This window comes from Mesorhizobium jarvisii, assembly GCF_003601985.1.
Classification (GTDB): Bacteria; Pseudomonadota; Alphaproteobacteria; order Rhizobiales; family Rhizobiaceae; genus Mesorhizobium; species Mesorhizobium jarvisii.
The window spans coordinates 167,037-353,611 of record NZ_QZXA01000008.1; the positions used below are offsets into that span (position 1 = coordinate 167,037).

183 protein-coding genes, 2 tRNA genes and 2 pseudogenes (1 of these 187 only partly in view) are annotated in these 186,575 nt (G+C 64.2%); 86 read left to right on the top strand and 101 right to left on the bottom strand.

Annotated features, from left to right (window positions below; all coding sequences use genetic code 11):
• Together D3242_RS21185 and D3242_RS21190 are read left to right on the top strand one after the other, a co-directional pair.
• On the top strand, window positions 1-200 hold the 3' end of the coding sequence (locus D3242_RS21185; RefSeq protein ID WP_038651231.1) for a GFA family protein. 205 nt of this gene lie to the left of the window's left edge; only the last 200 of its 405 coding nucleotides appear in the window; its start codon lies beyond the left edge, outside the window; it ends in the stop codon at window positions 198-200.
• An 81-nt stretch (window positions 201-281) separates the two neighbouring features.
• A complete protein-coding gene (locus tag D3242_RS21190) occupies window positions 282-1,094 on the top strand; it encodes a class I SAM-dependent methyltransferase (RefSeq protein WP_064985267.1) in 813 nt (270 codons plus the stop codon).
• A 9-nt stretch (window positions 1,095-1,103) separates the two neighbouring features.
• Here the strand turns inward: D3242_RS21190 and D3242_RS21195 are convergent, their stop codons facing one another.
• Window positions 1,104-2,375 (bottom strand): DNA recombination protein RmuC, encoded by a 1,272-nt coding sequence (locus D3242_RS21195; RefSeq protein ID WP_027047609.1) that lies wholly within the window; start codon window positions 2,373-2,375, stop codon window positions 1,104-1,106.
• 103 nt (window positions 2,376-2,478) lie between these two features.
• On the opposite strand from D3242_RS21195, the gene def reads away from it, so the two are divergent.
• From def to truA, 4 genes are all read left to right on the top strand, one after another.
• Window positions 2,479-3,009: a peptide deformylase gene (gene def / locus D3242_RS21200; RefSeq protein ID WP_038651225.1), complete on the top strand. Its 531-nt coding sequence runs from the start codon at window positions 2,479-2,481 to the stop codon at window positions 3,007-3,009.
• A gap of 8 nt (window positions 3,010-3,017) precedes the next feature.
• A complete protein-coding gene (gene fmt, locus D3242_RS21205; RefSeq protein ID WP_064985269.1) occupies window positions 3,018-3,971 on the top strand; it encodes a methionyl-tRNA formyltransferase in 954 nt (317 codons plus the stop codon).
• Window positions 3,968-4,474, top strand: a complete 507-nt coding sequence (locus tag D3242_RS21210) for a GNAT family N-acetyltransferase (protein WP_019862469.1) — start codon at window positions 3,968-3,970, stop codon at window positions 4,472-4,474. The genes fmt and D3242_RS21210 overlap by 4 nt, the downstream gene beginning before the upstream one ends.
• A 121-nt stretch (window positions 4,475-4,595) precedes the next feature.
• Entirely contained in the window at window positions 4,596-5,342 is a 747-nt protein-coding gene (gene truA / locus D3242_RS21215; protein ID WP_064985270.1) for a tRNA pseudouridine(38-40) synthase TruA, read from the top strand.
• 62 nt (window positions 5,343-5,404) lie between these two features.
• On the opposite strand, the gene D3242_RS21220 is transcribed toward truA, so the two are convergent.
• Entirely contained in the window at window positions 5,405-6,037 is a 633-nt protein-coding gene (locus tag D3242_RS21220) for a transporter (protein ID WP_064985272.1), read from the bottom strand.
• Window positions 6,038-6,042: 5 nt separating this feature from the next.
• Complete coding sequence (gene dapE, locus D3242_RS21225; protein ID WP_019862466.1) at window positions 6,043-7,236, bottom strand: succinyl-diaminopimelate desuccinylase; 1,194 nt, start codon at window positions 7,234-7,236, stop codon at window positions 6,043-6,045.
• A gap of 124 nt (window positions 7,237-7,360) precedes the next feature.
• On the opposite strand from dapE, the gene D3242_RS21230 reads away from it, so the two are divergent.
• Entirely contained in the window at window positions 7,361-8,413 is a 1,053-nt protein-coding gene (locus tag D3242_RS21230; protein ID WP_064985273.1) for a 2-dehydropantoate 2-reductase, read from the top strand.
• On the opposite strand, the gene D3242_RS21235 is transcribed toward D3242_RS21230, so the two are convergent.
• The 4 genes from D3242_RS21235 to dapD all read right to left on the bottom strand — a co-directional run bounded on the left by D3242_RS21235 (window position 8,316) and on the right by dapD (window position 10,867).
• The gene (locus tag D3242_RS21235) at window positions 8,316-9,089 is read right to left on the bottom strand and encodes a hypothetical protein (RefSeq protein WP_019862464.1); all 774 of its coding nucleotides are present in this window, start codon (window positions 9,087-9,089) and stop codon (window positions 8,316-8,318) included. The genes D3242_RS21230 and D3242_RS21235 overlap by 98 nt on opposite strands.
• A gap of 127 nt (window positions 9,090-9,216) precedes the next feature.
• On the bottom strand, window positions 9,217-9,594 hold the full coding sequence (locus tag D3242_RS21240) for a DUF805 domain-containing protein (RefSeq protein WP_064985276.1): 378 nt from the start codon (window positions 9,592-9,594) through the stop codon (window positions 9,217-9,219).
• Complete coding sequence (locus tag D3242_RS21245) at window positions 9,587-9,940, bottom strand: DUF805 domain-containing protein (protein WP_019862459.1); 354 nt, start codon at window positions 9,938-9,940, stop codon at window positions 9,587-9,589. The genes D3242_RS21240 and D3242_RS21245 overlap by 8 nt, the downstream gene beginning before the upstream one ends.
• Before the next feature lie 72 nt (window positions 9,941-10,012).
• Window positions 10,013-10,867, bottom strand: a complete 855-nt coding sequence (gene dapD, locus D3242_RS21250; protein WP_038651207.1) for a 2,3,4,5-tetrahydropyridine-2,6-dicarboxylate N-succinyltransferase — start codon at window positions 10,865-10,867, stop codon at window positions 10,013-10,015.
• A gap of 225 nt (window positions 10,868-11,092) precedes the next feature.
• Between dapD and D3242_RS21255 the strand changes: the two genes are divergently transcribed.
• Complete coding sequence (locus D3242_RS21255; RefSeq protein WP_081296171.1) at window positions 11,093-11,938, top strand: LOG family protein; 846 nt, start codon at window positions 11,093-11,095, stop codon at window positions 11,936-11,938.
• Window positions 11,939-11,986: 48 nt separating this feature from the next.
• On the opposite strand, the gene D3242_RS21260 is transcribed toward D3242_RS21255, so the two are convergent.
• Complete coding sequence (locus D3242_RS21260; protein ID WP_019862456.1) at window positions 11,987-12,715, bottom strand: pyrimidine 5'-nucleotidase; 729 nt, start codon at window positions 12,713-12,715, stop codon at window positions 11,987-11,989.
• 162 nt (window positions 12,716-12,877) lie between these two features.
• Between D3242_RS21260 and D3242_RS21265 the strand changes: the two genes are divergently transcribed.
• The 3 genes from D3242_RS21265 to D3242_RS21275 all read left to right on the top strand — a co-directional run bounded on the left by D3242_RS21265 (window position 12,878) and on the right by D3242_RS21275 (window position 15,458).
• Window positions 12,878-13,639 carry a GGDEF domain-containing protein gene (locus tag D3242_RS21265; protein ID WP_019862455.1) on the top strand — a complete coding sequence of 254 codons (762 nt, stop codon included), beginning with the start codon at window positions 12,878-12,880 and terminating at the stop codon, window positions 13,637-13,639.
• A gap of 185 nt (window positions 13,640-13,824) precedes the next feature.
• Window positions 13,825-14,022 (top strand): hypothetical protein, encoded by a 198-nt coding sequence (locus D3242_RS21270; RefSeq protein ID WP_027047606.1) that lies wholly within the window; start codon window positions 13,825-13,827, stop codon window positions 14,020-14,022.
• Complete coding sequence (locus D3242_RS21275) at window positions 14,019-15,458, top strand: GMC oxidoreductase (RefSeq protein ID WP_064985277.1); 1,440 nt, start codon at window positions 14,019-14,021, stop codon at window positions 15,456-15,458. The genes D3242_RS21270 and D3242_RS21275 overlap by 4 nt, the downstream gene beginning before the upstream one ends.
• Before the next feature lie 43 nt (window positions 15,459-15,501).
• Here the strand turns inward: D3242_RS21275 and D3242_RS21280 are convergent, their stop codons facing one another.
• Together D3242_RS21280 and D3242_RS33600 are read right to left on the bottom strand one after the other, a co-directional pair.
• On the bottom strand, window positions 15,502-16,713 hold the full coding sequence (locus D3242_RS21280; protein ID WP_064985279.1) for an FAD-dependent oxidoreductase: 1,212 nt from the start codon (window positions 16,711-16,713) through the stop codon (window positions 15,502-15,504).
• A gap of 2 nt (window positions 16,714-16,715) precedes the next feature.
• A complete protein-coding gene (locus D3242_RS33600) occupies window positions 16,716-16,883 on the bottom strand; it encodes a hypothetical protein (protein WP_010912744.1) in 168 nt (55 codons plus the stop codon).
• 95 nt (window positions 16,884-16,978) lie between these two features.
• Between D3242_RS33600 and D3242_RS21285 the strand changes: the two genes are divergently transcribed.
• The gene (locus D3242_RS21285) at window positions 16,979-17,476 is read left to right on the top strand and encodes a MarR family winged helix-turn-helix transcriptional regulator (protein WP_019862451.1); all 498 of its coding nucleotides are present in this window, start codon (window positions 16,979-16,981) and stop codon (window positions 17,474-17,476) included.
• A gap of 50 nt (window positions 17,477-17,526) precedes the next feature.
• Here the strand turns inward: D3242_RS21285 and D3242_RS21290 are convergent, their stop codons facing one another.
• Entirely contained in the window at window positions 17,527-18,159 is a 633-nt protein-coding gene (locus D3242_RS21290; protein ID WP_038651194.1) for a TetR/AcrR family transcriptional regulator, read from the bottom strand.
• A 102-nt stretch (window positions 18,160-18,261) separates the two neighbouring features.
• Between D3242_RS21290 and D3242_RS21295 the strand changes: the two genes are divergently transcribed.
• Window positions 18,262-18,666 (top strand): VOC family protein, encoded by a 405-nt coding sequence (locus D3242_RS21295; protein ID WP_038651191.1) that lies wholly within the window; start codon window positions 18,262-18,264, stop codon window positions 18,664-18,666.
• 65 nt (window positions 18,667-18,731) lie between these two features.
• Here D3242_RS21295 and phhA read toward each other — a convergent pair whose 3' ends face one another.
• Window positions 18,732-19,568: a phenylalanine 4-monooxygenase gene (phhA, locus tag D3242_RS21300; RefSeq protein ID WP_019862446.1), complete on the bottom strand. Its 837-nt coding sequence runs from the start codon at window positions 19,566-19,568 to the stop codon at window positions 18,732-18,734.
• Between the two features lie 139 nt (window positions 19,569-19,707).
• Between phhA and D3242_RS21305 the strand changes: the two genes are divergently transcribed.
• Entirely contained in the window at window positions 19,708-20,184 is a 477-nt protein-coding gene (locus D3242_RS21305; protein ID WP_019862445.1) for an Lrp/AsnC family transcriptional regulator, read from the top strand.
• Window positions 20,185-20,296: 112 nt separating this feature from the next.
• The gene (gene bchE / locus D3242_RS21310; RefSeq protein ID WP_038651186.1) at window positions 20,297-21,862 is read left to right on the top strand and encodes a magnesium-protoporphyrin IX monomethyl ester anaerobic oxidative cyclase; all 1,566 of its coding nucleotides are present in this window, start codon (window positions 20,297-20,299) and stop codon (window positions 21,860-21,862) included.
• Window positions 21,863-21,868: 6 nt separating this feature from the next.
• Here the strand turns inward: bchE and argB are convergent, their stop codons facing one another.
• Both argB and D3242_RS21320 read right to left on the bottom strand, forming a co-directional pair.
• Window positions 21,869-22,762 carry an acetylglutamate kinase gene (gene argB, locus D3242_RS21315; protein WP_019862443.1) on the bottom strand — a complete coding sequence of 298 codons (894 nt, stop codon included), beginning with the start codon at window positions 22,760-22,762 and terminating at the stop codon, window positions 21,869-21,871.
• Window positions 22,763-22,924: 162 nt separating this feature from the next.
• A complete protein-coding gene (locus tag D3242_RS21320; protein WP_019862442.1) occupies window positions 22,925-24,421 on the bottom strand; it encodes an amidase in 1,497 nt (498 codons plus the stop codon).
• A 136-nt stretch (window positions 24,422-24,557) separates the two neighbouring features.
• On the opposite strand from D3242_RS21320, the gene D3242_RS21325 reads away from it, so the two are divergent.
• From D3242_RS21325 to msrB, 4 genes are all read left to right on the top strand, one after another.
• Window positions 24,558-25,097 (top strand): sigma-70 family RNA polymerase sigma factor, encoded by a 540-nt coding sequence (locus D3242_RS21325; protein WP_019862441.1) that lies wholly within the window; start codon window positions 24,558-24,560, stop codon window positions 25,095-25,097.
• Window positions 25,094-25,816 (top strand): anti-sigma factor, encoded by a 723-nt coding sequence (locus D3242_RS21330; protein WP_027047605.1) that lies wholly within the window; start codon window positions 25,094-25,096, stop codon window positions 25,814-25,816. Before D3242_RS21325 ends, D3242_RS21330 begins: the two co-directional genes overlap by 4 nt.
• Window positions 25,817-26,041: 225 nt before the next feature.
• Window positions 26,042-26,599 (top strand): fasciclin domain-containing protein, encoded by a 558-nt coding sequence (locus tag D3242_RS21335; RefSeq protein ID WP_064985421.1) that lies wholly within the window; start codon window positions 26,042-26,044, stop codon window positions 26,597-26,599.
• 209 nt (window positions 26,600-26,808) lie between these two features.
• Complete coding sequence (msrB, locus tag D3242_RS21340; protein WP_019862438.1) at window positions 26,809-27,312, top strand: peptide-methionine (R)-S-oxide reductase MsrB; 504 nt, start codon at window positions 26,809-26,811, stop codon at window positions 27,310-27,312.
• Window positions 27,313-27,484: 172 nt separating this feature from the next.
• Here the strand turns inward: msrB and D3242_RS21345 are convergent, their stop codons facing one another.
• Together D3242_RS21345 and D3242_RS21350 are read right to left on the bottom strand one after the other, a co-directional pair.
• On the bottom strand, window positions 27,485-29,080 hold the full coding sequence (locus D3242_RS21345; protein ID WP_064985280.1) for a DHA2 family efflux MFS transporter permease subunit: 1,596 nt from the start codon (window positions 29,078-29,080) through the stop codon (window positions 27,485-27,487).
• Between the two features lie 72 nt (window positions 29,081-29,152).
• A complete protein-coding gene (locus tag D3242_RS21350) occupies window positions 29,153-30,340 on the bottom strand; it encodes an HlyD family secretion protein (RefSeq protein WP_064985282.1) in 1,188 nt (395 codons plus the stop codon).
• Window positions 30,341-30,468: 128 nt separating this feature from the next.
• On the opposite strand from D3242_RS21350, the gene D3242_RS21355 reads away from it, so the two are divergent.
• Window positions 30,469-31,203, top strand: a complete 735-nt coding sequence (locus tag D3242_RS21355) for a TetR/AcrR family transcriptional regulator (RefSeq protein ID WP_019862434.1) — start codon at window positions 30,469-30,471, stop codon at window positions 31,201-31,203.
• Window positions 31,204-31,299: 96 nt separating this feature from the next.
• Here D3242_RS21355 and yihA read toward each other — a convergent pair whose 3' ends face one another.
• The 3 genes from yihA to D3242_RS21370 form a co-directional block, all read right to left on the bottom strand.
• Window positions 31,300-31,959: a ribosome biogenesis GTP-binding protein YihA/YsxC gene (gene yihA / locus D3242_RS21360; protein WP_019862432.1), complete on the bottom strand. Its 660-nt coding sequence runs from the start codon at window positions 31,957-31,959 to the stop codon at window positions 31,300-31,302.
• Window positions 31,956-32,594 (bottom strand): CatB-related O-acetyltransferase, encoded by a 639-nt coding sequence (locus D3242_RS21365; protein ID WP_064985284.1) that lies wholly within the window; start codon window positions 32,592-32,594, stop codon window positions 31,956-31,958. Before D3242_RS21365 ends, yihA begins: the two co-directional genes overlap by 4 nt.
• Window positions 32,595-32,714: 120 nt before the next feature.
• The gene (locus tag D3242_RS21370) at window positions 32,715-33,029 is read right to left on the bottom strand and encodes a hypothetical protein (RefSeq protein WP_019862430.1); all 315 of its coding nucleotides are present in this window, start codon (window positions 33,027-33,029) and stop codon (window positions 32,715-32,717) included.
• Window positions 33,030-33,207: 178 nt separating this feature from the next.
• Between D3242_RS21370 and D3242_RS21375 the strand changes: the two genes are divergently transcribed.
• Genes D3242_RS21375 through D3242_RS21385 form a run of 3 tightly spaced genes read left to right on the top strand, consistent with a single transcriptional unit; the run spans window position 33,208 to window position 36,369 of the window.
• Window positions 33,208-33,531 carry a hypothetical protein gene (locus D3242_RS21375; protein ID WP_064985286.1) on the top strand — a complete coding sequence of 108 codons (324 nt, stop codon included), beginning with the start codon at window positions 33,208-33,210 and terminating at the stop codon, window positions 33,529-33,531.
• The gene (locus D3242_RS21380; protein WP_081296172.1) at window positions 33,524-34,825 is read left to right on the top strand and encodes an HlyD family secretion protein; all 1,302 of its coding nucleotides are present in this window, start codon (window positions 33,524-33,526) and stop codon (window positions 34,823-34,825) included. The genes D3242_RS21375 and D3242_RS21380 overlap by 8 nt, the downstream gene beginning before the upstream one ends.
• On the top strand, window positions 34,822-36,369 hold the full coding sequence (locus tag D3242_RS21385; protein WP_038651159.1) for a DHA2 family efflux MFS transporter permease subunit: 1,548 nt from the start codon (window positions 34,822-34,824) through the stop codon (window positions 36,367-36,369). Before D3242_RS21380 ends, D3242_RS21385 begins: the two co-directional genes overlap by 4 nt.
• Window positions 36,370-36,573: 204 nt before the next feature.
• Here D3242_RS21385 and D3242_RS21390 read toward each other — a convergent pair whose 3' ends face one another.
• The 4 genes from D3242_RS21390 to rpmH form a co-directional block, all read right to left on the bottom strand.
• Window positions 36,574-37,134, bottom strand: a complete 561-nt coding sequence (locus tag D3242_RS21390; RefSeq protein ID WP_019862426.1) for a fasciclin domain-containing protein — start codon at window positions 37,132-37,134, stop codon at window positions 36,574-36,576.
• A 165-nt stretch (window positions 37,135-37,299) separates the two neighbouring features.
• Window positions 37,300-39,111, bottom strand: coding sequence for a membrane protein insertase YidC (yidC, locus tag D3242_RS21395; protein ID WP_019862425.1), 1,812 nt, complete (start codon window positions 39,109-39,111; stop codon window positions 37,300-37,302).
• A 14-nt stretch (window positions 39,112-39,125) separates the two neighbouring features.
• Complete coding sequence (gene rnpA / locus D3242_RS21400; RefSeq protein ID WP_064985287.1) at window positions 39,126-39,479, bottom strand: ribonuclease P protein component; 354 nt, start codon at window positions 39,477-39,479, stop codon at window positions 39,126-39,128.
• A gap of 14 nt (window positions 39,480-39,493) precedes the next feature.
• A complete protein-coding gene (rpmH, locus tag D3242_RS21405; RefSeq protein WP_008833937.1) occupies window positions 39,494-39,628 on the bottom strand; it encodes a 50S ribosomal protein L34 in 135 nt (44 codons plus the stop codon).
• A 280-nt stretch (window positions 39,629-39,908) separates the two neighbouring features.
• Between rpmH and D3242_RS21410 the strand changes: the two genes are divergently transcribed.
• A complete protein-coding gene (locus tag D3242_RS21410) occupies window positions 39,909-41,396 on the top strand; it encodes an ATP-binding protein (protein ID WP_019862423.1) in 1,488 nt (495 codons plus the stop codon).
• A 276-nt stretch (window positions 41,397-41,672) separates the two neighbouring features.
• Window positions 41,673-41,749: transfer RNA gene (locus D3242_RS21415), tRNA-Arg, on the top strand.
• A 200-nt stretch (window positions 41,750-41,949) separates the two neighbouring features.
• On the opposite strand, the pseudogene D3242_RS34485 reads toward D3242_RS21415, so the two are convergent.
• The 6 genes and pseudogenes from D3242_RS34485 to D3242_RS21445 form a co-directional block, all read right to left on the bottom strand.
• A pseudogene (locus tag D3242_RS34485) lies at window positions 41,950-42,018 on the bottom strand (hypothetical protein); the annotation flags it as partial.
• 11 nt (window positions 42,019-42,029) lie between these two features.
• Window positions 42,030-42,257 (bottom strand): DMT family transporter, encoded by a 228-nt coding sequence (locus D3242_RS21425; protein ID WP_019862422.1) that lies wholly within the window; start codon window positions 42,255-42,257, stop codon window positions 42,030-42,032.
• A gap of 31 nt (window positions 42,258-42,288) precedes the next feature.
• The gene (locus D3242_RS21430; protein ID WP_064985289.1) at window positions 42,289-42,813 is read right to left on the bottom strand and encodes a GNAT family N-acetyltransferase; all 525 of its coding nucleotides are present in this window, start codon (window positions 42,811-42,813) and stop codon (window positions 42,289-42,291) included.
• Window positions 42,814-42,826: 13 nt separating this feature from the next.
• Window positions 42,827-43,354 carry an XRE family transcriptional regulator gene (locus tag D3242_RS21435; protein WP_236952197.1) on the bottom strand — a complete coding sequence of 176 codons (528 nt, stop codon included), beginning with the start codon at window positions 43,352-43,354 and terminating at the stop codon, window positions 42,827-42,829.
• Window positions 43,355-43,671: 317 nt separating this feature from the next.
• Entirely contained in the window at window positions 43,672-44,202 is a 531-nt protein-coding gene (locus D3242_RS21440; protein WP_064985292.1) for a dihydrofolate reductase family protein, read from the bottom strand.
• 265 nt (window positions 44,203-44,467) lie between these two features.
• Entirely contained in the window at window positions 44,468-45,169 is a 702-nt protein-coding gene (locus D3242_RS21445; RefSeq protein ID WP_064985294.1) for a GntR family transcriptional regulator, read from the bottom strand.
• 216 nt (window positions 45,170-45,385) lie between these two features.
• Here D3242_RS21445 and D3242_RS21450 point away from each other — a divergent pair, with 216 nt between their 5' ends.
• The 8 genes from D3242_RS21450 (at window position 45,386) to D3242_RS21485 (ending at window position 54,146) form a co-directional block, all read left to right on the top strand.
• A complete protein-coding gene (locus D3242_RS21450; RefSeq protein ID WP_019862415.1) occupies window positions 45,386-46,426 on the top strand; it encodes an ABC transporter substrate-binding protein in 1,041 nt (346 codons plus the stop codon).
• A gap of 193 nt (window positions 46,427-46,619) precedes the next feature.
• A complete protein-coding gene (locus D3242_RS21455) occupies window positions 46,620-47,705 on the top strand; it encodes an ABC transporter ATP-binding protein (protein ID WP_019862414.1) in 1,086 nt (361 codons plus the stop codon).
• Window positions 47,702-48,625, top strand: coding sequence for an ABC transporter permease (locus tag D3242_RS21460; protein WP_019862413.1), 924 nt, complete (start codon window positions 47,702-47,704; stop codon window positions 48,623-48,625). Before D3242_RS21455 ends, D3242_RS21460 begins: the two co-directional genes overlap by 4 nt.
• The gene (locus D3242_RS21465) at window positions 48,622-49,422 is read left to right on the top strand and encodes an ABC transporter permease (protein ID WP_064985296.1); all 801 of its coding nucleotides are present in this window, start codon (window positions 48,622-48,624) and stop codon (window positions 49,420-49,422) included. The genes D3242_RS21460 and D3242_RS21465 overlap by 4 nt, the downstream gene beginning before the upstream one ends.
• A gap of 30 nt (window positions 49,423-49,452) precedes the next feature.
• Window positions 49,453-51,039: a gamma-glutamyltransferase gene (ggt, locus tag D3242_RS21470; RefSeq protein WP_064985297.1), complete on the top strand. Its 1,587-nt coding sequence runs from the start codon at window positions 49,453-49,455 to the stop codon at window positions 51,037-51,039.
• A gap of 66 nt (window positions 51,040-51,105) precedes the next feature.
• Window positions 51,106-52,626, top strand: a complete 1,521-nt coding sequence (locus D3242_RS21475; protein WP_064985299.1) for an acyl--CoA ligase — start codon at window positions 51,106-51,108, stop codon at window positions 52,624-52,626.
• Window positions 52,627-52,628: 2 nt separating this feature from the next.
• Window positions 52,629-53,609 carry a 2-dehydropantoate 2-reductase gene (locus tag D3242_RS21480; RefSeq protein ID WP_064985301.1) on the top strand — a complete coding sequence of 327 codons (981 nt, stop codon included), beginning with the start codon at window positions 52,629-52,631 and terminating at the stop codon, window positions 53,607-53,609.
• A 144-nt stretch (window positions 53,610-53,753) separates the two neighbouring features.
• Entirely contained in the window at window positions 53,754-54,146 is a 393-nt protein-coding gene (locus tag D3242_RS21485; protein WP_064985303.1) for a lysozyme inhibitor LprI family protein, read from the top strand.
• A gap of 76 nt (window positions 54,147-54,222) precedes the next feature.
• Here D3242_RS21485 and D3242_RS21490 read toward each other — a convergent pair whose 3' ends face one another.
• From D3242_RS21490 to D3242_RS21510, 5 genes are read right to left on the bottom strand one after another with little or no spacing between them, the layout of a single operon-like run.
• On the bottom strand, window positions 54,223-55,194 hold the full coding sequence (locus D3242_RS21490; RefSeq protein ID WP_081296173.1) for a branched-chain amino acid ABC transporter permease: 972 nt from the start codon (window positions 55,192-55,194) through the stop codon (window positions 54,223-54,225).
• 22 nt (window positions 55,195-55,216) lie between these two features.
• Window positions 55,217-56,104 (bottom strand): branched-chain amino acid ABC transporter permease, encoded by an 888-nt coding sequence (locus D3242_RS21495; protein WP_020629107.1) that lies wholly within the window; start codon window positions 56,102-56,104, stop codon window positions 55,217-55,219.
• A 7-nt stretch (window positions 56,105-56,111) separates the two neighbouring features.
• The gene (locus D3242_RS21500; protein WP_064985307.1) at window positions 56,112-56,822 is read right to left on the bottom strand and encodes an ABC transporter ATP-binding protein; all 711 of its coding nucleotides are present in this window, start codon (window positions 56,820-56,822) and stop codon (window positions 56,112-56,114) included.
• Window positions 56,815-57,594 (bottom strand): ABC transporter ATP-binding protein, encoded by a 780-nt coding sequence (locus D3242_RS21505; protein ID WP_064985308.1) that lies wholly within the window; start codon window positions 57,592-57,594, stop codon window positions 56,815-56,817. The genes D3242_RS21500 and D3242_RS21505 overlap by 8 nt, the downstream gene beginning before the upstream one ends.
• A 12-nt stretch (window positions 57,595-57,606) precedes the next feature.
• Window positions 57,607-58,815 (bottom strand): ABC transporter substrate-binding protein, encoded by a 1,209-nt coding sequence (locus tag D3242_RS21510; protein ID WP_064985309.1) that lies wholly within the window; start codon window positions 58,813-58,815, stop codon window positions 57,607-57,609.
• 15 nt (window positions 58,816-58,830) lie between these two features.
• Between D3242_RS21510 and D3242_RS21515 the strand changes: the two genes are divergently transcribed.
• The 4 genes from D3242_RS21515 (at window position 58,831) to D3242_RS21530 (ending at window position 64,015) form a co-directional block, all read left to right on the top strand.
• On the top strand, window positions 58,831-59,031 hold the full coding sequence (locus tag D3242_RS21515; RefSeq protein ID WP_064985310.1) for a hypothetical protein: 201 nt from the start codon (window positions 58,831-58,833) through the stop codon (window positions 59,029-59,031).
• Between the two features lie 155 nt (window positions 59,032-59,186).
• Window positions 59,187-60,062 (top strand): glycosyltransferase family 2 protein, encoded by an 876-nt coding sequence (locus tag D3242_RS21520; protein ID WP_032920834.1) that lies wholly within the window; start codon window positions 59,187-59,189, stop codon window positions 60,060-60,062.
• 22 nt (window positions 60,063-60,084) lie between these two features.
• Window positions 60,085-61,365: a rhamnan synthesis F family protein gene (locus D3242_RS21525; protein ID WP_167470447.1), complete on the top strand. Its 1,281-nt coding sequence runs from the start codon at window positions 60,085-60,087 to the stop codon at window positions 61,363-61,365.
• A complete protein-coding gene (locus D3242_RS21530; protein WP_147377472.1) occupies window positions 61,358-64,015 on the top strand; it encodes a glycoside hydrolase family 99-like domain-containing protein in 2,658 nt (885 codons plus the stop codon). Before D3242_RS21525 ends, D3242_RS21530 begins: the two co-directional genes overlap by 8 nt.
• A gap of 11 nt (window positions 64,016-64,026) precedes the next feature.
• Here D3242_RS21530 and D3242_RS21535 read toward each other — a convergent pair.
• A pseudogene (locus D3242_RS21535) lies at window positions 64,027-64,320 on the bottom strand (helix-turn-helix domain-containing protein); the annotation flags it as partial.
• Between the two features lie 45 nt (window positions 64,321-64,365).
• Window positions 64,366-64,869, bottom strand: a complete 504-nt coding sequence (hpaR, locus tag D3242_RS21540) for a homoprotocatechuate degradation operon regulator HpaR (RefSeq protein WP_010912713.1) — start codon at window positions 64,867-64,869, stop codon at window positions 64,366-64,368.
• Window positions 64,870-65,117: 248 nt separating this feature from the next.
• Between hpaR and D3242_RS21545 the strand changes: the two genes are divergently transcribed.
• The 3 genes from D3242_RS21545 (at window position 65,118) to D3242_RS21555 (ending at window position 67,800) form a co-directional block, all read left to right on the top strand.
• Window positions 65,118-65,972: a MetQ/NlpA family lipoprotein gene (locus D3242_RS21545; protein WP_064985314.1), complete on the top strand. Its 855-nt coding sequence runs from the start codon at window positions 65,118-65,120 to the stop codon at window positions 65,970-65,972.
• Window positions 65,973-66,065: 93 nt separating this feature from the next.
• The gene (locus D3242_RS21550; protein WP_064985315.1) at window positions 66,066-67,163 is read left to right on the top strand and encodes a methionine ABC transporter ATP-binding protein; all 1,098 of its coding nucleotides are present in this window, start codon (window positions 66,066-66,068) and stop codon (window positions 67,161-67,163) included.
• Window positions 67,144-67,800 carry a methionine ABC transporter permease gene (locus D3242_RS21555; RefSeq protein WP_064985425.1) on the top strand — a complete coding sequence of 219 codons (657 nt, stop codon included), beginning with the start codon at window positions 67,144-67,146 and terminating at the stop codon, window positions 67,798-67,800. The genes D3242_RS21550 and D3242_RS21555 overlap by 20 nt, the downstream gene beginning before the upstream one ends.
• Window positions 67,801-67,809: 9 nt before the next feature.
• On the opposite strand, the gene D3242_RS21560 is transcribed toward D3242_RS21555, so the two are convergent.
• From D3242_RS21560 to D3242_RS21585, 6 genes are all read right to left on the bottom strand, one after another.
• Window positions 67,810-68,385, bottom strand: a complete 576-nt coding sequence (locus D3242_RS21560) for a Fic/DOC family protein (RefSeq protein WP_064985316.1) — start codon at window positions 68,383-68,385, stop codon at window positions 67,810-67,812.
• Window positions 68,386-68,388: 3 nt separating this feature from the next.
• Window positions 68,389-68,595 (bottom strand): hypothetical protein, encoded by a 207-nt coding sequence (locus D3242_RS21565; protein WP_064985317.1) that lies wholly within the window; start codon window positions 68,593-68,595, stop codon window positions 68,389-68,391.
• A gap of 57 nt (window positions 68,596-68,652) precedes the next feature.
• Complete coding sequence (locus tag D3242_RS21570) at window positions 68,653-69,783, bottom strand: aminomethyl transferase family protein (protein ID WP_038651108.1); 1,131 nt, start codon at window positions 69,781-69,783, stop codon at window positions 68,653-68,655.
• 54 nt (window positions 69,784-69,837) lie between these two features.
• Window positions 69,838-70,611 carry an ABC transporter substrate-binding protein gene (locus tag D3242_RS21575; protein ID WP_038651105.1) on the bottom strand — a complete coding sequence of 258 codons (774 nt, stop codon included), beginning with the start codon at window positions 70,609-70,611 and terminating at the stop codon, window positions 69,838-69,840.
• A gap of 124 nt (window positions 70,612-70,735) precedes the next feature.
• Window positions 70,736-72,478, bottom strand: coding sequence for a hydantoinase B/oxoprolinase family protein (locus D3242_RS21580; RefSeq protein ID WP_064985426.1), 1,743 nt, complete (start codon window positions 72,476-72,478; stop codon window positions 70,736-70,738).
• A 16-nt stretch (window positions 72,479-72,494) separates the two neighbouring features.
• Window positions 72,495-74,579 (bottom strand): hydantoinase/oxoprolinase family protein, encoded by a 2,085-nt coding sequence (locus D3242_RS21585; protein ID WP_064985318.1) that lies wholly within the window; start codon window positions 74,577-74,579, stop codon window positions 72,495-72,497.
• A 220-nt stretch (window positions 74,580-74,799) separates the two neighbouring features.
• On the opposite strand from D3242_RS21585, the gene D3242_RS21590 reads away from it, so the two are divergent.
• The 7 genes from D3242_RS21590 (at window position 74,800) to D3242_RS21620 (ending at window position 86,016) form a co-directional block, all read left to right on the top strand.
• A complete protein-coding gene (locus D3242_RS21590; protein ID WP_064985319.1) occupies window positions 74,800-75,627 on the top strand; it encodes a ferredoxin--NADP reductase in 828 nt (275 codons plus the stop codon).
• A 533-nt stretch (window positions 75,628-76,160) separates the two neighbouring features.
• Window positions 76,161-77,303 carry an efflux RND transporter periplasmic adaptor subunit gene (locus D3242_RS21595; protein ID WP_223217832.1) on the top strand — a complete coding sequence of 381 codons (1,143 nt, stop codon included), beginning with the start codon at window positions 76,161-76,163 and terminating at the stop codon, window positions 77,301-77,303.
• Window positions 77,303-80,461 carry an efflux RND transporter permease subunit gene (locus D3242_RS21600; protein WP_019862388.1) on the top strand — a complete coding sequence of 1,053 codons (3,159 nt, stop codon included), beginning with the start codon at window positions 77,303-77,305 and terminating at the stop codon, window positions 80,459-80,461. Before D3242_RS21595 ends, D3242_RS21600 begins: the two co-directional genes overlap by 1 nt.
• A 99-nt stretch (window positions 80,462-80,560) precedes the next feature.
• Complete coding sequence (gene deoC / locus D3242_RS21605; protein ID WP_038651093.1) at window positions 80,561-81,616, top strand: deoxyribose-phosphate aldolase; 1,056 nt, start codon at window positions 80,561-80,563, stop codon at window positions 81,614-81,616.
• Between the two features lie 67 nt (window positions 81,617-81,683).
• Complete coding sequence (locus D3242_RS21610) at window positions 81,684-84,056, top strand: aldehyde dehydrogenase family protein (protein WP_064985321.1); 2,373 nt, start codon at window positions 81,684-81,686, stop codon at window positions 84,054-84,056.
• A gap of 189 nt (window positions 84,057-84,245) precedes the next feature.
• The gene (locus tag D3242_RS21615) at window positions 84,246-84,977 is read left to right on the top strand and encodes an SDR family oxidoreductase (RefSeq protein ID WP_019862384.1); all 732 of its coding nucleotides are present in this window, start codon (window positions 84,246-84,248) and stop codon (window positions 84,975-84,977) included.
• 193 nt (window positions 84,978-85,170) lie between these two features.
• On the top strand, window positions 85,171-86,016 hold the full coding sequence (locus D3242_RS21620; protein WP_019862383.1) for a fumarylacetoacetate hydrolase family protein: 846 nt from the start codon (window positions 85,171-85,173) through the stop codon (window positions 86,014-86,016).
• A gap of 180 nt (window positions 86,017-86,196) precedes the next feature.
• Here D3242_RS21620 and D3242_RS21625 read toward each other — a convergent pair whose 3' ends face one another.
• The 6 genes from D3242_RS21625 to D3242_RS21655 all read right to left on the bottom strand — a co-directional run bounded on the left by D3242_RS21625 (window position 86,197) and on the right by D3242_RS21655 (window position 92,740).
• Window positions 86,197-87,195, bottom strand: coding sequence for an ABC transporter ATP-binding protein (locus D3242_RS21625; RefSeq protein WP_064985322.1), 999 nt, complete (start codon window positions 87,193-87,195; stop codon window positions 86,197-86,199).
• A 16-nt stretch (window positions 87,196-87,211) separates the two neighbouring features.
• Window positions 87,212-88,273: a Gfo/Idh/MocA family protein gene (locus D3242_RS21630; RefSeq protein WP_064985323.1), complete on the bottom strand. Its 1,062-nt coding sequence runs from the start codon at window positions 88,271-88,273 to the stop codon at window positions 87,212-87,214.
• Window positions 88,270-89,109, bottom strand: coding sequence for a carbohydrate ABC transporter permease (locus tag D3242_RS21635; protein WP_010912697.1), 840 nt, complete (start codon window positions 89,107-89,109; stop codon window positions 88,270-88,272). The genes D3242_RS21630 and D3242_RS21635 overlap by 4 nt, the downstream gene beginning before the upstream one ends.
• A 227-nt stretch (window positions 89,110-89,336) precedes the next feature.
• Window positions 89,337-90,266: a carbohydrate ABC transporter permease gene (locus D3242_RS21645; RefSeq protein ID WP_064985324.1), complete on the bottom strand. Its 930-nt coding sequence runs from the start codon at window positions 90,264-90,266 to the stop codon at window positions 89,337-89,339.
• Window positions 90,267-90,518: 252 nt separating this feature from the next.
• Complete coding sequence (locus tag D3242_RS21650; RefSeq protein ID WP_064985325.1) at window positions 90,519-91,778, bottom strand: ABC transporter substrate-binding protein; 1,260 nt, start codon at window positions 91,776-91,778, stop codon at window positions 90,519-90,521.
• A 2-nt stretch (window positions 91,779-91,780) separates the two neighbouring features.
• A complete protein-coding gene (locus D3242_RS21655; protein ID WP_064985326.1) occupies window positions 91,781-92,740 on the bottom strand; it encodes an N-acetylmuramic acid 6-phosphate etherase in 960 nt (319 codons plus the stop codon).
• A 198-nt stretch (window positions 92,741-92,938) separates the two neighbouring features.
• Between D3242_RS21655 and D3242_RS21660 the strand changes: the two genes are divergently transcribed.
• The 6 genes from D3242_RS21660 (at window position 92,939) to D3242_RS21685 (ending at window position 100,071) form a co-directional block, all read left to right on the top strand.
• Entirely contained in the window at window positions 92,939-93,820 is an 882-nt protein-coding gene (locus tag D3242_RS21660) for a glucosamine kinase nucleotide-binding domain-containing protein (protein WP_064985327.1), read from the top strand.
• Complete coding sequence (locus D3242_RS21665) at window positions 93,817-94,599, top strand: GntR family transcriptional regulator (RefSeq protein ID WP_019862377.1); 783 nt, start codon at window positions 93,817-93,819, stop codon at window positions 94,597-94,599. The genes D3242_RS21660 and D3242_RS21665 overlap by 4 nt, the downstream gene beginning before the upstream one ends.
• Window positions 94,596-95,630 (top strand): SIS domain-containing protein, encoded by a 1,035-nt coding sequence (locus tag D3242_RS21670; protein WP_019862376.1) that lies wholly within the window; start codon window positions 94,596-94,598, stop codon window positions 95,628-95,630. Before D3242_RS21665 ends, D3242_RS21670 begins: the two co-directional genes overlap by 4 nt.
• Window positions 95,627-96,799 carry an N-acetylglucosamine-6-phosphate deacetylase gene (gene nagA / locus D3242_RS21675; RefSeq protein ID WP_064985328.1) on the top strand — a complete coding sequence of 391 codons (1,173 nt, stop codon included), beginning with the start codon at window positions 95,627-95,629 and terminating at the stop codon, window positions 96,797-96,799. The genes D3242_RS21670 and nagA overlap by 4 nt, the downstream gene beginning before the upstream one ends.
• 10 nt (window positions 96,800-96,809) lie before the next feature.
• Window positions 96,810-97,922 (top strand): NAD(P)/FAD-dependent oxidoreductase, encoded by a 1,113-nt coding sequence (locus D3242_RS21680; RefSeq protein ID WP_064985329.1) that lies wholly within the window; start codon window positions 96,810-96,812, stop codon window positions 97,920-97,922.
• A gap of 76 nt (window positions 97,923-97,998) precedes the next feature.
• Window positions 97,999-100,071 (top strand): ABC transporter ATP-binding protein/permease, encoded by a 2,073-nt coding sequence (locus D3242_RS21685; protein WP_064985330.1) that lies wholly within the window; start codon window positions 97,999-98,001, stop codon window positions 100,069-100,071.
• Here the strand turns inward: D3242_RS21685 and D3242_RS21690 are convergent.
• From D3242_RS21690 to D3242_RS21710, 5 genes are all read right to left on the bottom strand, one after another.
• Window positions 100,068-101,582, bottom strand: coding sequence for a malonate--CoA ligase (locus D3242_RS21690; RefSeq protein ID WP_064985331.1), 1,515 nt, complete (start codon window positions 101,580-101,582; stop codon window positions 100,068-100,070). The genes D3242_RS21685 and D3242_RS21690 overlap by 4 nt on opposite strands.
• 167 nt (window positions 101,583-101,749) lie before the next feature.
• The gene (locus D3242_RS21695) at window positions 101,750-102,493 is read right to left on the bottom strand and encodes a GntR family transcriptional regulator (protein WP_064985332.1); all 744 of its coding nucleotides are present in this window, start codon (window positions 102,491-102,493) and stop codon (window positions 101,750-101,752) included.
• Between the two features lie 447 nt (window positions 102,494-102,940).
• On the bottom strand, window positions 102,941-103,618 hold the full coding sequence (gene rpe / locus D3242_RS21700; RefSeq protein ID WP_019862369.1) for a ribulose-phosphate 3-epimerase: 678 nt from the start codon (window positions 103,616-103,618) through the stop codon (window positions 102,941-102,943).
• A gap of 207 nt (window positions 103,619-103,825) precedes the next feature.
• Window positions 103,826-107,680: a DUF7929 domain-containing protein gene (locus D3242_RS21705; RefSeq protein ID WP_064985333.1), complete on the bottom strand. Its 3,855-nt coding sequence runs from the start codon at window positions 107,678-107,680 to the stop codon at window positions 103,826-103,828.
• A gap of 10 nt (window positions 107,681-107,690) precedes the next feature.
• Window positions 107,691-109,928: an NHL repeat-containing protein gene (locus D3242_RS21710; protein ID WP_064985334.1), complete on the bottom strand. Its 2,238-nt coding sequence runs from the start codon at window positions 109,926-109,928 to the stop codon at window positions 107,691-107,693.
• Window positions 109,929-110,140: 212 nt separating this feature from the next.
• Between D3242_RS21710 and dnaK the strand changes: the two genes are divergently transcribed.
• The 6 genes from dnaK to D3242_RS21740 all read left to right on the top strand — a co-directional run bounded on the left by dnaK (window position 110,141) and on the right by D3242_RS21740 (window position 115,870).
• Entirely contained in the window at window positions 110,141-112,057 is a 1,917-nt protein-coding gene (gene dnaK / locus D3242_RS21715; RefSeq protein ID WP_010912682.1) for a molecular chaperone DnaK, read from the top strand.
• Between the two features lie 223 nt (window positions 112,058-112,280).
• Complete coding sequence (gene dnaJ, locus D3242_RS21720; RefSeq protein WP_019862366.1) at window positions 112,281-113,411, top strand: molecular chaperone DnaJ; 1,131 nt, start codon at window positions 112,281-112,283, stop codon at window positions 113,409-113,411.
• A gap of 150 nt (window positions 113,412-113,561) precedes the next feature.
• Window positions 113,562-114,164 carry a phospholipid N-methyltransferase PmtA gene (gene pmtA / locus D3242_RS21725; RefSeq protein ID WP_019862365.1) on the top strand — a complete coding sequence of 201 codons (603 nt, stop codon included), beginning with the start codon at window positions 113,562-113,564 and terminating at the stop codon, window positions 114,162-114,164.
• Window positions 114,165-114,244: 80 nt separating this feature from the next.
• Entirely contained in the window at window positions 114,245-114,841 is a 597-nt protein-coding gene (locus D3242_RS21730) for an NADPH-dependent FMN reductase (protein WP_019862364.1), read from the top strand.
• Window positions 114,842-114,852: 11 nt separating this feature from the next.
• Entirely contained in the window at window positions 114,853-115,566 is a 714-nt protein-coding gene (gene pyrF / locus D3242_RS21735) for an orotidine-5'-phosphate decarboxylase (protein WP_038653622.1), read from the top strand.
• Window positions 115,567-115,582: 16 nt separating this feature from the next.
• Window positions 115,583-115,870, top strand: a complete 288-nt coding sequence (locus D3242_RS21740) for a DUF1330 domain-containing protein (protein WP_019862362.1) — start codon at window positions 115,583-115,585, stop codon at window positions 115,868-115,870.
• A 29-nt stretch (window positions 115,871-115,899) separates the two neighbouring features.
• Here D3242_RS21740 and D3242_RS21745 read toward each other — a convergent pair whose 3' ends face one another.
• Window positions 115,900-116,646 (bottom strand): GntR family transcriptional regulator, encoded by a 747-nt coding sequence (locus D3242_RS21745; RefSeq protein WP_038653618.1) that lies wholly within the window; start codon window positions 116,644-116,646, stop codon window positions 115,900-115,902.
• A 78-nt stretch (window positions 116,647-116,724) separates the two neighbouring features.
• On the opposite strand from D3242_RS21745, the gene D3242_RS21750 reads away from it, so the two are divergent.
• Window positions 116,725-117,261, top strand: coding sequence for an autotransporter (locus D3242_RS21750; protein WP_064985335.1), 537 nt, complete (start codon window positions 116,725-116,727; stop codon window positions 117,259-117,261).
• A gap of 7 nt (window positions 117,262-117,268) precedes the next feature.
• Here D3242_RS21750 and D3242_RS21755 read toward each other — a convergent pair whose 3' ends face one another.
• The 9 genes from D3242_RS21755 to D3242_RS21795 all read right to left on the bottom strand — a co-directional run bounded on the left by D3242_RS21755 (window position 117,269) and on the right by D3242_RS21795 (window position 127,132).
• Window positions 117,269-118,342: a D-alanine--D-alanine ligase family protein gene (locus D3242_RS21755; protein WP_064985336.1), complete on the bottom strand. Its 1,074-nt coding sequence runs from the start codon at window positions 118,340-118,342 to the stop codon at window positions 117,269-117,271.
• A gap of 152 nt (window positions 118,343-118,494) precedes the next feature.
• Window positions 118,495-119,367, bottom strand: coding sequence for an SMP-30/gluconolactonase/LRE family protein (locus D3242_RS21760; protein WP_038651038.1), 873 nt, complete (start codon window positions 119,365-119,367; stop codon window positions 118,495-118,497).
• Window positions 119,367-120,005, bottom strand: a complete 639-nt coding sequence (locus tag D3242_RS21765; RefSeq protein ID WP_038651034.1) for a 2-dehydro-3-deoxy-6-phosphogalactonate aldolase — start codon at window positions 120,003-120,005, stop codon at window positions 119,367-119,369. The genes D3242_RS21760 and D3242_RS21765 overlap by 1 nt, the downstream gene beginning before the upstream one ends.
• Window positions 120,002-120,961, bottom strand: a complete 960-nt coding sequence (locus D3242_RS21770) for a 2-dehydro-3-deoxygalactonokinase (protein ID WP_064985337.1) — start codon at window positions 120,959-120,961, stop codon at window positions 120,002-120,004. The genes D3242_RS21765 and D3242_RS21770 overlap by 4 nt, the downstream gene beginning before the upstream one ends.
• Entirely contained in the window at window positions 120,958-121,725 is a 768-nt protein-coding gene (locus tag D3242_RS21775) for an SDR family NAD(P)-dependent oxidoreductase (RefSeq protein ID WP_064985338.1), read from the bottom strand. The genes D3242_RS21770 and D3242_RS21775 overlap by 4 nt, the downstream gene beginning before the upstream one ends.
• A gap of 266 nt (window positions 121,726-121,991) precedes the next feature.
• Window positions 121,992-123,341 (bottom strand): putative bifunctional diguanylate cyclase/phosphodiesterase, encoded by a 1,350-nt coding sequence (locus D3242_RS21780; protein WP_019862352.1) that lies wholly within the window; start codon window positions 123,339-123,341, stop codon window positions 121,992-121,994.
• 209 nt (window positions 123,342-123,550) lie between these two features.
• Window positions 123,551-125,368 carry a polysaccharide biosynthesis protein GtrA gene (locus D3242_RS21785; RefSeq protein ID WP_064985339.1) on the bottom strand — a complete coding sequence of 606 codons (1,818 nt, stop codon included), beginning with the start codon at window positions 125,366-125,368 and terminating at the stop codon, window positions 123,551-123,553.
• A 115-nt stretch (window positions 125,369-125,483) separates the two neighbouring features.
• Window positions 125,484-125,891, bottom strand: a complete 408-nt coding sequence (locus D3242_RS21790; protein WP_038651025.1) for a GtrA family protein — start codon at window positions 125,889-125,891, stop codon at window positions 125,484-125,486.
• Window positions 125,888-127,132: a glycosyltransferase family 2 protein gene (locus D3242_RS21795; protein WP_064985340.1), complete on the bottom strand. Its 1,245-nt coding sequence runs from the start codon at window positions 127,130-127,132 to the stop codon at window positions 125,888-125,890. The genes D3242_RS21790 and D3242_RS21795 overlap by 4 nt, the downstream gene beginning before the upstream one ends.
• 222 nt (window positions 127,133-127,354) lie before the next feature.
• Here D3242_RS21795 and gshB point away from each other — a divergent pair, with 222 nt between their 5' ends.
• Together gshB and D3242_RS21805 are read left to right on the top strand one after the other, a co-directional pair.
• A complete protein-coding gene (gene gshB / locus D3242_RS21800; protein ID WP_064985341.1) occupies window positions 127,355-128,296 on the top strand; it encodes a glutathione synthase in 942 nt (313 codons plus the stop codon).
• A gap of 522 nt (window positions 128,297-128,818) precedes the next feature.
• Window positions 128,819-130,351: a YifB family Mg chelatase-like AAA ATPase gene (locus D3242_RS21805; protein WP_019862347.1), complete on the top strand. Its 1,533-nt coding sequence runs from the start codon at window positions 128,819-128,821 to the stop codon at window positions 130,349-130,351.
• A gap of 195 nt (window positions 130,352-130,546) precedes the next feature.
• Here D3242_RS21805 and D3242_RS21815 read toward each other — a convergent pair whose 3' ends face one another.
• The 9 genes from D3242_RS21815 to D3242_RS21855 all read right to left on the bottom strand — a co-directional run bounded on the left by D3242_RS21815 (window position 130,547) and on the right by D3242_RS21855 (window position 139,249).
• Window positions 130,547-130,858: a DUF3303 domain-containing protein gene (locus tag D3242_RS21815; RefSeq protein WP_027047594.1), complete on the bottom strand. Its 312-nt coding sequence runs from the start codon at window positions 130,856-130,858 to the stop codon at window positions 130,547-130,549.
• Window positions 130,859-131,170: 312 nt separating this feature from the next.
• Window positions 131,171-131,758 (bottom strand): TetR/AcrR family transcriptional regulator, encoded by a 588-nt coding sequence (locus tag D3242_RS21820; protein WP_064985342.1) that lies wholly within the window; start codon window positions 131,756-131,758, stop codon window positions 131,171-131,173.
• A 132-nt stretch (window positions 131,759-131,890) separates the two neighbouring features.
• On the bottom strand, window positions 131,891-132,475 hold the full coding sequence (locus D3242_RS21825) for a DUF308 domain-containing protein (protein WP_064985343.1): 585 nt from the start codon (window positions 132,473-132,475) through the stop codon (window positions 131,891-131,893).
• 252 nt (window positions 132,476-132,727) lie between these two features.
• A complete protein-coding gene (locus D3242_RS21830; protein WP_064985344.1) occupies window positions 132,728-134,899 on the bottom strand; it encodes a malate synthase G in 2,172 nt (723 codons plus the stop codon).
• Between the two features lie 269 nt (window positions 134,900-135,168).
• Window positions 135,169-137,211 carry a hydantoinase/oxoprolinase N-terminal domain-containing protein gene (locus tag D3242_RS21835; RefSeq protein ID WP_064985345.1) on the bottom strand — a complete coding sequence of 681 codons (2,043 nt, stop codon included), beginning with the start codon at window positions 137,209-137,211 and terminating at the stop codon, window positions 135,169-135,171.
• 175 nt (window positions 137,212-137,386) lie between these two features.
• The gene (locus D3242_RS21840) at window positions 137,387-137,689 is read right to left on the bottom strand and encodes a cupredoxin domain-containing protein (protein ID WP_019862340.1); all 303 of its coding nucleotides are present in this window, start codon (window positions 137,687-137,689) and stop codon (window positions 137,387-137,389) included.
• Between the two features lie 58 nt (window positions 137,690-137,747).
• A complete protein-coding gene (locus D3242_RS21845; RefSeq protein WP_064985346.1) occupies window positions 137,748-138,374 on the bottom strand; it encodes a CDGSH iron-sulfur domain-containing protein in 627 nt (208 codons plus the stop codon).
• 111 nt (window positions 138,375-138,485) lie between these two features.
• Window positions 138,486-138,857, bottom strand: coding sequence for a hypothetical protein (locus tag D3242_RS21850; protein ID WP_019862338.1), 372 nt, complete (start codon window positions 138,855-138,857; stop codon window positions 138,486-138,488).
• A gap of 143 nt (window positions 138,858-139,000) precedes the next feature.
• Window positions 139,001-139,249, bottom strand: a complete 249-nt coding sequence (locus D3242_RS21855) for a DUF1127 domain-containing protein (protein ID WP_064985428.1) — start codon at window positions 139,247-139,249, stop codon at window positions 139,001-139,003.
• Between the two features lie 229 nt (window positions 139,250-139,478).
• Between D3242_RS21855 and D3242_RS21860 the strand changes: the two genes are divergently transcribed.
• Window positions 139,479-140,993 carry a winged helix-turn-helix domain-containing tetratricopeptide repeat protein gene (locus D3242_RS21860; protein WP_171880347.1) on the top strand — a complete coding sequence of 505 codons (1,515 nt, stop codon included), beginning with the start codon at window positions 139,479-139,481 and terminating at the stop codon, window positions 140,991-140,993.
• 62 nt (window positions 140,994-141,055) lie between these two features.
• On the opposite strand, the gene D3242_RS21865 is transcribed toward D3242_RS21860, so the two are convergent.
• The 3 genes from D3242_RS21865 to D3242_RS21875 all read right to left on the bottom strand — a co-directional run bounded on the left by D3242_RS21865 (window position 141,056) and on the right by D3242_RS21875 (window position 144,068).
• Window positions 141,056-141,412, bottom strand: a complete 357-nt coding sequence (locus D3242_RS21865; RefSeq protein ID WP_027047591.1) for a hypothetical protein — start codon at window positions 141,410-141,412, stop codon at window positions 141,056-141,058.
• Window positions 141,413-141,479: 67 nt separating this feature from the next.
• Window positions 141,480-142,967 carry a pyridoxal phosphate-dependent decarboxylase family protein gene (locus tag D3242_RS21870; protein ID WP_027047590.1) on the bottom strand — a complete coding sequence of 496 codons (1,488 nt, stop codon included), beginning with the start codon at window positions 142,965-142,967 and terminating at the stop codon, window positions 141,480-141,482.
• 12 nt (window positions 142,968-142,979) lie between these two features.
• Window positions 142,980-144,068 carry a PLP-dependent cysteine synthase family protein gene (locus D3242_RS21875; RefSeq protein ID WP_081296177.1) on the bottom strand — a complete coding sequence of 363 codons (1,089 nt, stop codon included), beginning with the start codon at window positions 144,066-144,068 and terminating at the stop codon, window positions 142,980-142,982.
• Window positions 144,069-144,283: 215 nt separating this feature from the next.
• Here D3242_RS21875 and D3242_RS21880 point away from each other — a divergent pair, with 215 nt between their 5' ends.
• The 5 genes from D3242_RS21880 (at window position 144,284) to D3242_RS33605 (ending at window position 148,020) form a co-directional block, all read left to right on the top strand.
• A complete protein-coding gene (locus D3242_RS21880; protein ID WP_064985431.1) occupies window positions 144,284-146,305 on the top strand; it encodes a transcriptional regulator in 2,022 nt (673 codons plus the stop codon).
• Window positions 146,306-146,401: 96 nt separating this feature from the next.
• Window positions 146,402-146,581, top strand: a complete 180-nt coding sequence (locus D3242_RS21885; RefSeq protein ID WP_027047588.1) for a hypothetical protein — start codon at window positions 146,402-146,404, stop codon at window positions 146,579-146,581.
• Window positions 146,582-146,706: 125 nt separating this feature from the next.
• Entirely contained in the window at window positions 146,707-147,084 is a 378-nt protein-coding gene (locus D3242_RS21890; RefSeq protein ID WP_019862331.1) for a YkvA family protein, read from the top strand.
• Between the two features lie 139 nt (window positions 147,085-147,223).
• The gene (locus D3242_RS21895; protein ID WP_064985348.1) at window positions 147,224-147,706 is read left to right on the top strand and encodes a DUF2127 domain-containing protein; all 483 of its coding nucleotides are present in this window, start codon (window positions 147,224-147,226) and stop codon (window positions 147,704-147,706) included.
• A 140-nt stretch (window positions 147,707-147,846) separates the two neighbouring features.
• Complete coding sequence (locus tag D3242_RS33605; RefSeq protein WP_019862329.1) at window positions 147,847-148,020, top strand: hypothetical protein; 174 nt, start codon at window positions 147,847-147,849, stop codon at window positions 148,018-148,020.
• Between the two features lie 49 nt (window positions 148,021-148,069).
• Here D3242_RS33605 and D3242_RS21905 read toward each other — a convergent pair whose 3' ends face one another.
• Window positions 148,070-148,378, bottom strand: coding sequence for a UBP-type zinc finger domain-containing protein (locus D3242_RS21905; RefSeq protein WP_015314705.1), 309 nt, complete (start codon window positions 148,376-148,378; stop codon window positions 148,070-148,072).
• Window positions 148,378-150,132 carry an FAD-dependent oxidoreductase gene (locus D3242_RS21910; protein WP_064985349.1) on the bottom strand — a complete coding sequence of 585 codons (1,755 nt, stop codon included), beginning with the start codon at window positions 150,130-150,132 and terminating at the stop codon, window positions 148,378-148,380. The genes D3242_RS21905 and D3242_RS21910 overlap by 1 nt, the downstream gene beginning before the upstream one ends.
• A gap of 246 nt (window positions 150,133-150,378) precedes the next feature.
• On the opposite strand from D3242_RS21910, the gene D3242_RS21915 reads away from it, so the two are divergent.
• Genes D3242_RS21915 through D3242_RS21925 form a run of 3 tightly spaced genes read left to right on the top strand, consistent with a single transcriptional unit; the run spans window position 150,379 to window position 153,458 of the window.
• Complete coding sequence (locus D3242_RS21915; RefSeq protein WP_064985350.1) at window positions 150,379-151,206, top strand: FMN-binding protein; 828 nt, start codon at window positions 150,379-150,381, stop codon at window positions 151,204-151,206.
• A 24-nt stretch (window positions 151,207-151,230) separates the two neighbouring features.
• Window positions 151,231-151,950 carry an FAD:protein FMN transferase gene (locus D3242_RS21920; RefSeq protein ID WP_223217833.1) on the top strand — a complete coding sequence of 240 codons (720 nt, stop codon included), beginning with the start codon at window positions 151,231-151,233 and terminating at the stop codon, window positions 151,948-151,950.
• Entirely contained in the window at window positions 151,947-153,458 is a 1,512-nt protein-coding gene (locus D3242_RS21925; protein ID WP_019862323.1) for an RnfABCDGE type electron transport complex subunit D, read from the top strand. The genes D3242_RS21920 and D3242_RS21925 overlap by 4 nt, the downstream gene beginning before the upstream one ends.
• A gap of 7 nt (window positions 153,459-153,465) precedes the next feature.
• Here D3242_RS21925 and D3242_RS21930 read toward each other — a convergent pair whose 3' ends face one another.
• The 13 genes from D3242_RS21930 to D3242_RS21990 form a co-directional block, all read right to left on the bottom strand.
• Window positions 153,466-154,809 carry a sensor histidine kinase gene (locus D3242_RS21930; RefSeq protein ID WP_064985351.1) on the bottom strand — a complete coding sequence of 448 codons (1,344 nt, stop codon included), beginning with the start codon at window positions 154,807-154,809 and terminating at the stop codon, window positions 153,466-153,468.
• Window positions 154,809-155,474 carry a response regulator transcription factor gene (locus D3242_RS21935; RefSeq protein WP_019862321.1) on the bottom strand — a complete coding sequence of 222 codons (666 nt, stop codon included), beginning with the start codon at window positions 155,472-155,474 and terminating at the stop codon, window positions 154,809-154,811. Before D3242_RS21935 ends, D3242_RS21930 begins: the two co-directional genes overlap by 1 nt.
• Window positions 155,474-155,800, bottom strand: coding sequence for a PepSY domain-containing protein (locus tag D3242_RS21940; RefSeq protein ID WP_019862319.1), 327 nt, complete (start codon window positions 155,798-155,800; stop codon window positions 155,474-155,476). The genes D3242_RS21935 and D3242_RS21940 overlap by 1 nt, the downstream gene beginning before the upstream one ends.
• Before the next feature lie 108 nt (window positions 155,801-155,908).
• A complete protein-coding gene (locus D3242_RS21945) occupies window positions 155,909-156,451 on the bottom strand; it encodes a cytochrome b (RefSeq protein ID WP_064985354.1) in 543 nt (180 codons plus the stop codon).
• Between the two features lie 288 nt (window positions 156,452-156,739).
• Window positions 156,740-156,824 (bottom strand) — tRNA-Leu (locus tag D3242_RS21950).
• A 142-nt stretch (window positions 156,825-156,966) separates the two neighbouring features.
• Window positions 156,967-157,587 (bottom strand): 2,3-bisphosphoglycerate-dependent phosphoglycerate mutase, encoded by a 621-nt coding sequence (locus D3242_RS21955; protein WP_038650980.1) that lies wholly within the window; start codon window positions 157,585-157,587, stop codon window positions 156,967-156,969.
• 41 nt (window positions 157,588-157,628) lie between these two features.
• The gene (gene dapB, locus D3242_RS21960; RefSeq protein WP_064985356.1) at window positions 157,629-158,450 is read right to left on the bottom strand and encodes a 4-hydroxy-tetrahydrodipicolinate reductase; all 822 of its coding nucleotides are present in this window, start codon (window positions 158,448-158,450) and stop codon (window positions 157,629-157,631) included.
• On the bottom strand, window positions 158,447-160,306 hold the full coding sequence (locus tag D3242_RS21965) for an ABC transporter ATP-binding protein (RefSeq protein ID WP_080643847.1): 1,860 nt from the start codon (window positions 160,304-160,306) through the stop codon (window positions 158,447-158,449). The genes dapB and D3242_RS21965 overlap by 4 nt, the downstream gene beginning before the upstream one ends.
• A gap of 135 nt (window positions 160,307-160,441) precedes the next feature.
• Entirely contained in the window at window positions 160,442-161,467 is a 1,026-nt protein-coding gene (locus D3242_RS21970) for a glucokinase (RefSeq protein ID WP_019862291.1), read from the bottom strand.
• Window positions 161,468-161,655: 188 nt separating this feature from the next.
• Window positions 161,656-162,735: a penicillin-insensitive murein endopeptidase gene (gene mepA / locus D3242_RS21975; protein WP_064985358.1), complete on the bottom strand. Its 1,080-nt coding sequence runs from the start codon at window positions 162,733-162,735 to the stop codon at window positions 161,656-161,658.
• A 64-nt stretch (window positions 162,736-162,799) separates the two neighbouring features.
• Complete coding sequence (locus D3242_RS21980; RefSeq protein ID WP_064985360.1) at window positions 162,800-163,699, bottom strand: SDR family oxidoreductase; 900 nt, start codon at window positions 163,697-163,699, stop codon at window positions 162,800-162,802.
• Window positions 163,696-164,850 carry a tRNA epoxyqueuosine(34) reductase QueG gene (gene queG, locus D3242_RS21985; protein ID WP_038650968.1) on the bottom strand — a complete coding sequence of 385 codons (1,155 nt, stop codon included), beginning with the start codon at window positions 164,848-164,850 and terminating at the stop codon, window positions 163,696-163,698. Before queG ends, D3242_RS21980 begins: the two co-directional genes overlap by 4 nt.
• Window positions 164,831-165,523 (bottom strand): glutathione S-transferase family protein, encoded by a 693-nt coding sequence (locus D3242_RS21990; RefSeq protein ID WP_010912586.1) that lies wholly within the window; start codon window positions 165,521-165,523, stop codon window positions 164,831-164,833. The genes queG and D3242_RS21990 overlap by 20 nt, the downstream gene beginning before the upstream one ends.
• 158 nt (window positions 165,524-165,681) lie before the next feature.
• Between D3242_RS21990 and D3242_RS21995 the strand changes: the two genes are divergently transcribed.
• On the top strand, window positions 165,682-166,488 hold the full coding sequence (locus D3242_RS21995) for an undecaprenyl-diphosphate phosphatase (protein WP_038650965.1): 807 nt from the start codon (window positions 165,682-165,684) through the stop codon (window positions 166,486-166,488).
• Window positions 166,489-166,588: 100 nt separating this feature from the next.
• Here the strand turns inward: D3242_RS21995 and D3242_RS22000 are convergent, their stop codons facing one another.
• Together D3242_RS22000 and rsmI are read right to left on the bottom strand one after the other, a co-directional pair.
• Window positions 166,589-166,966, bottom strand: coding sequence for a YraN family protein (locus tag D3242_RS22000; RefSeq protein WP_019862285.1), 378 nt, complete (start codon window positions 166,964-166,966; stop codon window positions 166,589-166,591).
• Window positions 166,959-167,924: a 16S rRNA (cytidine(1402)-2'-O)-methyltransferase gene (gene rsmI / locus D3242_RS22005; protein ID WP_081296191.1), complete on the bottom strand. Its 966-nt coding sequence runs from the start codon at window positions 167,922-167,924 to the stop codon at window positions 166,959-166,961. Before rsmI ends, D3242_RS22000 begins: the two co-directional genes overlap by 8 nt.
• A gap of 119 nt (window positions 167,925-168,043) precedes the next feature.
• On the opposite strand from rsmI, the gene D3242_RS22010 reads away from it, so the two are divergent.
• Window positions 168,044-168,229 carry a hypothetical protein gene (locus D3242_RS22010; protein WP_019862283.1) on the top strand — a complete coding sequence of 62 codons (186 nt, stop codon included), beginning with the start codon at window positions 168,044-168,046 and terminating at the stop codon, window positions 168,227-168,229.
• A gap of 7 nt (window positions 168,230-168,236) precedes the next feature.
• Entirely contained in the window at window positions 168,237-168,425 is a 189-nt protein-coding gene (locus D3242_RS22015) for a hypothetical protein (RefSeq protein WP_038650961.1), read from the top strand.
• A gap of 39 nt (window positions 168,426-168,464) precedes the next feature.
• Here D3242_RS22015 and D3242_RS22020 read toward each other — a convergent pair whose 3' ends face one another.
• The 5 genes from D3242_RS22020 to rph are packed head-to-tail and all read right to left on the bottom strand — an operon-like array spanning window position 168,465 to window position 171,826.
• Complete coding sequence (locus D3242_RS22020) at window positions 168,465-168,788, bottom strand: low molecular weight protein tyrosine phosphatase family protein (RefSeq protein ID WP_064985361.1); 324 nt, start codon at window positions 168,786-168,788, stop codon at window positions 168,465-168,467.
• A 58-nt stretch (window positions 168,789-168,846) separates the two neighbouring features.
• Window positions 168,847-170,025 (bottom strand): radical SAM family heme chaperone HemW, encoded by a 1,179-nt coding sequence (gene hemW / locus D3242_RS22025; RefSeq protein WP_038650954.1) that lies wholly within the window; start codon window positions 170,023-170,025, stop codon window positions 168,847-168,849.
• Window positions 170,022-170,684, bottom strand: a complete 663-nt coding sequence (gene rdgB / locus D3242_RS22030) for an RdgB/HAM1 family non-canonical purine NTP pyrophosphatase (protein ID WP_064985363.1) — start codon at window positions 170,682-170,684, stop codon at window positions 170,022-170,024. The genes hemW and rdgB overlap by 4 nt, the downstream gene beginning before the upstream one ends.
• Entirely contained in the window at window positions 170,684-171,094 is a 411-nt protein-coding gene (locus D3242_RS22035) for a VOC family protein (protein WP_064985365.1), read from the bottom strand. Before D3242_RS22035 ends, rdgB begins: the two co-directional genes overlap by 1 nt.
• A gap of 15 nt (window positions 171,095-171,109) precedes the next feature.
• A complete protein-coding gene (gene rph / locus D3242_RS22040; RefSeq protein ID WP_019862277.1) occupies window positions 171,110-171,826 on the bottom strand; it encodes a ribonuclease PH in 717 nt (238 codons plus the stop codon).
• 158 nt (window positions 171,827-171,984) lie between these two features.
• Between rph and hrcA the strand changes: the two genes are divergently transcribed.
• From hrcA to D3242_RS22070, 6 genes are all read left to right on the top strand, one after another.
• On the top strand, window positions 171,985-173,067 hold the full coding sequence (hrcA, locus tag D3242_RS22045) for a heat-inducible transcriptional repressor HrcA (RefSeq protein ID WP_010912575.1): 1,083 nt from the start codon (window positions 171,985-171,987) through the stop codon (window positions 173,065-173,067).
• A gap of 39 nt (window positions 173,068-173,106) precedes the next feature.
• Window positions 173,107-173,304 (top strand): hypothetical protein, encoded by a 198-nt coding sequence (locus D3242_RS22050; RefSeq protein ID WP_010912574.1) that lies wholly within the window; start codon window positions 173,107-173,109, stop codon window positions 173,302-173,304.
• Between the two features lie 91 nt (window positions 173,305-173,395).
• Window positions 173,396-174,763 (top strand): PQQ-dependent sugar dehydrogenase, encoded by a 1,368-nt coding sequence (locus D3242_RS22055; RefSeq protein ID WP_027047580.1) that lies wholly within the window; start codon window positions 173,396-173,398, stop codon window positions 174,761-174,763.
• A gap of 110 nt (window positions 174,764-174,873) precedes the next feature.
• Entirely contained in the window at window positions 174,874-175,491 is a 618-nt protein-coding gene (locus D3242_RS22060) for a LysE family translocator (RefSeq protein ID WP_019862275.1), read from the top strand.
• A 180-nt stretch (window positions 175,492-175,671) separates the two neighbouring features.
• Complete coding sequence (cysK, locus tag D3242_RS22065; protein ID WP_019862274.1) at window positions 175,672-176,652, top strand: cysteine synthase A; 981 nt, start codon at window positions 175,672-175,674, stop codon at window positions 176,650-176,652.
• 341 nt (window positions 176,653-176,993) lie between these two features.
• Window positions 176,994-177,620, top strand: a complete 627-nt coding sequence (locus D3242_RS22070; RefSeq protein WP_064985367.1) for a glutathione S-transferase family protein — start codon at window positions 176,994-176,996, stop codon at window positions 177,618-177,620.
• Window positions 177,621-177,623: 3 nt separating this feature from the next.
• Here the strand turns inward: D3242_RS22070 and D3242_RS22075 are convergent, their stop codons facing one another.
• Both D3242_RS22075 and D3242_RS22080 read right to left on the bottom strand, forming a co-directional pair.
• On the bottom strand, window positions 177,624-178,868 hold the full coding sequence (locus D3242_RS22075) for an RNA polymerase sigma factor (RefSeq protein ID WP_064985369.1): 1,245 nt from the start codon (window positions 178,866-178,868) through the stop codon (window positions 177,624-177,626).
• A 25-nt stretch (window positions 178,869-178,893) separates the two neighbouring features.
• Window positions 178,894-179,262, bottom strand: coding sequence for a YciI family protein (locus D3242_RS22080; RefSeq protein ID WP_019862269.1), 369 nt, complete (start codon window positions 179,260-179,262; stop codon window positions 178,894-178,896).
• A 221-nt stretch (window positions 179,263-179,483) separates the two neighbouring features.
• Here D3242_RS22080 and D3242_RS22085 point away from each other — a divergent pair, with 221 nt between their 5' ends.
• On the top strand, window positions 179,484-179,945 hold the full coding sequence (locus tag D3242_RS22085; protein WP_064985376.1) for a RidA family protein: 462 nt from the start codon (window positions 179,484-179,486) through the stop codon (window positions 179,943-179,945).
• A gap of 349 nt (window positions 179,946-180,294) precedes the next feature.
• Here the strand turns inward: D3242_RS22085 and D3242_RS22095 are convergent, their stop codons facing one another.
• Window positions 180,295-180,435: a hypothetical protein gene (locus D3242_RS22095; protein ID WP_013892047.1), complete on the bottom strand. Its 141-nt coding sequence runs from the start codon at window positions 180,433-180,435 to the stop codon at window positions 180,295-180,297.
• A gap of 398 nt (window positions 180,436-180,833) precedes the next feature.
• On the opposite strand from D3242_RS22095, the gene D3242_RS22100 reads away from it, so the two are divergent.
• The 3 genes from D3242_RS22100 to ligD all read left to right on the top strand — a co-directional run bounded on the left by D3242_RS22100 (window position 180,834) and on the right by ligD (window position 184,811).
• On the top strand, window positions 180,834-181,340 hold the full coding sequence (locus D3242_RS22100; RefSeq protein ID WP_064985378.1) for a YciE/YciF ferroxidase family protein: 507 nt from the start codon (window positions 180,834-180,836) through the stop codon (window positions 181,338-181,340).
• Between the two features lie 114 nt (window positions 181,341-181,454).
• Window positions 181,455-182,312 (top strand): non-homologous end joining protein Ku, encoded by an 858-nt coding sequence (gene ku / locus D3242_RS22105; protein WP_064985380.1) that lies wholly within the window; start codon window positions 181,455-181,457, stop codon window positions 182,310-182,312.
• 9 nt (window positions 182,313-182,321) lie between these two features.
• A complete protein-coding gene (gene ligD, locus D3242_RS22110) occupies window positions 182,322-184,811 on the top strand; it encodes a DNA ligase D (protein ID WP_064985381.1) in 2,490 nt (829 codons plus the stop codon).
• 10 nt (window positions 184,812-184,821) lie between these two features.
• Here the strand turns inward: ligD and D3242_RS22115 are convergent, their stop codons facing one another.
• Window positions 184,822-185,496 (bottom strand): ArsR/SmtB family transcription factor, encoded by a 675-nt coding sequence (locus D3242_RS22115; protein ID WP_064985383.1) that lies wholly within the window; start codon window positions 185,494-185,496, stop codon window positions 184,822-184,824.
• A 147-nt stretch (window positions 185,497-185,643) separates the two neighbouring features.
• Between D3242_RS22115 and D3242_RS22120 the strand changes: the two genes are divergently transcribed.
• Window positions 185,644-186,000 carry an NIPSNAP family protein gene (locus tag D3242_RS22120; protein WP_064985386.1) on the top strand — a complete coding sequence of 119 codons (357 nt, stop codon included), beginning with the start codon at window positions 185,644-185,646 and terminating at the stop codon, window positions 185,998-186,000.
• Window positions 185,997-186,341: an antibiotic biosynthesis monooxygenase family protein gene (locus D3242_RS22125; RefSeq protein ID WP_064985388.1), complete on the top strand. Its 345-nt coding sequence runs from the start codon at window positions 185,997-185,999 to the stop codon at window positions 186,339-186,341. Before D3242_RS22120 ends, D3242_RS22125 begins: the two co-directional genes overlap by 4 nt.
• The last annotated feature ends 234 nt before the right edge of the window (window positions 186,342-186,575 follow it).

Genomic DNA, 186,575 nt, shown 5'->3' on the forward strand with positions numbered 1-186,575 from the left:
AGCGCGCCCAGGCCTTTTGCGGCGACTGCGGGGCGCATCTTTACGCGACGTCGGTTGGCGGCGGCCCGAAGATCTATGGAATCAGGACGGGCACCGCGCGGCAACGCGAGGATCTGGTGCCGACACAACAGAAATGGCACCGGTCGGCCCTGCACTGGCTTCCCGAATTCGAAGGCATGAGCATCGTGGAGGAGCAGTAGCACCTGCCTCCCGGCCGAAAGCCGCCCAAGACAGGCAATTCTGTGCTAGCTTCGCTCACCTCAGACGGGCGGATAATAGCGATGTTGGAAACGGACAAGCTGTTTGCCGGCTCGATCCCGGAAAACTACGACCGCTATATGGTGCCGTTGATTTTCGAGCCGTTCGCCGCGGACCTTGCACGGCGGGCAGTGTCCTTTTCGCCCAAAGCCGTGCTGGAAGTCGCCGCGGGCACCGGGGTCGTCACCCGCGCCTTGGCGCCGAAACTGCTGCGTGACGCAATCTATGTCGTGACCGACCTGAACCAGCCGATGCTCGACTACGCCGCTTCGCTACAGGCTCCCGACAGTCGCATCAAATGGCGCCAGGCCGATGCCATGGCGCTGCCGTTTGAAGACGCGGCCTTCGATCTGGTTTGTTGTCAGTTCGGCGCGATGTTCTTTCCCAGCCGTCCATCCGCCTACCGCGAGGCCAGGCGGGTGCTGAAGCCCGGCGGACATTTCCTGTTCAACGTATGGGACCGCATCGAGGAGAATGTCTTTGCCGATGATGTGACCAATGCGCTGGCTAGGCTTTTTCCGAACGATCCGCCGCGCTTTCTGGCCCGCACGCCGCATGGCTACCACGATACGGCGCTGATCCGCGGAGACCTTGAGGAGGCCGGCTTCTCCGATGTGGCGATCGAGACGAGAGCCGAACAGAGCCGTGCGCCCTCACCGCGCATTCCGGCCGTTGCCTATTGCCAGGGAACGGTGCTTCGCACCGAAATCGAGGCCAGGGATCCCGGGAAACTGGACGCTGCAACGGACTACGCCGCATCCGCGATTGCGGCCAGGCATGGTAGCGGCGCAGTCGCCGCCAAAATTCAGGCACATGTCATCGTGGCGGTGGCCTAGATTAGCCGTTCAGTCGTCGCCTTCGACGACCCGCAGCCTGAGCTGCCCGGTTTTTGAATCGGCAACGCGCGGGCCGGGTTCGAGTTTCGCCGCCGGCACCCGTGACGGCGTCTCCGGGCCGGCATCGCCATCGGCCTGCGCGCCGAACTCCAGCGCCTCGATCTTCTGGCCGCGCTTGGTCACCTTCGACGTCGAGACGAGGATGTCGTCGATGTCCTTGGCCGACTGGCCGAAATGCACCTGCAGCTTGCGCACACGCTCGTCGACGCGCGCGACATCTTCCATCAGCCGGATGACCTCGCCCTGAATCAGATGCGCCTGTTCGCGCATGCGGGCGTCCTTTAGGATGGCCTGAATGACCTGGATCGACAGCATCAGCAGCGACGGCGAGACGATGACAACGCGGGCGCGGTGCGCCTTGTGGACGATCGCCTCGAAATTCTCGTGGATCTCGGCGAAGACCGATTCCGACGGCACGAACATGAAGGCGGTGTCCTGCGTCTCGCCCTGGATCAGGTATTTTTCCGAGATGTCGCGGACATGGATCTCGATGTCGCGGCGGAAAGCCTGCGACGCGACCTTCTGCAGGTCCGCACCGTCGGCGGCGCGGATGGCGTTCCAGGCTTCAAGCGGAAATTTGGCGTCGATGGCAAGTGACGGCGCGCCGTTCGGCATCTTCACCAGGCAATCGGGCCGGCTGCCATTCGACAGCGTCGCTTGGAATTCATAGGCGCCATGCGGCAGGCCGTCGGCGACGATCGCCTCCATGCGCGACTGGCCGAAGGCACCGCGCGTCTGCTTGTTGGAGAGGATGGCCTGCAGCTGCACGACCTGGCCGGCGAGCGACTGGATGTTGCCTTGCGCGGTGTCGATGATCGCCAGCCGCTCCTGCAGTTTCGCCAGGCTCTCATGCGTGGATTTGGTCTGCTCGGTCATGGTCTGGCCGATGCGGCCGGTCATGGCGTCGAGGCGCTGGCCGATCGACTGCGTCAGCTCCGCCTGGCGCGCGCCGAACACTTCGGCAATGGCGCCCATGCGGCCCTGCATCTCGGCCTGGCTTTGCAAGATGCCGGCCATGCGCGCCTCGGCGTCGCGGGCATGGTCGGCGGCTTCCGCCGCAGCGACGGCGCGCGCCTTGGCCGACCGCCACAGCGCGATGACCAGCGCCACGAACAGGCCGAGAAACAACAAGGCGCCGAAGGCCAAGGCGTGGCCCAGCGTGATTGTCGACGCGCCAAGCCGTGCGACAGGCTCGGAAAGGATGGTGCTCAGATCATTCATGTCGACAGCATAGCCGATTCGTGGGGCCGGCACAGATCAAAACGTGAACGAGGCTCAGGTTCACCGGTTGACGCTTTTCGCTGGACGTCTTACGTGGGACGCCATGCCGATCAAGCCGCTCATCATCCTTCCCGATCCCATCCTGCGCCAGGTTTCCAAGCCGGTGGAGCGCATCGACGCGCCTTTGCGCAAATTGGCCGACGACATGCTGGCGACCATGTATGACGCGCCCGGTATCGGGCTGGCGGCAATCCAAATCGGCGAGCCGCTGCGCATGCTGGTGATCGACCTCGCCAAGGAAGACGAAACGCCGGCGCCGCACGTCTTCATCAACCCGGAGATCCTGGAAACCGCTGAGGCGCGCTCGGTCTACGAGGAAGGCTGCCTGTCGATCCCGGACTATTATGCCGAGGTCGAACGCCCGGCTTCGGTGCGGGTGAAATATCTCGACCGCGACGGCAAGCTGCAGGAGATGGAGGCCGAGGGGCTGATGGCGACCTGCCTGCAGCACGAGATCGACCATCTCAACGGCGTGCTGTTCATCGACCACATCTCGAAGCTGAAGCGCGACATGGTGGTGAAGAAATTCAAGAAGCTCGCCAAGGACAAGGCGCCGGGCAAGCTGGTGGGATAGGGGAAAGAATGCCCCTTCGCGTCATCTTCATGGGCACGCCGGAGTTTTCGGTGCCGACGTTGCGCGCGATCGCCGAGGCCGGACATGAGGTATCGGCCGTCTACACCCAGCCGCCACGCGCGGCCGGCCGGCGCGGGCTGGAGCTGACGCCGTCGCCGGTACAGCGCGAGGCCGAGCGTCTGGGCATCGCGGTGCGGACGCCGGCCTCCCTCAAGGGCGAGGCCGAGCAGGCCGCTTTCAGCGCCCTGCGGGCCGATATCGCCGTGGTCGTGGCCTATGGTTTGCTGCTGCCTAAGGCAATTCTCGACGCGCCCCGGCTTGGCTGCATCAACGGCCATGCATCGCTTTTGCCGCGCTGGCGCGGCGCCGCCCCCATCCAGCGCGCCATCATGGCGGGTGACCTGGAAAGCGGCATGATGGTGATGCGCATGGAAGAGGGTCTCGACACCGGTCCGGTGGGATTGCTTGAAAAATGCGCCATCGACCCCGATATAACAGCCGGCGATCTGCATGATCGGTTGATGAGCGTTGGTGCTGCCCTGATGGTGGAAGCGCTGGCGCGGCTGGAAGGGAACATCCTGACATTTACCGCGCAAGCGGCGGAAGGGGTGACTTACGCCAGAAAAATCGATAAATCCGAGACGCGGGTGGATTGGACGCGGCCCGCGGCCGAGGTCCACAACCATCTTCGTGGCCTGTCGCCCTTTCCCGGCGCTTGGTCCGAAATTGACATTGGCGGCCGCGTGGAACGGCTGAAACTGCTTCGCTCGACACTATCCGAAGGCCTGTCGCTTTCGGAAGGTTCGGGCGAGTCGGGAGGAATTCTCGATGACCGGCTGACGGTCGCCTGCGGGGCAGGCGCGATCAGGCTGGTCGAAGTTCAACGTGCGGGCGGAAAGCCCGCCGCCGCGTCGGAATTCCTGCGCGGAGCCAAGATCGTAAAAGGAATGAAGTTCTCATGAGCATGATGTCGATACGCGCGGCGACGCCGCGGGATCGCGAGGCCATTCGCCTCGTCGAGGAACATGCATTCGGCCAGCAGGCGGAGGCCGGGTTGGTCGACGCGCTGGTCACCGGCGGCGACGCCGTCGTCGAACTGGTGGCGGAAGAAGACGGCCAGGCGGTAGGCCACATCCTGTTTTCCCGGCTGTTCGTCCAGAATGGCGGCAAGAGCTTCGCGGCCGTGGCGCTGGCGCCGCTGGCGGTGGAACCTTCGTTCCATGGCAGCGGCATTGGCGGCGCGCTGATTCGCGAGGCGCATATTCGCCTGAAGGATGCTGGCGAGACGCTGGCCGTGGTGCTGGGCGACCCCGCCTATTACGGCCGTTTCGGCTACAGCCATGCGCGGGCCGAAAAATTCGAGAGTGAGTACCAAGGCGAGGCGCTGCAGGCGCTGGCCTGGGGCGACGCTCCGGAGGCCGGCAGGCTGGTCTACGCTTCCGCCTTCACCGCTCTCGCCGCGTAGAGCAGTCCACCGTTTCATGGAAACGGTGACCTGCTCTACCTCTTTGTTTTAACGCAATTCCGGACGGAAAACCGTTTCACACTTTTCCTGGAATTGCTCAAGGCGAGAGCTCTAGCCGCAAATGCCGCGTTTTCGCCTCGACATCGAATATGACGGCGGCCTGTTTGCCGGCTGGCAGCACCAGGCCGACCAGCCTTCGGTGCAGCAGGCGATCGAGCAGGCAATCGAGAAATTCTGCGGCGAGGCGGTGCGGCTGCGCGCCGCCGGCCGCACCGATGCCGGCGTGCATGCGAGCGCCCAGGTGGCGCATGTCGACCTCGCCAAGCCATGGCCCGGCGACAAGGTGCGCGATGCCGTCAATGCCCATCTGCAGGCAGCCGGCGCGCATGTCGCCATCCTGAAGGCGGCGATCGTCCCGGACGATTTCGACGCCCGCTTCTCTGCCACCGGCCGCCACTATCTCTATCGCATCCTCAACCGCCGCGCGCCCGCGGCGCTGGAAAAGGGCAAGGTGTGGTGGGTGCCGAAGCGGCTCGATGCCGGCGCCATGCACGAGGCCGCGAAACTCCTGCTCGGCCGGCATGACTTCACCACCTTCCGTTCGACCCAGTGCCAGGCCAACAGCCCGGTCCGGACACTGGAACGGCTCGATGTGAGCCGGGCGGGCGACATGATCGAGGTGAGAGCTTCGGCCCGTTCCTTCCTGCACAACCAGGTGCGCTCCATGGTCGGCTCGCTCAAGCGCGTCGGCGATGGCGGCTGGACCGAGGCCAACCTCAAGGCGGCGCTCGAAGCGCGCGACCGCGCCGCCTGCGGCCAGGTGGCGCCGCCCGACGGGCTTTTCCTCATTGGCGTCGATTATCCCTGAACAGTGCCCAGAAGCTCTGTTCAGAACAGAGTCCGTAGCCGCTATTCAGAGCCAGGCGGGCTCTACCCCGGGAACGGTCCGGAAAGGCTCTGAGCCCCGATATCGTCCGGCACGGTGATGCCAAGCAGTATCTGCAGCCCGAACAGCACCAGCAGCGAAGCAATGAACATGCCGACGAAAACGGCGGTGCCGACCGCCGCGCCCTTGCCGATTGTGGCATTGGTCATGCGCCAGGTCAGCGCCATCGACAAGGCAAACAGCAACAGCGACACAAGGCTCGCGACCTGGCTTGCCGACGACAGGAAAAGCCTGATCAGCGCCGAGGGCAGCATGAGCCAGGCGGTGATGGCGGAGGCCCAGTTGCTGGCGACGACATAGTGCACGAAGCGCCCACCAATGCCGGCGCGCGGCGCGACCAAGGCGAGCGCGACCAGCGGCAGCACCCAGGAACCGATATCGACCGTCGCCAGGCGCAACAGCATGCCGAAACGGCCCACGAAGGCGTCGGGATCGCCGATCTGGTTGGCGATGCCGACCCAGCCCACGATCAGCGCCGGCGCGGCAACGACGATGGCGAAGAAGGAATTCCAGAAGCCGTCGGCCGACAGGTCGAGCAGGCGCAGGCCGTCGGCCTTGCCGAGCATCAGCCGCCAGGCACCGGTCAGCGAAGCGTGGGTTTCATCCGCCGAAAGCATGCTGCTCAGCCCTGCCCGAACCAGTCTTCGATGAAGCGCTGGTAGATCCGCGTCAGCGTTTCGAGATCGGCAAGGGCGACGCGCTCGTCGACCATATGCATGGTCTTGCCGACCAGACCGAACTCGACCACCGGGCAGTAATCCTTGATGAAGCGCGCATCCGATGTGCCGCCCGAAGTGGACAGCGCCGGCTTCTTGCCGACCGCCGCCTTGATCGAACCGGCAAGCGTGTCGACCAACTTGTCGTCGCGGGTCAGGAAAACATGGCTTGGCCGGTCGCGCCAGACAAGGTCGTAGTCGACCGGCGTCTTCTTGCCCGGCCGGTACTTCTTGCGCTTCGCCGCCTGGTCGAGCCGGTTGTGGATTTCGGCCTGGACGGTCTCGGCCGTCCAGGTGTCGTTGAAGCGGATGTTGAAGGTCGCGGTGGCCTTGGCGGGGATGACATTGGTGGCCGGGTTGCCGACATCGATGGAGGTGACCTCCAGATTGGTCGGCTGGAAATCCCTGGTTCCCTTGTCGAAGACGGGATGCAGCAAGGCGTCGACCAGGCCCATCAAGCCGCGCACCGGATTGTCGGCAAGCTGCGGATAGGCGGCATGGCCCTGGCGGCCATTGACCATGATCGACCCGGACAGAGAGCCGCGCCGGCCGATCTTGATCATGTCGCCGAGCGCATCCGGATTGGTCGGTTCGCCGACGATCGAGGCATCCCATTTCTCGCCCCTGGAAGCGGCCCATTCGAGCAGCTTGACCGTGCCGTTGATGGCCGGGCCTTCCTCGTCGCCGGTGATCAGCAGCGAGACCGAACCCTTGGGGCCGCCATTGTTCTCGACATGGCGCGCTATCGCCGCGACGAAGCAGGCAATGCCGCCCTTCATGTCGACGGCGCCACGGCCATACATCTCGCCATTGGCGATCTCGGCGGCGAAAGGCGGATGCGTCCAGGCGGCTTCGTCGCCGACCGGCACGACATCGGTATGGCCGGCGAACATCAGATGCGGACCGTTGCCGGACCGCCTTGCATAGAGGTTCTCGATGTCTGGCGTGCCGTCTTCCGAAAAGACCGGCCGGTCGACCAGGAAGCCGAGCGGCTTCAGCATCGTTTCCAGCGCGCTCAGCGCGCCGCCTTCGGCTGGTGTCACCGAGGCACAACGGATAAGGGCGGCGAGGTTTGCGGCGGGGTCGGTCGGCAGCGTCATGGCAAAAGCGATAGTCGAAAGCTGAGGGCCTGTCACGGGCAGACATAGGGGCCAGCGCGTGGCAGACGATGCCGCCGACATTATGGTTTTCATGTCGTATAGTCGGGCCGGTGCGGAGCAAGAGATGGCAGACGGGGAAAAACGGATCGTCATCGCAGGCGCCGGCAGCATCGGCTGCTATGTCGGCGGTTGCCTGGCGCTCGCCGGGCGGCAGGTTGTCCTGCTGGCCCGGCCGCGCATCGAGGCAGCGCTACGACAGGGCGGATTGCGTGTCAGCGACCTTGAAGGCCGCGATCGCCTGGTCAAGCCGGACGCGCTCGGGGTCAACGCCGATCCCGCCGTCGCTCTGCCGCAGGCGGATGTGATCCTGGTGACCGTCAAGAGCGGCGCGACACAGGAGATGGCGGCGCTGATCAAGGCCCATGCCCGACCCGATGCGGTGGTGATCAGCCTGCAGAACGGCGTCGACAACGCCGACAGGCTGCGCGCCAGGTCTGGCCAGCGAACCGTGCTGGCCGGCATGGTGCCGTTCAATGTGGTGCAATCGCCTGAGGGCGAGCTGCCGCTGCGCGTCCACCGCGCCAGCGAGGGCAAGGTGATGATAGAGGATGGCGGCCTTGCCGGCCTTCTCGATGTCGCCGGTGTTCTCGATGTTGAAGGGCTGGCGGTCGAGACGCATGGCGACATGAAGGCTGTGCTGTGGGGCAAGCTTTTGATGAACCTCAACAACGCGCTGGTGGCGTTGTCGGACCTGCCGCTGGCGCGCGAACTCGCCGATCGTCGCTGGCGGCTGATCCTGGCCGGCCAGATCGACGAGGCGCTGCGGGCGATGAACGCCTCCGGCATCGCGCCGGCGCGTATCGCCGGACTGCGGCCGGCGCTGCTGCCGAAAGTGCTGCGGCTGCCGGACTGGCTGTTCAAACTGCTGGCGCGGCGCATGCTGGCGATCGACCCTCAGGCGCGCTCGTCGATGTGGGACGATCTGCAGCGCGGCCGGCCGACGGAGATCGACGAACTGCAAGGCGCGGTGCTCGGCCTCGCCCAGAGAACGGGGACGCCGGCGCCGCTCCTGAAAAGCGTTACCGCTTTGGTGCGCGCGGCGGAAGCGGCACGGCTTGGCTCGCCCGGCCTGGCGCCGGAACAGGTTGTGCCGCCGGGTGCCTCTCGATCAGCGTGATCTTCTGCCAGATCTTGCGCGACAGGTTGGACGCCAGGTTCTCGATGTCATTGACGCCGTCGATGACGACATCGTCATTGACCGACTGCGCGAACAGAGCGGCGATCTTGCCGGTGATCGACAGCATTTCGGAGCAATAGTCGAGGTAACGCGCGAGATCAGCGGCATTGGTGATGCGGGCCGGGGAATGCGCCGTCGGCCTGAAATCGGCCGAAAGAGCCGCCGGATCCTTGGTCAGCTGATGCATGTCGATGACGTGGATCAGCGAGCGCAGACCGTGCAGTTGGCGAAACACCCGCTTGCGCTTGATGCGCTCCTCGGTGCGAATCAGCGCCAGCAGGCCGAGCACGGCAAGGATGATCATGTTGATCGTGGCTTCGATGCCTTGCACCGACTGCACCGCATCGTCAGCCTGGGAGATGTGGATGAGCGGCAGGATGGTGCCTACGAACAGGAAGATCAACGCGCCGGCGAGGACGGCGGCGATGATGAGCCCGCGCAGCCACCAGATCGGCGCTTCGAGCGCCTGGGCCGCCTTGGCCAGATCGCGAGACAGCGACACCAGTTCGGCGGCGACGCCGCGCAGCCCGGCCTGGGGAAACCGTTCCGCAACGCGCTCTTCAAGCCGTTCGGCGGTCTCGATGATCAGTTTCGGATCAAGCGTGCGGTAGCGCATGTCCGATCGGCCCTCAGAGCATGATGCCGAAAAATGTGAAGCGGTTTTCGGACGGCATCATGCTCTATCTCTTTGATTTAGAGACGGATTCAGATTTCAGGTCGATTCGACCTGAAATCATCCGGCTCTAGGGTTGTGCCGGCTCGTTGGTGCGCCGGCCATAGCGGTTGGGTCCAGGCTGCCCTGGAAACAGACACAACAAAAGAAAGGCGACGATCGAGACGACCGGTACGAACAGGATCAGCGCGGCAATGCCCGGCTTGTCGAGGTCGTGCAGCCGCTTCACCGCCAGCGCGATGTTCGACCATAGCGAGGCAATGAAGGCGATGAAGAAGATGAACGACCACATATTGCTCTCGGCCGAGCCTTCCGGAACCAGCGTGAAGCGGTAGAGCGGGAAGGCCTGGATGATGGCGACGAGCAGGCCACCAAGAAAATAGGCCGCGCGGCTGACGCGGCCCGATATCTTGAAGAAAAGCCAGGTGAGATTTGAACTGTCAGGCAAGCGGGTCCGGTCCGTATTGATTGGCACCCCTGGCGCCTTCGAGAATGCCGCATTCCACCAGAAACCAGATCGCGCCGATAAAGGGTACCAGGATGATCAGGCTCCACCAGCCGGACTTGCCCCGATCATGCCAGCGCTTGGCGTAGACGGCGAAGACCGAATAGAGCATGGCCAGCCCATAGAGCAAATAGATAAAGCCGTAGGGCATTTGGTTGAATGTCGTGCCCAGTATGTTGTCGAGGATCATCGCGATGACCGCGCCAACGAAAATGATGCCAACGCAGGCCCAGAACTTGGCGCGGTTGATGCGGCCGTCGAAACTTGTGAGCAGATATTTCCAGTCCATGTCACCCCTCCATGTCGAACCAGCGCGACGGATTGTCGCGCCGGCGGAAGGTGCGCCCGCTTTGCGGAAAGATCAATCGCGCAGCAATTCGTTGATCGAGGTCTTCGACCGGGTCTTGGCGTCGACGCGCTTGACGATGACGGCGCAGTAGAGGCCGGGGCCGGGCTCGTTGTTCGGAAAAGGCTTGCCCGGCAGCGAGCCGGCGACGACCACCGAATTGGGCGGCACTTCGCCGTAGAAGATTTCACCGGTGGCGCGGTCGACGATCTTGGTCGACTGGCCGATGAAGACGCCCATGCCGAGCACCGAGCCTTCGCGCACGATGCAGCCCTCGACGACTTCTGAACGCGCGCCGATGAAGCAATTATCCTCGATGATGGTGGGGCCGGCCTGCATCGGCTCCAGCACGCCGCCGATGCCGACGCCACCCGACAGATGTACGTTCTTGCCGATCTGGGCGCAGGAGCCGACGGAGGCCCAGGTGTCGACCATGGTCCCCGTATCGACATAAGCGCCGACATTGACGAAGGACGGCATCAGCACGGCGCCCGGAGCGACATAGGCGGAACGGCGCACGATCGACGACGGCACGGCGCGGAAGCCTGCCTTCTCGAAATCGACGGCGCTCCAGCCATCGAACTTGGACGGCACCTTGTCCCACCAGACGGCCTGGCCCGGGCCACCCTTGATGATCTCCATCGGGTTGAGCCGGAAGGAGAGCAGCACGGCCTTCTTCAGCCACTGGTTGACGTGCCACTTGCCGTCGGCCTGGCGCTCGGCGACGCGCGCCAGGCCGCGGTCGAGCAGGTCGAGTGCGGCCTGGATGGCGTCGCGCGTCTCGCCGCGGGTCGCGGTCGAAATCGTATCGCGTTCGTCGAAGGCCTTCTCGATGGTCTTTTCGAGGCTCGCCAGATCGGGCTTCGACATGAATTCGCTCCATTACCAAGCTGTTAAGGGGCTGCGCCTTAACCTGTTTTGACGTCGCGTGGACCGCAGGCATGCTTCGTCTGCCTGGGTCTTTGCATGTAGCAGGTTCTTGTCGCAAAACCGCCGGACACGTTTGCGCGACCTGCTTATGTTAAGGCTCAGTGAGGGTCAATCGCACCTGCGTCATGGGACGGCGCAGTCAAGGAAATTTGGACGGGTAATTTGATGACACCTATGGAAAAGGCGGGGTGGACGCCGCTGCCGCATTCGGACGAGGATCTGGAGCGGTCGAAAAGCGTGCCGGACACGCCGCAGACGCGGGCCGAGACCTACCGGCTTGCCTGGAACGATCCCGACTTCATGACGCGGCGCGAATTGCGCGCGGTGCGTCTGCAGCTCGAACTCTTGAAGCCGGAAATGATCCTGGCCGAGCGCGGCATCCGATCGACGGTGATCCTGTTTGGCGGCGCGCGCCTGCCGGAACCCGGCGGCGAGGCCTGGGCGGCCAAGAACGAGACGCAGAAGAAGAATCTCGAGGAAAACAGCAAATATTACGAGGAGGCGCGCAAATTCGCTCGCCTGTGCTCGCAGCAATCGGCCGCCTCGTATTACCGCGAATATGTCGTGGTGACCGGCGGCGGCCCCGGCGTGATGGAAGCGGGAAACCGCGGCGCCGACGATGTCGGCGCACCGTCGATCGGGCTCAACATCGTGCTGCCGCATGAACAGGCGCCGAACGCCTATGTGACGCCGGAGCTGTGTTTCAACTTCCACTATTTCGCCATCCGCAAGATGCATTTCGTCATGCGCGCCAAGGCGGTAGCCGTGTTTCCCGGCGGCTTCGGCACGATGGACGAGTTCTTCGAGACGCTGACGCTGATCCAGACCGGACGCATGGAGCGCGTGCCGGTGATCCTGTTCGGTAAATCGTTCTGGAAACGCGCGATCAATCTCGACTTCCTCGCCGAGCAAGGCACGATCAGCCCCGGCGACCAGGACATCATCGATTTCGTCGACACCGCCGACGAAGCCTGGGGGATTGTCAGCCGGTTCTACAAGTTGGGGGAGTAAGGCAGTAGGCAGTAGGAGAATAAGGCGTTTGCAGTCGCTGCTTCCAGATCAATTTCCCCTACTGCCTACTGCCTGTTCTCCCGCAACTATCGCCGTCAGAAACCCCGCCAGATCGTCGGTGACGAAATCGACGTCGTCTTCCTGCGCGGGGTCGCGTTCCCAGATCTCGGCGAAGGTCGGCTCGAAATTGCGCGGCACGACGAGCACGGTGGTCATGCCCAGTGCCTTCGGCACCTCCAGGTTGCGGGCGAGGTCCTCGAACATCACCGCATTGTGGCCGGTAACGGCATGCAGCTCGGCGAACTTCTCGTAGGTCTGGCGCGCGGGCTTGGGATTGAGGCCGGCGGCGACGATATCGAAAATGTCGTCGAAATGGTCGAGGATGCCGAGCTGGCGCGCGGTGCGCTCGGCGTGCCGGCGGTCGCCATTGGTGAAGATGAACTTACGGCCGGGGAGCTGGCGGATGGCGGTGCCCAGGACAGGGTCGGGCACCAGCCAAGAATAGTCGATGTCATGCACCTTCTCGAGGAAATCATCGGGATCGATGCCATGGCGCGTCATCAGCCCGTTCAGCGTCGTGCCATATTCGCGATAAAGCTCCTTCTGCAGCTTGCGCGCCTCCTCGCGCGGCAGCGACAGCAGCTCCCCGACATAGGCGGTCATCTTGACGTCGATCTGCGAGAACAGATTCGAATGATGCGGATAGAGCGTGTTGTCGAGGTCGAACACCCAGTCGGTGACATGGGCGAAGCGGGCGGGATCAGGCTGCGTGGTCATGCGCTCCTTATGGCATGAAACGCGGATACTGAAAGAGACTTTATCCACAACTTCCACGCGCTTTTAGTGGCAGAAATGGCCGCACGATTCAAATTTTATGCAACCGGGAAAGGTGGCCTTCAGGGCTTGCTGGCACAGAGACAGTCCTGTGGGGAGCCCGCGATGAACAGCATCATTCTGAAATCCGCCGCTATCGCTTTCGCCTCCGTCGCCGCCTCGCTTCTTCTGACGCTGATCATCGTTCCGGCCCTGGGATTCCCGGTCAACCGAACGATCTGGCTGAGTTCGACGCTCTGTCCGCTGGTGCTTGCATGGGTGGCCTGCGCCAGCACCTTCTGGCAGAGCGACAGGCTGAAAAACGCGCACCGCGAACTGGCCCGGGCGCACGCCCAGCTTGCAGCCGCACACCGCCGCCTGTCGGAGAAGGCCAGCCGCGACGACATGACCGGCATGCTCAACCGGGAAAGTTTCTTCGCCGCGCTGGACGGTTCGCGGCGCAAGTCCGACCGCGGCGCGCTGCTGATCATCGACGCCGATCATTTCAAGAAGATCAATGACAGTTTCGGCCACCTGACCGGGGACGACGCGCTGCTGCTGATCGCCAGCGCCATCGAGCGCGGCGTGCGCAGCGGCGACGTGCTTGGCCGCATCGGCGGCGAGGAATTCGGCGCCTTTCTGGTCGGCGCCACCGAGCAGGAAGCCAAGCGTGTCGCCGAGCGCATTCGCCGCGAGGTCGAGCTGATCCGCTTCCGACCGGTGGACGAACGCACCATTCCGCTGACCGTCAGCATCGGCGGCACCGTGTGCGGCGAGGACGTCAACGTATCGGAGCTGATGCGCGCCGCGGACCGGCGCCTCTACCAGGCCAAGCATGGCGGCCGCAACCTGACGATCCTCGATACGGACATTTCCGCGGCCGCGTGAGCCGGCCGGTCCGGCACACCTCGCCCGTTAAGGAATTTCTAACCCTGTTTGCATTCGGTTGTACCGCTTGCCCGCCTTTTCACGCGCTGGGGCCGGGCTTGGCACGATACTGGCCTCTGTGACGATGCGTGTGCCGTTCGGGGATTGTCATGCGCACATCGAGGCCCCTATCCGAGAGACCTGGCATGAGTTTCTTCAAAAAAATGTCGCGCCGCACGCTCGTGCAGGCGCTGATCGCCCTGCCTGCCCTGTCCTTGTTCCGCAAGCTGCCTGAAGCCGACGCGGCCCGTGCCGGTCCTTCAAGGTCCGATCCATCACCGGACGACCCGAATGAGATCGTCGAGGTCAATGGCTGGATCCTGAAGCGGAGCGACCTGGCATGATCTTCGACAGCTATGAGGCGTATCGCGCCGCCAACTTCAAACCCAAGGTCTGCATCCTCGGTTCGGGTCCGGCCGGCACCACCATTGCCCGCAAGCTGGGCGCCGCCGGCATCCCGGTCGTGGTGCTGGAGGCCGGCTCGCGGGAGTTCAGCGACGAGTCGCAGGATTTCTACCGCGGCACCACGGTCGGCGATTTCTATTTCGGCCTCGACATCACCCGGCTGCGGTATATGGGCGGCAGCTCCAACCATTGGGCCGGCTGGTGCCGCGTGCTCGACAATCAGGATTTCGAGCCGAAGGCCTGGGCACCCGACACAGGCTGGCCGATCCGCCGTGCCGACATCGAGCCCTATCTGCCCGAGGTGCACGATATTCTCGAACTTCCCGATTTCCGGCCCGATGTGCCGATCTCGGACGACATTCGCTGGGTGCAGCTGATCAAGAGCCCGGCGGTGCGCTTCGGCGAGAAATTCGCCGACGAGCTCGACAAGAGCCGCAACATCGCCGTCGTGCTCAACACCTATGCCACCGAGCTTGCCGGCGACGGCAAACGCGTGAACGGTGCCAAACTATGGTCCAACGGCCAGGAGGCCGGCGCTTTCAGTGCCGACTATTTCATCGTCTGCACCGGCGGGCTGGAGAATTCGCGGCTGCTTCTGTGGTCGAACCAGCGCTCCAACGGCGGCGTCGTCCCGAACGCCACGGCACTTGGCCGCTACTGGATGGAGCACCCGACCTTCGAGGGCGGCAATGCCATCCTGGCCGACTACGGTGAGTTCGAGGTCGATGCCGTCAATGAGGCCTTCTTCTCGCCGACGCTTGCCGCGATGGAGCGCCTGCGGATCATGAATTTCGGCATCCGGCTGATCGAGACGCCCTATGCCGGCGTCAAGCATGTGATTGCCGACCTCGCCTGCACGGCGCCCGACATGGCCGAATGGGTTGCCTATCAGCTCAGCCAGAACCTGCGCTGCGCGGCCCAACTCTACGTCGCCTGGGAACAGGCCCCGCTGGCCTCCAACCAGATCGAGCTGTCCAAGACCGATGTCGACCATGCCGGCGTGCCGCGCATCGAGCTGCACTGGAAGAAATCGGAGCTCGAACGCCGCACGCTTGTCGAAGGCCTGAAGCTGTTCGGCACGACGCTCATCGAAAAGGATCTCGGCCGTGTCCGTCTCATGGACTGGATTGCCAATGGCGAGGATTATCCGACCGACGAGGAGACCGCTGGCCACCATCATATGGGCGGCACACGCATGGGCACCGACATCGCCAGAAGTGTTGTGGACGCCAACTGCAAGGTGCACGGCATGGACAATCTCTATGTCGGTGGCTCCTCGGTGTTCTGCACATCCGGTCAAGCCAACCCGACGACGACGATCACCGCGCTGGCCTGCCGGCTGGGCGATCATCTGAGCAAGGTGGTCGCTGTCTGAACGGCTGGGGTCTTCCGCGCCCGCGACCGGCGCGGAAATCCAGTCAGACCGACGGTTTTTCGAGCGGCGTCAGGTCGGCACGGTAACGCGTCATGGCGCGGTTCGTGCGTGCGCCCAAGCGGACGAAGAACGGCAACATGAGGTCACGCAGGAACAGAGCGACGCGGCCTTTCACCTGTTTTTGCGCGCCGATCCGCCGGCTGACCTTGACGATGTGCTCGACGCGGTCCTGACGCAGCGCCTGAAAGGCGGCGAAGGCCTGCGCCGGCAATGGTGTCGCATCCAGGCACGCGGCCAGCACCACGGCGTCCTCGATGGCCATCGACGCGCCCTGCCCGGAATGCGGCGCGACGGCATGCGCTGCATCGCCCAGCACGACCACCCGGCCGGTGTGCCATTTTGGCAGATGCAGCATGTCGAACACGGGGTAGGCGCGCGGGATTTGCGTGACGGTGTCGACGATCTGGCGGATCGTCCGGGGATCGCCGGCGTGCAACTGGCGAACGGTTGCCGCCAAATGCAAGGGATCAGGTCTCGCCAGGGCGGCATCCTCGTCCAGCGGGAAGGACGAGAACCACAACACCGGTCCATCATGCGGTTTCATGTAGCCGAAGAAGGCTTTCTTGCCGAACACCATATGCATCAGGCCGTCGGTCGGCTCGACAAAGGGCAGTTCCGCCACGCCGCCGACGCCGGTCAGTCCGGTATAGACCGGATCCGGGGAGGCCGGAAAACAGACGCGACGGACGCGCGACCAGACGCCATCGCAGCCCGCGAGCCAGGCGGCATCGACGGTGACGCCATTGCCGAAGGCAAGGCGCACACAATCAGGCTGGTCTTCGATTTCGGCGAGCGCATGGCCAAAACGGATGTCGGCGCCAAGCGCCAGCGCCTCATCCAGCAGCGCGCCGAGCAGGTCCGAGCGCCGCAACGTGACGCTTTCGGCGCCGGCCTCGCGCATCGATAGCTGCTCGTCAAGATGGATGAGCCGGCGCCCGGCGGCGTTCATGATCTCGAAGCCAAGGGTGCGAATGCCCAGCGCGCTTACCCGCTCGGCGAGCCCAAGCGCACGCAGCGCGTTGATGCCGTTGGGGGCCAGAGTGAGGAAGGCGCCTTCGCTCAACGCTTCGCGCGACCGCGCCTCGAACAGGCGGACGGCAAGCCCCTGCCGCCGAAGCATGACGGCAAGGGCCAGCCCGGCAACACCGGCGCCAATGATGGCGACCGGCAATGCCGAGAGGGTGGTGACGGCCATGGTCACAGGCCGTAGATGGCGATGCGCACCAGCACCGCCGCGGCGGCCAGCGCCACGAGCAGGATGCCGAGGCCGATCGGGGAACCCCAGCCATACCATTCCATCGCCAGCTTGGCGTATTTGAATTCATCCTCGTGGGAGAGAGGGGTACGTTGTTGAATCAAGCTCATTTTTTCACTCCTTGTCGGCGGCCGGCTCTTGCCTTGTCGGTGCTACGGCCGCATATTACTGCGATAGTCTAAATGTTAGACGGATTGATAGTTAGATGATCGAAATAAATTCGTCAAGCAGGTATCGCGACGAAATCGCGGCCGCGATCGGCCTTGCCGTGATGCAATGGCAGGACGCCACGCAGGCCTATGACGAGGCGGTGGGTGCGAGGCTCGGGCTGAACATGGCCGAGCGCCATTGCATCGGACTGCTCTATGGCGGCCCGCAATCGGCCGGCGCGATCGCGACCGCGACCGGGCTGACGCCGGCCGCCGTGACGGCGCTGATCGACCGGCTCGAGGCACGCGGGCTGCTGACGCGCACGCGCAGCCTCGAGGACAGGCGCAAGGTGGTGATCGAAGCGACCGAGGCTACGCGGGACCTGTCGGCGCGCTATTACGGCGCCATCGCCAAGGAGGGAGAGAAGGTGATCGCCACCTTCAGCGACGCCGAACTCGCGACCATATCACGCTTCGTCAACGCCGCGCTCGACCTGCAGCGCGCCCAGCTTGCGCGGCTGAAAGCCGAGGGGTCGGACACCTCAGGGCGATAGGGGCGCATTTTTTGTTCGCGGCGTTACCGCAATGTCGGCGGGGAACGCGACTATTTCGGCTGGACCCCATAGACGGCCAGAAATGCCTCCACCGAGGCATCCGCGTGCCGTTCCAGTTCGGCTTTGGAGCGCCGGTTGCTTCCCGTGAACATGGCTTCATTCATGGGGATCCAAAGAAGCATTCCGAAAAGATGGCTGGCTGCCAGATAGGGATCGCTGGTCTGTATCAGTCCTCGATCGGTGAGCTTTTGAAAGCAGGACCCCGTCGAGGCAAGCATGCGCTCAAAACCTTTTTCGTACCAAGCGCGGCCAAGCTGCGGCATTCGATCCGCGTTGGCGATGATCAAGCGCCGCAGCTTCAACAACTCTTCGTCCATGAGAACCGCTATCAGACGTCGGGCAAGCTGCTGCAGGCCGCCTTCCATGAATTTCGCCTCGGAAAGCAGCGTCGTCACGGACTCGATAATATCGTTGACCTGGCCAGCGGTTGACAGAACGACTTCGCCGAACAGCGTCTCCTTGTCGGTGAAATGCTTGTAGACGGTCTGCTTGGAGGCCCCCGCTTTGGTAGCGATTTCCTCCATGCTGGTCCCGTCATAACCCTTGCTGATGAACGCCGCCGTGGCCGCCTGGATGATCTCGCGATCCTTGCGTTCCGATCTGGTCTCACCGTCGATTTTCAAGGCGCTCTCCTGGCCAGTACTAGACGGTACCGTTCCCGCATGGTAGCCATGAAACGGTACTGGACTGACTAGTACCTGTCAACGAAGGCAAGGCTTAGACCGATGACCAAGATGATCTTCATAAATCTGCCGGTGCGCGATCTGCAGGCGGCGACCAACTTCTATCTCGCGATCGGCGGCACGCTCAATCCGCAGTTCTCGAACGACCAGGCCAGCTCGATCATGTTCTCCGACTCGATCGGGGTGATGCTGCTGACGCACCAGCACTACGGCCAGTTCACGACGCGCCAGATCGGCGACGCCAGGCGCGACAGCCAGATGCTGATCGCGCTCACCGCCGGCAGCAAGGACGAGGTCAATGCCACGATCGAGAAGGGCGTGGCGGCCGGTGGCCGCGCCGATCCCAACCCCGCGCAGGACCTCGGCTTCATGTTCAACCGCCACATCGAAGACCCCGACGGCAACGTCTGGGAGTTCCTGTGGATGAACCCTGCCGCCATGCAATAGCCCCGCGGATCAAAGCGTCCAAAGCGCGTCGCGTTGAAACGGATTCATGCGACGCGCTTTGCGTTTTAGACCGTCGCCGGGTCGAGCGCCTTTTGGTCCTTGTGGCGCGCGACAATCGCCTCGAAATCGGCGGTCTGGAAGGCATCGCGCAAGGCGTCGAAGGACGGCAGCACGAAATAGGCGCGCTGGAACTTGTCGATCTCGTAGCCGGTGCGCATCACCATTTCCAAGTCGAAAGGCACGTGATGGGCGTCCTTGCCCTCGACGGCGAACTGCAATTCGGTGAAGGACGACATCAGGCCGGCGCCAAAGGCCTTCAGCGGCTGGCCGGCCTCCTGCATCAGGCCGTATTCGGCCGTGTACCAGTAGAGCCGGGTGATCATCTCGTCGCCGCCGAGCGCGATGATGTCGCCGGCCTTCTTGCCGTACATCTGCATGAAGTCGGCGAAGACCGGCTGCGACAGCACGGGCACGTGGCCGAAGAAATCATGGAACATGTCCGGCTCGACGATGTAGTCGAGCTCCTGCCTGGTGCGCAGCCAGTTGGTGACCGGGAAGCGGCGTTTGGCGAGATGGTCGAAGAAGGGGGCGGCGGGAATAAGACCCGGCACGGCAACGATCTCCCAGCCGGTCAGCTTGCGCAGCTTGGCGCTGACGTCCTCGAAATCGGGAATGCGGTCAAGCAGGCCAAGTTTTTCAACACCGTCGAGATAGGAATGATGGGCGAGCTTGCGCGTCAGCTTCGTCTGGCGATCGCACAGAGTGCGCCACACCGCCTGTTCCTCGTCGCTGTAGTCATAACCCTGGGCCACGGTGAAATCGGCACGGCAGACCGAATAGTCGCCGCGCAACCCCTGCGCCGCGCAATCGCGGGCATATTCGGCAACACTCATCGTCGTCATGGTTTTTCTCCTCGCAAATCGGCAATTGCAGACGTGTGCATAGGATAACCGGATTTGGCGAGGCAATTCGGTTTTGATGATGGCTCATCAGCAATGTTCGGGATAATATTCACTCACAATCCGCATCCGAGGAGTGAAAATGCCTCAATTCGATGATTTCGAGATCAAGATGCTCGATGTACTGCAACGCGACGGGCGCAAGCCTGTCTCGGAACTGGCGCAAGAGATCGGCCTGTCGACGACGCCATGCGCGCGGCGCTTCGAGGCGCTGCAGGATGCAGGCGTCATCAAGGGTTTTGCCGCGGTGATCAGCCGCCGCGCGGTCGGCCTGACGGTCGAGGTGTTCATCCAGGTGCGCCTTGTCAGCCACAGCGATGGCTCGCCGGAAAAGTTCATTGCCGCGGTGCAGCGCATGGACGAGGTGTCTTCGTGCTGGACGATGACCGGCGACCACGACTTCCTGCTGCATGTGATGGTGCCTTCGGTCGACGAGCTGAACGCCTTCGTCATGCACCGGCTGATGCGGCTCGACGGCGTGCGCGACGTCCACACGCAGCTGGTGCTGCAAAACATCAAGGGACCCGGCCACGTGCCGCTCGCGCATCTCAGGAAGTAGCGCCATCTCCAGCGCTCCTGCGGAAAAGCTGCACGCAAACTGCTGAAACGGGCCAATTGGGCGGCTAGATCGCCGGCCAGCATATGCGGACCAACTGCCTAAGAGGTCCGCCATGAAAATCGTCCTGATCAATCCACCGCACACAGCCATCGGCAGCCGGGTGCCGGACGATCATTTGCCGCCGCTTGGCCTGCTGGCGATCGGCGGCCCGCTGATCGATGCCGGCCATGATTTGCGGCTCGTCGATGCCGAACTCGGGCCGATGCCGCTCGAAAAGGTGGTGCGCGACGCCCTGGACTGCTTTCCGGACTTCGTCCTGATCGGCCATTCCGGCTCGACCTCGGCGCACCCGACCGCCTTGCTGATCGCCAAGATGATCAAGCAGCGCGAGCCGGCGACGATCGTCATCTATGGCGGCGTCTTCCCGACCTATCACTGGCGCGACATATTGGCGGCGACCGACGTCTTCGACTTCATCGTGCGCGGCGAAGGCGAGGCGACCGTGGTGGCGCTGGTCGAGGCGCTGGAAATGCACCAGCCGCCGGCGAGCGTCGCCGGCATCGCCTTCCGTGACGATCTGCGCCGTCCCTTTGCCACGCAGGGCGCCATGACCATCGCCGATCTCGACGCTTACCGCGTCGGCTGGGAGCTGATCGACCACGGCCGATATAGTTACTGGGGCGGCAAGCGCGCCGTGGTGATGCAGTTTTCGCGCGGCTGTCCGCATCTGTGCAACTATTGCGGCCAGCGCGGTTTCTGGACCCGATGGCGGCACCGCGATCCCGTAAAATTCGCCAAGGAGATCGCCTGGCTGCACCGCGAGCACGGCGTCAAACTGATCAACCTCGCCGACGAGAACCCGACCGTTTCGAAGAAGGCGTGGCGCGCCTTTCTCGACGCGCTGATCGCCGAGAACGTGCCGGTGCTGATAGTCGGCTCGACCCGCGCCGACGACATCGTGCGCGACGCCGACATCCTGCATCTCTACCGCAAGGCCGGTGTCATCCGCTGGCTGCTCGGCATGGAGAACACCGACGAGCAGACGCTGCAATTGATCCGCAAGGGCGGCAGCACCTCATCCGACCGCGAGGCGATAAGGCTGCTGCGAAAGCACGGCATATTGTCGATGGCGACCTGGGTGGCCGGCTTCGAGGATGAGGGGTTTCGCGACCTGTGGCGCGGCTTTCGCCAGCTCATCGCCTATGACCCCGACCAGATCCAGGCGCTCTATGTGACGCCGCATCGCTGGACGCCGTTCTTCCGCATCGCGCGCGACCGCAAGGTGATCCAGAAGGATGCCCGGCTGTGGGACTACAAGCACCAGGTGCTGCAGATGACGCGGCTGAAGCCGTGGATGCTGTTCTTCAGCGTCAAGCTCATCGAGCTCGCCGTGCAATCGCGGCCGAAGGCGCTGGCGCGCATCCTGTTCCACCCCGATCCCGAGCAACGGCATTCGATGCGCTGGTACACCAAGATGGGCCGCCGGGTCTGGTTTCGCGAGGTCTGGGGTTTCCTGGCCCGTGATGGCAGGGTGAAGGACGGTCCGACGCTTGCCGAATTCTGGGGCGCGCCGCAGGACGCGGAGGAGGAATCGATGATCGTCGCGCGACAGCCGCGCAAGCCGGAGCTTTCCGCCTCCACAAATAGCGGGCTGCCGGCCAGAAGATTAGCCGGCTGAGGCCGACTAAGGCACGATCAGCGTGCCGGCGCCGTGTTCGGTGAAGAGTTCGAGCAGCACCGCATGCGGCGTCTTGCCGTTGAGGATGACCACGCCTTCGACGCCGCGCTCGATCGCCTCGATGCAGGTCTCGACCTTGGGGATCATACCGCCCGAGACCGTGCCGTCCTTGATCAGCACCCTGGCCTCGGCGACGGTCAATTCGTCGATCAGCTTCTTGTTCTTGTCGAGTACGCCCGGCACATCGGTAAGGAACAAAAGGCGCGAGGCCTTGCAGGCGCCGGCAATGGCGCCGGCGAAAGTGTCGGCGTTGATGTTGTAGGTGTGGCCGTCGCGGCCCGGCGCCACCGGCGCCAGCACCGGGATCATTTCGGAGCGGGCCAGAAGGTCGAGCAGCGTGCGGTCGACCTCGACCGGCTCGCCGACGAAGCCGAGATCGAGCACGCGCTCGATGTTGGAATCGGGGTCGATCATGGTCTTGCGCGCCTTTTCGGCGAACACCATGTTGCCGTCCTTGCCGCAGAGGCCGATCGCCCATTCGCCTTCGGCGTTGATGAGCGCAACGATCTCCTTGTTGATCGAGCCGGCCAGCACCATCTCGACGATCTCGACCGTCTTCTGGTCGGTGACGCGCAGGCCGCCCTCGAACTTGGATTCGATGCCCATCTTGGTCAGCATGGCGCCGATCTGCGGCCCGCCGCCGTGAACGACGATCGGGTTGACGCCGGACTGCTTCAGCAACGCGATGTCGCGGGCGAAGGCCTTGCCGAGCTCGATATCGCCCATGGCGTGGCCGCCATATTTCACCACGACGGTCTTGTGTTCGTAGCGCTGCATGTAGGGCAAAGCGCGCGACAGCAGGGCGGCCTGCATTTCGGCGGTGGCGGCGATGTCCGTCATCGGGCGGTTCCCTGGCTTTTTGGTTTATGCATGTCGTTGCTCCAAAACCGCCGGGCACTTTTGGGCGACATGCATCAGGTAAAGACGGCGGCGTCTTAGCGGGATTTGGCCCGGGGGGCAAATGGCATTGCTGTCATATTCGCCGCGTTCACGGCCTCGTCATCATGACGGCACCATCAGCGGCGCCCGCCGTTTCAGCCAACCCGAAAGCTTCTCCATCTGCGCGGCGAAGGACAAAAGCGTCTCCTCGTCGCCCGGGCGCCCGGCGGCCTGGATGCCGAGCGGCAGGCCGGCCTCGGTGACATGGACGGGCAGCGCGATCGACGGCTGGCCGCTGACATTGTGGATTGCCGGCCAGTGCGTGAACAAAAGGCTCTTGTCCATCAGCTGGCCGAACAAGGGTTTCAGCTTGAGCAAAGACGTCAGGTGAAGCTTGTCGAGAAGGTTTTCGACCAGCTCATCGGTGCCTTTCGGGTCCATGGCGCCGCAGGCGAGCGGCGGGTGCGCGATAACAGGCATCAGCACAGCGTCATATTGCGCGGTTTCCTCGATCATCCGGCGCGAGGCGGCATGTAGCCGCTGCAGGCCGGCATAGATTTCGCCGGCCGAGACCATTTCGCCCAACCGGCCGAGCACCCGCGTGGCGCGCTCGACGTCGCCGGTGACGGGACGGCCGACGCGCAGCGCTTCGGCCCGCAGCGTGCCGGCGACGGCGGAAGCAACCGTCCTGCAGAAGTCGGCCATGAAATCGCGGCCGATGAAGGGCAGGTCGATTTCCACGGTGGTGTGGCCGCCCTCGCGCGCAAGCGCCACAGCCGTGTCGAGCGCTTTCATCGTCTCGGCCGAGATCGGCAGGCCAAGCGGCGACTTGCGGTAGACGGCCAGGCTGAGCTTGCCGGGATCGCGCGCGGCGGCGGCGGCGAACGTGCCCTTTGGCGGCAGTGCCGCATAGGGCGACAGGGAGTCGGGACCGTGGGTGAGGTCGAGCAGCAGCGCGCTATCGCGCACCGAGCGGGTGACGGCATGATCGACCACCATGCCGTACCAGCTTTCGCTGACCAGCGGCGTCAGCGGGATTCGACCCCGCGAGGTCTTGAGGCCGACCAGGCCCGTGCAGGCGGAAGGCACGCGGATCGAGCCGCCGCCATCGGAGGCGTGCGCCACCGGAACCACGCCGGCAGCGACGAGGGCCGCCGCGCCACCCGATGAGCCGCCGCTGGTGTGGCCGGTGTTCCAGGGATTGCGGGTGATGCCGAAGGCCTTGGATTCGGTCATCAGCCGCAACCCGTGCTCCGGCGAAGTCGAAGTGACGATCGGGATCAGCCCGGCGGCAAGGTAGCGGTCGGTCATCAGCGAATTGACGTCGGGCACCGAGGCCGGAATGCGGCTGCCGCCATGCGAGGGCACACCCTTGATGGCGATGCCGAGGTCCTTGATGGCAAAGGGCACGCCGGCCAGCGGCAGCGAGCGGTCCATGGTTTTCGCCCGCGCCCGCGCGGCCTCGTAGAGCGGCTCGGCCGTGGCATTGATTTCAGGCCTTGAGGCCTCGGCGCGCGCGATCGCCGCTTCGGTCAACTCGATCGCCGACAGTTCGCCCTTGCGCACCAGACCGGCGAGGCCGGTGGCGTCTTCTTGCCACAGAATGCGTTCGACCGACATCGGCGCCTCCCCGTTCCCGCCAAGCTAGCCAGCGGCTGATCCCTTGGCAATCGAAGCCTGCGCCAGCACGCCGGACTTTAGGTGCACGGAATATTCCAGCGTTGCAAATACAACGCAATCGCCTAACTTGGCGCACATGACGCCGCAGGACATCACCAAGCTGATCGTCCGGACTTCGATGAAGGATCGGGCAGCGTTCGATCTGCTCTACCGGCAGACCAGCGCGAAACTTTTCGGCGTGTGCCTTCGTGTATTGAACGACCGGGGAGATGCTGAAGAAGCGCTGCAGGAAGTCTTCGTGAAGATATGGACGAAGGCGGATCGTTTCGCCGTCTCCGATCTGAGCCCGATCTCCTGGCTGGTGGCAATCGCCCGCAACCACGCGATCGATCGCGTCAGGGCACGGCGCAAGCCTGCCGCCGATATCGATGCCGCGCTCGAGGTGGCCGATCCGGCACCGGGACCTGAAGCGATGGTGGTGGCGGGCGACGAATCCGTACGCATCCATCATTGTCTCGAGGAGCTGGAGAAGGACCGGGCGGCGGCCGTCCGGGGCGCTTATCTCAAGGGCGAAAGCTATGCCGAACTGGCGGAGCGCCACGGCGTGCCGCTGAACACGATGCGTACCTGGCTGCGCCGCAGCCTGATGAAACTGAGAGAATGTCTGGAAAGATGACACTGGCAGAGGACAACGGACCGGAACGTGGAGGCGACGAGCTGTTCGCCGCCGAATACGTTCTCGGCGTTCTGCCGGCAGAAGAGCGGCAGATCGCGTCCAGGCGCGTCGACACCGACACCGATTTCGCGCGGCTCGTCGATGGCTGGGAGGTTCGCCTGTCGCCGCTGGCATCAGCCTATGCCGAGGTCGAGCCGCCGGCTTCGGTGAAGGCGGCTGTCGACCGCCGGCTGTTTGCATCGACCGCCGCCACTCCGGCCGAGGCCCGTGCCGGCCTGTGGTCCAGCCTCGCCTTCTGGCGCGGCCTTGCCGTCGCTGCTGTTGCAGCGCTGGCTCTCTATATCGCCGTGCCCTATGTCAATCGGCCGGCCGAACAGCCGCAGGCGCGGCTTGTTGCCTCGCTGGCGGCCGACGGCAGCGATGTAAAATATCTCGCCGTCTATGATTCCGAGCGGCATGACGTCAGCCTTTCGCACGTTTCCGGCACGCTTGCTTCCGGCAAGGACTTCGAACTTTGGATGATCGAAGGCAAGAACGCACCGGTCTCGATGGGCGTCATCCCGGCCGGCGCGACCGCGCATATCGGGGTCTCGCCCGCCACGCAGCAGAAGCTGGCGCAGGGCGCGGTGCTGGCCGTCAGCCTGGAACCGGCCGGCGGCTCGCCGACGGGACAACCGACCGGACCGGTGGTTGCCGCTGGCGACCTGAAGGGCATCTGACCTGCTGCATCTCGCAGCGAATCCGTTTCCGGAATTTCCCAAATATATCTTATGTAACACCTGCCTAAAATAGGTGTGCGTGCCGGTAAGAAGGTGCGCCATAAAATTTCTTTGCCCGAGCGAAAAATTCAAAAATCCAAAAATATTCTGAAACTCGCGCGTTTGTGTTGCGTATCTCCTCGCGTCCCCAAAAATGGGAAGAGAAAACCGAGGAGTTTGAACATCATGCGTAGATACGCCACCCTTTTGCTTGCCGGTACGATCGCTGTTTCCGCGCTTGCCACCGCCGCCTATGCCGAAAACCCAATGGTCGGCGGCGCCGCCATGTATGCCCAGAAGAACATCGTCGAGAACGCCGCCAATTCGAAGGACCACACCACGCTGGTCGCCGCCGTCAAGGCGGCCGGCCTGGTCGACACGCTGCAGGGCGCCGGTCCGTTCACCGTCTTCGCGCCGACCAACGAGGCCTTCGCGGCACTGCCGGCCGGCACGGTCGACACGCTGCTCAAGCCCGAGAACAAGGACAAGCTGACGAAGGTCCTGACCTGCCATGTCGTCGGCGCCAAGGCGATGGCGGCGGATGTGGCCTCGATGGCCAAGGCCGACGGCGGCACGCACAAGGTCAAGACGGTCGGCGGCTGCGAGCTTTCCCTGAAGGCCGAGGGCGGCAAGGTCACCGTTACCGACGAGAACGGCAATGTCGCCAATGTGACGATCGCCGATGTCGAGCAGTCCAACGGTGTCATCCACGTCATCGACAAGGTTCTTTTGCCGAAGATGTAACAAGGGGCCAGCCGCGGACGAACCTGCGGCAAGAGCTCTCCGCCGATTGCGTCGTCCCGCTCCCCTGATCCGCAATCGACACGCACGCTCCGCGCCGCCCACAGCCAACTGTGGAACGGCGCGGAGTGTCGTTTGGGGGCAACCGTCACCGGCTTTTGATTTTGGCGTGGCGGTATAGTTTGGCAAAAGGAACAACCGGAGGAATGGTCATGAACCGTCGCGACTTTCTTTTGAGCGGTGCCGCCGCCCTTGGCGTCGTCGGGGCCGCCGCAACCATGCTGCGCATGGGCGCTCCGCAGCCCGCGCTGGCGGCCGAAAAATTCGAGATCACCAAGACGGATGACGAGTGGAAAGCCATCCTGTCGCCTGCCGCCTTCGACGTGCTGCGCAAGCAAGGCACGGAATATCCGGGCACCAGCCCGCTGCTCAACGAGCACCGCAAGGGTATCTTCGCCTGTGCCGGCTGCGACCTGCCGGTCTACCCCTCTGAGACGAAATTCGATTCCGGCACCGGCTGGCCGAGCTTCTGGCAGGAGATCGCCAACGGCATCGGCAAGACCGAGGACAGGTCGCTCGGCATGACCCGCACCGAGGTGCATTGCCGCCGCTGCGGCGGCCATCTCGGCCACGTCTTCGACGACGGTCCGGCGCCGACCGGCCTGCGCCACTGCATCAACGGCGTGGCGCTGACCTTCAAGCCGGCCACGGCCTGACGAAATTCGACCGGAAACGAAAAACTCCGGGTCTTGCGGCCCGGAGTTTTTTGCGCGGTCAGAGCTTTCGGGCGTGGACTGGAGGAGCTTCCCGAAACCGCTGCCCACGTCTGTGTTTCTGTCTTGACGCAATTCCTGTGGGAAAACCGCTTCACACTTATCCTGGAATTGCTTAGTGCCCGCCACCTCCGCCACCACCGGGCGCGGCCGGCTTGTTGATCAGCATCGTGAACAGGCCGAGCGTCGCGAACAGCACCGTCAGCATGTAGAACACGTCCATGAAGGACAGCAGCGCCGCCTGCTGCTGGACCATGCCCGACAGCTTGGAGATCGCCGCGCTGGCCGCATCCAGGCCAGTGGTCTGTTCGAAGTTCAGCGTCATGTTCTGCAGCTTGGTCTGCGCGGCGGCACTGCCCCACTGCACATGCTCTGCGAGCCTCGCATAGTGGAAGGCGTTGCGGTCGATCAGCACGGTGTTGATGAGGGCAAGGCCGACAGCGCCGCCGAGGTTGCGGGTGAGGTTGAACAGGCCGGAGGCGTTCTTCAGCCGGTCGGGCGGCAAGGTGCCGAGCGCGATGTTGTTGATCGGCACCATGCACAGCATCATCGAGCAGCCGCGCAGGATCTGCGGGATGAGCAGTTCGTAGAAATCCCAGTCGGCGGTCAGATGCGTCATCCACCAGGTGCCGGTGGCGAAGCCGAAGAAGCCGATCATCATCATCAGCCGCAAGTCCATCTTGCTCGACAGGATGCCGGAGATCGGCGCGGTGACGAACATCGCCAGGCCGCTGACGAACAGCGCCTCGCCGATCATCATCGAATCATAGCCGCGGATACGGCCGAGGAAGACCGGATAGAGATAGGTCAGGCCGTAGAGGCCGATGCCGATGACGAAGGAAAACAGCGAGCCGAAGGCAAAGTTGACGTTGCTGAAGGCCCGGAGGTCGACGATCGGCTCCTCGGCGGTGAAGACACGCCAGAAGAAGATCACCGCGCCGACGCTCATGACAATGGCGCAGATGAACACGCCCTGGTCCTGCAGCCAGTCATTGTTCGGACCCTCTTCCAGCACATATTCCATACAGCCGAGGAAGGCCGCCATTCCGGCGAGGCCCCACCAGTCGAACTTGTTGAACAGCTTGAGATTGGGCTTGTCGAAATCGATCAGCGCCCAGGCGGCGCTCGCCACCAGGATGCCGGGCACGACATTGACCAGGAACAGCCAGTGCCATGAAAAGGCGTGGCTGATATAGCCGCCGACGGTCGGGCCGATGGTCGGCGCCAGCGTCGCCACCAGGCCGATCATCGGCGAGACGACGGCGCGCTTGGAAGGCGGGAAGATGGTGAAGGCCGCGGCAAAGACGCTCGGGATCATGCCGCCGCCGATGAAGCCCTGCACGGCGCGGTAGACGATCATCTGGTCGATGTTGGTGGCGGTCGCGGCAAGCGCGCTGGCCGCGGTGAAGCCGGCGGCGGCGATGGTGAACAGCACGCGCGTCGACAGCATGCGGCTGAGGAAGCCCGACAGCGGGATCATGACCACCTCGGCAATCAGATAGGCCGTCTGCACCCACGGAATTTCATCGGAGCTGGCGCTGAGGCCCGCCTGGATCTCGGCCAGCGAAGCCGAGACGATCTGGATGTCCAGGATCGCCATGAACATGCCGAACACCATCGCCAGGAAGGCGATGACGCGGCGTGTGGAGATGGTGTCAGGGACCGCCGGTCTTGCCGGCGGCGATCCTGCGGTGGTGGTAGCGGTTGCCATTTCATGGGCCTCCTTGAGGCCGGCCGGGCGGCCCAGCGCTTCATCAGCCGCCGAGCCACCCTCCGAAAGCGCTTAGTTGGTCGTCGCGGCAGGTGCGGTGCGGCTGTCAACGTTGACGACAACGCTGAGGCCAGCACGCAGCTTGCCGGTCTTCAGGGCATCGGCCGGCACGTCGATGCGGACCGGGACGCGCTGCACAACCTTGGTGAAGTTGCCGGTGGCGTTTTCCGGCGGCAGGAGCGAGAAGACCGCGCCTGAAGCCGGAGCGAGCGACGAGACGGTTCCCTGGATGGGATGGCCGTCGATGGCGTCGACCGAGATGTTGACCTTTTCGCCCGGAACCAGCCGGGCAAGCTGCGTCTCCTTGAAGTTGGCGACGATGTAGAGCTTGTCCAACGGCACGACGACGGCGAGCTTCTGGCCGGGGCTGACAAGATCGCCCTGCTCGACCGAGCGGTTGCCGACGACGCCTTCATAAGGCGCCTTGAGCACGGTGAAGGACAGGTCGCGCGCGGCCTTGTCGCGGCTGAGCTGCAGCGAAGCGAGCGTGCTCGCCGACTCGGCGCGCTGCGCCTCGAACACGCCGATATTGGCCTGTGCAGCGGCGATCTGCGCATCGGCGCCAACCAACGCGGCATTGGCCTGGTCGAGCGCAGTCTGGGCATCGTCCAGTTGCGCCTGCGTGCCGACATGCGTCTTGACCAGTTGCGCGGCGCGCTGCTGGGCACGGGCGGCGTTGTCGGCCGCGGCCTGGTCGGCGACCTTCTGCGCCTGCGCCTGCTGCAGGGAGGCCTGCGCCGCCTTGGTCTGCGCGTCGATGCGGTCGAGCGTCTTGGACAATGTGGCGATCTGCGCTTCGGCCTGGGCAACGGCGATCTTGTAGTCGCCATCGTCGATCGTCAGCAGCGGGTCGCCGGCCTTGACCAGCTGGTTCTCGCTGACCTTGACCTGATCGACATAGCCGGAGATCTTGGGCGAAACGAACGCCATGTCGGCCTGGACATAGGCATCGTCGGTCGAGATCATGAAACGGCCCGTGGTCCAGTAGTCATAACCGTACCAGGCGCCACCGCTCAGGAGGGCAAGGCCGATGATCGGCAACAGGAAGGAACGCACCGAGCGCTTCTTCTTGGCTGGAGCTTCGGCCGCCGGCGGCGGTGCCACGGGCAGGACGGGAATCTCCGGTGCTTCCGTCGCCGGAGCGACCTTGGCGTTGGGGAAGGGGCGGACTTCGGCTGTGTTGGGCGCGTTCGAGGACATGACATCTCTCTAAAGTAATAATACTGAACCGTTCGGTTCGATCCGGCCGTTGACATAGCGTGAAAAGAGGACCATATCAAGGGGCAATCGAACCGGTTGGTTCGAATTATTTTCGAGGTGTGACTTTTATGGCCGAGACAACGCCTGACGTCGAAACCGACAACTGCAACGACCTGCTGGAAAGCCTGCGCCGCGGCCGCCCGGCGGCCGGACAGGATCCGGCCAAGCGCAGCCAGATCATCGACGGCGCCCGCCGAGTCTTCATAGACAAGGGCTTCGAGGCCGCCTCGATGAACGACATCACGCGCGAGGCCGGCGTTTCGAAGGGCACCATCTATGTCTACTTCGCCAACAAGGAAGAGCTGTTCGAAGCGCTGATCGAGGAAGAGCGCGGCACCATCTTCAAGAATATGTACGACATGCTCGACCGCGCCGACGATCTGCGCCAGACCCTGGTGAAGTTCGGCAAGGTGCTGTCGATGAAGATCACCTCGGCCAGGGTCATCCAGGCGCAACGCACGGTGATCGGCGCCTCCGACAGGATCCCCGACATGGGCGCGCGGTTTTACGAACGCGGCCCCAAACGCGGCCATGACAAGGTGGTGGAGTTTCTCAATGCCGCCATCGAACGCGGCCTGCTCAAGATCGACGATGTCGATCTTGCCGCCTACCAGTTTACCGAACTGTGCCTGGCCGGCCTCTTCCGGCAGTGCATCTTCGCCTACCGCACCAAGGCTCCGAGCGACGAAGAGATCGACCACATCGTCAGGTCGGGCGTCGGCATGTTCCTGAAGAACTATGGCACCGAACGGCTCGCGGAGGAAGAAAGCCATCAGATGATTGCGCTGGAGGCAAAGGCCTAGAGCGTTTCACCGTTTCATGGAAACGGCGAACCACTCTGACTCTTAGTTTGACGCAATTCCCAAGGGAAAACCGCTCACACTTTTCCTGGAATTGCTCTAGCCGCCATTGGCGGCAAGCACGATGGCGGCCTGCAATTCCTCCAGCCCCTCGCCCTTTTCCGATGACGTCGCCAGGACGAACGGAAACGCCGCCGGCCGTTTCTTGATCTTTTGCAGCGTCTCCTCGATCAGCCGCGGCACGCCGGCGACCTTGATCTTGTCGGTCTTGGTCAGCACGATCTGGTAGGACACCGCCGCCTTGTCGAGCAGCGACAGCACCTCGTCGTCCTTGGCCTTGATGCCATGGCGGGCGTCGATCAGCACATAGACCCGCTTCAGCGTGACCCGGCCCTTGAGATAGTCGAAGACCAGCTTGGTCCACTCGTCGACTTTCTCCTTGGGCGCGGTGGCGTAGCCGTAGCCCGGCATGTCGACCAGCGCCATCGGCGGCAGGTCAGCGCCCTCGCCGGAAAATCCGTCCGGCACGAAATAATTCAATTCCTGCGTGCGCCCCGGCGTGTTGGAGGTGCGCGCCAGCCCCTTCTGGTTGACCAGGGCGTTGATCAGCGACGATTTGCCGACATTGGAGCGGCCGGCAAAGGCGATTTCCGGCGGCCCTTCCGGCGGCAGGAACTTCATGGCCGGCACGCCGCGGATGAAGATCCACCCGCGCGTGAACAGGTCGGTGGTGATCACAGTGCTGTTCAGAGCGTTCAAGCTGCTGCCTCCAGAAGAGAGATATCGGCGCCCCTGATGGCATCGAGGTTGCGGCCGATCTTGTCCACGGGCCAATGCCACCATGCCAGTGCCAGCAACCGCCTGATCGTCCTGTCGTCGAAACGCATCTTCACCACCTTGGCGGCGTTGCCGGTGACAATGGCATAGGGCGGCACATCATGCTTCACCACGGATTTGGCGGCGATGATGGCGCCATGGCCGATTTCCACGCCGGGCAGGATAACCGCCTCCATGCCGATCCAGACATCGCTGCCGACTACCGTGTCGCCGCGCACCTCCTTCGACCATGTCGCCGGGTCAAAGCCTTTTTCCCAGCCATGGCCGAAAATGTTGAACGGATAGGTGGAAAAGCCGGACATTGCGTGGTTGGCGCCGTTCATGATGAAGCGCGCGCCTTCGGCGATGGCGCAGAACTTGCCGATGATGAGCTTGTCGCCGATGAAGGGATAGTGGTGCAGCACGCATTTCTGCGCGAATTTGTCCGGTCCGTCCGGGTCGTCATAATAGGTGAAGTCGCCGATCTCGATGTTCGGCTCCGTCACCAGCGGCTTCAGGAAGCCGACGCGCGTGTGCATCGGGATCGGGTGCTTGATGTCGGGGTTGGGTCCGTCCATGTCGGGTCTTCCGGGAATTGGCAGACAGGCGCATCCGAACCGGAGGCGCCTGGTCAAAATAACGTGATCCGCCCTATAGCACCAATCGGCCGGGGTGCGAGTCTTCCGTGCGTGCCAGGCTCATTTGTCGCCGCGGCAGATCACGATCGGATTGGACAGCGCGCTGTCGAAACCGCTGCCCTGGTAGACGGTGACGTTGGCCGCACCTGGCGGCAGCAGGAACGTGCCTTCGACGACCTTCTGGTCGCCCGCCATGGTGTGGAGAGCCCAGCTAAACGTGCAGAATTGCGGCGGTGCCGCGGGTTCGACGTGGCTGCAGTTCAGCTGCGCGCCACCCAGCATGGCGGCGCCGCCGCAGCTCACCGCCTCCTTTGCAACCGCGATGCCGGGACACCCGACGAGAGCCGTCACGGCTGCGATCCTAATCCAGTTCATCGTCGAAATCCTTGCCGGAAAAATTCGCGCCGCAGGGGCGCCTCTTCCGTGTCGTGGCCCATGCGATTTTTGGCCAACGCGGCTTAGTCCGTCTTGCACGCGCCGTCCAGCGGGATTATGTGCATGATGATAATAAGCATGCTCACGAAAACTTGTCCGTAGATCCCGATCTCTTCCCATGTCCTCCTCGCCCCATATCAGCTTCGTGCTGCACAACGTCGCGCGCCTGCTTCGAACGCGGTTCGAGCAGCGTTTGCGGGCGTCGGCGCTGAGCCGTCCCCAATCGCAGGTGCTGGCCTGGCTGCCTTACCTGGCCCCGCTGGTCCGCCGGCTGCTCGAGATCATGCGCGGCAACGGCCGGAGAACGCGAGACGAGGCCTTCGCCGGCCCTTCTCCTGAAGAAACACGGCAGCATCGGCTGCAAACCCCAAACTTTATCAAATCCAATCTGCTCGCGGCTCGCACCCAGCCAGCCGGCGACCGGGAGAAAGTCCATGGCTGAATCAACATCCCCCAAGAAGCCTGCCGAAAACGACCCCGCCACGGGTCGCCCCGGCGACCAGATCATCCGGCTGGACAGCGAGCGCGAACAGAGGCGTGCCAATGTCGTCATCGACAATGACGAGCTGGAAGCGCCGGTTGCGCTGCAGCCGGCGGCACTCGAGGCGCCGACCAAGGAGCCGCAGCCGCAGCCGGCTCCTATCGCCGTTGCCCCTCCCCCTGCTGCCCCAGCCAAGCCGAAGCGCAGTCTGAAGCGGCCGGTGCTGTTTGCCTTGCTTCCCATCGCGCTCGCCGTAGGCGGCTATTACTACGTGACCGGCGGCCAGGTGATGACGACCGACAATGCCTACATCCAGGCCCAGTCGCTCGGTGTGTCCACCAACGTCTCCGGCACCGTGCAGGAGATCGACGTACACGAGAACCAGGTGGTGAAGAAGGGCGACGTGCTGTTCCGCCTGCGGCCGGCCTCCTTCGAAACCGCTCTTGCCGCCGCCCAGGCCCAGCTCGGGACGGTGCGCAACCAGGTGCTGACCCTGCAGGCGAGCTACCAGCAGTCGCTGTCGCAGATCGAACAGGCGCAAGCCGACATTCCCTATTACGAGGCCGCCTTCCAGCGGCAGCAGGACCTTCTCAAGACCTCCACCGCCTCCAAGGCGTCTTTCGATAGCGCCCAGCACGACCTCGTCGCGGCGCGCCAGAAAGTGGCCGTCGCCAAGGCGCAGGCGCAGGCCACGCTTGCCCAGCTGGGCGGCGACGCCAACCAGCCGGTGGAAAAGAACCCGTTCTACCTGCAGGCCCAGTCGGGCGTCGACGATGCGCAGCGCAACCTCGCCGATTCCGTGGTCAAGGCGCCGTTCGACGGTGTCGTCACCAATGTCGATGCGCTTCAGGTCGGCAAATATCTGCCGGCCTCGCAACCGGCCTTCAGCCTGGTTTCGTCGACGGATCTGTGGATCGAGGCGGAGCCGAAGGAAACCGAACTGACCTATGTGCGGCCGGGACAGACGGCGACGATCAGTGTCGACACCTATCCAGGCGCCGTCTGGCACGGCACGGTTGCCTCGATCAGCCCGGCCTCGTCGTCGAGCTTCTCGCTGCTGCCGGCGCAGAACACCACCGGCAACTGGGTCAAGGTCGTGCAGCGCATCCCGATGCGCGTGACGGTCGTTGACACCAAGGGCAAGCCGCCGCTGCGCGGCGGCATGAGCGTGGTGGTCGACGTCGAGACCGGCCATGCGCGCGGCCTGCCGGACTTCGTCACCAACCTCATCGACCGGTTCGGACAAAAATCATGACCAGCGCGACCGCGGCAGGTGCCACACCGGTGGTCGCCAATCGCGGCGCCATCACGGCTTGCGTGATCCTGGCGGTCATCATGCAGGCGCTGGACACGACCATCGCCAATGTGGCGCTGCCCTACATACAGGGCAGCGTTTCGGCCAGCGCCGATCAGATCAATTGGGTGCTGACCTCCTATATCGTCGCGGCCGCCGTCATGACGCCGCCTTCGGGCTACCTTGCCAACCGCTTCGGCCGCAAGCGCATCCTGTTGACCTCGATCACCGGCTTCGTGGTCGCCTCGGTGCTGTGCGGCTTCGCGCAGTCGCTGCCGCAGATCGTCGGCTTCCGCCTGCTGCAGGGCCTGTTCGGCGCCGCACTGGTGCCGCTGTCGCAGAGCATCCTGCTCGACATCTACAGCGTGGAGGAGCGGGGCTCGGCGATGGCGCTGTTCGGCGTGTCGGTGATGGTCGGGCCGGTGTTGGGCCCGGTCATCGGCGGCTGGCTGACCGAGAACGTCTCCTGGCGCTGGGTGTTCTACATCAACGTGCCGATCGGAGCGCTGGCTTTCGCCGGCGTATCGCTGTTCGTGCTCGAAACCAAGCTGGACATCAAGGCAAAGCTCGACTGGCTGGGTTTCGGCATGCTCAGCATCACCATCGCGGCGCTGCAAATGTTTCTCGACCGCGGCGAGCAGCTCAACTGGTTCTCCTCATCCGAGATCATCGTCGAGGCGCTGATCTGCGCGTCGGCCTTCTACATCTTCCTCGTCCACACCTTCACCGCCAAGAACACCTTCGTGAACCCGCGGCTGTTCCTGGACCGGAATTTCGCCGTCGGCATGATCTTCATCTTCATCGTCGGCATCACCTATCTCGCCTCGCTGGCGCTGATGACACCCTATCTACAGACGCTGATGGGCTATCCGGTGGTGACGGCCGGCATCGTCATGGGTCCGCGCGGCCTTGGCACGATGGCGTGCATGTTCCTGGTCGGCAGGCTGGTCGGCAAGGTGGACACACGCTGGCTGCTGTTCATCGGCCTCGCGATCACCGCCTGGGCGATGTACGACATGACCGGCTGGACGCCCGATGTCTCGCAATGGACGATCATCAGCACCGGCTTCATCCAGGGTGCGGGGCTCGGCTTCCTGTTCGTGCCGCTGACCACCATCACCTTCGCCACGCTGGCGCCGGAACGGCGGGCGGAAGGCACCGGGCTTTACAATTTGTCGCGAAATATCGGCTCCAGCGTCGGCATCTCGGTGGTCACCGCGCTCCTGACGCAGAACGTGCAGATCAACCATGCCAACATCGCCACATATGTGACGCCCTTCAACCAGGCATTCGGCAATCCGGCGATCGCGCAGGCGATGAACCCCTACACCGCCGCCGGTCGCGCAGCACTGGACGGCGTGGTAACGCTGCAGGCGACCGTTATCAGCTATATAGACGACTTCAAGCTGATGATGATCCTGTCGCTGGCCGCCATCCCGCTGGTACTCTTGCTGCGCAAGCCAGGCACGCCGGCCAAGGTCGACCATAGTGCCGTGATGGAATGATGCGCTGGAAGCGGTCGAAGTTCGATCGCTGAAGCCAAGCGTCTTCACGGTACGCAAAAAGAAACCGGGGCCCTGTGAGGGACTACAGGACCCCGGCCTCGCCGATAACGACTTCCCCAAGAAACTTGGCACCTCGTCACGAGGCGGGGATGGCAGGCCAAGAAAGCCCCAACGACCTGCCACTGCCCCTTTCACCGGAAGCCGTTACTTCGGCAACAGCACCTTGTTGACGACATGGATGACGCCGTTCGACTGGTTGACGTCGGCGATGGTCACCTTCGCCTCGCCGCCGGACTCATCCATGATGAAGAGCTTGCCCTTCTTGACCTCGGCGGTGAGCGTGTCGCCCGAGACGGTCTTCATCTCGTATTTGCCGCCCATCGCCTTGGCCTGCTTCATCATCTCGGCGCCCGAGATCTTGCCAGCCACGACATGCGCGGTCAGGACCTTGGTGAGCTTGTCCTTGTTCTCGGGCTTGAGCAGCGTGTCGACCGTGCCGGCCGGCAGTGCCGCGAAGGCCTCGTTGGTCGGTGCGAAGACGGTGAACGGGCCGGCGCCCTGCAGCGTGTCCACCAGCCCGGCGGCCTTGACGGCGGCGACGAGCGTGGTGTGGTCCTTCGAATTCACGGCGTTCTCGACGATGTTCTTGGTGGTGTACATCGGCGCCCCACCGACATTGGGGTTCTTGGCGTAGGCGGGGGCGGCAATCGCCACGCCGGCGACGAGAGCGGAAATGGCGATGATCCTGAATGACGGCAAGCGCATGTGGTCTTCCTCCGGGTGAGGGCTGATCGGAATTGATAGCCTTTGGAAATGCACACGCAGTCACGCTCCGCGACCGCTCGCAGTTTCGCCGATCACGGGAACGTGAACGGATATCCACCCAAAGAAAAAGCCCGGACGAACCGGGCTTTCGCGAAGAGAGAGCTTCTATTCCGCCGGTGACGGTTTCTTTTTGAACAGGGCCATCAGATTGTCCCATAGCTCGATCTTGGCGCCCTGGCGCTTCATGATCACACCCTGCTGCAGGATCGACAGCGTGTTGTTCCAGGCCCAGTAGATGACCAGGCCGGCCGGGAAGCCCGCCATCATGAAGGTGAAGATAACAGGCATCCAGGTGAAGATCGCGGCCTGCGTCGGATCCGGCGGCGTCGGGTTCATGCGCATCTGCAGGAACATGGTGACGCCCATGATCAGCGGCCACACGCCGATCATCAGCATGTGCGGCAACGTCACCGGGATCAGGCCGAACAGGTTGAACAGCGACGTCGGATCGGGCGCGGCCAGATCCTGGATCCAGCCGAAGAACGGCGCGTGCCGCATCTCGATGGTGATGTAGAGCACCTTGTAGAGCGAGAAGAAGACCGGGATCTGCAGCGCCACCGGCCAGCAGCCGGCAAGCGGATTGATCTTCTCGGTCTTGTACAGCTCCATCATCGCCTGCTGCTGCTTCATCTTGTCGTCCGCGTATTTCTCGCGGATCTCCAGCATCTTGGGCTGCACCTTCTTCATGTTCGCCATCGACGCGTAGGACTTGTTGGCGAGCGGGAAGAAGATGGCCTTGACGATAACGGTGGTGGCGAGGATCGCCAGGCCGAAATTGCCGAAGAATTTGTAGAGCGTGTCGATCAGCCAGAACATCGGCTTGGTGATGAAATAGAACCAGCCCCAGTCGATCAGCAGATTGAACTGACGAATATGACGGTCCGCCTCGTAGGCGTTGATCTTGGCGACTTCCTTGGCGCCGGCGAAGATCTCAGTCTCCACCGTCGCGGACTGGCCGGCCTCGACATTGATGGCATCGGTCAGGAAGTCGGACTGGTAGCGGTGCCGGCCGTCCTCGAAAAAGGCGTAGCGCGGCTGGAAAGGCTGCTTTTCGGTCGGCACCAGCGTGACGGCCCAGTATTTGTCGGTGATGCCGAGCCAGCCATCGGTCGACTTGCCGGGCGTAATCTGCTTGTCGGATTCGATCTTGGCGTATTTGTACTCGGCCAGGCCCTCGGTGCCGGTAACCCCGATCAGACCTTCGTGCAGCACATAGGTGCTGGCAACGGCGGGCTTGTCGTAGCGCGTGACGCGGCCGTAATTGAACAGCGAAACCGCGCTCGAGCCGGAATTCTGCACCGTGTCCGACACCGTGAACATGTAATTGGCGTCGACGGAGAAGATGCGCTTGAAGGTCAGGCCCTTGTCGTTGGTGTAGGTGAGCGTCACCGGCGTCGATGGGGTCAGCGTCGGGTTGCCCTCGACATTCCACACCGTTTCGGCACCCGGTACCGTACCCGTCTTGTCGTTGCCGACGAAGCCGATCTCGGCGAAATAGCCGGTGGGCAGCGCCTGCGGGTTGAGCAGTTCGATCTCGGGCGAATTCTTGTCGACGGTCTCGGTGTAGTGCTTGAGCTTGAGGTCGTCGAGGCGCGCGCCAGTCAGGTTGATCGAGCCCTCGAGGCTCGGCGTGTCGATCTTGACGCGCTTGGAAGCGGCCAGCGCCTGATCGCGGCCAGCAGCGGTGACGGTGTCACCGCCGGGCGCGTTGGGAATGGTGCCCGGCGCCGGAGCCGGCGTTCCAGCACCCGGATTGGCGGCCTCGGCCGCCTTCTTCTGCTCTTCCACCCGCTGCTGCTCGATCTTGGCGGCCTCGCGCTGCTGCTCTACGCGCGGGTTCATGTAGAAAACCTGCCACAAAGTCAGGATCAGCACCGACAGCGCGATGGTGATGAAGAAGTTCCGGTTGTTTTCCATCGAGAGCCTTTGGCCTATCGTGTTCCGCGAAGTCGGCGGGAGAGTTCAGCCTTCAACTGGCCGAAAGGGGCGCGCAGCGCATCGTCGCGCCCGACGATGACATAATCATTGCCGGGCACCATGTCATCTGCGGCATGGACGCGGACGGCCTCTTTAAGCCGCCGCCTGACGCGGTTGCGCACAACAGCGTTGCCGACCTTCTTGGTGACGGTGTAGCCGACGCGCGGTACCCGGCCATCGCCGCGGTCGAGGACCTCGACGAGGAAAAACCGTCCGCGTCGCTTTTCACCACGACGGACGGCCAGGAATTCCGCGCGTTTCAGAAGCCGCTTGGGATTTTGCCCCACTGGCTTGCCGGTTGCGGGCAACGATATCGTCTCGCTTAGGCGCTGAGCCGCTTGCGGCCGCGGTTGCGGCGAGCTGCGACGACTCCACGACCACCCTTGGTGGCCATGCGGGCACGGAAACCGTGCCGGCGTTTGCGGACGAGTTTGGACGGTTGGTAGGTACGCTTCATTTGTTTTAATACCGCGGGGTGCGGCCCTTCTTGATTCTGTCACTCTGTAACAGGAGCTTTGCCGGGCCGGCTTTGGCGCGATCGAAACCGCGCCGGGACGAGTGGCCCGAGCGTGAGCGGGCTTATAGAAAGAAGGGTTTTGGAAGTCAATCCGGCGTCGGCGCGGCGCGGACGCCGGCTTCATGACGGTAATTTAATGTTCCGGCCAAAGGATGAAATTGGCAAAAATGCCGTAATCGCCTAATCTTGGCCGATCAAGTGATCGTGAAGACAGAGTCGCATGAGCGAAACCAGCCAAGCGGGGGAAGGGAACGGAACGGCGCCCGCCGCCGTCCGCACGGTACCCCTGTCACGCGGCCTGTCGACGAAACTGCTGCTGCTGACCATCGTTTTCGTGCTTCTGGCCGAAGTGCTCATCTTCCTGCCCTGGATCGCCAGCTACCGGCTGAGCTGGCTCAAGGAACGGCTGAGCACGGCGGCGGCCGTGTCGATCGTGCTGGTGCAGGGCGAGTCGACCTCGCTGTCGCGCACGGCACAGAATGACGTGCTGATGGCGATCGGCGCCAAGGCGATCGCGGTGCGCGACGGCGGCGTCTCGCGGTTGCTGGTGGTGGCGGACATGCCGCCGCAGGTCGATGAGCATATCGACCTCGCCAGCGTCGGCATGATCAAAGGCATGACCGGCGCGCTCGACACGCTGTTCTTCGGCGGCGACCGGATGCTGCGCGTCTTCGGACCGGTCGGCGACAGCGACAAGGAATTCGAGCTGATCATGCCGGATTACTCGCTGCGCAAGGCCATGCTCATCTATTCGCGCAACGTCGCCTTCGTCTCGCTGCTGATCTCGCTGTTCACCGCCATGCTGGTCTATGCCGCGATCGACCTGATCATGATCGGGCCGATCCGCACGATGACGCGCTCGATGCTGTCCTTCTCCGAAGCGCCCGACGACCCTGGCCGCATCATCCATCCCGCCGCCCGCTCCGATGAGATCGGCGTTGCCGAACGCGAACTGTCGCAGATGCAGGAGCGGCTGCAAAAGATGCTCTCCGAGCAGAAACACCTTGCCGATCTCGGCCTGGCTGTCTCGAAGATCAACCACGACATGCGCAACATCCTGGCCTCGGCGCAGCTGATTTCGGACCGCCTGCGCCTGGTCAAGGACCCGACCGTGCAGGCCTTCGCGCCGAAGCTTTTGCGCGCGCTCGACCGGGCAGTCTCCTATTCAGAAGGCGTACTTCACTATGGCCGCACGCAGGAGCCGCCGCCTTCGCGCCGCCGGGTGCGGCTGCGCCAGCTGGTCGAGGACGTGCACGGCCTGCTCGACATCGAGGAAGGCATCGAGTTCATCAACGCCGTCGAGGCGGCTTTCGAGGTGGACGCCGATTCCGACCAGCTGTTTAGGGTGCTCACCAATCTTTGCCGCAACTCGGTGCAGGCGATGGCGGCCGACACCGAGAGCGCCGTGGTGCGGCGGCTCGCCGTATCGGCCGAGCGCATGGGCAGCGTCAGCCGCATCGCCGTCACCGATACCGGCCCCGGCCTGCCACCGAAGGCGCGCGAAAACCTGTTCGCGGCGTTCCGCGGCTCGGCGCGCAGCGGCGGCACCGGCCTTGGCCTGGCGATCGCCCACGAACTGATCAGGGCGCATGGCGGCACGGTGGAACTGGTCGAATCGATTGGCGGGCGCACCACTTTCGCCGTCACCATCCCCGACCAGCCGGTGCGGCTCGACCAGGCCCGCGGCAGCCTGCGCCGCCCGGCGTGACGGGCTCGGCGCTGTTTTCCCGAGGCTTCTGCCCCTCAAGTCTGACGCTTTCGATGATCTTCGCCGCGACTTTTCCCCACTCGGCCTGAATCAGACTGGCTTCGCGGCAGCTTCAAAGCCCTGGGATCGGGGCCGTCGTCACCGGATGACACACCCACGACAAAACTTTTGCCGGATCGGCTTGCTTTTCCCAAATTCAGTCGTTAGGGAACTGCACACATTCGCGGCCGGTCCTTGGGATCGGATCGCAGGGCCGTTGAAAACATGGCCTGATGCGCGCCCGTAGCTCAGCTGGATAGAGCACCAGACTACGAATCTGGGGGTCAGGAGTTCGAATCTCTTCGGGCGCGCCAAAAACTCATCCATGTCGTTGGGTATTCGGATCGAGTGGCCCGTCGGAAGCCACGCGAGAGTCGATCTGTCGCACAGGTGTCACACCGAGGCGGATGACAAATCGTGGCGACGATCCGGAAACGAGGTTTCAAGCCCTCTCTGCCGGCGGCATGAGGAGCGCGCGAGGGACGTCACGGGCGTGTCGAGAAGCCGTCGTTCGTTATGCCCTTGCCCTGACGAGCACTCCGATCACAACGAGCATCAATCCGATCAGACGCCCCATGCCGAAAGGCCTTTCGGTTAGTCCGAACGCCCCAAAGTGATCGTAGACCGTGAGGCATCGAGGTCAGGGCGGGTACGGATCGAGCGCCAACTGCCGAGCCTGACCACCAGCAGACGGGCCGCGACGGTGGCTATCAAGAAGGCCAAAAAGACCGCGGCAAGCGAATCGCGGTTCAGTTCCTCGGACAGACGCGCGCAAATCGGACCTTGCGCGGCAACCAGCATTCCGCCGATCACCGCGCTCATGCCAGCGAGAATCAGACCCGCTGGCACCCGGCTATATCCGCCTGAACATGTAGGTCGTCGCGTGCAGCGCCTTGCCGTCCGGGTCCCAGGCGAAGTCGGGGATCACACCAGCCACCTCGAAGCCGACAGAAGCGTATAACGGCTCCGCGGCGTCCCCGGTTCGCGTGTCGAGGGTTACGAGGGTTTTCCCCAGTTCACGCGCGCGATCCAGCGCTTCATTCATCAGGGCTCGCCCGATGCCGAGCCTGCGTGCCTGCGGATGGACGATCATCTTTGCGATCTCGCAGCGATGCGGCTGGTTGGGCGGCATGGCGGTGAGAAGCTGGACGGTTCCGACGATCTCGCCGTCCCGCTCCGCGCCGAAAAGCACTCTGCGTCCTGCAGCGACCTCACGTCGAACATCGCCCGACCAGAACCGAGCCGCGTCCTCGTAGGGCATGGGCGCCATGAAGCTGATAGCCGCGCCATCGGCTACGCTGTCCGCGAGAACCCTGGAAAGCTCGCCCAGCCTTTTTTCGATGGCGAGACCGTCGAGTTCAATGATCTGCATTTCCATGTATGGCGGTTCCTTAAGCCATGGCGATAATGTAGCGGGCCGATTGTTCGCCGGTCTCAAAGGAAGAGGCGCCACGCAGCCGATAGCGCAGGCAGTCACCGGGACGCAGGTCGTGCCGAACGCCATCGACGATCAAAACAAGCGCACCTGCCAAAAGCACGAGGTGGTGTTCGTGCCCCGGAAGAGCGGGCCGATCGTAGACGATGCGCTGGTTGGGCGCGATCTCGCACTCGATCATTTCGAGCTTCAGCTGCCCGCTGGGCGGCGAAAGAGCACGACGAGTGAAGCCCTTCTCCTGATCCGACCATATGCTTTGGTCAGCGTGGTGGACAAGCGGGGGAAAGTCCGGCTCGAGCGGCGCCAGAAGCTGGGAAAGCGGCAATGCGAAAGCCGACGCCAGACGACCAAGCGTTTCCGCTGTGGGGCTGACTTCGCCATTCTCGATCCGCGACAACGTCGCCCGACTGACCCCGCTGTTTGCCGCGAGCTCCTGAAGGGTAAGCCCGCGATCTGCTCGAAGCAGACGAAGATGGTCGGCCAAGGCTTTAACGTGGCGAGACGCTGTGTCCATATGTGGGAAAATATCCCAAGTCAGGGAAATTGCAAGCGCGAGACCAGATCGTAAACATGTCTATCGCACGGCCCCAAAGGCAGCTTCTGGGAACGCTGGAAGCGGCGGTGAATGTCTCGAGGAGCCGGAAGCGACGCGCCATAGCGCATAGCCGGCGGCTCGAAGCCTGGGCCATCTGCAAGAAGGAGGACCTGGAGGCGATAGCGTAGACAAGTGATCATCTTAGCCCGGTGGGGCCCAACCCAAGACCGGACTTCAGCGGCGATTTCATTCGACGGGCCGCGAGCTTATACAGGAACGTAGGTCAACCTGATCACATCCTCGCCGATCCGATCGTGGGTCATAAGGCGCAGCGGTGGCCGGGGTCCGGCAAAATAGGGCTTGCCGTGCCCAAGCACGACGGGATGCAAGTAGATCCGATACTCATCGATCAGGCCAAGTTCGGTGAGGGTTTGCGCCAGGTTAGGGCCGGCAACTTCGATCTCCCCATCGCGGTCGGCCTTCAACTCCCGCATCGCGCCCTCGAGATCATCCCCGACGAGCCTGGCGTTGGGACCAACCGACTTCAACGAGCGCGAGACGACCCATTTCGGCTGGTTCCGCCACGCCGCCGCGAAGGCGCGTTCGTGCGCATTCCATTCGGGATGATCGTCGTCCCAGTACCGCATGATTTCATACATCCGGCGGCCATAGACACTGCCCGCCTGCGCCTGAGCCTCCTCGATGAAGTGGCGGAAGAGCGTGGGGCCTGGCGCAAATCCCATATGGTCGACATAGCCGTCCAGGGACTGGTTCATTCCGAACACGAGCTTGGCCATACCCCTTCCTTCCTCACCGGCACGTCCGCGCGGTTCCGATTGTGTTATGCAATCGGTTATAGGCTAGATCGACTGATTTTGGATCGCAATTGGTTTTTGGCGGGGTCGCGCTCGGCGAGGTCGAGCAAACCTACATGGCCCGGCTCAGCGAACGCGACGCCTTCTGGCGGGCGATGGAAAGCTGTCAGGCCACGCGAGCGTGGGTCGAGGCGTCCGCTAAAGCGCGCCGCGCCTGAACGGATTCATGCTTCGCGCTTTGGTCTCCTCAGGACGCCTTGGCGAGAAAGCTCTGGTAGTCCGACTTTGCCTGCAGCAGGCGCAGCACGTTTTCGCGTGAGCCGCGCACATGGGCGCGGGCCAGGGCGCCGGCCCGGGCGGCATCGCCGGCGCAGATCGCTTCGACGATCTCGGCATGCTCGTCGCGGGCGATCTTCCATTCGTCGAGCCACAAGAGTTCGGTCCATACATAGTGCTGGCACTTGTCGAGGATGCCGCACAGCATGCCGTGCAGCATGGCATTGCCGCTGATCTCAGCGATGACGCGATGCAGGTCGATGCCGACCTCCAGCTCCTGGAATTTTTCCTTTGTGGTGCGGTCCGGAATGGCGGCCAACCGCTCGCATTCGGCCAGCATGGCGCGCAGCCGCGCTTTGTCCTTGTCGGTCGCGGCGGCCGCGGCCAGTTCGGTCGCATGGCCGTCGAGCAGTTCGCGGATGGCGAAGGCCTCGCGGAACATGTTGATGTCGAACTCTGTGACGACATAGCCCTGGCGCGGCCGGCCGGTGACCAGGCCGTCGCGCTCGAGGCGGTTGAAGGCTTCACGCACCGGCGTGCGGCTGACATTGAGTTTTGCGGCTATGTCGCTCTCGGTGACGCGCGAGCCGGGCGGAATCTGGCCGGTCACGATCATCGCCTTCAGCGACGTGTAGACCGAGTCGCGCAGTGTGTTTTTGGGTTGCTTGCTCAAAGATCCGTCCCCACCGGCAATCGATATTTGCCTATCTCTATTCGCAGTCGGCGCGATTTGCCACGCCTTGACGGCGCTGCTCACGCCCGCCTGCATCGTGCCTGTCAGCCAGATTCGGACGGTGTTGACATCGTCGATCCCTAGGCTACACTGAAAATTGTATACAAAATCGCATGCTAAATCAAAACAAATGGGAACACCGGCTGGAGAACCGACATGAAAACCATCAATAGCCTTGGGATTGCCGCGGTCGCGGGCCTCATGGCATCGGCAGCGGCGCCCGCCTTTGCCGCCGATACGATCACTGTCGCCTCGTGGGGCGGCACCTATCAGGAGGCGCAGACCAAGGCGTTCTTCGATCCGACCGCCAAAGCGCTCGGCATCACCATCAAGCAGGACACCACCAACGGCCTCGACGACGTGCGGCTGCAGGTGACCGGCAACGCGGTGAAGTGGGACATCACCGAGCTTGGCGCCGACGAATGCGCGCGCGGCTCGAAGGAAGGGCTGTTCGAGAAGCTCGATTACGGCTTGATCGACAAGAGCGGCATCAACCCGAAGCTGGTCCATGACGACTGGGTCGGCATTTCCTACACCTCCGTCGTGCTGATCTACCGGACCGATGTGTTCGGCGACAAAGGCCCCAAGACCTGGGCCGATTTCTGGAACGTGGAAAAATTCCCGGGGCGGCGCGCGCTCTCCAGCAGCCAGGCGACCGAGACGCTGAGCGTCGCCGCTCTCGCCTCCGGCCTGCCGATCGACAAGGTCTATCCAGTCGACATCGACGGCGCCTTGAAATCGGTCGACAAGATCCGCGGCCATGTCGACGCCTGGTGGACATCAGGCGCACAGGCCATGCAGCTGGTCAAGGACGGCGAGGTCGACATGGCGAGCATCTGGAACGGCCGCGCCGGCACGCTGAAGAAAGAAGGCGCGCCGGTCAGCTTCTCCTTCGACCAGGGCGTGCTGACCGCCGACTGCATGGTCATCCCCAAGGGCGCCAAGAACAAGGAAGCGGCGATGAAGGCGCTGGCGATGTTCGTGAGCCCGCAATTGCAGGCCAACCTGCCGCTCTATGTCGACAATGGGCCGGTGAACGAAAAGGCCTTCGAGACCGGCAAGATCCCGCCCGAACGGATCAAGGACATCAACTCGGCGCCCGAAAACGTCAAGAAGCAGGTGCTGCAGGATGCCGAGTTCTGGCGCGACACGCTGGTCGAGGCGACCGAGAAGTTCAACAATCTGATCCAGCAATAGCTGCCCGGAAGACACTTCACGGCAGGGCGGCGCAAGCCGCAAAGGCTGCTTCGCCCCGCCCTCCTCTTCGCCGCCCAGAGCAGTTCACCGTTTCTCCGAAACGTCGAACCACTCTATCTCTTTGTTTTTACGCAATTCCTGAGGGAAAACCGCTCCTCACTTTCCCTGGAATTGCCCTAAGGAGAAAAGAATCTTGTCCATTGCGCCATCCGCGCTGCCGATCAGCATGCGCCGGATCGAGAAACGATTTGGCAGCGTATCGGTGCTGCGCGACCTGAACCTCGATGTCGAGGCCGGCGAGTTCCTGACGCTGCTCGGGCCTTCCGGCTCCGGAAAGACGACGCTGCTGATGATCCTGGCAGGTTTCGTGCGGGCCGATGGAGGGTCGATCCGGGTCGGCGACGACGAGATCATCACCACGCCGCCGCATAGGCGCAACATCGGCATGGTGTTCCAGAACTACGCGCTGTTTCCGCATATGAACGTTTTTCACAACATCGCCTTTCCGCTGAAGCAGCGCGGCGTGGCGGCCACCGAGACCGCCGAGCGTGTCGAAAAAGCACTGGAACTGGTGAAGCTCAAGGGCCTAGGCGAACGGCGTGTCGACCAGCTTTCCGGCGGCCAGCGCCAGCGCGTGGCGCTGGCGCGCGCCATTGTCTTCGAACCGCGCATCGTGCTGATGGACGAGCCCCTGTCGGCGTTGGACAAAGGCTTGCGCGAGCATATGCAGATCGAGCTGCGCGCCCTGCACCGGCGGCTTGGCATGACGACGGTCTATGTCACGCACGACCAGCGCGAAGCCATCACCATGTCGGACCGCATCGCGGTGATGAATGCCGGACGCATCGAGCAGCTCGACAAGCCCGAGACGCTCTACGCCGCGCCGAAGACGCAATTCGTCGCCGGCTTCATCGGCGAATCGAATTTCATTCCGGTCGAATGCCGCAACGGTTCGGTCTGGTATGAGGACAGGCGCATCCAAACGGCGGGGGCGGCACCGGCCCCCGGCCAACATCTGATGGTGGTGCGGCCGGAAAAGCTGCGGCTGGTCACGGCGGCCGAACCGTCGAGCGGCATCAATGTGCTCGATGCCACGGTCGGCGACATCATCTACCAGGGCGACAGTTTCGTCTGCTACGCGGTCCTGCGCGACGGCCGCCAGCTGACTCTGCGCGACTACTGCCGCAGCGATGTGCTGGCCAGGCTGCCGGCGCCCGGCCAGCCGATCCGCCTCGGCCTCGATGCGCAGGACACCATCCTGGTGGCGGCCGAAAGATGAGCGCGCCATCCGCCCTCCTGAGAGAACCAGCCGGCGCGGGCCGGGACCTCAACGCGCAGGCGCTGCGCGCCGACGCGCGGCGCGAGTCGCTGCGGCTGCTGGCACTTTTGTCGCCGAGCCTGTTCCTCGTCTTCGCCATCATCATCGTGCCGATCGGCTGGCTGTTCTGGCTATCGCTGTTCGACGAGGCCGGCGCCTTCAGCACATCCAACTATGCGCGCTTCTTCGAGCAGGCCTCCTACATCAAGACCTTCGTCACCACCTTCAAGGTCGCCTTCATCGTCACCGGCGCCTGCGTGCTGCTGGGTTATCCCCTCGCCTACATGCTGTCGCAGCTGCCGCGCCGGGCGGCATCGATCTGCCTGATCTTCGTGATCCTGCCGTTCTGGACGTCGGTGCTGGTGCGTACCTATGCCTGGCTGGTGATCCTGCAGCGCAAGGGCCTGATCAACAGCTGGCTGATCGACCTCGGCGTGATCAGCCAGCCGCTGTCGCTCGCCAACAATCTGTCCGGCGTGGTCATCGGCATGACGCATATCCTGCTGCCGTTCCTGGTGCTGCCGCTCTACGCCTCGATGAAGACCATCGACACCGACTGCCTGCGCGCCGGCATGAATCTCGGCGCCGGTCCGGTCGCAACCTTCCGGCAGATCTTCTTTCCGCTGTCGCTGCCCGGCCTTGCTTCGGGCGTGGTCATCGTCTTCGTGCTGTGTCTCGGCTTCTTCGTCACCCCGGCGCTGATGGGCGGCGGCAAGGTGATCATGTGGGCGATGCGCATGGAGCAGACCACCAGCCTCTATTCCAACTGGGGCGCGGGTGCCGCGCTCGGCGTGGTGCTGCTGGTGGTCACGCTGGCGCTTCTCGGCCTTTTCCAATGGCTGCTTGGCGCGCGCGCCACCGGCGTGTGGAGTTCCCGATGAGCGCAGATATCGGCCTGCCAATCTCGCATCGGCAACGCCTGTGGCTTTACGCTCTGGGCGGCCTGGTGTTGCTGTTCCTGATCGCGCCGTCGGTCATCATCGTCATCATGTCTTTTTCGGATTCGACGCTGCTGCAGTTCCCGCCGCAGCAATGGTCGCTGCGCTGGTACGAAACCTATTTCCAGTCGGTGGAATGGCGCGATGCGACCATCGTCTCGGTCAAGGTGGCTGTCATGACCGTGCTGGTGGCGACGCCGCTCGGCACCGCCGCCGCCTATGCGATCAACCGGGGCACGCTGCGCTTCAACGGCACCATCAACGCGCTGCTCACCGCATCGCTGATCATCCCGGTGATCCTGATCGGCATCGGCACCTTCTTCCTCTACGCCCGCATCGACCTCAACAACACGCTGACCGGGCTGGTCATCGCGCATACGGTGCAGGCCTTGCCGCTGGTGGTGCTGACCGTGCTGTCCGGCCTGCGCTCCTACGACATGAACCAGGAGCGCGTGGCGCGCAGCCTGGGCGCCGGGCGCATCGCCGCCTTCTGGCAGGTGACGATGCCGCAGATCCGTTTCTCGATCGTCTCGGGCGGGCTGTTCGCCTTCATCACCTCCTTCGACGAAGTGGTGGTTTCACTGTTCATCTCGGGCGGCGAGACCACCACGCTGACGCGGCGCATGTTCAACGCGCTGCGCGACCAGATCGACCCGACCATCGCCGCCATATCGACCTGCCTGATCGTGCTTTCCGTCCTGCTCCTGTCGGTGGCGCAGATCTTCGGGCGGCGGCATTGATTTCATCAGACCATGGGATATCCAGACAGAATGCGTGATTTCCAGTTTCCCGGCCGCTCGCCGGTTCGTGCCACGCAAGCGGTTGCCGCGACCTCGCACCCGCTTGCGACCCTTGCAGCTATCGACATGCTGCGCGCCGGCGGCAATGCCATGGACGCCGCCGTCTGCGCCGCCGCCGTGCAGGGCGTCGTCGAGCCGCAATCGACCGGCATTGGCGGCGATTGCTTTGTCCTCTACTGCCCGAAGGGACAAGGCGACGTGCTGGCCTTCAACGGTTCGGGCCGCGCGCCCGCGGGCGCCACCGTCGACTGGTATCTCGACAAGGGGTTCAACGAGCTTCCGAAACAGGGACCACACGCGGTGACCGTGCCGGGCGCCGTCGATGCCTGGAGCCGGCTGCTTCAGGACCATGGCCGCAAGGACCTTGCCGAGGTGCTGGCGCCGGCCATCCATTATGCCGAGGACGGCTATGTCGTGCAGGACCGCGTCGCCTTCGACTGGGCGGACCCGGAGATCGACCTTACCGCCGACGAACACGCCGCGCGCATCTTCCTGCCAGGCGGCCAGGCGCCGAAGGCCGGCGACATCCACCGCCAGCCCGAACTCGCCGCCACCTTGCGTGTGATCGCAAAGCAGGGCCGCGCAGGTTTCTACGAAGGGGCGGTCGCCGACGACATGGTGCGCCGGCTCAAGGAATTGGGCGGGCTTCACTCGCACGAGGATTTCGCCGCGACCAAGGGCGACTATGTGTCGCCGGTCAGCACCGCCTATGGCGGCCATGACATCCACCAGATGCCGCCGAACAACCAGGGGCTGACGGCGCTGCTGATGCTGAACGTTCTGTCCGGCTTCAAGCTCGGCGGCCTCGACCCCAATGGCGCCGAGCGGCTGCATCTGGAGATCGAGGCCGGTCGCCTGGCCTATCAGGACCGCGACCGTTTCGTCGGCGACCAGGACCAGGTTCATGTGCCGATAAAGCAGCTTCTGTCCGGCGCCTATGCCGACCGGCTGCGCGCCGAAATCCATCGCGACCGCGCCATGACGCATCTGCCGCGCCTGGAGCTACCGGGCAGCGACACGGTCTACATCTCGATCGTCGACCGCGACCGCAACGCGGTCTCCTTCATCAACTCGACCTATTACTCCTTCGGCAGCGGTGTCGTCGGGCCGAAGACCGGTGTTGTGCTGCAGAACCGTGGCTCGAGCTTCCGCCTCGACCCGGCGCATCCGAACGCGATTGCGCCCGGCAAGCGGCCGATGCACACGATCATGCCGGGCATGGCGACCAGGAATGGCCGCGTGGTGATGCCTTTCGGCGTCATGGGCGGCGGCTACCAGCCGTTCGGCCATGTCCATCTCCTGACCAACATGATCGACTTCGGGATGGACCCGCAGCAGGCGCTGGATGCGCCGCGTGTGTTCTACAATGATGACACGGTGGAGGCGGAGCGCAGCGTTCCCACTGCTGCGATCGAAGGCTTGCGCGAGCGCGGCCATCGCGTCGTCGAGCCGTACCAGCCGCTCGGTGGCGGCCAGGCGGTGCTGATCGACTGGGACAAAGGCACGCTGACCGGCGCCTCCGATCCGCGCAAGGACGGCATGGCGCTGGGATATTGAGGGCCGCCGGCTTCACACTGTGTGTCGCTGCTGGATTTCGACAGATTGGAACAATAGTCGGTGACCATGAGCACGAATTCAAAAGACCTTTCCCATCGCCTCGCCGCAGGCGCCGACGACGCGCCGGCGATCCTGGCGCCCGACAGGGCGACGCTGACCCATGGTGGGCTGCGCAGCCTGATCGCGGGTACCGCTGAGCGGCTGCATGCGCTCGGCATCGGCCGGGGCGACCGGGTGGCGATCGTGCTGCCGAACGGACCGGAGATGGCCACCGCCTTCGTCGCGGTGGCGGCGGTCGCGTCGACGGCGCCTCTCAATCCTGCGTACCGCGCCGACGAGCTGGATTTTTACCTCGCCGACATCGGCGCCAAGGCAATCCTGGTTTCGGAGACCGAGACCGGCCCGGCCGTGGCGGTCGCCGAACGGCTCGGCATCGGCGTGCTCAGGCTTGTCGTGCAAGCCGACGCGCCTGCCGGCTCCTTCACCATCGAGGGCGCGGCGATCGGTCCGCAGGCGGCGCCCGACATGGCAGGGGATGATGACATCGCGCTGCTGCTGCACACGTCGGGCACGACATCGCGCCCAAAACTGGTGCCGCTCAGCCATGCCAATATCGCCGCCTCGGCAGCCCATATCGGCGCCACGCTCGGCCTAAGCGCCGACGACCGCTGCCTCAACATCATGCCGCTGTTCCACATCCATGGGTTGATCGCGGCGGTGCTGTCGTCGCTGGCTGCCGGCGGCAGCATCTACTGCACGCCGGGTTTCAACGCGCTGCGCTTCTTCCAGTGGCTGGGCGATGCCAAGCCGAGCTGGTACACGGCGGTGCCGACCATGCACCAGGCGATCCTGCCGCGTGCGGCGCGCAATGCGGAAGTGCTGGCGGCGGCACGCCTGCGCTTCATCCGCTCGTCCTCGGCATCGCTGCCGGCGCAAGTGATGGGGGAACTGGAAGCGACCTTCGGCTGCCCGGTGATCGAATCCTACGGGATGACCGAGGCCGCCCACCAGATGGCGTCGAACCGGCTGCCGCCGGGCCTGCGCAAGCCGGGCAGCGTCGGTGCCGGCGCCGGACCGGAGGTCGCGGTGATGGCGCCGGACGGGCGGCTGATGGATCCCGGCGAGACCGGCGAGATCGTCATTCGCGGACCCAATGTCACCGCAGGATATGAGAAGAACCCGGAGGCCAATGCCACGGCCTTCGCGCATGGCTGGTTCCACACCGGCGACCAGGGCGTGCTCGATGAGGACGGCTATCTCCGCGTCACCGGCCGGCTCAAGGAGATCATCAACCGCGGCGGCGAAAAGATCTCGCCGCTCGAGGTCGACGACGTGCTGATGGACCATCCGGCGGTGGCGCAGGTCGTCACCTTCGCCATGCCGCATGACAAGCTCGGCGAGGAGGTGGCGGCGGCCGTGGTGCTGCGCGAAGGCATGATCGCCACCGAAAGCGACATCCGCAGCCATGCCGCCACGCGGCTCGCCGACTTCAAGGTGCCGCGCAAGATCCTGATCCTAGACGAGATCCCCAAGGGCGCGACCGGCAAGCTGCAGCGCATCGGGCTCGCCGCCAAACTCGGGCTTTGACGATGAAGATCACCATTTTCGGCGCCGGCGCCATCGGCGGCTATCTCGCCGCCAAGCTGGCGCTCGCCGGCCGTACCGACCTGTCGATCGTCGCGCGCGGCGCGCATCTGGAAGCGATCCAGGCAAACGGCCTGCGCCTGATCGAGGACGGCGAGGAATCGATGGCGCCTGTGAGAGCCGCCACCAACGCCGAAAAGCTCGGCGTCCAAGACATTGTCGTGCTGGCGCTGAAAGCCCATTCGCTGACCCCGGCGCTTGACCAGATCGCGCCGCTGCTCGGGGATCACACATCCGTCGTCACCATGCAGAATGGCGTGCCATGGTGGTATTTCCATCAACTGGGCGGGCCGCTCGAAGGCACAAGGCTGAGCGCGGTCGATCCCGAAGGGGCGATCTGGCAGCGGATCGGGCCGGAGCGCGTCATCGGCTCGGTCGTCTATCCCGCCGTCGAGGTCGACGCGCCCGGCCTCATCCGCCATGTCGAGGGCAAGCGGTTCTCGCTCGGCGAGCCCTCGGGCGAACGCAGCGAACGGGTGACGCGACTGGCGGAGGAAATGGTCAAGGCTGGCCTGCAGGCGCCGGTGCGCGAGGATATCCGAAGCGAGATATGGGTGAAGCTGTGGGGCAACCTCTCCTTCAACCCGATCTCGGCGCTGACCGGCTCCACGCTTGCGGCAATCGTCGCCGACGACGGCACCCGCACGCTCGCCCGCACCATGATGCTGGAAGCACAGGCGATCGGCGAAAGCCTCGGCGTGCGCTTTCCGATCGGGGTCGACCGCCGCATCAAGGGCGCCGGCGATGTCGGCGAGCACAAGACCTCGATGCTGCAGGACCTGGAACGGGGCCGACCGATGGAAATCGACGCGCTGGTGAGCGCGGTGCAGGAACTGGGCCGGCTGGTGGACAAGCCGACGCCGACCATCGACGCGGTGCTGGCGCTGGTGCGCCGGCTGGCGGTGGAGCGGGGGTGTTACGGGTGATGGGGGCACGGCGGGCCGAACCTTGACGCGCTGACGCTCTGCCCAACATATCGTGGGCCGCCCTCGTTGCCGATCCGAGATGGGCGTGCCGAAACAGATATGCCCTGACCCGCATCCAGCCTTTGGTATCAAGGAACCGCCTCCATGCTCCGATATGCCTGCCTCTTCGGAATTCTGGCCATGACAACGGCTCATCCAGCGATGGCGCAGAGCGATGATGAAATGAAAGCGTGCGTCGACCGGTCCGGCGGTGCCACGTCGGAAATGCTGGATTGCGGGAAAGTCGAGATCGACAAGTTCGATGCCAGGTTGAACGCGGCTTACAATACGCTGATGCATCGCGAACAAGGCCCTCAACGTGCCCGGTTGCAGCGCGAGCAGCGCGCCTGGCTGAAACATCATCTGCGGGAAGCGCATCGTCTTGCCGCCGATCCGAACAACGGATCGGCCGCTTTCCTTACATCTCAAAGCTTTGAATTGGACGATTTGAGCGCGCGCACAGCCGAACTCGAAAAACGTGTCCAGCAAAACCCGTAGTCGCTCAACCGGGGGTCATCGTTCGCCGGCACCCTGGCGTGGCCCGATCAATCGCGCCCGGTCGATCTGGAACTGATCAGTGCTTGCCCTGTCGCTTGAGAAGCCGCGCATAAAGTTCGCCGACAATGCCGCGCCGGAAGACCAGCACGCACACCATGAAGATCAGCCCGGTGGCGATGGTCACCGGGAAACCGGAGGTGGCAAGCGTGTTCTCCAGCCCGACGACGAGGCTGGCGCCGACAATCGGCCCGACCATAGTGCCGATGCCGCCCAGAAGCGTCATCAGGATCACCTCACCCGACATCTGCCAGGTGACGTCGGTGAGCGTGGCGAACTGGAAGACGATCGCCTTGAGGGAGCCTGCCAGCCCGGCCAGCGCCGCCGACATGACGAAGGCGCCGAGCTTGTAGTTGGCGACGGAATAGCCCAGCGAAATGGCGCGGCTCTCGTTTTCCCGGATCGAGCGCAGGATCATGCCGAAGGGTGAATTGACGATGCGCCAGATGGCGAAAACGCCGATCAGGAATACCGCGAGCACGAAGTAATACATATTCAGCGAGACGTTCAGGTCGAGGACACCGAACAGCATGCCGCGCGGTACGCCCTGAATGCCGTCCTCACCCTCGGTGAAAGGCGCCTGCACGCAGAAGAAGAAGAACATCTGTGATAGCGCCAGGGTGATCATGGCGAAATAGATGCCTTGCCGGCGAATGGCGAAGAAGCCCATGACCAGGCCGAGCAGCGCGCCGCCCGCCATGCCGAGCAGGATGCCGGCTTCCGGCGGCCAGCCCCACACCTTGACGGCATGCGCGGTGAAATAGGCGGCGCCGCCAAAGAAGGTGGCGTGGCCGAACGACAGCAGGCCGGTGTAGCCGAGCAGGAGATTGAACGCGCAGGCAAGCAGCGCGAAACACAGCATCTTCATCAGGAAGATCGGGTAAACCAGGAAGGGCGCTACCAGCAGCGCCGCTATGCCGAGCCCGACCAGCGTCCATTCGAGCCATGCCGGGGTTCCGGCTGATGTCTCGCGACGCGACAGCCCGGCCATGTCAGATGTCCCTTCCGACATGTCAGGCATCCCTTCCGAACAGGCCGGCCGGCCGGACCAGAAGCACGATCGCCATGATGACGAAGACCACGAGGTTGGAGGCCTCGGGATAGAAGACCTTGGTCAGGCCCTCGGCGAGGCCGAGCATGTAGCCGGTGACGATCGCGCCAAGAATCGACCCCATGCCGCCGATGACGACGACCGCGAAGACGACGATGATGAGATCCGATCCCATCAGCGGGCTCACCTGATAGACGGGGGCGGCCAGAATGCCGGCAAGCCCGGCAAGGGCGGAACCGAGGCCGTAGGTCAGTGTCAGCAGCAACGGTACGTTGACGCCGAAGGCCTGGACGAGACGGGGATTCTCGGTTGCCGCGCGCAGATAGGAGCCGAGCCTGGTCTTCTCGATCAGCGCCCAGGTTCCGAAGCAGACGATCAGCGAGGCGACCACGACCCAGCCGCGATAGTTGGGCAGGAACATGAAGCCGAGATTGGTGCCGCCCGCAAGCAGCGGCGGCACGGCGTAGGGGTTTCCCGACACGCCGTAGTAATAGCGGAATATGCCTTCGAGCACGAGCGCGAGACCGAAGGTGAAAAGCAGGCCATAGAGCGGATCGGTGTCGTAAAGCCGCGACAGCGCCAGGCGCTCGACCACGATGCCGAAGAGGCCGACGATCAGCGGCGCGAGGATCAGCGCGGGCCAGTAACCGATGCCGAGATAAGTGAGCAGCAGATAGCCTACGAAGGCGCCGAGCATATACTGGGCGCCATGGGCGAAATTGATGACGCGCAGCAAGCCGAAAATGACGGCCAGACCCAGGCTCAGCATGGCGTAGAAGGAGCCGTTGATCAGCCCCACCAGCAATTGGCCAAGCAGTGCCTGGACGGGGATTCCGAAGATCATCGTCATGGCGTCCTCATACACCCAGAACGTCGTGGAGCTGCCCCATGCGGTTCGTCAGTTCGCCGACCGGGAACCCGGCGACGACCTTGCCGTGCTCCATCAGGTAGAAGCGATCGGCGACACGGCTGGCGAAGCGGAAATTCTGCTCGACCAGCAGGATCGTCATGCCGCGCTTCTTCAACGTCACCAGCAACTCGCCGATGCGCTGCACGATGACGGGAGCCAGGCCCTCGGTCGGCTCGTCGAGAAGCAGCATCTTGACGCCGGTTCGCAGCATGCGGGCGATCGCCAGCATCTGCTGTTCGCCGCCCGACAGCCTCGTGCCGGGACTGTTGCGGCGCTCCTTCAGATTGGGGAAGAGGTCGAATATCTCCGCGACGCTCATGCCGCCCTCGGCGACGACCGGCGGCAGCACCAGATTCTCGTCGACCGTCAGCGTCGCGAAAATGCCGCGCTCCTCCGGCACGAAGCCGATGCCTTGATGCGCGGTGCGGTGCAGCGGCAGGCGCATCAGATCCGCACCGTCGAAAACGACCTCGCCGGTCCGAGTGCGGATCAGCCCCATGATGGCGCGCAGCGTCGTCGTCTTGCCGACGCCGTTGCGGCCGAGCAGCGTGACCGTCTCGCCCGCAAACACCTCCAGATCGACGCCGTGCAGCGCATGGCCCTCGCCATACCAGGCGTTGAGGCCGCGGACCGCAAGCAGGGGGGCGGCACTAGTCATCGGCGGTGCCCATGTAGGCGACCTTCACGCGCTCGTCGCGGCTGACCGTCGCGTAGTCGCCGGCGGCGAGCACCTCGCCGCGCTGCATGACGGTTATCCAGTCGCAGAGATCGGCGACAACAGTCAGATTGTGCTCGACCATCAGCACCGCGCGATCGCTCGCCACCGAACGGATGAGGTCGGAAATCATGGCGACGTCCTCATGCCCCATGCCGGCCATCGGCTCGTCCAACAGCAGCACCTTCGGGTCGAGAGCCAGGGTCGTGGCGATCTCCAGCGCGCGCTTCCTTCCATAGGAAAGATCGCCGGCCAGCCTGTTCCTGGCGTCGTCGAGACCAACGGAGCGCAACAGTTCGACGGCTCGCGGCGTCAGCCTATCGAGCGCCGCCAGGGAACGCCAGAACTGGACGCCGAGCCCACCCGGCCGCTGCAATGCGACGCGCACATTGTCGAGCACGCTAAGGTGCGGAAAGATCGCCGATATCTGGAACGAGCGCACCAGCCCCATGCGCGCCACCTTTGCCGGTGGCGTGCGGGTGATGTCGTGGCCGAGCAGTTCGATCCTGCCGCTGGTCGGCGCCAGGAACTTGGTGAGCAGGTTGAAAACGGTCGTCTTGCCGGCGCCGTTAGGCCCGATCAGCGCATGGATGTTGCGATGGCGGACGTCGAGATCGACATTCCTGACGGCGACGAAGCCGGCAAAATCACGCCGCAGCCCGCGGGCGGAGAGCACCACCGGCGGCTCGTCGGCGTTGAGATCAGACGGCGCCACGGGCCGCGCCGATCACTGGGCCGCGGTTGGACAGCCGCTTTCCTTCTCGCTCAGGAAGGCCTCGTTGCCGGGGATGGTTGCGAGATATTTGTAATAGTCCCAGTCCTTGGTGCTCTCGTTGGGCGCCTTGACCTGGTAGAGATACATGTCGTGGACCATGTTGCCGTCCGCCTGCACCTTGCCGTTGGTCGTCACGGCGTCGTCAACCGGCATCGAATGCAATTGCTTGGCGACGGCTTCGGTCTCGTCGGTGCCGGCCTTGTCGACCGCCTTCAGATACTGCGTCACCGCCGAATAGGTCGCGGCCTGGATCATGTTCGGCATGCGGTTGGTGCGTTTGAAAAAGCGCTGTCCGAATTCGCGGCTCTTGTCGTCGCGATCCCAGTAGTAGCCCTCGGTCAGCACGACGCCCTGCGCGGCCTGAAGGCCCAACCCATGCACCTCGGCCAGCGTGAACAGAAGTGCCGCAAGGCGCTGGCCGCCCTGAACAATGCCGAATTCAGCCGCCTGCTTGATGGAATTGGACGTGTCGAGGCCGGCGTTGGCCAGCCCGATGACCTTGGCGCCCGACGACTGCGCCTGCAGGAGGAAGGATGAATAATCGGTCGACCCCAGGGGATAACGCACTTCGCCCAGCACCTTGCCGCCGTGGCTCTCGACGAATTTGGCGGTCTGCTCCTTGAGCGAATAGCCGAACGCATAGTCGACGGTGACGAAGAACCAGCTGTCGCCGCCCTGCTGCACGAGGGAGCCGCCAGTTCCCACCGCCTGCGAATGGGTGTCATAGGCCCAGTGGAAGCCGTAGGGCGAGCATTGCTTGCCGGTGAGATCGGTGGTTGCCGCGCCGGTAACGATGTCGATCTTCTTCTTTTCCTTGGAAATCCCCTGGACGGCGAGCGCGACCGATGAGGTTGTCAGCTCCATGATGGCATCGACCTGTTCGGTGTCGTACCATTGCCGCGCGATGTTGGAGGCGATGTCAGGCTTGTTCTGATGGTCGGCGCTGATGATCTCGATCGGCGCGCCCTGTACCTTGCCGCCGAAATCCTCGACCGCCATCTTGGCCGCCTCGACCGACCATTTGCCGCCGAAATCGGCATAGACGCCGGATTGATCATTGAGGATGCCGATCTTGACTTTTCCGTCGGAAATTTCGGCGGCCGAGGCGGGGATAGCGGCCGCGGCAAGAAGCGCGGCGGAAACGAAATAGCTTACCTTCATTATCGACTTCCTCCCATGATGAATCCGACCGTTCCCCCGGACGATCACCAGCAAGCGGTATTGAACATGAGCAAGATGGGGATGAACGGCAAGGGGCCGATGCGGATTTCTGGTTCGAAGCAGCCCTTCCTCGCCGGGAGTTTACCGCCGCGAGGGCAGCCAAGCCGATTGGCGATCACGCCAGCCGGAAACCTCGGAAGCAGCAAGACCATGTGAACCGTGACCGGCGGCTTGGCGAGACCGCGCGTCCATGCCCACGAACTTAGTCGGGAGTATTGACTCGACCGCCGGAGTCGCAACGCTTAGATTGCGTACGGATCACTAGCCTTTCCACGGGGGAAGCCAACTGAGGTATCAGGGTGGCTTTGGCAATGAACAGGTCGATAACTGCCATTACTGTGACGCACAACAGCGCGCATACCGTGCGGGGCGCGCTCGCTCGCCTGCCTCCAGGGGTGGAGATCGTATGCGTCGACAATGCAAGTACCGACGATCTTTCCACCGCTCTGTCCGGCCTTGCCGTTCATCGTATCGACAATCCTGTAAACCTCGGCTTCGGGCGCGCCTGCAACATCGGGGCGGCGGCGGCGACGGGGGAGTTTCTGCTGTTCGTCAACCCCGACGTGCGTCTTGGGACGGACGCCGTCGATGCGCTCATGCAGGCGGCTGAACGCTATCCAAATTGCGGCGTCTTCGTGCCGCGCACCAATACGGTGGATGGCCGGCTCTGGTTTCGCGAGGAGAGCGAGATCGATCGCCTTTCCGGCGTGTCGCTGCCCACACGCATCCGGCAGGTCTGGGGAGATTGTTGCGTCCGCTTCGTCAATGGCGGCGTGTTTATGATCAAACGAACGCTCTTCCTCGATACGGGCGGGTTTGACGAGGATATTTTCCTGTATTTCGAAGATGACGACCTTTCATATCGTCTGCTGCAGCGTGACGAACCCATGATCCTTGTCAGCGGCGCGCATGCTGTCCACGACATTGGCACGTCGGTTGCGCAATCAACCCGGTCGCGCATTTTCCGGTATCGCTCGAAGATGCGATCGGAGATCCACTTGCGCAAGAAATACGGCATCGCCTATAGCCCGTTTGTGGACATACTCCGTTACTCGACGAAAATTGGCTTCTATTGCCTGACGCTTAATCGAAACAGATTGATCAATTCCCTGGGCCGACTGATTGGCATATTCGACAGCATCCTTGACCGATCGCGCGCGAATCGGAACGGCGGCTATGTCGCCTGACGCTGCCGACACGAGGGTCACCTTGCCTGATGTCCTGTCCAGCGAGCCGCGAAAAAGCGACGCCGACCCAAGCAGTGCCGTGAGCGAAATCCACATCCACGCGCCAGGACGCTATATCGTCGAGTTTCGGCCGACAGAGAGGTGGATGCCGTTTCTCCGGCTCGATGTGCGCCGCCCCGGACATGCGGACAGAACCGTCTATGTGCCGGTCACCACGCGGACGTCCTATCTGCTCACAAGCAGCGAAGGCGGCCTGGTGCTGCAATTTGATAGAGGCGACGTCGTTGCGGCGCGTGTTAGGCCCTTAACCATCGGGGATATTGGCGCGCTGCTGCGTCGGCGCCGTCGCCACAAGCGATTTCAGCTGCCGCTTGGCGAAGGCCTGGTCTTGCAGCCTCTTTTCCACGTCTCGGGATCGCAAGGGCGTGAATTGGCCCGGGCGCTCGGCAGTCTTGCCGGTTGGGGCTTTGGCACTGCAAGCGACAATCTGCAGAAGACCCTGTCGCGGCACTTTGATGGTCCGCCAGCCGAGGCCCCCGAGCGCCGGCCCACCGTCGAGCCGAAGATTGCCGTAGCGCTTCACCTGCATTACCCCGATCTCTGGCCCGAGTTCGAGGCGTTGCTGGAAGCAACCGGTCGTCAATTCCAGCTCTTTCTCACGCTGACCCAGCCTGACGCGGCACTTGCGCAACGCGTTCAGGCAAGATTTCCGGGTGCCGAGATCACGGTCTACGAAAATCGTGGCCGCGACGTCGGCCCTTTCATCCAATTGCTTCGCGAAGGAAAGTTCGATCCCTTCGATCTTATCTGCAAGCTGCATGGCAAGAAGTCGGGGCAGAGCGGGCCGCGCATGGTTCTCGGCGAGATCTGGCGCCAGGTGAGCGCGTTCGACCTGATCGGATCCCGCGGCGTGGTCGACCGCATCATCGCTGAGTTCGAGCGTTCCCCCGAAACCCAGATGATTGGATCCAGACGCTTTCGGCTGCCCAATGAATGGAAGGGGGAAAAGGCTGCGTGGGGCGAGAACAGGGCGATGGCCCTCAATCTGCTGGAGGCAATGGGGATGCCCGGTTCTCGCCTCGATTTCTTTGCCGGGACGATGTTCTGGGTCCGCCGCGGCGCGCTGGAACCACTGCGACGGCTGGATCTGCCTTTGGCAGCCTTTCCCGAAGAGGCAGGCCAACAAGACGGCACATTGCAGCATGCCCTCGAGCGTGTTCTTGGAATGATCTGCACAAAGATCGGCGTTGCCTCGGATGGTGACATGACGACGGATTCCCGCGAGGCAGACCCGATTGGATAGATCCGAATTTTTGATCTTTGTAAGATCGCTCACCAGCAGAAGCCGATGGAAGAGATTTCGCCTGCGGCAACGAATTCGGGCCAGCGGCCTGTTCGATGTGTCGTGGTATATGGTTCAAAATCCGGATTTAGCCCGGAGCGGGAAAGATCCGATCCTGCATTACATCAGGTACGGTGCCGCGGAGTCCCGAAACCCGAGTCCGGACTTCGACAACGAATACTATCTGGCGAAAAATCCCGACGTGGCCGCCGCGTCGATGAATCCGTTGGATCACTACATTCGATTCGGCAAGAGCGAGGGGCGCAGCCCCCGACGTGCTCCGGGCACAAATGCCGGCGCCATCCAGAGACCCGACACCTACGGGCCGCGATCCAACGAGAGGCGACCCGCCGCATTAAGAGCGCGCCTCATTGCCTTCTACCTACCACAGTTTCATCCGATTCCTGAAAATGACGCCTTTTGGGGAAAGGGCTTCACGGAATGGACGAATGTGACACGCGCGACGCCGCAGTTCGACGATCATTATCAGCCCAGGCGGCCGGCGGACCTCGGCTTCTACGATCTGAGGGTGAAGGACATCCAGAAGGAACAGATCGAGATTGCCCTTCAGTACGGCGTCTCGGGGTTCTGCTTTCACTTCTACTGGTTCAACGGCAAGCGCGTCCTCGAGATGCCGATCACACAATTTGTCGAAAATGACGCGCACGAACTGGGCTTCTGCATCAATTGGGCAAATGAACCCTGGAGCCGCCGTTGGGATGGGCGCGAGCAGGAGGTGCTGATTGCGCAATCGCATTCACCCGAAGACGACCTGGCCTTCATCGAATATGTATCCCGCTATTTTCGCGACCGGCGATACATCCGCATCGGCGGCAAGCCACTCCTGATGATTTACCGGCCCGGATTGTTTCCGTCAGCCGCTGAAACAGCACAACGCTGGAGAGCCTATTGCCGGGAAGCCGGCATCGGCGAGATTTTTCTTGCCTATCCGCAGTCGTTCGACAAGGACGATCCCGCCAAATTCGGATTCGACGCCGCCGTCGAATTTCCACCGAATCTTGGGAAATTTCGCGAGATCAGCGACAGAATTCCAACGCTCAAGAGCGGCTTCAGGGGAAAGATCTTCGACTGGACGGAGCTCCTCAATCGCAGCCGCGCCTACCCACAGGTTCCCTACACGCTGTTTCGCGGACTTTGCCCTTCCTGGGACAACACCGCACGGAGAATGGAGGCAGCCCACATTCTGATGAACGCATCACCGTCGCGCTACGCAGAATGGCTCGCCAACGCGGTCGCCGATACGTGCGATCGTTTCGCCGATTTCGACAGCCGCCTGATCTTCGTCAATGCCTGGAACGAGTGGGCGGAGGGAGCCTATCTCGAGCCCGACGCCCGCTATGGATATGCCTATCTGCAAGAGACGCGGAACGTCCTGTCGGCTCCGTCAGCGGCCGGTAAATTCCCCGGGGATGCGTCCTGGCGCGTTTTGTTCGTTTCGCACGATGCGGCTCTCGGTGGGGCGCAGGCTTCGTTGATCGACATCGTCCAATGGCTGCAATCGCACACGGAGCTGGAGGTCAAGGTGCTGTGCCTGGCAGGCGGTGAACGGCTCGAACAGTTTCGACGCATCGTCGATACCGCCCTTCTGGACGATCTGGTTTCGCCGACCGAGACGACCGCCACGAAGCTGGCCCGCATCGCCGATTGGTACGGTGGCAGACCGGACCTGATCTATTGCAACAGCCTGGCCACCGGCCGTGTGCATGCGCTGCTTGGTGAACTGGACATTCCTATCCTGACGCATGCCAGGGAATTGGCAGCGAGCGTCGCCCGATACGCCAAGGACGATATGGAGGATGTCGTTTCCCACACGCGGAGATTCGTTGCGTGTTCGCCAAGCGTCCGGGACTACCTGGTGGCCGAGCACAAAGTCGAAACGAACGCCATCGACGTCATTCCAAGCGCGGTTCCGCAGCCCGGCGCCGATCCCGGTCAGACGGAAATCCAGCGTCTTGAACGTCGCCGGCTGGCCGGCTGGCCCGTGGACAAGACCATCGTCCTGGGATCCGGCCTCGCAATGCCATTCCGCAAGGGTGCCGACCTGTTTATCGAGGTGGCCCGAATTCTTCGGGCGCGGGGGATTGAGGACTATCATTTCTACTGGCTCGGCTCGTTTCCGGAGCGAGAACGGGATGAGGTTCTCGGCACCTGGTCGCAGCACCTCGACCGGATGCGGGCGGACGGGTTGGACGAAAAAGTTACATTTCTGGGCGATGTCGACGATGTGAGCGGCTATCTTCGGGCTGCCGATCTGTTTCTTCTGACATCCCGCGAAGAGCCGTTCGGCCGCGTCATGCTGGAGGCGGCATTCGCCGAGTTGCCGGTGATCTGCTTCGCAGGCAGCGGCGGGGCGCCGGATTTCGTCGAGGACGATGCCGGCATCATCGTCGAACGGGTCGATCCGGCCGCCATGGCCGATGCCACGCTGAAACTGATCCGGAACCAGCCGTTGCGGATGCAGCTCGGCAGGCAGGCGGGCGCCAAGGCGCGGCGGCATTTTTCCACCGACCAGGTCTTTCCGCGCCTGCTGTCGACCATGCGGAAGGTTGCAGGCCAGCGGCCCGCGGTCCCGATCATCGTGCCTAACTAAATTATGCCCGCCTATGTACGATCAGCGCCGTGCAACTGCTTCCGCCGCCAGGCGGCAGGCGCTTCGCCGACGCGTCCGCGGAAGAACCTTGAGAAATAGGCGGGGTCGTCGAAGCCGATCTCGTAGGCGATGTCTTCGACCGTGCGCACGGTGAACAGCAAGAGCCGCTTGGCTTCCAGCAACCGCCGCTCGCTGACGACGCGTTTGACGCCGCTGCCCAGCAACATCCGCGCGGCCTTGTCGAGAAGATGCGGCGTCGTGGCCAGCGTCTCGACGTAGCGGTCGACCGGCCAGTTGTCGCGGAAAATGCGCATGACCGTGGAAAGTTCTGCCGCGACGAACCGAACGCCTCAGCTCTCACCCTCGATCAGACCCTCCAGGAGATCGAGCAGCTGCTCCAGCTTCTCATGCCCAAGCCGCCGCTCGATGTCGTCGTAGATGACGCGGCGCTCGGGCGACAGGGCGTCGATCAGGGCGGAACCGGCCGGGGCGATGGTCAGCACGACGCGGCGGCCGTCGCCTTCCGCCTTGTTGCGGGTGATGAACCTTCGGCCCTCGAGCGCCTTGATGATGCGCGTCAGGCTGGGCGGCAGCACCGATGCACGATCGGCGAGCTCGGTCGCCTCGACCGGGCCGGCCTCACTCAGCACGCGCAGCACACGCCATTGCTGCTCGGTGACGTCATGCGCGGCGAGCATCGGGCGAAACCGCGCCATCACCACTTCGCGGGCATGAAGCAGCGCCATTGGTAAGGAGCGGCGGGTGTTCTCGGGCAGCAAGTGAAATTCTCTCCAGCGCAGGCTTGCAATCGGCAGGCTTTGCCGAGCGCTAGCCCTAAAGCCGGTCACCTTCATCCCGTATCGTCGCCTCAGGCCTGATGCAAGGCTTGACTTCCGATGTCCCCGGATCGCGGCGCGCTGGCGCCATGGTCGGTCCGGTGCCGTCTTGTGCTCCGGCCCTTCAAATTTTTGAGAGAATATTCCCGGCTTTGCCGAGAACGGCGAAACACGTTCTTTGATAAAATCGATAGAATTTCTGACGATGTGACCAAGCTTGGGCAATCCGCCTTGCTGTCATGACTTCACAACCGCAGAGATCAATCATGTCCGACGTCAACAACACTTTGCCCTCTTCCCTTTGGTCAACCCTCAACCGGCGCGGCGGCCTTGCTCTGCTGTTCGCATCGGCCGTCGCGGTCGGCAGCCTGATGGCGCCGCATGCGTCCTTCGCCGAGGACAAGAAGGCAATCAAGGTCGGCATCATCAGCGGCGAGGACGAGGATGTCTGGCGCGTCGTGGTCGCCCAGGCCGCCGAGAAGGGCCTGACCATCGAGACCGTGGTGTTCAACGATTACACGCAGCCCAACGAAGCGCTCGAGCGCGGCGAGATCGACGCCAACGCCTTCCAGCACCAGCCCTATCTCGACAACCAGATAAAGACTCAAGGCTATCACATCGTGCGCGTCGGCTATACCGGGGTCTGGCCGATCGGCCTTTACTCCAAGAAGTACAAGGCGGTCGCCGACCTGCCGGGAGGCGCTGTCATCGGCGTGCCGAACGACCCGTCCAATGAAGGCCGGGCGCTGCGCGTGCTGCAGAACGAGGGCGTGATCAAGCTGAAGGACGGTACCGGCATTCTGGCCACCACCGCCGACATTGCGGAGAACCCCAAGAAGGTCGAGATCAAGGAACTTGATGCCGGCATCGTCGGCCGCTCGGTCGAGGATCTCGACGCCGCCGTGGTCAACACCGACTGGGCGCTGAAGAGCGGCCTGACGCCGGAAAACCGCATCGCGCAGGAACCCATTGCCGACAATCCGTACCGCAACTTCATCGCGGTCAAGGTCGGCAATGAAAACGACGCCTGGGTGAAGACGCTGGTGGCCTCGTACCAGAACGACGCGGTCAAGGCCGAGTTCGACAAGGTCTACAAGGGCACCGGCCTCAGCGCCTATTGATCCGCGACCGGACGCCCGGTTCGAGAGCAAATGCGGTCCGCGCCTGAGCGCGGGCCGCACTTGCATTTTCGGATGGCGAGAGCAGGAACACGCATGAACCAGCATATCACGGCATCCCAGGCGATCGCCGATCCGAACCACGCGAGACCCGACGCGTCGCAAGACGTGGTGCGCCTTGTCGACCTGAAGCGCCACTTTGGCGCCACGCCGGCGATCGACGGCATCTCGCTGACGGTGCGCAAGGGCGAGATCCTTGGCATTATCGGCCGCAGCGGCGCCGGCAAATCGACGCTTATCCGCTGCCTGAACGGGCTGGAGCGGCCCGATTCCGGCGAGGTGTTCATCGAGGGTCGCGAGATCAGCCAGCTCGGCGAGCGTGACCTGCAGCCGCTGCGCCGACGCATCGGCATGATCTTCCAGCACTTCAACCTTTTGTCGGCCAAGACGGTCGAGGACAATGTGGCGCTGCCGCTGAAGATCGAGGGCCGTCCGAAGGCCGAGCGGCTGGCGCGGGCGGCGGAGCTGCTTGAACTTGTTGCCCTGTCGGAGAAAGCCCGGGCCTATCCGGCATCGCTGTCAGGCGGCCAGAAGCAGCGCGTCGGCATCGCCCGGGCGCTGGCCGCGCGCCCGGCGCTGCTGTTGTCGGACGAAGCAACTTCGGCGCTCGACCCGGAGACGACGCGCTCGATCCTGGCGCTGCTGAAAGACATCAACCGGCAGCTTGGCCTGACCATTCTGCTGATCACCCATGAGATGGAGGTGATCCGTTCGATCGCCGACCGCGTGGCGGTGATCGATGCCGGGCGCATCGTCGAGGAAGGGCCGGTCTGGTCGGTGTTCGCCGACCCGCAATCGGACATCACCAAAAGCCTGCTCGGCGGCATCCGGCCGCAACTGCCGGCCGAACTGGCGGCGCGGCTGCTGCCGGCTTCCGGCGCGGAGACGATCCTGCGTATCGATGTGGCTGGCGAGGTCGCGCGTGGACCATTGCTGTCCGACCTTGCCACTTCTGTTCCGGGCGCCTTCCGCCTCGTCCATGGCGGCATCGACCATATCCAGCAACAGCCGGTCGGCACGCTGTTTCTCTCCGTTCCCGGCGGCGATGCGAGCCATCTCGCCGAAATCATCACATTCCTGAAGGCCCGCCAGGCGCGGGTGGAGGTGCTTGGCCATGTCGCCAATCCTGTTTGAGCTTCTGCTGCGTTCGATCTGGGAGACGGTGCTGATGACGTCCGCCTCCGGCCTGATCTCGCTGGTCTTCGGCCTGCCGCTTGGGCTGGCCTTGATATCAACCGAACGCGGCGGCATCGCCGAAAACCTGTGGGTGAACCGCGTGCTCGGCGCAATCATCAATGGCTTCCGGTCGGTGCCGTTCATCATCCTTCTGGTGGCGCTGATCCCGCTGACGCGGCTGATCGTCGGCACCTCGATCGGCACCTGGGCGGCGATCGTGCCGCTGTCGATCGCCGCCACGCCCTATTACGCCCGCATCGCCGAAGTGTCGCTGCGCGAGGTCGATCACGGGCTGATCGAAGCGGCGCGGGCCATGGGCGGCAACCGCTGGACGATCATCGGCGAGGTGCTGGTGCCCGAGGCGCTGCCTGGCATCGTCGCCGGCTTCACGGTAACGCTGGTGACGCTGATCGGCGCCTCGGCCATGGCCGGCGCCATCGGCGCCGGCGGCCTCGGCGACCTCGCCATCCGCTATGGCTACCAGCGCTTCGAGACCTCGGTGATGGTGGCGGTGGTGATCGTGCTGATCATCCTGGTGTGTGGAATCCAGTGGGCGGGGGATCGATTGGTGGCGCGGCTGGATCGGCGGGGGTGAGCCGGCGAGCTACGCAATGATGTCTTCGATGAGAGCCTGTAGTGGTGCCTCGGACCCACTGAAACTGTCAATCATGGCCTGAATCACCCGGTCACGGTCGAGGATATCGGCGTTGAACGTGAAGCCTGCGTGCTCGGCGAGCATGGCAAGGAATGTAAGCTGGGTACGGCCATTGCCTTCACGAAATGGGTGAACGGCATTGATCTCCGCGATGATGTGCGCCAGATGCTTCGCAAAGCTGACTGTGTCAAGATCAGCCAGATGGTCGGGGTTGCCGAGTTCGCGGAACACCCGCGCCATCTCACTGGCTATGTGCTCAGGATAACAGAACCAGCTGCCGGCCTTGCCGATGCGGATCGTGCGCGCCTGGCCCGCCCAGCCATATACATCCTGGAACAAGTGCCGGTGCAGGCTGAGGTAGTGAACGTAGTCGAGTTCGCCTGCCGGAAGAGGCTCATCGGCGCGAGTCAGGAACAGGGCGAGTTCAACCTCATCGAGTTCGGCCTGATCGCGGACGTCCAGCAGATTGATGAGCACCGTCGTGCCGGGATAGCATAGCGGATCGAACTCGGCAGCGTAGGCCAATGTCTATTTCTTTTTGCGGATTTCTTCCTTGATGAGCGAGCGCCGCTCATCACCGGAGAGTCCGCGCCGCACGCCCTGGCTAAGTATTTCACCCATGCGAGGGGAGAGCTTCATGCCTTCCACGGCGCTGATTTTCTCGCCGCGCACGCTCGTCAAGACGAACTGGCCTGTCTTGGCCGAACGGATGATTCTTGAATTAAGTGATTTCATTGGAAGATCGTATCATAACCTCAAGGGCGAGACCAAAACGATTCCAGGCAAGCCGGGCTACCCCCTCAACCTCATACCCTCCGGATCGAAAAACGGCATCGGCGCCACGACCGCGCGGGTCGGCACGCCATTAATGTCGATGCTGAGTTCGGTACCGACCGCCGTGAACGGCAAGCGCAGATGCGCGGTGGCCAGCACCCTGCCGAGAGAGTAGCCGTGGTCGCTGTAGGTGACGATGCCGGCATCCTCGCCATCGGCCAGGATCCTGGCGTCCGTCGCCGCCGGTTTGTCGCCGTCGAGGATCAGTCCCGTCCAGCGCTCGTCGAGGCCCTTGTCGCGGATTTTGAGCAGCGCTTCGCGGCCGATGAAATCGCCCTTGTCGAACTTGATCCAGCGGTCGAGGCCGACATGGAACGGCGTGCGGCTCTCGTCCATGTCGATGCCATGCGCCGGATAGGCCTTTTCCAGGCCGAGCGTGAACATCGCCAGCACGCCATAGGGTTTCAGGCCGAAGTCCTTGCCGGCCCGCATCAACGTATCCCAGACGGAGGCCGCCTCGTCGGCCGGCACGAAGAGTTCGAAGCCGAGCTCGCCGGTGACGCCGGTGCGCGAGATCAGGACGCGAGTGCCATTGACATGGCCCGACGTGAACGCCCAGCGCTTGAGACCGTCCAGATCGGCATCCGAGATCATCGCCTTCAACAGTTCGCGCGAGCGCGGACCCTGGATGGTCGGGAAGGCGACGGCGGCGGTGATGTCGGTGACATAGGCCTTGCGGCCCTGGGCATGGTGCTGCAGCCAGGGCAGCATCTTCAGCCGGTTGACCGAGCCGGTGACGAGCATGAAATGCTCAGTCGCCAACCGGAACACGGTGAGGTCGTCCATGATGCCGCCATCCTCGCGGCAGACCGTGGAGTAGCGGACCTGGCCCGGCTTCATCGCCGCCGCGTCGTTGACGATGACATGGTTGACCAGCGCCTCGGCCTCCGGCCCCTTGATGTCCATCTTGCCCATGGTGCTGAGATCCTGCACGCCGACATTGGCGCGCGTGTTCAGGTGCTCGTCGGCGATGCCGGAATAATATTTGGCCGAGATGAAATCGCCGCCGACCCGACCCATGGTCGCGCCGAGCCCGACGATGCTGCTGTAGAAGGGGGAACGCCGCTCAGCCAAGAAGGTCTCCATCATTCATGAAAAGCAGCAGCGCCAAGCGGCGCTGCCGGAAGGCATTGGTTGCCGGTCTCAGTTGCCGTAGACGTCGAAGGCAAAATACTTGTCGTTGATTTCCTTGTATTTGCCGTTGGCGCGCAAGGCGTCGATCGCCGCATTGAACTTACCGGCAAGTTCCTTGTTGCCCTTCTGCAGGGCGATGCCGACGCCGGGTCCGTGAATGGCCGGATCGGCCGTCAGCGTGCCGAGCAGCTTGCAGCAGGCGCCATCGGGCTTCTTCAGCCATTCTGTCAGGATGATCGAGCCGTCCATCATGGCGTCGAGGCGGCCATTGGCCATGTCGGTGCGGGCATCGTCGCCGGTCGGGTAGGCCTTGACGGTCGAGCCCGCATATTTCTGCTCGGCGAATTTCTGGTGGATGGTGGCGGTCTGCACGCCGAGCGCCTTGCCCTTCAAATCGTCGGGTGAGGTGCCCGCGATGGTCGAATCCTTCGGCACGGCGATGGCCGGCGGCGTCTGGTAATATTTGTGGGTGAACTCGACCTTCTCGGCCCGCTCGGGCGTAATGGTGATGTTGATGATGGCATCGAACTTGCCGGCTTGCAGCGCCGGAATAGAGCCGTCGAAATCCTGAACGGTGAATTCGCATTCGGCCTTCATCTCAGCACACAACGCCTTGCCGAGATCGATGTCGAAGCCGCCCAGCGTGCCGTCGGCATTGGCATAGTTGAAGGGCGGATAGGCGCCCTCGGTGCCGATCCTGAGCTTGTCCTGGGCGCTGGCGGCACCGCTGGCAAGGGTAAGGGCGACGGAAGCGGCAAGCACGAAACGACCGAAAAGACGCATGTTCCAGATCTCCGTTGACTGGGGAAGTCTACGGGCTTTGGTGCTTTCGGCGGAGACGGAAGCGACATGTGCTGCGGCGATCACGGCGCCGTGAGCGATCCACGCCGTGGCGGATAGCAGTGCGTTAGCCGGCGCGCTGCCGGTCCGTCGCCTTGCGGTCAATTGTGAGACCGCCCGCCGACAGAACCACGCCGAACTTCTCGCTGGCTTCCTCTGAGGTGTAGTACCCCAGCGCTACGTCGCGAAGCACGAGATTGGCGTCACGCTCTAACGGATCGCCATAGCCGCCACCGCCTGGCGTGCCGACGCGCACGCGGTCGCCGGCCTTGAGCGGGATGTCCTGCTCCTTGGACAGATGCGGCGGCACATGTTCGACGCCGCCACGGAAGACGGTCACGCTGTTGGGTTCGCCATCCTTGCCGCCGAGCGCGCCTTGCGGGCCGAAACGGCCGTGATCCATGACGAAGGAGGCCCGCGCATCGCCGCGCAGGATCTCCACCTCATAGGCGAGGCCAAAACCGCCGCGATGCTTGCCGGCGCCGCCCGAGCCTTCGCGCAGGGCGTAGTGGCGGTAGAGCACCGGGAAGGCCTGCTCCATGATCTCGACCGGCGGCGATTTGGAAATGCCGATGGTCGAGCAGCCATTGGTCAGCCCGTCATGGCCCGAATTGCCGCCATAGCCGCCGCCGGAGATCTGGTACATGACGTAATCGCGGCCGCGCGCCGGGTCGTTGCCGCCCAGCGCGAAATTGCCGCTGGAGCCGGCGGGTGCGGCCGTCACCTTGTCCGGCAGAGCCTGCACCATGGCCGCGAACACCGCTTCGGCGATGCGCTGCGAGACTTCCGCCGCGCAGCCCGACACTGGACGCGGATATTTGGCATCGAGGAAGGTGCCTTCCGGCCGCTTGACGATCAACGGCTCGAAGGCGCCGGCGCTGATCGGCACGTCCGGGAAAATGTGGCGCATGGCGAGATAGACCGAGGACAGGGTCGTCGCCAGCACGCTGTTCATCGGCCCGGTGCAGGGCCTGGACGAGCCGGCGAAATCGAAGGTCAGCGTGTCGCCCTGTTTCTCCACCGCAAGCGCGATGGTCAGCGGCTCGTTGACCACGCCGTCGGAATCGACAAAGGCCTTCGAATGATAGGTGCCGTCGGGAATGGCCGCGATGTTGGCGCGCATCTGCTCGGCGGCGCGGCGGCGCAGTTCGGCGATCGCCTCGACAACAGTTTCGTCTCCGTAACGATCCAGGATTCCATTGAGCCGATCCTGACCAATCAGCAGCGCCGCTGCCTGCGCCCTGATGTCGCCGATGCGCTGGTCGGCGACGCGGATGTTGGAGCAGATGATGGCGTAGATTTCCGCGTCGAGCACGCCCTTCTTGAACAGTTTCACCGGCGGCAGCCGCAAGCCTTCCTGCTCGACCGCCGTCGCGGAAGCCGAGAAACCGCCCGGCACAGAGCCGCCAATGTCGGGCCAGTGGCCGGTGTTGGACAGCCAGCAGAAGATCTTGCCGTCGCGGTAGACCGGCATGGCAAAGCGCACATCCATCAGATGCGTGCCGCCGAGATAGGGGTCGTTGACGATGTAGATGTCGCCCGGCTCAGGGGCCAGGCAACGGCCGTCGGCGATCATCTCGATCACCGTTTTCGTCGAATATTGCATGACGCCGACGAACACCGGCAGGCCTTGCGATCCTTGCGCGATCAGCGAGCCGTCGACGGCCGAATAGATGCCGTCGGAGCGGTCGTTGGCTTCCGCAATGACCGGCGAGAAGGCAGCGCGGGAGAATGTCAGGTCCATCTCGTCGCAGACCTGCTGCAAGGCCGCCTGGAGGACCGAAAGCGTGATGGCGTCGAGCTTTGGCATATCAACGTCAGACATCTCAGGCCTCGCCAATGTCGATGATGATATTGCCGTCGGCGTCCGACCTTGCGCGGTCGCCGGGTTCGAGCACCGTGGTCGCATCCATCTGTTCGAGGATCGCCGGCCCTTCGATGACTGCATCGATCGGTAACTTTTCGCGTGCGTATACCGGCGTGTCGTGCCACTGGCCCGCATACCAGACCGGTCGGATCTCGCGCCGCGCCGCGTCCAGCGTCTCGGCGCGCCCGGCCGGGTCGATCAGGCGCGACAGGTCGATCGCCGGGCGCACGCCGGTAACCGAGGTGTTGAGGTTGACCAGGTTGGCGCGGATTTCCGGCAGCTCGACCTTGAAGCGGGCGAAATAGGCCTTTTCGAACAGGGCTTGCAGCTCCTGCCGGCTCACGGTCGAGGACGGCAGCGGCACGTTGATGATGTGGGTCTGGCCGACGAACTGCATGTCGGCGGAGTGGGTGACGCGGATCGTCTCCGGCTTCACCGCTTCCTTGCCGATCAGCTCCTCACCTTCGTTTCGGTGCCGTTCCAATAATTGGCGCATCTGGGTTTCGTCGAGCACGGCAACCGGCTGGTTGATGGTGTTGACGAAGTCATGGCGCAGGTCGGCGACGACGCAGCCGAGCGCATTGGTGATGCCGGGACGCGCCGGCACCAGCACCCGTGGCAGGCCGAGTTCGCGCGCCAGCGCGGTCGCATGCAGCGGCCCGGCGCCGCCGAAGGCAAACAGGGCGAAATCGCGCGGGTCATGGCCACGCGACACCGAGACCATGCGGATGGCGCCGGCCATCTTCATGTTGCCGAGCCGCAGCACAGCGCCCGCCGCCTCGACGCCCGACAGACCGGTTGCCCTGCCGATCTTCTCCTCGAAAATGCCGGTAACGCGCTCTGATGTGACCGGGTTTTCGACCGCCAGCAGCTTCTTCGGCGCCAGCCGGCCGAGCACCAGATTGGCGTCGGTGATGGTCGGCTCGAGACCGCCGCGGCCATAGCAAATCGGGCCGGGATTGGCGCCGGCGCTTTCGGGACCGATCTGGATCAGGCCGGCCGCGTCGACGCGGGCGATGGAACCGCCGCCGGCGCCGACCGTGTGCACCGCCACCATCGGCACATGGATGGGCATGGCATATTCGATCTCGATCTCGTTCGACACCGCCGGCTCGGCGTTGCGGATCAGCGCCACGTCGGTCGAGGTGCCGCCCATGTCGTAGGTGACGAGGTTTTCGAAGCCGGCGCGCTTGCCCGTATAGGCGGCGGCGATGACGCCCGAGGCCGGGCCGGACATGACCGTCTTGGCCGATTCACGTGTGACGAAGCGCGCCGAGATCATGCCGCCATTGCCGTTCATGATCAGGAAGTCGCGGGCATAGCCTTTTGCCGCCAATTCCTTGCGCAGCCGCTCGACATAGCGCTCAAGGATCGGCTGCACCGAGGCGTTGACGGAAGCCGTGACTCCGCGCTCGAATTCGCGCGCTTCCGACAGCAGCGCATGGCCCGTGGTGATGTAGCCGTTCGGCCAGAGCTCCGCGGCGATCTCGGCGGCGCGCCGCTCATGCGACGGGTTGGCGTAGGAATGCAGGAAGTGGATGACGAGGGATTCGCAGCCGGCCCCGATCAGCGCCTTCACCGCCTCGCGCATCCCGGCCTCGTCGAGCGGCGTGCGCACCGCGCCGGAAGCCTCGACGCGCTCCGACACTTCGAGCCTCAGGTTGCGCGGAATGACGGGGACGAAAGTGCCGGTCATGCCATAGGGTTGCGGCCGCGTGCGCCGGCCAAGCTCGATCACGTCGCGAAAGCCGCGCGTGGTGATCATGCCGGTCTTGGCCAGCCGGCGCTCCAGCACGGCATTGGTGGTGGTGGTCGTGCCGTGCACGATGAGGTCGATGCCGTCGATCGCAAATCCGGTGGCGCCAAGTGCCGAAACCACGCCGAAGGCCTGGTTGTCGACCGTCGTCGGGGTCTTGGCGATATGCACCTTGGCGCCGTGCTTGCCGTCGATCAGAAGCAGGTCGGTGAAGGTCCCGCCGACATCGATGCCGGCCACGACGCTGCCCAGGGAATCCGGCGGCTGCACCGAAAAATTCTCTTTCATTGTCGAAACCCGAAATGCTGGGACTACGGATATGGCACAGTTTGGAAAGGTGTTTCGCGGCGGTATCTTGACGCAAATATCGTTTGTATACTAATAAATTCCGGACACAAGAGCTTACCGCTTTGGAGTGTGCGAGCAGCACGCCGGGACCTGAACGGTCCGGGCGCGCAGGTAAAAGTTTGGCGCCCGCGTCCCCGGTTGGGCCAGAAAGTTGGATTTGATGAACACCACATCCGCCTTCAACACCGCCGGCGCCCGCCTGCTGCAGTTTCCTATACCGGCCAATGTCTATGCCGAAACCGTCGTCTCGGTGAAGCACTACACCGACCGGTTGTTCTCGTTCCGCATCACCCGTCCGCAGTCGCTGCGCTTCCGCTCCGGCGAGTTCGTCATGATCGGCCTGCCCAATGCCGAGAAGCCGGTGTTCCGCGCCTATTCGGTGGCAAGCCCGGCTTGGGACGAAGAGCTGGAATTCTTCTCGATCAAGGTGCCGGACGGCCCGCTGACCTCGGAACTGCAGAAGATCCAGGTCGGCGACACCGTCATCATGCGCCAGAAGTCGACCGGCACGCTGGTGGTCGACGCGCTGACCCCGGCCAAGCGGCTGTTCATGATTTCGACCGGCACCGGCATCGCGCCGTTCGCCAGCCTGCTGCGCGACCCCGACACCTATGAGAAATTCGACCAGCTGATCCTGACCCATACCTGCCGCGACAATGCCGAGCTGACCTACGGCCAGGAATTGGTGGCGGCGCTGGAAAGCGACCCGCTGATCGGCGAACTGACCACCGGGCGCGTCACGCTCTACAATTCGACGACCCGCGAAGAATCAGCTCGCATGGGCCGCATCACCGCGTTGATCGGCTCTGGCAAATTCTACGCCGATCTCGGCATCGAGAAGCTCAATCCGGAAACGGACCGCATCATGATCTGCGGCTCGATGCATATGCTGAAGGACGTCAAGGAACTCGCCGAAAGCCTCGGCTTCCAGGAAGGCTCGCTCAGCCATCCCGCGACTTTCGTCGTCGAGCGCGCTTTCGTCGGCTGAGGGCCTCTGCCCAACCTGAGGACAGGCTGCCTTTCCAGGCGAATACCGAAGCCCGGATAGACTGCCGCAACAGCTCCGGCCACTCCTTCCCAATAGCGAATACGGCAAGCGCGCGCCTGTCGCGTCGTCCCAGCCATATCTGATTTCAGGCCAGGCGAAGTGCCCCGCAATGGCAATGGCGACGTCTCCTGCGTCGACCGGACCGATGTATCCGTGGGCGGTTAACAAGCGCCTCGCATCCCCCCGGTCGATCGAGGCTCAGCCCTGACCCCGGGAGTAACTTTATCGCGATGGTGCATTCAGCGCGGCCTCACGCATCCTTGAATGCTGCGGCGCAACATGACCGACTTGTAACCTGACAGGGCTGGGTCGTCAGGACTACTGTCCCGGTGATCGACGCGGTCGGTCCTAACCCCCAACCATCCCGAAAAAGGCTTGATATCCTTGCCAGCCAGGTGGACGGCACCATGACTAATTCCACGACACAGCAAGCCAGGCGAAAACGACCCATGCGCTCCCGGGGCATCGTCCTGTTGACCACACTCCTCCTGCTCGGCGGCGGTTACGGCATATGGCGCAACCACGCCGAGGCAAGGGCAGCCACTCAATCGACGCCGCCCGCACCCAAGGTGCCGGTTACCGTGGCAACCGTGCAAAAGACCGATTTCCCGCTTTACCTCTATGGACTCGGCACGGTTACGCCGCTGAACAGCGTCAGCATCTCGAGCCGGGTCGCCGGTGTCGTCAACCAGGTTCCGGTCGATCAGGGACAGATGGTCAAGCAGGGCGATCTGCTCGCCGAGATCGACCCTCGCCCGTATCAGGCGGCGCTCGACCAGGCGAAGGCCAAGGAGGCGCAGGACGAAGCGACGCTCAAGAACGCGCAGGTCGTTCTCAATCGCCTTTCCACGCTCCTGAAAAAGACGTTCGAAACGCAGCAGGATGTCGATAACCAGCAAGCAGTGGTCACGACGGCAGCCGCCACGATCGAGGGTGACAAGGCCGCGGTCGAGGCGGCGCAACTCAACCTCGATTTCACCAAGATCACGGCGCCGCTGACCGGCAAGACGAGCTTCCGCACCATCGATCCGGGCAACATCGTGCAGGCCGGCCAGAGCCCCGGGCTTTTCACGGTCGTGCAGCTTCAGCCGATCTATGTGTCATTCACGCAACCGCAGGACGAGGTTTCGACCATCAACAAGGTTTTCGCGGCCGGTCCGGTTGCGATCGATACACTTGGCGCGGATATGAAGACCGTGCTGGCGAGCGGCAGGCTGGAAGCGATCCAGAACGCGGTCGACCAGGCTTCCGGCACGATTTCGCTCAAGGCAACGTTTACGAACCAGGACAATGCGCTATGGCCGGGCCTGTCCGTCAACACACGCATACGCATCGGCACGATGGCAGGCGCGATCGTGGTGCCCGACGAAGCTGTCCAGCATGGCCCTGACGGGCTCTTCGCCTATGTCGTCGGCGACGACGCCAAGGTCCGTCGCCAGACCGTCAAGACAGGCCCTTCCGACGGCGGCGAGACGGTCGTCACCGACGGTCTCGCCGCGGGGCAACGTGTCGTGGTTGCCGGCCAATACCGGGTGGTTGACGGCGCAAGCGTCGACGCATCCACGGCTCCCGGCGCCGGACAGGCGCAGAGCGGCGCTGCCGGAGGTGCAAGCTGATGGCACAGATCGGTGTTTCCACGCCTTTCATCCGCTATCCCGTCGCCACGTCGCTTCTGATGATCGGCGTGCTGTTCGTCGGCGTGGTCGCCTATCTCAACCTGCCGGTCGCGGCGATGCCGAACGTCGACTTTCCGACGATCCAGGTGTCCACCAGCCTGCCGGGCGCCGATCCGATCACCATCGCGTCGTCGGTGACCCAGCCACTCGAGACGCAGTTCGCGCAGATACCGGGCATTGCCGAAATGACATCGAGCAGCCTGTCCGGTTCCAGCCAGGTCACCTTGCAATTCGCGCTCGACGTCGACATCGCATCGGCGGCCGGGCTGGTGCAATCGGCCATCAATGCCGCCGGCGGACAGCTGCCGAAGAACCTTCCCAATCCGCCCACCTACCGGGAGGTCAACCCGACGGATTCGCCGATCATGCTGATCGGGGCCAGTTCGACCGACTTGCCGCTGACAACGTTGAGCGACGACGTCTACACCAAGCTCGCGCAGGTGATCAGCCATGTCGACGGCGTCGGCCAGGTGCTGGTCGGCGGCCAGCAGACACCGTCGATCCGCGTCCAGCTCGATCCGGCCAAGCTCGCGGCAAGGGGCCTGTCACTGGAAGCGGTGCGTCCCCCGCTGTCGATCGGCACGGTGGACCTGCCCAAGGGCAACATCCAGGGCGAAGTACGCTCCTTCACCATCTTCTCAAACGACCAGATGACGGCGGCCGATGACTGGAACAACGCCATCATCGCCTATCGCGACGGCGCGCCGGTGCGGGTCAAGGATGTCGGCCGGGCCGTGCTCGACGCGCAGGACTACACCCAGGCCGGTTGGACCGACACGACACGCGGCGTCGTGCTCGTCATATTCAAGGAGCCCGGCGCCAACATCATCGACACGGTCGACAGGATCAAGGCGGAGCTGCCGATGCTGACCGCCTCGATGCCGGCTTCACTGAAGCTCCAGGTGCTTTCCGACCGCACCCAGACCATCCGCGCCTCGGTGGCGGACGTGCAGTTCACGCTGATGCTCACCATCGGGATGGTGGTGATGGTGATCTTCCTGTTCCTGCGAAATGTCTGGGCAACCGCCATCCCGGCTTTCACCGTGCCGCTGGCGCTGCTTGGCGCATGCGCCTTGATGTGGTCCGCCGGCTACAGCATCGACAATCTGTCGCTGATGGCGTTGACGATCTCGATCGGCTTTGTCGTCGACGACGCCATCGTCATGCTGGAGAACATCGTCCGCTACATCGAGCATGGCGAAAAACCGATGGATGCCGCGATCCGCGGGGCCAGCGAGATCGGCTTCACCATCATGTCGATCTCGATTTCGCTGGTGGCCGTGCTGATCCCGCTGCTCCTGATGAGCGGCATTATCGGCCGCCTGTTCAAGGAGTTCGCGGTGACGCTGGCGATGACCATCCTGGTTTCGGCCTGCGTTTCGCTGACGCTGACGCCGATGCTGGCCTCGCGTTTCATCAAGCCGGCGAACGAGGAGCATCACGGCAGGCTCTACCGGTGGAGCGAAAGCGTTTTCGACGGGATGCTGCGCGCCTATGAGCGCGGCCTCGACCATGCGCTCGGGCATCGTTTCATCACGCTGCTGGTGTTCCTGACCTGTGTGGGATTTACCGGCTATTTCTTCACGCTTGTGCCGAGCGGCTTCTTCCCACAGCAGGATACCGGCCTGATCTTCGGCCAGGTGATCGCCGGGCAGGATGTCTCCACCGGCCAGATGCAGTCCTACATGGCGCGATTTGCCGGGATCGTCTCCAAGGATCCGGCGGTGGCGCATTTTGCGGCATCGACGGGCGGCAATGGCAACACGCAGAACACCGGCCGCATGTTCATCCAGCTGAAGCCACGCGACGAGCGGGACGTTTCCGCCGACCAGATCATCCGGCGGCTGCAGCCGAAGCTTTCGGCCGTCCAAGGCGCGCGCTTGTTCATGCAGGCCTCTCAGGACGTGCGCGTCGGCGGCAAACTATCCGCGTCGCAATATCAATATGTGCTGGAAAGCAGCGACCTCGACACGCTGGATAGCTGGGCGCCCAAGCTGTTGACGGCCCTACAGCGCCTGCCCGAATTGCGGGACGTCTCGACCGACCAGATGAGTTCCGGCACGACGCTGACGCTGCAGGTCGATCGCGATCAGGCTGCCCGCTATGGGCTAACGGCGAACGATGTCGACAACACGCTCAACGATGCCTTCGGGCAACGCCAGATCGCCCAGTATTTCACTCAGCTTTCGACCTATGACGTGATCCTGGAGGTGCTGCCGTCGCTGCGCGGCGACATCAAGGCGCTCAACCAGATCTATCTGACGACGCCGAGCGGTTCGCAGGTGCCGCTCTCGGCGATTGCCAGATGGACCACGAAGCCCGTACAGCCGCTGGTGATCAACCATGAAGGCCAGTTCCCGTCGGTGACGATCAGCTTCAACCTGGCGCCCAATGTCGCGCTCGGCCAGGCCACCGCCGCGATCGACAGAACCGCCGCCGAGATGCGGCTGCCGGCGACCATCCAGACCAATTACACGGGGACGGCGCAGGCCTTCCAGCAGTCGCTGTCTTCGGTGCCAGTGCTTATCCTCGGCGCCCTGGTCGTGGTCTACCTGATCCTCGGCATCCTCTACGAAAGCTACATCCACCCGCTGACCATTCTCTCCACGCTGCCCTCCGCCGGGCTTGGCGCGCTGGGTACGCTGCTCGTCTTCCATATGGAGTTCAACCTGATCGGCCTGATCGGCGTCATCCTGCTCATCGGCATCGTCAAGAAGAACGGCATCATGATGGTCGACTTTGCCATCGCGGCCGAGAGGGACCAGAACCTCAGCTCGCTGGAATCGATCCGCCAGGCCTGCCTGCTGCGCTTCCGACCGATCATGATGACCACCATGGTCTCCATGCTGGGCGCGCTGCCGCTGATGCTGGAGAACGGTACGGGGGCGGAAATCCGCCAGCCGCTCGGCTACACGATGTTCGGCGGGCTGCTTGTCAGCCAGGCGCTGACGCTCTTCACCACGCCGGTGATCTATCTCTACCTCGACGACCTTTCCCATTGGCTCACCTCATTGCGCAGGCATGAGCAGGATGACGGCGAACCCGAAGGCGTGGAGGCTGAAATCGGCCCGGCTCGGCGCAAGCTGGCGGCCGAGTAGGCCTTACGTCAACGCCTAAGGTCGGCATCGGACCGACAGGCTTGTGGCCTCGGTCCAAACGATCGTGTAAGTATCGCCCTAAACGAGAAAGGGCAGGAAATGAGCAACACGATCCGCGAAGCCGAGCCTGGCACCAGCGCGTCCAAGGTGACGCCGCTGCCGGCCCGCGCCGCCGCCAACACCCCCGTACCGCTGGACCATCGCATCGCGCGCAATCCCGGCATGAAACTCGACCTCGGCTTCATGGAATCGGTGCGCAGCGTCAACCGTTCGGCGCTGGAACGGCGCGTCGCCAGCCTGACCAAACGGCGTTCGATCAAGGCCGACAACCAGGCGGCCTGGCTGCTGCGCGCCGTCGCCTGCATGGATCTGACGACGCTGAACTCCAACGACACCGAGGAGCGCGTGCGCCGGCTCTGCGCCAAGGCGATCAACCCGTTCCGCCGCGACATCGTCGAAGGCCTCGGCATTGCGGGTGAAACCATCCGGCCGGCTGCCGTCTGCGTCTACCATCCCTTCGTCGCCACGGCCGTCGATGCCGTGCGCGGCACCGGCATTCATGTCGCGGCCGTCTCCACCGCCTTTCCGCATGGCCTGGCGCCCCTGTCGACCCGGCTGCAGGAAATCGAGGCTTCGGTGCGCGACGGCGCCGACGAGATCGACGTCGTCATTCCGCGCGGACTGGTGTTCGGCGCCAAGTGGCGGGAGCTCTACAACGAGATCGTCTCGATGCGCGCCGCCTGCGGCGACGCGCATCTGAAGGTGATTCTGGGCACCGGTGACCTCGCCACTTTGCGCAACGTCATGCTGGCCTCGATGGTGGCGATGATGGCGGGCGCCGATTTCATCAAGACCTCGACCGGCAAGGAAAGCGTCAACGCGACGCTGCCCGTTGGCCTTGCCATGGTGCGCGCCATCAGGGCCTATTTCGAGGAAACCGGCTATCTCATCGGCTTCAAGCCGGCCGGCGGCATTTCCACCGCCAAGGCCTCGCTCGACTGGCTGGTGCTGATGAAGGAAGAACTCGGCCGGCCATGGCTGGAACCGGAACTGTTCCGCTTCGGCGCGTCGAGCCTTTTGACCGACATCGAGCGGCAGCTCGAGCATCATCTGACCGGTCACTATTCGGCCAATCACCGCCACGCAATGGCTTGAGCACCCACCCCGATCGGCTTCGCCGGTCGACCCTCCCCGCAAGGGGGAGGGTGAAGGAGGCACCCCCATGAATATTCTCGACCGCTATCATGCCATGGAATACGGCCCGGCGCCGGAAGCCCGCAACGAGGCCGATGCGTGGCTTGCCGCGCGCGATTTCGGCAAGGCGCTGTTCATCGACGGTGCCTGGAAGGCCGCTTCCGGCGGCAAGACCTTCGACACCAGCGAGCCGTCTTCCGGCAAGCTGCTGGCCAAGGTCTCCGACGCCAGTGCCGCCGACATCGACGCAGCGGTTGCGGCCGCCACCAAGGCGTTGCCGAAATGGAGCGCCAGTTCAGGCTACGCCAGGGCAAAGGTGCTCTACGCCATCGGCCGCGCCATGCAGCGGCATCAGCGCCTGTTCGCGGTGCTGGAATCGATCGACAACGGCAAGCCGATCCGCGAAAGCCGCGACATCGACGTGCCCCTGGCGATCCGCCATTTCATCCATCATGCCGGCTGGGCGCAAGCGCTGGACAAGGATTTTCCCGGCCACAAGGGCGTCGGTGTCGTCGGTCAGATCATACCGTGGAATTTCCCGCTGCTGATGCTGGCCTGGAAGATCGCACCGGCACTGGCCGCCGGCTGCACGGTGGTGCTGAAGCCTGCCGAATTCACGCCGCTCACCGCCATCCTGTTCGCCGAAATCTGCGAGCGTGCCGGCGTGCCGAAGGGCGTCGTCAACATCGTGCAGGGCGGCCCAGAGGCGGGCGCGGCCATCGTCAACCATCCCGGCATCCAGAAGATCGCCTTCACCGGCTCGTCGGAAGTCGGCAAGATCATCAGGAAAGCCACCGCCGGGTCGGGCAAAAAACTGTCGCTGGAGCTCGGCGGCAAGTCGGCCTTCATCGTCTTCGAGGATGCCGATCTCGACAGCGCCGTGGAAGGCCTGGTCGACGGCATCTGGTTCAACCAGGGCCAGGTCTGCTGCGCCGGGTCGCGGCTCCTGGTACAGGAAGGCATCGCCGAGGCCTTGATCGCCAAGGTCAAGACGCGGATGAGCCGGCTGCGCGTCGGCAGCCCGCTCGACAAGAACACCGATATCGGCCCGCTGGTCGACTTGACCCAGCTTGACCGCGTCAAAGGCCTGGTCGCCGAAGGCGCCAGGCAGGGCGCCGTCTGCTGGCAGCCGGACGCAGCACTGCCGTCTTCCGGCTACTACCATCTGCCGACACTCGCCACCGGCGTTTCGCCGGCTAATATCCTGGCGCAGGAAGAGGTGTTTGGACCGGTTCTGGCGACCATGACCTTCCGCAACACCGAGGAAGCGATCGAGCTTGCCAACAACACGCGCTATGGGCTCGCGGCGAGCGTGTGGAGCGAGAACGTCAACCTCGCCTTGCACGTGGCGCCGCAATTGAAGGCCGGCGTGGTCTGGGTCAACGGCACCAACATGTTCGACGCCGCTTGCGGCTTCGGCGGCTACCGCGAGAGCGGCTTCGGCCGCGAGGGCGGGCGCGAAGGCATGTTCGAATATCTCGCGGCAAAGCTGCCGCTCGGACCGGTCATCAAGCCGGCGGTGGTCTCCGCGCAGCCCGTCGAGCAGGCTGACGGCGCGGCCATCGACCGCACCGCAAAACTGTTCATCGGCGGCAAGCAAATTCGGCCCGATAGCAATTATTCGCTGGCTGTCGCCACCGCCAAGGGCAAGCTGGCCGGCGAAGTCGGCTTTGGCAACCGCAAGGACATCCGTGACGCCGTCGCCGCCGCACGCGCCTGCAAGGGCTGGCCGGAAGCCACCGCCTATAACCGCTCCCAGGTGCTGTATTACCTGGCGGAGAATCTTTCCGGCCGCGCCGGCGAATTCGCCGCCCGTCTCAGTGAGCTGACCGGCGCCAACGCCAAGGCCGCGCGGGAAGAGGTAGAGCAATCCATCGAAAGGCTGTTTCTCTATGCCGGCCTCGCCGACAAGTTCGAGGGGCGCGTGCACCAACCGCCGGCCCGCGCCGTGACGCTGGCGCTGCATGAGCCGGTCGGCGTCGTCGGCATCGTCGCGCCGGATGCCTCGCCGCTGCTCGGCCTGATCTCGCTGATCGCGCCGGCGCTGGCCATGGGCAATACGGTGGTCGCGGTGCCTTCGGAACGCTATCCGCTGCTCGCCACCGATCTCTATCAGGTCATCGAATATTCCGACGTTCCGGCCGGCGCGATCAACATTGTCACCGGCCGCACGGCGGAACTTGCCGGCGTGCTGGCCAAGCATGACGATGTCGACGGGCTCTGGGTGTTCGCCGACGCCGAGACCTGCGCCAAGGCGGAGGTCGAATCCATCGGCAACCTCAAGCGCGTCTGGAGCGGCAATGGCCGCAGCCTCGACTGGGCATCCGACGAGGCGGCCGGCGATGCTTTCCTGCGCCGCGCCGTCGAGGTGAAGAATGTCTGGGTGCCTTACGGCGACTGACATTTCCAGACTGTCGCAATGGTGATCGTGTTCGGGCTTGACGCCCGGACACATGTTCTTTAACGAGAAAAAACATCTTTATCAGTGAACTGGCTGCGACACAGGCCGCACAATCGAGCCTGACTGGCACATGACGCCTTGGCCGGCCGCCGATAAAGGCAGTTGACCCAAGCAGGCGAGGAAAGAAGCATGGCGGATCTGGCAGGCAAGGTGGTTGTCATCACGGCGGCGGCGCAAGGCATCGGCAAGGCGAGCGCGCTGGCCTTCGCCAAGACTGGAGCCACCGTCCACGCCACCGACATCAACGAGACGCTTCTCGCCGAACTCGCCAAGACGCCAGGGATCAAGACCCGCAAGCTCGATGTGCTCAACGACGAGGCGGTCAACGCCGCCTTCGCCGAGATCGGCCGCGTCGACGTGCTGTTCAACTGCGCCGGCTTCGTCCATTCCGGCTCGATCCTGGAGATGAAGGATGGCGATCTCGATTTCGCCTTCAACCTCAATGTCCGCGCCATGATCCGCACCATCAGGGCCGTGCTGCCCGGTATGCTGGAGCGCGGCGACGGATCGATCGTCAACATGTCTTCGGTCGCCGGCGCCGGCAAAGGCGTGCCGAACCGCTTTGCCTATGGCGTTACCAAGGCCGCTGTCATCGGCCTGACCAAGGCGATTGCCGCCGACTATGTCGGCAAGGGCATACGCTGCAACGCCATCTGCCCCGGCACGGTCGAGAGCCCGTCGCTGCAGGACCGCATGCATGCGCAAGGCGACTACGAAGCCGCCCGCGCCGCCTTCATCGCCCGCCAGCCGATGGGCCGGCTCGGTACGCCGGAGGAAATCGCCGATCTCGCCGTCTATCTGGCCGGCGCAACCTACACGTCCGGACAGGCCTATAATATCGACGGCGGCTGGTCGATCTGAGATCGGGCTGCGCCCTAACGTTTGCCGCGGATCGGGAAGTCTGAAATTCCGGCGCGCCGGCCCGCCCAACAGCTGTCCGAGCTTGCCCGGGAAGAGGTCGATGGGTACGGTCCGCCCGGCTCCTCGGGGAGCCATCGCCTCGGGCGGAGAGTTTGCAAAAGGTCGCGAGGCCGCAACCAGGAGAAGGATTTAGATGAAACTGCTGCGCTATGGCGAGGTGGGGAGCGAACGCCCCGGCCTGCTCGATGCGGATGGAACGATCCGCGATCTCTCCGCCCATGTCGCCGACATTGCCGGCACCACGCTTCATCCGGCCTCGCTGGAGATGCTGGGCAAGCTTGATCCGAAGTCGCTGCCGGTGGTTTCCGGCAAGCCTCGCCTCGGCGCCTGCGTTGGCGGCACCGGAAAATTCATCTGCATCGGCCTCAACTACTCCGACCACGCCGCCGAAACCGGCGCCACCGTGCCGCCGGAACCGATCATCTTCATGAAGGCAAGCTCGGCCATTGTCGGTCCGGATGACGACGTGCTGATCCCGCGCGGCTCTGAAAAGACCGACTGGGAAGTCGAGCTCGCCGTGGTTATCGGCAAGACGGCAAAGTATGTCAGCGAAGCCGATGCGCTGGATTATGTCGCCGGCTACGCCGTTGCGCATGACGTCTCCGAGCGTGCTTTCCAGGCCGAGCGCCAGGGCCAGTGGACCAAGGGCAAGAGCTGCGACACGTTCGGCCCGACCGGCCCGTGGCTGGTGACCAAGGACGAAGTCGCCGATCCGCAGAACCTGAAGATGTGGCTGACCGTCAACGGCAAGACCATGCAGAACGGCTCGACCAAGACCATGGTCTACGGCGTCAAATATCTGGTGTCCTATCTTAGCCAGTTCATGTCGCTGCATCCCGGCGACATCATTTCGACAGGTACCCCGCCCGGCGTTGGGCTGGGCATGAAACCGCCGGTGTTCCTCAGGGCTGGCGATGTGGTGGAACTGGGCATCGAGGGCCTGGGCCAGCAGAAGCAGACGTTCAAGGCTGATTTGTAGGCGGCGGCTCCTGACCTTCTCCCCTCGCGGGAGAAGGTGGCCTCGCGAAGCGAGTCGGATGAGGGGTGCTCCAGGGAACGCCGACGCCTCACTTCGCTGGAGCACCCCTTATCCGTCTCGGCGCTGCGCGCCGATCCACCTTCCCCCACAAGGGGGGGGAAGGAAGAGCGCGGTCCCGCGCTACTTGATCGTCTTCCCATCCGCGCCAAATCTATACGTCCTCGCCGGATCCGGCGTCGCATAGAGCGTCGCGCCCGGCTCGGCGTCATAGACGCCGAAAATCCGCACCGTAATCAGTCCGGCCTTCTCGCAATCGAGATAAAGATTGGTGTCGGCGCCGAGATGCTCGGCATGCACCACCGTGCCCTTCCAGCTGCCTGACTTCGGATCGACGGTCAGATGTTCCGGCCGCACGCCGATGGTCTTGGCCGTCTCGCCGAGGCGCGCGCCGTCGATGAAGTTCATCTTCGGCGAGCCGATGAAGCCGGCGACGAATTCGTTCGCCGGTGAATTGTAGAGCTCCATCGGGCCGCCGATCTGCTCGATCCTGCCGGCGTTCAGCACGACGATCTTGTCGGCCAAGGTCATCGCCTCTACCTGGTCGTGGGTGACGTAGATCATCGTCGCCTTCAGCCGGCGGTGCAACTGCGCGATCTCAAGCCGGGTGTTGACGCGCAGTGCCGCATCAAGGTTCGACAGCGGCTCGTCGAAGAGGAACAGTTTGGGTTCGCGCACCACGGCGCGGCCAATGGCGACGCGCTGGCGCTGGCCGCCGGAGAGTTCGGCCGGGCGCCGTTCCAGATAGGGCTCCAGCGACAGCATGGACGAGGCGATGCCGATGCGGCGGTCGATCTCGGCTGCCGGCGTGCCGGCCTGTTTCAGGCCGAGGCCCATATTGTTCTTCACCGTCAGATGCGGGTAGAGCGCATAGGTCTGGAAGACCATGGCAATACCGCGCTTGGCCGGCGGCGTGACGGAGACGTCCTGACCGTCGATGACCACGCGGCCCGAGGTCGAATCCTCCAGCCCGGCGATGACCCTTAGCAAGGTCGACTTACCGCAGCCCGACGGGCCGACGAAGACGACGAATTCGCCATCGGTCACTTCGAGGTTGATGCCCTTCAGCACCTCGACCGGCCCGAAGGCCTTCTTCACATTCTCGATCTTCAGCGAGCCCACAATATTGTTCCTAGCTTTAGAGTTTGACGGCTGCGCCGCTGCGCACGCTCTCGTCGGCGGCAAGGCAGACGGCGAGCGACTTGACCGCGTCGTCCATGTGGCGGGTGAGATCCATGTCCTCGCGGATCGCCTTCAGCACGAAGGCCTGTTCGAGATCGCAGAGGTCCTGGTGGCCGGGTTCGCCTGCCATGGACAGCATCTCGTCCGCCTTGACAAACTTGCCGTCCGGGCCGGTCGCCGCACTGTGCAGCCGGATGGTCGAGGTCTTGGTATGGGTGTCGATGTCGTCGGACTTCACACCTTCCTTCATGACGATCGACACGCAGCCATTCGGCGAGATGACGTCCTTCACGAAGAAGGCGGTTTCGGAAATCATCGGCCCCCAGCCGGCTTCGTACCAGCCGACCGAGCCGTCATCGAACAGCACCTGCAAGTGGCCGTAATTGTACATGGTCGGCGCGACCTCCTGCGTCAGCCGCACGCCCATGCCGCGCACCTCGACCGGCCTGGCATCGGTGATCTGCAGCATGACGTCGAGATAGTGGACGCCGCAGTCGACGATCGGCGAGGTCGTCTGCATCAGCTGCTTGTGCGTCTCCCAGGTAGGGCCTGCGGATTGCTGGTTGAGGTTCATGCGGAAGACGTAGGGGCCGCCGAGCTTGCGCGCCTCGGCGATCAGCCTGATCCAGGACGGGTGGTGGCGCAAGATATAGCCGATCACCAGTTTCTTGCCGTTGGCCTTGGCGGCCGCGACGACACGTTTGGCGTCGGCCACCGTCGTTGCCAGCGGCTTTTCGACGAAGACATGGCAGCCGGCCTCGAGCGCCTTCACCGCATAGTCGGCATGGCTGTCGGAATAGGTGGCGACGCAGGCGACATCGGGCTTTTCGTCGCGCAGCGCCTCGTCGAAAGACCGCCTGATGCCATAGGCTGACAGGCCGTCCGGCAGCGGTACGTCGGAGCGGTTGACGAGGGCTGCGATCTCGAAGCCCGGATTGGTGTGATAGGCCAGCGCATGGCTGCGGCCCATATTGCCGAGCCCGGCGACGACGACGCGAAGAGGCTTTTGCGAACTCACTTGACGGCTCCCGACGTAATGCCGCGGATCAGCTGCCGCGAGAAGATGACGTAGAGGATCAGCACCGGCATGATCGCCAGCGAGAGTGCGGCCAGGATGGCGTTCCAGTTGGTGACGAACTGGCCGAGGAAGAGCTGCGCGCCGAGCGTCACCGTCTTGGTCTCTTCCGACGGCGCCAGGATCAGCGGAAACCACAGATCGTTCCAGATCGGGATCATGGTGAAGACGGCGACCGTCGCCATCGAAGGCCGCACCAGCGGGAGCACCAGCCGGAAGAAGATGGTGTATTCCGATAGGCCGTCGATGCGGCCGGCATTCTTCAAATCGTCGGACACCTGCTTCATGAATTCCGACAGGATGAAGACGGCGAGCGGCAGGCCTTGCGCGGTGTAGACCAGGATCAGCGCCGTCAGCGTGTTGACCAGCCCGCTCGCCACCATCAATTGCAGGATGGCGACGGTACCCAGCCGGATCGGGATCATGATGCCGAGCGCCAGATAGAGTCCCATCAGCGAATTGCCACGGAAGCGGTATTCCGACAGCGCAAATGCCGCCATGGCGCCGAACAAAAGCACGAAGAACAGCGAGGCGACGGTGACGACGAGGCTGTTCTGGAAATAGTGGATGAAGTCGCCCTGGCCGATGACGGTGGTGTAGCCGATCAGGTCGAAGGTTTTTGGCGTCGGCGGCGTCAGCGGCGCGCCGAAAATGCCGGCGCGGGACTTGAACGAATTCATGATGACAAGGATCACCGGAAACAGCGCGATCGCCGTGTAGGTCAAAAGGATCGCGTGAGCGCCGATGGTGCGGGGCAGCGAACGGGTAGCGGTGCTCATTGGAAGGTCTCCTGGACAATCGCGATCCGTGAGGTCGGCGCCCAGGCACCCCCCTCTGCCCTGCCGGGCATCTCCCCCGCAAGGGGGGAGATTGGCAGCTTTTGCGTTGCCGCACGTCTTGCAACGCTGGAGATTGGCGAAGGCCGAAATGACATCCGATCTCCCCCCTTGCGGGGGAGATGGCCGGCAGGCCAGAGGGGGGTGTTCAGCCGTAACATATCCACCCCTCAGAACTGGTAGCGACGCAGGCGCGTCTGGACGAGGAAGAGGTAGACGCAGACGCCGCCGAGGATGATCAGGAACATCATCGTGGCGATCGCCGCCCCCATATTGGGATCGCCGACCTGCAGCTGGAAGCCGAAGAAGGCGCGGTAGAGGAAGGTGCCGAGAATGTCGGTCGAATAGTTCGGTCCGGCGAGCGCGCCTTGCGCGGTGTAGATCAGGTCGAAGGCGTTGAAATTGCCGACGAAGGTGAGGATCGAGATGATGCCGATCGACGGCAGGATCAGCGGCAGCTTGATCTTCCAGAATTGCGACATGCCGGTGATGCCGTCGCATTCGGCGGCCTCGATCACCTCTTCGGGAATCGACAGCAGGGCGGCGTAGATCAGCATCATCGGGATGCCGACGAACTGCCACACCGAGATCAGGCTGAGCGCGGTCAGCGCGTACTGCTCCTTGCCGAGCCAGGGCGTGAACAGGCTTTTCAGGCCGATAAGGTCCATCATATGCGGCGCCACGCCCCACAGCGGCGACAGGATCAGCTTCCAGGCGAAGCCGACGATGACGAAGGACAGGATGGTCGGCACGAAGATCGCCGTGCGGTAGAAGGCCGCGAATCTAAGCCTCGGGCTGGACAAGAGGGCGGCCAGCATGACGCCGATCGGGTTCTGCACCAGCATATGGATGATGAAGAACCAGACATTGTTGCGCAGCGCATTCCAGAAATTCACCGACCAGTTGGGGTCGCCGAACAGGGTGCGGAAATTGTCCAGACCGACAAAGACCTGGTGCTGCTCGATGTTGCGGAACAGCGAGAGCTGCAGCGTGCCGGCAAGCGGCAGGATCATGATCGCCGTATAGACGAGCACGGCCGGCGCCAGGAAGATGGCGATGTGCCAGCGAAACGGTCTTTTCGGGCTGATATCTGCGGCCATGAGTTCGGTTCCCGCCGTCTCTCGGTTCCAGACGATGTTGTTGCTAGATGATGCCTCGATGCACGGCCCCGACGTCCTTGCCCGGTGCGGCAAGAACAAAGGCCTCGACTGATCAGCTAGCGTTCCCCAAGACGAGCAAGGGTAAGGCCGCGAGGCGGTGCCGACAATCGCTATCTGAACGGACTTATTCTGAAGGCCAGGGTATCCGGAACCGGCCAGGCATGCGCCCGGCCGGCTCCGTTGCCTGAGCTCTTACTTCCCCGGCTTATACCAGCTGTCGAGACCGGTCTGCAGCTTCTTGGCCGCGGCTTCCGGCGTGTCGGTGCCGTTGATGACGTTGGCCGATTCAACCCAGGTCTCGTTCTCGAGGTTCGGCGTGCCGCGCGACAGGATCTGGTAGGTCGAGCGGATCGTCGACTTGCACTTGCCGCGCCAGGAGACGAATTCCTGCGCCAGCGGGTCCGCCATCTTCACCGGCGAGGAATTCAGGCTGAAGAAGCCCGGCAGCGCGTTGGCGTAGATGGTGGCGAAGTCCGGCGAGGCCACCCAGGACAGGAAGGTCTTGGCCGCGTCGGCATGCTTGGAGGCTGCATTCAGACCCATGCCGATATCGGTATGGTCGGAGATGTAGCAGGTGTCGCCGGCCTTCTCGACCGGTGGCGGGAAGGCGCCCATCTTGAACTGGGCCTGGGTGTTGAACAGGCCGATCTCCCACGAGCCGGCCGGGTAGATGGCGGCGCGGCCGAGCGTGAACAGGTTCTGGCTGTCCGGATAGGTCTGCGCCTCGAAACCGTCGCCGAGGTAAGGCTTCCACTTGGCCAGCTCCTCATAGGGCGCGACCCAGTCCTTGTCGGTCAGCTTCTGCGTGCCCTTGATCAGCGCGGCGCGGCCGTCCTCGCCCTTCCAGTAGTTGGGGCCGATATTTTGGTAGCCCATGGTCGCGGCTTCCCAGAGGTCCTTGGTGCCCATCGCCATCGGGATGTAGGTGCCGTCTGCCTTGATCTTGTCGAGCGCGGCGAAGAACTCGTCGCGGGTCGTCGGCACCTTGATGCCGAGCTTGTCGAAGGCGTCCTTGTTGTAGATGAAGCCGTGGATGACGGACGCCATCGGCACGCAGAAGCTCGCCTTGCCGTCATCGGTCTGCCAGGCGGACTTGGCGACCGGCGAGAAGTTCTCCATGCCGGGCAGCGCCGAGAGATCGGCGAGGTTGCCCTTCTTGTAGAGCTCGAGCGACTTGTCGAAGGGGCGGCAGGTGATCAGGTCGCCCGCCGAGCCGGCGGCGAGCTTGGCGCCGAGGGCTGCGTCATATTCGGTCGGAGCCGATGGCGCGAACACCACCTTGATGCCGGGATTCTTGGCTTCGAAGGCCGGGATCAGCTTGTCCTTCCAGATGGCAAGGTCGTCGCCGCGCCAGCTTTCGATGTTGAGCGTTACGTCCTCGGCATGAGCCAACCCGGCCGAGCCGAGAATGCTGGTGCCCAGAAGCAGTGCCGTCAGTAATTTCGTTGTCATGCTCAGTCTCCCTGTTGACCTTTTTCAGGTTCGGTTTTGATGAGAACAGAGGTTTTAGGCCCCTTGCTCCCCTCGATCGCGGAAAGCGCCGGTCGCAGCTTCTGGCCGGTTCCTTCCAGCAGTTTCTCCGCCGCATCGGCGCTGTCGGCGCCGGCGGCGAGCAGAATGGCGGTCTTGACCGCGCCGCCGCTCTTTTCGAGCAGCCGGGCGGCTTCGTCCCTGTCGCGCCCGCTGAGGGCGGCGACGATGCGCGCGGCGCGGTCGCGCAGCTTGATGTTGTCGGCCATGAGATTGACCATGTAGCCGTCATGGACATGGCCGAGATGGACGGCGGTCAGCGTCGACAGCATGTTGAGCGCGATCTTCTGGGCGGTACCGGCCCCCATGCGCGTCGAGCCGGCGATCACTTCCGGCGGCGTTTCCAAGAGGATGGCGGTTTCCGCCTGACGCAGCAGCGCCGAGCCCCGGTTGTTGGCGATGCCGATGGTGGCCGCGCCACGGCGCCGGGCGTCCTCGATGGCGCGCACCGCATAGGGCGTGGTGCCGCTGGCGGAAAGGGCGATCAGGCAATCGCCGGCGCCGATGCCGGCCTTGGCGACCGCCGCCGCGGCTTCCTCCGTATCGTCCTCGGGGCCGCCGGCCAGCGTCTTGAAGGCCTCGTCGCCGCCGGCGATCAGGATGGCGATGCGGTCGCGCTGGATGCCGAAAGTGCCGGGAAGCTCCAGGGCGTCGGCCAAAGCCATCAGGCCGGAACTGCCGGCCGCGGCATACGCAAGCTTGCCGCCGCCGTTCAACCGGCTGGCGATGATCTCGGCTGCCCGAGCGATGGCGGGGATGGCGTTGTGGACGGCCTTGGCGGCTTCGATCTGCGCATCGGCCAGCGAAACAAGGATGGCTTCCGGAGCCTGGATATCCAGCCCCTCGGCATTCCTGTGAAGCGCTTCGGTGCGCGTTTCAGCCATCCGTGTTCCTCCAATACCAGAACAATACCAAAAAAATACCACTTGTCCACACGCATTAACGAAATCGCGGAGAGGAAATCGTTCAGCCGACGAAATGTTCAGGATTTTCAATAAAATACGGCTTAATCTTTTTGAAACGGAAATTAACTCTTGGCTATTGGTATTTTATTGGTATTATCCGCCCGGAGGAGAAATCGCGTGAAATTCGTGCTCGGTATCGATGGCGGCGGCACCAGCTGCAGGGCCGCCCTGGCAACGGTTGAAGGTTCGGTCATCGGCCGTGCCAAAAGCGGCGCCGCCAACATCCGCACCGACCTCACCGGCGCGCGCTCGAACATTGTCGACGCCGCGCGGCAAGCCTTCATCGCCGCCGGGAAGGATCCCGAACTCATCCCGCAAACACCGGCCATTCTCGGCCTTGCCGGTGCCAATGTCGGCACCTACCGGCAGCAGCTCGAAGCCATCCTGCCGTTCAGCACAAGCCGTGTCGAGACCGATGCCGAGATCGCGCTCGAAGGGGCCGTCGGCTCCGGTGACGGCGCCATGGCCATCCTCGGCACCGGCACCGCCTATATGGCGCGCAAGGATGGCACGTCGCGCGCCATCGGCGGCTGGGGCTTCCAGGTCGGCGACCAGGGCAGCGGCGCCCGCATCGGCCGCGACCTCCTGGAGCAGACGCTGCTTGCCCATGACGGCGTGCGCGCGGCTTCGCCGCTGACCGACACCATGATGGCCATCTTCCGCAACAATCCCGAGGACGTGGTCGAATTCACCACCAATGCCAAGCCCGGCGATTTCGGCGGCTTCGCGCCGAAAGTGTTCGAGCATGCGCAAAAGGGCGATGCCGTCGCCAACTGGATCGTCGACAAGGCGGTCGGCGATGTCGAGGCGTCACTCGGCGCGCTCGGCCTTTCGGACGATGCGCCGCTTTGCCTGCTCGGCGGGCTGGCGCCGCTCTACGCGCCGCGCCTGTCGGCGCGCTACCGGGCACTGCTCAAGCCGCCGCTCGACGATGCGCTGGGCGGCGCGGTGCAGATGGCGGTCCGGCTTTTCGCCAGACCGGTGGAGGCGGCGCGATGAATGACGCCGCCGACCAGATCTTTGCCACGCTGAAGCAGTCCGCGCAAAGCGGCGCGCCGCTCTATCTGCAGCTGCGCAAAAGCATCGAGGACGCCGTCAATCGCGGCCTGATCGGCCCGGGCGACGCGCTGCCTTCCGAACGCGACATCGCCACCAAGGCCGACATTTCGCGCGTCACCGTGCGCAAGGCGGTGCAGGATCTGGTCAAGGGCGGCATCCTCGTGCAGCGCCACGGCTCCGGCACTTTCGTGGCGCCGCGCATGGAGCGCGTCGAGCAATCGCTGTCGCGGCTGACCTCGTTTACCGAAGACATGGCGCGGCGCGGCATGGCGGTGCGTTCGGCATGGCTGGACCGCGGCCTCTACGCGCCCTCGCCCGACGAGATGATGGTGCTTGGCCTGTCATCGAGCGAACTGGTGGCGCGCGTGGCGCGACTGCGCATCGCCAACGACACGCCGCTGGCGATCGAACGCGCCTCGCTGTCAGCGAGCGTGCTGCCCGACCCAGCTGGTATCGGCTCCTCGCTCTATACGGCGCTGGAATTGACCGGCAACCGCCCGGTACGGGCGGTGCAGCGCATCTCGGCCGCCAATCTCGGCGACAGCGATGCGCGTCTGCTCGAAGTGCCGCCCGGTATCGCCGGCCTGCATATCGAACGCATTTCCTATCTGGCGAGCGGCAAGGTGATCGAATTCACCCGCTCCATCTACCGGGGCGACGCCTATGATTTCGTTGCCGAACTGCGGCTGACAGGGCCGAGCGAAGAGGGCCGACCATGATCTCCAACACCACCCATATGCAGCGCGAGATCGAGGAGATCCCTGAGGCCGTCGCCCGGCTGCTCGACGGCTCCGGCGCCGTGCTCGCCGAGGCCGGGCGCGGTATCAAGGAGCGCGACCCGCATTTCGTCGTCACCGTGGCGCGCGGGTCGTCCGACCATGCGGCCACCTTCATGAAATATGCCGTGGAGCTGACCGCGGGCCTTGCCGTCGCTTCGGTCGGTCCGTCCATTGCCTCGATCTATGGCCGCAAGCTGAGGCTCGACGGCTCGGCGTGTCTCACGATCTCGCAGTCGGGCAAGAGCCCCGACATCGTCGCCATGGCCGAAACCGCCCGCGCCGGCGGCGCGCTGACCATCGCCATCACCAACACCGCCGACTCGCCGCTGGCGCGCGCCTCGGACTATGCGATCGACATCCTTGCCGGCCCGGAGCGCAGCGTCGCGGCGACCAAGACCTTCGTCAATTCCGCCGTCGCCGGTCTTGCGTTGATGGCGCATTCCACCGGCGACGAAGCTCTTCTGGCAGCACTGGCCCGTTTGCCAGAGCATTTCGGCAAGGCGATCGCCTGCGACTGGATGAGCGTGCTGGCCGAAACCATCGAGAAGCAGAAATCGCTGTTCATCCTTGGCCGCGGCCCGTCGGCGGCGATGGCCAACGAGGCGGCGCTGAAGTTCAAGGAAACCTGCGGCATGCATGCCGAGGCCTATAGCGCGGCCGAAGTCATGCATGGCCCGCTGGCGCTGATCGGTCCCGATTTTCCGGTGCTGGCGCTGGCCGCGCGCGATGCGTCAGAACCGTCCATCACTGAGGCGGCCGACGGGCTGGCGGCCAAGGGTGCGCCGGTGTTCGTCACCTCAGCGCTTGCCAACCGCGCCACCCGCCTGCCGCATGTCGCCACCGGTCACCCGCTGACCGATCCGCTGACGCTGATCGTTTCGTTCTACGTGTTCGTCGAGGCCTTCGCGCGCCATCGCGGCCTCGATCCAGACACGCCGCGCAATCTTCGCAAGGTGACGGAGACCGTATGAGCGACCGTTTTGCCCTGACTGGCGCCCGCATTTTCGACGGCGACGACTGGCATGAAGGCCACGCCCTAGTCGTGCGCGACGGCCTGGTCGAGGCGATTTTACCCACCGGCGCCCTTCCCTCGGATATCCGCGCCGCCGACACCGGCGGCGGCATGCTGGTGCCGGGCTTCGTCGACATCCAGGTCAATGGCGGCGGCGGCGTCATGCTCAACGACCACCCCGATGTCGCCTCGATCGAAACCATCTGCCGGGCGCATGCGCCGTTCGGCACGACGGCGCTGCTGCCGACGCTCATCACCGACACGCCCGCGATCACCGCTGCCGCCATCGCCGCTGGCGAGGCCGCCGCGCTGCAAAAGGTGCCGGGCTTCCTCGGCCTGCATCTCGAAGGCCCGCATCTGTCGATCGCGCGCAAGGGCGCGCATGATCCGGCGCTGATCCGGCCGATGACGGATGCCGACCAGGCAATGCTGATCGCGGCGCGGCCGAAACTACCGGTGCTGCTCACCACGATCGCACCGGAATCCGTCGATCCGGCGCGCGTTGCGGCCTTGGCCAAGGCCGGCATCATCGTCAGCCTCGGCCATTCCGACACGGGTTATGCCACGGCAAAAGCCTTTGCCGATGCGGGTGCCGGCGTGGTCACCCATCTGTTCAATGCGATGAGCCAGATCGGCAACCGCGAGCCTGGCCTCGTCGGCGCGGCCGTCAACATCGGCACATTGTCAGCCGGACTGATCGCCGACGGCATCCACGTCCATCCAGCCAGCATCCGGATCGCGCTCGACGCCAAGCAGGGGCCGGGCAAGATCGTGCTGGTCACCGATGCGATGGCAACGATCGGCACCGACATGACCTCGTTCACGCTCAACGGCCGCACCATCTACCGCAAGGACGGGAGCCTGCGGCTTGCCGACGGCACGCTGGCCGGCGCCGATCTCGACATGATCTCGGCTGTGCGGTTCATGCACGATGTCGTCGGTGTCGATCTGTCCGAGGCCTTGCGCATGGCCTCGCTCTATCCGGCGCAGGCGATCGGCCAGTCGCACCGGCTTGGCCGTCTGGCCAACGGCACGGCGGCCGACATCGTTGCGCTGTCGGACGATCTTGGCATAGGAAGCGTCTGGATCGGCGGCGACAAGGTGTTCGAGGCCGGCGCTTCACGCTAAAGGCGGGGCCATGCAGACAATCGATTGTGTCGTCGCCGGAGCGGGCGTCGTCGGGCTTGCCGTCGCCAGGGCGCTGGCCGTGTCGGGCCGCGAGGTGGTGGTGGTCGAGCAGGCCGATGCGATCGGCACCGCCACCAGTTCGCGCAATTCCGAAGTCATCCATGCCGGGCTCTATTATGCGCCGGGAAGCCTGAAGGCCCGGCTCTGCGTCGAGGGGCGCCGGCGTCTCTACGCCTACTGCGCCGAGCACGACATCGCCCATAAGCGCACCGGCAAGCTGATTGTCGCCAGCGAGCCCGGCCAGACCGACGGGTTGCGGAAGATCGAGGCCAATGCGCGACGCAGCGGGGTTGATGATCTCGAGTTTTTGACGCAAAGCGAGGCCGAAAGCCTGGAGCCGGCACTGACCTGCGCCGGCGCACTGCTGTCGCCATCGACGGGCATTGTCGACAGCCATGCGCTGATGCTGTCGCTGCGCGGCGAGGCCGAAGCCGCCGGTGCGTCCTTTGCTTTCCTGACCACCGTTGCAAGGGCGACGGTGGAGGCTGGCGGGATCCGGATCGAAACGCGCGATGCCAATGGCGAGGCCTTCGCCCTGGATGCCGGCGCTTTCATCAACGCTACGGGCCTCGATGCGCAGGCCCTGGCCGGCCGGATCGACGGTTTCCCCGGGGATTTCATCCCCCGACAGTGGCTGGCGCGCGGGAATTATTTCGCGCTTCCCGGCCGGTCGCCGTTTTCGCGGCTGATCTATCCGGTTCCGGTCGAAGGTGGCCTCGGTGTCCATCTGACGCTCGACCTTGGCGGCAGCGCGCGCTTCGGACCCGATGTCGAATGGATCGACCGTGTGGATTATACGGTCGACCCCGGCCGCAGCACCGTCTTCTACGAAGCGATCCGGCGCTATTGGCCCGGTCTTGCCGACGGCGCTCTGCAGGCGGCTTATGCCGGGGTCAGGCCGAAACTGTCAGGTCCCGGCCAGCCTGCCGCCGATTTCATCATCCAGGGTCCGGCCGACCACGGAGCCGGACGGATCGTCAACCTGTTCGGCATCGAGAGCCCCGGCCTGACGGCAAGCCTGGCCATCGCCGACCATGTCGTCGAACTGCTGTACCCGAGATAGCGGTCGCAGCCGGGAATTTTGCCATATCAATCGGGCGACATGAAACCTTTTGATTTCAAGCTCGTTGTCGGGGCGTATGTCCGAGGCGAAACCCAGATCGAAACCGGCCGACGGCATCAAACCGCGCGGCACCCCGAAGCCGCGACGGCAAAAGCCGCGTGACGAGAGACCGCGCGGGGAGGAACCGGGCGAAAAGAAGCCGCGCGACAAGAAGGCATCGACCGTGGAAGCGGCGGCGTCCGAGATTGTCGGCGAAGCCTCACCGCCGGAGGCCGTCGAACCCGATCCCGAGCTGACGCCCGAGCAGGTAGAACAGGCGCGCAAGAAATACTTGCTGAAACGGTTCTGGATCAGCGGGCGCGGCTATTGGGGGCGGCACGGCGACAGGCTCGGCTGGCCATTGACGATCGGGCTGCTGATCCTGATCGGCATCAATGTCGGCTTCCAGTACGGGATCAATGTTTGGAACCGCTCGATTTTCGACGCCATCGAGAAGCGAGACGCCCACACCGTCTATTTCCTGAGCGCGGTGTTCGTGCCGCTCGTCATCGGCAGCATCAGCCTTGTCGTCACGCAGGTCTATCTGCGCATGACGATGCAGCGCCGCTGGCGCGCCTGGCTGACCACCTCGGTGATAGCGCGTTGGCTCGCCAATGGCCGCTACTACCAGCTGAACCTCGTGCAGGGCGACCACCAGAACCCCGAGGCCCGCCTCTCGGAAGATCTGCGCGTCGCCACCGAGGCGCCCGTCGACTTCGTCGCCGGCGTGATTGTCGCCACCCTGTCGGCCTCGACCTTCATCGTGGTGCTGTGGACGATCGGCGGGGCCTTGAGCTTCACCCTGGGAGGCTCGACTTTCACCGTGCCCGGCTTCCTCGTCGTCACGGCGGTGATCTATGCCGCGATCACCTCCACGTCGATGTTCGTCATCGGCCGCGATTTCGTGCGGCTGTCCGAAGAGAAGAACCAGGCGGAAGCCGAATTCCGCTACGTGCTGACGCGCGTGCGCGAAAACGGCGAGAGCATCGCCTTGCTCGGCGGCGAGGAGGAGGAACGCAGCGGCATCGACAAGACCTTTGCCGGCGTGCTGACACGCTGGGCACAACTGACCGGCCAGCACATGCGCACGGCATTGGTGTCGCAGGGTTCGAGCCTGTTCGCACCGGTCGTGCCGGTGCTGCTGTGCGCGCCAAAATTCCTTGAAGGCTCGATGTCGCTCGGCCAGGTCATGCAGGCGGCGTCCGCCTTCGCCATCGTGCAGGGCTCTTTCGGCTGGCTGGTCGACAATTATCCGCGCCTCGCCGACTGGAACGCCTCCGCACGCCGCATTGCTTCGCTGATGATGTCGCTCGACGGGCTGGAGCGCGCCGAGCAGAGCGACGAGCTCGGGCGCATCCAGCACGGCGAGACCAAGGGCGACACCATGCTCTCCCTCGACAATCTCTCCGTGACGCTCGACGACGGCACGTCCATGGTGAAGGAAACGGAAGTCGCGGTCGAAGCGGGCGAACGGGTGCTGGTGTCGGGCGAATCCGGCTCGGGCAAGTCAACTCTGGTGCGGGCGATCGCCGGCCTGTGGCCGTGGGGAAGCGGCAGCGTCAATTTCCATCCCGACAAGCGGTTGTTCATGCTGCCGCAGCGGCCCTACATCCCTTCGGGCACGCTGCGCCGGGTGGTCGCCTACCCCGCGGCCGCCGACAAGTGGAAGCTCGACCAGATCAAGGCAGCTCTCGACAAGGTCGGCCTCGGCCACCTCGGCGGCCGGATCAAGGAGGAAGCGCCCTGGGACCAGATCCTGTCGGGCGGCGAAAAGCAACGTGTCGCCTTCGCGCGCCTCTTGCTGCATCGCCCCGACATCGTCGTGCTGGACGAGGCAACGTCGGCGCTGGACGAAAAGAGCCAGGACCAGATGATGGAAACGGTGATCCGCGAACTGCCTGAGGTTACCATCGTCAGCGTGGCGCATCGCGCCGAGCTGGAAGCGTTCCACACCCGCAAGATCACGCTGGAGCGGCGCAAGGGCGGCGCGAAACTGGTCGGGGATATCGATCTCGTGCCGCGCAACCGTAAACGCGGGCTATTTCAGCGCGCCTTGTGGGGTTCCGGCACCAGGATCAACAAGCCGCGCAAGACGGCGAACGGCAGTTAGGACGCGTAAATATCCTTATAGGCATCGCGCAGAAGATTCTTCTGGACCTTGCCCATCGTGTTGCGCGGCAATTCGTCGACGAAGATCACTTGCTTCGGGTGCTTGTACCTGGCCAGTCGCCCGGCGATGGCGCCGAGGATTTCGGCTCCGGTGATCGCTGCCCCTGGCGCCCGCACGACGACCGCGGTGACGCCTTCGCCGAAATCCGGATGGGCGACGCCGATGACGGCGCTTTCGCTCACTCCATCAAGCGCGTCGATCTCGCTTTCGAGCTCCTTCGGATAGATGTTGTAGCCGCCCGAAATGATCAGGTCCTTGCCGCGGCCGACGATATGGACATAGCCGTCGGCGTCGACCATGCCGAGATCGCCGGTGATGAAGAAACCGTCGGCGCGGAATTCCGCCTTGGTCTTTTCCGGCATGCGCCAGTAGCCGCCAAAAACGTTCGGACCCTTGACCTCGATCATGCCGACCTCGCCCTGGGCCAGTGGCTTGCCGCTGTCGGGGTCGACGATGCGCAAAGCGACACCCGGCAAGGGGAAGCCGACCGTGCCGGCGCGCCGTTCGCCCTCATAGGGGTTCGAGGTGTTCATGTTGGTCTCGGTCATGCCGTAGCGTTCGAGAATGGCGTGGCCGGTGCGCTCGCGCCAGGCCTTGTGCGTGTCGGCCAGCAGCGGCGCCGAGCCGGACACGAACAGGCGGATGGTCTTCGTCGCCTGTCGGTCCAATCCATCCTGCTGCAGCAGCCGCACATAAAAGGTCGGCACGCCCATCAGCGCGGTGGCGCGCGGCAGCAGCGCGACGATCCGGGCCGGATCGAATTTCTGCTCGAACAGCATCGAGGCGCCCGCCATCAGGACGACATTGGTGGCGACGAACAGGCCATGGGTGTGGAAGATCGGCAGCGCATGGATCAGCACGTCGTCTGACGTGAAGCGCCATTGCTCGACCAGCACCCGCGCATTCGAGGCCAGGTTTTCGTGGCTGAGCATGGCGCCTTTCGAGCGGCCTGTCGTTCCCGACGTGTAGAGGATTGCCGCGAGATCATCAGGCCCGCGCGCCACATCGTGAAAATCCGACGGCAGACGCGAGGCCTGGTCCGCCAGCGATCCCCGGCCATTGCGGTCGAGCGTGACGACGACGGCGCCGGATGGCTCGACCATGCGCCCGATATCGGCCGCCCTTGCCGGATCGCAAACGATGACGCGCGGCACCGCATCCCCGAAGAAATAGCCGAGCTCGGTCAGCGTGTAGGCGGTGTTGAGCGGCAGGAAGACAGCGCCGGCGCGCACGCAGGCGAGATAGAGCAGCAGCGCCTCCGGGCTCTTGTCGACCTGCACGGCGACCCGGTCGCCGGGCTCGACATCCAATTGCAGCAGCGCATGCGCGAACTGTGCCGACCGCGCCAGCATGTCGCCATAGCTGAGCGAGCGCCCGTCATCGGTTTCCATCAACAGATGCCCGGGCGCCGGCATCCGGGACTTGAACGCATCGAACAGATGATTGCTCATGAAGTCTTCCCGCAGTGACGGCAATGGCGACGCCGGCAACGCCTTGAGGGCTACATGAGTCGGCGGCGAAGAGTTCGCGTTTCCAAGCCATGCCGTCAAGGCCGCAAACGGCGGTCCAGCACGTCACTCCCGCCGAAGGTCGCGACAAGGCGCCAAGGGAAAGATCGTTACCGCCGGGCGCGTGCGGCCGAGGCGGCGACCTTTGAGACTTCACCTTGCTTGAAACGCTCCATGCATATGGAAGCGGTCAGCTGGTAGTGGTCGATCAAGGCCTGGACCGCGCCATCGGCATTGCCGTCCAGCGCGTATTCGGCGATCAGCCGGTGTTCGGCGGAACCGTCGCGCGGGACGCTTTCGCCGCCATTGGCCATTTGCCGGTAGCGATAGGCGTGATCGGAAAGCTGATCGCAGAAACCCACGAGCCAGTGCGACCGGCAGGCGGAGATGAGCACGCGATGGAAGGTGCGATGCAATTTCTCCCAATCCGGATCGATCGACGAGGGATCTTGCTGCGAAAGACGTGACGCGCGGCCCAGGCGATGCAGCGCCAGCACCAGTTGTTCTTCCCATTCCGCGGTGCGGTGAGCGATGGATTCGCGAAGCGCCCGCTCCTCGAGCCAGCAGCGGGTGCGCGTCAGCTCCTCGAGCTCTGCCGCACTGACCGGCATGATGAAGAAGCCACGCTGGTCGTGGCGACCAAGAAGTCCTTCGGAGGCAAGGCGATTGAGAGCTTCGCGAACCGGGGAAGCGCCGGCGCCATATTTGGAAACAACCCACTCGACCCGCAGTTTGCTTTCGGTTTCAAGAGCGCCGCTGAGAAGATCCTCCCGCAATCGTTGGTAGACCGTACTGGCAAGTGTGCTCTTGGATCCTGTGCCGTCGTCGTTCAGATTGGCAGCTCCGTATGTCAAGGTTGACTCCTTGTCCCCAATTTTCCGGGCAATGCGAGTCCTAGAAGAATCTTCCGTACGTGTACCATACAATGTCTGCGTCAAGGGGCTCAAGCAGAAGATGGCGCTATTGTACTTAAGCACAAAGAAATATACCCCGCTCTGCATCTGATCGTGGAAACTTGCGCATCTCTACAACCAGTAGAAACTTAACGTGTTTTGTATACACGCAGGTTTATCCGTTTCTTGTGTGCCTGTGCGAGCATCTTTTCTGTCGCGCGCAAAGACTGCGGGCGGTTTGCCCCAATCAGGGCTTTCAGCGAATCCGATTCGTGGCGGCGCGTTAGAGCAATTCCAGGAAAAGTGTGAGCGGTTTTCCCGGGAAAAGCGCGGAGCGCTTTCCCTTGGGAATTGCGTCAAAACAAAGCGTTAGAGCGATCCGCCGTTTGCGTGAAATGGTGAAACGCTCTAGCCGGCGGCCTTGTCGGCCGCTGTCCTGATCGCCTCGATGTTGGCGCGGTAGGCTTCGACGCTGCCGCCCTTGAAGATGGCCGCACCCGCCACCAGCACGTCGGCACCGGCTGCCGTGACCAGGGGGGCTGTCTCTGGCGAAACACCGCCGTCGATCTCGATGCGGATCGGCCGGTCGCCGATCAGCGCCTTGACCCTTCTCACCTTGTCGACGATCCCCGGGATGAAAGCCTGGCCGCCAAAACCCGGATTGACGGTCATGATCAGGATCAGGTCGAGCCGGTCGAGCACATATTCGATCATCGTTTCCGGCGTCGCCGGATTGAGCGACACACCGGCCTTCTTGCCGAGATTCCTGATGGTCTGCAGCGAACGGTCGAGATGCGGCCCGGCCTCGGCATGCACGGTCATGCCGTCACAGCCGGCCTCGGCGAAAGCGGCGAGGTAGGGATCGGCCGGCGCAATCATCAGATGGCAGTCGAAGAAGGCCTTGGTGCGGTTGCGGATCGCCTTGATGACGGGCGGGCCGAAGGTGATGTTGGGGACGAAATGGCCATCCATGACATCGAGATGGATCCAGTCGGCGCCTGCCGCCGCGACGGCTTCGACCTCGTCGCCGAGCCTCGAAAAGTCCGAAGCCAGCACCGATGGTGCGATCAAGGTCTTTCTGCTCATCCTGCGGCCTTTCCGGGCGCCCTTTTCATACCGGTCACTCTGGACCGACTGCCTAATGCCCGGCGGGTGACTTGTCGAGGGTGCAGACGTGGCGGCTCCACAGGCTTGGGTGGCGTTGCCGCGTCTGCGATCCCCCATTGCCGGTGCCATGAAGAAAAACCCGCCGGATTGCCCCGGCGGGTTTCTGGTCTGGCGTCGAGCAGCTGATTACTGCTGCTGGAGCTTCAGGATTCTATTTGGTGCTGGATCCTGCTGCTGGTCGACCTGCGGCTGACGCCGTGGCAGCACCTGCTGCAGCAGCAGTCCCGGGTTGATCTCAAGCGATGGTTGTCCCCGGATCGGACGGCAGTTTGGATACCGTCCAATCGTGCCTTCCGGGCAGCGCCGCTTGAAGATCGGCTGGCACTGGCCATTGATCATCTGGGTGCCCGGCGCGCACTCCGTCTGCTGCCTGGGCCTGCGGCATGCGCCGTCGATCACCTCGGTCCCGCGCGGACAGACACACTCGCCGCGCTTGTTGTGGACCTGCCCGCGTATGTCGCATTGCTCCAGTTGCGGCTGCTTGCGCCGGCATGCGCCGTCGATCACCTCGGTACCCCGCGGGCAGACGCAATCGCCATTGGCATCGTGCACCTGACCGCGGACAGCGCACTGCTCAGGCTTCGGCCGGACCGGACGGCAAGCGCCGTTGCGCACCTCGGTGCCCTGCGGACAGACGCAATCGCCATCGCCATTGCGGATCTGGCCGGGGATGCGGCACTGCTGAGGCTTCGGCCGCACCGGACGGCAGGCGCCGTTGCGCACCTCGGTCCCCTGCGGGCAGACGCAATCGCCATCGCCATTGCGGATCTGGCCGGGGATGCGGCACTCCTGGGGCTTCGGCCGGATCGGACGGCAGGCGCCGTTGCGCACTTCGGTCCCTTGCGGGCAGACGCAGTAGCCGTCGGCGTCGTGGATCTGGCCGCGGATGGTGCACTGCTCGGGCCTGTTGGTGCTGACGCACTTGCCGTTCTCCAGCGCCGTGCCGCGCGGGCAGATGCAGCGCCCGTCCTCGGTGCGGATCTGGCCTTCGAGCAGCACGCAGCGCTTCGGCGGCGGCGGTGGCGTCGGCAGAATGTTGGTGCCGCCGCCGGTGCACTGGCCGTTGCGGAAGGTGGTGCCTTCCGGGCAGACGCAGCGGCCGGCATCGCTCATGACGAAGCCCGGCGAGCATTCCTTCTTCACCTCATGGGTGATGATGAAGGGATGGCACGCATAGGCCTTGCCGCGATCGCCCTGCACATTGGCCGCATCCTTGGACAGCACGTCGCCGCCGTCCTGCACTCGCGTGTCGGGAGACAGGACGCCAACGCAGTTCTGGCCATTGACGTTGCCCTGCAGGTTGGCCAGACGCCCGTCGTCGGGAATGACCACGGTGACATGATGCGACTGGCTCTCGCCGGCGCCGAGCGTCAGGTTGGCGATGCAGGACAGAGGCAGGGTTGCCGGTTCGGGCGAGCAGCCGAAGGGCGGATCGATCGAGGTGATCGCGACGCCGTCCAGCCGGCCGAGACCTTCCACGCCGATCGCATCGCCGATGCGGACCGGGCCGGAGAAGGGGCTCGTCCCGTCATTGGTGATCGTGATGTCGAACGAGCAGGGCTGGCCGAGCCGGCATTCGCGATCGCCGGTCTTTTCGACACGGATGGTCGAAGCGCCGCCGCCCTTGGCGCAGGCTTGGCCGATCGGATAGACGATGTCGTCGCCAGGCGCCGGACCATAGGAGCCGCGCGCGCAGTTTTCGAACTCGCCATTGGCCGAGACCGTGACGTCGAAGTGCCTGCTGGTTCCGGGCGTCATGACGGCGCCGGGAATCTGGCACGACAGCGTGTTGGCCGGAACCGGTCCGCACGCCCATTCCGCGCCGTCAGGGGTGACGGTCTGGATCTGGACGGGCGCGCCGCCCGACACCAGCGTGGCGGCATCGTTGACCCGCACCGGCCCGGTGGGGGCGGCCGTGCCGGCGTTGGAGACGGTGATGCGGCAAGAGACGACCGCGGCACCGGCCAGCGAGCCGTTGCACACCTTGGTGATGCGCAGGCCAGGCTTGCCGCCATTGGGACGACGGATGCGTTCCTTGGCGCAGGCCTTGTTGTTGGTGAGATCGACCTCACCGGGAATGGCCTTCACCGCGGCGCAGTTCTCGACCGTATCCGACTGATAGTCGGCCGGCATGACCGCCTTGACGAAGATCGGCGTCGAGGCGCCCGGGGGCAGCGAGATGCCGGCATTGTCGCAGCGGAACTGGCCGGGGCCGTTCGGACCGCATGTCCAGGGCGGGCTCGGCCCGAAGGTCGAGGAGCTCGGTGCGCCGCCAGGATAGTTGTCGATCACCGTCAGCGGCCCGTTATAGGTGGATGTGCCGTTGTTGATGATGTCGATCACGAAGTAGCAGACGCCGTCCGGCGTGCAGACCGGGATGCGCGCGCGCTTCTTCAGGATCAGGTCGACCTTCTTCTCGACCGGCGGCTGGCAGTCGCGGTCACGATCGCCACGGCGGCAGATCGGGATCGAGGCGCAGCCACGATCATTCGACTGGCTGCCGAACAGCGGCTTGCCGCTGGCGGCATAGTTGTAGGTCGCGCAGTTGCGCAGCGCACTGCCTTGCCAGCCCCCGGCCGGCTTGAAGCCGAGCTTGAGGTCGACAAAGGCCCCCGGATTGAGCGTGGTCACCGGATAGGTGCATGTCATCGGCGTGGTGCCGGGCACGCAGACCCAGGGCGGATTGGGCCCTGAACTCAGCGTCGAGCCGGCCGGCAGCGTCACCTCGTCGAGCACGATCTTGCCGTTGTAGGGCGCGGTGCCGACATTGGTGACCCTGATGGTGAAGTCGCAGCCGCCGGCCATGGTGCAGCGTGGGACATCGGCGCGTTTCTCGACCTTGAGATCCGGCTCCTTGTCCTTGGGCGGGCACCGCTGGTCACGCGGGATGACGATGTCGATGGTCTGCGTGCAGCACAGGCCCCAGCCCTCCTTCGGCCCGGCATAGGTCTCGATCCCGGTGACGATGAGGTGGATGACGTCGCCGGGCGACGCGCCGACGATCTTCCAGTTGAGCACACCGCCGCCCACCGGCACCAGCTGGGTGTCGGGGATGATGGTGATGCCAGGCGTGGTGGTCGACACCTGCACCCACTTGCCGCCCATCTCCGGGCCGACCGGCATGTGGTAGATGAAGGCGCCGCCGCCGGGCACGCAATCGACCGTGCCGCGTTCCACCTTGAAGCATTCCTTGCCGGGAGGTGGTGGCGGCGGGTTGCATTTGGTGACATCGATCTTGATCGAGGTCTTCACACCGGTCTTGTAGTCACCATCGTCAGGCTTGCTCGGATCCTGCGACGGGATGATGGTCCCGGTGCCGGCTTCGTTGCTCACCTTGATCAAGCCCTGATTGTCGACGATCGTCGGCGCGGGAAACGCCGCATGGTCGATCTTGGCGGTGATCTGGAAATTGATGACACGTTCATTGGCGGCACCGGCGCCGTCGAGATCGGCGGCGGAGAGCCGGAAATCGGACACCGTGGCGGTATCATTGGGACCCGCCGTATTGCTGATCGTCGCGCTCGGCAGGGGTCCGCCGGAGGCATCCGTGCCGTCGCCGGACACATTGACGTTGACGATGGCAAGGCCGTGCGGAAGCTGGTCCTTGAACTCGATCTTGAGTTTCTTCAGCAAGCCCACCAGGCCCGGATCGGCAAAACCCTGCGGGTCACCGCGCAGGCCGAAGCTCAGGGAGTAGACGACATAGTCGCAGCCTCTCTGGGTGCCTTGCTTGGTGAAGAACGGGACGACCCGCTCCGGCCTCGGATTGACGACGCGCGAATTGTCGAGATCGAGCCTCAGTTCCGGGGTGATCGGAGCGGCGTCTTCCGCGTGGCTCGCGAACGGGGTTAGCATGGCGACCGCGATACCGGCCGCCATCAGCCAGCGCGCGCCGCGCCTGGCGTATGACAGGGGTTTCATGATCGTCTCCATGACGGTTGCGTGGTTTTGCGCGAGCGGGGAGAGTGCGAGATTGTTCATCTTCCCCTCCTCAACGTTCGCAGCTGACGGCTGGGGTGCGGAGCGGCAAGGTCATCTTGCAGCAAGGGTAGTAGCCACCCTTGTCCTTGTCGGACTTCCTGTAGAAGCAAAGTCCAACATCCACTCTGTCGCCCGGATAATGGCCGGTGATGCCGATCGTGTAAGGCTTGCCGGGCGCATGCGACATGGGTGACGTCACCGCGACGCCTGGCGTCCTGGACTGGGCCTTGATCGAATCGCCGCCGAAGCCGGCATGGTCATGGAGATAGAGATCGGCCTCGAGGCCCGAAGGCGTGCAGTAATATTGCACGTCGTCGACATCGAGACAGGGAGGCAGATTGCCGGGCGGTGGGAAGTCCGGCGGGTAGAAGGGTGGCAGATAGCCGCCCGGGATTTCTTCATAGTAGCCGGCGCGGCCCTCGCAGGGGTGCCAGACGGCGACGTCGCCGACATGGCCTTCCACCTCGGGATCCTCGAAATAGCCGTCGAAATCGACGAACCAGGAACCGAAGGGCGGCACGTTGGCCGGCTTGACCAGGTCCTTGGGCGTGATCTGCACGCCGTGCACGGCGAGCGGCCCGCCGGCGGCGAGTTGCTCGGCAAGCGTCGGATTGTCGCGCAGTTTGTCGCCGGTGTTGACCAGCGTCTGCGTGCATGCCGAGGTGTCGAGATTGCCGTTGGCGTCATAGCCATATTGCAGGTCGAGGCCGCCGGCCGACTGCCGGTTGCCTTGCGGGAAACCGACCGCGTATTCCTGCGGCACTTCCACCCAGACCGATTCCGTTGCCGGATCGTCCGGATTCTCACGCCAATAACGGATGACCTCGCCTTTGCCGGAATCCGCGAACTGGCTGTAATCATAACGGTTTTCGACCGGGCCGCGCTGGGCGAGATACATGAAGCCGCTGTTGTCGAAGGCGATGTCGGTGACGGCGTAGTCCTTGTCGGCCTTGACCGTCAGTTCCCAGCGCGGGTCGCCGGCAAAGCTGCCGTCGCGGGCAATGCCCACCGACCAGATTTCCGACTTTTCGCCGACCGAATAGTAGAGCCGGCCGCCATGGTAGGAGACGGCCCAGACGCGGCGCTCGTCCTGGGTGTAGCCCCAGGTCTCGGGGTCTTCGGTGTCGAAGGCAGCACCCTGAATGTCCATCACCGCGCCGTCGTCGGCGACGGGAGCCAGGCCATGCGCCGGGCGCCCGGCGACGCCATGATCGAACGTGTCGATCAATCTGCCGGTGGCGTCGATGCGATGGATCAGGCCGGTGTCGAGATCCGAGGCGAAAAACTGGCGGTGGTTGGGATCGAAGGTGAGATTGCCGATGCCGGGGCCGCTGTTGGTGTCGATGTCGGCGAATTTGGCGACCTGGCCGGTGATGCCGTCGATCTTCCAGATGGTGCCGGGTCCGCCGCCGTTTTCGGTGCCGAACTGGCCATCCATGAAGGCGGCGCCCGCCGTGCCGCGGCGCTGCCGCTCCGGCCTGCCGTCACTGTCGGTATCGGGCGTGACGATGCGGATGCCGTGCAGCGAGGTGGCGGCGGCGTAAAGATTGGGAACGCCAGACGGAACGCCATCGCGCACGCCGTCATCATAGGTGAGGCCGAAAACCTGGCCGATCTGGCCGGCCGTGACCTCGAAGGGCGGCGGCGTGAAGACGAGCTGGCCCGAGGCCGGCCCGCCGAGATGCGAAACGTCGAAAACGCGCAAAGTGGCGCGCGTGGTGTCGATGAAGGTTTCGTCGACCGGATCGACACCGGGCGGCAGGCCTTCGTCGAAATTCGGAATGATGGTGCCGGAAAATCCGGTGACCGCCATCGAGCCGGGATAGATGACCTGGGTGTCCTGCGCCCGGGCGACGCCGCCAAGCCAAAGGCCGGCGGTCAGGGCAAACGCAAGAAGTCCGCCGGTTGCCTTGATCAGGCGGTGCAACCGGCTGATGCGAGAAGACACGAACGGGCCGTGATCGCAAGACATGGAACTCCCCCCGAAGTCTGCGGGAGGAGCCTCCGGCTGTGCCGCGCGAACCAGGGCAAGGCGCGGCGGTCCGGCTCGTTCTTCCCTGCTCGAATTGTCTGCTTTCCTCATTGTCACGATACGCCTGCTCTTACGCAGGGTCAACGGAATCAGCGGGAAGCCCAGCGCATCGACCCCGTCCCGAAGGCGGTGGTCGCGTCGAGCTCCTGTTGTTCCCGGAGACCTCAGAGCCTCTGGGTTGCTGGTCATGGGGGCTTCCTTTCCGGGCCGCACCATGCGGCACCTTGACCTCTGTCGCGGACGGAGGTGGAAAGGTTCATGGAAGCCTTGCGCAGAATGCTTGCGCCCGATGCTGCCTGTTCTTATATACGCGCCAAGCCGTGCGACGCCGGGACACCGGTGGCCGGACGGGATTTCTTATGAACAGGGGCTTTCGTCGGAACGCCTTCATGGGTCCTGAAAGCCTGCTTAGAGGAGAGACTAGAAAAATGGCAAAAGTAATCGGTATCGATCTCGGCACCACCAATTCCTGCATCGCCATCATGGATGGCAAGGAGCCCAAGGTGATCGAGAATGCGGAAGGCGCGCGCACGACGCCTTCCATCGTCGCCATCTCGGGCGACGGCGAACGTCTGGTCGGCCAGCCGGCCAAGCGCCAGGCGGTCACCAATCCTGAAAACACCATCTTCGCGGTCAAGCGCCTGATCGGCCGCCGCTATGACGATCCGGTGACGGAAAAGGACAAGAAGCTTGTCCCCTACAAGATCGTCAAGGGCGACAATGGCGATGCCTGGGTCGAGGCCGGCGGCAAGAAGCAGTCGCCCAGCCAGATCTCGGCCATGATCCTGCAGAAGATGAAGGAAACGGCGGAAGCCTATCTCGGCGAGAAGGTCGAGAAGGCGGTCATCACCGTTCCGGCCTATTTCAACGACGCCCAGCGCCAGGCCACCAAGGACGCCGGCAAGATCGCCGGCCTCGAAGTGCTGCGCATCATCAACGAGCCGACGGCTGCCGCGCTCGCCTACGGCCTCGACAAGAAGGATGGCAAGACCATTGCCGTCTATGACCTTGGCGGTGGCACGTTCGACATTTCGGTGCTCGAAATCGGCGACGGCGTGTTCGAGGTGAAGTCGACCAATGGCGACACCTTCCTCGGCGGCGAGGATTTCGACATGCGCCTAGTCGAGTACCTGGCGGCCGAGTTCAAGAAAGAACAGGGCATCGACCTGAAGAACGACAAGCTCGCCTTGCAGCGTCTCAAGGAGGCGGCTGAAAAGGCCAAGATCGAGCTGTCGTCCACCACGCAGACCGAGATCAACCTGCCCTTCATCACCGCCGACGCGACCGGCCCGAAGCACCTGACGCTGAAGCTGACGCGCGCCAAGTTCGAAAGCCTGGTCGAGGATCTCGTCCAGCGCACCATCGACCCGTGCAAGGCGGCGCTCAAGGATGCCGGCCTGAAGGCCGGCGAGATCGACGAAGTGGTCCTGGTCGGCGGCATGACCCGCATGCCCAAGATCCAGGAGATCGTGAAGCAGTTCTTCGGCAAGGAGCCGCACAAGGGCGTCAACCCGGATGAGGTCGTTGCTCTCGGCGCCGCCATCCAGGCCGGCGTGCTGCAGGGCGACGTCAAGGACGTGCTGTTGCTCGACGTGACGCCGCTGTCGCTCGGCATCGAGACGCTGGGCGGCGTGTTCACCCGGCTGATCGAGCGCAACACGACGATCCCGACCAAGAAGAGCCAGGTGTTCTCGACCGCTGAAGATTCGCAGTCGGCCGTGACCATCCGCGTCTTCCAGGGCGAGCGTGAAATGGCCGCCGACAACAAGGCGCTCGGCCAGTTCGACCTGGTCGGCATCCCGCCGGCGCCGCGCGGCGTGCCGCAGATCGAGGTCACCTTCGACATCGACGCCAACGGCATCGTCAACGTTTCGGCCAAGGACAAGGGCACCGGCAAGGAGCACCAGATCCGCATCCAGGCCTCGGGTGGTCTTTCGGACGCCGACATCGAGAAGATGGTGAAGGACGCCGAAGCCAACGCCGAGACCGACAAGAAGCGGCGCGCCGTGGTCGAGGCCCGCAACCAGGCTGAGGCGCTGGTGCATTCGTCCGAGAAGTCGCTGAAGGAATATGGCGACAAGGTCTCGGAAGCCGAGCGCACGGCGATTTCCGATGCCATCGCGGCGTTGAAGACCGCCGCCGAGGGCGACGACGCGGCCGACATCGAGGCCAAGAGCCAGGCGCTTGCCGAAGCTTCGATGAAGCTTGGCCAGGCCATGTACGAGGCTTCGCAGAAGGAAGCGGCGGAAGCCGATGCCAAGGCGGACGCCGCCAAGGACTCCGACGTGGTCGATGCCGATTTCGAGGAAATCGACGAGGACGACGACAAGAAGAAGTCGGCCTGAGCCGCCTGACGGCAAGATAAAGCGGAAAGCCCGGCATAAAGCCGGGCTTTTTTGCAACCCTTGCCGGAAAAGTGCGGGACCTCCCCGAAAAAACGACAGAAAAACCCGGACAGAGGCACGCCAGCACTGGCATCCGGGCGGCACCGATCCTAAATCGAGACAGCGTGCCGGCAAAAGACGCAACAATGCATCAAGACGTTGAGCATCCGGACAGCGGGAAAAAATGAAAGCTGATTTCTACGAAACGCTGGGCGTGCAAAAGGGCGCCGACGAGAAGGAGCTCAAGAGCGCTTTTCGCAAGCTCGCCATGCAGTTCCATCCTGACCGCAACCCCGGCGATCATTCCTGCGAGCACAAGTTCAAGGAAATCAACGAAGCCTACGAGACGCTGAAGGACCCGCAGAAACGCGCGGCCTATGACCGTTTCGGCCACGCCGCCTTCGAACAGGGCGGCATGAATGGCGGCGCGCAAGGCTTTGGCGCCGGCGGCTTCGCCGACATCTTCGAGGATATTTTCGGCGACATGATGGGTGGGCGCCAGCGCCGATCGTCAGGCGGCCGCGAGCGCGGCGCCGACCTGCGCTACAACATGGAAATCTCGCTGGAAGAGGCTTTCGCCGGAAAGACCGCGCAGATCCGGGTGCCGGCCTCGATCTCCTGCACGGAATGCTCCGGCAGCGGCGCCAAGCCCGGCACCCAGCCGGTGACCTGCTCGATGTGCCATGGCCACGGCAAGGTGCGCGCCACGCAAGGCTTCTTCTCGATCGAGCGTACCTGCCCGCAATGCCAGGGCCGCGGCCAGACGATCAAGGATCCGTGCCCGAAATGCGCCGGCCAGGGCCGCGTCACCGAGGAGCGTTCGCTGTCGGTCAACATTCCGGCCGGCATCGAGGACGGCACCCGCATCCGCCTTGCCAATGAGGGCGAGGCCGGCCTGCGCGGCGGGCCTTCGGGCGACCTCTATATTTTCCTGGCGGTGAAGCCGCATGAATTCTTCCAGCGCGACGGTGCCGACCTCTATTGCAAGGTGCCGATCTCGATGACGACGGCCGCCCTTGGCGGCTCCTTCGAGGTGACGACGCTGGATGGCAGCCAGACCAAGGTGAAAGTACCCGAAGGCACGCAGAACGGCCGCCAGTTCCGCCTCAAGGGCAAGGGCATGCCGGTGCTGCGCCAGCCCAATGTCGGCGACCTCTACATCCAGACCGCTGTCGAGACCCCGCAGAACCTGTCGCGCCGCCAGCGCGAGTTGCTGGAGGAGTTCGAACAGCTGTCCTCGCAGGACAATTCGCCCCAATCGAGCGGGTTTTTCGCCCGCATGAAGGATTTTTTCGAGTCTTTCGGCGAGCGCTGATAGTGCAAGAACGGCGCGGGAATGCATGAAACGCGCCGTGTTTTGAGACGCGACGAAATCTATCTTATCCACGACATGCGTCTCGCAACGCCTTGCCTTGCGTCAACCAGATGTTAAGTAGCTTTGCGGGGAGCCTTGAGGAGAGCTTGCATGACACGTGGTCACGGACTGCGGAAGGCGCTTGCCGAGAAGTTCGACGACGAACTCAAATTCTTCAAGGGCTGGATCGACAAGCCGAAGACGGTCGGTTCGATCGTGCCGACCAGTTCGATCACCGCGCGCAAGATGGCCTCGATCGTCAATCCCAGGTCCGGCCTGCCGGTGCTTGAAGTCGGTCCGGGCACCGGTGTCATCACCCGCGCCATCCTCGCTCAGGGCGTACGGCCCGAAAACCTCTATGCCGTCGAATACAACACCGATTTCGTGCGCCATCTGCGCCAGCTCTATCCCGGCGTCAACGTCATCGAGGGCGACGCCTTCAACCTCAACGCGACGCTTGGCGAGAGGAGCGGGATGATCTTCGATTCCGTCGTGTCCGGCGTGCCGCTGCTCAATTTCCCGGTCGCCCAGCGCATTGCCTATATAGAGAGCCTGCTCGACCGCATCCCGGCGGGCCGCCCGATCGTGCAGCTGACCTATGGCCCGATGTCGCCGATCCCGGCCGGCCGCGGCGACTACACTGTCAAGCATTTCGATTTCATCTTCCGCAACATCCCGCCGACGCAGCTGTGGATCTATCGAAGAGAGGGATAAGGCAGTAGGCAGTAGGGAATAGTCAGGAACCGCTTATCTCCTACTGCCTATTCCCCACTGCCTACTCTCTTTGCGAAGCAATGGCAGTGATCCCGAAAATCCTCGTCTTCGCCGGCTCGGTGCGCAGCGGCGCCTATAGCGGCAGGACCGCCGATGTGGCGCAGAAGGAACTTGCGGTGCAGGGCGCCGAGGTGACCCGCATTTCGCTCGCCGATTATCCCTTGCCGATCCTCGACGAGGATCTGGAGAAGGAGGAGGGTGTCCCCGAAAACGCCGTCAAACTCGGCCGTCTGATTTCAGCCCATGACGGATTGCTGATCGCCACGCCCGAATATAACGGCTCGATCCCGCCGCTGCTCAAGAACACGATCGACTGGGTGAGCCGGGTGCGCCGCGATGGCGGCCGATCGGTCAGGCCGCTTGCCGGCAAGGTCGTCGGGCTGTGTTCGTCCTCCAATGGCCATTTTGCCGGCATACGCTGCATCAACCATCTGCGCGCGGTGCTGGTACGCTGCCAGATGGAGGTGGTGACACCGGAATGCTCGGTGCCGGACGGCGGCGACGCCTTCGACGAAGGCGGCAATTTCCGTGACGAAAGACTGTACAAATCGATGGAGCATTTATGCCGCACGCTGATCGAAACCTCGCGCATGCTGTCGACCCGGATCGAGGCGTGACCGCCACGACCATGCAGGCCAAATCCATCCGGGCCCAGTCCATCCAGGAAAGACTGATCGTCGGCCTCGACGTGCCGACCGTGCGGGAAGCCGAGCAGGCGGTGCGCGAACTCGACGGCGTCGTCTCCTTCTACAAGATCGGCTATCAGCTGGCCTTCGCCGGCGGGCTCGACTTCGCCAGGGAGCTGGCCAGCGGCGGGACAAAAATCTTCCTCGACATGAAGCTGCTCGACATCGACCACACGGTGGCCAAGGGCGTCGAGAACATCGTCAAGATGGGCATGACGATGCTGACCATACACGCCTATCCCAAGGCGATGCGTGCGGCCGTGGACGCGGCCAGGGGCAGCGACCTTTGCCTGCTCGCCGTCAGCGTGCTGACCTCGATGGACGAGCAGGACATGATCGATGTCGGCTATGAATATGACCCGCACACGCTGGTGCTGCGGCGCTCGGAACAGGCGCTGCATGCCGGCATGGGCGGCATCGTCTGCTCGGCCGCGGAAGCCGAAGCGGTGCGCCGCATCGTCGGACCCGACATGGCGGTGGTGACGCCCGGCATCCGGCCGGTGGGCAGCGACCATGGCGACCAGAAGCGCGTGGTGACGCCGGCGCAAGCGATCCGCAACGGCGCCAGCCATCTCGTCGTCGGCCGCCCGATCGTCGCGGCAAGCGACCGCCGCGCGGCGGCGCAGGCGATCCTCGACGAAATGCGCTCTGCATAGAATAAGGGAGAGAACAATGCCCAAGGGATACTGGATCGCCCGCGTCGATGTGCGCGATGCCGAAGGCTACAAGGAGTATATCGCCGCTTCGAAGCTCGCCTTCGACCGTTTTGGCGCGAAATTCCTGGCACGCGGCGGAGCCCATGAGCTGGCCGAAGGGCCTGGCCGCGCCCGCAACGTGATCATCGAATTCGAATCGCTTGCGATCGCGCATGACTGCTACCACTCGCCGGAATATCAGCGCGCGGTCGCCATCCGCCAGAAGGTCGCCGACGGCGAGATCGTGCTGGTCGAAGGGGCCTGAAGCGCTCAGCGCTTTTCCCCGGAACTGCTTCAGACGAAGTCCTGAAGGTTCACATCCCGCAGCTTGGCCCCGCCAAGCAGCGCCCCGACCAGTTGATGCTTGAGGGCAAGGCACTGCGAGCGGGCGAGTTTCACGATGCCGGGAACGTCGCTCTTTTCGCAGGCCTGCAGCAATTGCTTCTGCTGTTCGATGATCAGCGGCATGAAATCGCGCGACTTGAAGCCGAGATGGAGCGCCCGTTCCGACTGGTCGAGGATCTGGCTGAGCAGCTGTGCCAGCCGCAAATTCTCGGAAAGCTCGGCGATCGCCAGGCGGAAGGCACGATCGGCCGCGAGGAACGCAACAGGGCTGCGCAGCGTCTCCGGCTTCAGCACCTTTCTCGCCGCCAGCCTGATCTCGTCCAGCCCGCGCTCGGTGATGCCCGTGGTGGCAACCCGGAACACTTCCGGCTCGACCAGGCTGCGCACGTCGAAGATCTCGTTGACGTCGCGTAGGGTCAGCGTGGTGATGACATAGCCGCGACGCGGCTCGCTCCTGACCAGACCCTCCTGCATGAGCCGGGCAAGTGCGGAGCGGATTGTCGCCTTCTTGATGCCGTAGCGTGCCTCGATCTGCTTTTCGGTCAGCGCTTCACCGGGGGACAGAACGCAAGCGACGATATCGCTCTTCAGCTGTTCGTAGGCCTGTTCGCTGCGCAGCACATCCGCCGTCGACAGCGCCGGCGTACCATCCGGGGACGCGGCCGATTTCGATGGCGTGGCTTTTGTCGGCTTCATGCTTGTCTCGCCTTGCATCGGTCTTGACATTGGCCATCTTAGCTATGCTAACTGAGCATCTCAGTCAGGAGCTGTGGCATGCCTCTATCGGCCGACTCCCCTCTCTACCGCGCGATCAGGGATATCGTCAACGCGGCGGCTGGCGCCAATCCCTTCGAGGACGTCAAGGCTGTCTTGAGCGACTATACCAACCGCTTCCATGCGCTCGGCGGGCTGGTTCACGAGGAGGAGGACGACGAGCTTTTGCTGCATGCCAGCCCGAAGCTGACGATCTACCACATCACGCTTTCGCCCGGGGTGCAGTATCCGCCGCATAACCATCTGATGGACGCCCTGGTCGGCATCTATTGGGGCGGCGAGACCAATTTCATCTACCCGCTCGCCGGCGAAAAGGTCGACGAGCCGGAGCGGCAGGATTTTTCGGCGCCCGCGCTGGTGCACATGTCTTCCAGCACCATCCACTCGGTCGCCAATACCGGCAGCGCCCGCTCCGGCGCCCTGCATGTCTATCTCGGCGATCTGCCGGGCACCGACCGCCAATTGTGGAGCCTGGCCGACAACCGGCCGGAACCGTTCGACAACGCCAGGTACATGGCCGGCGCACGGCCGATATAGGCCAAGCCTAGCCGCTGCGGCGCTGACCGATAGATCGGCTTGCCGCCGTCGCCGCCATGGCATCGGCGAGGCTCAGGCGCCATTGCTGGCGGCAATAGGCGCGGAAATCGAAGCAGGGAAGGCCGGGGCAGACCTCGAATTCGATCAGGTGAACCGTGTCGTCGGCCTCGACGCGCAGGTCGATGGAAAACACGTCGCGCAGGCCGAGCCCGCCGATCAGCCGCCCGGCGATCGCCCTGACCCTGGCGTCGGCGACCGGCTGGGCATCGGCGACGGCGACGAGCTCCGGTTCGGCATAAAGTCCTGCCGCCTTCGCCGCCTCGCCGGTTTCGCCGTAGAGCGCCATGCTGTCGGCCATGGTCTGGAAATCCGCGCCGGAATCGACAAAGGCGATGCCGAGCGCCTCGACACCGGTTTGCGGCGTCAGCCCGAGGAAGCTGGCGCGCACATTGCGGCCGGCGACATAGGGCTGGACGACGACATCGTCGCGATAGGCGGCGAAGACGCGCCGGCTAAGCTCCAGCGCATGGGCCAGCTCATAGCACCGGGAATCCGGCCAGATGCCTATCTTAGCGCCAAGCCGATTGGGCTTGACGAACCAGCCGGCGGCGGAGGCCGGCGGCTCGACCAGCCATTTGCCATCGCGGGCAAGGCCGGCCTGCGGCGCCGGCAGGCCGAGCGCGCCAAGGACGGCGCCGGAGCGGAACTTGTCCTGGCAGAGCGCGAACAGCGAATCGTCGGCTCCGATCGTCCGCAACCCCTTGAGCCGGGCCAGCGCAGGAGCCGCGCCGCCACGGAAATAGGCGACGCCGTCAGACAACGTCCAGACCAGCGTGTTCTCAACATCCTCACCCTCAAGCGCCACGGCGGCATCGTCGAGCGCCACCGGCGCAAAGGCGAGACCGCGCGCCTCGCAGGCGGCGGCGAGGGCCGCGAATTCGGGGGCGATATCCGTCGACTGCGCCAGGTAGGACGAGATTTCGGTGGCGCGCCGCGGCGGGAAGCCGTCGGCGACCAGCCGGTCGAAGCAGGCCTTTTCCGGCTCGTAGACAAGGATCAGCTTCGGCTTGCGGCTCGACATGAGATGGACGATTCCCGGCGATGCGATCGCCTACCATCGCACGGCCGACGCAAACAGCTTTCGCGAAACCGACCCAAGCCGGACGCCTGCGTGACAACACCGCTATGAAGAGGGGCGGCGCCGATCGCCCAGTCTGTTCGGGCGCTCTCTGTTCAGGCGATCAGCACGCGCGGTTCGAACCGGCCGTTGACGGGGATGTCGATAAGGAAGGTCATGCCCGCCTGCGGATCGAGCTTGCGCTGCTTGTCGTCCTTGCCCTTCCAGGCCGAGGTCACCGCCAGACGGTCGGCCTTGGCGCCGACAAAGGCCGGACAGGAGGCCTGCGTCACCGGCATGGGAATTTCGCGCAGCAATGCGCCATCGGGCGAATAGGCCTTCACCGCCGCGCCGCCCCAGACGGCATTCCACAGCACGCCATCGCGGTCGACGACGGAACCGTCGACATAGCCCTTCGAGGAGCGATGGTCGACGAACACTTTCGGTACGCCAACCGGCAGGCCAGTCGCCGGATCGCAGGCGACGCGCATCAACAGGCCGGTCGCGGTGTCGGTGTAATAGGCGATCGTCCCGTCCTGCGAAAAGCAGATCGAGTTCGACACGGTGATGTCCGAAAACAGGCGGCGCAACTCGCCCCTGAAAAACCAGTAGATCGCGCCCGCACCCTTGCTCTCGTCCTTGGCCATCGTGCCGACCCAAAAGGCACCGCAGGGATGGACGCGGGAATCGTTGGAGCGGGTGAGCGGATTGTCGGCCTCGATGGGCGTATGCAGCGTCATCGCACCGGTCGCGACATCGCGGACAAAAAGCCCGGTCTCGGTGGCGATCAGCTGGCGCTGGTCGTCGATGATGGCGATGGCGCTGGCCATCTGGCCAAGCTCGTGGATTTTCAGCGCGCCCGTGAGCGGCTTTTCCAGAAGCTTGCCGTTGACGATATCGAACCAGAACAGCGCATCGCTGGCCGGATCGTAGCTCGGGCCTTCGCCGAGCTGGCAGATGTGATCGGAAAAAACCGAAACTTCGCTCATCATGCTTCTCCGAACACCGCGTCCCATGCCGCGACGGCGGCGTGCGCACGCGCCGCGACGTCGTCGACGCTCATGCCGGGCTTGAACAGGCTTGAGCCCAGGCCGAACACCGTGACGCCCACCGCCTTGTAGCCGGCAAAATCCTTCTCCGAAACGCCGCCAACGGCACCGACCAGCGTCTGCGCCGGCAGCACCGCCCGGATGGCGGAAATGCCGGATGCGCCGAGCGCGCTCGCCGGAAAGAATTTCAAGGCCGAAGCGCCCAGCCGGATCGCCTGGAAGGCTTCCGTCGGCGTGAACACGCCAGGCATGGTCACCATGCCGTAGTGCATAGCGCGCGCCATCACCTCGGCATCGATGTTGGGGCTGACCAGCAGCCGCCCGCCGGCCTGGTGCAGGCCGTCGACATCGGCCGCCGTCAACACCGTGCCGGCCCCGATCAAGGCCGACTTCGGCAGCACTTGGACAATCCTGGCGATCGACGAGAAGGGCTGGGGCGAGTTGAGCGGCACTTCGATCGCCTCGATGCCGGCATCGAACAGCGCCTGCCCCATGGCAATCGCCTCGGCGGGTTTCAGGCCACGCAGGATGGCGACCAGCCCGCGCTTGAGTTTTGGAAAGGCTGCGGTCTCGGTCATGCCAAGGCTCCGGTTCTGGCGATCATGCCGTTTTCGCGCGCGGCTTCGGTGAGTCCGGCGCGCACCGCTTCGTCGGCGTCGACGGCGCGGACGGCAAGCCCTGCGAGGTCGAGTGCAGCCTGGTAGAGCACAGCGAGCGTACCCGAGGCAATCAGCACGACCGGCGCATCGCCGGCGCCATATCGGCGCTTCGCCGAGGCGATCTCGCCGCCGATCAAAAGCCCGGACAGGCAGGCCGCCGCATCTTCCGACTTCAGGTCCTGCAAGAGCCCGGCGGCACGGATGGCAAACAGCTTCGAGGTGACATCGCCACCCTCGCCGAGCGCGCGTTCGCACCATTGCCGGAAGAATGGATTGTCCCCGGTGACGGGAGCCGGATGCTCGCCCAGCGAATGCTTGAGGATGGAGTGCGCGGCCAGCACCGAAAACAACTCGCCGGTCGGCCATGTGCCGAAGCCGGCAACCGCGCCATCCTCGACCAGCACCCATTTCGAATGGGTGCCGGGCATGCAGGCGAGATGTCGCCCCTTTGCCGGCAAACCGGCGCCGGCCAATTGTGTTTCCTCACCGCGCATGACATCGGGCGCATCGGCCAGGCGCTGGGCGAGGCCCGGCACGATGCGGATGTCGCGTTTCTGATCAGCCACGCGAGCGGCACCGCCAAGGATGGCGCCGATCGGCGCCGGTACGGTCACATACGGCGCCTCGATCCAGCCCTGACGAGAGCCGGCCATGCCGCAGATGATGACGGGCAGTGTTTCCGGCGCGCCCATGGCGGCCAGATGGCCTTCCAGAACGTTCGAAAATCCTTTCTCGCGCGCGGTGATCAGGCCGTCATCGCCGCGGCGCTCGGCCAGCACCTTGCCGCTGCCGTCGATCAGCCATGCGCGAAGCCGGGTCGTGCCCCAATCGAGCGCGGCGACCGCCGGAGCGTTGCCGGCAAATTCCGGGCTCACAGAAAACCTCCGTCGACGATCAGCATCTGCGCGGTCAGCATGCGCGAGGCGTCCGAGGCGAGGAACAGCACCGTGCCGACCATGTCGTCCGGGCGCATGACCTCCTTGATGCACTGCTTGGCGACATGGGCGGCAAGCGCCCCTTCGGTCACCCAGCGTTCCTGCTGCCGTTCGGTGATCACCCAGCCTGGCGCGACGGCGTTGACGCGGATGCGGTCGGGCCCGAGCTTGCCGGCCAGCCCCTTGGTGAGGCCGAGGATGCCCGCCTTGGCGGCGGTATAGGCTGGCATGTCAGGGTGGTTGATGAGGTAGGATGTCGAGGTGAAGTTGATGATCGAGCCGCCGCCGGCCCGCTTCATGCCCGGCGCCACCGCCTGCGCGGTGAAGAAATGTGGTCTGAGGTTGATCGCCTGGTTGTTGTCCCAGAACTCCACCGTCACGTCCTCGACGGCGTGGCGCTCGTCCCAGGCGGCATTGTTGACCAGCACGGTGATATCGCCATGCGCCTGTGCCGCCCTGGCAGCCGAGGCGCGCAGCGCCTCGATGTCGCGCAGGTCGGTCTTGAGGTAGAGCGGCCGGCGGCCGAATTCCTTCTCGATGCGGTCGGCAAGCAGCGTGCTCGGCCCCTCGGCGATGTCGATGAAGGCGACATTGGCACCCTGGCGCACGAAACCCTCGGTCAGCGCCGCGCCGATCCCGGAACCGCCGCCGGTGATCAGCACCGAGGCTCCCTTGAGGTCGGCAAAATCCGCCGATGGCATCATATTCTTCTCTCCCGGCGCATGACCCCGAAAATCGGATCGATTTTCGGATAGGGATCATGCGCAAATATAAGTTGCTACAGCGTCTTTTGCGCGTCCCAAGGACGCGCGGTGCTGTAGGCATGAACGGCGCGCATCCTAGCCACGCAAGTCGCGCGGGCAAGGGCGAAACGTCGGATTTGCAGGCTTATGTCGGACAAAACGACAATGCGCCGCACCGGAAGCGCGCCGCGATATCGGCGGAATGTCGATTAGGCCGAAAGCGCCGGTCAGATCGCCTTGGCGCGCAGGGCGCCACGGAAGGAATCGCGGAGATAGCCGAGCGTGGCGTCGGCATCGACCGGCTTGCCGAACAGATAACCCTGCCCGCCGGCGCAGCCGAACTGGACCAGGCGATCGGCCTGCGCTTCCTCTTCTATGCCTTCGGCGACCACATCCATGCCCAACCCTTCGCACATGGCGAGAATGGCGCGGATGATGTGTTCGGACGGGCGGTCGTCGAGAATGGAGGCGACGAAGGCGCGGTCGATCTTGAGCTTGTCGAAATGGAATTCGCGCAGGCGGCCGAGCGAAGACTGGCCGGTGCCGAAATCGTCGAGCGAGACGCGGATGCCGACGCGCCGCAGATCCTCGACGATCTGCGCGGCGGAGGCCGGGTCGTTCATCAGGCCGGTCTCGGTGATCTCGATCTCGAGACGGCGCGGATCGAAGCCGGTGCGGTCGAGGATCGCCAATATGTGCAGGCCGGTGTTCTGGTCGACGAGCTGCGAGGGCGACAGGTTGAAGGACAGGAACAGGTCGCTCGGCCAGCTCCTCGCCGCCTCGGTCGCCTTGCGCAGCACCAGCTGCGACAGCGGGCCGATGATGCCGCGCTCCTCGGCGATGGGGATGAAGACCGTCGGCGGCACGGCACCGAGATCGCGATCGGTCCAGCGCGCCAGCGTCTCGAAGCCGATGGTGCGGCGCGTGGTGAGGTCGACGATCGGCTGGAAATGCGGTTCCACCTCGCCGGCCGAGACGGCGCGGCGCAGCGCCTGCTCGATGCGGGTGACGCGCTTGGCCGCCTCTTCCATCTCGCGGGTGTAGACGACGACGCGGCCACGGCCGGAACGCTTGGCGTGGTAGAGCGCCGTCTCGGCCTTGTTGACGAGGATCTCGGTGGTCTCGTCGCCGGAATAGAACAGCGAGCAGCCGACCGAGGCCGACAGCCTGGCGGTGCGTTCGCCGACATCGTAGGGCGCCGACAGGATCTCGATCAGCATGCGGGCTTTTTCCGCCGCCGCGTCCTCGGAGAACACCAGCGGATAGAGGAAGGCGAATTCGTCGGCGCCGATGCGGCAGACCGTCGAATGGCCGTCCATCGAGGCGCGCAGCCGCATGGCGACCTGGATCAGGATGTCGTCGCCGGCCTTGTGACCGAACAGATCGTTGATCGGCTTGAAGCCGTCGAGGTCGAGAATGCCGACTGTGAAGGGCGCGGGATCATCGGCGCGGTCGCTGATCAGGCGATCGACCTTGTCGAAGAAGCGGCGATGGTTGCCAAGCCCGGTCAACGGATCGGTGAAGGCCAGATCCGTGCTCTCCCTGTTTGCCTGACCGGTGCCAAACGGAGTTTGCATCGGTGTCCCTGTTTTAACGTCGGAATTTGTGTCGGAGACTGCCAGCAAACCCTTTAGGAAACGTATCTCGAAAATCGATTTTTCGCGGCCGGAACGTAATCCGGAAAAACGGAATCCGGGTTTCACCGGCGATCTTGCCGGGGCAGAAAGCCGGATACCCCGGGAAGCCGGCTAAACCAAGCGTCAAGCCTTTGTTTTCGCGCTGATTTTCAGCCGCCGAGCTTGACGCGATAGAGCTCGAGCTGGGCACCCCGTGTCTCCGCCACCGGCTCCAGCCAGTCCGGCAAATTGCCGCGCGTCAGCCCGGCTAGAAAGCCGTCCGGCGCCCTGCCGACGAGCAGGCGGGTTTCCGGGTTGCCGCGGCAGAGCGCGACAAGCCCGACATGGTGGCTTTCGACCACCGACCTGGCATCGGCGGCCGATCCGAGGAAGGTATCGAGTGCAAGCAGGTTTCCTGCGACGTTTCGATGATACGGCCCGGCGAACACGCGATGTCCGGAATAGGCCAGGATGGGCGAGCCAAGATTGGAAATGGCGAGCACGGTGGTGTCCGGCAGCTGGCTGAGCGCTGCGAACGCGGTCTTGCCTTGGCAGTTCCCATCGACACTGGCGGCCTTGACGGCCTCAGCGGTTTCGAAGGCGCTCGATGCGGCCACGGCCGCGCACGCCCAGAGTGCGTTGACCGAGACCAGCCAGGCTGCGGCCACCCTGAGCGCGGCACCGCGCGATGGGCTGGCTTCGGCCCGCTGCCGCCATTTGGCGATCCAGGCGCAAAGCGGGATCACCGCCAAGGCAATGGAGAAGGTCGAGCCGCGCACTTGCCAGGCACTGACCAGGAACGCCACCACCAGCAGCGCGCCAACGAGGCTGTCCTGCCGCCGCGAGCCGCCACGGCCGAGGCCAAGCGCCATCAGCAGGATCGCCACCAGTGGCGTGGCGAAACGCTCCACCACCGCGACCTGGTTGTAGATGACGAGCTTGTACAGCGACTGCGCCTCTTCGATGTTGTCGAGCCACAATTCCTTGAGGCGCGGATCGAGGTTCGCATAGGGGGCTGCCAGGCATTGCGGGAAAAGCGACACCACGACAGCGCCCAGCACGAGCACGAGCAGGCCGAGCGCAAACAGGCGACGGCCGAGCGTGGCGTTGGCCATGTCGAGCGATGCCACGGCGGCAAGGCCGCATCCGGCGAGCGCGGCCATCACGAACTGCACTGTCGAGAAAGCATCGCATTGCGGCTGGCCCCACGCCGATGGGGCGATGGTGGTGAGGAAGACCAGCCCCGAAACGCCGGCAAAGCCAAGGCCGAAATCCCTGGCGATCCGCCCCTCGCCGCTGGGGTCGGCGACAAACAGCAGGGCAATGCACGCGCCGATGGTGGCGACGTAGGGCGCCGTTTCCATGCCGACGGCCAGCATCAGCGCCGCGCACAGGCCCGCGAGCAGCGCCGCCCAGCGCTGCACGGGTGCATCGAGCAGCAGGCTCAGGCAGGCCATGGTCAGCGTCAGCTGGACATTGTGATGATCGAGCGAGCCGGGCGAAAAGATGCCGATGAAATGCAGCGCCGCGGCGCCGATGACGACAGCCGGCAGCACGGCCGCGGCACCGGCGAAACTGCGCGCCGCGCGGGCGGTAAAGAGCAAAGCGAGGTAGAAGAGCAGTGCCGGCCAGAGCACCTCGGCGATGGTCTCGGCCCTGGCCATGCTGCCGGTCAGCGCCGAGGCTACGAGAACGATGGCGGCGAGCGGCGCGTCGACCAGCCGCGACCAGTGCATGACGAAGCCGCCTTCAAGTCCCATCCGGTACTGATGCAGGTCGAACCAGCCCTGGCCGGCCAGCATGTCGCGAACCTCGACCAGACGCAACAGATTGTCATTGTCGCCGCCGGCGTCGGTCAAGTCGCGGAATCCGCTGAGGGCGCTGACGGCAACCATCACCAGCGTGGCGACGAGCACGAGCGCGAGGTCGTTGCGCCGTGACGGAAGTGGCTTGGCCTCGACGGAGATCATGGTATCGGCAGGAGTCACGGGACGGCCTCTGGGCGCTCTTTTCGCGACGGAAGTTATCGCGAACTCACTGCGCAAATCTTAAACCAGCCTTGCACGTCGTCGCATCGCGTCGGCGGGCCGCCGTCGAATGCCTTCACGCGGCTCTTTGATCGTCGCGAAACACCCAGACCGATGAGAGCACATAGCTCGCGGCGCTTGCGGCGACCGTGATAATGGCTGACATGATCAGCGGCGAGGCGGAAAATATCGACACCGCGACATGGGCGGACAGGCCTGCAAACGCTGCGCAGACCAGCTGGGTGACGAGATAGCGTGGAAACGCATGGGCGTGGTCGTGGCGTCCCTCGAACGTCCAGCCACGTTGTGCCGAATATGCCACGACGAAGGCCAGCATATAGGCGATGACGCTTCCGACGAATGGCGGCAAACCGGCCGACACCAAGGCCCATGACAGCATGAACAACAGCAGCGCCGCGCCAACGCCGACGATGACAAACCGGACAAGCCGTACCGCGGCGAATCTTCGTAGAAGCCGGCTCATTTTTCGGCAGTCGCGGCGGCTTCGCCGGATCCGCCGGGCTGGCCGGCTTTCAGCCGCTTGACCGGGATCTCCAGGACACCGAGCAGGAATGCCGAAAAGAAGGCCTGGAACGAAATGACGATCAGGCTCAGGCCCAGCACGACGATGCGCGGGATTTCGGAATCGTTCAGCGGGCCGAAGCCAAGATGCGCCCAGCGCAGCACCGCATAGCCGAAGAACAGGACGCCGCCGGCAAAGCAGATGCCGGCATTGGCGGCAAGACGGTCGGTGCTGATGGTCCTTCTCAGCCAGTCGGACCCGCGGCTGCGCGGCAGGATGCCGGTGATCTCGGCATAGTATCGCGATATGGCGCCGAAGGTGATGAGCTGGATGCCGGTGATGATCATGAAGCAGGCGGCGACGAAAGTGTTGAGGTCGAGCGAAAGATTGTCGATCACCCGCAGCGGTCCAAACACCAGCAGGGCCGCGAACAGCATGCCCAGGCCGCACAACGCCGCGCCCGGGATGAAGAACATCCAGCGCGGATTGTAGACGAGCAGGAATTTGAGATGCCGCCAGCCGTCACGCCAGGTCCTGAGATGCGGCGGCCGGCTGCGGCCGTCGGGCTTGAGCGTGGTCGGCACTTCCTCGATGCGCAGCCCGGCAAGCGCGCTGCGCACCACCATTTCGCTGGCGAATTCCATGCCGGTTGTCTGCAGGTCGAGCTTGCGGATGCTCTCGGCATTGAAGCCACGCAGGCCGCAGTGGAAGTCCCCGGTCTTGATGCGGAAAAACAGGCGGCCGACGAAGCTCAGCACCGGATTGCCGAGATAGCGATGCAGCGGCGGCATGGCGCCGGTTTCGATGCCGCCCTGGAAGCGATTGCCCATGACCAGGTCGGCGCCGTCGCGCAGGCGCGTCATGAAGGCATCCAGCGCGCCGAAATCGTAGCTGTCGTCGGCATCGCCCATGATGATGAAGCGCCCCCTGGCGGCGGCGATGCCGCCGAGAAGTGCCGCGCCATAGCCCTTCTGCGCCACCGGAACGACACGAGCGCCGTCCTGGGCCGCGATCTCCTGCGAACCGTCGGTGCTGCCATTGTCCGCGATCAGCACCTCACCCAGGATTCCGGCCTTGTCGAGGAAGGCCCTGGCCTTGCCGATGCAAACGGCCAGCGTCTCGGCCTCGTTGAGGCACGGCATCAGGATGGTGAGTTCAAGCTGTTTGGTCGCGGCGGCGCGGATGGCGGTGAGCGCGTTCATGGTCGTTGTTCCATCGAGGGCCCCATCCGGCGCCTGCCGTTGGGGTATTCGAGGCCTATTCTTGTACAGCAAGGCTTAAGAAAACGATGACGCGGCCGCTTGTCTTGTCGCGATCGGGCTGGCGGGGATTGTGCCCTGCTGTTGCCGATCTTCAGATGTCGCGATTGGCAGAAGGCGCGGCGACCCTTATATCGCTCTCGTCGACTGCGCTGGGGACCCGCCATGAAGCTGAAAATCGCCGTCCAGATGGACCATATCTCCACCGTGTCGATCGCCGGCGACACGTCGTTCGCGCTGTCGCTGGAAGCGCAGCGGCGCGGCCACCAATTGTTCCATTACACGCCCGACCGGCTGTCGCTACGCGACGGCAAGGTGTTTGCGCGCATCGAGGAGATGCAGGTGCGCGACGAGAAGGGCAGCCATTACTCGCTGGGCGACAAGGTGCCCACCGACCTGTCGGAGATGGACGTCGTCCTGCTGCGCCAGGATCCGCCCTTCGACATGAACTACATCACCACCACGCATATCCTCGAGCGCATCCACCCGAAGACGCTGGTCGTCAACGACCCGGCCTGGGTGCGCAACAGCCCGGAAAAGATCTTCGTCACCGAGTTTGCCGACCTGATGCCGGACACGCTGATCACCAAGGACAGCCAAGAAGTCGCCGCCTTCCGCAAGGAATTCGGCGACATCATCGTCAAGCCGCTCTACGGCAATGGCGGCGCCGGCATCTTCCATCTGCACGAGGCCGACCGCAACCTCGCCTCGCTGCTCGAAATGTTCGGCCAGCTGTTCCGCGAGCCCTATATCGTGCAGCGCTACCTCAAGGATGTGCGCAAGGGCGACAAGCGCATCATCCTGATCGACGGCGAGCCGGTCGGCGCCATCAACCGCGTGCCGGCCGAGCATGATTCCCGCTCCAACATGCATGTCGGCGGCCGCGCCGAGAAGACCGAACTGACCGAGCGCGAGCGCGAGATCTGCGCCCGCATCGGGCCGTCGCTCAGGGAACGCGGCTTCATCCTGGTCGGCATCGACGTCATCGGCGATTACATGACCGAGATCAACGTGACCTCGCCGACCGGCGTGCGCGAAGTGCAGCGCTTTGGCGGCGCCGACATTGCCAGCCTGTTCTGGGATGCGGTCGAGGGGAAGCGGAAGTAACCTCCGACACCCTGCTGCCTAAGCGATCCGGGAGGAGAAATGTGGCAAGCATCCTATATGAAAATGTCTTTTTAATACTCGCCGTTTGTTTCGGTATTGCGGCATCACTGGTGAATTTATTTGGGTTGAACAGCATGCGAGGTAAATTCTTTCGTCCTCTCGACGAGAAGGACCGAAGCCTTACGGACTTGCTTCGATACTGGTTATCCTGGCAGTCATTTTCATGGCTGCTCATATTCACTCCCTGGGTGGATCGAAATGAGACCTGCCGCGAGACTGGGGCTGACAATTCTGTGACGATGTCGCGCCTCACTGCGGTCATAGGCACACAGCGATATTTTCCGTTTTCAGTTCGTATTAACCATGTTCCGCCTTTTCAACCGGGCTCAATCCGGCTGCAACCATAGCGATTGCCTTGTTCTCGTAATGTTCTTGATTTGCCCGGCAATCTGTGATTGTCTTCTGCCGGGGCCACGTTCCAGGCCTATCGCATGGGTTGCGGCCCATATCCGGGGTGGGAAAATGGTGGCGCGGGTTCGCACGGTCGCTTTCCAGGGCATCGAGGCCGTGCCGGTCGACGTGCAGGTGATGATCGCGCCCGGCAAGGTCGGCATGCAGATCGTCGGCCTGCCCGACAAGGCGGTGGCCGAAAGCCGTGAGCGGGTGCAGGCGGCGCTGCATGCGTCGGGACTGTCGATGCCGTCGAAGAAGGTGACCGTCAATCTGGCGCCGGCCGACCTGCCCAAGGAAGGCAGCCATTACGATCTGCCGATCGCGCTCGGCTTGATGGCAGCCCTTGGCGCCATTCCGGGCGACATGCTGGCCGGTTATGTCGTGCTTGGCGAATTGTCGCTCGACGGCACCATTGCCGCCGTCGCCGGTGCCCTGCCGGCGGCGATCGGCGCCAATGCCGAAGGCAAGGGCCTGATCTGTCCGTTCGCCTGCGGGCCGGAAGCGGCGTGGGCCGGCAAGGACTTCGACATTCTGGCGCCGCGCAGCCTGATCGCCATCGCCAACCATTTCCGTGGCACGCAGGTGCTGTCGCGGCCGGAGGCCGGTATCCACGCCGCGGCGCGCGACCTGCCAGACCTCGCCGACATCAAGGGCCAGGAGACGGCCAAGCGGGCGCTGGAAGTGGCGGCGGCCGGCGGCCACAACCTGTTGATGGTCGGCCCTCCAGGCTCGGGAAAATCGATGCTGGCGCAGCGGCTGCCGTCGATCCTGCCGCCGCTGGCGCCGAAGGAATTGCTCGAAGTCTCGATGATCGCCTCGGTGGCGGGCGAGCTCGGCGAAGGCAAGCTGACCGACCGGCGGCCGTTCCGCGCCCCGCACCATTCGGCCTCGATGGCGGCAATGGTCGGCGGCGGGTTGCGCGCACGGCCGGGCGAAGTCTCGCTCGCCCACCACGGCGTGCTGTTCCTCGACGAGTTCCCCGAATTCACGCCGCAGACGCTCGACGCGCTGCGCCAGCCGCTGGAGACGGGCGACTGCATGATCGCGCGCGCCAACCACCGCGTCACCTATCCGGCGCGCATCCAGCTGGTGGCGGCGATGAACCCGTGCCGCTGCGGCATGGCCGGCGAACCGGGCTATCGCTGCCTGCGCGGCGAACGCTGCCGCACCGATTATCAGGCACGCATTTCCGGTCCGCTGCTCGACCGCATCGACCTGCGGATCGAAGTGCCGGCGGTCTCGGCCAGCGACCTGATAAGGCCGGACCGGGCGGAGAAGAGTGCTGATGTGGCGCTGCGCGTCGCACGCGCCCGCACCCTGCAGCGCGAGCGTTTCGAACGGCTCGGCGTGACCAGCGCCACCACCAACGCCCATTGCGCACCTTCTGTCATCGAGGACATCGCGATGCCCGACGCAGCCGGCCTGTCGCTGCTCAAGGACGCCAGCGAGAAACTCGCTTTCTCGGCGCGGGCCTATCACCGCGTGCTGAAAGTGGCGCGCACGCTGGCCGACCTCGACGCCAGCGAAACCGTCGGCCGCATCCATCTTGCCGAGGCGATTTCCTATCGCATGAGTTCGGAACGCGTGGCGCAGGCGGCGTAGAGCGCCTTCCGCCGTCGCCAATCACTTCCGCAGCACCCAGGTACTGTCTCGCCCCAAAGCCGGCATCCATGCCTCGGTACGCGACCTGCTTCGTGAGCGCACCGGCTGGATCCCACGAAGCCGGTGAAGCGAGTGCGCTCCGAATGCGTCGCCTCGTCCGGCTTTTGCGAGATGCGCAGCCTCGTCGGCTGCCGCTCATGAAGGAAGTTCATCCCGCCATTTGATAGCTTCCATCTCGACGCGGACCGCGTCCTGAACGTCGATGACCTGATGGACGTCGAATTGGAACGCCGGGAAGGTCGAACACATTTTGTGGACTACCAGCGGGTCATCTGCCTCGATCAGCATGCTGCCACCCCATTCACCCACCCGCGCCACGAAGGCATGTACCTTGACTTCGCTGGGTATCTGCCAGTGCCGGAAGATTTTCAGGATGCGCTTTTGGACGTTCTCGTATTCGATCGCCGATCCCTGTGGCCGCTCGTTCCAATTTACGAGGTATTTCATAGTCTCCTCGCTCTGGGGTGACCGTAAATCCCCGAGCGGCATTGTAGCTCCCCTCCTTCAAAAAGAGGTAGGCATCACGACAGGAAAGGCGGTGAATCTGTCCGACATTTGAGAACGTATGAAGAACATTCGGCCTGACGGTGGATGCGGCTGATTTTGGGCGTAGAGGGCCTCGTAAAGCACGGTTTTGCCGATTTTCACGCGCGCGACCAGCCCGTCGCTGGGAGCTACAGGTGCGGCTTCGGGGGAGCCACCTATGCTAACATTGTGGTCAATTAAACCGCGCGTGGGGCCGATCCGCCTTTGCCCGGATCAATCGGTCGCGGGGATCAACTTCTGCAGCGTCGGCGTCAGGATCATGCCGAAGGTCAAGACATCGCCATAGGCTCGCGCGGAAAGCATTGCCCCGTGGACGGTCGCCATGAAGGCTTCCGCTTCCACACGCGGCGCATTCGATATTGCCAGTGTCCTCTGTTCTGCGCCGCGCTCGATGACGCCAGTCAGCCATCCCGAGAGAAACTGGAAATACGCCCGGACTTCCATGGCAACCTCCGGCGGAAGGGCGGGCAGCTCGCTGGCAAGCAGCGCGCAGACGCAGAACGGCACGCTCGCATCCTCGATGCATCGGGCCCAGATGCCGGCATAGGTTCGAAGCAACTCGGGCGGTTCGGGGACATCGCGCTCGAGCCCTCCCATGCCGATGACGGCATCCTCGAGGTAACGCTTGAGCAGGGTCTGCACGAGGTCGACCTTGCTGGGGAAATGGTGATGGATGCTGGCTTTGCGGATGCCAACCACCTCGGCGATATCGGCGTAGCTGAATCCATTGTAGCCGCCCGCGACGATGAAGGCTCGCGCGGCGGCCAGGATCTCGTCGGCGGTGTTCGAAGGCTTGCTCATGACTTGCTCCGGCGGAGGGCTCCCCTGCACTTAGAGCGGTTCGCCGTTTCATGGGAACCGGCGAACCGCTCTAACCCGTTTGTTTTGAAGCGATTCCCAAGGGAAAGCGCTCACACTTTTGCTGGCATTGCCCTAACTTGCGACCCGCGGCGACTTGCGAAGGACGTCGCTGACCGACAGCCACAGAGCGGACACGAAAAAGTAGAAGGCGCCGAACGCGGCATAAGGTGCAACATTGGCGATGCCGATGATCTCCGTGCCGCCGGCCATCTTGACGAAGAACAGACCCGCCAGCGCCGATTGGGCGCCGCTCAGGATCATCGGCCATTGCGCACCGTTGGTTTTCCAGCGCCGCGCCGCGGTCAGGAGCTGAAACACGCCGGAGACAACGGCCCAGACGCCGTAGACCGAGAGCACCGCATTCATGCTGTGACCGAGCGCGATGGCGACCGCAATCGTGGCGACGATGCTGACGGCGAAGTTCAGCAATTGCGACTTGTTGCGGCCGAGCCCGCCGGTGCGCCGGGCGTCGATGTAATTCGCAAGCGCATCCCATGCAGGATAGGCAACCAGCATGGCGGCAGCGAGCGGCGGGCTGCTTTTCGCGACGGTGAAAGCCGCCACAACCCAGGCTGCCGATACGGCAAACCGCAGATAGTAATAGCTTTTGAGCCAGCCGTTTGATGACGGGCTCTGATCGTTCATTTGTCCAGGCATGATGGGGTCTCTCGTTTAATCTACCTACCAACTAGTAGGTAGATTGGTGGTCGTCAAGGCGCCTGGAACTGATTGCCGGTCACCTCGACATCGCATTTATGTGATCAGCGTTCGCTTGCGCCTGCGCTGGCGCCAAGGAACGACAGTGGCTGCTTTAGGCATGTTTTTGACTTGAGTGGCAGCCTTCGCTAGCGCGCGCACTGGCCGGCGCCAGCGAGACGGTCGGGCGCATCCACAGCGTCGAGGCGCTTTTCAGGTCCTATCGCGCGCCTTCAGCTCCAGCCGCCGCGCGTGCAGCACCGGCTCCGTATAGCCGTTGGGCTGGCTGGTTCCCTTGAACACCAGGTCACAGGCGGCCTGGAAGGCGATGGAGGTGTCGAAATCCGGCGCCATCGGCCGGTAGAGCGTATCGCCGACATTCTGGCGGTCGACGATGGTCGCCATGCGCTGCAGGGAATCGCGTACCTGGATCTCCGAACACACCTTGTGGCGCAGCCAGTTGGCGATGTGCTGCGAGGAGATGCGCAGCGTGGCGCGGTCTTCCATCAGGCCGACATCGTTGATGTCGGGCACTTTCGAGCAGCCGACGCCCTGGTCGATCCAGCGCACGACATAGCCCAGAATGCCTTGAGCGTTGTTGTCGAGTTCGCGCTGGATCTCGTCGGGTGTCCAGTTCGGCCGCACGGCCACCGGAACGGACAAGATATCGTCGAGTTTCGCCTTCGGCCGGCTCTTCAACGCCGCCTGCACGGCATGGACGTCGACCTTGTGATAGTGCGTGGCATGCAAGGTCGCGGCCGTCGGCGACGGCACCCAGGCGGTGTTGGCGCCGGCCTTGGGATGCGCGATTTTCTGTTCCAGCATCGCCGCCATCAGATCCGGCATCGCCCACATGCCCTTGCCGATCTGGGCATGGCCGGCGAGCCCGCATTCGAGCCCGGTGTCGACATTCCAGGCCTCGTAGGCGGAGATCCAGGCGGCCTGCTTCATGTCGCCCTTGCGGATCATCGGGCCGGCTTCCATCGAGGTGTGGATCTCGTCGCCGGTGCGGTCGAGGAAGCCGGTGTTGATGAACACCACGCGTTCCTTCGCGGCGCGGATCGCTTCCTTGAGGTTGATAGTAGTACGCCGCTCCTCGTCCATGATGCCCATCTTGATGGTGTTCTTCGCCATGCCGAGCAGCGCCTCGACACTGTCGAAGATCTCGACGGCGAAAGCGACTTCCTCCGGCCCGTGCATCTTGGGCTTCACCACATACATCGAGCCGGCGCGGGAATTGGCGCGGCGGCCTTTCGACCCGACATCGTGCAACGCGATCAGCGCCGTCAGCGCGGCGTCCATGATGCCTTCCGGCACCTCGTTGCCGTCGCGGTCCAGGATCGCCGGATTGGTCATCAGGTGGCCGACGTTCCTGACCAGCATCAGCGAGCGGCCGGGCAGCGTCAGCGTGCCGCCGCCGGGCGCGGTGTAGGCGCGGTCGGGGTTGAGCTTGCGGACAAACGTCTTGCCGCCCTTGCTGATCTCTTCGGCGAGGTCGCCCTTCATCAGGCCGAGCCAGTTGCGGTAGACCACGACCTTGTCCTCCGCATCCACCGCCGCGACCGAATCCTCGCAGTCCTGGATGGTGGTCAGCGCCGATTCCAGGAGGACGTCGGCAATGCCCGCCGGATCGGTGCGGCCGATCTCGTTGGCGCGGTCGATGACGATCTCGATGTGCAGTCCGTTCTTCACCAGCAGCACGGCATCGGGGTTGGCGGCATCGCCGCGATAACCGACGAATTGCGTGGGGTCGGCCAGCGTGGTGCCGCCGGCGCCGGCGCCAAGCTTCAGCGCGCCATGCGCCACCGACAGGCCGTTGACCCCCGCCCATTTGCCCGAGGTGAGCGGCACCGACTGGTCGAGGAAATCCTTGGCCCAGGCGATGACCTTGGCGCCGCGCGCCGGGTTGAAGCCTTTACCCTTTTCCGCGCCGCCGGTCTCGGGAATGGCATCGGTGCCATAGAGCGCATCGTAGAGCGAACCCCAGCGCGCATTGGCGGCGTTGAGCGCATAGCGCGCATTCATCACCGGCACCACCAGCTGCGGCCCGGCAACAACGGCGATTTCGGGATCGACATTTCCCGTCGACACGCTGAAGGCCGGCCCTTCGGGAACGAGATAACCGATCTCTTTCAGGAAGCCCCTGTAAGCCTCCATGTCGACCGGCGCGCCATTGTCGCGATACCAGCCGTCGAGCTTTTCCTGCATGGCGTCGCGTTTTTTGAGCAGCGCCCGGTTCTTCGGCGCGAGGTCGTGGACGATGGCCGAAAAACCGTTCCAGAACGCATCTGCGGCGATGCCGGTGCCGGGCACGGCCTCGCCAGCCACAAAATCATGCAGCGCGCGGGCAATCCGCAATCCAGCGATCTCGATGCGATCGGTCATCAGCTTGTCTCCAGACGAAAGGCTCGGGCGGGCCTTTGGCATGTCAGGTCTACAGGGTCAATTCGGCTTAAGGTGAAGGGGACATTTAGGCAAGGTTGGCGAAGCTGCGTCCTTCTCCCCGTTCTATGGGGAGAAGATGGCGGCAGCCAGATGAGGGGGCGGCGCGGCGTTGGCCGAACGGGCGGCACAGTGAAACTGCATTCCCTTGGCTTTGCCCCTCATCCGCCCTTCGGGCACCTTCTCCCCATGAACGGGGAGAAGGAAGGCGCTCACATCGCGATCCTTGGCCGTCCCGAGGCGACCGCCACCACATGCGCCTCGATGAACATGCGCTGGGCTTCGACGGTGGAAACCTTGAACTCGGTCGCGACGTCGATCTCGGCATTGTCGGTACCGGCGTCCCGGGCGCGCTCGGCCACGATCGCTCGCACATCGGCCTCGGCAGCGGCGATCGCCGCAGCCTCGTCGAGGAAATCGCGCACCGTTTCTCCGGAGGCCAGACGGAACAGCCCTTCCCTGGGCTGGCTGACCCGCGCTTCGGCCGAGACCCTGACCTGGCCGACGACGGCGCCGAGCGCGTTGGCGACATCGGTGTCCTCGGGCACCACGCAGTCATTGCCGACCAGGGGCGCCAGGCCGGCGTAGTGCAGCGGCGCGGAAGCGCCGAGGCCGATGACCGGGCGGTCGAGCGCGACGCTCAACCGGGCGATGCCGGGATGGGCATCGACGGCGCGCTGCACCAGCGCGTGCGCCACGGTCGCGGCGCCATCGAGCCCGTCCTCGGCGAAGGCGGTTTCGAGGATGTATTCGGCCGACCAGCGCGTCAGCGTCACCAGCACGCGCTCCGAGATCACTTCCGGCGACGCGGCGATAGGCTGGCCACGGCCATCGCGCTTGCGGGCGAACAGCTCGGCGCCGAGGCGGGCGGTGGCGGCATCCCAATTGGCCTGCTTGCCCAGCACGTGTGCTGCGTCCGACGGGGTGAAGCCTGAGATATGCACCAGTCCACGCGAGACTAGCCGGTTCAAGGTGGCGTTCTGGGCATTGGACGTCAGCAACCTGTCGAGGGCAAGCGGCGTCGCGCCGATCGCCTCGTAAAGCCGCGCTTCCGGAGCGGTGAGGCCCGCCGCAAGCCTGTCCGGCACGCCGGTGCGCACCGCGAAGCGGCCGTCCATGCGGCCGGGATTGGGCGAACGCAGCTGGCGTTCGAGCTCCGATTTGACGGCGTCGCCATGCGCCATGCCGGCCAGCGCCAGCGGCACCAGGCGGCGCGGCCCGAGCAGGATTTTTGGATTGAGCGCGCCGTCCTCCAGCGCCACTTCGGAATCGCCGCCAAGGCCGAAGGTGCGCATGGCGACCGCCTCGACCATGGTGCGGAAGCCTCCGACGGTGGCGCCTTCGGGATCCAGGCGCGGCCGGCCCTTGTCGAGCACGGCGACATCGGTGGTGGTGCCGCCAATGTCGGAGACCACGGCATTGTCGAGCCCGGTCATGTGGCGGGCACCGACCAGGCTGGCCGCCGGACCGGACAAAATGGTCTCGATCGGCCGCTGGCGGGCGAACACCGCCGAGACCAGCGCACCGTCGCCGCGCACCACCATCAGGGGAGCGGCGATGTTGCGGGCTTGCAAAAACCCTTCGGTCGCCGCCACCAGCCGGTCGATCATCGAAATCAGCCTGGCGTTGAGCAGCGTGGTCAGCGCCCGACGCGGGCCGCCGAGCTTGGCCGAGAGTTCGTGGCTCGCGGTGACCGGCAGGCCGGTCTTGTCGCGGATCAGTTCGCGGGCGGCGATCTCATGCGCCGGGTTGCGGGTGGCGAAATAGGCGCACACGGCAAAGCCGGACACCGAGGCACCGAGTTCCGGCAGGGCCTCTTCCAGCCCTGACAGATCGAGCTTGGCGGCATTGCCGTGGACATCATGGCCGCCCGGGCAAAACACCACCGGATCGGTGCCGAGCGCGGTCTTCAGCCCATCGCGGGCGAGGTCGGCTTCGGAAAAGCCGATCATGACGAGCGCGACGCGGCCCCCCTGGCCCTCGACCAGCGCATTGGTGGCCAGCGTCGTCGACATCGAGACCAGTTTGATCGCGGCCGGATCGGTACCGGCCTTTTCGAGCACCGCGTCGACCGCGCCGGAAATGCCGCCAGCGAGATCATGCCTGGTGGTCAGCGCCTTGGCCTTGGCCAGCACCTTGCCCTTGTTCGGCCCCTGCTGCGGGCCCTCCGTCTCGGACCACAGCACGGCATCGGTGTAGGTGCCGCCGGTGTCGATGCCGAGGAACAGAGGTTTTGACTTGGTCTTGGCGGTCATTGGCAGTCCGGGCGGTGGGGAATTTTGCTTCCCGCCCTTAGCCTATCGCGGCCGGCCGATAAAGCCACGAGCGCTGGGCCAACACGCGATGACCGCAATAGGAGCCCCGATCTCCCCTTGGGAGGGGATCGGCGGCTTTGACCGCAACGCCAGGGGCCCTCTGGCGAGGAGGCCGCTATTTGGCTGTGACAATGCCCTTCATCGAGCTGTGGATCGCACAATGGAATGGATGTGCGCCGGCCGCCGATACCTTGACCTTGGCGCTCTTGCCGGTGGCGAGATGGCCGGTGTCGAAGGAGCCATCGAGCGCGGTGGCGGTGTGCGTCATCGAGTCGGCATTGGTGAAAGTGATGGTATCGCCAACGGCGACCGCGATTTTCGGTGGGTTAAATTTCATGCCCTTGATCTGGACCGCATGATTGGCGGCGTAGGCGGGCACGGCAAAGGCAAGCAAAGCAAGAACGAGCATGGTGCGCATGATGGATTTCCTCCTGAGCGCGAACCCTCATCCTACACTAACGCTGGCGAACGGCCTTTTATGCCACGAAGCCGATCTTCTTATGCGTATTGTCACAAAACGGCTTGTTGGCCGAGTGGCCGCAGCGGCAGAGGAAGGTGCGCTGCGTGCGGTCGATCGTGTGGCCGGTGCCGGTGACGATCTCGACATTGCCTTCCAGCTTGAGTGGGCCGTTGGTGGTCGGCGTCACTTTCAGCGGGCCGTTGCGCGCTTCGAGCGCCGGCATGTCCTTCAGCGGCGGTTCGCCGGTGGCGGTGAAGCCGGCCTTGCTGTGGCTGCCGTCGCAGAACGGCTTGTTTTCCGACGCGCCGCAGCGGCACAGCGTGGCGCGAAAGAAGGTTTCGCCGTCGAGCACGATCTCGGCATGCACGGCAAGCGGGCCGTTTTCACGCAGCCGCACGGTGTTGACCACCGGCGGCTGTTCCTGCGGCCCGCCATCCTTCCTGACATAGGTGATGGCACCCGACGGACAGCTTTCGGCGATGGCGACAATCTTTTCGACACTGGCCGCGTCGGGATGGATCCATTGCCCCGGCGCATTGGGCACGAAGACATGCGGGTCGCCGAGCACGCAATTGCGCGAATGGATGCAGCGCTTGCCGGAAAAGCCGACGTCGATCTTCTCACCCTCGACCGTGCCTGCCATTGCCGTGCTCCTCTCGCCTGGGGCGCGGCGCGGCTGAACCGACGCGGCGCGCTTTGGGTATCGGCACAGGCTATCGCTCCCATGGGGGAGACCGTCAAGCTGGCAAACCGATCAGGGGACGAGATTGATCTCCTCGGTCTCGCCGCCGCTGCAGGTGTAGCAGCAATCCTCGCATTTTTCCTTGTTGCCGGGGCCGACGCCCCAATAGGTGCCCTCGTCCCCATCGACCCAGGCGCCGTAGCAGATGGATTCGCCTTCGTTGCAGGAGATCGGCAACGACTTGGTCTCGCCGTCATCGAGATAGAAGTCCTTGCCGTTGCCCGGCCAGACATAATCGCGATCCTGGCTGTAGAGCTCAAGGCGCATGGCGTTGGGATGGCTGTTCTTGATGGCAAAGGTGACGTCGCCGGCATGGGCGGCTGGTGCAAAAAGGATGGCAAGCGAGAACGCGGCGGCAAGCCGGCGCGCTGGTATGAAAGACATGGAAACCCCCGATGAAGAATCGGCCCCCACGGCCGATGGGGTCATCATGCCATGACGGGGGCCGGTGCTAAAGGGGGATGACGACAATCCCTGATAGAATCGCGGGAGCTAAACGACCAACCGGCGTCATTGCAGGCTTCGCCCTATCGTTGCCAGAACGGCAGCTTGGCGATCTCTTCATCGACCTCCCGCCTGGTCAGGCCGATATCGTCGATCAGATGCGGATTGACTTCCGAGATCCGCTTGAGGTCCCAGCGATAGCGTGTCTGTTGACGCCAGGCCGCGATGGTGTTCCGCAAGGTGGCAAGGCTGTAGCGCCGGCGCGATGTCTGCCCCACGCGCGCTCCATACCGCACTGCCTGATGCGGGGCCGAAGCAAAGATATTGGTCATGACAACCTCCATATGTTTTGGCGCCCACAGGCTTGAGAATGGGCGGCCTTTGATCTGAACGAGGTTGAATTCTGCAGGATATGGAGGGCGCCGTAATTAAGCCCTGCCAAATAGTTCTCAAAAGTTCCAAACAGGCTCTAACGCGTTGTTTTGGCGTCATTCCCTGGGGAGACGCCGCGCGCTTTCCCCGGTGAAACCGCCTCACACTTTTCCTGGAATTGCTCTATAGATGCGCCCTATGCAGGGATCGCGCTTTGCCTTTGGTCCGTTCGTGCTTGATCCGGGTGCGGGAACGCTGCTTCGGAACGACGATCCTGTTGCTGTCGGCTATCGTGGGCTGAAGCTGCTTGCCGCCCTCGTCGGACGGCCCGGCGAGATCCTGGAGAAAGCCGAGCTGATGGATGCGGCGTGGCCGGGAACGGCGGTCGAGGAAGGCAACCTCACCGTCCAGATCGCGCAGCTGCGCAAGCTGCTTGGTCCGCCCGCCGATGGCGGAGAATGGATATCGACGGTTCCGCGCGTAGGCTACCGCTTCACGGGCGCCATCGAAAAGCTCGACCGGGCAAAGCGTAAACCCTTGCCGCTGCCCGACAAGCCATCGATAGCGGTGCTGCCTTTCGTCAATCTCAGCAACGACCCCGAGCAGGAGGCCTTCGCCGACGGGTTAACCGAGGATCTGATCACCGACTTGTCCAGGGCCCCGGGCCTGTTCGTCATCGCCCGCAACTCGACCTTTGCCTACAAGGGCAAGGCGATGGACGTGCGCGCGATCGCCGAGGAGCTTGGCGTGCGCTATCTGCTGGAGGGCAGCGCCAGACGCGCCGCGGGGCGCGTGCGCATCAACGCCCAGCTGGTCGACGCGATAAGCGGCGAGCATCTGTGGGCCGAACGCTTCGATCGCGGCCTGGACGACATATTTGCCGTTCAGGACGAGGCCACGGCCAAGATCGTCGAGGCGCTGCTCGGACGGCTGCGGGCGCCGCCGCCACGCAACCGGCCGACAAATCTCGAGGCCTACGATCTGTGCGTGCGGGCGCGCAAGCTGATCGACGAATCACCACAGACGGCAAGGGAAGCGCATCTGTTGCTGACGCGCGCGGTGTCTCTCGACCCGGACTACGCCGAGGCTCATCGCTGGCTTGCCATGAACCATTGGATGGGATGGGTGCATTGGGGCGAGCCGGTCGACCCCAACCGTCGCATCGCGCTGGAACTGGCGCGCAAGGCCGTGGCGATCGATCCCAACGATGCCGGCTGCCGTTGGGTGCTCGGCAATCTGCTCGCCTATGAGCACAGTTTCGAAGAGTCGGAAGCCGAATTCGCCAAAGCGTTCGAACTCGACCCGAACGAGGCCGACGCCTGGGCGACCTTGTCCGACATCGCGGTGCTGGCCGGACGAGTCGCGGAAGGCCTCGAGCACATCCGCAAGGCGTTCCGGCTCAATCCCTATCCGGCAAGCTGGTACTATCTGACGCTCGGCGAAGCCCAATATGCGGCGCGCGACTACGAAGCCGCCGTCGAGACCTTGCGCCGGGAGGAGACTTACCGGACGAGCTCACGCCGTTTCCTGGCGGCGAGCCTGGCGCAACTCGGCCGGCTCGACGAGGCGCGGGCCGAGGTCGAAATGTTCCTCATCGGCAACCCGCACTTCACGACCAGCTACTGGGTCTGGACGGAGCCATTCCGCGACACCGCGATGCGCGATCATTTCGTCGACGGTTTTCGCAAGGCGGGCCTTCCCTAGAGCAATTCCTGACCGAAACCATTTCGCAATTTCCCGGAATTGCTCTGGTGACGCCCGGCCAATCACGGCACCAGATCGATCGTCTCGGTCGTGTGTTCCACGCAGATGAAGCAGCAGGTGTCGCAAGGCTGGTCGTTATCAGGCCCGACGCCGGCCGAGATCCGGTCATTGCCGTCGACCCAGGCGCCATAGCAGATGCGCTCACCCTGATTGCAGGAAAGAGGCACCGATTTCTGGGAATTCGGGTCGATCAGGAACACCTTGCCGTTGCCCGGCCAGACGGTCTCGCGGTCGCGGCTGAACAGCTCGACCGCTACCGCTTCCTTGCGCAGGTTCTTGACGAAGAAGGCCATGTCGGCGGCCTTGGCCGAGGTCGTGCAGACGAGCGCCGCGAGCACGGCCATACGAAACAGCGTCACGATCGGACCTCCCGAATCACCGCCGCAGAATCGCATGACCGCCCATGCCTGTCGCTCGCTTTTGGAACTATTTCACGGAAGAACCTTCCGCCATGATCTGCCGCCCCAGCCGCACCGTTTCGCCGACCAGAAGATCGAGATCGTCGCGCCTTGTGCGGTGGTTGGCGATCGCCACGCGCAGCCAGTGTTCGCCATACAGGGTGGTGTCGGAAAGGGCGGCAATGCCCTTTTCCTGCAGCCGCAGCATGATCTCGGTGTTGAGCGCCTTCAGTGCCTCGCCGGTGACGCCGGGCTGGTAGCGGAAGCAGACGATGTTGATGGTCGGCGCCATCGCCAGCTCCAGCAGCGGCTCGGCCTCGATCAGCCCGGCGAGATAGGAGGCCTGCGCGATGTTCTGGTCGATGAGGCGGCCGAATTTATCGGCGCCATGTTCCTTCAGCGCCATCCAGACTTTCAGCGCGCGAAAACCGCGCGAGGTCTGCAGGCCGTAATCGTGCAGCCATTCGCCTGAGGCGAGGCCGCGCGGCGTCGATTCCAGATATTCCGGCGTCACCGCGAAGGTCCGGCGATGCGCGACGGCGTCCCTGACCAGGGCGCAGCCGACCTCGAACGGCGCGTGCAGCCATTTGTGCGGATCGAGCGCGACGGAATCCGCCCATTCGATGCCGGCGACGCGATGCGCATTGTCGGGCGCGATCGCGATCAGCGCGCCGATGCAGCCATCGACATGGAACCATAGGCCTTCCTCATGCGCGAGCTTGGCGAGCGCCCGCAGATCGTCGATCGCACCGGTGTTGACGGTGCCGGCATTGCCGATGACGCAGGCCGGATTGAAACCGGCTTCGCGATCCTCCGATATCGCCGCGCGCAAGGCCGGTATGTCGATGCGCAGGCCGGCATCGGTCGGGATGCGGCGCAGCGCCCGGTTGCCGAGGCCGAGCGCTTCCATCGCCTTGCGGTGGCAGGAATGGATCTGGTCCGAGCCATAGAAGCGCAGCGGCTTTTCGATTGCGGCGACGCCGTGCTCGCGCACGTCGATGCCGGCCTTGGTGTTGCGCGCCACGGTCAGGCCGATGATGTTGGCCATCGAGCCACCGCTGACCAGCGTGCCGGAGGCGGAAGCGGGAAAGCCCAGCATCTGCTTGCACCAGTTGACCACCTGGCTGTCCATCAGCCCGGCGGCGTGGTTGCCGCCGCCGAGATTGGAACCCTGGATCGCCGCCAGGAAATCGCCGAGCGCGCCGGTGAAGTTGCTCGACCCCATGTACCAGGCCCAGAAGCGCGGATGGATGTTGCCCATCGGATAGGACATCACCGTGCGCGACACCTCGCCGTAGACGGCGGCCAGCGGCGCCGGCGATCGCGGCAAGGGTGCCGCGAAGGCTTCTCGCACCTCCGCCGGCATCTCGCGCCAGGCCGGGCGGTCCCTGATGTCGCTGAGGTAATCGACAGCATCATCGATGACCTGGTGCGACAGGGCTTGCACTGCGGCCCAGTCGGCGGGGTCGAGCGTTTCCTCGGCGGCCACGCCGAGGGTTTCCTGCGCGATGTCCATGACCGGTCTCCGTCAAGCCGCCGGGAACTGGCAGCCGGGCGTCGAGCGCGACAGCGCCATCTCCTCGGCATCCATCTCGGCCTCGATGCCGTCGAACAGCGGCGTCGACATGTAGCGCTCGCCGGTGTCGGGCAGCATGCACAGGATCACCGATCCGGCCGGCGCCTTTTCCGCGACCTGCCGCGCCACGGCGAAGGTGGCGCCGCCGGAAATGCCGGTGAAGATGCCCTCCTTCTGCGCCAAGGCCTTGGCCCACTTCATGCCTTCGGGTCCGGCAATCGGCACCACCTCGTCATAGAGGCTGGCGTCGATGGCTTCCTGCAGCACGTTGGGGATGAAGTCCGGCGTCCAGCCCTGGATCGGATGCGGCTCGAAGGCCGGGTGGCTGGCGGCAGGGGCGCCATGGGCACCGCGCTGCTGCGCCTTGCCGCTGCCGACCAGCTGCGCGTTGGCCGGTTCGGAGAGCACGATGCGGGTCTCCGGCCGCTCGCGGCGCAGCACGCGCGCCACGCCGACGACCGTGCCGCCGGTGCCGTAACCGGTGACGAAGCAGTCGAGCCGCGAGCCGGCGAAATCATTGATGATCTCGCGCGCCGTGGTGGCCTCGTGGATGGCGGCGTTCGCCGCCGTCTCGAACTGCCGGGCGAGGAACCAGCCATTGGCCTCGGCCAGTTCCACCGCCTTCTTGTACATGCCAAAACCCTTTTCGGCGCGTGGCGTCAGCACCACCTTGGCGCCGAGCATGCGCATCAGCTTGCGGCGCTCGACCGAAAAGCTGTCGGCCATGGTGACGACCAGCGGATAACCCTTCTGCGCGCAGACCATGGCCAGCCCAATGCCGGTGTTGCCGCTGGTTGCCTCGACCACCGTCTGGCCGGGCTTCAATGCGCCGCTACGCTCGCCCTCCTCGATGATGTTGAGCGCCAGCCGGTCCTTCACCGAGGCGGCGGGGTTGAAGAACTCGGCCTTGACGTAGATCGTCGCATGGGCCGGTGCCAGATTGTTGATGCGGATCACCGGCGTGTCGCCGACGGTGTCAAGAATGCTGTCGAACAGGCGGCCGCGTCCGGCGGTGGTTCTGATTTTCTGTCTATTCAACATGTTTTGATCTCCTCGATCGTGTTCATCTTCACAGGCCGGTTACAAACCGGCGGCTTGGGCGGCGAGGTTTCGAGACATGGCCGCGCTAGGACTGACATGCCGACGATGCGGCAATGACGGTATCCGGCGCGAGATTCGCCCCGGATGCGCCGTGTCACGTTTGGTGATACAGCAAGGGTCGACGGGCCAGCGTGGGAGCAGGCGTGGAAACGCACGTGGAATCCGCACCATCGAGGCTGGAGGCTGACAGGCCGATCCTGTCCTTGCGCCTGCTCGGACCGCTGGAAATCCTGCGCGACGGCGTGCCAGTGGCGCTGCCGGCGTCGCGCAAGTTGCGCGCGCTCCTGGCCTATCTGGTGCTGGCGCCGCACGCCGTGGGCCGTGGCCGCCTGTGCGAGTTGTTGTGGGATGTGCCCAACGACCCCCGCGGCGAATTGCGCTGGTGCCTGAGCAAGCTGCGCGCCGCCCTCGACACGCCGGACCGGCGTCGGGTCATCACCCCAGGCGATACGGTCGCGCTCGATCTCGAAGGCTGCCATGTCGATGCGCTGGAGATCAGCCATGCCGCCGCGCAAGGGATCGCTACGCTTGATGTGGAGCGGCTGCAGGCGCTGGCAGGACTCTTCGCCGGCGATCTGCTCGACGGGCTGGAGCTGGAGCGGAGCCCGCTTTTCGACGGCTGGCTGGTCGCCCAGCGCCGGCGTTTTCACGCATACCACGCCGCCGTGCTGGAACAGCTTGCCGCAAACCATCCGGCGGGCTCGCCCGAAATGTCCACGCATCTCGATAAATGGGTCGAGCTGGAGCCTTTCGACACGCGCGCTCATCTGGCCTTGCTATCCAATCTGGCCGAGCGCGGCGCTATCGGCGCGGCCGAGGAGCATCTGGCGTCGGCTGCTCGCCTATTCCAGTCGGAAGAGCTGGATTTCGCCCCGCTTCGCGCGGCCTGGCAGGCAATCCGCCATCAACAGTCAAGCAGCCCGCTCAAGTCACAGCCGGCCGGCCTGTCCACACTGCCGCAATTGGTGGTCACAGCGGATGACGTGGCCACGGTCGAGCCAAGCCAGGCGTCGCTGGCGGTGATGCCGTTTGTCGAGGAAAGCGGCGGGCGTGGCGGGCTCGCCGACGGTTTCACCCACGACATCATCACCCGGCTTGCCAAGCTTCGGGATTTCTTCGTCATCGCGCGCGGATCGGTGTTCGCGCTGGCCGAGAAAGCCATCGCACCCGAGGAGGCCGGCAGAAAGCTTGGCGTCGACTATGTCGCCACCGGCACGGTGCGCAGCCTGACCGGCCGCCTGATCGTCAGCGTCGAGCTGGTCGAGGTGCGCACGGCCAGGATTGTCTGGGCCGAAACCTTCGAGCGTCGCCCCGACGACCTCTTCGCCGTGCTCGACGATATCGGCGACAGCATCGTGTCGTCGATCTCGGCCGAGATCGAAACGGTCGAGCGCAACCGCGCCATGCTGAAGGCGCCCAACTCGCTCAATGCCTGGGAAGCCTATCATCGCGGCCTCTGGCACATGTACCGCTTCACCCAGGCCGAGAACGAGCAGGCGCGGCATTTCTTCGACAAGGCCTTGCAGCTCGATCCGACCTTTGCCCGCGCCTATGCCGGCCTGTCCTTCACCCACTGGCAAAATGCCTTCCAGCGCTGGGGCGACCGCGACCGGGAAAGCGCGCTGGCCTATGAGAGTGCCGGCCACAGCCTGCTGGTCGACGACCACAATCCGGCCGCGCACTGGGCGATGGGCCGGGCGCTGTGGCTGCGCGGCGAGCAGGACGGGTCGCTCTCCGAACTGGAGCGGGCGGTGGATCTCAGCCCGAATTTCGCGCTTGGCCATTACGCGCTGTCCTTCGTCCACTCGCAGTCGGGCGACCCGCAGGCGGCGATAAGCTCGTCCGACCATTCGCGGCATCTCAGCCCCTTCGACCCGCTGCTGTTCGGCATGCTGGGGTCGCGCGCCATGTCGCATGTCCGGCTCGGCCAGTTCGAGGAGGCGGCCGAATGGGCGCTGAAGGCGGCGGCGCGGCCCAACGCGCATACCATCATCCTGGCGATCGCCGCGCACTGCCTGGCGCTTGCCGGCCGGCTCGAGGAGGCGCGCGGCTTCGCCGCCGCGATCCCCAGGACATTGCCTGATTACCGTGCCGACGATTTCATCGGCACCTTCCGCTTCGACCCCGATGCCGAGGCGCTGTTCCGGCAAGGCGCGAGGCGCATTGGGCTCAGCTGATTTCGCGTTTGCGGCCCCGTTAACGAAGTCGGAAGGAGTTGCTTAACAGTTCACCTCTATGTGACCCCTCGGGGGGTCCATGGCAAAGTGAGTATGATGAGCGACAGCCCCGACAAGCGCAGCAACGAATGGCGCGCCATTCTTCATGTACAGGCCCGTGTCGCCGTCCTGTTCGTTCCGGTGGTGGCCAGCCTGCTGCTCATAGCCGCGCTTGCCGGCAATGACCGCAAATCCGTTCCCGATGTAGACCGGACGGTCACCGGGTCGGTGCGATAGGCGGCACGACAACCGGCCGCGAACGCCTGTTGGACGGCCGCGCATGTCGAGGGGCCGCCAGCCATCCTGCCAGGCGGCCAGCGTGCGCTATTGGGCGCGTCATCCTTTGGCGCTATGGTCATCCAATGGCAACATTGAGCGAATGGGCCCGGGCGATCAAGCGCGACGTGCATGCGCTCTACCTTGCCGCGCGCGATCCCCGAACGCCATGGTACGCCAAGGCGCTTGCTGTGTGTGTCGCGGGCTACGCCTTGTCGCCAATCGATTTGATTCCCGATTTCATCCCCGTGGTTGGCTACCTCGACGATGCGGTCCTGGTCCCCTTGGGCATCCTTGCCGTGGTCAAGATGATACCGCCCGAGGTCATGGCAGAACACAGGGCGGCCGCCGCCCTCGCTGTCGACAGGCCGGTGAGCCGCGGCGCGGCGCTGATCATCGCCTGTATCTGGGTCGCTTCGGTGGCGCTGGCGGGATGGCTGGGGTATCGGTACTTCGCGGGCTGATCCTGAAGAGCCGTCCCGTCGATCGCGTTCTGAACGCGTCCGTTTGCGGCGTCCTAAAGAACTTTGGTCACCAGATTGTCCAGCCGGGAGTTGTCGCGGTAAGCCAGTCGTACCACGTGGCTGGTTGTGAGGTGGATTGTTGAAACCCGTCGATGAACACCGCATCCATCAGATCTTCGAAGTCAGCGTATGGCTGAAGGGCGCGCATGCCCTGATCGAATGCATCGGCGGGCTTCTGCTCTATGTCGTCACCACCGATACCATCGCCTCCTGGGTCAATGCCCTCACCGCGGAAGAATTGATCGAAGATCCGAACGATTTCATAGCTGGGCATCTGTCGCAGATGGCAAGCCATTTTTCTATCGCCAGCAAAGAGTTCTACGCCTTCTACCTGCTCAGCCACGGCCTGATAAAGCTTGCCCTGGTTGTCGGGCTTTTGAGAGGCAAGCTCTGGTCTTACCCGGCCTCGCTCGCGGCCTTGGGCCTGTTCATGATCTATCAAGTCTACCGCTACTCATACACCCATTCACCCGGCCTGCTGGTCCTGACCGTCTTCGATGCGGTCGTGATGATGTTGATCTGGCATGAGTGGAGGATCGTGCGACAGCACAAGCCGGCATGACGGTGCCGGCACAAGGTGGACCGACGGTAAACGCTGCTGCTGTCCGGCCACAAACGCCTGATTGCAAGGCGCGCCTCCTTTGCCGGCGGAACCGCGTGCCGCGTCGAACATTGTCTTCCAGGACAGCCCTGGAGGACATCATGACCCGAGCCCTCGACGTCAACGAAAACACCGAGCAAAATCCCGAGGGTCCGCCGCAACCGCAGACCGGCGACGATCTCAGGAAAAAGAAGGTCGAAGGAAAGGCCTTCCAGGTGAATGAGAACAGCGTCGACAATCCGGCACGCGCGCCCGTGACGCCAAAGCGGGACTGATCGCGAGATCGGCAGTATCGGGCGAAAACTTGGCCGCGTGCGCGGCGCCTCAATAAAACCTTGGGATCGGCCCGTTCTGCGGCGTCGTGCGGTCGCCGAGGTCGAGAAAGACCTCGTCGACATAGCACCAGCCCCAGCCTTCCGGCGGATCGTAGCCCTCGATGACGGGATGGCTGGTGGCGTGGAAATGCTTTGTCGCGTGGCGGTTGGGCGAGTCGTCGCAGCAGCCGACGTGTCCGCAGGTGCGGCAGAGCCGCAGATGCACCCACCACGAGCCGCTCTTCAGGCATTCCTCACAGCCGAGCGCGCTCGGCGTCACATCCTTGATCCCGGCCGCATGCTTGCATTCGTCCGCCATCACTCTCTCCTGAAATATCTCTTCGTTGAAGCGTGATCTTCTTCCGGAAACCGGTTGCCACTTTTCGGGATCATGCTTTGAGGCGTGACGGCGGGGCTGCCGTCCCGCGCGAGATAGGCATGCAAGGCCGCGACCACCTGGGCACCTTCGCCGACGGCGGCCGCGACGCGCTTGACCGAGCCGCAGCGCACGTCGCCGATGGCAAACACGCCGCTGCGGCTGGTCTCCATCAGGCCATGCTCCGGTCCGAGCTCCGATCCGGTGCGGACGAAGCCCTTGGCGTCGAGCGCCACATTGCATTGCGCCAGCCAGTCGGTGTTGGGATCGGCGCCGATGAACAGGAAGAGGTGGCCGATCGGTCGTGTCGTCTCCTGCCCGCTGACACGGTTGCGCCAGCGGACAGTGGCAAGATTGCCTTCCTCGCCCTCCAGCGCCTCGATTTCGGTCTCGGTCAGCACCTCGATGTTCGGCTGCGCCTTGATGCGCTCGACGAGGTAGCGCGACATCGAGGCATCGAGGCTGCCGCCGCGCGCCAGCAGCGCCACCTTGCGCGCATGGCTGGCGAGATAGACGGCCGCCTGCCCGGCCGAATTGCCGGCGCCGACCAGCGCCACCTCCTGCCCGGCGCAAAGCCGGCCTTCGATCGGCGAGGCCCAATAGTGGACGGACGTTCCCTCAAACTGCGACAAATTAGCGACATCGAGGCGGCGATAGCGCGCGCCGCTGGCGATCACCACGCTGCGGGTGCGCACCGTCTCGCCGTCGCCGACATCGAGCAGGTAACGGGCGCCCGAATTGTCGGTCGCGGCACTCAAAAGCTTCGCCTCGTCCGGGATCACCATTTCGACGCCGAATTTCTGCGCCTGGTTGTAGGCGCGCGCCATCAGCGCCATGCCGGTGATGCCGGTGGGGAAGCCGAGATAGTTCTCGATGCGCGAGGAAGCGCCGGCCTGGCCGCCGAAGGCCCGGCAATCGAGCACGATGGTCGACAGCCCTTCGGAGGCGGCATAGACCGCCGCCGCCAAGCCCGCAGGCCCGGCGCCGACAATGGCGACATCATACAGCGTATCGGCATCGATCGGCCGCAGCAGGCCGATGCAGCGGGCGAGGTCCTTCTCACCGGGATTCATCAGCAGCCTGCCGTTCGGGCACAGCACGACCGGCAGATGGTGCGGGTCGACATCGAAACGCTCGACCAGGGTTTTGGCGCAAGGGTCGCTGCCGGAATCGAGCACGCGGTGCGGCTGGCCGCTGCGAGCCAGGAAGCCCTGCAGCCGCAGCACGTCGGCATTGCCTGATGGTCCGATGATGATCGGCCCGCTTGTGGCGCTTTCCAGGAGCCCTACGCGGCGCAGGATCAGCGCCCGCATGATGCGCTCGCCGAGATTGGCCTCCTGCACCATCAGGTCGCGCACCCGCCGCGAGGGAATGACGAAGGCCTCGACCGGCTCGGCGGCCTCGGCATTGACCAGCGAGGGCCGGGCCGAAAGCTGCGCCAGCTCGCCGACGAAGCTGCCGGGGCCGTGGGTGACGATCGTCTCGCGCCGGCCAAGACCATCCTGCGTGATATCGACCTTGCCCGACAGCACGACGATCAGACCCGGTGCGACATCGCCGGCCCTGATGATGTGCTCGCCGGCCGCATAGGCGCTGGCCTCGCCGAAACGGCGCATGTGGTCGATGTCGGCCTCGCTCAGCGTGGGAAACGCCTGGTCGCGACGGGCGCCGAAGATCGCGGTGCTGGATTGAGACATGGCCGCAAGCGTAGCGAAGCCGCGGCCCGGTTTGAAGTGGTTTGTTCAGCGCCTAGCCGCGAGGGCAGGTTTGGTTGACGGCCGCCGTCGTCCCGTTCGTTTCGAGGTGACGACTGGAGGCTCAAGGATCGGTGCTGTCGACGGTGCCGGGGCCTGACAGCCAATTGTCAGGTGGATCGTGAGACATTGTTTCCGAATAGCCGCGAAGCCGATTCGCCGGCACGGGATTCAAGGTGAAACGAGCCCATGAAACAGATTGCCCTGTCACTTTTCGTGATCGCGTCTTCGGGCGCCTATGTATTGGACCAGGCAGGCAAGGGTCCTGCCGGCGACATGATCGACACAGCGGGTTCCGCCAATGCCGCCGAGGACAGTGTGGTGCAGCCCCCAGCTCCGGCCAGCCCCGTTCGAACCGATCCCACTCCAGCGCCTGCGCCGCCATCGCCTGGGATCCGCCAGCAGAGTGTGCGGTTCGATCCTCCTGCACCCAAGCCAACATCGGTCGGCGATGAAACCACCGCCGCGATCTCGGCGCCCATCCCGAAGCAGCAGGCGATAAAGCCGCCGCTCTCATCCAGCCCTCCGCAGCTTTCTCAAGCGCCCGCAGCCCAGCCCGAACAGGCGCCAGTTCAAATTGGCGCCGATGCCGCGCCACGGACGGCATCCTTCACCATAACCCCGGCCGTCTATATCCCCATTCCCCAGCCGAGGCCGGACTATCCGCAAGCACCCGCCCGCGTCTTCAAGGCCGCCATGAAGCTGGCTGTGAGCCCCAAGCCGGCGGGGCACGGCTTTGCCGACGGTACCTACACCGGTCCTGCCGCCGATGCCTATTACGGCCTCATCCAGATTCAGGCATCCATCCAAGGCGGCCGTCTCACGGCGCTCAAGGTGCTGAAATACCCGAATGACCGCCGCACCTCGGTCAGCATCAACAGGCAGGCGCTGCCGATGCTGCGTGACGAGGCGATCAGTGCGCAGAGCGCCAATGTCGACATCATTTCGGGCGCCACGCTGACCAGCAAGGCCTTCATCCAGTCGCTTGGCGGCGCATTGAAGAAGGCATCGTCCTGATCGATGCGCGACACGAGGATCTTGATGGGCATGCCCATCACCGTCGACATCGCCGGTGCCTCGGGTGCGACCCTTGTAGAAGCGGTCTTCGATTATTTCGAGCACATCGACCGCCGCTTCAGCACCTACAGGACCGACAGCGAGATTTCGGCCATCAACCGGGGTGATCTTCCGATCCGCGACTGGAGCGCCGAAATGATGGAAGTGATGGCGCTTGCCGCACAGACGAAAAACCAGACGGACGGATATTTCGACATCCGCAAGCCCGACGGATCGCTGGACCCGTCCGGCATCGTCAAGGGCTGGGCCATCCGCAATGCCGCCGGGATCGTTCGCCGGGCCGGCGTCGGCGATTTCTTCATCGAGGCGGGCGGCGACATCCAGTCCTGCGGCCGAAATGCTTCGGGTCTCGACTGGAGCGTCGGCATCCGCAATCCCTTCAATGCCGAAGAGATCATCAAGATCGTCTACCCGCGAGGACACGGCGTCGCCACCTCCGGCACCTATGTGCGCGGGCAGCACATCTACAATCCGCTCGGAGCCGATCCGATCACCGAAATCGTCAGCCTGACCGTCATCGGCTCGGATGTGTTGGAGGCCGACCGTTTCGCCACCGCCGCCTTCGCCATGGGCCGGCAGGGCATTCTCTTTCTCGAACAGGCGCCTGGCCTCGAAGGCTACGTCGTCGACAGCAACCGTCGGGCCACGCCGACGAGCGGCTTCGGAGCTTTTTGCCAGCCATGATCAAGACCATCGACCGGCTTCTCGACCATCAGACCATGTACCGGCTGGTCCTCTATTACCTGATCGCCCTGCTGGGCACGGCCTTCGTGCTCGGTTTCCTCAAGCTGGTGCCGCATGACCCGGTCATGCTCGCCTTCACGACGGGGCTGATGCTGGCAGCCTGCTGGATTACCAACAGGGTTTTTGCCGCCGTCTTCAAGGTTCCGGCCAACAACGAGTCGGTCTACATCACCGCCCTCATCCTGGCGCTCATCCTCGATCCGGTGGCCGCCACGGACCTCAAGGGGATATGCGCGGTGGTATTCGCCTGCGTCTGGGCGATTTCATCCAAGTTCATCCTCGCCATCGGCGGGAAACACCTGTTCAATCCCGCGGCGCTGGGCGTGGCGCTGACCGCGCTGCTGCTCGACCAGCCGGCCACCTGGTGGGTCGGCGGCAATTTGCCATTGCTTCCCGTCGTGCTTCTTGGCGGCCTTCTCATGGTGCGCAAGCTGCGCCGGCTCGATCTGGTCGCCACCTTCGGTGTCGTCGCGCTGGCGACAATCCTGGCAACCACCGAGCCGTCGCAATACGCTGCCGCGCTGACGGAGACACTGGGCTCGTCGCCGCTGCTGTTCTTCGCCTTCGTGATGCTGACCGAGCCGCTGACGGCGCCGACCACACGGTGGCCGCGCATCGCCTTCGCCGCCATCGTCGGCTTCCTGTTCGCGCCCAACATCCATGTCGGCTCGTTCTATTTCACGCCGGAACTGGCGCTTCTGACCGGCAATCTGTTTGCCTACGCCGTGAGCCCGAGAGGACGCCTCGTGTTGACGCTCGAGCGCATCGAGCAATCGGCGGTCGACAGCTATGATTTCATCTTCAGGTCACCGCGAAAGCTTGCCTTCCAGGCTGGGCAATATCTGGAATGGACACTTGGGCTCGACCGATCGGACAGTCGCGGCAATCGCCGCTATTTCACGGTGGCGTCGGCGCCCACGGAGCAATCCATACGGCTCGGCGTCAAGTTCTACCCGCAATCGAGCGCCTTCAAGCGAATGCTGGGCGCGATGAAGCCGGGCAGCACGATCCACGCCTCCCAGCTGGCCGGCGACTTCACCTTGCCGGCCAATCCCCAAACCAAGATTGCCTTCCTGGCCGGCGGCATCGGCATCACGCCATTCCGCTCGATGCTGCAATACCTCATCGACAGCCATGAAAGGCGGCCCATCGTCGTCCTCTACGGAGCCGAGACCCAGCAGGACATCGCCTATCGCGACGTGCTCGGCGCGGCGAGACGGGAACTGGGTATAAGGACGGTGCTTGCCGTGGCCCGGGGGGCCGAGCGGGGCCAGTATCCCGGCTATATCGACGCGCGCCTGGTGCGCCTGGCCATTCCCGACTATCTGGAGCGGACCTTCTACATTTCCGGCCCCCAGGCCATGGTCAAGGCGCTGCGCGACACGCTGCTGGCCATGGGTGTTCGCCGCTCGAAGATAAAGGTCGACTATTTCCCCGGCTTTGCCTGAGTGTCGATCAACCCTGGCGGGGTAGGGTGATGGTCACGACCAGGCCGGGATCGGCGTTGGCCATGGTCAGCCGCCCGCCATAGGCTTCGACAATGTCCGAGACGATGGCCAGGCCCAGCCCGCTGCTGCCGCCCTTGCTGTCCAACTGCACCCCGCGCGACAGGGCGGATTCCCGGTCGGCATCGGGGATGCCCGGGCCGTCGTCGGCGACGGCTATGGACACCTCGCCGCCGGTTGCCCACGCACTGACCTTGACCGAGGATCTCGCGAAGCGCGCGGCGTTCTCCACCAGATTGCCGAGGATTTCCGAAAGGTCGCCCTCGTCGACCGGCGCCATGAAATCGTCCGCGACGTCGACCAGGAACGAGAGCTGCTTGCCGCCCGGCGTGCGCTTGATGACGGCGATGACGCCGGCCGCGGCTTCCCTGACGCGGCACGATGCCTTGCCGGAAACGCCGGGCGCCAGACGGGCGCGCGCGAGTTCGCGTTCAACGTGACGTCGGATCGCTCCAGCGCTCTTCTCGATCTCGTCGGCCAACTCGGTTTCGCCCTTCCCGCGCAGGGCCCGGATGTCGGCCGACAGCACCTGCAGTGGCGTCTTGAGGCCATGCGCCAGGTCGGTGGCGCGCGACCGGGCGCGTGCAAGGGCCTTCTCCTGCGCATCGAGGAGGCGGTTGATTTCGTCGGCGAGCGGCTGCACCTCGCTCGGCGCCGCCACGTCCAGTCGCGCCGTCCGCTGCGCGATCACGTTTCGAACGGCGACCCGCAGGCTTTCCAGCGGCGCGAGGCCAACGGTGATCTGGACGAAGAAGGCCGCCATGAGGGCGGCGGCGAGCAGTATGAGCGCCGGGATGAGATCGCGTACATATTCGCGCACCGACACTGTGACGCTGCTATGATCTTCCGCCACGATGGCGCGAAACGACCGGCCGTCTGCATCGGTTATGGTGCGCACGACGGCTACGGTGAGTTCGTCGCCAGGCCCCTTGAGCTCCTCGATCGTTCTCAGTTCGCCGCTCGCGCCTTGGCCGGGCAATGCAAGCTTTGCGTCCCACAACGAACGCGAGCGCACCAGGCCATGGCTGGCCAGGTCTTCCACCTGCCAGTAATGACCCGACAGCGGATTGGTGAAGCGCGGGTCGGTCAGGCCCGGGGCGACCGAAAGCTGGCCGTTGGCCGCGAAGCTGGTCGCGCCGATCAGTTCATTGAGATCGGCGGTCAGTTCGCCGACGATACGCCTCTCGACATTCAGCTCGAACAGATAGCGTAGCCCGACCCCGGCGATGGCAAGGGCGACGAGGATCGAAATGGTGGCCGCCGACCAAAGCCTGAAGCGGATCGAATTGCCCATCAGGACGGCTCGTCGGGTACGAAATATCCGAAGCCGCGCCGAGTCTCGATGACGTCGTTGCCGAGCTTGCGGCGCAGGCGCGCGACAATGACCTCGATTGTGTTCGGATCGCGATCATTGCCGGAATCGTAGAGATGCTCGGCGAGTTCGGTCGGCGCCACCACGCGCCCGGCATGATGCATCAGGAACGCCATCAGCCGGTATTCCAGCGGCGACAGTGCGACGGGAACGCCGCGCAGCGAAATGCGCATCTGGCGCGTATCGAGGACCAGCGGTCCAGATTTCAGCACAGGTGCCGCCTGGCCTGTCGAACGGCGAAGGATCGCGCGCAGCCGCGCCAGCAGCTCGTCCATTTCGAACGGCTTGGGCAGGTAGTCGTCGGCGCCCGCGTTGATGCCTTCGACGCGCTCGGTCCAAAGGCCCCGTGCCGTCAGGATGAGGACGGGAAAGCGGCGCGTGTTGGCCCGCCAGCGCTTCAGCACCGTCAGGCCATCGAGTTTCGGCAATCCGAGATCGAGGATCGCCGCGTCGTAATTCTCGACGTCGCCCGCGAACCACGCGGCCTCTCCGTCGCGCACGGTATCGACGGCCATCCCCGCGGCCTTGAGCACTGCCGCGATGTCGCCCGCGATGCGCGGCTCGTCTTCGGCAAGGAGTATTTTCATCAATCACCACCCCTGTCGCGCATCAGCACGCCGGCGCCGGCGTCGACGTCAACGATCCTGCGGCGTCCGTCAGGGGCGACGACCTGGAAGCGATAGACCCAGCGGTCGCCAATCCGGATGAAATCGACGGCCACGATGTCGCCGGGAGCATCGGCGTGAACCACGCCCAGTATATTGGCCAAGCCCTTTATTTCGCCACGCTCGTAAAGGTCCCGCGCCCGGTCGTGATCGCCGTCGTCATCCTCGTCCGCGCGGGCGTGGAACGGTCGAAGCAGGACAAGCCCGACCAGGCTCGCCGTCGCCAGATGTTTCAGTATCGGTTTCATCCAAGGGCCATGCAGCAGACCTTGTGTTTCAATCCGGCTCGTCACCTGGCCAGTCTCCTGGCCCACAAACACGACAAAGGGCATCGCCCGCCGACGTTTGACTCGCGATCAGGGGCCACTTGTCCCCGGCAGCATACGCTTGAGCACCTCGTCCCGGCGGACATAGTGATGCCAGAGCGCAGCCGCCGCATGCAGGCCGGCAAGGATGAGGATCAGATTGGCGCAGAGGCTGTGCAGTTCTCTTATGGTTCGGGCCGTGGCGCTGTCCGCGGAGACCGGAGCCGGGATGGTGAAGAGGCCGAAGAAACTCAAGGCGTCGCCCCTGTACCAGGTCACCAGGATGCCAAGAACCGGAATGGCCACAAGCAGCCCGTAAAGCACGAGATGCGCGACCTTGGCCACCCATCGTTCCAGCTCCGACATTTCCCGCGGCAGCCCCGGGGTTCCCAAGATCAGGCGCAGGCCAATGCGGATGACGACCAGCGCAAACAGCAGCATCCCGAACGAGATATGGAACCACCAGACGATTGCCCGGCCGGGGTCGTTGTGTGGAAAGATATCCGCGACATAAGTCAGGCCGTAAAGGCCGATAACCAGCAGAAACACGGCCCAATGAATGGCCTTCTGTGCGCTTGTGTAGGTAGGATTCATGCAGGGCTGTCCAATTTCGAATGTTTCTAAACTAGCCGCGATCATGTCAAAGCTTTGTCAGGTCCCTTCGACGGCAATCGAGGGGGCCGTGACGGTTCCCCCGACGAGAGCGGTCCTGGAACCGGGCTTTGGCGATCGTGACCTAGTGGGACATTGGCTGGAGGAACCTGTCAATTCGCTGACAGTCGAACACCGGACAACGCCGATATGCCGGACAAAGAAAAAGCCCGGACGAACCGGGCTTTTTCTTTGGGTCTCTGAACCATCGAACGGTTCGAAACGGGAATTTGGTGCCCAGAAGAGGACTCGAACCTCCACTCCTTGCGGAACACGGACCTGAACCGTGCGCGTCTACCAATTCCGCCATCTGGGCTGGTGCGGGCTCATGTAAGCGGGCAAGCGATTGCTGTCAACGCGCTTTTTGGACCATGCCGCCGAAAGCTGGAAACACAGCTTTGGCAAAAGCGCCACGTTCCAGCCAGGGCCTGGACTTCCACTTGCCGGCTCAGCAAGCGTCAGCTCTCCAGCACTTCCTTCGACGCCACGGTCGAATCGGCGTTCAGCTGGTAGATGACCGGCACGCCGGTGCCCAGTTCCAGCTTGACGATCTCCTCGCCCGACTTGCCGTCCAGCGCCATGATCAGTGCGCGCAGCGAATTGCCGTGCGCGGCGACCAGCACGGTGCCGCCGCGCAGCACGTGCGGCTGCAGATCGTGCAGGTAGTAAGGCCAGACGCGGGCGCCGGTGTCCTTCAGGCTCTCGCCGCCGGGCGGCGGCACGTCATAGGAGCGGCGCCAGACATGCACCTGCTCCTCGCCCCATTTCTTGCGGGCATCGTCCTTGTTGAGGCCGGAAAGGTCGCCATAGTCGCGCTCGTTGAGCGCCTGGTCGCGGATGGTCTTGAGATCGCTCTGGCCGACCGCGTCGAGAATATGCTGGCAGGTCTTTTGCGCCCGGCTCAGCGCCGAGGTGAAGGCGATGTCGAACTTCAGGCCGCGCGCCTTGAGTTTCTGCCCGGCAGCCTTGGCCTCGGCATGGCCCTGCTCGGTCAGGTCGACGTCACGCCAGCCGGTGAACAGGTTCTTCAAATTCCATTCGCTCTGGCCATGGCGCACGAGCACGAGGGTTCTCGACATGTTTGCTCCTTCAGATTGGCAAAATTGGCAGATTGGCCGCTTCAGCTCAGGCCGAGCACGTCCCGCATCGAATACAGTCCAGGCTTCTTGCCACGGGCCCACAGCGCCGCCTTGACGGCGCCGCGCGCGAAGATGGCGCGGTCCTCGGCATGGTGGGACAGCGTGATGCGCTCGCCGGTGCCGGCCAGGATGACGCTGTGATCGCCGACCACCGAGCCGCCGCGCAGCGTGGCGAAACCGATCGACCCGGTTTTTCGCACACCCGTATGGCCGTCGCGTGAACGCACATCGTTGCCGGCGAGCGCAATGCCGCGCCCGGCGGCGGCGGCTTCGCCGAGCAGCAGTGCCGTGCCCGACGGCGCGTCGACCTTGTGCTTGTGGTGCATCTCCAAAATCTCGATGTCGAAATCGTCAGCGTCGAGCGCGCGTGCCGCCTGTTCGACCAGCACCGCCAGCAGATTGACGCCGAGGCTCATATTGCCTGATTTGACGATCATCGCGTGGCGCGCCGCGGCCGCGATCCTGGCATTGTCGTCGGCTGAGCAGCCGGTGGTGCCGATGACATGGGCGATGCGCGCCTGCGCCGCGTAGCCGGCGAATTCGACGGACGAGGCCGGCGTGGTGAAGTCCAGCACGCCGTCGGCCTTGGCGAAGACCGGCAGCGGATCGTCTGATATCGGCACGTTGATGATGCCTATGCCCGCGAGCTCACCGGCATCCTTGCCGAGATGGGGCGAATCCGCGCGCTCGACCGCGCCGATGACGCGGGCGCCCGGAATGGTGTGGATGGCGCGGATCAGCGTCTGGCCCATGCGGCCGGCTGCCCCCACCACCACAAGGCCCATATCGCCTGCTTCGCTCATGTGCTCCTCACCGCCGTCTTTTTCGCACGCGTGGCCCGGACCGGAGTTTGGATCGGCTTGCTGTCATCGACAAGCCCCAGACCCTTCTTGCCCTGCACCCGGTGGAACCGTGCATAGACACTGTGCTGGTCGGCCATCAGCTCGGCATGCGTGCCTTCCTCGACCACCCGGCCCTGTTCCATGACGACGATGTGGTCGGCATTGACCACCGTCGACAGGCGGTGGGCGATGACGATGGTGGTGCGTCCTTCCATGACATGGGTCAGCGCTTCCTGGACACGCGCCTCCGCCTCGTTGTCGAGCGCCGAGGTCGCCTCGTCGAGCAGCAGGATCGGCGCCTGGCGCACGATGGCGCGGGCGATCGAGACGCGCTGGCGCTGGCCGCCGGACAGCGTCGCGCCGTTCTCGCCGACCGGCGTGTCGTAGCCTTGCGGCTGCTGGCGGATGAACTCGTCGGCCGCCGCTTGGCTTGCCGCGCGCTCGATCTCGGCGTCGGTGGCCGAGATACGGCCGTAGCGGATGTTGTCGCGAATCGTGCCTTCGAACAGATAGGGCGACTGCGAGACATAGGCGATCGAGCCGCGCAGCGACTGTTTGGTGACCTTGGAAATGTCCTGGCCATCGACCTCGATGGTGCCGGACTCGACGTCGTAGAAACGCTGCAGCAGCGCCACCAGCGTCGTCTTGCCGGCGCCCGAGGCCCCGACGATGGCGGTCATCTTGCCGGCGGCTGCGACGAAGCTCAGCTCCTGCAGCACCGGTGTCTCCTCGACATAGCGGAAGGACACGTTGTTGAAGCGCACTTCACCCGACGTGAAGTGTGCCTCGACGGCATCCGGCGCGTCGCCCTGCTGCGGCTTGAGGTCGAGCAGTTCGTAGATCATGCGGGCATTGACCAGCGCGCGCTCCATGCCGACCTGCATGCGCGCCAGGCGCCGGGCCGGATCGTAGGCCAGGATCAGCGCGGTGATGAAGGAGAACACCGCGCCCGGCGGCTGGCCGAGAACGAGTGCCCGGTAGCCGGAATAGGCGATGACGGAGGTGACGGCGAGGCCGGCCAGCATGTCGGAAATCGGCGCCAACCGCTCCGAAACGCGGGCGATCTTGTTCGAGCGCTGTTCGGCCGTGTCGGCCAAGGCGCCGATGCGGCTCGCCAGCTGGTCCTCCATGGTGAAGGCCTTGACGATGGCGATGCCTTGCGTGGCTTCCTGGACGGCGCCGATGAGCCGGGAATTGATCAGCACGGATTCCCGCGTGATACGCCGCACGCGACGCGTCAGGTAGACGACCGCCCAGATCAGCGGCGGTCCGATCAGCAGCGAACTCAGCGATAGAACCGGATCCTGGTAGATCATGATGCCGACAAGGCCGACCAGTGTCACCGCGTCGCGGGTGATGGATGTCAGCGTGATCGACAAGAGGTCGCGGATGCCGCCGACATTCTCGTTGACCTGCGCCGCCAGCCGGCCGGAGCGCGTATCGTTGAAGAAGCCGACGCCGAGCTTCATCAGATGGTCGAAGATGCGTTTCTGATAGCGCGCCACCAGATTGTTGCCGATCGTGGCCAGCGCCACCGCCTGGCCGTAGCCGGCGAAACCGCGCACCAGGAAGGCCGCCATGATGCCGGCGCAAATCCACACCACCAGGTCGCCGCGCCGTTCGTAGAAGATCTGGTTGACGATCGGGCTCATGATCCAGGCCGTGAAGGCCGTCGTGCCCGATACCAGCAGCATGCAGGTGATGGCGACGACATAGGACCAGCGATGATCGCGGCCGTTTTCGGAGAGGATGCGGCGCAGCACGGCGTTGACTTCGCCAACGCTGGCTTTCTGCTTGTTTGGAGCTTGAAGTGTCAAATCGGGAGCTTCGTGGGTTTTTCGCCTGGGACCGGGCTGCAATTCGGCACTCCTCTTAGCGCCATGCGGCCGGCTTGCCTATGCCCGCGGCTGATTAACTTCGTCGCGGGCGCCCCGACGCTTCGCGCCGAGGGTTCAGGCCTGCCAGCGCCGGCCGGCCGTCTGGACGCCGAACAGCGACGGGTTCCTGGCATAGGCGGCAAGGCCGAGAAGGGCCGCCAGCGGATGGGTGATGACATAGACGGGCATGGTGCGCATCAGCGCGCTGTGCGGTGCCTTGTCCTCGAAGGCGGCGCGGAAATTGCCCTCCTTCAGCGCCGGCACGATTTTTTGGGCGATGCCGCCGGTCAAGAACACGCCGCCACGGCTCATGAACACCAGGGCAAGATCGCCGGCGGTGCGCCCAAGGCAGGTGACGAAGGTCTCCAGCGCTTCCTGCGCCACCGGATCGGTCTTGGCCAGCGCCGCGCCGGTGATCTCGGCCGGCGTGGTGAAAGGCGCCGGCTTGCCGTCCGCCTTGGCGACAGCCCGGTAGACGTTGACGAGGCCGCGCCCGCACAGGATCTGTTCGCCGGAAATGCGGCCCTCGAGCTTCTCGATATGCGGGAAAACCTCGAAATCGCGCGGCGTGCGCGGACCGATGTCCATATGGCCGCCCTCGCCGGGCACCGGGATCCAGTGGTGCAGCGCATGGACCAGCCCGGCGACACCGAGCCCGGTTCCGGGCCCGAGCACGACGCGGCCGGCATTGGGCTCCGGCGTGCCGCCGCCGATCTTTTCCATATGCTCTTCGCCGAGCGCCACGACGGCCAGCGCCTGCGCCTCGAAATCGTTGAGCACGACGATGTCGCTCAAGCCGACATTGGCGAACATCTGCTTCGGCTTGACGACCCACGGGCAATTGGTGAGTTCGATCTCGTCGCCGTCGACCGGACCGGCCACCGCCAGCACCGCCGAATTGGGGCGGACCGACGAGCGGTCGAGCACCGCCGCCTGAATCGCCTCGTCGATCGTGTTGAAATTTGCGGTCTGGACGATCTGCGGCTCGGTCGGTTCGGAATTGGCGTCAAGCACGATCGAAAAGCGCGCATTGGTGCCGCCAATGTCGCCGATCAGGATCGGAAACCGCAACGACGTGTCGGTATCGCTTACGCTTGGCATGCTCTCGTCCGTCCCCGGCGCCCCCTGACGGCGTGTCGCCGTTCCTCCGTTGACTAGCGCATGAGTTTGAAAAGGGAAACGGTTTTCGAACCCGTCGGTGCGCAGAGAGGGGTTCTGCGGCCAAACGGCCACTATTTCCCGAAAACGGCTGGCTAAACCGATTGAGCCGACCGGTGGCGCGGAGGCAATCAGTTCGCGGGCGGTCGTGGCCTTGGCACCGGCGCGCCCATTCTGGGGGTCGCGGCGAATGCATTTGCCGCGCTCGGCAAATCGCCGCTATCGCTGGCCGGGGTGGCGGGCTGGGACGGCGCCTCCGGTTCGGGTGCCGCGGCCGCGACCGGCACGGCGCCGCCATGAAAGGTCGCCGCCTCGGCTGACACCGGCCCCGGCGCGTCGAGCACGGCGCGGCATTCCTTCGGCAGGTTGGCCATCGTCATCACGTCGCGGGCCTTCGGCGCATCCGGGTTCTTGTTGGGCCGCCACGGTTCTTCGGTGAACCACCAGGCCAGCGGCTTGCCGCAGCCGTCATCATCCGGCGTCGCCTCCTGCGCCTTGCAGTCGGGCGAGCCCGGCTGGCAGCCGATGCGCATGTGGAAATGATAGTCGTGGCCCCAGAACGGCCGGATCTTGCGCAGCCAGCTACGGTCGCCCTTGACGGTGTCGCAGAGCTTTTTCTTGATGCCGGGATTGACCAGGATGCGTTCCACCTCGGGGTAGCTCGCCGCCCGCTTCAAGAGCGCCGTGTGCTGGGGCGTCCACAGCGCGTCCTTCACCAGATGGGTCTTCTCGTCGACCATCAAGGTGGCGCTCATCGAATCGCGCTGCGCCCTGGTCATGGCGCGGTCAGGCATCGGCGTCAGCCAGATGTCGGCATCGAGCCCGATCTGGTGCGAGGCATGGCCTGTCATCATCGGGCCGCCGCGCGGCTGCGAAATGTCGCCGATCAGAAGGCCCGGCCAGCCGTCGGCGGCGGCGTCGCGCGACAGTTTCTCGATCAGCGCGATCATCGCCGGGTGGCCCCAGCGGCGGTTGCGCGAGGGCCGCATGACCTGCCAGGTCGGGCCGTCCATGGGGATGGCGACACCGCCGGCGAAGCAGCCCTTGGAATAGAAGCCGAAGGATTGCGCGGCGGTCGCGGCCGGCAGTTTTTCGGCGCCGAACAGGTCCTTGGCCCGTTCCTCGGCCGCCGCCGGCTGGATGGCGAGGCCAAGCAAACCGAGCACCGCTGCCAGCAGTGATTTCTTGCCAAGCCGCATCGCTGTCTTCATGAAACCGGATCCCCACCGCAATCCCAGGCCGAATCATAGCACGCCGCGCAGTATGCTTCGATCGTCAGCGTTTCATCGGGCTGCGCGCTTCGCCGTCGCGCCAGTCGCCGCTTGCCCACATATGGTCGAAGGCGGCGCGGTAGTCCGGAAAGCGCAGGGAATAGCCCGCCGCCTTGATCGCCGCATTGGCGACACGCTTGTTCTCGCCATAGAAGGACCGCGCCATGGGCGAAAGTTGGGCGGTGTCGAAAGGAATTTCGGGCGGCGGCTCGACGCCCATCAGCGACGCGGCATAGGCAACGACATCCTGCGGCGGCGCCGGCTCATCATCGGTGACGTTGAAGATGCCCCCAGTGTTGCCTTCGACAAGCCGCCACAACGCCCCGGCAATATCGTCGCAATGGATGCGGTTGAACACCTGGTCCGGCTTGACCAGCCGCCGCGCGGTGCCGTTTTCCAGATTGACCAGCGCATTGCGGCCAGGACCATAGATGCCGGACAGGCGCAGGATCGCCACCGGCTTGCCGATTTCCGCGCCGAGCTTCAGCCACGCCTGCTCAGCCTCAACCCGCATGACGGAGCGCTTCGACACCGGCCGGCATGCGGCCGTTTCATCGACCCAGGCGCCGCCATAGTCGCCATAGACGCCGACGGTCGAGAGATAGCCGATCCATTCGAGCGCCGGCATCCCCGTGATTGCCTCCCGGGCGGCATTCAAGACTGGGTCGCCGGCCTCTTCCGGGGCGACCGAAATCACCAGATGCGTCGTTTTCGCCAGCGCCTCGCCGATTTCGCCGGTCAACGCGCCATCGAACAGCAGCGGCGCGATGCCGGCCTGGCGCAGCGCGTCGAATTTTTCATCGGACCGCGTCGTGCCAAGGATCACGGCGGCATCCCTGTTGGCGCGGGCAAAGGCTTTGCCGGAATAACCGGCGCCGAAGATGAATATCTGCTTCTCGCTCATGCATGCGCCCCGTCTGGCGGCGCCAGGCGCCATTCCTCGCGCACCGCCGCATCGTTCTCGGTTTTCAGACCGGTCGCGGCCCATTTGGCATATTCGGCGTCAGGCACCAGCCGCGCCAGCGCCCATATTGCCGCGCCCCGCACCAGCGGCGAGGGATCGCCGAGCAGCGCACGCACAGGGACGGCCAGCGCGGCATCACCGGAATTGCCGGCGGCGATCAGCACGTTGCGGATGAAACGATCGCGGCCGATGCGCTTGATCGGCGAACTTGAGAAGAAGGCGCGGAAGGCCGCGTCGTCCAGTTCGAGCAGGTCGGCGAGCGGCGGCTTGCGCAGATCGTCGCGTGCGGCAAGTTTTGCTTCCGATGCCGCGCGGGCGAACTTGTTCCAGGGGCAGGCGGCCAGGCAATCGTCGCAGCCATAGATGCGGTTGCCGATCTTTTCGCGGAATTCGTGCGGGATCGGACCCTTGTTCTCGATGGTGAGGTAGGAAATGCAGCGCCGCGCATCGAGCCGGTAGGGCGCGGGAAAGGCATCGGTCGGGCAGGCATCGAGACAGGCGCGGCAGGAGCCGCAATGATCGATCTCGGCCCGGTCGGGCGCGAGCTCAACCGTGGTGAAGATAGTGCCGAGGAACAGCCACGAACCATGTTCGCGGCTGACCAGATTGGTGTGTTTTCCCTGCCAGCCAAGCCCGGCGGCTTGGGCCAACGGCTTTTCCATCACCGGCGCGGTGTCGACGAACACCTTCACGTCGCCGCCGGCGCGCGCGACGATCTTGCCGGCGATTTCCTTCAGCCGGCCTTTTATCACATCGTGATAGTCGCGGTTTTGCGCATAGACCGAGATGGCGCCCCGGTCGCGCCTGGCCTGCAGCGCACGCGGGTCGTGGTCGGGGCCGTAATTCATCGCCAGCACGACGATCGAGCGCACTTCAGGCCAAAGCGTGGAAGGTTCGCTCCGCCTTGCAATCGTCTCGGCGATCCAGTCCATCGAGCCGTGAAAGCCGTCGGCGACGAATTCGGCGAGCCGCGCCGGCGCCAGCGGGATCGCATCAGGGGTGGCGACGGCAATGGCATCGAAGCCGGCGCGCTGCGCCTCCGCGTCGATCAGCGCGCGCAGTTTTGCGGCGTCAGAAGTCGAGGTCCGCATAATGCGACACCGGCGACAGACCGCGCACGCGGTCGGTCAAGAGTGGCCGGAAGGAGGGCCGCGACTTCACCCGCGTATACCATTCGCGCGCCGCGGCGTGTTCGCGCCAGTCGATCTCGCCGAGATAGTCGAGCACCGACAGCGTCGCGGCGGCGGCCAGATCGGCATAGGTGACCCTGCCGCCGGCCAGCCAATGGCGGGTGCCGGCCAGCCAGTTGGTGTATTTCATATGCTGGCGGATGTTGGCGCGCGCCGCACGGATCGCGCCCGAATCGGGCGAGCCGCCGCCCGCCGTTTCCGGCATGATCGGCTTCAGCACGCGTTCGCGCACCAGATGGCGGGTGACTTCGCTTTCGGCCTTGTTGAGATACCAGTCGATCAGCCGGCGGATTTCGGCGCGCTGCATCGGGTCCTCGGCGAACAGCCGCTTGTCGCGCTTGAGCACACCGCGGGTCTCGTCGAGATATTCCGAGATCACCGTCGCGCCGACGATCGGCACGTCGCCTTCGGCGAGCAGGATCGGCAGCGTGCCGGCCGGGTTCAGCGCCAGAAACTCCTTGCGCCGCGTCCACGGCTTTTCCTCGATCAGCGCCAGCTCCTCGCCATACTCGCCGAAAGCAAGGCGGACGAAGCGGCAGGTGGCGAACATGGGATGATGGAAAAGCGTCAGCATGGTTCCGCGATGATAAAGCGCACTGGCGAATCGCCGGTCGCACCGGTAAGTCTTGGCCGCCCGGTTAGCGGGCCGTCAGGTGTTGCGACCTATAGGGGGAGTTCAACGCCATGACAAGCAAGCCGTTCTGTTAGCCGTCGCGCAAAGCCGAGGTAGCCATGGAAAGCCAGACCATCGTCGAAGCCCTGCTGCTCGGCCTGCTGGAGGGGTTGACGGAGTTCATACCGGTGTCCTCGACTGGCCATATCCTGCTTGCCGGCCATTTCCTCGGCTTCAACTCGACCGGCAAGGCCTTCGAGATCCTGATCCAGCTCGGCGCCATCCTGGCGATCCTGAGCGTCTATTTCCGCCGCCTGTGGCAGATGCTGCTCGACCTGCCGCACGACCGGCTGACGCGGCATTTCGTCATCGGCATCCTGATCGCCTTCCTGCCGGCGGCCATCATCGGCGCGCTGGCGCATGATTTCATCAAGACGGTGCTGTTCGAATCGCCGAGGCTGATCTGCATCATGCTGATCATCGGCGGTGTCGTGCTGCTGGCGGTCGACCGCATGAACCTGAAGCCGGTCTACCGCGACGTTGAGCGCTTCCCGACCAGGCTTTACCTGCAGATCGGCCTGTTCCAGTGCCTGTCGCTGATCCCCGGCACGTCGCGCTCGGGCTCGACCATCGTCGGCGCGCTGCTTCTGGGCGTCGACAAGCGGGCGGCGGCGGAATTTTCCTTCTTCCTGGCGATCCCGACCATGGTCGGCGCCTTCGCCTTCGACCTGTTCAAGAACCGTAATGTGCTGACCTCGGCCGACCTGCCGATCATCGCCATCGGCTTCGTCGCCGCCTTCGTCGCGGCGCTGGTCGTGGTGCGCTACCTGCTCGATTACGTCTCGCGCAACGGCTACTCGCTGTTCGGCTGGTGGCGGCTGGTGGTGGGCATCGTCGGCCTGGTGGCGTTGATGATCTGGGGGTGAGGAGTGATCCGCGAAGCGGACGGAAAGCCAATTGCTTGGCTTTCCGAACGACGAACGCCCTGAGCTGGCGAAGGGCGAGCAATGCCTCTCTGAGGTCCCCCTAATTCCGTCCATAGAACGCATTTTCGACATGCACCGGCCAGCGCCAGGGCAGCACGGCGACCATGTCGAAGCGCATCGACAGCCTGCCATAATCCGCCTGCCGCGACAGCCAGATGTCGGCCGCCGCTTCAATGCGGCGCTCCGATTCACGGCCGATCGCTTCCATGGCTTCCATCAGCGTGCGCCGCGCCTTGACCTCGACGAACAGCACCAGGTCGCCACGCCGCGCGATCAGGTCGATCTCGCCGAAGCGGGTGCGATGGCGGCGCGCCAGAATCCGGTAGCCCTTCAGCATCAGTGCGGCGGCTGCCAGCCACTCGCCGCGATGGCCGCGCCGATAGGCTTTCTGGCGGCTGGCGCTCGGGCGCTCAGCCACCGTCGCTTTCTCCTGAGGCGTCCCTGAGTTCCAACAGTCGGCGATACAGCGCCTGCTTCTGGCCACCGGTCATTTTCGCGGCCTCGGCCGCTGCCTTGGAGGCCGGCATTTCGGCAGCGAGCGACAAAAGCAACCGGTCAATGTCTGCGGGCTCGTCCGCCTTGGCCTCGGCCGGGCCGACGCAGACGACGATCTCGCCCTTCGGCGTGTCGGCCGCCGCATAATGGTCGACCAGCGCCCGTAGCGTGCCGGTGCGCATTTCCTCGAAGGTCTTGGTCAGTTCGCGACCGATGGCGGCTTTGCGCTCGCCGCCGAGCGCCTCGACCATGGCGCCGAGCGATTCGGCCAGCCGGCGCGGCGATTCAAAGAAGATCAGCGTCGCCGGTACCGCCTTCAGCGCCTCCAGCCGCGTCAGCCGCTGCCCTGATTTGACCGGCAAAAATCCGGCGAACAGGAAGGCGTCGGACGGCAGGCCGGACGCGGTCAAAGCCGCAAGCGGGGCCGACGGACCGGGAATCGGCACGACGCGAATGCCGTGGTCGATCGCTTCCCCGACCAGCCGGTAGCCGGGATCGGAGACCAGCGGCGTGCCGGCGTCGGAAATCAGCGCCACGCTCTGGCCGCCTTGAAGCGCCGCGATCAGCTTCGGCCCGGCCTCGCCGGCATTGTGCTCATGATAGGCCGTGGTGCGGCGGCGGATGCCGTAGCGGTCAAGCAGCACGCGCGACACCCTGGTGTCCTCGCAGGCGACGACGTCGGCGGCGGCCAGCGTCTCCAGCGCGCGCAGCGTGATGTCGGCGAGATTACCGATCGGCGTCGCCACAAGGTAGAGCGCCGGCTCGAGCGGACGGGCGGGGATTTCGGTCTGCCCGACCACATAGCTGCGTCTTCCCGTCTCTTCGGTCACTGATGCCGTCTCCGTTCCGCCCTGTTTGGCCTGCCAAATCTTGTTTGGCATGGCTGGCGCGGCCTTGCAAAAGGTCATGCCGATGTAAGGTGATCGCCATGCCTTCGCCACAGTAGGGAACCAAACCGGCATTGGCAGATTTAGCCCCTGATTCCTAAAGGGAGGACAGGATGGACAGCCTGAAGATACAGGACGCTTTCGAGCCTTACTATGCCGGCCGCAAGCGCGTTGCCGCCGCCAGGGACAAGCGCCTGCCTGCCAAGACCGACACCAGCCTGATCGAGCGGGCGACAACCGCCCTGCCGACGAATGTCAGGCTTTCCGACAACCAACCCGATAGCACGACGGAGCACTGACCGGACGATGCCCAATCGCTTCGATATCTTCATCACCCGTCTTGAAACGAAAAGCGCCAGGGAAGGCGTGCCCCCGCACCCGATGAACGACCAGCACAGCGTTCGCCGCGAAAAGGCCGACGCCAAACCGGCCCGGAACGGCGAGGCGCATGCCGAGAAGGATCGCGGCAAGCGCCGTTTCAAGCACGACGCCTGACCGCCGCGACTGGCCGAGACCGTTCTGCCTTCGTCTGGGTCACCCCAGATAGCGTGAAACGCGCGCCTTCAGAAGGTCAATCAGCTCCAGATCCATGAATTCATAGTTGTCCGGTATATCGAGGCAGATGACCCGGGCCTTCTTCAGGCTGGTCTTGAATTTCTTATGCAGTTTGGTGCGGTGCACCTTTTCCATGACGAAGATGATGTCGGCCCAGGCGACGAGCTCATGAGTCAGCGGCGTGTCGGCATCATGATTGGTGCCGGCCGACGCAACTTCGATATCCCGGCGCGTTGAAAACACCTGCTCGGCGGTCGGGCTGCGCAAGCGGTTCTGACTGCAGACGAAGAGGACGTTTTTCAAGACTTTTGCTCAAGCATGATCTTGACCGAAAACCGGCTTCCACTTTTCGGGATCATGCTTAGCGCGCCAGATCCGCGACCACGGCGTCGAGAACGATCATCCCGGCCGGCGTGGCGCGCAGACGGGCATTGCCGATCGGCGCTACCAGCCCCTCGCCCTGCAGTACCGACAGCCGTGCGCTCGACAGGCCGCGGCCGGAAAACGCCTCGTAGCGCGAGAGGTCGATGCCCTCGGCCAGCCTCAGCCCCATCAGCAGGAACTCGTCGGCCTCTTCCGAGCGCGTCAGGATCTCGCCGCCGGTGACGCCATGGCCCTTGGCCTCGACGAGGTTGGCCCAGGTCTCCGGCATCCGCTCGGCGATCGTCACCGTGCGGCGGCCGTTCTCGACGAAGCGGCCATGCGCGCCGGGGCCGACGCCGACATATTCGCCATAGCGCCAGTAGGTCAGATTGTGCCGGCTTTCCGCGCCCGGCCTGGCGTGGTTGGAAATCTCATAGGCCGGCAGGCCATGCGCGGACGTAATCTCCTGCGTCAGCGCATAGAGGTCGGCGGCGTGGTCATTGTCGGGAATGGCGAATTTCTTTGCCGCGTGCAAAGCGTGGAAGGGCGTACCTTCCTCGATGGTCAGCTGGTAGAGCGAGAGATGGTCGGCGGCGTGGCCGATCGCCTGTTCGAGCTCGGCTGCCCAGGCTTCCGGCGTCTGGCCGGGCCGGGCGTAGATCAGGTCGAAAGACAGGCGCGGAAAGATTTCCCGCGCGAGGCCGATGGCGTGCAGCGCCTCGTCGACATTGTGCAGCCGGCCGAGGAAACGCAAATCCTTGTCGTTCAGCGCCTGTACGCCGAGCGAGACGCGGTTGACGCCGGCCGCGCGATAGCCGCGAAAGCGTTCGGCCTCGACCGAGGACGGGTTGGCCTCCAGCGTCACTTCGATGCCGTCCGGCACCGTCCAGTTCTTGGCCACGGCGTCCAGAACCCTGGCCACGGTTTCCGGCTTCATCAGCGAGGGCGTGCCGCCGCCGAGAAAGATGCTGGTCACCTCGCGCGGCCCGGTGCGCTCACGCATCGTCGCCAGTTCCGCCTCGAAGGCGGCGGCAAAGCGCTCCTGGTCCACCGGCTGGTGGCGGACATGGCTGTTGAAGTCGCAATAGGGGCATTTGGCCGCGCAGAACGGCCAATGGATGTAGACGCCGAAGCCGGGGCTGCGGTCGAGCGGCATGGTCATGCCGGGTCCAGTCATGCCGAGCCCAATCTCGGCAGATCCAACCGTGCTTGGGCGAATTTCTGGAAAGCACGGGCGCGATGTGAGAGCGCCGCAGCCTGGCCGGGTTTCCAGCCGTGCTTTTCCTCGGCGCTCATCTCGCCGAACGTCTTGTCGAAACCATTGGGCAAGAATACCGGATCGTAACCGAAGCCAAGCTCGCCACGCGGCGGCCAGACCAGCGTGCCTTCGGCCTCGCCGCGATAATATTCGGCCTCGCCGTCGGGGAAGGCGAGACAAATGACGGCGACGAAGCGGCCCTTGCGCTGTTCGGCCGAGGCCGCGCCGACTTCCTGCAGCGCCACTTCGGTGCGCTGCATGGCCATGGCGAAATCCCTGCTGCCGTCAGGGGTTTCGGCCCAGTTGGCGGTGTAGACGCCGGGCGCGCCGTCGAGCGCGTCGACGCACAGGCCGGAATCGTCCGACAGCGCCGGCAAGCCGGTCGCCTTCGCCGCGGCCAGCGCCTTGATGTAGGCGTTTTCCTCGAAAGTGGTGCCGGTTTCATCCGGTTCAGGCAGGCCATAGTCCTTGGCCGACTTCGCCTCGAAGCCGAACGGCCCCATCAAATCGGCGAATTCGCGCAGCTTGCCGGCATTGTGGCTGGCGACGACGATCTTCTTGCCATCAAGTGTATGCATCAAAGACCCCAGATTCTCGGCTCGGCGAACTCGATCGAATTGCCCGAGGGGTCGCGTATATAGAGCGAACGGCCCCCTTGCGGCCATTCGAATTCGCTTTCGATGGCGATTCTTTTTGCCCCTAAATGCGCTTTCCAAGCCACGATTTCATCCGCGCTGGCCGCAAAGCAGAGATGACCTTCGCCGACCGCGCCGTGCGGCGGCACGGGCAGCCGGGCATCCGGCGCCGGCGGTATTCTGGTCGCCTCGGCGTTGAAGATGAGCAGCACGCCCGGCCCGCAGCGAAAGAAAAGATGCCTGCCGTCGACCTTGCCGAGCAGGTCGAGGCCGAGCACGCCGACATAGAATTTCTCCGCCGCCGCCAGATCGGTGACGTAGAGGGCTGATTCAAGGATGGCGGAGGGGGTCACCAGAAAATCGATGGCTTATGCCACCGCCATCTGCTGCAGGCTGACCAGGCGCTGGATGCCTTTCTTGGCCAGGCCCATCAACTCGCCGAACTGGTCCTCCGAGAAGGGCTCGCCCTCGGCTGTGCCCTGGATCTCGACGATGCCGCCCTTGCCGGTCATGACGAAATTGGCGTCGGTGCCGGCCGCGGAATCCTCGAGATAATCGAGGTCGATGACCGGCTGGCCGTCATGGATGCCGCAGGAAATCGCCGCGACATGGTCCTTCAGCACCTTGGCGACGCTCGCCATCTGCCGGGCTTCCATCCAGCGCAGGCAGTCATACAGCGCCACCCAACCGCCGGTGATCGAGGCGGTGCGGGTGCCGCCATCGGCCTGGATGACGTCGCAATCGACGGTGATCTGCTGTTCGCCCAGCGCCTGCAGATCGACGACGGCGCGCAAGGACCGGCCGATCAGGCGCTGGATTTCCAGCGTGCGGCCGCCCTGCTTGCCGGCCGAGGCCTCGCGGCGCATGCGCTCGCCGGTCGAGCGCGGCAGCATGCCATATTCGGCCGTCACCCAACCCTTGCCGGAATTGCGCATCCAGCCCGGCACCTTCTCCTCGAGGCTCGCCGTGCACAGGACATGGGTGTCGCCGAACTTCACCAGGCACGAGCCTTCGGCGTGCTTGGAGACGCCACGCTCGAAGGAGATGGCGCGCATTTCGTCGAATTGGCGTTTGGAGGGGCGCATTCAGGCTTCTTTCCCAGTCATTTTTCGGAATCGTGGCCGGCTTTTAGACGGATGGGGGGCAGCGCGCAAAGGAAAACGGACCGGGCGACCCGATACAGAGACCGGGTTGCGCCCACCGTGCCGAAGTCTATATCCTGAACAAGGAGGTTTTTGGCCGAATGACCAAGGCAATCGATCCGGGTTCGCAGCCGCTTGCACTTCAATCACTCGACATGCGCTCTCGCGACATCTTCCGGCGCATCGTCGATTCCTATCTCAGGGACGGCGAGCCCGTGGGTTCGCGCAGCCTGTCGCGCATCCTGCCCTCCTCGCTGTCGCCGGCCACCATTCGCAATGTGATGAGCGACCTCGAGCATCTCGGGCTGATCTACGCGCCGCATATCTCGGCCGGCCGGCTGCCGACGCAGGCGGGCCTGCGCTTCTTCGTCGATGCCTTCATGGAACTTGGCGACCTCTCCGACGAGGAGCGCCGCACCATCGAGGCGCAGGTGCGGGCCTCCGGCTCGGGCGCGACGCTGGAGCACATGCTGACCGAGGCCAGCCAGATGCTGTCGGGCATGTCGCGCGGCGCCGGCCTGGTGCTGGCCGCCAAGAACGAGGTGGCGCTGAAGCATATCGAATTCATCCAGCTGGAGCCGACCAAGGCGCTCGCCGTGCTGGTGTCGCAAAATGGCGACGTCGAGAACCGTGTCGTCGAGCTGCCGGCGGGCATCACCGTCTCGCAGCTGCACGAAGCCTCGAATTTCCTCAACGCCCATATTCGCGGCCGCACGCTGGCCGAGGCGCGCACCGAGATCGCCCGCATCAAGGAAGAGACGAGAGCCGCCCTCGACACGCTGTCGCAGGACCTCGTCGAGAAGGGGCTGGCGGTGTGGGCGGGTGCGGAAAGCGGCCTGCCGGCACGGCTCATCGTGCGCGGCCGCGCCAACCTGCTCGAAAACGTCACCGCCCAGGCCGACATCGAATTGCTGCGGCATCTGTTCGAGGACATGGAGACGCAGGACGGGCTGATCCAGCTGCTTGACCTCGCCGAGCAGGGATCGGGCGTGCGCATCTTCATCGGTTCGGAAAACAAGTTGTTTTCGCTGTCGGGCTCGTCGCTGGTGGTCGCGCCCTATCGCGACAAGGATGCCCGCGTCGTCGGCGCGCTCGGCGTCATCGGGCCGACCCGGTTGAACTACGCCCGCATCGTGCCGATGGTCGATTATACGGCGCAGCTGATTTCACGCATGCTAAGGTAGGGCCCCGAACGGGAAGAGACGGGCAGCAAGGAGAAAAGAATGGCGCTCGAAGAACTCAAGGCCCGGATCAGCCTGCTGCTCGAGGAGATGGTCAACCAGCCGGAAGACCAGCACGAAATCCAGGAACAACTGCGCGAGAAATTGCGGGAAATGCGCGCCATGGGCCTGCCGCTGCCGGCCGATCTGGTCGCGCTGGAAAAACGCCTCGACGACGATTTTTACGCTGCCGGCACGTAAGACCGGATTTTCGCTTCCTCGTCAGGTCGAGCGAGCGGAACCCGGAGACAAGCCGGCCGTTGGTTTCCTTCGCGACCAGATGGAGGACAAGATGATCCGATTGGCCGGACTGGTGATCCCCGCCCTGTTCCTCACAAGCGCGGCGTTCGCACAGCAGGCGGACCAGCCGGTGCTGAAGGGCGCGGCGGCCTTCGGCGACTGGCGTGCCGACAAACCGGGCGTGCGCCGACTGATCAAGCCGGAAGACCTGCCGAAGCCCTATGTCACCAAGTCGGTATCGAACAGCGCCGGGCTTGCCGACATGCCGGCGGGCGCGAAGCCGCAATTGCCGCCGGGTTTTTCGGCCGAGCTGATCGCATCCGGCATCGACAATCCGCGCGCCGTGCGCGTCGCACCCAATGGCGACCTGTTCGTCGCCGACAGCGAAGCCAACCAGGTCCGCGTCTATCGCCTGGCCAAGGACAGCGCCAAGCCCGCCGAGCATGGCATTTTCGCCGGCAATCTCAACCAGCCCTATGGCATTGCCTTCTATCCGCCGGGGGACGACCCGCAATGGGTCTATGTCGCCAACAGCGACAGCATCGTGCGCTTCGCCTACCGCGGTGGCGACCTGAAGGCATCCGGCGAACCCGAAATCATCGTCGCCAACATTCCCGCGAACCATCACTGGACCCGCGACATCGTCTTTTCGCCTGACGGCAACACGCTCTATCTGTCGGTCGGCTCCGGCTCGAACGTCGCCGAGGACATGGGCAAGGCGCCCGATGGCGGCCTTGAAGCATGGGTGAAATCGCAGCCGCTGGGCGCAACCTGGGGCTCCGAAGAGGGGCGCGCCGACGTGCAGGCCTTCGATCCGGATGGCAAGAACGGCCGCATCGTCGCCACCGGCCTGCGCAACTGTTCTGGCATGACCATCCAGCCGGCGACCGGCGCGCTGTGGTGCGTCGTCAACGAGCGCGACGCGCTGGGCGACAATGTGCCGTTCGAATACGCCACCTCGGTCAAGGACGGCGCGTACTATGGCTGGCCCTGGTACTATATCGGCAACCACGAGGACCCGCGCCACGAGGGCGCGCGGCCCGACCTCGCCGGCAAGGCAACCACTCCCGACGTATTGATGCAGGCGCATTCGGCGCCGCTCAACATCGCCTTCTACGACCGCAAGGATTTGCCCGCCGACAGCGGTTTTCCCAAGGAATACAGGGGCGATGCCTTCGTTGCCCTGCACGGTTCGTGGAATCGCGGCAACCGGACCGGCTACAAGGTCGTCCGCCTGCTGTTCAAGGATGGCAAGCCGACCGGCGAGTATGAGGATTTCATGATCGGCTTCGTCGTTTCCAGCGGCGAGGTCTGGGGCCGGCCCGTGGGCGTGGCGGTGGCCCATGACGGCGCGCTGATCGTCACCGAGGACGGCAATGGCACGATCTGGCGCGTGACCTATGACGGCGGCCGTTCCTGAGGGATTTTACTCGGATGGCGCGGTATCTGGTGCAATAGAATCCGACCGCCAGGGAATTCAATCCTGGTCCGTTCCGTGCGAAAAGGCCGCCTGATCCAGGACCACTCGCCATGACCCTCACCGGCTTCCTCGCCTACAGTGCCGCACTCGGCATCGCCGCCGCCATTCCTGGCCCCGGCGTCACCGCGCTTGTCGCGCGGGCGCTCGGTTCCGGCTTCCGCTCGTCGCTGGCCATGTCTTTTGGCCTGATGCTCGGTGACCTCATTTACCTGACCGCCGTGGTGCTCGGCCTCGCCTTCGTCGCGCAGACCTTCGGCATGGTGTTCCTCGCCATCAAATGGGCCGGCGTTGCCTATCTGGTGTTTCTGGGCTGGCGCTTTTGGACCGCCGGCATCACGCCCGAAACGGTCGAAGCCAGGAAGGGCAAGGGCGGACTGGTGTCGAGTTTTGTCGCCGGCCTCACCGTCACGCTCGGCAATCCGAAGACGATGATCTTCTACCTGGCGATCACCCCGACCATCGTCGACCTGAAGACGATCACGCTGGCCGATTACGGCATTCTCGCCGCGCTGACGGTGGTCGTGCTGTTCGTCGTGCTGGTTCCCTACCTGGCGCTCGCCGCCAAGGCGCGCTGGTTCCTGAAATCGCCGCGCGCGCTGAAGCTGCTGAACCGCACCGCCGCCGGCTTCATGGTCGGCGCCGCGGCAGCGATCGCGGCCCGCCAGTAGCAGCCTTTCAGCCAAAACATTCCGGGGCCAGGCTTCCCCGCGAAATGCTTTTCCGGGACTTGGGCGTTTTAGACACAGGCCCCACTCGGATATTTCCGGCCGACAGCTTATGTTGCGCGGCTGAAAGCCCTATCTTGCCGGCTGCAATGCCACTTGCCTGAAATCCTGGGAGCGAAACCAATGAACAAGCCCGTCACCTCCGCCCGCGTCCCCGGCCGCGGCCGCATCTACAGTTCCATCACCGACACGATCGGCGACACGCCCCTGGTCCGGCTCGACAAGTTCGCCAAGGAGAAGGGCGTCGTCGCCAATCTGGTCGCCAAGCTCGAATTCTTCAACCCGATCGCCTCGGTCAAGGACCGCATCGGTGTGGCGATGATCGAGGCGCTCGAGGCTGCCGGCAAGATTGCGGCCGGCAAGACGACGCTGATCGAACCGACCTCGGGCAATACCGGCATCGCGCTTGCCTTCGCCGCCGCCGCCAAGGGCTACAAGCTCATCCTGACCATGCCCGAGACGATGTCGGTCGAGCGCCGTAAGATGCTGGCGCTGCTCGGCGCCGAACTGGTGCTGACCGAAGGGCCGAAAGGCATGAAGGGCGCCATCGCCAAGGCGGACGAACTGGCCGCGACGATCCCCAATGCCGTCATCCCGCAGCAGTTCGAAAACCCGGCCAACCCGGAAATCCACCGTAAGACGACGGCGCAGGAGATCTGGAACGACACGCAGGGCGAGGTCGACATCTTCGTCGCCGGCATCGGCACCGGCGGCACCATCACCGGCGTCGGCCAGGTGCTGAAGAAGCTCAAGCCTTCGCTGCATGTCGTCGCCGTCGAGCCGGAAGCCTCCCCGGTGCTGTCGGGCGGCCAGCCCGGCCCGCACAAGATCCAGGGTATCGGCGCCGGCTTCGCGCCAAAGATCCTCGACACCACGATCTATGACGAGATCGTCAAGGTTTCCAACGAGGATTCGGTCGCCAATGCCCGCCTCGTCGCCCGCCTCGAAGGCGTGCCGGTCGGCATCTCGTCGGGTGCCGCGCTGCAGGCGGCAATCGTCGTCGGCTCGCGGCCGGAGAACAGGGGCAAGACCCTGGTCGTGGTCATTCCCGACTTCGCCGAACGCTACCTGTCGACGATCTTGTTCGAGGGATTGGGGGCTTAGGCCTAACAGCTTCGTCATCCCAAGGGCGGAGCGACGCGAAGCGGCGCGCAGACCCTGGGATCCATGCCGTGATCGCGGCCGAGGAGTGCCGCGGTTCAGGATGAAGCTCTATTTTGCATCGTCGCGGCGCTTTGAAGTCGCGGCATGGATCCTCGGGTCTGCGCCGCGTCGCTTCGCTCCTTGCTCCGCCCGTGGATGACGAAGCGAAGGGCAGCGTCGTGACCCAATCTCGCTGGCCCGTTGAAAAATCCTCCCGTGGCGCCTGTGAGCCGGCTTGAGCAGGACCCTGCTTCCGGTGCATATCGCCCCGGTCCGCTTTGCGCGGATCAGGGGAGAATTTCATGTACAAGCTCTATACCCGTCCCGGCAGCGGCGGCTTCGTCGTCGAGGCGGCGCTGGCGCTCGCCAACGCACCGTTCGAACAGGTCGATGTGCCGAAGACCGACCGCCCCGATCCGGCCTTCCTCGACATCAGCCCGCTGAACCAGGTGCCGGTGCTGACCTTGCCGGACGGCAGCTCGATGACCGAATCGGCGGCGATCTGCATCCTGCTCGCCGAGCGCCATCCCGAGGCCCGCCTGGCGCCGGCGGTCGATGCGCCTGCCCGCGCCGATTTCCTGCGCTGGATGGCCTTCATGTCGTCGGTGCTCTACCCGGCGGTGCTGCGGTTCTACTACGCCCATCGCTACACGGCAGACGCCGACGGCACGAAAGCCGTCAAGCAGGCGGCAGTCGCCGAGATGGACCGTGGCTTCGCCGTCCTCGATGCCGCTCTGAAGGGTCGTGACTGGCTGGTTGGTGACCAGATGTCGCTGGCCGACATCTATCTCGTCATGCTGGTGGCCTGGCATCCCGACATCGACACAGCGCGAGCGGCATGGCCTGATATTGAACGTCTCTGGGCCAGGCTGCGCGGCCATCCGCTGCTGAAGACGCTCAATACATCACATGAGATGTGGCCGGGCTGAAGATCAGTTTCGCAGCGCCGCCCTTTTGCCTTGCAGGAACCGGCGCACCGCCGGGTCGCGTTCGAGACCGATTGCCCTGTCATAGGCCTCGGTTGCCTGCGGCGCCTGGCCAAGCCTGGCCAGGAGACCGGCCCGCGCCGCCCAATAGGGCTGATACTCATTGAGCCGCTTGTCGTCGCCCAACACGTAAAGCGCCGCCAGCCCCGCCACGGCGCCCTCCGTCTCGGCAAGCGCCACCGCGCGGTTGATCGCCACCACCGGCGATCCGACGATCGAAAACAGCGCGTCGTAAAGCGCGCGTATCGCCGGCCAATCGGTGCGGCCGGTCAGCCGCCGCGCCGCGTGGGCGGACTGGACGGCCGCCTCGAGCTGGTAGCGGCCGACGACGCCGCTCATCGCGGCATGGGACAGAAGCGCCTCCGCCTCGTCGATGAGGGCGCGGTCCCACAGGTCGCAGTCCTGTTCGGCCAGCGGCACGAAGTCGCCTTCGGCACTGCGCCGGGCAGTGCGGCGCGCCTCGGCAAACAGCATGAGCGCCAGCAGGCCAAGCGCTTCCGGCTCTTGCGGCATCAGCGTCACCACCAGGCGGCCGAGCCAGATGCCTTCGGTGGCGAGGTTGCGGCGCTGCGTCTCGGTGCCGACCGGATCGGACCAGCCTTCGGCGAAGGCGGCGTAGATCGCTTCCAGCACCGCGCCCAGCCTTTCGCCGAGTTCGGCCCGCTCCGGCACACGGAACGGAATGCCGGTTTCGCGGATGCGCGTCTTGGCGCGCACCAGGCGCTGGCCCATCGTTGCCGGCGAGACCAGGAAGGCGGAAGCGATCGTCGCGGCATCGAAGCCCAGCACGGTCTGCAGGATCAGCGGCGCCCGCACGCCCGGCTCGATCGCAGGATGCGCGCAAGCAAACATCAGCCGCAGCCGTTCGTCGGGCAGCTCTTCGTCGGTCATGCGCGCCTCCATCTCCTCGGCGATCAGCTTGAGATGATCGCGGGCCGCCTCCTGGGTGAGCCGCCGGCGAACCGCATCGACCCGCCGCCGCCGCGCCACGGCCAGCAGCCAGGCTTCCGGCTTTTCAGGCACGCCTGACTTCGGCCAGCGCTCGAGCGCGGCGGCAAAGGCGTCCGCCAGCGCATCCTCGGCCGCGGTCACATCGCGCGTGCGCGCCGCGAGCCAGGCGACCAGCTTGCCGTAGCTCTGCCGGGCGGCGGCCTCGGCGGCCGCCCGGGCGATCTCCGGGCGACTGTCCATCACATGGTCATTTCCTGGCACGTCGTCATTGCTTGGGCATGTAGTCGGCCATTTCCCAGATCGGCCGCAACTCGACCGTGCCGGTGCTGGCCGCCGGACAGCGCGCGGCCCATTCGATGGCGGTGTCGATATCGGCCGCCTCGATCATGTAGAAGCCGGCAAGCTGCTCCTTGGTGTCGGCATAGGGGCCGTCGATCACATTGGTCTTGCCGTCGGCGATCCGCACGGAGGTGGTCGCCTGGGTCGGGCGCAGGCGTTCGCCGGCCAGCCACGCGCCGGATTTCTTCAACGCTTCGGTATAGGCGCCATAGGCCGCGCTCATCTGCTGGGTCTTCTCGATCGGCATGGCCGCCATTGCGGCTTCGTTATTGTTGATCATCAGCATGTATCGCATGGGTCTTCTCCCGTGGTTTCGAAGGCCGCGTCCTTGCGGGGCCAGACGTATGTCGCGCGGCGTCGACCGATTTCGACAGGCGCCAAGAAAAAACTTTCGGCTTCGTCACGCGGTTTCGCAAGGACCAGGTTTCGCCAAGCGGCCGGCGGCGCTGGCCATGATGCCTCGCCGCGCTATCCTTTGTGATCCAGGCACGTCACGCCAGAGATGGGAGATGAGCAATGGAACTCGTGACCCGCAAGAAATTCAAAAGCGGCCGGTTGATGCCGTGGGGCAAGGGGACCGTCGTCAGCGGCGCGAAGGGATTCGTCTACCTTTGCGGAAACACGGCGACCGCCGCCGACTACGATCCAGCCGGCAAGCAGGGCGGCCGTTTCGCCGGCGATGCGGCGGCGCAGTGGCTCGAGGTTCTGGGCAACATCAAATCCGATCTGGAGGAGCTGGGCACCGCGCTTGAAAACCTCGTCAAACTGACCTTCTTCGTCAGAGGACCGTTTCCCGACGGCGGCGTTCTCAGCTCTCCCAATTTTCGCCTGGACGTTCTGGACGCGTTCTTTGCCGAGCATTGCCCGAAGCACTGCAGTTACAACAACCCGCCGCCCTCGGAGGTGATTGGCGTTGCCGCGCTCGCTCAAGCCGACATCGTCATTGAAATTGTCGCGATCGCGGCCCTGCCGGATTGAGCCGGGCCTTGGCGTGCCTCCCTCACCCCCATGCGCACGAGGCCGGAGCGCAGTACGCAGACGCCATCGAAGACGATCAGCGGATGGCTGGTATCGAAAGATGGTTCAGCGGGAGGACTGGGCTTGGCCAGACGTGATTGGGGCGGACTGGACCGAGGAAGGTCGGTCACGCGGTCCTCGGCTGCTCGTGTCCTGGGACACCAGGCCAGCCGGGGGCGGGATCAAAGACGTGGCGATGTCGCACGACGCCTGTCGCTCAGAGCCGGGCGCTCGGAACGATAGGTGGTGGCGCGGGTCGTGGCTCCCGGCCTGCAGATGCGGCTGTTGTGGCGGCTCTCGAACGTCATGGTCAGTGCGCGCCCAGCGACGTGCCGCGACGGGCGCAAGCCGGACCGGGGCCGCGCATGTAGTAGCGCTCCGGCCGATAGGTCGGCGCGACGAATTCGCGGATGGCGGCGGCGTAGCCGATGAGGTGCGTGAGGAAGTTCATTTACCCTGTCCCTGTCCCGATTTTCGGATGTCCCTTCCGAATTGCGCGAAGGATAGCATCGAGGCGTGAATAGTCGGTGAACACGATGTTAATATCTGGTCGAAAACCCGTTGCTTCGTGGCCGGAATGCGGCTGTTTCGGGGTGTTTCCACGCCTTTTGTCGCCATTCCGGCCTGTGTGACTTTTGCATCACATATGTTTCGTTTGAATGTCGCCTGGGCGCGGTTCTGTTTCAATTTCCGGCTGGCTGATGGAATTTCCTTGCTCAGGCTGGAAAGGAAGGAACCGGCATATAGGGCGGACGTTGACCGTCGGGACTGGCGTGGCCGGCCCGCGATTGCCTGCAAGCCGCAGGCACGTACACCAACACCGCAAGAGCAAATGGAAAGGCTAGAATCATGGGCTTCTTTTCGAAGGACATCAAAACGCTGGACGACCTGTTCGTGCACACGTTGCGCGACATCTATTACGCGGAAAAGCAGATCGAGAAGGCATTGCCGAAGATGATCGACAAGGCCACCAACGCGCAGCTCAAAGCAGGCTTCGAAAAACATCTTGAACAGACCAGGGGCCATATCGAACGCGTCGAAGAGGTGTTCGAGCTGCATGGCGTCAAGGCCAAGGCCATCGACTGCCCGGCCATTGACGGCATCCTCGAGGAAGCCGACGAGGTGAGCGGCGACATCGCCGACAAGGAGGTCATGGACGCCGCCCTGATTGCGTCTGCGCGAGCAGTCGAGCATTACGAAATGACCCGCTACGGCACGCTGATTGCATGGGCCAAGCAACTCGGCCGCAGCGATTGCGCCAATGTACTCGCGAAGAATCTCAAGGAAGAGCAGGCGACCGATCGCAAGCTCACCGAGATGGCGGAAAGCAAGATCAATCTCCAGGCTGCCGAATAGGTGAGATGGCAGGCAAGATCGGCGCGGCAACGGCGCCGACTTGCCTTGTCGCGCGGTCGGAACCGGAATGGGCTTTGCCCCGTTCTGGATTGAATCCATTGCAAGGAGTTTGTCATGGCGCCGCGTCCAGCCTGGAAGGGCTACCTGAAGCTGTCGCTGGTCACCTGTGCCGTCGAACTGACCAATGTAGTCACGCATACCGAAAGGGTGTCGTTCCGCATACTCAACCGCAAGACCGGCAACACGGTGAAGCGAATCTATGTCGATGCCGAAACCGGCAAGCCCTTGGACGATGGCGACGAGATCAAGGGCTATGAATTGGACGGCGGCGATTTCGTCCATATCGAGGAAGACGAGATCGAGGCCGTGCAGATCGAATCCTCGCACACGATGAGCCTCGACGGTTTCGTCGACAAGGCCTCGATCCAGCAGATCTATCTCGACACGCCCTACTATGTCGCCCCGGCCGACAAGGTGTCGGAAGAGGCGTTCGCCGTCATCCGCGATGCCATGGCGGGCAAGAAGATGGCCGGGCTGGCGCGCATCGTGCTCTACCAACGCGAGCGCCCCGTGGTCATCGAGCCGCTCGGCAAGGGCATGGTGCTGACGACGCTGCGCTACGACAACACGGTGCGCCAGCCGGACAGCGTGTTCGGCGAGATCAAGGCGGTGAAGACCGACCAGGAAATGACCGATTTGGCCGAGCTGATCATCGACAAGAAGAAAGCAAAATTCGACCCCTCGAGATTCGACGACAAATATGAGGACGCGCTGCTCGAACTGATCCGGGCCAAGAAGGCGGGGCACAAGGCGCCCAAGGCCAAGGCGGCCCCCAAACCCTCCAACGTCGTCAATCTGTTCGACGCGCTGAAGAAGAGCCTGTCGTCGGATTCGGGGTCAACGAAGGCTTCATCGCCGGCGGCCAAACGCGCCAAGCCGAAAGCCACCGCGCCGAAGCGCAAATCCGCCTGAGGACGTCATATGGCCGGCCTCGAACAATATCACGCCAAGCGCGATTTCAAGAAAACGTCGGAGCCGGCGGGCAAGGTCGCACGCACGAAAAAGAGCGAAGCGGGCGGAATCTTCGTTATCCACAAGCACGCTGCGACCAGGCTGCATTACGATCTTCGCCTCGAGCATGGCGGCGTGCTGTGGAGCTGGGCCGTGACGCGAGGGCCGAGCCTTGATCCGCACGAAAAGCGGCTCGCCGTCCATGTCGAGGACCACCCGATCGACTATGCGCCGTTCGAAGGCACGATCCCGAAGGGCGAATATGGCGGCGGCTCGGTCATCGTCTGGGACGAGGGAACATGGGTACCCGAGACCGACCCGGCTCAGGCGATGAAGAAGGGCCATATCAGCTTCGAACTCAACGGCCACAAATTGCATGGGCTGTGGCATCTGGTGCGGCTGAAACCCCGCGCGGGCGAAAAGCGCGACAACTGGCTGCTGATCAAGTCGGACGACGCCGCGGCGCGGCCGGGCGAGGACATTTTGAAGGAGAAGCCGGAATCGGTGAAGTCGGGCCTGACGATCGAAGAGGTCGGTGAAGGCAAGACCGCCAAGGGTAAGAAGCCTGAAGTCTGGCACTCCAACAAGCCGGCCGCCGGCAAGGCGAAGGCCGCAAGCCGCAAACTCGATTTCATCGAGCCGCAACTGGCGACGCTGGAGCGGAACGCACCGCCGGGCAAGGACTGGCTGCATGAAGTCAAATTCGACGGCTATCGCATGCAGGCGCAGATCGCCGGCACGGAAGTGCGGCTCTTGACCCGCACCGGCCTCGACTGGACCGACAAGTTTGGGAGCGAGATCATCGCGGAACTGGCCGCGCTGAAATGCAGCGACGCCATCCTCGACGGCGAGATCGTCGTGCTGGCCGACAGCGGCGTCTCGTCCTTCGCGCTGCTGCAGCAGGATCTGTCGGCGAAGCGGAAGAACCGCTTCCTCTATTACGTGTTCGACCTGATGCGTCTCGACGGCAAGGATTTGCGCGCCGAGCCGCTGGTCGAGCGCAAGCAGGCCTTGCAGGAACTGCTCGGCAAGCAGTCGGAAAATGCGGCGGTGCGTTTCTCCGACCATTTCTTTGAACCTGGCAAGATCATGCTGGAGCATGCCTGCCGCATGGGGCTGGAAGGCGTCGTCTCAAAACGCGCCGATGCGCCCTATCGCAGCGGGCGCGGCCCGACCTGGGTGAAGTCGAAATGCACGGCACGGCAGGAATTCGTCATCGGCGGCTATCTGCCGTCGGACAAGACCGGGCGCGGGCTGCGCTCGCTGCTGGTCGGCTATTACGAGGGCGGCAAACTGCAGTATGCCGGTCGTGTCGGCACCGGCTTCTCGGCCAAGGGCGCTATCGCGCTGAAGAACAAGCTCGATGCGCTGAAGGCGAAGGCTTCGCCCTTCGACAAGGCCGTGCCGAAAGGCAAGGGGCTGGTCTGGGTCAAGCCGGAATTGGTCGGCGAAGTGGAGTTTCGCAGCTGGACGTCGGACCGTATAATACGTCATGCCTCGTTCCAGGGGCTGCGCGAGGACAAGCCGGCGGAGGACGTTGTGCAGGAAAAGCCCAAGGCAGCGACAGGCAAGGCCAAGCCGGCCTCGAGCGGCGGCGGGACGATGACGACCAGCGTAAAACTCTCGCATCCCGACAAGCTGCTATGGCCCGACGAGAAGATCTCCAAGCAGGGCCTGCTCGACCATTACGCCGAGGTTTGGCCGCGCATGGAGCAGTTCGTCGTCAACCGGCCGCTCAGCCTGGTGCGGGCGCCGGACGGCATCGGCGGCCCGCGCTTCTTCCAAAAACATGCCTCGGCCGGCATGAGCGACAGAATAGCCCGGATGAAAGACCCGACGGATGGCGAGGAAATCCTGTTCGTGCGAGATTTCGACGGGGTGGCGGCGCTCGTCCAGTACGGCGTGGTCGAAATCCACATCTGGGGCTGCACGATCGACAAGCTTGAACAGCCGGACCAGATCATCTTCGATCTCGACCCCGATGAAGGTGTCGACGTCAAAGCGGTGCGCGAGGCGGCGCTCGATATCAGGGGCAAGCTCGACGAGCTGTCGCTGCCAAACTTCGTCAAGACATCGGGCGGCAAGGGCTATCATGTGCTGGTGCCGCTGAAACCGTCAGCGGACTGGGAGGCGGTGAAGACCTTCGCCCATGATTTCGCCAAGGCGCTCGAACAGGGTGCCCCCGACCGCTACACGGCGACGCTGTCGAAGAAGGCGCGCACCGGGAAAATCTTCGTCGACTATCTGCGCAATGGCAGGGGCTCGACAACGGTCGCGCCGTATTCCTCGCGCGCCAAGAAGGGCGCCACCGTATCGATGCCGGTGACCTGGGCCGAGATCGAGGCCGGCCTGGCGCCGAACGCTTTCCCCATAGGCGACAAGACGACGCTGAAGCAGTTGGCGGAAGCCGATCCTTGGGTGGATTTCTTCAAGCAGGGCAAGGTGTTGAAGCGGGGGTAGTTCTCGGCGCTCAGCTCAAAAACACTTTCTCGAAGGCCTGCTTGCCCGGTGGCGAGAAAATCACCGCGCGGCTGTCCTTTTCGCGGCGCGCCCATTTTTCCAGAAGGATCTTGTCGAGGATGGCGGCGCCCAGCGTGCCGGCGAGGTGCGAGCGGCGCACGCTCCAGTCGAGGCAGGCGCGGCAGACCGGGCGGCGCGGTTTGGCGTCGACATCGATGCCGATCGCGGCAAAATGCGACGACGCGGATGGCCCAAGCCTGATCTCCCTGTCGTCGCGCAGCAATATGTCTTTCTCGACCAGACGGTCGAGCATCGCCACCGCCTGCTCGCCGGCGAGATGGTCGTAGCAGACGCGGGCGACGCGCATGGCGCCGTCGCGCGGGCCAGGCCGCACGCGCTTGGGGCCGACAGCCTCGGCGACACCGGTGATGGCCTCGATCATGCCCGCCACTTGCGGCCCGGCAAGGCCGTAATAGCGGTGCCTGCCCTGGCTGGCCAAGGTCAGCAGCCCGCCCTCCATCAGTTTCGACAGATGCGAAGAGGCGGTCGGCAGCGACACGCCGGCTTCCAGCGCCAATTCGCTCGCCGTCAGCCCCGTGCCGCCCATCAGCGCGTTCAGCATGTTGGCGCGGGCCGGGTCGCCGACCAGGCTGGCGATGCGGGCGATGTCAGGTCCTTCACGCATAGTTCGTCCCTCATCGAAGCATTCTTGTCAGATAGCCATTATTCTCCGGCCAGATCAAGGAGACGGCGACGCAAGCGACGATGGCTCCTTACACGAACTGCCTAGCACACCAATGCGTATGACGTTTCGACCGCGCTCGAAGCCTCGATGCAGAACCCCAAGGAGACGACCGTGACCATCACCTGCTTTATCCGCTATGAGATCGACCCGTTCGGCAAGGCCGCCTTCGAGGAATACGCCCGCAACTGGGGCCAGGCCATTCCGCGCTGTGGGGCCGATCTGATCGGCTACTATGCCCCGCATGAAGGCTCGGCGACGACGGCCTACGCCGCTTACAACATCGAGAACCTGGCGGCCTATGAAGCCTATCGCGCCCGGCTTGCCGCCGATCCCGCCGGCAAGGCAAACTATGAGTTCGCCAAGCGCGAACGATTCATCCTCAAGGAGGACCGCATGTTCCTGAAACACGTCTCCGGGCCGCACGCCAAGCTGGTGCTGCCGTGATCGCCGTCATCTTCGAGGTGCAGCCCGCGGAGGGCAAACGCGATGCCTATCTCGGCATCGCCGCCAATCTGCGTCCCTTGCTCGACGGCATTGACGGCTTCATCTCGATCGAACGTTTTCAGAGCCTCGCCGACCCGAACCGCATCCTGTCGCTGTCGTTCTGGCGCGACGAGGACGCGGTGAAGGCCTGGCGCAACACCGAAGAGCACAGGCAGGCGCAGCAGGCCGGCCGCGGCGGCATCTTTGCCGGCTACCGATTGCGCATAGCGCATGTGGTCAGGGATTATGGGCTGACCGAAAGGGACGAGGCGCCGGCGGACAGCCGGGCCGTGAATGGGTAGTGGAGAGGCGCGTTTCTTCCTTCTCCCCTTGTGGGAGAAGGTGGCCTCGCGAAGCGAGGTCGGATGAGGGGTGTTCCAGGGAATTCCAACGCCTCACTCCGCTGGAACACCCCTTGTATCTGCACGGAGGAGACTTTGTGCGATGGAAGCGACTGAGCCTCGAACCGGACGGCCATCCGATTCGAGGCTTGGCGAAGTCGCCCGACACCCCTGCGGCTACAACCGTGGATGAGC

Coding starts and splice junctions, on each gene's coding strand:
- pyrF (WP_038653622.1), top strand. CDS start 114,853: ATGCAGGCCAAATCCATCCGGGCCCAGTCCATCCAGGAAAGACTGATC.
- deoC (WP_038651093.1), top strand. CDS start 80,561: ATGAGCAACACGATCCGCGAAGCCGAGCCTGGCACCAGCGCGTCCAAG.
- D3242_RS21920 (WP_223217833.1), top strand. CDS start 151,231: ATGGGCATGCCCATCACCGTCGACATCGCCGGTGCCTCGGGTGCGACC.
- D3242_RS21990 (WP_010912586.1), bottom strand. CDS start 165,523: ATGCTGACGCTTTTCCATCATCCCATGTTCGCCACCTGCCGCTTCGTC.
- D3242_RS21875 (WP_081296177.1), bottom strand. CDS start 144,068: ATGTTGAATAGACAGAAAATCAGAACCACCGCCGGACGCGGCCGCCTG.
- D3242_RS21685 (WP_064985330.1), top strand. CDS start 97,999: ATGTCCGAGGCGAAACCCAGATCGAAACCGGCCGACGGCATCAAACCG.
- D3242_RS21815 (WP_027047594.1), bottom strand. CDS start 130,858: ATGAAATACCTCGTAAATTGGAACGAGCGGCCACAGGGATCGGCGATC.
- fmt (WP_064985269.1), top strand. CDS start 3,018: ATGCCCCTTCGCGTCATCTTCATGGGCACGCCGGAGTTTTCGGTGCCG.
- D3242_RS21690 (WP_064985331.1), bottom strand. CDS start 101,582: ATGAGCAATCATCTGTTCGATGCGTTCAAGTCCCGGATGCCGGCGCCC.
- D3242_RS21545 (WP_064985314.1), top strand. CDS start 65,118: ATGTCCGACGTCAACAACACTTTGCCCTCTTCCCTTTGGTCAACCCTC.
- D3242_RS21520 (WP_032920834.1), top strand. CDS start 59,187: ATGAACAGGTCGATAACTGCCATTACTGTGACGCACAACAGCGCGCAT.
- D3242_RS21825 (WP_064985343.1), bottom strand. CDS start 132,475: ATGCCTGGACAAATGAACGATCAGAGCCCGTCATCAAACGGCTGGCTC.
- D3242_RS21930 (WP_064985351.1), bottom strand. CDS start 154,809: ATGGGCAATTCGATCCGCTTCAGGCTTTGGTCGGCGGCCACCATTTCG.
- D3242_RS21845 (WP_064985346.1), bottom strand. CDS start 138,374: ATGGCAGGCACGGTCGAGGGTGAGAAGATCGACGTCGGCTTTTCCGGC.
- D3242_RS21555 (WP_064985425.1), top strand. CDS start 67,144: ATGTCGCCAATCCTGTTTGAGCTTCTGCTGCGTTCGATCTGGGAGACG.
- hrcA (WP_010912575.1), top strand. CDS start 171,985: ATGACCAAGGCAATCGATCCGGGTTCGCAGCCGCTTGCACTTCAATCA.
- D3242_RS21890 (WP_019862331.1), top strand. CDS start 146,707: ATGGCAACATTGAGCGAATGGGCCCGGGCGATCAAGCGCGACGTGCAT.
- D3242_RS21190 (WP_064985267.1), top strand. CDS start 282: ATGTTGGAAACGGACAAGCTGTTTGCCGGCTCGATCCCGGAAAACTAC.
- D3242_RS21500 (WP_064985307.1), bottom strand. CDS start 56,822: ATGACTAGTGCCGCCCCCCTGCTTGCGGTCCGCGGCCTCAACGCCTGG.
- ggt (WP_064985297.1), top strand. CDS start 49,453: ATGCGTGATTTCCAGTTTCCCGGCCGCTCGCCGGTTCGTGCCACGCAA.
- D3242_RS21820 (WP_064985342.1), bottom strand. CDS start 131,758: ATGAGCAAGCCTTCGAACACCGCCGACGAGATCCTGGCCGCCGCGCGA.
- D3242_RS21570 (WP_038651108.1), bottom strand. CDS start 69,783: ATGATGGAGACCTTCTTGGCTGAGCGGCGTTCCCCCTTCTACAGCAGC.
- D3242_RS21475 (WP_064985299.1), top strand. CDS start 51,106: ATGAGCACGAATTCAAAAGACCTTTCCCATCGCCTCGCCGCAGGCGCC.
- D3242_RS21450 (WP_019862415.1), top strand. CDS start 45,386: ATGAAAACCATCAATAGCCTTGGGATTGCCGCGGTCGCGGGCCTCATG.
- D3242_RS21295 (WP_038651191.1), top strand. CDS start 18,262: ATGACCAAGATGATCTTCATAAATCTGCCGGTGCGCGATCTGCAGGCG.
- D3242_RS21425 (WP_019862422.1), bottom strand. CDS start 42,257: ATGAGCGCGGTGATCGGCGGAATGCTGGTTGCCGCGCAAGGTCCGATT.
- D3242_RS21830 (WP_064985344.1), bottom strand. CDS start 134,899: ATGACCGATCGCATCGAGATCGCTGGATTGCGGATTGCCCGCGCGCTG.
- D3242_RS21780 (WP_019862352.1), bottom strand. CDS start 123,341: ATGCAAACTCCGTTTGGCACCGGTCAGGCAAACAGGGAGAGCACGGAT.
- rsmI (WP_081296191.1), bottom strand. CDS start 167,924: ATGCCAAACAAGATTTGGCAGGCCAAACAGGGCGGAACGGAGACGGCA.
- D3242_RS21750 (WP_064985335.1), top strand. CDS start 116,725: ATGCCTCTATCGGCCGACTCCCCTCTCTACCGCGCGATCAGGGATATC.
- msrB (WP_019862438.1), top strand. CDS start 26,809: ATGAACCGTCGCGACTTTCTTTTGAGCGGTGCCGCCGCCCTTGGCGTC.
- D3242_RS21910 (WP_064985349.1), bottom strand. CDS start 150,132: ATGTCTCAATCCAGCACCGCGATCTTCGGCGCCCGTCGCGACCAGGCG.
- D3242_RS21935 (WP_019862321.1), bottom strand. CDS start 155,474: ATGAAAATACTCCTTGCCGAAGACGAGCCGCGCATCGCGGGCGACATC.
- cysK (WP_019862274.1), top strand. CDS start 175,672: ATGAACAAGCCCGTCACCTCCGCCCGCGTCCCCGGCCGCGGCCGCATC.
- D3242_RS21860 (WP_171880347.1), top strand. CDS start 139,479: ATGCGCCCTATGCAGGGATCGCGCTTTGCCTTTGGTCCGTTCGTGCTT.
- D3242_RS22055 (WP_027047580.1), top strand. CDS start 173,396: ATGATCCGATTGGCCGGACTGGTGATCCCCGCCCTGTTCCTCACAAGC.
- D3242_RS21840 (WP_019862340.1), bottom strand. CDS start 137,689: ATGCGCACCATGCTCGTTCTTGCTTTGCTTGCCTTTGCCGTGCCCGCC.
- D3242_RS21390 (WP_019862426.1), bottom strand. CDS start 37,134: ATGCGCTTGCCGTCATTCAGGATCATCGCCATTTCCGCTCTCGTCGCC.
- D3242_RS21705 (WP_064985333.1), bottom strand. CDS start 107,680: ATGAACAATCTCGCACTCTCCCCGCTCGCGCAAAACCACGCAACCGTC.
- dapD (WP_038651207.1), bottom strand. CDS start 10,867: ATGTCGAAGCCCGATCTGGCGAGCCTCGAAAAGACCATCGAGAAGGCC.
- D3242_RS21370 (WP_019862430.1), bottom strand. CDS start 33,029: ATGAACTGGATTAGGATCGCAGCCGTGACGGCTCTCGTCGGGTGTCCC.
- D3242_RS22060 (WP_019862275.1), top strand. CDS start 174,874: ATGACCCTCACCGGCTTCCTCGCCTACAGTGCCGCACTCGGCATCGCC.
- yidC (WP_019862425.1), bottom strand. CDS start 39,111: ATGGAAAACAACCGGAACTTCTTCATCACCATCGCGCTGTCGGTGCTG.
- D3242_RS22015 (WP_038650961.1), top strand. CDS start 168,237: ATGCCCAATCGCTTCGATATCTTCATCACCCGTCTTGAAACGAAAAGC.
- D3242_RS22080 (WP_019862269.1), bottom strand. CDS start 179,262: ATGCGATACATGCTGATGATCAACAATAACGAAGCCGCAATGGCGGCC.
- D3242_RS21285 (WP_019862451.1), top strand. CDS start 16,979: ATGATCGAAATAAATTCGTCAAGCAGGTATCGCGACGAAATCGCGGCC.
- D3242_RS21740 (WP_019862362.1), top strand. CDS start 115,583: ATGCCCAAGGGATACTGGATCGCCCGCGTCGATGTGCGCGATGCCGAA.
- D3242_RS21220 (WP_064985272.1), bottom strand. CDS start 6,037: ATGCTTTCGGCGGATGAAACCCACGCTTCGCTGACCGGTGCCTGGCGG.
- D3242_RS21235 (WP_019862464.1), bottom strand. CDS start 9,089: ATGCGCTACCGCACGCTTGATCCGAAACTGATCATCGAGACCGCCGAA.
- ligD (WP_064985381.1), top strand. CDS start 182,322: ATGGCCGGCCTCGAACAATATCACGCCAAGCGCGATTTCAAGAAAACG.
- D3242_RS22095 (WP_013892047.1), bottom strand. CDS start 180,435: ATGAACTTCCTCACGCACCTCATCGGCTACGCCGCCGCCATCCGCGAA.
- D3242_RS21320 (WP_019862442.1), bottom strand. CDS start 24,421: ATGTCGGTCGAACGCATTCTGTGGCAAGAAGACGCCACCGGCCTCGCC.
- D3242_RS21710 (WP_064985334.1), bottom strand. CDS start 109,928: ATGGTGCGGCCCGGAAAGGAAGCCCCCATGACCAGCAACCCAGAGGCT.
- D3242_RS21670 (WP_019862376.1), top strand. CDS start 94,596: ATGATCTCCAACACCACCCATATGCAGCGCGAGATCGAGGAGATCCCT.
- hpaR (WP_010912713.1), bottom strand. CDS start 64,869: ATGAAGGTGACCGGCTTTAGGGCTAGCGCTCGGCAAAGCCTGCCGATT.
- D3242_RS21620 (WP_019862383.1), top strand. CDS start 85,171: ATGAAACTGCTGCGCTATGGCGAGGTGGGGAGCGAACGCCCCGGCCTG.
- D3242_RS33600 (WP_010912744.1), bottom strand. CDS start 16,883: ATGAGCTTGATTCAACAACGTACCCCTCTCTCCCACGAGGATGAATTC.
- D3242_RS21195 (WP_027047609.1), bottom strand. CDS start 2,375: ATGAATGATCTGAGCACCATCCTTTCCGAGCCTGTCGCACGGCTTGGC.
- D3242_RS21795 (WP_064985340.1), bottom strand. CDS start 127,132: ATGAACGCGCTCACCGCCATCCGCGCCGCCGCGACCAAACAGCTTGAA.
- queG (WP_038650968.1), bottom strand. CDS start 164,850: ATGCGGACCTCGACTTCTGACGCCGCAAAACTGCGCGCGCTGATCGAC.
- D3242_RS21635 (WP_010912697.1), bottom strand. CDS start 89,109: ATGAGCACCGCTACCCGTTCGCTGCCCCGCACCATCGGCGCTCACGCG.
- D3242_RS21995 (WP_038650965.1), top strand. CDS start 165,682: ATGGAAAGCCAGACCATCGTCGAAGCCCTGCTGCTCGGCCTGCTGGAG.
- D3242_RS21585 (WP_064985318.1), bottom strand. CDS start 74,579: ATGAAAGAGAATTTTTCGGTGCAGCCGCCGGATTCCCTGGGCAGCGTC.
- D3242_RS22050 (WP_010912574.1), top strand. CDS start 173,107: ATGGCGCTCGAAGAACTCAAGGCCCGGATCAGCCTGCTGCTCGAGGAG.
- rpmH (WP_008833937.1), bottom strand. CDS start 39,628: ATGAAGCGTACCTACCAACCGTCCAAACTCGTCCGCAAACGCCGGCAC.
- D3242_RS21655 (WP_064985326.1), bottom strand. CDS start 92,740: ATGGCTGAAACGCGCACCGAAGCGCTTCACAGGAATGCCGAGGGGCTG.
- D3242_RS22115 (WP_064985383.1), bottom strand. CDS start 185,496: ATGCGTGAAGGACCTGACATCGCCCGCATCGCCAGCCTGGTCGGCGAC.
- D3242_RS22010 (WP_019862283.1), top strand. CDS start 168,044: ATGGACAGCCTGAAGATACAGGACGCTTTCGAGCCTTACTATGCCGGC.
- D3242_RS21870 (WP_027047590.1), bottom strand. CDS start 142,967: ATGGACATCGCGCAGGAAACCCTCGGCGTGGCCGCCGAGGAAACGCTC.
- D3242_RS21970 (WP_019862291.1), bottom strand. CDS start 161,467: ATGCCAAGCGTAAGCGATACCGACACGTCGTTGCGGTTTCCGATCCTG.
- D3242_RS21375 (WP_064985286.1), top strand. CDS start 33,208: ATGTCCTCCTCGCCCCATATCAGCTTCGTGCTGCACAACGTCGCGCGC.
- D3242_RS21265 (WP_019862455.1), top strand. CDS start 12,878: ATGAACAGCATCATTCTGAAATCCGCCGCTATCGCTTTCGCCTCCGTC.
- D3242_RS21335 (WP_064985421.1), top strand. CDS start 26,042: ATGCGTAGATACGCCACCCTTTTGCTTGCCGGTACGATCGCTGTTTCC.
- dapE (WP_019862466.1), bottom strand. CDS start 7,236: ATGACGCTGCCGACCGACCCCGCCGCAAACCTCGCCGCCCTTATCCGT.
- D3242_RS21245 (WP_019862459.1), bottom strand. CDS start 9,940: ATGGACTGGAAATATCTGCTCACAAGTTTCGACGGCCGCATCAACCGC.
- D3242_RS33605 (WP_019862329.1), top strand. CDS start 147,847: ATGACCCGAGCCCTCGACGTCAACGAAAACACCGAGCAAAATCCCGAG.
- D3242_RS21495 (WP_020629107.1), bottom strand. CDS start 56,104: ATGACGATGATCTTCGGAATCCCCGTCCAGGCACTGCTTGGCCAATTG.
- D3242_RS21330 (WP_027047605.1), top strand. CDS start 25,094: ATGACACTGGCAGAGGACAACGGACCGGAACGTGGAGGCGACGAGCTG.
- bchE (WP_038651186.1), top strand. CDS start 20,297: ATGAAAATCGTCCTGATCAATCCACCGCACACAGCCATCGGCAGCCGG.
- D3242_RS21645 (WP_064985324.1), bottom strand. CDS start 90,266: ATGGCCGCAGATATCAGCCCGAAAAGACCGTTTCGCTGGCACATCGCC.
- D3242_RS21460 (WP_019862413.1), top strand. CDS start 47,702: ATGAGCGCGCCATCCGCCCTCCTGAGAGAACCAGCCGGCGCGGGCCGG.
- D3242_RS21565 (WP_064985317.1), bottom strand. CDS start 68,595: ATGAAATCACTTAATTCAAGAATCATCCGTTCGGCCAAGACAGGCCAG.
- D3242_RS21775 (WP_064985338.1), bottom strand. CDS start 121,725: ATGATGCCATCGGCGGATTTTGCCGACCTCAAGGGAGCCTCGGTGCTG.
- ku (WP_064985380.1), top strand. CDS start 181,455: ATGGCGCCGCGTCCAGCCTGGAAGGGCTACCTGAAGCTGTCGCTGGTC.
- D3242_RS21230 (WP_064985273.1), top strand. CDS start 7,361: ATGGCAGACGGGGAAAAACGGATCGTCATCGCAGGCGCCGGCAGCATC.
- D3242_RS21270 (WP_027047606.1), top strand. CDS start 13,825: ATGAGTTTCTTCAAAAAAATGTCGCGCCGCACGCTCGTGCAGGCGCTG.
- dapB (WP_064985356.1), bottom strand. CDS start 158,450: ATGAGCGAAGCAGGCGATATGGGCCTTGTGGTGGTGGGGGCAGCCGGC.
- D3242_RS21575 (WP_038651105.1), bottom strand. CDS start 70,611: ATGCGTCTTTTCGGTCGTTTCGTGCTTGCCGCTTCCGTCGCCCTTACC.
- D3242_RS21755 (WP_064985336.1), bottom strand. CDS start 118,342: ATGTCGAGCCGCAAGCCGAAGCTGATCCTTGTCTACGAGCCGGAAAAG.
- D3242_RS21550 (WP_064985315.1), top strand. CDS start 66,066: ATGAACCAGCATATCACGGCATCCCAGGCGATCGCCGATCCGAACCAC.
- D3242_RS21580 (WP_064985426.1), bottom strand. CDS start 72,478: ATGCCAAAGCTCGACGCCATCACGCTTTCGGTCCTCCAGGCGGCCTTG.
- D3242_RS21275 (WP_064985277.1), top strand. CDS start 14,019: ATGATCTTCGACAGCTATGAGGCGTATCGCGCCGCCAACTTCAAACCC.
- rph (WP_019862277.1), bottom strand. CDS start 171,826: ATGCGCCCCTCCAAACGCCAATTCGACGAAATGCGCGCCATCTCCTTC.
- pmtA (WP_019862365.1), top strand. CDS start 113,562: ATGACACGTGGTCACGGACTGCGGAAGGCGCTTGCCGAGAAGTTCGAC.
- D3242_RS21210 (WP_019862469.1), top strand. CDS start 3,968: ATGAGCATGATGTCGATACGCGCGGCGACGCCGCGGGATCGCGAGGCC.
- D3242_RS21850 (WP_019862338.1), bottom strand. CDS start 138,857: ATGTCTTTCATACCAGCGCGCCGGCTTGCCGCCGCGTTCTCGCTTGCC.
- D3242_RS22070 (WP_064985367.1), top strand. CDS start 176,994: ATGTACAAGCTCTATACCCGTCCCGGCAGCGGCGGCTTCGTCGTCGAG.
- D3242_RS21730 (WP_019862364.1), top strand. CDS start 114,245: ATGGCAGTGATCCCGAAAATCCTCGTCTTCGCCGGCTCGGTGCGCAGC.
- D3242_RS21305 (WP_019862445.1), top strand. CDS start 19,708: ATGCCTCAATTCGATGATTTCGAGATCAAGATGCTCGATGTACTGCAA.
- D3242_RS21925 (WP_019862323.1), top strand. CDS start 151,947: ATGATCAAGACCATCGACCGGCTTCTCGACCATCAGACCATGTACCGG.
- D3242_RS21410 (WP_019862423.1), top strand. CDS start 39,909: ATGAGCGAAACCAGCCAAGCGGGGGAAGGGAACGGAACGGCGCCCGCC.
- hemW (WP_038650954.1), bottom strand. CDS start 170,025: ATGACTGGACCCGGCATGACCATGCCGCTCGACCGCAGCCCCGGCTTC.
- gshB (WP_064985341.1), top strand. CDS start 127,355: ATGAAGCTGAAAATCGCCGTCCAGATGGACCATATCTCCACCGTGTCG.
- D3242_RS21835 (WP_064985345.1), bottom strand. CDS start 137,211: ATGACCGCCAAGACCAAGTCAAAACCTCTGTTCCTCGGCATCGACACC.
- D3242_RS21955 (WP_038650980.1), bottom strand. CDS start 157,587: ATGTCGAGAACCCTCGTGCTCGTGCGCCATGGCCAGAGCGAATGGAAT.
- D3242_RS21490 (WP_081296173.1), bottom strand. CDS start 55,194: ATGGCCGGGCTGTCGCGTCGCGAGACATCAGCCGGAACCCCGGCATGG.
- D3242_RS22075 (WP_064985369.1), bottom strand. CDS start 178,868: ATGGACAGTCGCCCGGAGATCGCCCGGGCGGCCGCCGAGGCCGCCGCC.
- D3242_RS21365 (WP_064985284.1), bottom strand. CDS start 32,594: ATGGACGGACCCAACCCCGACATCAAGCACCCGATCCCGATGCACACG.
- D3242_RS21790 (WP_038651025.1), bottom strand. CDS start 125,891: ATGAGCCGGCTTCTACGAAGATTCGCCGCGGTACGGCTTGTCCGGTTT.
- D3242_RS21325 (WP_019862441.1), top strand. CDS start 24,558: ATGACGCCGCAGGACATCACCAAGCTGATCGTCCGGACTTCGATGAAG.
- def (WP_038651225.1), top strand. CDS start 2,479: ATGCCGATCAAGCCGCTCATCATCCTTCCCGATCCCATCCTGCGCCAG.
- D3242_RS21615 (WP_019862384.1), top strand. CDS start 84,246: ATGGCGGATCTGGCAGGCAAGGTGGTTGTCATCACGGCGGCGGCGCAA.
- D3242_RS21760 (WP_038651038.1), bottom strand. CDS start 119,367: ATGAGCGAAGTTTCGGTTTTTTCCGATCACATCTGCCAGCTCGGCGAA.
- D3242_RS21260 (WP_019862456.1), bottom strand. CDS start 12,715: ATGACCACGCAGCCTGATCCCGCCCGCTTCGCCCATGTCACCGACTGG.
- D3242_RS21485 (WP_064985303.1), top strand. CDS start 53,754: ATGCTCCGATATGCCTGCCTCTTCGGAATTCTGGCCATGACAACGGCT.
- dnaJ (WP_019862366.1), top strand. CDS start 112,281: ATGAAAGCTGATTTCTACGAAACGCTGGGCGTGCAAAAGGGCGCCGAC.
- dnaK (WP_010912682.1), top strand. CDS start 110,141: ATGGCAAAAGTAATCGGTATCGATCTCGGCACCACCAATTCCTGCATC.
- D3242_RS21440 (WP_064985292.1), bottom strand. CDS start 44,202: ATGGCCAAGCTCGTGTTCGGAATGAACCAGTCCCTGGACGGCTATGTC.
- argB (WP_019862443.1), bottom strand. CDS start 22,762: ATGACGGACATCGCCGCCACCGCCGAAATGCAGGCCGCCCTGCTGTCG.
- D3242_RS21650 (WP_064985325.1), bottom strand. CDS start 91,778: ATGACAACGAAATTACTGACGGCACTGCTTCTGGGCACCAGCATTCTC.
- nagA (WP_064985328.1), top strand. CDS start 95,627: ATGAGCGACCGTTTTGCCCTGACTGGCGCCCGCATTTTCGACGGCGAC.
- D3242_RS21805 (WP_019862347.1), top strand. CDS start 128,819: ATGGTGGCGCGGGTTCGCACGGTCGCTTTCCAGGGCATCGAGGCCGTG.
- phhA (WP_019862446.1), bottom strand. CDS start 19,568: ATGACGACGATGAGTGTTGCCGAATATGCCCGCGATTGCGCGGCGCAG.
- rdgB (WP_064985363.1), bottom strand. CDS start 170,684: ATGCATACACTTGATGGCAAGAAGATCGTCGTCGCCAGCCACAATGCC.
- D3242_RS22085 (WP_064985376.1), top strand. CDS start 179,484: ATGGAACTCGTGACCCGCAAGAAATTCAAAAGCGGCCGGTTGATGCCG.
- rpe (WP_019862369.1), bottom strand. CDS start 103,618: ATGAGCAGAAAGACCTTGATCGCACCATCGGTGCTGGCTTCGGACTTT.
- D3242_RS21480 (WP_064985301.1), top strand. CDS start 52,629: ATGAAGATCACCATTTTCGGCGCCGGCGCCATCGGCGGCTATCTCGCC.
- D3242_RS22100 (WP_064985378.1), top strand. CDS start 180,834: ATGGGCTTCTTTTCGAAGGACATCAAAACGCTGGACGACCTGTTCGTG.
- D3242_RS21665 (WP_019862377.1), top strand. CDS start 93,817: ATGAATGACGCCGCCGACCAGATCTTTGCCACGCTGAAGCAGTCCGCG.
- D3242_RS21510 (WP_064985309.1), bottom strand. CDS start 58,815: ATGAAGGTAAGCTATTTCGTTTCCGCCGCGCTTCTTGCCGCGGCCGCT.
- D3242_RS21905 (WP_015314705.1), bottom strand. CDS start 148,378: ATGGCGGACGAATGCAAGCATGCGGCCGGGATCAAGGATGTGACGCCG.
- D3242_RS21385 (WP_038651159.1), top strand. CDS start 34,822: ATGACCAGCGCGACCGCGGCAGGTGCCACACCGGTGGTCGCCAATCGC.
- D3242_RS21515 (WP_064985310.1), top strand. CDS start 58,831: ATGATGAATCCGACCGTTCCCCCGGACGATCACCAGCAAGCGGTATTG.
- D3242_RS22120 (WP_064985386.1), top strand. CDS start 185,644: ATGCAGAACCCCAAGGAGACGACCGTGACCATCACCTGCTTTATCCGC.
- D3242_RS21940 (WP_019862319.1), bottom strand. CDS start 155,800: ATGAAACCGATACTGAAACATCTGGCGACGGCGAGCCTGGTCGGGCTT.
- D3242_RS21980 (WP_064985360.1), bottom strand. CDS start 163,699: ATGAGCGAGAAGCAGATATTCATCTTCGGCGCCGGTTATTCCGGCAAA.
- D3242_RS21680 (WP_064985329.1), top strand. CDS start 96,810: ATGCAGACAATCGATTGTGTCGTCGCCGGAGCGGGCGTCGTCGGGCTT.
- truA (WP_064985270.1), top strand. CDS start 4,596: ATGCCGCGTTTTCGCCTCGACATCGAATATGACGGCGGCCTGTTTGCC.
- mepA (WP_064985358.1), bottom strand. CDS start 162,735: ATGAAGACAGCGATGCGGCTTGGCAAGAAATCACTGCTGGCAGCGGTG.
- D3242_RS21430 (WP_064985289.1), bottom strand. CDS start 42,813: ATGGAAATGCAGATCATTGAACTCGACGGTCTCGCCATCGAAAAAAGG.
- D3242_RS21945 (WP_064985354.1), bottom strand. CDS start 156,451: ATGAATCCTACCTACACAAGCGCACAGAAGGCCATTCATTGGGCCGTG.
- D3242_RS21915 (WP_064985350.1), top strand. CDS start 150,379: ATGAAACAGATTGCCCTGTCACTTTTCGTGATCGCGTCTTCGGGCGCC.
- D3242_RS21355 (WP_019862434.1), top strand. CDS start 30,469: ATGGCCGAGACAACGCCTGACGTCGAAACCGACAACTGCAACGACCTG.
- D3242_RS21350 (WP_064985282.1), bottom strand. CDS start 30,340: ATGTCCTCGAACGCGCCCAACACAGCCGAAGTCCGCCCCTTCCCCAAC.
- D3242_RS21465 (WP_064985296.1), top strand. CDS start 48,622: ATGAGCGCAGATATCGGCCTGCCAATCTCGCATCGGCAACGCCTGTGG.
- D3242_RS21855 (WP_064985428.1), bottom strand. CDS start 139,249: ATGACCAATATCTTTGCTTCGGCCCCGCATCAGGCAGTGCGGTATGGA.
- D3242_RS21345 (WP_064985280.1), bottom strand. CDS start 29,080: ATGGCAACCGCTACCACCACCGCAGGATCGCCGCCGGCAAGACCGGCG.
- D3242_RS21765 (WP_038651034.1), bottom strand. CDS start 120,005: ATGACCGAGACCGCAGCCTTTCCAAAACTCAAGCGCGGGCTGGTCGCC.
- D3242_RS21380 (WP_081296172.1), top strand. CDS start 33,524: ATGGCTGAATCAACATCCCCCAAGAAGCCTGCCGAAAACGACCCCGCC.
- D3242_RS21255 (WP_081296171.1), top strand. CDS start 11,093: ATGACACCTATGGAAAAGGCGGGGTGGACGCCGCTGCCGCATTCGGAC.
- D3242_RS21280 (WP_064985279.1), bottom strand. CDS start 16,713: ATGGCCGTCACCACCCTCTCGGCATTGCCGGTCGCCATCATTGGCGCC.
- D3242_RS21610 (WP_064985321.1), top strand. CDS start 81,684: ATGAATATTCTCGACCGCTATCATGCCATGGAATACGGCCCGGCGCCG.
- D3242_RS21600 (WP_019862388.1), top strand. CDS start 77,303: ATGGCACAGATCGGTGTTTCCACGCCTTTCATCCGCTATCCCGTCGCC.
- D3242_RS21885 (WP_027047588.1), top strand. CDS start 146,402: ATGAGCGACAGCCCCGACAAGCGCAGCAACGAATGGCGCGCCATTCTT.
- D3242_RS21745 (WP_038653618.1), bottom strand. CDS start 116,646: ATGAAGCCGACAAAAGCCACGCCATCGAAATCGGCCGCGTCCCCGGAT.
- D3242_RS21590 (WP_064985319.1), top strand. CDS start 74,800: ATGAACACCACATCCGCCTTCAACACCGCCGGCGCCCGCCTGCTGCAG.